General features: G+C 69.5%; 202 protein-coding genes, 4 tRNA genes, 1 other RNA gene and 1 pseudogene. 142 read left to right on the plus strand and 66 right to left on the minus strand.

From position 1 onward, the window contains the following. Positions 1-366: 366 nt before the first annotated feature. From ACFWH5_RS07540 to ACFWH5_RS07575, 8 genes are all read right to left on the minus strand, one after another. The gene (locus tag ACFWH5_RS07540; protein ID WP_378833589.1) at positions 367-771 is read right to left on the minus strand and encodes a VOC family protein; all 405 of its coding nucleotides are present in this window, start codon (positions 769-771) and stop codon (positions 367-369) included. A gap of 10 nt (positions 772-781) precedes the next feature. Next, complete coding sequence (locus ACFWH5_RS07545) at positions 782-1,213, minus strand: helix-turn-helix transcriptional regulator (protein ID WP_378833590.1); 432 nt, start codon at positions 1,211-1,213, stop codon at positions 782-784. A 45-nt stretch (positions 1,214-1,258) separates the two neighbouring features. Beyond that, positions 1,259-2,056: an SGNH/GDSL hydrolase family protein gene (locus tag ACFWH5_RS07550; protein ID WP_378833593.1), complete on the minus strand. Its 798-nt coding sequence runs from the start codon at positions 2,054-2,056 to the stop codon at positions 1,259-1,261. Between the two features lie 97 nt (positions 2,057-2,153). Continuing rightward, positions 2,154-3,062: a carbohydrate ABC transporter permease gene (locus ACFWH5_RS07555; protein ID WP_378833595.1), complete on the minus strand. Its 909-nt coding sequence runs from the start codon at positions 3,060-3,062 to the stop codon at positions 2,154-2,156. Further along, complete coding sequence (locus ACFWH5_RS07560) at positions 3,059-4,078, minus strand: carbohydrate ABC transporter permease (protein WP_378833597.1); 1,020 nt, start codon at positions 4,076-4,078, stop codon at positions 3,059-3,061. Before ACFWH5_RS07560 ends, ACFWH5_RS07555 begins: the two co-directional genes overlap by 4 nt. Then, the gene (gene ngcE / locus ACFWH5_RS07565; RefSeq protein ID WP_378833599.1) at positions 4,075-5,496 is read right to left on the minus strand and encodes an N-acetylglucosamine/diacetylchitobiose ABC transporter substrate-binding protein; all 1,422 of its coding nucleotides are present in this window, start codon (positions 5,494-5,496) and stop codon (positions 4,075-4,077) included. The genes ACFWH5_RS07560 and ngcE overlap by 4 nt, the downstream gene beginning before the upstream one ends. Positions 5,497-5,556: 60 nt before the next feature. Next, the gene (locus ACFWH5_RS07570; RefSeq protein ID WP_378833601.1) at positions 5,557-6,309 is read right to left on the minus strand and encodes a sugar isomerase domain-containing protein; all 753 of its coding nucleotides are present in this window, start codon (positions 6,307-6,309) and stop codon (positions 5,557-5,559) included. Further along, positions 6,306-7,247 (minus strand): MurR/RpiR family transcriptional regulator, encoded by a 942-nt coding sequence (locus ACFWH5_RS07575; protein WP_378833603.1) that lies wholly within the window; start codon positions 7,245-7,247, stop codon positions 6,306-6,308. Before ACFWH5_RS07575 ends, ACFWH5_RS07570 begins: the two co-directional genes overlap by 4 nt. Positions 7,248-7,337: 90 nt before the next feature. Here ACFWH5_RS07575 and ACFWH5_RS07580 point away from each other — a divergent pair, with 90 nt between their 5' ends. From ACFWH5_RS07580 to ACFWH5_RS07590, 3 genes are all read left to right on the plus strand, one after another. After that, the gene (locus ACFWH5_RS07580; protein ID WP_378833606.1) at positions 7,338-8,321 is read left to right on the plus strand and encodes an N-acetylglucosamine kinase; all 984 of its coding nucleotides are present in this window, start codon (positions 7,338-7,340) and stop codon (positions 8,319-8,321) included. A gap of 62 nt (positions 8,322-8,383) precedes the next feature. Then, positions 8,384-10,051 carry an arginine--tRNA ligase gene (argS, locus tag ACFWH5_RS07585; RefSeq protein WP_378833608.1) on the plus strand — a complete coding sequence of 556 codons (1,668 nt, stop codon included), beginning with the start codon at positions 8,384-8,386 and terminating at the stop codon, positions 10,049-10,051. A 1-nt stretch (position 10,052) separates the two neighbouring features. After that, entirely contained in the window at positions 10,053-10,799 is a 747-nt protein-coding gene (locus ACFWH5_RS07590; RefSeq protein ID WP_378833609.1) for a DUF2993 domain-containing protein, read from the plus strand. 7 nt (positions 10,800-10,806) lie between these two features. On the opposite strand, the gene ACFWH5_RS07595 is transcribed toward ACFWH5_RS07590, so the two are convergent. Then, positions 10,807-11,856 carry a YhjD/YihY/BrkB family envelope integrity protein gene (locus ACFWH5_RS07595; protein ID WP_378833611.1) on the minus strand — a complete coding sequence of 350 codons (1,050 nt, stop codon included), beginning with the start codon at positions 11,854-11,856 and terminating at the stop codon, positions 10,807-10,809. 132 nt (positions 11,857-11,988) lie between these two features. Here ACFWH5_RS07595 and lysA point away from each other — a divergent pair, with 132 nt between their 5' ends. The 6 genes from lysA (at position 11,989) to ACFWH5_RS07625 (ending at position 19,550) form a co-directional block, all read left to right on the plus strand. Next, positions 11,989-13,380, plus strand: a complete 1,392-nt coding sequence (lysA, locus tag ACFWH5_RS07600) for a diaminopimelate decarboxylase (protein ID WP_378833612.1) — start codon at positions 11,989-11,991, stop codon at positions 13,378-13,380. Positions 13,381-13,446: 66 nt separating this feature from the next. Further along, the gene (locus ACFWH5_RS07605; protein ID WP_378833614.1) at positions 13,447-14,763 is read left to right on the plus strand and encodes a homoserine dehydrogenase; all 1,317 of its coding nucleotides are present in this window, start codon (positions 13,447-13,449) and stop codon (positions 14,761-14,763) included. A 29-nt stretch (positions 14,764-14,792) separates the two neighbouring features. After that, a complete protein-coding gene (thrB, locus tag ACFWH5_RS07610) occupies positions 14,793-15,755 on the plus strand; it encodes a homoserine kinase (RefSeq protein ID WP_378834784.1) in 963 nt (320 codons plus the stop codon). Between the two features lie 201 nt (positions 15,756-15,956). Continuing rightward, positions 15,957-17,942 (plus strand): transcription termination factor Rho, encoded by a 1,986-nt coding sequence (gene rho / locus ACFWH5_RS07615; protein ID WP_378833615.1) that lies wholly within the window; start codon positions 15,957-15,959, stop codon positions 17,940-17,942. Positions 17,943-17,964: 22 nt separating this feature from the next. After that, positions 17,965-19,047 carry a peptide chain release factor 1 gene (gene prfA, locus ACFWH5_RS07620; RefSeq protein WP_378833617.1) on the plus strand — a complete coding sequence of 361 codons (1,083 nt, stop codon included), beginning with the start codon at positions 17,965-17,967 and terminating at the stop codon, positions 19,045-19,047. Next, positions 19,044-19,550, plus strand: a complete 507-nt coding sequence (locus ACFWH5_RS07625; RefSeq protein WP_378833619.1) for a GNAT family N-acetyltransferase — start codon at positions 19,044-19,046, stop codon at positions 19,548-19,550. Before prfA ends, ACFWH5_RS07625 begins: the two co-directional genes overlap by 4 nt. Before the next feature lie 12 nt (positions 19,551-19,562). On the opposite strand, the gene epsC is transcribed toward ACFWH5_RS07625, so the two are convergent. Together epsC and cysK are read right to left on the minus strand one after the other, a co-directional pair. After that, positions 19,563-20,126 carry a serine O-acetyltransferase EpsC gene (gene epsC / locus ACFWH5_RS07630; protein ID WP_378833622.1) on the minus strand — a complete coding sequence of 188 codons (564 nt, stop codon included), beginning with the start codon at positions 20,124-20,126 and terminating at the stop codon, positions 19,563-19,565. A gap of 13 nt (positions 20,127-20,139) precedes the next feature. Continuing rightward, positions 20,140-21,078: a cysteine synthase A gene (cysK, locus tag ACFWH5_RS07635; RefSeq protein ID WP_378833624.1), complete on the minus strand. Its 939-nt coding sequence runs from the start codon at positions 21,076-21,078 to the stop codon at positions 20,140-20,142. A 99-nt stretch (positions 21,079-21,177) separates the two neighbouring features. On the opposite strand from cysK, the gene prmC reads away from it, so the two are divergent. From prmC to ACFWH5_RS07720, 17 genes are all read left to right on the plus strand, one after another. Then, positions 21,178-22,035 carry a peptide chain release factor N(5)-glutamine methyltransferase gene (prmC, locus tag ACFWH5_RS07640; RefSeq protein ID WP_378833626.1) on the plus strand — a complete coding sequence of 286 codons (858 nt, stop codon included), beginning with the start codon at positions 21,178-21,180 and terminating at the stop codon, positions 22,033-22,035. A gap of 46 nt (positions 22,036-22,081) precedes the next feature. Next, positions 22,082-22,840, plus strand: coding sequence for an L-threonylcarbamoyladenylate synthase (locus tag ACFWH5_RS07645; protein WP_378833629.1), 759 nt, complete (start codon positions 22,082-22,084; stop codon positions 22,838-22,840). Then, positions 22,837-23,991, plus strand: coding sequence for an undecaprenyl/decaprenyl-phosphate alpha-N-acetylglucosaminyl 1-phosphate transferase (locus ACFWH5_RS07650; protein ID WP_378833631.1), 1,155 nt, complete (start codon positions 22,837-22,839; stop codon positions 23,989-23,991). The genes ACFWH5_RS07645 and ACFWH5_RS07650 overlap by 4 nt, the downstream gene beginning before the upstream one ends. Then, a complete protein-coding gene (locus ACFWH5_RS07655; protein WP_378833634.1) occupies positions 23,988-24,476 on the plus strand; it encodes a hypothetical protein in 489 nt (162 codons plus the stop codon). Before ACFWH5_RS07650 ends, ACFWH5_RS07655 begins: the two co-directional genes overlap by 4 nt. Positions 24,477-24,671: 195 nt before the next feature. Further along, positions 24,672-25,415 (plus strand): F0F1 ATP synthase subunit A, encoded by a 744-nt coding sequence (gene atpB / locus ACFWH5_RS07660; RefSeq protein ID WP_378833637.1) that lies wholly within the window; start codon positions 24,672-24,674, stop codon positions 25,413-25,415. Between the two features lie 43 nt (positions 25,416-25,458). After that, positions 25,459-25,695, plus strand: a complete 237-nt coding sequence (gene atpE, locus ACFWH5_RS07665; RefSeq protein ID WP_067198640.1) for an ATP synthase F0 subunit C — start codon at positions 25,459-25,461, stop codon at positions 25,693-25,695. Positions 25,696-25,722: 27 nt separating this feature from the next. Further along, positions 25,723-26,277: a F0F1 ATP synthase subunit B gene (locus tag ACFWH5_RS07670; RefSeq protein WP_378833639.1), complete on the plus strand. Its 555-nt coding sequence runs from the start codon at positions 25,723-25,725 to the stop codon at positions 26,275-26,277. Next, positions 26,277-27,065, plus strand: a complete 789-nt coding sequence (locus tag ACFWH5_RS07675) for a F0F1 ATP synthase subunit delta (protein ID WP_378833641.1) — start codon at positions 26,277-26,279, stop codon at positions 27,063-27,065. Before ACFWH5_RS07670 ends, ACFWH5_RS07675 begins: the two co-directional genes overlap by 1 nt. A 54-nt stretch (positions 27,066-27,119) precedes the next feature. Further along, on the plus strand, positions 27,120-28,760 hold the full coding sequence (atpA, locus tag ACFWH5_RS07680) for a F0F1 ATP synthase subunit alpha (protein ID WP_378833643.1): 1,641 nt from the start codon (positions 27,120-27,122) through the stop codon (positions 28,758-28,760). Positions 28,761-28,779: 19 nt separating this feature from the next. Then, complete coding sequence (locus ACFWH5_RS07685) at positions 28,780-29,679, plus strand: F0F1 ATP synthase subunit gamma (RefSeq protein ID WP_378833645.1); 900 nt, start codon at positions 28,780-28,782, stop codon at positions 29,677-29,679. Positions 29,680-29,701: 22 nt separating this feature from the next. After that, a complete protein-coding gene (gene atpD / locus ACFWH5_RS07690) occupies positions 29,702-31,156 on the plus strand; it encodes a F0F1 ATP synthase subunit beta (RefSeq protein WP_378833647.1) in 1,455 nt (484 codons plus the stop codon). A gap of 2 nt (positions 31,157-31,158) precedes the next feature. After that, positions 31,159-31,419: a F0F1 ATP synthase subunit epsilon gene (locus tag ACFWH5_RS07695; RefSeq protein WP_309129614.1), complete on the plus strand. Its 261-nt coding sequence runs from the start codon at positions 31,159-31,161 to the stop codon at positions 31,417-31,419. A 74-nt stretch (positions 31,420-31,493) separates the two neighbouring features. Beyond that, complete coding sequence (locus tag ACFWH5_RS07700; protein WP_378833650.1) at positions 31,494-32,234, plus strand: YaaA family protein; 741 nt, start codon at positions 31,494-31,496, stop codon at positions 32,232-32,234. Between the two features lie 108 nt (positions 32,235-32,342). Continuing rightward, the gene (locus ACFWH5_RS07705; protein ID WP_378833653.1) at positions 32,343-33,176 is read left to right on the plus strand and encodes a large exoprotein; all 834 of its coding nucleotides are present in this window, start codon (positions 32,343-32,345) and stop codon (positions 33,174-33,176) included. A gap of 74 nt (positions 33,177-33,250) precedes the next feature. Further along, positions 33,251-34,234 carry an aldo/keto reductase gene (locus ACFWH5_RS07710; protein WP_378833654.1) on the plus strand — a complete coding sequence of 328 codons (984 nt, stop codon included), beginning with the start codon at positions 33,251-33,253 and terminating at the stop codon, positions 34,232-34,234. Positions 34,235-34,306: 72 nt separating this feature from the next. Then, positions 34,307-35,098 (plus strand): PP2C family protein-serine/threonine phosphatase, encoded by a 792-nt coding sequence (locus ACFWH5_RS07715; RefSeq protein ID WP_378833656.1) that lies wholly within the window; start codon positions 34,307-34,309, stop codon positions 35,096-35,098. Between the two features lie 58 nt (positions 35,099-35,156). Then, positions 35,157-37,886, plus strand: coding sequence for an FtsK/SpoIIIE domain-containing protein (locus ACFWH5_RS07720; RefSeq protein WP_378833659.1), 2,730 nt, complete (start codon positions 35,157-35,159; stop codon positions 37,884-37,886). A gap of 37 nt (positions 37,887-37,923) precedes the next feature. Here the strand turns inward: ACFWH5_RS07720 and ACFWH5_RS07725 are convergent, their stop codons facing one another. After that, complete coding sequence (locus ACFWH5_RS07725; RefSeq protein ID WP_378833661.1) at positions 37,924-38,919, minus strand: asparaginase; 996 nt, start codon at positions 38,917-38,919, stop codon at positions 37,924-37,926. A gap of 47 nt (positions 38,920-38,966) precedes the next feature. Here ACFWH5_RS07725 and ACFWH5_RS07730 point away from each other — a divergent pair, with 47 nt between their 5' ends. Next, the gene (locus ACFWH5_RS07730; RefSeq protein ID WP_378833663.1) at positions 38,967-39,449 is read left to right on the plus strand and encodes an OsmC family protein; all 483 of its coding nucleotides are present in this window, start codon (positions 38,967-38,969) and stop codon (positions 39,447-39,449) included. Positions 39,450-39,459: 10 nt separating this feature from the next. Here the strand turns inward: ACFWH5_RS07730 and ACFWH5_RS07735 are convergent, their stop codons facing one another. Then, complete coding sequence (locus ACFWH5_RS07735) at positions 39,460-40,239, minus strand: lysophospholipid acyltransferase family protein (protein ID WP_378833666.1); 780 nt, start codon at positions 40,237-40,239, stop codon at positions 39,460-39,462. Positions 40,240-40,381: 142 nt separating this feature from the next. Between ACFWH5_RS07735 and ACFWH5_RS07740 the strand changes: the two genes are divergently transcribed. Further along, entirely contained in the window at positions 40,382-41,371 is a 990-nt protein-coding gene (locus tag ACFWH5_RS07740; protein ID WP_378833668.1) for an FKBP-type peptidyl-prolyl cis-trans isomerase, read from the plus strand. Positions 41,372-41,407: 36 nt separating this feature from the next. After that, positions 41,408-42,493 (plus strand): 1-deoxy-D-xylulose-5-phosphate reductoisomerase, encoded by a 1,086-nt coding sequence (dxr, locus tag ACFWH5_RS07745; RefSeq protein WP_378833670.1) that lies wholly within the window; start codon positions 41,408-41,410, stop codon positions 42,491-42,493. 23 nt (positions 42,494-42,516) lie between these two features. Here dxr and ACFWH5_RS07750 read toward each other — a convergent pair whose 3' ends face one another. Continuing rightward, entirely contained in the window at positions 42,517-44,136 is a 1,620-nt protein-coding gene (locus ACFWH5_RS07750) for a Mur ligase family protein (RefSeq protein ID WP_378833672.1), read from the minus strand. A 94-nt stretch (positions 44,137-44,230) separates the two neighbouring features. Here ACFWH5_RS07750 and ACFWH5_RS07755 point away from each other — a divergent pair, with 94 nt between their 5' ends. Then, entirely contained in the window at positions 44,231-45,544 is a 1,314-nt protein-coding gene (locus ACFWH5_RS07755) for a M50 family metallopeptidase (protein WP_378833674.1), read from the plus strand. Between the two features lie 38 nt (positions 45,545-45,582). On the opposite strand, the gene ACFWH5_RS07760 is transcribed toward ACFWH5_RS07755, so the two are convergent. Then, the gene (locus tag ACFWH5_RS07760) at positions 45,583-47,463 is read right to left on the minus strand and encodes a chorismate-binding protein (RefSeq protein ID WP_378833675.1); all 1,881 of its coding nucleotides are present in this window, start codon (positions 47,461-47,463) and stop codon (positions 45,583-45,585) included. Between the two features lie 264 nt (positions 47,464-47,727). On the opposite strand from ACFWH5_RS07760, the gene ispG reads away from it, so the two are divergent. The 3 genes from ispG to ACFWH5_RS07775 all read left to right on the plus strand — a co-directional run bounded on the left by ispG (position 47,728) and on the right by ACFWH5_RS07775 (position 50,522). Further along, positions 47,728-48,879: a flavodoxin-dependent (E)-4-hydroxy-3-methylbut-2-enyl-diphosphate synthase gene (ispG, locus tag ACFWH5_RS07765; RefSeq protein ID WP_378833677.1), complete on the plus strand. Its 1,152-nt coding sequence runs from the start codon at positions 47,728-47,730 to the stop codon at positions 48,877-48,879. Next, the gene (locus tag ACFWH5_RS07770) at positions 48,879-49,739 is read left to right on the plus strand and encodes a hypothetical protein (protein ID WP_378833679.1); all 861 of its coding nucleotides are present in this window, start codon (positions 48,879-48,881) and stop codon (positions 49,737-49,739) included. Before ispG ends, ACFWH5_RS07770 begins: the two co-directional genes overlap by 1 nt. Before the next feature lie 66 nt (positions 49,740-49,805). After that, a complete protein-coding gene (locus ACFWH5_RS07775) occupies positions 49,806-50,522 on the plus strand; it encodes an alpha/beta fold hydrolase (protein ID WP_378833680.1) in 717 nt (238 codons plus the stop codon). Between the two features lie 203 nt (positions 50,523-50,725). On the opposite strand, the gene ACFWH5_RS07780 is transcribed toward ACFWH5_RS07775, so the two are convergent. From ACFWH5_RS07780 to ACFWH5_RS07795, 4 genes are read right to left on the minus strand one after another with little or no spacing between them, the layout of a single operon-like run. Beyond that, on the minus strand, positions 50,726-51,415 hold the full coding sequence (locus tag ACFWH5_RS07780; RefSeq protein WP_378833683.1) for a nucleotidyltransferase domain-containing protein: 690 nt from the start codon (positions 51,413-51,415) through the stop codon (positions 50,726-50,728). Between the two features lie 44 nt (positions 51,416-51,459). Continuing rightward, entirely contained in the window at positions 51,460-51,936 is a 477-nt protein-coding gene (locus ACFWH5_RS07785; protein ID WP_378833684.1) for a GNAT family N-acetyltransferase, read from the minus strand. Then, positions 51,933-52,379 carry an NUDIX domain-containing protein gene (locus ACFWH5_RS07790; protein WP_378833686.1) on the minus strand — a complete coding sequence of 149 codons (447 nt, stop codon included), beginning with the start codon at positions 52,377-52,379 and terminating at the stop codon, positions 51,933-51,935. Before ACFWH5_RS07790 ends, ACFWH5_RS07785 begins: the two co-directional genes overlap by 4 nt. 21 nt (positions 52,380-52,400) lie before the next feature. Next, the gene (locus tag ACFWH5_RS07795) at positions 52,401-53,819 is read right to left on the minus strand and encodes an RNB domain-containing ribonuclease (protein WP_378833688.1); all 1,419 of its coding nucleotides are present in this window, start codon (positions 53,817-53,819) and stop codon (positions 52,401-52,403) included. A gap of 134 nt (positions 53,820-53,953) precedes the next feature. Between ACFWH5_RS07795 and ACFWH5_RS07800 the strand changes: the two genes are divergently transcribed. The 6 genes from ACFWH5_RS07800 (at position 53,954) to rbfA (ending at position 61,595) form a co-directional block, all read left to right on the plus strand. Next, positions 53,954-55,714: a proline--tRNA ligase gene (locus ACFWH5_RS07800; RefSeq protein WP_378833690.1), complete on the plus strand. Its 1,761-nt coding sequence runs from the start codon at positions 53,954-53,956 to the stop codon at positions 55,712-55,714. A gap of 49 nt (positions 55,715-55,763) precedes the next feature. Further along, positions 55,764-56,798 (plus strand): TIGR00730 family Rossman fold protein, encoded by a 1,035-nt coding sequence (locus ACFWH5_RS07805; protein WP_378833692.1) that lies wholly within the window; start codon positions 55,764-55,766, stop codon positions 56,796-56,798. 142 nt (positions 56,799-56,940) lie between these two features. Continuing rightward, the gene (gene nusA, locus ACFWH5_RS07810; protein WP_378833694.1) at positions 56,941-57,924 is read left to right on the plus strand and encodes a transcription termination factor NusA; all 984 of its coding nucleotides are present in this window, start codon (positions 56,941-56,943) and stop codon (positions 57,922-57,924) included. 60 nt (positions 57,925-57,984) lie between these two features. Beyond that, on the plus strand, positions 57,985-58,275 hold the full coding sequence (locus tag ACFWH5_RS07815; protein WP_378833696.1) for a YlxR family protein: 291 nt from the start codon (positions 57,985-57,987) through the stop codon (positions 58,273-58,275). A gap of 59 nt (positions 58,276-58,334) precedes the next feature. Next, positions 58,335-61,091 (plus strand): translation initiation factor IF-2, encoded by a 2,757-nt coding sequence (gene infB / locus ACFWH5_RS07820; RefSeq protein WP_378833698.1) that lies wholly within the window; start codon positions 58,335-58,337, stop codon positions 61,089-61,091. A 60-nt stretch (positions 61,092-61,151) separates the two neighbouring features. Further along, positions 61,152-61,595, plus strand: a complete 444-nt coding sequence (gene rbfA / locus ACFWH5_RS07825) for a 30S ribosome-binding factor RbfA (protein WP_378833700.1) — start codon at positions 61,152-61,154, stop codon at positions 61,593-61,595. Positions 61,596-61,613: 18 nt separating this feature from the next. On the opposite strand, the gene ACFWH5_RS07830 is transcribed toward rbfA, so the two are convergent. Beyond that, the gene (locus tag ACFWH5_RS07830; RefSeq protein ID WP_378833702.1) at positions 61,614-62,927 is read right to left on the minus strand and encodes a glycosyltransferase; all 1,314 of its coding nucleotides are present in this window, start codon (positions 62,925-62,927) and stop codon (positions 61,614-61,616) included. A gap of 150 nt (positions 62,928-63,077) precedes the next feature. On the opposite strand from ACFWH5_RS07830, the gene ACFWH5_RS07835 reads away from it, so the two are divergent. Then, positions 63,078-63,644 (plus strand): TetR/AcrR family transcriptional regulator, encoded by a 567-nt coding sequence (locus tag ACFWH5_RS07835; protein ID WP_378833705.1) that lies wholly within the window; start codon positions 63,078-63,080, stop codon positions 63,642-63,644. A 9-nt stretch (positions 63,645-63,653) separates the two neighbouring features. Here the strand turns inward: ACFWH5_RS07835 and ACFWH5_RS07840 are convergent, their stop codons facing one another. After that, entirely contained in the window at positions 63,654-64,556 is a 903-nt protein-coding gene (locus ACFWH5_RS07840) for an A/G-specific adenine glycosylase (protein WP_378833707.1), read from the minus strand. Between the two features lie 78 nt (positions 64,557-64,634). Between ACFWH5_RS07840 and truB the strand changes: the two genes are divergently transcribed. From truB to ACFWH5_RS07870, 6 genes are all read left to right on the plus strand, one after another. Beyond that, on the plus strand, positions 64,635-65,528 hold the full coding sequence (gene truB / locus ACFWH5_RS07845) for a tRNA pseudouridine(55) synthase TruB (RefSeq protein ID WP_378833710.1): 894 nt from the start codon (positions 64,635-64,637) through the stop codon (positions 65,526-65,528). After that, positions 65,525-65,893, plus strand: a complete 369-nt coding sequence (locus tag ACFWH5_RS07850; protein ID WP_378833712.1) for a hypothetical protein — start codon at positions 65,525-65,527, stop codon at positions 65,891-65,893. The genes truB and ACFWH5_RS07850 overlap by 4 nt, the downstream gene beginning before the upstream one ends. Positions 65,894-65,929: 36 nt before the next feature. After that, on the plus strand, positions 65,930-66,367 hold the full coding sequence (locus tag ACFWH5_RS07855; RefSeq protein WP_378833715.1) for a hypothetical protein: 438 nt from the start codon (positions 65,930-65,932) through the stop codon (positions 66,365-66,367). Then, on the plus strand, positions 66,364-67,314 hold the full coding sequence (locus ACFWH5_RS07860) for a bifunctional riboflavin kinase/FAD synthetase (RefSeq protein ID WP_378833717.1): 951 nt from the start codon (positions 66,364-66,366) through the stop codon (positions 67,312-67,314). Before ACFWH5_RS07855 ends, ACFWH5_RS07860 begins: the two co-directional genes overlap by 4 nt. A 251-nt stretch (positions 67,315-67,565) precedes the next feature. Continuing rightward, positions 67,566-69,710: a DEAD/DEAH box helicase gene (locus tag ACFWH5_RS07865; RefSeq protein WP_378833719.1), complete on the plus strand. Its 2,145-nt coding sequence runs from the start codon at positions 67,566-67,568 to the stop codon at positions 69,708-69,710. Between the two features lie 225 nt (positions 69,711-69,935). Then, the gene (locus ACFWH5_RS07870) at positions 69,936-70,964 is read left to right on the plus strand and encodes a 6-phosphofructokinase (protein WP_378833721.1); all 1,029 of its coding nucleotides are present in this window, start codon (positions 69,936-69,938) and stop codon (positions 70,962-70,964) included. A 190-nt stretch (positions 70,965-71,154) separates the two neighbouring features. On the opposite strand, the gene ACFWH5_RS07875 is transcribed toward ACFWH5_RS07870, so the two are convergent. Continuing rightward, positions 71,155-73,242, minus strand: coding sequence for a S9 family peptidase (locus ACFWH5_RS07875; protein WP_378834785.1), 2,088 nt, complete (start codon positions 73,240-73,242; stop codon positions 71,155-71,157). A 178-nt stretch (positions 73,243-73,420) separates the two neighbouring features. Between ACFWH5_RS07875 and ACFWH5_RS07880 the strand changes: the two genes are divergently transcribed. Genes ACFWH5_RS07880 through ACFWH5_RS07895 form a run of 4 tightly spaced genes read left to right on the plus strand, consistent with a single transcriptional unit; the run spans position 73,421 to position 77,697 of the window. After that, a complete protein-coding gene (locus ACFWH5_RS07880) occupies positions 73,421-74,881 on the plus strand; it encodes an anion permease (protein WP_378833723.1) in 1,461 nt (486 codons plus the stop codon). Further along, positions 74,878-75,213, plus strand: a complete 336-nt coding sequence (locus ACFWH5_RS07885; protein ID WP_378833725.1) for a peptidase — start codon at positions 74,878-74,880, stop codon at positions 75,211-75,213. Before ACFWH5_RS07880 ends, ACFWH5_RS07885 begins: the two co-directional genes overlap by 4 nt. 53 nt (positions 75,214-75,266) lie before the next feature. Continuing rightward, positions 75,267-76,184: a phosphodiesterase gene (locus ACFWH5_RS07890; protein ID WP_378833727.1), complete on the plus strand. Its 918-nt coding sequence runs from the start codon at positions 75,267-75,269 to the stop codon at positions 76,182-76,184. 52 nt (positions 76,185-76,236) lie between these two features. Further along, positions 76,237-77,697: an aspartate ammonia-lyase gene (locus tag ACFWH5_RS07895; RefSeq protein WP_378833729.1), complete on the plus strand. Its 1,461-nt coding sequence runs from the start codon at positions 76,237-76,239 to the stop codon at positions 77,695-77,697. Between the two features lie 76 nt (positions 77,698-77,773). Here ACFWH5_RS07895 and ACFWH5_RS07900 read toward each other — a convergent pair whose 3' ends face one another. After that, positions 77,774-78,643, minus strand: coding sequence for a fumarylacetoacetate hydrolase family protein (locus ACFWH5_RS07900; RefSeq protein WP_378833731.1), 870 nt, complete (start codon positions 78,641-78,643; stop codon positions 77,774-77,776). A 59-nt stretch (positions 78,644-78,702) separates the two neighbouring features. On the opposite strand from ACFWH5_RS07900, the gene ACFWH5_RS07905 reads away from it, so the two are divergent. Continuing rightward, positions 78,703-80,085: a PrsW family glutamic-type intramembrane protease gene (locus ACFWH5_RS07905; protein ID WP_378833733.1), complete on the plus strand. Its 1,383-nt coding sequence runs from the start codon at positions 78,703-78,705 to the stop codon at positions 80,083-80,085. Positions 80,086-80,250: 165 nt separating this feature from the next. Here the strand turns inward: ACFWH5_RS07905 and ACFWH5_RS07910 are convergent, their stop codons facing one another. After that, complete coding sequence (locus ACFWH5_RS07910; protein ID WP_378833734.1) at positions 80,251-80,958, minus strand: cache domain-containing protein; 708 nt, start codon at positions 80,956-80,958, stop codon at positions 80,251-80,253. Positions 80,959-80,992: 34 nt separating this feature from the next. Then, positions 80,993-81,802, minus strand: coding sequence for a FadR/GntR family transcriptional regulator (locus ACFWH5_RS07915; RefSeq protein WP_378833736.1), 810 nt, complete (start codon positions 81,800-81,802; stop codon positions 80,993-80,995). Between the two features lie 109 nt (positions 81,803-81,911). On the opposite strand from ACFWH5_RS07915, the gene ACFWH5_RS07920 reads away from it, so the two are divergent. The 6 genes from ACFWH5_RS07920 (at position 81,912) to ACFWH5_RS07945 (ending at position 87,052) form a co-directional block, all read left to right on the plus strand. Further along, positions 81,912-82,982, plus strand: a complete 1,071-nt coding sequence (locus tag ACFWH5_RS07920) for an ABC transporter ATP-binding protein (protein ID WP_378833738.1) — start codon at positions 81,912-81,914, stop codon at positions 82,980-82,982. 36 nt (positions 82,983-83,018) lie between these two features. Then, a complete protein-coding gene (locus ACFWH5_RS07925; RefSeq protein ID WP_378833740.1) occupies positions 83,019-84,206 on the plus strand; it encodes an extracellular solute-binding protein in 1,188 nt (395 codons plus the stop codon). A 70-nt stretch (positions 84,207-84,276) separates the two neighbouring features. Further along, positions 84,277-85,104, plus strand: a complete 828-nt coding sequence (locus ACFWH5_RS07930; protein WP_378833743.1) for an ABC transporter permease — start codon at positions 84,277-84,279, stop codon at positions 85,102-85,104. Between the two features lie 7 nt (positions 85,105-85,111). Beyond that, positions 85,112-85,927 carry an ABC transporter permease gene (locus ACFWH5_RS07935; RefSeq protein ID WP_378833746.1) on the plus strand — a complete coding sequence of 272 codons (816 nt, stop codon included), beginning with the start codon at positions 85,112-85,114 and terminating at the stop codon, positions 85,925-85,927. A gap of 61 nt (positions 85,928-85,988) precedes the next feature. Then, positions 85,989-86,357: an FKBP-type peptidyl-prolyl cis-trans isomerase gene (locus ACFWH5_RS07940; RefSeq protein ID WP_378833747.1), complete on the plus strand. Its 369-nt coding sequence runs from the start codon at positions 85,989-85,991 to the stop codon at positions 86,355-86,357. Between the two features lie 146 nt (positions 86,358-86,503). Beyond that, complete coding sequence (locus ACFWH5_RS07945) at positions 86,504-87,052, plus strand: YceI family protein (protein ID WP_378833748.1); 549 nt, start codon at positions 86,504-86,506, stop codon at positions 87,050-87,052. A gap of 30 nt (positions 87,053-87,082) precedes the next feature. On the opposite strand, the gene ACFWH5_RS07950 is transcribed toward ACFWH5_RS07945, so the two are convergent. Beyond that, positions 87,083-88,375: an MFS transporter gene (locus ACFWH5_RS07950; RefSeq protein WP_378833751.1), complete on the minus strand. Its 1,293-nt coding sequence runs from the start codon at positions 88,373-88,375 to the stop codon at positions 87,083-87,085. 159 nt (positions 88,376-88,534) lie between these two features. On the opposite strand from ACFWH5_RS07950, the gene rpsO reads away from it, so the two are divergent. The 4 genes from rpsO (at position 88,535) to ACFWH5_RS07970 (ending at position 90,150) form a co-directional block, all read left to right on the plus strand. Next, positions 88,535-88,804: a 30S ribosomal protein S15 gene (gene rpsO, locus ACFWH5_RS07955; RefSeq protein ID WP_144795440.1), complete on the plus strand. Its 270-nt coding sequence runs from the start codon at positions 88,535-88,537 to the stop codon at positions 88,802-88,804. Positions 88,805-88,962: 158 nt separating this feature from the next. Next, positions 88,963-89,208, plus strand: coding sequence for a hypothetical protein (locus ACFWH5_RS07960; protein ID WP_378833754.1), 246 nt, complete (start codon positions 88,963-88,965; stop codon positions 89,206-89,208). Beyond that, positions 89,193-89,819: a hypothetical protein gene (locus ACFWH5_RS07965; protein WP_378833756.1), complete on the plus strand. Its 627-nt coding sequence runs from the start codon at positions 89,193-89,195 to the stop codon at positions 89,817-89,819. Before ACFWH5_RS07960 ends, ACFWH5_RS07965 begins: the two co-directional genes overlap by 16 nt. Further along, positions 89,812-90,150: a transcriptional regulator gene (locus ACFWH5_RS07970; RefSeq protein ID WP_378833758.1), complete on the plus strand. Its 339-nt coding sequence runs from the start codon at positions 89,812-89,814 to the stop codon at positions 90,148-90,150. The genes ACFWH5_RS07965 and ACFWH5_RS07970 overlap by 8 nt, the downstream gene beginning before the upstream one ends. Positions 90,151-90,179: 29 nt before the next feature. Here the strand turns inward: ACFWH5_RS07970 and ACFWH5_RS07975 are convergent, their stop codons facing one another. Next, on the minus strand, positions 90,180-91,310 hold the full coding sequence (locus ACFWH5_RS07975; RefSeq protein WP_378833760.1) for an acyltransferase family protein: 1,131 nt from the start codon (positions 91,308-91,310) through the stop codon (positions 90,180-90,182). A gap of 97 nt (positions 91,311-91,407) precedes the next feature. Here ACFWH5_RS07975 and ACFWH5_RS07980 point away from each other — a divergent pair, with 97 nt between their 5' ends. The 3 genes from ACFWH5_RS07980 to ACFWH5_RS07990 are packed head-to-tail and all read left to right on the plus strand — an operon-like array spanning position 91,408 to position 94,082. Next, positions 91,408-92,625 (plus strand): LLM class flavin-dependent oxidoreductase, encoded by a 1,218-nt coding sequence (locus ACFWH5_RS07980; protein ID WP_378833762.1) that lies wholly within the window; start codon positions 91,408-91,410, stop codon positions 92,623-92,625. Position 92,626: 1 nt separating this feature from the next. Beyond that, positions 92,627-93,271, plus strand: coding sequence for an FMN reductase (locus ACFWH5_RS07985; RefSeq protein WP_378833764.1), 645 nt, complete (start codon positions 92,627-92,629; stop codon positions 93,269-93,271). A gap of 10 nt (positions 93,272-93,281) precedes the next feature. After that, on the plus strand, positions 93,282-94,082 hold the full coding sequence (locus tag ACFWH5_RS07990; protein ID WP_378833766.1) for an SDR family oxidoreductase: 801 nt from the start codon (positions 93,282-93,284) through the stop codon (positions 94,080-94,082). Positions 94,083-94,151: 69 nt separating this feature from the next. On the opposite strand, the gene ACFWH5_RS07995 is transcribed toward ACFWH5_RS07990, so the two are convergent. Then, positions 94,152-94,325, minus strand: coding sequence for a DUF5302 domain-containing protein (locus ACFWH5_RS07995; RefSeq protein WP_309129299.1), 174 nt, complete (start codon positions 94,323-94,325; stop codon positions 94,152-94,154). A gap of 359 nt (positions 94,326-94,684) precedes the next feature. Between ACFWH5_RS07995 and ACFWH5_RS08000 the strand changes: the two genes are divergently transcribed. From ACFWH5_RS08000 to ACFWH5_RS08020, 5 genes are all read left to right on the plus strand, one after another. Next, the gene (locus ACFWH5_RS08000) at positions 94,685-96,964 is read left to right on the plus strand and encodes a polyribonucleotide nucleotidyltransferase (RefSeq protein WP_378833768.1); all 2,280 of its coding nucleotides are present in this window, start codon (positions 94,685-94,687) and stop codon (positions 96,962-96,964) included. 215 nt (positions 96,965-97,179) lie between these two features. After that, positions 97,180-98,205 carry an aldo/keto reductase gene (locus tag ACFWH5_RS08005; protein ID WP_378833770.1) on the plus strand — a complete coding sequence of 342 codons (1,026 nt, stop codon included), beginning with the start codon at positions 97,180-97,182 and terminating at the stop codon, positions 98,203-98,205. A 110-nt stretch (positions 98,206-98,315) separates the two neighbouring features. Further along, on the plus strand, positions 98,316-98,918 hold the full coding sequence (locus tag ACFWH5_RS08010; RefSeq protein ID WP_378833772.1) for a histidine phosphatase family protein: 603 nt from the start codon (positions 98,316-98,318) through the stop codon (positions 98,916-98,918). Positions 98,919-98,967: 49 nt separating this feature from the next. Continuing rightward, positions 98,968-99,714: a 4-hydroxy-tetrahydrodipicolinate reductase gene (dapB, locus tag ACFWH5_RS08015; RefSeq protein ID WP_378833774.1), complete on the plus strand. Its 747-nt coding sequence runs from the start codon at positions 98,968-98,970 to the stop codon at positions 99,712-99,714. Continuing rightward, positions 99,711-100,154, plus strand: a complete 444-nt coding sequence (locus ACFWH5_RS08020; RefSeq protein WP_378833776.1) for a hypothetical protein — start codon at positions 99,711-99,713, stop codon at positions 100,152-100,154. The genes dapB and ACFWH5_RS08020 overlap by 4 nt, the downstream gene beginning before the upstream one ends. Before the next feature lie 23 nt (positions 100,155-100,177). Here the strand turns inward: ACFWH5_RS08020 and ACFWH5_RS08025 are convergent, their stop codons facing one another. From ACFWH5_RS08025 to ACFWH5_RS08035, 3 genes are all read right to left on the minus strand, one after another. Beyond that, positions 100,178-100,603 (minus strand): OsmC family peroxiredoxin, encoded by a 426-nt coding sequence (locus ACFWH5_RS08025; protein ID WP_378833779.1) that lies wholly within the window; start codon positions 100,601-100,603, stop codon positions 100,178-100,180. Between the two features lie 99 nt (positions 100,604-100,702). After that, positions 100,703-101,176, minus strand: a complete 474-nt coding sequence (locus ACFWH5_RS08030) for a DUF4395 domain-containing protein (RefSeq protein ID WP_378833782.1) — start codon at positions 101,174-101,176, stop codon at positions 100,703-100,705. After that, entirely contained in the window at positions 101,173-101,601 is a 429-nt protein-coding gene (locus tag ACFWH5_RS08035; protein ID WP_378833784.1) for a thioredoxin domain-containing protein, read from the minus strand. The genes ACFWH5_RS08030 and ACFWH5_RS08035 overlap by 4 nt, the downstream gene beginning before the upstream one ends. Before the next feature lie 94 nt (positions 101,602-101,695). Here ACFWH5_RS08035 and ACFWH5_RS08040 point away from each other — a divergent pair, with 94 nt between their 5' ends. The 16 genes from ACFWH5_RS08040 (at position 101,696) to dapF (ending at position 117,362) form a co-directional block, all read left to right on the plus strand. Next, positions 101,696-102,505, plus strand: coding sequence for a thymidylate synthase (locus ACFWH5_RS08040; RefSeq protein ID WP_378833787.1), 810 nt, complete (start codon positions 101,696-101,698; stop codon positions 102,503-102,505). Then, positions 102,502-102,978: a dihydrofolate reductase gene (locus ACFWH5_RS08045; RefSeq protein ID WP_378833789.1), complete on the plus strand. Its 477-nt coding sequence runs from the start codon at positions 102,502-102,504 to the stop codon at positions 102,976-102,978. The genes ACFWH5_RS08040 and ACFWH5_RS08045 overlap by 4 nt, the downstream gene beginning before the upstream one ends. Beyond that, complete coding sequence (locus ACFWH5_RS08050; protein WP_378833791.1) at positions 102,978-103,739, plus strand: SDR family NAD(P)-dependent oxidoreductase; 762 nt, start codon at positions 102,978-102,980, stop codon at positions 103,737-103,739. The genes ACFWH5_RS08045 and ACFWH5_RS08050 overlap by 1 nt, the downstream gene beginning before the upstream one ends. A gap of 27 nt (positions 103,740-103,766) precedes the next feature. Continuing rightward, positions 103,767-104,744: a 4-hydroxy-tetrahydrodipicolinate synthase gene (gene dapA / locus ACFWH5_RS08055; RefSeq protein ID WP_378833794.1), complete on the plus strand. Its 978-nt coding sequence runs from the start codon at positions 103,767-103,769 to the stop codon at positions 104,742-104,744. An 85-nt stretch (positions 104,745-104,829) separates the two neighbouring features. Beyond that, a complete protein-coding gene (locus tag ACFWH5_RS08060; RefSeq protein ID WP_378833796.1) occupies positions 104,830-106,506 on the plus strand; it encodes a ribonuclease J in 1,677 nt (558 codons plus the stop codon). Between the two features lie 89 nt (positions 106,507-106,595). Further along, on the plus strand, positions 106,596-109,361 hold the full coding sequence (locus ACFWH5_RS08065) for a DNA translocase FtsK (protein WP_378833799.1): 2,766 nt from the start codon (positions 106,596-106,598) through the stop codon (positions 109,359-109,361). Continuing rightward, complete coding sequence (pgsA, locus tag ACFWH5_RS08070) at positions 109,361-109,936, plus strand: CDP-diacylglycerol--glycerol-3-phosphate 3-phosphatidyltransferase (RefSeq protein WP_378833801.1); 576 nt, start codon at positions 109,361-109,363, stop codon at positions 109,934-109,936. Before ACFWH5_RS08065 ends, pgsA begins: the two co-directional genes overlap by 1 nt. Further along, on the plus strand, positions 109,936-110,418 hold the full coding sequence (locus tag ACFWH5_RS08075) for a CinA family protein (RefSeq protein WP_378833803.1): 483 nt from the start codon (positions 109,936-109,938) through the stop codon (positions 110,416-110,418). Before pgsA ends, ACFWH5_RS08075 begins: the two co-directional genes overlap by 1 nt. A 201-nt stretch (positions 110,419-110,619) precedes the next feature. Further along, complete coding sequence (locus tag ACFWH5_RS08080; RefSeq protein WP_378833805.1) at positions 110,620-110,928, plus strand: helix-turn-helix domain-containing protein; 309 nt, start codon at positions 110,620-110,622, stop codon at positions 110,926-110,928. A 4-nt stretch (positions 110,929-110,932) separates the two neighbouring features. Beyond that, on the plus strand, positions 110,933-111,154 hold the full coding sequence (locus ACFWH5_RS08085) for a DUF3046 domain-containing protein (RefSeq protein WP_378833807.1): 222 nt from the start codon (positions 110,933-110,935) through the stop codon (positions 111,152-111,154). A gap of 226 nt (positions 111,155-111,380) precedes the next feature. Further along, on the plus strand, positions 111,381-112,430 hold the full coding sequence (recA, locus tag ACFWH5_RS08090) for a recombinase RecA (protein WP_378833809.1): 1,050 nt from the start codon (positions 111,381-111,383) through the stop codon (positions 112,428-112,430). 2 nt (positions 112,431-112,432) lie between these two features. Then, the gene (locus ACFWH5_RS08095) at positions 112,433-113,287 is read left to right on the plus strand and encodes a regulatory protein RecX (protein WP_378833811.1); all 855 of its coding nucleotides are present in this window, start codon (positions 112,433-112,435) and stop codon (positions 113,285-113,287) included. Positions 113,288-113,335: 48 nt separating this feature from the next. Continuing rightward, a complete protein-coding gene (gene miaB / locus ACFWH5_RS08100) occupies positions 113,336-114,886 on the plus strand; it encodes a tRNA (N6-isopentenyl adenosine(37)-C2)-methylthiotransferase MiaB (RefSeq protein WP_378833813.1) in 1,551 nt (516 codons plus the stop codon). Continuing rightward, entirely contained in the window at positions 114,879-115,817 is a 939-nt protein-coding gene (gene miaA, locus ACFWH5_RS08105; protein ID WP_378833816.1) for a tRNA (adenosine(37)-N6)-dimethylallyltransferase MiaA, read from the plus strand. Before miaB ends, miaA begins: the two co-directional genes overlap by 8 nt. 55 nt (positions 115,818-115,872) lie before the next feature. After that, positions 115,873-116,421 (plus strand): dihydrofolate reductase family protein, encoded by a 549-nt coding sequence (locus tag ACFWH5_RS08110; RefSeq protein ID WP_378833818.1) that lies wholly within the window; start codon positions 115,873-115,875, stop codon positions 116,419-116,421. Positions 116,422-116,489: 68 nt separating this feature from the next. After that, entirely contained in the window at positions 116,490-117,362 is an 873-nt protein-coding gene (dapF, locus tag ACFWH5_RS08115) for a diaminopimelate epimerase (RefSeq protein WP_378833821.1), read from the plus strand. A gap of 15 nt (positions 117,363-117,377) precedes the next feature. Here dapF and ACFWH5_RS08120 read toward each other — a convergent pair whose 3' ends face one another. Beyond that, entirely contained in the window at positions 117,378-118,019 is a 642-nt protein-coding gene (locus tag ACFWH5_RS08120) for a class I SAM-dependent methyltransferase (RefSeq protein WP_378833823.1), read from the minus strand. A gap of 68 nt (positions 118,020-118,087) precedes the next feature. Between ACFWH5_RS08120 and hflX the strand changes: the two genes are divergently transcribed. Continuing rightward, a complete protein-coding gene (hflX, locus tag ACFWH5_RS08125; protein ID WP_378833825.1) occupies positions 118,088-119,602 on the plus strand; it encodes a GTPase HflX in 1,515 nt (504 codons plus the stop codon). Between the two features lie 36 nt (positions 119,603-119,638). On the opposite strand, the gene ACFWH5_RS08130 is transcribed toward hflX, so the two are convergent. After that, entirely contained in the window at positions 119,639-119,947 is a 309-nt protein-coding gene (locus ACFWH5_RS08130) for an SIMPL domain-containing protein (RefSeq protein WP_378833827.1), read from the minus strand. 85 nt (positions 119,948-120,032) lie between these two features. Next, a pseudogene (locus ACFWH5_RS08135) lies at positions 120,033-120,290 on the minus strand (SIMPL domain-containing protein); the annotation flags it as partial. Between the two features lie 135 nt (positions 120,291-120,425). Here ACFWH5_RS08135 and ssrA point away from each other — a divergent pair. Further along, positions 120,426-120,795: a transfer-messenger RNA gene (gene ssrA / locus ACFWH5_RS08140) on the plus strand. 83 nt (positions 120,796-120,878) lie between these two features. Here the strand turns inward: ssrA and ACFWH5_RS08145 are convergent. The 3 genes from ACFWH5_RS08145 to ACFWH5_RS08155 all read right to left on the minus strand — a co-directional run bounded on the left by ACFWH5_RS08145 (position 120,879) and on the right by ACFWH5_RS08155 (position 122,718). Continuing rightward, positions 120,879-121,046, minus strand: a complete 168-nt coding sequence (locus ACFWH5_RS08145; protein WP_378833830.1) for a hypothetical protein — start codon at positions 121,044-121,046, stop codon at positions 120,879-120,881. 170 nt (positions 121,047-121,216) lie between these two features. Further along, the gene (locus ACFWH5_RS08150; protein WP_378833832.1) at positions 121,217-122,068 is read right to left on the minus strand and encodes a transposase; all 852 of its coding nucleotides are present in this window, start codon (positions 122,066-122,068) and stop codon (positions 121,217-121,219) included. A gap of 29 nt (positions 122,069-122,097) precedes the next feature. Then, positions 122,098-122,718, minus strand: coding sequence for a TetR/AcrR family transcriptional regulator (locus ACFWH5_RS08155; RefSeq protein WP_378833834.1), 621 nt, complete (start codon positions 122,716-122,718; stop codon positions 122,098-122,100). 101 nt (positions 122,719-122,819) lie between these two features. On the opposite strand from ACFWH5_RS08155, the gene ACFWH5_RS08160 reads away from it, so the two are divergent. Next, positions 122,820-123,017, plus strand: coding sequence for a hypothetical protein (locus tag ACFWH5_RS08160; protein ID WP_378833836.1), 198 nt, complete (start codon positions 122,820-122,822; stop codon positions 123,015-123,017). 41 nt (positions 123,018-123,058) lie between these two features. Here the strand turns inward: ACFWH5_RS08160 and ACFWH5_RS08165 are convergent, their stop codons facing one another. Beyond that, positions 123,059-123,634: a hypothetical protein gene (locus tag ACFWH5_RS08165; protein WP_378833839.1), complete on the minus strand. Its 576-nt coding sequence runs from the start codon at positions 123,632-123,634 to the stop codon at positions 123,059-123,061. Between the two features lie 23 nt (positions 123,635-123,657). Then, on the minus strand, positions 123,658-124,476 hold the full coding sequence (locus ACFWH5_RS08170) for an inositol monophosphatase family protein (protein ID WP_378833841.1): 819 nt from the start codon (positions 124,474-124,476) through the stop codon (positions 123,658-123,660). A 127-nt stretch (positions 124,477-124,603) separates the two neighbouring features. Between ACFWH5_RS08170 and ACFWH5_RS08175 the strand changes: the two genes are divergently transcribed. Further along, positions 124,604-124,676 (plus strand) — tRNA-Lys (locus tag ACFWH5_RS08175). Positions 124,677-124,761: 85 nt separating this feature from the next. Here ACFWH5_RS08175 and ACFWH5_RS08180 read toward each other — a convergent pair. Beyond that, entirely contained in the window at positions 124,762-125,877 is a 1,116-nt protein-coding gene (locus ACFWH5_RS08180; protein WP_378833844.1) for an LOG family protein, read from the minus strand. A 53-nt stretch (positions 125,878-125,930) separates the two neighbouring features. Then, positions 125,931-126,197: a hypothetical protein gene (locus ACFWH5_RS08185; protein WP_378833846.1), complete on the minus strand. Its 267-nt coding sequence runs from the start codon at positions 126,195-126,197 to the stop codon at positions 125,931-125,933. 103 nt (positions 126,198-126,300) lie between these two features. On the opposite strand from ACFWH5_RS08185, the gene ACFWH5_RS08190 reads away from it, so the two are divergent. After that, the gene (locus ACFWH5_RS08190; protein WP_378833847.1) at positions 126,301-126,627 is read left to right on the plus strand and encodes a hypothetical protein; all 327 of its coding nucleotides are present in this window, start codon (positions 126,301-126,303) and stop codon (positions 126,625-126,627) included. A 75-nt stretch (positions 126,628-126,702) separates the two neighbouring features. Continuing rightward, positions 126,703-127,173, plus strand: a complete 471-nt coding sequence (locus ACFWH5_RS08195) for a hypothetical protein (RefSeq protein ID WP_378833849.1) — start codon at positions 126,703-126,705, stop codon at positions 127,171-127,173. A gap of 3 nt (positions 127,174-127,176) precedes the next feature. Here the strand turns inward: ACFWH5_RS08195 and ACFWH5_RS08200 are convergent, their stop codons facing one another. From ACFWH5_RS08200 to ACFWH5_RS08215, 4 genes are read right to left on the minus strand one after another with little or no spacing between them, the layout of a single operon-like run. Next, positions 127,177-127,659: a YbaK/EbsC family protein gene (locus ACFWH5_RS08200; RefSeq protein WP_378833851.1), complete on the minus strand. Its 483-nt coding sequence runs from the start codon at positions 127,657-127,659 to the stop codon at positions 127,177-127,179. Positions 127,660-127,688: 29 nt separating this feature from the next. Next, positions 127,689-128,915, minus strand: a complete 1,227-nt coding sequence (locus ACFWH5_RS08205) for an MFS transporter (RefSeq protein ID WP_378833853.1) — start codon at positions 128,913-128,915, stop codon at positions 127,689-127,691. Next, positions 128,912-129,349, minus strand: a complete 438-nt coding sequence (locus tag ACFWH5_RS08210) for a MarR family winged helix-turn-helix transcriptional regulator (protein ID WP_378833855.1) — start codon at positions 129,347-129,349, stop codon at positions 128,912-128,914. Before ACFWH5_RS08210 ends, ACFWH5_RS08205 begins: the two co-directional genes overlap by 4 nt. Positions 129,350-129,402: 53 nt before the next feature. Further along, positions 129,403-130,188 carry an IclR family transcriptional regulator gene (locus ACFWH5_RS08215; RefSeq protein ID WP_378834786.1) on the minus strand — a complete coding sequence of 262 codons (786 nt, stop codon included), beginning with the start codon at positions 130,186-130,188 and terminating at the stop codon, positions 129,403-129,405. Positions 130,189-130,301: 113 nt separating this feature from the next. On the opposite strand from ACFWH5_RS08215, the gene ACFWH5_RS08220 reads away from it, so the two are divergent. The 3 genes from ACFWH5_RS08220 to ACFWH5_RS08230 are packed head-to-tail and all read left to right on the plus strand — an operon-like array spanning position 130,302 to position 132,908. After that, positions 130,302-131,078, plus strand: coding sequence for a CoA transferase subunit A (locus tag ACFWH5_RS08220; RefSeq protein ID WP_378833857.1), 777 nt, complete (start codon positions 130,302-130,304; stop codon positions 131,076-131,078). Between the two features lies 1 nt (position 131,079). Beyond that, a complete protein-coding gene (locus ACFWH5_RS08225; RefSeq protein ID WP_378833858.1) occupies positions 131,080-131,733 on the plus strand; it encodes a CoA transferase subunit B in 654 nt (217 codons plus the stop codon). Beyond that, positions 131,730-132,908, plus strand: a complete 1,179-nt coding sequence (locus ACFWH5_RS08230) for an acetyl-CoA C-acetyltransferase (protein ID WP_378833861.1) — start codon at positions 131,730-131,732, stop codon at positions 132,906-132,908. The genes ACFWH5_RS08225 and ACFWH5_RS08230 overlap by 4 nt, the downstream gene beginning before the upstream one ends. 36 nt (positions 132,909-132,944) lie before the next feature. Here the strand turns inward: ACFWH5_RS08230 and ACFWH5_RS08235 are convergent, their stop codons facing one another. Further along, on the minus strand, positions 132,945-133,223 hold the full coding sequence (locus ACFWH5_RS08235; protein ID WP_378833863.1) for a hypothetical protein: 279 nt from the start codon (positions 133,221-133,223) through the stop codon (positions 132,945-132,947). A gap of 139 nt (positions 133,224-133,362) precedes the next feature. Between ACFWH5_RS08235 and ACFWH5_RS08240 the strand changes: the two genes are divergently transcribed. The 8 genes from ACFWH5_RS08240 (at position 133,363) to ACFWH5_RS08275 (ending at position 143,526) form a co-directional block, all read left to right on the plus strand. Further along, entirely contained in the window at positions 133,363-134,589 is a 1,227-nt protein-coding gene (locus tag ACFWH5_RS08240; RefSeq protein WP_378833866.1) for an MFS transporter, read from the plus strand. A gap of 104 nt (positions 134,590-134,693) precedes the next feature. After that, on the plus strand, positions 134,694-136,106 hold the full coding sequence (locus tag ACFWH5_RS08245) for a trehalose-6-phosphate synthase (RefSeq protein WP_378833868.1): 1,413 nt from the start codon (positions 134,694-134,696) through the stop codon (positions 136,104-136,106). A gap of 39 nt (positions 136,107-136,145) precedes the next feature. Next, the gene (gene otsB / locus ACFWH5_RS08250; protein ID WP_378833869.1) at positions 136,146-136,961 is read left to right on the plus strand and encodes a trehalose-phosphatase; all 816 of its coding nucleotides are present in this window, start codon (positions 136,146-136,148) and stop codon (positions 136,959-136,961) included. Between the two features lie 9 nt (positions 136,962-136,970). Continuing rightward, a complete protein-coding gene (gene ilvD, locus ACFWH5_RS08255; protein ID WP_378833871.1) occupies positions 136,971-138,704 on the plus strand; it encodes a dihydroxy-acid dehydratase in 1,734 nt (577 codons plus the stop codon). Between the two features lie 61 nt (positions 138,705-138,765). Further along, complete coding sequence (locus ACFWH5_RS08260) at positions 138,766-140,571, plus strand: acetolactate synthase large subunit (RefSeq protein WP_378833873.1); 1,806 nt, start codon at positions 138,766-138,768, stop codon at positions 140,569-140,571. A 3-nt stretch (positions 140,572-140,574) separates the two neighbouring features. Continuing rightward, positions 140,575-141,084 carry an acetolactate synthase small subunit gene (gene ilvN / locus ACFWH5_RS08265; RefSeq protein WP_378833875.1) on the plus strand — a complete coding sequence of 170 codons (510 nt, stop codon included), beginning with the start codon at positions 140,575-140,577 and terminating at the stop codon, positions 141,082-141,084. 18 nt (positions 141,085-141,102) lie between these two features. Beyond that, positions 141,103-142,149, plus strand: coding sequence for a ketol-acid reductoisomerase (gene ilvC / locus ACFWH5_RS08270; RefSeq protein WP_378834787.1), 1,047 nt, complete (start codon positions 141,103-141,105; stop codon positions 142,147-142,149). A gap of 102 nt (positions 142,150-142,251) precedes the next feature. Then, positions 142,252-143,526: an alpha-L-fucosidase gene (locus tag ACFWH5_RS08275; RefSeq protein ID WP_378833878.1), complete on the plus strand. Its 1,275-nt coding sequence runs from the start codon at positions 142,252-142,254 to the stop codon at positions 143,524-143,526. 51 nt (positions 143,527-143,577) lie between these two features. On the opposite strand, the gene ACFWH5_RS08280 is transcribed toward ACFWH5_RS08275, so the two are convergent. Further along, positions 143,578-144,723 (minus strand): ROK family protein, encoded by a 1,146-nt coding sequence (locus tag ACFWH5_RS08280; protein WP_378833880.1) that lies wholly within the window; start codon positions 144,721-144,723, stop codon positions 143,578-143,580. Positions 144,724-144,894: 171 nt separating this feature from the next. Here ACFWH5_RS08280 and ACFWH5_RS08285 point away from each other — a divergent pair, with 171 nt between their 5' ends. The 6 genes from ACFWH5_RS08285 to ACFWH5_RS08310 are packed head-to-tail and all read left to right on the plus strand — an operon-like array spanning position 144,895 to position 151,889. After that, the gene (locus ACFWH5_RS08285) at positions 144,895-146,154 is read left to right on the plus strand and encodes an ABC transporter substrate-binding protein (RefSeq protein ID WP_378833882.1); all 1,260 of its coding nucleotides are present in this window, start codon (positions 144,895-144,897) and stop codon (positions 146,152-146,154) included. A gap of 40 nt (positions 146,155-146,194) precedes the next feature. Continuing rightward, entirely contained in the window at positions 146,195-147,100 is a 906-nt protein-coding gene (locus ACFWH5_RS08290) for a carbohydrate ABC transporter permease (RefSeq protein ID WP_378833884.1), read from the plus strand. Next, a complete protein-coding gene (locus ACFWH5_RS08295) occupies positions 147,090-147,998 on the plus strand; it encodes a carbohydrate ABC transporter permease (RefSeq protein WP_378833887.1) in 909 nt (302 codons plus the stop codon). The genes ACFWH5_RS08290 and ACFWH5_RS08295 overlap by 11 nt, the downstream gene beginning before the upstream one ends. A gap of 31 nt (positions 147,999-148,029) precedes the next feature. Next, on the plus strand, positions 148,030-148,950 hold the full coding sequence (locus ACFWH5_RS08300; RefSeq protein WP_378833889.1) for an ROK family protein: 921 nt from the start codon (positions 148,030-148,032) through the stop codon (positions 148,948-148,950). A gap of 54 nt (positions 148,951-149,004) precedes the next feature. Continuing rightward, positions 149,005-150,540 carry a M81 family metallopeptidase gene (locus tag ACFWH5_RS08305; RefSeq protein ID WP_378834788.1) on the plus strand — a complete coding sequence of 512 codons (1,536 nt, stop codon included), beginning with the start codon at positions 149,005-149,007 and terminating at the stop codon, positions 150,538-150,540. Further along, entirely contained in the window at positions 150,537-151,889 is a 1,353-nt protein-coding gene (locus ACFWH5_RS08310; RefSeq protein WP_378833892.1) for an alpha-L-fucosidase, read from the plus strand. Before ACFWH5_RS08305 ends, ACFWH5_RS08310 begins: the two co-directional genes overlap by 4 nt. A gap of 122 nt (positions 151,890-152,011) precedes the next feature. Here the strand turns inward: ACFWH5_RS08310 and ACFWH5_RS08315 are convergent, their stop codons facing one another. Together ACFWH5_RS08315 and ACFWH5_RS08320 are read right to left on the minus strand one after the other, a co-directional pair. Next, positions 152,012-153,403 (minus strand): APC family permease, encoded by a 1,392-nt coding sequence (locus tag ACFWH5_RS08315; RefSeq protein WP_378833894.1) that lies wholly within the window; start codon positions 153,401-153,403, stop codon positions 152,012-152,014. After that, positions 153,403-155,115 (minus strand): amidohydrolase, encoded by a 1,713-nt coding sequence (locus ACFWH5_RS08320; protein WP_378833896.1) that lies wholly within the window; start codon positions 155,113-155,115, stop codon positions 153,403-153,405. The genes ACFWH5_RS08315 and ACFWH5_RS08320 overlap by 1 nt, the downstream gene beginning before the upstream one ends. A gap of 80 nt (positions 155,116-155,195) precedes the next feature. On the opposite strand from ACFWH5_RS08320, the gene ACFWH5_RS08325 reads away from it, so the two are divergent. The 4 genes from ACFWH5_RS08325 to serA all read left to right on the plus strand — a co-directional run bounded on the left by ACFWH5_RS08325 (position 155,196) and on the right by serA (position 158,441). Further along, positions 155,196-155,828, plus strand: coding sequence for a TetR/AcrR family transcriptional regulator (locus ACFWH5_RS08325; RefSeq protein WP_378833899.1), 633 nt, complete (start codon positions 155,196-155,198; stop codon positions 155,826-155,828). 13 nt (positions 155,829-155,841) lie between these two features. Beyond that, positions 155,842-156,357, plus strand: a complete 516-nt coding sequence (locus tag ACFWH5_RS08330; protein ID WP_378833901.1) for a hypothetical protein — start codon at positions 155,842-155,844, stop codon at positions 156,355-156,357. Continuing rightward, on the plus strand, positions 156,354-156,680 hold the full coding sequence (locus tag ACFWH5_RS08335; RefSeq protein ID WP_378833904.1) for a hypothetical protein: 327 nt from the start codon (positions 156,354-156,356) through the stop codon (positions 156,678-156,680). Before ACFWH5_RS08330 ends, ACFWH5_RS08335 begins: the two co-directional genes overlap by 4 nt. A gap of 141 nt (positions 156,681-156,821) precedes the next feature. After that, a complete protein-coding gene (gene serA / locus ACFWH5_RS08340) occupies positions 156,822-158,441 on the plus strand; it encodes a phosphoglycerate dehydrogenase (RefSeq protein ID WP_378833907.1) in 1,620 nt (539 codons plus the stop codon). Here the strand turns inward: serA and ACFWH5_RS08345 are convergent. Further along, a complete protein-coding gene (locus ACFWH5_RS08345) occupies positions 158,386-159,045 on the minus strand; it encodes a TetR/AcrR family transcriptional regulator (RefSeq protein WP_378833909.1) in 660 nt (219 codons plus the stop codon). The genes serA and ACFWH5_RS08345 overlap by 56 nt on opposite strands. A 94-nt stretch (positions 159,046-159,139) precedes the next feature. Between ACFWH5_RS08345 and ACFWH5_RS08350 the strand changes: the two genes are divergently transcribed. The 9 genes from ACFWH5_RS08350 to ACFWH5_RS08390 all read left to right on the plus strand — a co-directional run bounded on the left by ACFWH5_RS08350 (position 159,140) and on the right by ACFWH5_RS08390 (position 168,310). After that, positions 159,140-160,678, plus strand: a complete 1,539-nt coding sequence (locus ACFWH5_RS08350) for an MFS transporter (protein ID WP_378833910.1) — start codon at positions 159,140-159,142, stop codon at positions 160,676-160,678. A 128-nt stretch (positions 160,679-160,806) separates the two neighbouring features. Beyond that, a complete protein-coding gene (locus ACFWH5_RS08355) occupies positions 160,807-161,856 on the plus strand; it encodes a 3-isopropylmalate dehydrogenase (protein WP_378833913.1) in 1,050 nt (349 codons plus the stop codon). Between the two features lie 46 nt (positions 161,857-161,902). After that, positions 161,903-163,006, plus strand: a complete 1,104-nt coding sequence (locus ACFWH5_RS08360) for a branched-chain amino acid aminotransferase (protein WP_378833915.1) — start codon at positions 161,903-161,905, stop codon at positions 163,004-163,006. Between the two features lie 194 nt (positions 163,007-163,200). Next, complete coding sequence (locus ACFWH5_RS08365) at positions 163,201-163,977, plus strand: fumarylacetoacetate hydrolase family protein (protein WP_378833917.1); 777 nt, start codon at positions 163,201-163,203, stop codon at positions 163,975-163,977. A gap of 5 nt (positions 163,978-163,982) precedes the next feature. Continuing rightward, positions 163,983-165,233: an MFS transporter gene (locus tag ACFWH5_RS08370; protein WP_378834789.1), complete on the plus strand. Its 1,251-nt coding sequence runs from the start codon at positions 163,983-163,985 to the stop codon at positions 165,231-165,233. Further along, the gene (locus ACFWH5_RS08375; RefSeq protein WP_378833920.1) at positions 165,230-165,997 is read left to right on the plus strand and encodes a class I SAM-dependent methyltransferase; all 768 of its coding nucleotides are present in this window, start codon (positions 165,230-165,232) and stop codon (positions 165,995-165,997) included. The genes ACFWH5_RS08370 and ACFWH5_RS08375 overlap by 4 nt, the downstream gene beginning before the upstream one ends. A gap of 35 nt (positions 165,998-166,032) precedes the next feature. Beyond that, positions 166,033-167,544: a glutamate--tRNA ligase gene (gene gltX / locus ACFWH5_RS08380; protein WP_378833922.1), complete on the plus strand. Its 1,512-nt coding sequence runs from the start codon at positions 166,033-166,035 to the stop codon at positions 167,542-167,544. A 91-nt stretch (positions 167,545-167,635) separates the two neighbouring features. Further along, positions 167,636-167,707: transfer RNA gene (locus tag ACFWH5_RS08385), tRNA-Gln, on the plus strand. 147 nt (positions 167,708-167,854) lie between these two features. Further along, a complete protein-coding gene (locus ACFWH5_RS08390) occupies positions 167,855-168,310 on the plus strand; it encodes a GAF domain-containing protein (protein ID WP_378833924.1) in 456 nt (151 codons plus the stop codon). Between the two features lie 52 nt (positions 168,311-168,362). Here the strand turns inward: ACFWH5_RS08390 and ACFWH5_RS08395 are convergent, their stop codons facing one another. From ACFWH5_RS08395 to ACFWH5_RS08405, 3 genes are read right to left on the minus strand one after another with little or no spacing between them, the layout of a single operon-like run. Then, the gene (locus ACFWH5_RS08395) at positions 168,363-168,869 is read right to left on the minus strand and encodes a metallophosphoesterase family protein (protein WP_378833926.1); all 507 of its coding nucleotides are present in this window, start codon (positions 168,867-168,869) and stop codon (positions 168,363-168,365) included. 34 nt (positions 168,870-168,903) lie between these two features. Continuing rightward, positions 168,904-169,638 (minus strand): hypothetical protein, encoded by a 735-nt coding sequence (locus tag ACFWH5_RS08400; RefSeq protein ID WP_378833928.1) that lies wholly within the window; start codon positions 169,636-169,638, stop codon positions 168,904-168,906. Between the two features lie 4 nt (positions 169,639-169,642). Then, a complete protein-coding gene (locus ACFWH5_RS08405) occupies positions 169,643-169,951 on the minus strand; it encodes a hypothetical protein (protein ID WP_378833929.1) in 309 nt (102 codons plus the stop codon). A gap of 265 nt (positions 169,952-170,216) precedes the next feature. On the opposite strand from ACFWH5_RS08405, the gene ACFWH5_RS08410 reads away from it, so the two are divergent. Then, the gene (locus ACFWH5_RS08410; protein WP_378833931.1) at positions 170,217-170,567 is read left to right on the plus strand and encodes a hypothetical protein; all 351 of its coding nucleotides are present in this window, start codon (positions 170,217-170,219) and stop codon (positions 170,565-170,567) included. Between the two features lie 3 nt (positions 170,568-170,570). Here the strand turns inward: ACFWH5_RS08410 and ACFWH5_RS08415 are convergent, their stop codons facing one another. Further along, positions 170,571-171,083: an O-acetyl-ADP-ribose deacetylase gene (locus ACFWH5_RS08415; protein ID WP_378833933.1), complete on the minus strand. Its 513-nt coding sequence runs from the start codon at positions 171,081-171,083 to the stop codon at positions 170,571-170,573. Positions 171,084-171,210: 127 nt separating this feature from the next. Here ACFWH5_RS08415 and ACFWH5_RS08420 point away from each other — a divergent pair, with 127 nt between their 5' ends. Then, positions 171,211-172,206, plus strand: coding sequence for a pirin family protein (locus ACFWH5_RS08420; RefSeq protein WP_378833936.1), 996 nt, complete (start codon positions 171,211-171,213; stop codon positions 172,204-172,206). 39 nt (positions 172,207-172,245) lie between these two features. On the opposite strand, the gene ACFWH5_RS08425 is transcribed toward ACFWH5_RS08420, so the two are convergent. Next, positions 172,246-172,602: a GNAT family N-acetyltransferase gene (locus ACFWH5_RS08425; protein WP_378833937.1), complete on the minus strand. Its 357-nt coding sequence runs from the start codon at positions 172,600-172,602 to the stop codon at positions 172,246-172,248. Further along, entirely contained in the window at positions 172,599-173,069 is a 471-nt protein-coding gene (locus tag ACFWH5_RS08430) for a carboxymuconolactone decarboxylase family protein (RefSeq protein ID WP_378833939.1), read from the minus strand. Before ACFWH5_RS08430 ends, ACFWH5_RS08425 begins: the two co-directional genes overlap by 4 nt. Positions 173,070-173,229: 160 nt before the next feature. On the opposite strand from ACFWH5_RS08430, the gene ACFWH5_RS08435 reads away from it, so the two are divergent. Next, on the plus strand, positions 173,230-174,618 hold the full coding sequence (locus ACFWH5_RS08435) for an APC family permease (protein ID WP_378833941.1): 1,389 nt from the start codon (positions 173,230-173,232) through the stop codon (positions 174,616-174,618). Here ACFWH5_RS08435 and ACFWH5_RS08440 read toward each other — a convergent pair. Further along, on the minus strand, positions 174,533-175,015 hold the full coding sequence (locus ACFWH5_RS08440; protein ID WP_378833944.1) for an Lrp/AsnC family transcriptional regulator: 483 nt from the start codon (positions 175,013-175,015) through the stop codon (positions 174,533-174,535). The genes ACFWH5_RS08435 and ACFWH5_RS08440 overlap by 86 nt on opposite strands. Positions 175,016-175,131: 116 nt before the next feature. Here ACFWH5_RS08440 and ACFWH5_RS08445 point away from each other — a divergent pair, with 116 nt between their 5' ends. Beyond that, positions 175,132-176,328 carry a trans-sulfuration enzyme family protein gene (locus ACFWH5_RS08445; RefSeq protein ID WP_378833947.1) on the plus strand — a complete coding sequence of 399 codons (1,197 nt, stop codon included), beginning with the start codon at positions 175,132-175,134 and terminating at the stop codon, positions 176,326-176,328. Between the two features lie 46 nt (positions 176,329-176,374). Continuing rightward, entirely contained in the window at positions 176,375-178,879 is a 2,505-nt protein-coding gene (gene pepN, locus ACFWH5_RS08450; RefSeq protein WP_378833949.1) for an aminopeptidase N, read from the plus strand. 19 nt (positions 178,880-178,898) lie between these two features. Here pepN and ACFWH5_RS08455 read toward each other — a convergent pair whose 3' ends face one another. Beyond that, positions 178,899-179,588 (minus strand): phosphotransferase, encoded by a 690-nt coding sequence (locus tag ACFWH5_RS08455; RefSeq protein ID WP_378834791.1) that lies wholly within the window; start codon positions 179,586-179,588, stop codon positions 178,899-178,901. 160 nt (positions 179,589-179,748) lie between these two features. Then, a complete protein-coding gene (locus tag ACFWH5_RS08460) occupies positions 179,749-180,387 on the minus strand; it encodes an MBL fold metallo-hydrolase (RefSeq protein WP_378833952.1) in 639 nt (212 codons plus the stop codon). Positions 180,388-180,533: 146 nt separating this feature from the next. Here ACFWH5_RS08460 and ACFWH5_RS08465 point away from each other — a divergent pair. The 4 genes from ACFWH5_RS08465 (at position 180,534) to ACFWH5_RS08480 (ending at position 183,365) form a co-directional block, all read left to right on the plus strand. Then, a tRNA-Glu gene (locus ACFWH5_RS08465) sits at positions 180,534-180,606 on the plus strand. A 91-nt stretch (positions 180,607-180,697) separates the two neighbouring features. After that, the gene (locus ACFWH5_RS08470; RefSeq protein WP_378833953.1) at positions 180,698-181,723 is read left to right on the plus strand and encodes an LLM class flavin-dependent oxidoreductase; all 1,026 of its coding nucleotides are present in this window, start codon (positions 180,698-180,700) and stop codon (positions 181,721-181,723) included. A 72-nt stretch (positions 181,724-181,795) separates the two neighbouring features. Next, positions 181,796-181,868 (plus strand) — tRNA-Glu (locus ACFWH5_RS08475). A gap of 168 nt (positions 181,869-182,036) precedes the next feature. Beyond that, positions 182,037-183,365, plus strand: a complete 1,329-nt coding sequence (locus ACFWH5_RS08480; RefSeq protein ID WP_378833955.1) for a DUF222 domain-containing protein — start codon at positions 182,037-182,039, stop codon at positions 183,363-183,365. A gap of 47 nt (positions 183,366-183,412) precedes the next feature. On the opposite strand, the gene ACFWH5_RS08485 is transcribed toward ACFWH5_RS08480, so the two are convergent. The 5 genes from ACFWH5_RS08485 to ACFWH5_RS08505 form a co-directional block, all read right to left on the minus strand. Further along, positions 183,413-184,219, minus strand: coding sequence for an SDR family oxidoreductase (locus ACFWH5_RS08485; protein WP_378833957.1), 807 nt, complete (start codon positions 184,217-184,219; stop codon positions 183,413-183,415). Positions 184,220-184,281: 62 nt separating this feature from the next. Beyond that, positions 184,282-185,553: an MFS transporter gene (locus ACFWH5_RS08490; RefSeq protein WP_378833958.1), complete on the minus strand. Its 1,272-nt coding sequence runs from the start codon at positions 185,551-185,553 to the stop codon at positions 184,282-184,284. A 1-nt stretch (position 185,554) separates the two neighbouring features. Continuing rightward, positions 185,555-186,091, minus strand: a complete 537-nt coding sequence (locus ACFWH5_RS08495; RefSeq protein WP_378833961.1) for a helix-turn-helix domain-containing protein — start codon at positions 186,089-186,091, stop codon at positions 185,555-185,557. Between the two features lie 59 nt (positions 186,092-186,150). After that, positions 186,151-187,239 (minus strand): DUF4349 domain-containing protein, encoded by a 1,089-nt coding sequence (locus tag ACFWH5_RS08500; RefSeq protein ID WP_378833964.1) that lies wholly within the window; start codon positions 187,237-187,239, stop codon positions 186,151-186,153. Then, positions 187,236-187,793, minus strand: a complete 558-nt coding sequence (locus ACFWH5_RS08505) for an RNA polymerase sigma factor (RefSeq protein ID WP_378833965.1) — start codon at positions 187,791-187,793, stop codon at positions 187,236-187,238. Before ACFWH5_RS08505 ends, ACFWH5_RS08500 begins: the two co-directional genes overlap by 4 nt. Positions 187,794-188,026: 233 nt before the next feature. On the opposite strand from ACFWH5_RS08505, the gene ACFWH5_RS08510 reads away from it, so the two are divergent. The 7 genes from ACFWH5_RS08510 to ACFWH5_RS08540 all read left to right on the plus strand — a co-directional run bounded on the left by ACFWH5_RS08510 (position 188,027) and on the right by ACFWH5_RS08540 (position 195,623). Continuing rightward, positions 188,027-189,022, plus strand: coding sequence for a TerC/Alx family metal homeostasis membrane protein (locus ACFWH5_RS08510; RefSeq protein ID WP_378833967.1), 996 nt, complete (start codon positions 188,027-188,029; stop codon positions 189,020-189,022). A gap of 157 nt (positions 189,023-189,179) precedes the next feature. After that, the gene (gene leuC, locus ACFWH5_RS08515) at positions 189,180-190,670 is read left to right on the plus strand and encodes a 3-isopropylmalate dehydratase large subunit (RefSeq protein WP_378833969.1); all 1,491 of its coding nucleotides are present in this window, start codon (positions 189,180-189,182) and stop codon (positions 190,668-190,670) included. A 1-nt stretch (position 190,671) separates the two neighbouring features. Further along, the gene (gene leuD, locus ACFWH5_RS08520) at positions 190,672-191,268 is read left to right on the plus strand and encodes a 3-isopropylmalate dehydratase small subunit (RefSeq protein WP_378833972.1); all 597 of its coding nucleotides are present in this window, start codon (positions 190,672-190,674) and stop codon (positions 191,266-191,268) included. 107 nt (positions 191,269-191,375) lie between these two features. Next, positions 191,376-192,740, plus strand: coding sequence for a UDP-N-acetylglucosamine 1-carboxyvinyltransferase (gene murA, locus ACFWH5_RS08525; protein ID WP_378833974.1), 1,365 nt, complete (start codon positions 191,376-191,378; stop codon positions 192,738-192,740). Between the two features lie 4 nt (positions 192,741-192,744). After that, the gene (locus tag ACFWH5_RS08530; RefSeq protein WP_378833976.1) at positions 192,745-193,494 is read left to right on the plus strand and encodes a lysophospholipid acyltransferase family protein; all 750 of its coding nucleotides are present in this window, start codon (positions 192,745-192,747) and stop codon (positions 193,492-193,494) included. Positions 193,495-193,498: 4 nt separating this feature from the next. After that, on the plus strand, positions 193,499-194,620 hold the full coding sequence (locus ACFWH5_RS08535; protein ID WP_378833977.1) for an NAD(P)H-dependent glycerol-3-phosphate dehydrogenase: 1,122 nt from the start codon (positions 193,499-193,501) through the stop codon (positions 194,618-194,620). After that, positions 194,526-195,623 (plus strand): D-alanine--D-alanine ligase family protein, encoded by a 1,098-nt coding sequence (locus tag ACFWH5_RS08540; protein ID WP_378833980.1) that lies wholly within the window; start codon positions 194,526-194,528, stop codon positions 195,621-195,623. The genes ACFWH5_RS08535 and ACFWH5_RS08540 overlap by 95 nt, the downstream gene beginning before the upstream one ends. A gap of 23 nt (positions 195,624-195,646) precedes the next feature. On the opposite strand, the gene ACFWH5_RS08545 is transcribed toward ACFWH5_RS08540, so the two are convergent. Further along, complete coding sequence (locus ACFWH5_RS08545; RefSeq protein ID WP_378833982.1) at positions 195,647-196,132, minus strand: DUF3515 family protein; 486 nt, start codon at positions 196,130-196,132, stop codon at positions 195,647-195,649. A 22-nt stretch (positions 196,133-196,154) separates the two neighbouring features. On the opposite strand from ACFWH5_RS08545, the gene thiL reads away from it, so the two are divergent. Further along, on the plus strand, positions 196,155-197,162 hold the full coding sequence (gene thiL / locus ACFWH5_RS08550) for a thiamine-phosphate kinase (RefSeq protein ID WP_378833985.1): 1,008 nt from the start codon (positions 196,155-196,157) through the stop codon (positions 197,160-197,162). A 62-nt stretch (positions 197,163-197,224) separates the two neighbouring features. On the opposite strand, the gene rsmD is transcribed toward thiL, so the two are convergent. Beyond that, complete coding sequence (gene rsmD, locus ACFWH5_RS08555) at positions 197,225-197,788, minus strand: 16S rRNA (guanine(966)-N(2))-methyltransferase RsmD (protein ID WP_378833987.1); 564 nt, start codon at positions 197,786-197,788, stop codon at positions 197,225-197,227. Between the two features lie 67 nt (positions 197,789-197,855). On the opposite strand from rsmD, the gene ACFWH5_RS08560 reads away from it, so the two are divergent. From ACFWH5_RS08560 to rpmF, 4 genes are all read left to right on the plus strand, one after another. Next, positions 197,856-200,027 carry an ATP-dependent DNA helicase RecG gene (locus ACFWH5_RS08560; RefSeq protein ID WP_378833989.1) on the plus strand — a complete coding sequence of 724 codons (2,172 nt, stop codon included), beginning with the start codon at positions 197,856-197,858 and terminating at the stop codon, positions 200,025-200,027. A 65-nt stretch (positions 200,028-200,092) separates the two neighbouring features. Beyond that, the gene (coaD, locus tag ACFWH5_RS08565) at positions 200,093-200,590 is read left to right on the plus strand and encodes a pantetheine-phosphate adenylyltransferase (protein ID WP_378833990.1); all 498 of its coding nucleotides are present in this window, start codon (positions 200,093-200,095) and stop codon (positions 200,588-200,590) included. A 60-nt stretch (positions 200,591-200,650) separates the two neighbouring features. Beyond that, positions 200,651-201,199 (plus strand): YceD family protein, encoded by a 549-nt coding sequence (locus ACFWH5_RS08570; protein WP_378833992.1) that lies wholly within the window; start codon positions 200,651-200,653, stop codon positions 201,197-201,199. Between the two features lie 2 nt (positions 201,200-201,201). After that, complete coding sequence (rpmF, locus tag ACFWH5_RS08575) at positions 201,202-201,411, plus strand: 50S ribosomal protein L32 (protein WP_050721097.1); 210 nt, start codon at positions 201,202-201,204, stop codon at positions 201,409-201,411. The last annotated feature ends 138 nt before the right edge of the window (positions 201,412-201,549 follow it).

Raw genomic sequence — 201,549 nt, forward strand, 5'->3', positions numbered from 1 at the left:
TTTCTAAACTCTTTTTTTGGTGTTTTTTTTTTGTTTTTTTTTTCTGCGTGGCGTTTCTTTTTGGTGGGTTTTTTTTATGTTGGGGGGGCAACTACGTTCTTGGGGGGCCCCGCGGGGGCCCCCGGATTCGACGTTCTACCCCTCCCGTCAGACGGCCCCCGCCGGCCGGAGGCTCCGCGCGCCGCCCTTTTCGCGGAACGCGACGTGCTTCTGTGCCTGCGGCGTGTGGAGAAGCCGGTGGGGACGCGGGGGCACGAACCACACCCGCCCGCCGAGGGACGCGGGGGCACGCTCTACACCCGCGCCCCGAGGGACGCGCGGGCACGCTCTACCCACCCGCCGAGGGACGCGGGAACACGTCCCCCCTCAGACCTGGTTCACCCGAATCAGGTTCCCCGACGGATCGCGGAACGCGCAGTCCCGCACCCCGTAATCCTGATCGGTCGGCTCCTGCACGATGTCGGCGCCGCCCGCCTCCAGGCGCTCGAACAGCCCGTCGAGGTCCTCGGTGGCGAGGGTGACGGCGCCGTAGACGCCCTTCGCGATGAGGGTGAAGATCGTCTCGCGCTCCTCGTCGGTGATCCCCGGGTCGACGGCCGGCGGGTGCAGCACGATCGAGGTCGACTGCCCGGCGGGTCCCACCGTGATCCACCGCATGTTCTCGTACCCGACGTCCTTGCGGACCTCGAAGCCGAGCAGATCGCGGTAGAAGCCGAGCGCCGCCTCGGCGTCGGTGTGCGGCAGGAACGCGTTGTGGATGCTGATGTTCATGCCGTCAACGTTAGGGTGACGCGGTCGCGGCCGCTTCTCGATTCCTGACCGGTCGGGTGAACTGCTTGGCCAGGCATGGCGGGATGCCCTCGACGGAACGCGACGGGTCCGCGCGGTACGCGCTCGGAGACATGCCGACGAGCTCGGAGAAGCGCGTGCTGAACGTGCCGAGCGACGAGAACCCGACCGAGAAGCAGATCTCGGTGACCGACAGATCGCCGCGGCGCAGAAGCGTCATCGCCCGCTCGATGCGCCGGGTCATCAGGTACGAGTACGGCGATTCGCCGTAGATGCGGCGGAACTCACGGCTCAGGAACCCGGCGGACATGTGCGCGCCCCGGGCGAGCTCGTCCACGTTCAGCGGCTGCGCGAAGTCCCGGTCGATCCGGTCGCGCACCCGGCGGATCACGGTGATGTCGCGTCGATCGTCCGCAGTCGGCATGCATCCATCCTGCCAGCGCCGGCGGTGGAACGCGTTCCCGCGGACTCACTTCGCGGGTTCGAGCTGCTCCCCGTCGGCCGCGGTCACCGGCGCTGCTCCGAGACGTTCCAGCGCCTCCGCGACCCTCTCGGCGAGATACCGATGTCCCGCGGTCGAGGGATGCTTGCGTCCGACACCCACGTCGATCACGGAGAGATAGTTGTCGGGCGTGATCCACTGCTCCTTGACGGGGGAGACGTACCACCAGCCTCGTGATCCGGCGAGCGCGGCGAGCTCCCGGTCGATGCGCGCCGTGCTGGCGTCCACGGGAAGCTCATGCGGGGCGGGCCCCAGCACGACGATGGGCACCTCGGGGAACTTCTGCGTCAGTGCGTCCCAGGCCGCGTTCACCGCGGCGGGAAGAGCTGCCGCATCCTCACGGCGGTCGTTGATCGAGCCCTGGATGATGATCGCATCCGGATCGATCGCAGGATCGAGGGCGGCGATCCGCGCGCCGAAGGCGGGGCCCGTGGAGCCGGGTTTCAGATACCCGCTGCCGGGGACACCGTCGACGACGGTCTCGCCGTCGATGAGGTCCGCGAGCACGTAGGCGTATCCCAGCGTCGGCACGCTCGCGGCGGAGCCGTACGTCCACGAGTCGCCGAAGACGAGCACCGTCGGATGCTCGGGCAGCGCGAGCGGGGCGGGGGCGGCGATGCCGTCCTCCGCCGCTGCGACCGGTGCGGTCTCCACGGGCGGCTGCCAGGGTCGGGTGATGCCGAGGGAGACACCGAGGACCACCGCGAACGCGCCCACGATCACGAGGGCCGTGCGGCGCCGTCGGGTGCGGACGCGCAAGGTCATGGGACGAGGGTAAGCGATGAAGCGCCGGATGCGAATTCGGGAGCAGGAAACGCCGATCGCCCCTCCGCCGCGGCTGCGGGGAGGGGCGATCCGGGTGCTACTTCGATGTGCCCTGCGACACCGACCCCTGCAGCTGGCGCTGGAAGAGGACGTAGACGAGCAGCACGGGGAGGATCGTGATCATCACCGCCGCGAACATGGCGCCGAAGTCCACCTGGTAGCCGGCCGCCGACGCGAAGCTGGCCATACCCTGCGACAGCACGTAGTTGTCCTGGCTCGTGTTCAGCGAGATCGGCAGCAGGAACTGGTTCCACAGCCCGAGGAAGTTCATGATCGCCACGGCGGCCATGCCCGGCTTCGCCATCGGAAGCATCACCTGGAAGAACGTGCGCCACTCGCTGGCACCGTCGACGTAGGCGGCCTCCTGGATCTCGTAGGGCAGCGACTTGAAGAACGAGAACAGGAAGAACACCGTGAACGGCAGCGCGAACGCCACGTACGTGATGATCAGTCCGGGAAGCGTGTTCAGCAGCCCCATGCCCTGCAGGATGAAGAACAGCGGAACGATCGCCAGGAACACCGGGAAGGTGAGGCCCGCGAGCATCAGGTAGTAGATGACCCTGCTGCCGGGGAGCGAGAACCGCGCCAGCACGTAGGCGCACATCGCGCCGAGGATCATGACCAGCACCAGCGCGACGCCGACGACGATCACGGTGTTCAGGAACATCCGGCCGAAGTTGTTGTTCACCCAGGCGTTGACGTAGTTGTCGAAGTTCCAGTTCGCGGGCAGCCCGAACGGCGAACGGAATATCTCGGGCGTCGTCTTGAACGAGCCGATCAGCGTCCACACCATCGGCAGGATGACGACGACCGACCAGATGGCGAGGATGACGTGCGATGCGCCGCCGACCACCTTGTCGCTCGTGGTGGCCTTGGTGGTGCGCGTGCCGAGCGGGGCCGGCGTGCGGGAGTCGATCGTCACCGCGGCGCGAGTGTCGGTGCTCATGCGCGTCCTCCTTCATCCTTGCCGCCGACGAGGCGGAACACGCCGATGACGACGGCGGCGAAAACCAGGGTGAGCACGGCGAGCACGACACCCATGGCGCTGGCCAGGCCGAACTGGCCCTTCTCGAAGGCGGTGCGGAACAGGTACTGGCTCATCACCAGCGTGCTGTTGCCGGGACCGCCGGTGGCGTTCAGGCCCGCCATGTACACGAAGGCGTCCAGCGCGAGGATGCCGAGGTAGATGTATGCCGTCTGCACGTTGTCGCGGATCTGCGGCAGCAGGATCGAGGTCACCGTGCGGAATCGCCCGGCGCCGTCGATGCGCGCGGCCTCGAGCGTCTCTGCGGGGATGCCCTTGATCGCCGCGACGAACAGCACCATGTAGAAGCCGACCATGCTCCAGACGATCACGAAGATCGTGGCGCCCATCGCGGTGCGGCCGTCTCCCAGCCAGGCGAAGTCGTTCGTGTCGATGCCGAAGATGCCCAGGATGCCGTTGAGCAGCCCGCTGGGCGTGTAGATCATGTTCCACAGGATCGCGATGACGATGGCCGGGATCACGTAGGGGAAGAAGGACACCACGCGGTAGAAGCTGGAGCCCTTGAGCCCTCGGACCTGCCCGTGGCTCGGCCCGCCGACGGTGATCATGCTCGCGAAGACCAGTGCGATCACGATCGTGATGAGCGGGACGACGATCGCGAGCAGGGCGTTGTTGCCCATGGCCTGCAGGAACGTCGAGTCCTGGAACAGCCTCACGAAGTTCTGCACCCCGATGAAGTCCATGGTCGGCGAGAAGCCGGTCCAGTTCGTCATCGAGTAGTACACGGCCTGGATGAACGGCGAGATCACGAAGATCAGGAAGATCGCCAGTGGCAGGCCGAGGAACACCAGCAGGAACGAGACGTAGTCGAAGGTCAGCTTGCGCCGCCCCAGGCGGGACGGCTTGCGCCGCCCCGCCTGAGCTGCCGTGACGGCGACGGTGTCCAGCGCCGCGTCAAGACCTGGTGCTGCGGTCACTTGATCTCGATCTTCGTGACCGACGAGTCCTCGCGGACCTTGTCGGTCAGGGCCTGCAGCTGCTTTGTGATCTCCTCGACGCTCATCTTGCCGTCGAGGAACGAGTTCCAGATGGGCAGCTGGTCGGAGTTCATGCCGTACAGGTTGAACGACTTGATGGTGAAGACGTTCTCCCCGGCCGCGGCGAGCAGCTCGGACTGCGAGACGAGCGCCGTCGAGCCGAAGCCGTCGGCGGGAACGGTGTCCTTGACGATCGTCGGAGCCAGCTTCGACTTGGCGAACGCCGTCGCGGACTCCTTCGACAGCATGGTGCGCAGCAGCTCCTTGCCGCCGGCCGGATTCTTCGCCTTGCTCGGGACGACGAACGGCTCGCCGGCCTCGGCGCGCATCGTGCCGGCCGGGGTGGTCTGGCTGCCGTCGAGCGGGAGCTCGGCGATGCCCTTCATCATGAAGTTCTCGGCCGTCGTGTCCTTCATCTCGTTCTCGATCCATGAGCCCGAGGGGTACAGCAGCGCCTCCTGGTCGAGGCTCCACTGCGCCTGGGCCTGGGTGAACTGCGTGCCGCCACCACCGGGCTTGACGTAGCCAGACTGGATCAGATCGTGCAGGATCGTCAGGATGCCCTGCAGAGCGGGGTGCGACCAGCAGCCCTCCTCCAGGTTCTCCAGCGGCAGGCGCACGTCGTCGCCGGCCTGGATGACGGCCGAGTCCACCACCATGGTCTGGTAGTAGGTCGCGGCCTCCTTGCCCCAGAGGAACAGGTACTTGCCCTGGGCCTTGGCCTTCTCACCGAGCGACTTGAGGTCCTGCCAGGACTTCGGGACATCCCAGCCGTTCTCCTCGAAGAGGCTGGACGAGTACCAGATGCCGTACACGGTCATGACGTAGTTCAGGGCCACGAACCGGCCGTCGAAGGTACCCGGTGCCTCGACGCCGCCGAAGAGCGTGTCGCGGATCTTGGTGCCCTCGAGGTTCTCGGCGTCGAGCACGTCGTCGAGTTCCTCGAGCTGGTCGAGGATGGTGTTCCAGCCGATCGAGTTCGCGCCGGAGTTGTCGATCAGGTCCGGCGGGTTGCCGCCCACGAACCGGGGCTGCAGCTCCTGCGCGATCTTGGTGGACGCGGAGACCGTGACGGTGGCGCCGTCGAGGCCCTCGTTGCCCTCCATGATCTTCGCGGCGTTCTCGACGTAGTCCACGCCGTAGCCGCCGTCGAAGATGACCGCGTCGACCTTCGCGTTGGCCGCGACGCCGAAGGGGTTGTCAGAGGTGACTTCGCCCTTCGGGCCGCCGCCGCCGTTGCCGCCGCCACCCGGCGCTGCGCAGGAGGCGAGGGTCATGCCGAACGGCAGCAGCATCGCCGCTGCAGCCGCGCCGCGCAGCAGGTTGCGCCGGCTGATGGATGCTTCGTTGAGTTCCATCTTCATACCTTCCGTAGTGATGTGATCGGTGTTTGGGTTTCGGGCCGACCGGAGATCCGATCAAGCTCCCCGCCGGATGCGGCCCGCGTAGCGGTCCTCAAGGACGGAGTTGTGCTCATCGCCGCCCGGGATGTTGGCGGAGATGTACATCGGGGGAGTGTCGCCGCGCTCGGCGATCGTGCGCGCGACGCCGAGCGTCAGCAGCTGCGCGATGAAGGCGGCGGTGATCGACGAGATCGCGCCGGCGCCGATGCCGTCCGCCACCTCGAGCGTCGAGTCGCCGTAGGGTGCGAGGTTGTCGATGACGACATCGGCGACTTCGCTGAGGCGCTTGCCGCTCGGGTGCTTGGGCTCGACGCGGGCGGTGTGCTCGAGGCTGGTCACCGCGATGACCAGGTGGCCGTGCTCCTTGGCCCACAGTGCGGTGCCGACGATCGATCCGTTCACCCCGGAGTTCGACGCGATCACGAACACGTCGCCATCGTGCACCGGCACCGTCGCCATCAGCTCGTCGACGACCCACGGCTCGCGCTCCAGCGAGCCGGTCAGCACGTCGGTCTCGCGGTCGCCGTGCATGACGATGTCGCGCAGCGCGAAGCGGTTGGTGGGGATCAGGCCGCCGGCGCGCCCGGCGATCTCCATGGCGAACGCCTCGGAGTGCCCGGTGCCGAACGCCTGGATGACGGCCCCTCGGTCGAGGGCGTCGACGAGCAGCGCGATCGCGCCGTCGAGGGCGCCCGCCTCGGCCTCGGAGGCGAGTCGGTCGAGGCGGCCGGTGGCCTCGCGGAGCAGGTCGGACGGGGTGGCGGTCATCGGATCTCCTCGAGCAGGGGGGTGGGGTTGTTGTTCTTCGCCGTGCGCACGGGCCGGCGGTGGGCGGAGACGGCCATCGCGCTCGCGGCGAGCCGCCGGGATGCCTGGCCGAACATCTGCTGCGCGATGAGCAGATACAGCAGGTCGAGCACGAGCAGCTGGGAGTGCTTGACCGACAGATCGTCAGGCCGCAGATATCCGGTGGGCGCCGCCGTCGCCAGCGACACGTCTGCGAGGCCGGCCAGCCAGGATTCCGCGTCGTGGGTGATCGCGACGGTGAAGGCACCGGCGGCACCGGCCTGCGACAGCATCTGCACCGTCTCGTCGGTGCGGCCCGTGCTCGAGATGCCGATCGCGACCGAATCCCGGTTCTGCAGCACGGCGCTGGTGAGTCCGTCGTGCACATCCGACCAGGAGTGCGCGTTCACGCCGATGCGGTACAGCCGGCCTTGGAACTCGCGCGCGATCACCCCGCTTCCGCCGACGCCGTAGATGTCGACGTGACGACTGGCGGTGATCGCGTCCGCGACCCGCAGCACATTGTCCATCTCGAGACGTGCGGCCGTGCTCTCCAGGCTCTCGACATGCAGGGCGACGAGCGTCTGCAGCACCTTGTCCGGCTCGTCCTCCGCGCCGAACTCGCCGCCGATGTCGGCCTGCCAGCTCTCCCCGGCGTCGCCCCGACCGATCTCACTGGCCACGCCGACGCGGAACTGCGTGTATCCGTCGAAGCCCAGCGCCCGGCAGAAGCGGGTCACCGTCGCGGGTGACGTGCCGGCACGGTCGGCGAGCTCGGTGATCGTGAGTTCGACGGGTGCCGTGGGATGCTCGGTCACGACATCGGCGATCTTGCTCATCGCCGTCGGCATGGCCCGGCGACCGGCCGCGATGCGGCGAGCGATCGTCAGCCCGTTGCCGATGTCTCCTGACCGTGGCACCATTGCCTCCTGAATTGCCCCGCGGGGCTCCGTCGTTGAGATGAAAACTATTCTCACGCGACGAAAACGTCAAATAGGACAACATCACAAATGAGTCACGAACCGCTTCTGCTCGGGATCGACGCCGGTGGAACCTCGACGCGAGCGGTGTTGACCGACTCCCGCGGCGAATGCCTGGGTTACGGCGTCGGAGGCCGCGGCAACCCGATCTCGGCCGGTCCGGAGCGCGCCGCTGACGGTGTGATGGAGGCGATCGCCGGCGCCCTGCAGACCGCCGGCCGATCGCTGGCGGACATCGCCGTGGTCACTCCGGCCATGGCCGGCAGCCGCGCCTCCGGCGACCACACGTGGCTGCGCGCACGACTCGGGCAGCACGGATTCGACGGTCGCCTCGTCTTCGAGTCGGATCTGCTCGCGGCGTACTTCAGCGGCTCCGCATCGCCGTTCGGCTATGCGCTGGTCTCCGGCACCGGCGCGTGCGTGGTGCGCGTGCGGGACGGGCGCATCGACGGCACGGGAGACGGCCTGGGCTGGCTGCTCGGCGACCGCGGCAGCGGATTCTGGATCGGGGAGGCGGTGGCGCGCGCTGTCGCTCAGGACCTCGATCGCACGGGACCCGCTACGGCGATGACCGACCCGGTTCTCGCACACTACGGGCTGGTGTCCACGGGCGTCGTCAGGGAAGGTCGCACCGACGTGCTCGAGGGACTCGTCGAGGCGCTCTACTCCCGGCCGCCGATCGAGCTCGCGGCCCTCGCCCCCTTCGCGTTCGCGCAGCCGGACCCGGTCGCCGACGGCATCCTGCGCACCGCGGGGGAGCATCTCGCCGACACCCTCGCGGCGGTGCTGTCCGGGCCGGGGCCGCTGGTGATCGGCGGCAGCGTGCTCTCCCGGTCCGGTCCGGTGCGCGACGCCTTCCTGGCGCGGCTCGGTGACGCCGCCGACGGCCTCGATGTGCTCGCGGTGGGCGACGGGGCGATCGGCGCCGCGTTCCTCGCCGTGCGCGCGGCGGGGGGAGAGCCGGATGCCACGACGCTCGAGACGCTGACACGGACGATCGCCCGCTTCCGCTGAGCGCCCGCGGCCCGCAGGACACGCCGGGGTCGCACACGCGGCGCGAGTAGGATTGGTCGTCTATGAACCCTGAAACGCTCGCCGCCGCCGTCCTCGCCGTCCTCGCCCCGATCGCGGCCGAGCGTCGACCCGACGAGGAGCTCGGCGTCACGGCATCCGACGTGGTGCTCGAGCGCCCGCGCAACCGGGATCACGGCGATTGGGCCACCAACGTCGCCATGCGCTTCGCCAAGCGGCTGGGCACCGGCCCGCGGGAGCTGGCACAGCAGATCGCGGACGGGCTCGCCCAGGTCGACGGAATCGCCGAGGTCGAGGTCGCAGGACCCGGATTCATCAACATCCGACTCGAGGCGGCGGCCGCCGGTGCCCTCGCCAGGACGATCGTCGAAGCCGGCACGGGGTACGGATCCAACGACTCCCAGGCCGGTGTGTCGGTGAACGTCGAGTTCGTGTCGGCCAATCCGACCGGACCGCTGCACATCGCCCACACGCGCTGGGCGGCACTGGGCGACTCCATCGTGCGCCTGCTGCTGGCCAGCGGGGCGAACGCCGTGCGCGAGTACTACATCAACGACGCCGGCGTTCAGATGGAGCGCTTCGGGCGCTCGGTGCTCGCCGCTGCCAAGGGTGAGCCGACCCCCGAGGACGGTTACCCCGGCGCGTACATCGCCGAGCTCGCACGTCGCGTGGTCGAGGCCCGCCCCGACCTGCTCACGCTGCCTGCGGACGAGCAGCTCGTCGTCGCACGAGACCAGGCGTACGCGTTTCAGCTCGCCGAGATCAAGGCGTCGCTGGACCGGTTCAACGTGCCGTTCGACGTGTGGTTCTCGGAGCGCGCGCTGCACGCTCCCGGCGAGGACGGCGGTGCGAGCCTGATCGACAGGGCCGTGGACCGGCTGCGCCAGCAGGGGCACGTCTTCGATGAGGACGGCGCCGTCTGGGTGCGCACCACGGACTTCACCGACGACAAGGACCGCGTGATCCGCCGCTCCAACGGCGAGTACACGTATTTCGCCGCCGACGCGGCGTACTACCTCGACAAGGGCGACCGGGGTTTCGCGAACAAGATCTACCTGCTCGGCGCCGACCATCACGGCTATGTCAACCGCCTGAAGGCGGTGGCCGGTGCCGCAGGCGAGGATCCCGACGAGAACATCCAGGTGCTGATCGGCCAGATGGTGTCGATCAACGGCGCGCGTCTGTCCAAGCGTGCCGGGAACATCATCGAGATGGACGAGCTGCTGGACTGGCTCGGCACCGACGCTCTGCGCTATTCGCTGGAGCGCTCGCCGGCCGACTCGCCGCTCGACCTCGACCCTGAGCTGCTGCAGAAGCGCACCAACGACAACCCGGTGTTCTACGTCCAGTACGCGCACGCGCGCACGCACAACGTGGCGCGCAACGCGGCGGACTCCGGCGTCGACCGCTCCGAGTTCGCACCGGAGCTGCTCACTCACGAGACGGAGTCCGCGCTGCTGGGAGCGCTGCAGGAGTTCCCGCGCATCGTCGGGTTCGCCGCAGAGGTGCGCGAGCCGCATCGCGTGGCCCGCTACCTCGAAGAGCTCGCCGGCCTCTACCACCGCTGGTACGACAACTGCCGGGTGATCCCTCAGGGCGACGACCCGATCGAGACCGTGCATCGCACGCGCCTGTGGCTCAACGACGCCACGGGCCAGGTGCTGCGCAACGGACTGGCGCTGCTGGGCGTCTCCGCCCCCGAGCGGATGTGAGATGACGGCGGCGCGGCGGGCGCGATGGCCCTGGGTCCTGTCGGTCCTGGTGCTGGTGCTCGCGGCGCTCGTCGTCGCCGCCGAGCTGACCGCGCGGGCCGTGCTTCCTGGCGTCGTCCGCTCCATCGTCGTCGACCAGCTCGACCTGCCCGCCGACCAGCAGCTGGACGTCGAGGCGTCGGGAGTGCTGCTGCCCCAGCTCATCGGCGGCCGGCTCGACGAGCTGCATCTCGCCTCGGACCACGTGACCATCGGCGGGGTCACCGGGGCGGCCGACGTCACCGCGACCGGCGTTCCGCTGCACGGCGGAGCGCTCGGCGGCGCCGAGGGCACGGTCGCCGTCGACGCCGAGCAGTTCCAGGCGCTCATCGATCGCTCCGGCCTGCCCATCGAGGACATCCGATTCCAGGAACCGGACGTCACGATCAGCGGCACAGCGGAGCTCTTCGGCGCACCGGTGCCGCTCGGCTTGACCGTCACCCCCGGGGCGGATGCGGGTGAGCTGCTGCTGACCCCCGTGTCGGCTTCGCTGGCGGGGAGCCGGATCGACCTCGACGAGCTGTCGGATCGGTTCGGCGGTCTGGGCGGTCAGCTGGTGGCGACCCGGCGCGTCTGCATCGCCGATCGGCTTCCGGCGGGGATCACCCTGACCGGGCTGCGGATCGAGGGCGGCAGCGCGGTCGCCGACATCCGGGCGGACGGCCGCATCGCCGTCGACCCTGCTCTGCTCGAGAACGGCGAGTGCTGAGACCCGATCAGGTCGACGAGTGCTCCGCGGCGACGGATTCCTGCGCCGCCCGCAGGCGCGAGGTCGCGGCACGCGCATCCTGCTCGGCCAGGCGCAGCGCGTTCTCGGCGAGCGTCTCCGCCCCGTAGCGGGTTCCCACGCGATCATGCTCCTCGTCGGCCGCGGTGGCGATGTACGCGCTGGCGAGCAGGATCACCTGCGTCGACAGGTTCAGCCAGAGCAGCAGCGCCAGCAGCGAGGCGAACGAGGCGAGCAGCGGGTTGGAGCGGGCTCCGCCGACGAACAGCCCGGACAGCTCCTGCAGCACGACGAGCGCGACAGCGCCGAGCGCGGCGCCCAGCCACAGCGATCGCGCCGAGGCGCGCACACCCGACAGCAGGCGGAAGGCAGCCGCGATCAGCACGGCGTCGAGGGCGAACACCACGACGAGCGACAGCAGTCGCACGCTCCAGAAGATGCCGGCGGAGTCCTCGGGAACACCCAGGAGCCCTGCGGCGCCGTTGACGATCGCCTCACCCGCGAAGGTCAGCGCCGCGGCTCCCAGGAAGGTGCCGGCGATGACGACCGCGAGCAGCAGATTGCGCAGCAGCATGAGATACCACGCGACGTCGGCCCGATCCGTGCCCGCGATGGTGCGCATGCCGGCTCGCAGCGATCCGATCGCGCCCAGCGCGGCGCCCACCAGTGCGATCAACGAGATCACCCCCGTGATCGACAGTCCCGCGGGGGCGCGGATGGTGTCGAGATCGACGATCCCGCCGCCGTCGGGGGTCGTCTTCACCAGGCCGGGCACGGCGGCGTCCACGGCGGAGACCACGGCATCCCACGCGGCGCCGTCACTCGAGAGCCACAGCGCGGCTGCCGAGAACCCCAGCAGCAGGGCGGCGAAGATGCTGAAGAGCGCGCGGTAGGTCACCGCGTCGGCGAGCACCGGCCCTCGTCGTCCTGCGTACCGCAGCGCCGCGCGCACCAGCCGCCAGCGCAGCAGCCCTCGTATCAACGCCGCCATCAACCGCGCGAAACGACCCTGGTGTTCCGATCCCGAGGAAGCATTCATCTCGTCCACCATAATGAGCGCGATGTCACACCCGGGGAGGGTTGACAGGACGCCGAGGGGCGGTGCTCTAGAATCGGGGGCAACCTCGGAGCCACCCGTCCGCCCGGGGATCCATTCCACGATTGGTGCTCCGTGCATTCCGCTGCCTCATCGCCCGCTCCCGGATGGCTCGTCGAGCCCGACGACGCCAATGACCTCGTCCGCGCGGTGTGGCCCGCCTCGGCGAGCCGCGACGAGACCGGCGCGCTGGTGCTCGGCGGCGTGAGCGCGACGGACATCGTGCACCGGCACGGCACGCCGGTGCTGGTCATCGACGAGTCCGAGGTGCGCGGACGGGCCGGCGCGCTGCGCGCGGCGTTCGAGTCCGCGGCGTCGGCGCACGGAACATCGGCGCGCGTCTACTACGCGGGCAAAGCGCTTCTGAGCACCGAGATCGTCCGCTGGGTCATGGACGAGGGGCTCAACCTCGACGTGTGCACCGGGGGAGAGCTCGAGGTCGCTCTCGCAGCCGGCGCGGACGCCGCCCGGCTCGGCTTCCACGGCAACAACAAGTCGGTCGCCGAGCTCGCACGGGCCGTGGAGGCGGGCGTCGGCACCGTCATCGTCGACAGCGCGATCGAGATCGAGCGACTCGCCGCGATCACATCGCGCAGCGGCGCCGTACAGCGCGTCATGCTCAGGGTGAACAGCGGCGTGCACGCCGAGACCCACGACTTCCTCGCCACCGCGCATGAAGACCAGAAGTTCGGCTTCCCACTGGCGGACGCGCCGGCGGCGGTCGCGCGCATCCGCGAGATCCCCGGACTGAACTTCACCGGTCTGCACTGCCACATCGGCTCGCAGATCTTCGGCGTCGCCGGCTTCCGCGAGTCGGCGTCGCGCCTGCTGGATCTGCACGAGGAGCTGCTCGCCGACGGCGACATCCCCCAGCTGAACCTCGGCGGCGGCTTCGGCATCGCCTACACGCGCGTCGATGATCCGACGCCGATCGCACAACTCGCCGAGGGGATCGTCGCGGCGGTCGCCGAGGGATGCGCGGCGCGCGGCATCCCGGTACCCGCCCTGTCCTTCGAGCCGGGGCGCGCCGTCGTCGGCAACGCCGGTGTCACGCTGTACGAGGTCGGCACGATCAAGGACGTCACCCTCGACGCGGGCCGTCGGCGGTACGTGAGCGTCGACGGCGGCATGAGCGACAATGCGCGAACGGCGCTGTACGGCGCGCAGTACTCGGCCCGGCTCGCGTCGCGTTCCGGCGCCGAAGCGGCCGTGCTGGTCCGCGTGGTCGGACGGCACTGCGAGTCGGGCGACATCGTGGTCGACCACGAATACCTTCCCGGGGACGTCACACCCGGAGACCTGCTCGCCGTCCCCGCGACGGGTGCATACTGCGCGCCGCTGTCGAGCAATTACAACCACGTACCCCGCCCGCCGATCATCGCCGTGCGCGACGGTGCCTCCCGCGTGATCGTGCGCGGCGAGTCGATGCGGGATCTGCTGGCGCGCGACGCCGGGATCGACCTGTGACCCGGCTGCCGGCCGCCGCCGCAGCCGGAGCGAACGTCCACACCCCCGACACGCTGAGGAGCGCAGATGACTGAATACCGACGACTTCGCGTGGCGCTGCTCGGAGCCGGAGCCGTCGGCTCGCAGGTCGCTTCGCTGCTGCTGAGGCACGGAGACGAGCTGGCCGACCGCGCCGGGGCCGAGCTCGAGCTCGCGGGGATCGCCGTCCGCGACCTCGAGGCACCTCGCGACGTCGAGCTGCCTCGCGAGCTGTTCACGACCGATGCCGAATCGCTGATCACCGGCGCCGACATCGTCATCGAGCTGATGGGCGGCATCGAGCCCGCACGCTCGCACATCCTGCGGGGCCTGGGCTCCGGCGCGGATGTGGTGACCGCGAACAAGGCGCTGCTGGCCACCCACGGTCCCGAGGTCTTCGAGGCCGCCGACCGCGTGGGCGCTTCGGTGTACTACGAGGCGGCCGCCGCCGGTGCCATCCCGATCATCCGCCCGCTGCGCGATTCGCTCGCCGGTGACCGCGTCGTCCGCATCATGGGCATCGTGAACGGCACCACCAACTACATCCTCGATCGGATGGACAGCGAGGGTGCTGACTTCGCCGACGTGCTCGCCGATGCTCAGCGCCTCGGCTACGCGGAGGCCGACCCGACCGCCGACGTCGAGGGATACGACGCCGCCCAGAAGGCCGCGATCCTCGCCAGCCTCGCGTTCCACACCGCGGTGCCTCTCGACGCCGTGCACCGCGAGGGCATCACCTCCGTCACGGCCGCCATGATCGAAGAGGCCCGCGCCGCCGGCTTCGTGATCAAGCTGCTCGCCGTGTGCGAGCGCCTGAGTGGGGCGGACGCCGAGTCCATCTCGGTGCGGGTCTACCCGGCACTCGTGCCGCGTTCGCACCCGCTGGCCTCAGTGCACGGCGCCAACAACGCCGTGTTCGTCGAGGCCGAAGCGGCCGGCTCTCTGATGTTCTACGGCGCCGGCGCCGGTGGCGTGCAGACCGCGTCGGCCGTGCTCGGCGACGTCGTCTCCGCCGCACGGCGGCACATCGCCGGCGGCGTCGGCGTCGGCGAATCCACCAGGGCCAACCTTCCGGTGGTGTCGATCGGACACGTGACCACGCGGTACCAGATCACCCTCGAGGTCACCGACGAGCCAGGGGTGCTCGCGACCGTCGCCGGCATCCTCAGCGAGGGCGGCGTCTCGGTCGCGACGCTCGTGCAGACGGTCGCGCACGGCGAAGGCGAAGACGACGCCGCGACGGCCCACCTCATCATCGGCACGCATCGAGCCCCGGACAGTGCGCTGAGCGCGGCGGTCGATCGTCTGGCGGCCAGCGATGTCGTCGAGCGCGTCGTGTCCGTGCTGCGCGTCGAAGGGGAGTGAGAGTGGGAGTCACGGTCGTCCCCGACGAGATGGCGCCCGCCGTCGTCGAGCAGCAGCACGTCGAGGGCGCGCTGCGGACGATCACCGTCACCGTGCCCGCGACCAGCGCGAACCTGGGTCCGGGGTTCGACACCCTGGGCCTGGCGCTGAGCATCTACGACTCGCTCACCGTGTCCTCCTTCGCCGACGACCGCCTCGAGATCGAGGTGACCGGCTCGGGGGCGGAGGAGATCCCACGGGACGCGACCAATCTCGTCGTGCGGGCGGTCGCCCACGCGTATGCGGATGCCGGGCGCGACATGCCCGGACTGCGCATCCACGCCGAGAACGGCATCCCGCACGGGCGCGGCATGGGGTCGTCCGGTGCCGCCGTCACCGCGGGGATCCTCATCGCCAAGGGCCTGCTGGCCGGCGATGTCGACCTCGACGACGCGCGGCTGCTGCGCCTCGCCACCGAACTCGAGGGGCATCCCGACAACGTCGCGCCCGCACTGTTCGGCGGCCTGACGATCGCCTGGACCGGGGAGCGCGGACCTCAGCACAAGAAGCTGCTCGTGCATCGGGGCGTGGCACCCCTCGTGTTCGTACCCGGCTTCACGATGTCGACCTCGCTCGCTCGATCGCTGCAGCCGCATCAGGTGCCCCGCGAGGACGCCGTGTTCAACGTGTCGCGCTCGGCGCTGCTCGTCGCGGCGCTGACGCAGAGCCCCGAGCTTCTGCTGGACGCCACGGCCGACCGGCTGCATCAGGACTACCGCGGCGCCGCGATGCCCGAGACGCTGACGCTCGTGCAGGCCCTGCGCGCCCAGGGGTTCGCCGCCGTCGTCTCCGGTGCGGGCCCGAGCGTGCTCGTGCTCGCCGACGGCCCCGGTGAGCGCCAGCGGGCCGCCGAGGTCGCGGATGCCGTCACGAACACCCCATGGGAGGCGCACATGCTCGCCGTCGATGTGTTGGGTGGTACAGTTAGGGATCGAGCGGAGGGCTCCACGTAACTTCGTGAATCTCGCCCCCTCGCATTTCTGCGAAATCCGCACGCGATCCCCAGAGTCATGGTGTTTCAGCATCCGTGTTGCAGTGCGGTGCCGTATCGCCGTGAATCTGGCCTCAGGCCTCAGCGCCCGCGCGTGTGATGCGTGCAGCGTCCGCTGCACGCTTCCGGATTGCTCATCCCCACGACATATGAGGGAGTACTCGTGGAGAACTTCTCCGAGACCCAGACCGATCAGCCGGCTGTCGATTCGGCCGCATCCGATACCTCGAGCCCCGCGGCTCCCGCTCGCAAGCGCGCGCCGCGCCGTGCCACGTCGGCATCCGCCGCGGCCACTGCGGAGGCGACCGTGAGCGAGGCTCCGGCCGCGCCGGCGAACGAGGCCCCCGCGCCCGAGGCGGCCGCCGCTGATGAGGCGCCGAAGGCCAAGGCCCCGCGCCGCACCCGGGCGAAGAAGGCCGACGCCGAGAGCACGGCCGGCACCGAGACCACCGACGCCGCGGCCGCGAACGCTCCTGCCACCGACGATGCGGCGGTCGAGGCACCCGCGAAGCCCGCACGCAAGCGCCCGACGAGCAAGAAGGCCAAGGCCGAGGAGGCTCCCGCAGCGGATGCCGCCGAGCAGCAGCCCGAGACTTCTGCCGCCGCGACGGACGCCGACGCCGACGCCAAGCCCGCCAAGCGGCCCGCCCGCGGCCGCCGCGGCGCGAAGTCCGGTGACGCCGATGCGGCCGGCGAGCAGCAGACCGCCGACTCGGCACCGGCCGACGCCGGCTCGCAGGGCGAGCAGGCCACCACGCCCGACAACGGCGACGCCGGTGACGGCGACGGTGGCGGCCGTCGCAACCGCAACCGCAGCCGCAACCGTGGTCGCGGCCAGAACGGCAACGGCGGTCAGGCCGACAACGCTCCGGCCGACGAGGAGCAGTCCTCGGGTCGCACGCGTCAGCGCAACAAGCGCCGCGGCGGAGGCAACCAGACGGCCGACGAGTTCGAGACCGAGATCGGCGAGGACGACGTGCTCATCCCGATCGCGGGAATCCTCGACGTGCTCGACAACTACGCCTTCGTGCGCACGACCGGATACCTCGCCGGTTCCAGCGACGTGTACGTGTCGCTCGGCCAGGTGAAGAAGTACAACCTGCGCAAGGGCGATGCGGTCGTCGGCGCGATCAAGCAGCCCCGCGAGGGCGAGCAGCAGGGGCGTCAAAAGTACAACGCCCTCGTCAAGGTCGACTCGGTCAACGGGCTGTCGCCCGACGACGCGGCGAGCCGGGTCGAGTTCGGCAAGCTCACCCCGCTGTACCCGCAGGAGCGCCTGCGTCTGGAGACCGCTCCCGAGAAGCTCACACAGCGCATCATCGACCTCGTCGCCCCGATCGGCAAGGGCCAGCGCGGCCTCATCGTCGCGCCGCCCAAGGCGGGCAAGACCATCGTGCTGCAGCAGATCGCGAACGCCATCGCGCAGAACAACCCCGAGGTGCACCTCATGGTCGTTCTCGTCGACGAGCGTCCCGAAGAGGTCACCGACATGCAGCGTTCGGTGAAGGGCGAGGTCATCGCGTCGACCTTCGATCGTCCCGCCGAGGACCACACCACGGTCGCCGAGCTCGCCATCGAGCGTGCAAAGCGCCTGGTCGAGCTGGGTCGTGACGTCGTGGTGCTGCTCGACTCGATCACGCGCCTCGGCCGTGCCTACAACATCTCGGCGCCGGCGTCCGGCCGCGTGCTCACCGGTGGTGTCGACGCCTCGGCACTGTACCCGCCGAAGCGCTTCTTCGGCGCCGCGCGCAACATCGAGAACGGCGGATCGCTGACCATCCTCGCCACGGCGCTCGTCGAGACCGGATCGAAGATGGACGAGGTGATCTTCGAGGAGTTCAAGGGCACCGGCAACAGCGAGCTGCGCCTGTCGCGCGCGCTGGCCGACAAGCGCATCTTCCCGGCCGTCGACGTCAACGCGTCGAGCACCCGGCGTGAGGAGATGCTGCTCTCGTCCGACGAGGTCAAGATCACCTGGAAGCTGCGTCGCGCCCTCGCCGGACTCGACCCGCAGCAGGCGCTGGAGGTCGTCCTCGGCAAGCTGAAGGAGACGAGCTCGAACGTGGAGTTCCTGTTCCAGATGCAGAAGTCGATCCCGACTCCGCCGCAGAGCGGCTCCAACCACGGTCACGAGAACAACATCCGCTGACCGTCTGCCGAACGGAGCACAGGTGTTCGAGTCCGTCCAGGGACTGATCGACGAGCACCGCCGGGTGCAGGAGGAGCTCTCCGACCCGGCGGTGCACGCCGATGCGGCGCGCGCGAAGCGGGTCAACCGGCGCTACGCCGAGCTGAACCGCATCGTCGCCGCACACGAGGCGTGGCTGGCAGCGGCCGAGGACCTCGAGGCCGCCCGCGAGCTCGCACGGGAGGACGAGGCGTTCGCCGCCGAGGTCCCGGCGCTCGAGGAGAACCTGCAGACCGCGCAGGAGAGGCTGCGGCGCCTGCTCATCCCGCGCGACCCGGACGACGCCCGCGACGTGATCATGGAGATCAAGGCGGGGGAGGGCGGCGCCGAGAGCGCCCTGTTCGCCGCCGACCTGCTGCGCATGTACGTGCAGTACGCGGCGTCGATGGGATGGAAGACCGAGCTCCTCGAGCGCAACGAATCGGATCTGGGCGGATACAAGGACGTCCAGGTCGCGATCAAGGGGTCGTCGACGGATCCCGCGCAGGGAGTGTGGGCGCACCTCAAGTACGAGGGCGGTGTGCACCGCGTGCAGCGCGTGCCCGCCACCGAGTCCCAGGGGCGCATCCACACATCGACCACGGGTGTGCTGGTGTTCCCCGAGGTCGACGAGCCCGACGAGATCGAGATCAGCCAGAACGACCTCAAGATCGACGTGTTCCGATCCTCGGGTCCCGGCGGCCAGTCGGTGAACACCACGGATTCCGCGGTCCGCATCACGCACCTGCCGACCGGCATCGTCGTCTCGATGCAGAACGAGAAGTCGCAGCTGCAGAACCGTGAGGCGGGCATGCGCGTGCTGCGCGCCCGCCTGCTGGCCAAGCAGCAGGAGGAGCTGGATGCGGCGGCCTCCGACGCCCGCCGCTCGCAGATCCGCGGGATGGACCGCTCCGAACGGATCCGGACCTACAACTTCCCCGAGAACCGCATCGCCGACCACCGCACCGGCTACAAGGCGTACAACCTCGACCAGGTGATGGACGGCGCGCTCGCGCCCATCGTCGAATCCTGCATCGAGGCCGACGAGGCCGAGCGGCTCGCCGCGCTGGGCGGCGACGAGCGATGACGGCGTCGAACGGCCCGGTCGTCATCCGTACGGCCACGGGCGAGGACTGGGCGCAGATCTTCCCTTTCTTCTCGGCGATCGTCGCGGACGGTGAGACGTACGCCTATCCTGACGGGCTGACCTCGGAGCAGGCGGCCGCGCTCTGGATGGAGCGCGCACCGTCGCGCACCGACGTCGCCGTGCTCGAGGGAAGGGTCGTCGGCTCCGCGAAGATGGGGCCGAACCGTCCAGGGCGCGGAGACCATGTGGGCACCGCGTCGTTCATGGTCGATCCGTCGACGCGCGGCGCAGGGGTCGGTCGCGCCCTCGCGGCGCACGTCATCGACTGGCATCGCGCCGAGGGCTTCTCGGCGATCCAGTTCAACGCGGTGGTGGAGACCAACACCGCAGCGGTGCGGCTGTGGCAGTCGTTCGGGTTCGAGATCATCGGCACCGTGCCGGCGGCGTTCCGCTCGCGCACGCACGGCCTCGTCGGCCTGCACGTGATGCACCTGCCGCTCTGAGCGGCCGACGGCTCAGATCACGTAGTCGGCTGCGGTGAGCAGCGCTCGCGAGTCGTCCGCCGACGTGCGCGGGCGGGGCCGGGCGGGGACGCCGACCAGGATGCTGTCCGCCGGGGAGTCCTTCGTGACCACGGCGTTCGCCCCGACCACCGTGCGTGCGCCGATGCGCACCGGGCCCAGGATCTTCGCACCCGAGCCGACGGACACGCCGTCCTCGAGCGTCGGGTGCCGCTTGCCGTGGTCCCGCGTGCGTCCGCCCAGCGTGACGCCGTGATACAGCATCACGTCGTCGCCCAGCTCGGCCGTCTCGCCGATCACCACGCCCATGCCGTGGTCGATGAAGAAGCGTCGCCCGATCCGCGCAGCGGGGTGGATCTCGATCCCCGTCAGCCAGCGGGTCAGCTGCGACCCCGTCCTCGCCAGCAGATACACCCTGCGTCGCCACAGCGCGTGCCAGAGCCGGTGCGCCCAGATGGCGTGCAGGCCGGGGTACAGCAGAACCACCTCGACCCCGCTGCGTGCAGCGGGATCGCGGCGGCGTGCGGCCGCGATGTCCTCGCGGATCCGAGCGATCATGCCCACGGGGTCGTCAGTCCTCGCGCAGGTCCTCGAACAGCGCGGTGGACAGATACCGCTCACCCGTGTCGGGAGCGATGACGACGATGGTCTTGCCCGCGCTCTCCGGTCGCGCCGCGACCTTCAGCGCCTGAGCGACGGCAGCCCCGCTGGAGATGCCGACCAGCAGTCCCTCCTTGGCCGCCAGGGCGCGGGCGGTCGCGAGGGACTCATCGAACTCCGCCGTGATGATCTCGTCGATCACCTCGCGATCGAGCACGTCCGGCACGAAGTTCGGTCCGATGCCCTGGATCTTGGCGGGGCCGGTGCGGCCCTCGGAGAGCAGCGGGGAGTCCTTCGGCTCGACGGCGATGACCTTGACATCGGACTTGGCCGCCTTCAGCGCCTGACCGGTGCCCGTGACCGTTCCGCCGGTGCCGACGCCCGCGATGAAGACGTCGACCGCTCCGTCGGTGTCGCGCAGGATCTCCTGCGCCGTCGTCTCCCGGTGAACGCGCGGGTTCGCGGCGTTTTCGAACTGGCGGGCCCAGACCGCACCGGGGGTGCTCTCGATGATCTCCTTGAGCACCGCGATCGCGCCGCTCATGCCCTTGGTGGGATCGCTGAGCACGAGCTCGGCGCCGAACGCCTTGAGCAGTACGCGCCGCTCCTTGGACATCGAGGCGGGCATGGTGAGGATGACCTTGTAGCCGCGCGCCGCACCGACCATCGCCAGGGCGATGCCGGTGTTGCCGCTCGTCGCCTCGACGATCGTGCCACCGGGCTTCAGCTCGCCCGACGCCTCGGCGGCGTCCACGATCGCGATGCCGATACGGTCCTTGACGCTCGACGCGGGGTTGAACGACTCGAGCTTGACCAGCACGGTCGCGTCGAGGCCCTCGGTGAGGTGGTTCAGACGCACCAGAGGGGTGTTGCCGAAGGTGGTGGTGATATCGGAGTGGATGCCGGCCACGTCGGACCCTTTCGTCAGCGGATGATCCGCTCAGCCTACTTCGCGACCCTCCGCGGCCGCCGAATGTGTCGGCGCTCGCGTAACGCATACGCTGAGGGGATGCCCGACTCGCTCCCCGCCCGCCTGCGCGCCGTCGCCCAGCAGCTCGCCGAGGCCGGAGTGCCCGACCCTCTGGTCGACGCCGAGCTGCTGATCGGCCACGTTCTGGGGTTGCGCCGGGGCGAGGTGCAGGCGGCGGTGGTGCGCGGCGACGGCATCGCCGATGCGGATGCGGCAGCGCTCGACGCTCTCGTCGCGCGCCGTGCCGCCCGTGAGCCGCTGCAGCATCTGACCGGCACGGCGGCGTTCCGTCATCTGGAGCTCGCCGTCGGCCCGGGAGTCTTCGTGCCGCGGCCGGAGACGGAGACCGTGGCGCAGTTCGCGATCGACGCTCTGCTCGGCAGCGCCGTGCCCGATCCCGTCGCCGTCGACCTCGGCACCGGCAGCGGAGCGATCGCTCTGGCCCTCGCGACCGAAGTGCCGCATGCCCGCGTCTTCGCGGTGGAACGCTCGCCCGAGGCGCACGCCTGGGCGAGTCGGAACACGGCATCCCAGCCGAACCTGACCCTGGTGCTCGGGGACCTCGCCACCGCGTTCGACGAGCTGCGCGGCACCGCCGCGGTGGTCATCTCGAATCCGCCGTATGTACCGGACGACGCTGTGCCCCGCGACCCGGAGGTGCGGCTGTTCGATCCCGCGCAGGCGCTGTACGGCGGACCCGACGGTCTCGACGTCGTGCGGGTGATCAGCGGCCGCGCCCGAGAGCTGCTGCATGCCGGCGGCACGCTCGTGCTCGAGCATGGCGAGCTGCAGGGCGCGGCGATCGGTGCGATCCTCGAGTCCGACGGGTGGCGCGGCATCGCCACGCACCAGGACCTCACCAGACGCGACCGCGCGACCACCGCATTGAGACCCTGACCGGCCGACCGGGACATCAGGGACCGCACCGTAGAATAGGCACGCCATGTCCACTGTCTTCGATTGCCGCGACGAGGCTCAGATCCTCGCCGGCATGCGCCATGCCCGTCAGGCCATCGCCCGCGGGGAGCTCGTGGTGCTGCCCACCGACACCGTGTACGGCATCGCCGCGGACGCCTTCTCTCCCGCGGCGGTGCAGCGTCTGCTCGACGCCAAGGGGCGAGGACGCGACATGCCGCCGCCCGTGCTGGTCGCCGGTCAGGACATGCTCGCCGCTCTCGTCGACTCGATCCCCGAGCCGGTGCAGCGATTGGTCGACGCCTTCTGGCCCGGCGGTCTCACGATCGTGCTGCCCGCACAGCCGTCGCTGACCTGGGACCTGGGGGAGACGAAGGGCACCGTCGCCGTGCGCATGCCGGATCGGCGCGTCGCCCTCGAGCTGATCGCCGAGACGGGGCCGCTCGCCGTCTCGAGCGCGAACCTGACCGGCTACGCCGCGGCGGTCATCGCGGCGGACGCCGAGCAGATGCTCGGCGACAGCGTCGCCGTGTATCTGGAGGAGGGGTACAGCGAGACCGGCGTGCCCTCGACCATCGTCGACGCGACCTCCCTCGTCGCCGGCGGCGACGAGACGCCGGCGGTTCGCGTTCTGCGTGAGGGCGCGGTCAGCCGCGAGCAGCTCGCGGAGGTGCTCGGAGATCTGCTCGAGCCCGCCGCGCCGTCCGACGATGCAGAGCACACCGCCGACGTCGAGCCCGCCCCGGCGGGCGGCACCACCGACGCTCGCGCGGACGGCACGGCGTGAAGCAGTACCTGTTCACGATCATCCTGACGGCGTCGATCACCTTCGCGCTGACATGGGCGGTCTGGCGGCTGAGCCTGAGGTTCAAGCTCTATCCGGGCATCCGGGAACGGGACGTGCACAAGACCCCCACCCCGCGCCTCGGCGGCGTGGCGATGTTCATCGCGATCGCCGCGGCGGTCGGCGTCTCGGCGGCGAACCCCTTCTTCGAGCGGATGTGGTCGCCTCCGCAGACCATGTGGGCCATCCTCGGCGCCGCGCTGCTGATCGCGGTGGTCGGCGTGGTCGACGACCTGTGGGACCTCGACTGGATGATCAAGCTCGCGGCGCAGTTCCTGGCGGCGGGCATCATCACCGCCGGCGGTGGACTGCAGATCCTGTCGCTTCCGGTGGGGGACGTCATCCTGGTGTCCCCGTGGGTGAGCATCTCGATCACGATGTTCGCGATCGTGGTGGTGATGAACGCCGTGAACTTCATCGACGGCCTGGACGGGCTGGTCGCCGGCGTGTGCCTCATCGCGAACGGCGTGTTCTTCGTCTACGCCTACATCATCACCAGGGATTCCGGCGCCACCAGCTACTTCAACCTCGCGACCTTCCTCGCCGCCGTGCTGATCGGCGCCTGCATGGGGTTCCTGCCCTTCAACTGGAGTCCGGCCAAGCTCTTCATGGGCGATTCCGGCGCGCTCGTGCTCGGGCTGCTCATGGCCACCTCGGCGATCGCGCTGACCACGCAGGGCGACGTCAACGCCTTCGACCCCGAGCGGTTCGGCCGCTCCCAGCTGCTCGGCGTGTTCATCCCGATCGTGCTGCCGCTCGTCATCGTCATGCTGCCGCTGCTGGACTTCGGTCTCGCCGTGTTCCGCCGCATGCGCGCGGGCAAGTCCCCGTTCGCCCCCGACCGCAAGCACCTGCACCATCGGATGCTGGATCTCGGTCACCGCGACCGCGACGCCGTCCTGGTGTTCTACTCCTGGACGGCGGTGATCTCCCTGGCGGTGCTGCTGATGTACATCGCCTCACGTCAGGGGTGGCCGGGCGGCTCCCTCGTCGGTGTCGGGTTCGGCATCCTCGGTGTGGCGGCCTGCCTGGTCGTCACCCTGCGCCCGCCCCGCCGTCCACTCGACTCTCACACCCACGAGGAGCCCCGATGAGCCCGAGTCCCGTCTCCAGCACCCCGATCCTGCGCCGCACCCTGCTGTGGTCCGCGGCCGCCGCCGTCGCGCTCGGCGTGATCGCGGGCGTGATCGGCTTCGCCGTCGCCGGCGCGAACGGCCTGTGGAGCGGTCTGCTCGGCGTGCTGCTCGCCGTGCTCTTCCTCGCGATCACGGGCGCCAGCATCCTGTTCGCCAACCGCTGGTTCGGCGACCCGCTGTACGTGCAACTGTTCTTCGCGATCGTGCTCGGCGGCTGGCTGCTCAAGCTCGGCATCTTCATCGTGGTGATGATCGTGCTCAGCGGTCAGCCCTGGATCGTGCCGATGGTCTTCTTCCTCTCGATCGTGGCCGGAGTGGCCATGTCGCTGATCGTGGATGTGATCGTGCTGGTGCGTATGCGTCTGCCGCACGTGAGCGACATCTCCCTGCCGACCGAGGTGCCCGACGATCGCGCGCCAGGGCAGTCCGCAGGCGGCCAGTGAGACGGAGTCGCACCTTCGTTCTGATAGAGTGAAGTGGTGCCGCCCGCTCGCCCGCGAGCGTATGCGCCGTGATGCACACAGACCATCGCCGTACCGGGTTCTCCCGGTGCCCCGACGCTGGAGCCCGCGCTGTTCAACCTCGCTGCGAATCTCATTCCCAAACTGGCCTCTGACGGCGAGTTCCACGGACCGTCGATGGCGGACTTCTTCCCGGAGATCCTCTTCAAGGTCTTCGGTGTCATCCCGATGCACCGCATTCACCTGATCCAGCTGCTGTCGGTCATCGCCGTCGTGCTGATCCTGTGGCTCGGGACCCGTCGCATGCGGGTCGTCCCGGGCCGTTTCCAGAGCCTGGTCGAGATGGGCGTCGGCTTCGTGCGCAACGGCATCGCGCACGACCTGCTCGGTCGCAAGGACGGCGAGCGGTTCGCGCCGCTGCTGGTCACGATCTTCTTCATGATCCTGTTCATGAACATCACGGGCATCATCCCGTTCCTGAACATGCCGGGTACCGCGATCATCGCCGTGCCGCTCACGCTCGCCGTGATCAGCTACGTCACGTTCATCTACGCGGGCATGAAGAAGAGTCCGCTCGGCTTCTGGAAGAACTCGCTGTTCCCCTCCGGCGTCCCGTGGCCGGTCTACATCATCGTCACGCCGCTCGAGTTCATCTCGACCTTCATCATCCGGCCTGTGACCCTCACCCTCCGACTGATGATGAACCTCGTCGTCGGTCACATGATCCTGGTGCTGTGCTTCTCGGCCACCGCCTTCTTCATGTTCACCGCGGGGGGCGGCTGGGCCGCCCTCGGCGTCGGCACCCTCGCCTTCGGCGGCGCGTTCACGATCTTCGAGATCCTGGTCGTGGTGCTGCAGTCCTACGTCTTCACCGTCCTCACCGCGATCTACATCCAGCTCGCGGTCGCAGAAGAGCACTGAGCGGGTCGGCTTCGGCCACCCACCCAACCGAAAGGAAAACCCCGTGGACGCAACTACGGTTCTCGCTGACATCAACGGCCACCTCGCAGCGGTCGGCTACGGCCTCGCCGCCATCGGCCCGGCCATCGGTGTGGGCATCGTCGTCGGAAAGACCATCGAGGGCGTCGCTCGTCAGCCCGAGCTGGCCGGTCGTCTTCAGGTCCTCATGTGGATCGGTATCGCCTTCACCGAGGCGCTTGCGTTCGTCGGCATCGCCGTCGGATTCATCCCCTTCCCGTAATCCGCACCGACTTCTGAAGGAGACAGGATGCTGAACGCTCTTGTCACACGCCTCGCAGCGGCGGAGGAGACTCCGAACCCGCTGATCCCGGCGTGGTACGACATCGTATGGTCGGCGCTGTGGTTCGTCATCATCCTCGTGGTGGTGTGGAAGGTCGCTCTGCCGCGTCTGACCGCGATGCTCGACGAGCGCTCCGCCGCCATCGAGGGGAACATCGCCAAGGCCGATGAGGCGCAGAAGCAGGCCGAGGCGGCGCTGGAGGAGTACACCCGACAGCTCGCCGAGGCTCGCACCGAGGCCGGCGACATCCGCGAGGCCGCCCGTGAGGACGGCAAGAAGATCGTCGCCGAAGCCAAGGAGACCGCGTCCTCCGAGGCTGCGCGCATCACCGCTGCCGCGCACACGCAGATCGAGGCCGAGCGCCAGGCGGCGTTCGTCTCGCTGCGCAGCGAGGTCGGCACGCTCGCGATCGACCTCGCCGGCGGTGTGGTCGGAGAGACTCTGGCCGACGACGCACGTGCGACGGCCGTCGTGGACCGCTTCCTCGCGGACCTCGAGGCCTCCGAGAAGGCAGCGCAGTAATGGGCAGCGCGACCACTCAGGCACTCGCGGCATCCACGGATGCGCTTGCCGCAGCGTCGGGAGTCACCCTCGACAGCGCAGCGGAGCTGTTCGCAGCCGCCCGCGCGCTGGGGGAGTCGTCCCAGCTGAGCGGCGCGCTGGCCGATCCCACGGCACCCGCCCAGGCTCGCTCGGCACTCGTCGAAGGCGTGTTCGCCGGCGCCTCGGCGCCGGTGCGCGCACTGCTGACGACCGTCGCCGGGGAGCGCTGGTCGAGCGCCGCGCAGCTCATCGACGGTATCGAAGAGCTCGCGATCCGCACGGCCGCCATCGCCTCGCCGAAGGACGACGTCGCGTCGGAGCTGTTCGGCTTCTCGCGCATCGTCGCCGCGAACCCCGAATTCGAGCTCGCCCTGGGCAGCCGGCTGGGTGACGCGGCGTCAAAGGGCGCCCTGGTCGAGAAGGTGCTCGGCTCGTCGGTGTCCGCCGCGACCGTGCTGATCGCCTCGTCGCTGGTGCGTCAGCCTCGTGAGCGTCGCGTGCGCCAGCTGCTCAGCCGCGCGATCCGCATCGTCTCCGCGCAGGCCGGCCGCACGGTGGCCACCGTGCACACGGCGGTACCGCTCGACGCGGCGCAGCAGACCCGTCTTCGCGACGCGCTCGCGCGTCGCTACGGAGGCGAGGTCTCGCTGAACCTGGTGATCGACCCCGCCGTCGTCGGAGGCCTGCGCGTGCAGATCGCCGACGACGTCATCGACGGCAGCATCTCCGCCCGACTCGCCGACCTTCGCCAGAAGCTCGCGAGCTGACAACGATTTGGCGCGGGGAACCGCGCGGACTCTCTCACATACAAAGGGAAGACAATGGCAGAACTATCGATCAGCCCCGACGTCATCCGTGACGCGCTGAAGGACTTCGCCGCCGCCTACGAGCCCACCGGGGCCGCGGCGACCGAGGTCGGCACCGTCATCGACGCCGCCGACGGCATCGCGCACGTCGAGGGACTGCCCGGTGTGATGGCGAACGAGCTCGTCACGTTCGCCGACGGCACCAAGGGCCTCGCGCTGAACCTCGACGAGCACGAGATCGGCGTGGTCGTCCTCGGCGACTTCACCGGCATCGAGGCGGGTCAGGAGGTGACCCGCACGGGCGAGGTCCTCTCGGTCCCCGTCGGTGACGGCTACCTCGGCCGCGTGGTCGACCCGCTCGGCAATCCGATCGACGGTCTCGGAGAGATCGCGAACGAGGGCTCCCGCGAGCTCGAGCTGCAGGCGCCGGGCGTCATGCAGCGCAAGTCGGTTCACGAGCCGCTGCAGACCGGTGTGAAGGCCATCGACGCGATGATCCCCGTCGGCCGTGGCCAGCGCCAGCTCATCATCGGCGATCGCCAGACCGGCAAGACCGCGCTCGCGATCGACACGATCATCAACCAGAAGGCCAACTGGGAGTCGGGCGACGTCGACAAGCAGGTGCGCTGCATCTATGTCGCGATCGGCCAGAAGGGCTCGACCATCGCTGGCGTGAAGGGCGCGCTCGAGGACGCCGGCGCGATGGAGTACACCACCATCGTCGCCGCTCCGGCATCCGACCCCGCGGGCTTCAAGTACCTCGCCCCCTACACCGGCTCGGCCATCGGCCAGCACTGGATGTACGGCGGCAAGCACGTGCTGATCATCTTCGACGACCTGTCCAAGCAGGCCGAGGCGTACCGCGCCGTGTCGCTGCTGCTGCGCCGTCCGCCGGGGCGTGAGGCCTACCCGGGTGACGTCTTCTACCTGCACTCGCGTCTGCTCGAGCGCTGCGCGAAGCTGTCCGACGAGCTGGGCGCCGGTTCGATGACGGGTCTGCCGATCATCGAGACCAAGGCGAACGACGTCTCGGCGTACATCCCGACCAACGTGATCTCGATCACCGACGGCCAGATCTTCCTGCAGTCCGACCTGTTCAACGCCAACCAGCGTCCGGCGGTCGACGTGGGTATCTCGGTGTCGCGAGTCGGCGGTGACGCACAGGTCAAGTCCATCAAGAAGGTCTCCGGAACGCTGAAGCTCGAGCTCGCGCAGTACCGCTCGCTCGAGGCGTTCGCGATGTTCGCGTCCGACCTCGACGCCGCGTCGCGTCGTCAGCTGGCACGCGGTGCGCGCCTGACCGAGCTGCTCAAGCAGCCGCAGTACTCGCCGTACCCGGTGGAGGAGCAGGTCGTCTCGATCTGGGCCGGCACCAACGGCAAGCTCGACGGCATCGAGGTCGAGGATGTGCTGCGCTTCGAGCGCGAGCTGCTCGACTACCTGCGTCGCAACACGAAGGTGCTGGACACGCTGCGTGAGACGAACGTCCTCGACGACGACACGATCGCCGAGCTCGAGAAGCAGACGGATGCGTTCGTCCTCGAGTTCCAGGGCGGCAAGGGCCACGCGATCGGCGCTCCCGGTCATGAGGAGCATGGTGCGGCCGAGGCCGAGGACGTGAACCAGGAGAAGATCGTCAAGGGCCGCCGCGGCTGAGTGCCGGGGCAGGAGAATCATGGGCGCTCAACTCAGGGTCTACAAGCAGAAGATCAGTTCTGCTCAGACGACCAAGAAGATCACGAAGGCGATGGAACTCATCGCGGCTTCGCGCATCCAGAAGGCGATGGCACGCGTCAAGGCGGCCAGCCCCTTCGCGCGAGCCGTGACGCGCGCCGTCGCCGCCGTGGCCACGCACTCCAACGTCGACCATCCGCTCACCCGCGAGCCTGAGACGATCCGCCGTTCCGCGGTCGTGATCTTCTCGTCCGACCGGGGCCTGGCCGGAGCCTTCAACTCGCAGATCCTCCGTGAGGGTCTGGAGCTCGCCGAGCTCCTGCGCGAGCAAGGCAAGGAGCCGGTGTTCTACCTGATCGGCCGCAAGGCCGTCGGGTACTTCCAGTTCCGCCGCATCGCCTCGGCGGCCGAGTGGACCGGCGACACCGACACGCCGTCGTTCCACACGGCGGAGGAGATCTCGCAGTCGCTCCTGGACGCGTTCGCACGCGGCGGGGACGACAACGGTGTGGACGAGATCCACCTCGTGTACAACCGCTTCGTCAGCATGATGACGCAGTCTCCGGAGAGCCTGCGTCTGCTGCCGCTGGAGATCACCGAGTCCGACGCCTCCGAGGCGGGCAGCCAGGTCTACCCGCTGTACGAGTTCGAGCCGGACGCCGCGACCGTGCTGGACGCGATCCTGCCGGTGTACATCCAGAGCCGGGTCTTCAACGCGCTGCTGCAGTCCTCGGCCGCCAAGCAGGCCGCGACGCAGAAGGCGATGAAGTCGGCCAGCGACAACGCCGACAAGCTCATCACCGACTACACCCGTCTGCGCAACAACGCGCGTCAGGCGGAGATCACGCAACAGATCGCCGAGATCGTCGGCGGCGCCGACGCCCTGGCGTCGAGCAAGTAAGCCTCAGGAGAGAGACGAAGATATGACCCCCACCGCCACGGCTGAGAACGCCGCGACCGCGGTCGTCGGGCGCGTCGCACGCGTCACGGGCCCGGTCGTCGACATCGAGTTCCCGCACGACTCGATCCCGGACATCTACAACGCACTCAAGACGACCATCGTGATTGGCGACGAGTCCACCGAGATCACCCTCGAGGTCGCTCAGCACCTTGGTGACGACCTGGTGCGCGCCATCTCGCTGAAGCCCACCGACGGCATGGTCCGCGGCCAGGAGGTGCGCGACACCGGCGAGGCGATCTCCGTCCCGGTCGGCGACGTCACCAAGGGCAAGGTCTTCAACGTCATCGGCGAGGTGCTGAACGCCGCGCCGGGCGAGCAGGTCGAGATCACCGAGCGCTGGCCGATCCACCGCAAGGCTCCGAACTTCGACCAGCTCGAGTCGAAGACCACCATGTTCGAGACCGGCATCAAGTCGATCGACCTGCTCACCCCGTACGTGCAGGGCGGCAAGATCGGTCTGTTCGGCGGCGCCGGCGTGGGCAAGACCGTGCTCATCCAGGAGATGATCCAGCGCGTCGCGCAGGACCACGGTGGTGTGTCGGTGTTCGCCGGTGTCGGCGAGCGCACCCGAGAGGGCAACGACCTCATCCACGAGATGGAGGAGGCGGGCGTCTTCGACAAGACCGCCCTCGTCTTCGGTCAGATGGACGAGCCGCCGGGGACGCGTCTGCGCGTCGCCCTCTCGGCGCTGACCATGGCGGAGTACTTCCGCGACGTGCAGAAGCAGGACGTGCTGCTCTTCATCGACAACATCTTCCGCTTCACGCAGGCGGGCTCCGAGGTGTCGACGCTGCTGGGCCGCATGCCCTCCGCGGTGGGCTACCAGCCGAACCTCGCCGACGAGATGGGTGTGCTCCAGGAGCGCATCACGTCGACGCGCGGTCACTCGATCACCTCGCTGCAGGCGATCTACGTGCCGGCCGATGACTACACCGACCCCGCCCCGGCGACGACGTTCGCGCACCTCGACGCGACCACCGAGCTCTCGCGTGAGATCGCCTCGAAGGGTCTGTACCCGGCGATCGACCCGCTGACCTCGACCTCGCGGATCATGGACCCCCGCTACCTGGGCGAAGACCACTACCGCGTCGCCACGACGGTCAAGCAGATCCTGCAGAAGAACAAGGAACTGCAGGAGATCATCGCGATCCTCGGTGTCGATGAGCTGTCCGAAGAGGACAAGATCATCGTGTCGCGTGCGCGCCGCATCCAGCAGTTCCTCTCGCAGAACACGTACATGGCGAAGAAATTCACCAACGTCGAGGGCTCCACCGTTCCGCTGAAGGACACCATCGAGTCGTTCGACGCGATCGCCCGCGGCGACTTCGACCACGTCGCGGAGCAGGCGTTCTTCAACGTCGGCGGCATCGGCGACGTCGAGGAGAAGTGGGCGCAGATCCAGAAGGAGAACGCCTGATCATGGCGCTGAACGTGCACCTCGTCTCCGCCGAGGCGGAGGTCTGGTCCGGCGAGGCCAGTCTCGTCGTGGCCAAGACCGTCGAGGGCGAGATCGGCATCATGGCCGGTCACGAGCCGGTGCTCGCCATCCTCGCCAAGGGTGAGGTGCGCATCACCGAGCCCGACGGCACGAAGATCATCGCCAGCGCTCAGGACGGCTTCCTGTCCATGGAGGGCGGCGACGTCACGATCGTGGCCGGCAACGCCGCGCTCATCGCCTGACACGCATCCGAGGAACGCGTCCGCTTCGGTCCCGCCGGGACCGGGCGGGCGCGTTCCCCGTTTCACGGAGAGCCATGAAGATCCTCCTTCCGCCGTCCGAGACCAAGCACCCGGGCGGCAGCGGTGCGCCGCTCGATCTCGCATCCCTCGCCCTTCCCGCCCTCACCTCGCAACGGGAGGCGGTCGTCGAAGCGCTGGTCGCTCTGGCGGCCGATCCCGTCCACTCTCAGCGGGTGCTGAAGCTCAGCGACCGACAGGCGGGCGAGATCGAGCACAACCGGATGCTGCGCACAGCGCCGACCATGCCGGCGGCGGATCGCTACACCGGCGTCCTGTTCGACGCGCTCGACGCCCCCGGGCTCGATCGTGCGGCACGCCGCTGGCTGGGGGAGCACGTGCTCATCCATTCCGCTCCGTTCGGACCGGTCGGTGCTCTGGACCGGATCCCCGCGTACCGGCTCGCTGCAGGCTCTTCTCTGCCGGGTCTCGCGCCGCTCCGCCGGCATTGGGCGGATGCGACGTCCCTGGCACTGCAGGACAGCGGGTTCCTCCTGGATCTGCGCAGCGAGGCGTACGTCGCGCTCGGTCCGGTACCCGATTCCGTCTCCTCGGCGTACGTCCGCGTCGTCACGCCGACGGGACGGGCGCTGAACCACTTCAACAAGAAGGCGAAGGGTGAGCTGGTGCGGATGCTGGCGACGACGCGTCCGCGTGTCCGCTCGCTGCCGTCACTGCTCGCGTGGTCGGACACGACGGGCGTCGCGCTCCGGTCGTCGCAGGAGCGCGGGGTTCTGGAGCTGGTCGTTCCGGCGTGACGCGCGAGCAGGACGGAGGAACAGGTCTCTGTGGTCGTTGCCGCCGGATGACGCGCTTCGCTAGTGTGGTGACGCGACGCAGTCCTGCGCTCGCCCGATAGGAGGCTCATGTACGACTATTACGACGGTGGTGCGATCGCGGTGCTGCTCGCGTTGAGCGGCTTCCTGTTCGTGCTCGGCATCGCCAGCTACGTCATCGGGTCGTTCTTCCTGATGAAGATCTTCGAGAAGGCGGGTGTGCAGGGCAAGTGGCGCGCCTGGGTGCCGGTCTACAACTTCCTCGTCCTCGCGAAACTCGGCGACGTCTCGCCCTGGGTCGTCCTCGTCGCACTGGTGATCAATGTGATCCCGGTCCTGAACTACATCGCCTGGATCGCCTGGATCGCGGTGCTCGTCATGGTCATGTGGCGGGTCGGCCTCAAGCTGCAGAAGGAGCCGGTCTGGATCCTTCTGATGCTGATTCCCGGAATCGGCTTCCTGATCTGGTCGGGCATCCTCGCGTTCGACAAGTCGCGCTGGAACGCCAACATCGCGCCCGCGCCGTGGGCGGCCAACGGGTTCTTCGCCGACCGCACCACCTGGGATGGGATTCCCGTCCAGCCGTCGCAGAACGTGGGTCCGCAGGCTCCCGGTTACGGCGCGGCTCCTCAGGGTTACGGCGCGCCGCAGGGCTACACCCCGCCGCCGCAGCCCGGCTATGCGCCGCCGCCGCAGCCCGGCTACGCTCCGCCGCAGCCGTACGGCACTCAGCCGCCCGCTCCCGGCTCGCCCCAGCCGCCGGCTCCCGACTCGCCCCAGCCGCCGGCACCGGAGTCGCCCGTGCCGCCGCAGCCCGCACCCCCCGCGGCCCCGCCTGCGCCGCCGGCCACCCCGCCCGCGCCTCCGGCCACGCCGCCGGCACCGCCGGCACCGCCGACCGATCCGAACAGGCCGCCCGCCTGATCCGAGCGAGATGAGAGGCTCCCGACACCGCGTCGGGAGCCTCTCGTCGTCTGAGGATTCGATACGGTGGAGACATGGCAACCTCCCAGCGTCGCGTCGGCGCATCCGGTCTGGTCGTATCCGCCGCAGGGCTGGGGTGCAACAACTTCGGTCGCGCGGGCACGGCGACCGAGACACTCGACGGCACACGCGAGGTGATCGACGCCGCTCTGGCGAACGGGGTGTTCTTCTTCGACACGGCGGACATCTACGGGGCCGAGGCCGGAGCGAGCGAGTCCTTGATGGGCGAGGCCCTGCAGGGGCGACGTGACCGGATCGTGCTCGCCACCAAGTTCGGTCACGAGCGGGACATGGGCTACGACTTTCCCGGAGGGCGCGGCTCCCGGCGCTATGTGCGCCTCGCCGTGGAGCAGTCGCTGCGCCGGCTGCGCACCGACTGGATCGACCTGTACCAGTTGCACCTGCCCGATCCGCAGACGCCGATCGCGGAGACCATCGACGCGCTGGATGAACTGGTCGGCGAGGGCAAGATCCGCTACTACGGTCACTCCAACTTCGACGGCTGGCAGATCGCGGAGGCGGAGTTCACCGCCCGCACCCGTTCGACGGGGCGCTTCATCTCGGCGCAGAACCACTACTCGCTGCTGGCGCGGGCATCGGAGCGCGAGGTACTGCCGGCGGCGAACCGGTACGGGCTGGGCTTCTTCCCGTACTTCCCTCTGAAGAACGGTCTGCTCACCGGCAAGTTCACCCGCGAGGGCGGTCCGGCGGGCAGCCGCATCATGGAGACCCGCCGTCACATCTGGACGGACGCGCCGTGGGACGCGCTCGAGGCGTATCAGGCGTTCTGCGCCGATCGCGGCATCACGATGCTCGAGGCCACCTTCGGCTGGCTGCTCGCGCAGCCGGGCGTGGCGAGCGTCATCGCCGGAGCGACCAGCGCCGCCCAGGTGGAGTCCAACGCGGCGGCCGCCGACGCCTGGACACCCTCACCGGACGACCTTGCCGCCATCGATCGGCTGTTCCCCCTCCCCGAAGACCCCGCGGCGCGGATGTGATGCGGGAGTCCACTACGATGAGCCGGTATCCCTCGACCTCGGTCGAAGCCCCCCACCCGACGGAGAACGCCCGTGCCTGAGACGACGACGCACACGCACAGCGTCAGCGACGATCTGCGGCTGGAATGGGCGGGGGTCACCGATCGCGGTCGCCGGCGCGACAACAACCAGGACGCTTTCCTGGCACGCTTCCCGCTGTACGTCGTGGCCGACGGCATGGGCGGCCACGCGGGGGGCGAGATCGCCAGCCAGAGCACCATCAGCCGCCTGGACGCCGTCGTCGACGCGGGAACCGTCTCGGCCGCGGAAGTCGAAGTGGCGCTGCAGCGGGCCGTGGACGACATCCATGAGCACCCCGAGACGACCGACGAGGGGACCGGGACGACACTCACCGGCGTCTTCCTCGATCGCGGTGACGACGGCTGGCGATGGGTGGCTCTGAACATCGGCGATTCCCGGGTGTACCTCAAGCGCGGCGATCAGCTCTCGCAGGTCACCACGGACCATTCGGTGGTGCAGGAGTTGATCGCGTCGGGCAAGATCAGCCCGGAGGAGGCCGACGGGCACCCGTACAGCAACGTCATCACCCGTGCGGTGGGCGCCAATGAGCTGCTTCCGCCCGACTACGTCTCGATCGACCTGCAGGATGAGGATCGGCTGGTCATCTGCTCCGACGGCCTGACGAAGGAGCTCACCGACTACGGCATCCTGCACTTCCTGCGGGAGAACCCCGACCCCGCGACCGCGGTGGACGCGATGGTCGAGGCCGCACTCGAGAACGGCGGACGGGACAACGTCACGCTCATCGTGGTCCGCGTCCTCACCGGCGGATCGTCCTCCACAGGATCCGATTCCGAGGACTGATCGGTCGGCCCTGTGGATGGGCCTGATCCGCGCGGTGTGATGCGATCGAATGGTGCGCATGGATGCCACCACGATCGTGCTTCCCGCCGCGCCGGGTGATGCCCGGCGCCCGACGCTCCCGCTGCTCGCGGCCATCGTGCCGGTCATCGCGGGCGTGGTGCTGTGGCTGATCACCGGCTCTCTGTTCGCACTGTGCTTCGCGGCGCTGGGGCCGCTGATGCTGGTCGCGTCCTTCCTGGACGGTCTGCGGATTCGGCGCCGTGAGCGGCGCTCGGGGCAGGCGGAGGCCGCGGAGGCGTGGACGCGTGCCGAAGGCGAACTCGAGCGTCTGCACGCGCAGGAGCATGACGGCGCCTGGCATTCCCACCCGGATGCCGCCGGGTGCGTGCGCGAGCCGCCGCTGCGCGGACACGTGGAGCTGGATCGCGGCACGGCGATCGTGATCGGTCGCGGAGAGCGGCCCAGTCGCGTGCGCGTGAGCGGCGCCGACGACGAGCGATCGCGCGCCTTCCGAGACAGGGCGGTGAACCTGGCGGATGCGCCGATCACCGTGGCGCTCGGCGGCGGGATCTGCATCCGGGCGGCGGAACCCGTCGCCGCCGCGGTCGCCAGGGCGCTGGTGACGCAGCTCTGCCTGCGCTTCGCCCCCGGCAGGCTGGCACTCGTCGGCGACCGCGTCGAGCGCTGGGCGCTCGGCGGTTTTCCGCACGCCCATCGCCGACGTGCCGGATTCCGCATCGCGATCGGCGAGAGCGAGGAAGCAGCGGATGCCGTCATCTGCGTTCGCGGGACGGGGGAGGAGCCCCCGGACGGGGTGACCACGGTGCTCGATCTCGTGCGCCCGGGGCGTGCGAGGGCGCGCACGCCCGACGGCGTGTGCGAGCTCTCCGTGGAGGCGCTGTCGGCGCAGCAGGCGAAGCAGATCGCGACGCAGAGCGCCGAGCGTGCGGATGCCGAGGACGTCCTGCCGGACCATGTCGCGCTCGACGATCTGCCGCGTCCCGAGCGACGCGGCCTGGCCGCGGCGCTCGGGAAGGACGGCCGCGGCCCGCTCGTGCTCGACCTCGTCGAGGACGGCCCGCACGCGATCGTGACGGGGATGACAGGGACGGGGAAGAGCGAGCTGCTGACGAGCTGGGTCGCCGGCATCGCCGCCGTGCACTCCCCGGAGGACGTCGCGTTCGTGCTGGTGGACTTCAAAGGCGGAACGGCGTTCGATCCGCTGCGGGTGCTGCCGCATGTGACCGCGGTGGTGACCGATCTCGACGCCGAGGGAGCGCGACGCGGCGTGGGGAGCCTCACCGCCGAGCTGCGCCGCCGGGAAGCCGCGCTGGCCGCGACGGGCGCCCGCGACGTGCGGGACTGTCCCGGGCTCGGACGTCTCGTGATCGTCGTCGACGAGTTCGCGGCGCTGCTGCAGGAGCATCCTGATTTGGGCGCGGTGTTCACCGATGTCGCCGCCCGCGGCCGTGCCCTGGGGATGCACCTGGTGCTGGGCACCCAGCGGGCCGGCGGTGTCATCCGGGACGCGCTGTCGGCCAACTGTCCGCTGCGGATCAGCCTGCGGGTCGCCGATGCCTCCGACAGCCGCCTGGTGATCGGCTCGGACGCCGCGGCCGATCTGCCGGGAGGGTCGGACTCGAGAGGATTGGCCTTCGTCCGGCGCGCACGAGACGCCGAGGCTCACCTGGTGCGCATCGCACTGACGCCTGCTCCGATGCTGAACTCCGTGGCGCACGCCTGGGCGGGCGCGGCGATCCCGGACAATCCCTGGCTCCCGCCGCTGTCCTCACATCTGCCGCTGCCGCTCGCGGCGACGACCGGCCCGCTGGATGACCGGCCGACGGATGCGAGGTCTGCGGCTCCGGCCGTGCTGCTCGGCAGGGCCGACGAGCCCGAGCGTCAGCGGCAGCCCTGGGTCGAGCTGGCCCCCGGAAGCGGCCTCGCCGTCGTCGGCGGGCCGAGCGCGGGCAAGAGCACCGTGATCGCACTGGTGGCGGAGCAGCTGCCGGATGCCGTCATCGTGCCGGCCGATCTCGAGACCGCCTGGGATGCGGTGGCCGAACTCTCCGCCGGCCGGCATGGCACAGTGCTCTGCGACGACCTCGATCTGCTCGCCGGACAGTTCCCGCCCGAGTACGCCCAGCTCTTCCTGCATCGCTGGGAGAGCATCGTCCGGTCGCCGGCCGGAGCCGTGCTGACGCTGTCGCGTGTGACCGGTCCGATCGCCCGGCTGGTCGATGCCCTGCCGCACCGAGCGCTGCTGCGGTTGAGCAGCAAGGTGGAGCACATCGCGGCAGGCGGCGACGCCGACGTCTTCTCTCGCCAGCGGCCGCCAGGACGCGCCTGGATGGATGGTCGCGAAGTGCAGCTGTGCGTGCCGGGACGGGACCCGCGGTGGCTGCAGACGGATGCTCCGCAGCCCGAGCCATGGGCGCCGCGCCGTCGCCTCGCCGGCGTGGTCACGCCCTCGGTGGCGGCCACGCGCGCCCTCCTGGCGGAACGGCATCCCGCGTATGACGTAATGGATGCCGCCTCGGCCGTCACGGCTGCGCACCCGGCGGACGGAGGGCGCATCATCGTGGCGGATCCGGAGGAGTGGCGCGCGCAGTGGGCGCTGCTGCAGGGCGTGCGCACGGCAGGGGAGCTGCTCGTCGCCGCGGAGTGCGCCCCTGAACTGCGTCAGCTGGCCGGCGTTCGCGATCTTCCGCCGTACGCGCATCCGCATGCCGGCCGCGCGTGGGTGACCGAGCAGGGACGGCCGCCTCGACGAGTGACGCTGAGATGAAGCCGGCGTGCGGGTGGACCGCGGTGGTCCGGCCGGTTCAGAGGCCGGCGCCGGGACGGATGGCGCCGACCGGCTGCCCGCCGCCGAGCACGTCGAGCGCGAGCGCCTCGGCGAGAGCATCCGCGTCGGCGGCGGATATCGCCCCCGCGCGGGCGAGCAGTGTCGCCGCGACGATGGTCGCGGCGCGCCCTGAGCCGTCGAGCATCTTCAGCGCGACCGTGGTGCCATCCGGCGCCACCATCACCATCACACCCTCGGCGCCGCCCTTCGCGAAGACGCCGAGCGTCTCGATCGCCACGGTGTCCGGCTCGCCGGGGCCGGCGATCGTCCAGGGATTCTCCCGCACCGCTCGCACCAGGGTGCCCGCCACCCGATGCAGCGCGAAGGGGGAGCGTTCGGATGCCGCGCCGATGCGATGCACACCGCGCGCCAGTCCGGTCAGCGTGATGGCGTGCACGGGGGCGCCGCAGCCGTCGACGGCGGTGTGCGCGATCTTCTCCCCGGTGAGACGCTCCACGACCTCGCGGATGTGCAGCTGCAGGGGATGGTCCTGTCGCAGGTAGCCGTCGGTCGGCCAGCCGGTCGCGACGCATGCGCGCAGCATCAGCGCGTGCTTGCCCGAGCAGTTCATGCGGATGCGCGATTCCCCGGCGTGGTCCGCGATCATCTCACTGCGGGTGCGGGCATGCGACGGCCACGCCGGCGGGCAGGCGAGCGAGTCCTCCGTCAGTCCGCCGGCGGCGAGCATCTCGCGCACCACCTCGACGTGCCGGTCGGTACCGGAATGGCTGGCGGTGCCCAGGGCGAGCTGCTCACCCTCGAGGGCCGCGCCCGCGGTGACACACGCGACGGCCTGCAGCGGCTTCAGGCTCGAACGGGGCAGGATCAGGGCATCCGGATTCCCGTGTCCGGCGACGACATCGCCGTCCGGTGACAGCACGACCGCCGAGCCGGCGTGACGCGACTCGACGAAGCCGCTCCGCTCCACGATCGCGAGTTCGACAGCATCCGCAACTTTGAACGTCTCCAGCACCACTCCAGCTTATGGGCCGGGTCGGCGGTGCGTGGCAGACTGACGGAATGGCTCGGAATCCGCTCGGGGAACACCACTATTCGCTCACCGCGACCTGGACGGGGAACCGGGGCACCGGCACCAGCGGCTATCGCGACTACGCGCGGGACGTCACCGTCAGCATCGAGGGCAAGCCCGACCTGCTCGCCTCCGCGGACCGGCCGTTCCGCGGAGATGCGACGCGCTGGAACCCCGAGGACATGCTGCTCGCCGCCCTCGCCGAATGCCACCTGCTGTCCTATCTGCACGCGTGCGTGACAGCCGGGGTGCAGGTCACCTCCTACCGCGACGAGGCCACCGGCGTCATGTGCGAAGACGGCAGGGGTGGTGGCGCCTTCGCCGAGGTGACGCTGCGGCCGCACGTGACGGTCGCGGATGCGTCGATGATCCAGGCGGCCGAGAGGGCCCACACGCAGGCCAACGAATGGTGCTTCATCGCCAACTCGGTGAACTTCCCGGTGCGGCACGAGGCGACGGTCACCGCACCCTGAGAAGAGGCGATCAGCGCCGCTCGTGCGGAAGCGCCTGCTTGATCTTCTCGATGGTGCCCTGTGCGGGCGGCTCGTTGTACACGCCCGCCAGCTCCTGCTCGGACAGCGCGTGGATCGCCGCCATGATCTCGTCGGTGGCCAGCCGACGGGCCCGGCCGCTGTTCGCCGGGCCGTGCCTGGACACGTCGATCGGTTCGCCGAAGCGCACCGTCACGCGTTCGCGGAGGGAGGGCATCGTCGCCCCCACGGGCATCACGCGGTCGGTGCCGATGAGTCCCACGGGCACGACCGGGGCGCCGGTCTGCAGCGCGAGGAACGCCACACCCGTGCGCCCCTTGTACAGTCGGCCGTCCGTCGACCGGGTGCCCTCGGGATAGAGCGCCACCGCCAGCCCCTCTTCGAGCAGCTGGCGCTGCTGGTCGAGCGCGTCGAGCGCGGCCTGACCCGCCCCGCGGCGCACCGGAATGGCTCCGACCGAGGTGAAGAACGCGCGCGACACGGCGCCCGCGAACCCCGTGCCCTCGAAGTAGCTCGACTTCGCCAGGAAATGCACGGGCCGGGGCGCGGCGACCGGGATGGCCATCGAGTCGATGAAGGACAGATGGTTGCTGGCGAGGATCACCGCACCGGTGCGGGGAACGTTCTCGCGGCCCTCGATGCGCGGCCGGTAGACGGCGCGGGCGAGCGGGGCGGCGATCATGCGGCCGACGGCGTAGCGGAAGCCTGCTCTGCGCGGTGCGCCGGCCCCGGGTGACGCGATGTCGGACGGAGCCTGCTGCTCAGAGGTCATCAGAGAAGCTTAAGGGGGACCGCATTCCGCGAACGGAATGACCGGCGGCGACGCGTCTGGCGTGTCGGCGGCCGACGTTCAGCACGGGCAAAGCCGGATGCGCGAAGATGGGATCCTCCCGTTCTCGAACAGAGGTCTCACTGTGCGCCTGCGTCCCCTCGCTCTCCTGTCCACCGTCGCCGTCTCGGCCGTCGTGCTCGCCGGCTGCGCGGGCAGCCCGGAAGGAGCCGAGACACCTTCGCCGACGTCGTCGGCCGCGGCGGAGTGCCTGGTCGACGCGAAGCCGGGTGCCGGTTCCGACGCGATCACCGTGACCGGTGAGGGGCTCGATGCGAAGATCGAGGTTCCCGAGGGGACCGAGTTCGACGGCGTGCAGCGCACGATCCTCAAGAAGGGCGACGGCGACGAGGTGCACGCCGGCGATTTCATCTCGATCCGCTACCAGGTGGTGGAGGCCGACACCAACACCGTGGTCGAGACCTCCGAGCGCGGTGCCGACGGGGTGCTGCCCATGCTGCTCGACCCGGCGAACGCCCAGCGCCAGATCGTCGACTCGACGCAGTCGCCGGTCTTCATCGCGGCCGCCGAGTGCGCGCCGCTCGGATCGGAGATGGTGCTGGCGCTGCCCGGCCAGGAGGGACAGGGCGCCATCGTCGTCTACATGCAGACCCTCGAGGAGCTGCCGACCACCGCCTCCGGCGACGACGTCGACGCTCCCGCCGACATGGCGACCGTGAAGCTCGCGAAGGACGGCGCCCCTGAGGTGTCGATCCCCGGTGACGACGCTCCCGCGGAGACCGTCATCGGCGTGCTGAAGCAGGGCGACGGCCCGAAGGTGGGGGAAGGCGACCTCGTGACGGTGCAGTACCTCGGCGTGAAGTGGAGTGACGGCACCGAGTTCGACTCGTCGTGGAGTCGTGAGGCCGTTCCCAGCCAGTTCCAGACCACCGGTGTCGTCACCGGCTTCCGCAAGGCACTCGAGGGCCAGCAGGTCGGGTCGCAGGTGCTTGTGGAGATCCCGCCGGCCGAAGGGTACGGCGCCAGCGAGGGTCACGAGCTCGAGAAGGAGACGCTCGTGTTCGTCGTCGACATCCTGGGCACCACGCCGCTGCTGACCGCCCCCGCGGAGTGAACCGCGACGACCGGTCGCGCCGCATAGGCTGACAGCATGCGTCGCGTCATCGTCCTCGGCTCCACCGGCTCCATCGGCACCCAGGCGCTGGATGTGATCCGCGCCCATCCGCGCCGGTTCGAGCTCGTCGGCATCGCCGCCGGCACGAGTGCCGAGCAGATGGCCGCGCAGGCGGCCGACTTCCACGTCGAGCACACCGCGCTCGGCGCGGCGGAGGCCGAGCAGCTGGTGCGCGACGTCGAGGCCGACGTGGTGCTCAACGCGATCACCGGGTCGATCGGGCTCGGCTGCACCCTCGCCACCCTCAAGGCGGGGCGCACACTCGCCCTCGCCAACAAGGAGTCCCTCATCGTCGGCGGTGCGCTCGTGCAGGCCGCAGCCGCACACGATCAGATCGTGCCGGTCGACTCCGAGCACTCGGCGCTCGCGCAGGCGCTGCGCTCCGGCGCGCACGAGGAGGTGCGACGGCTGGTCGTGACCGCGTCCGGCGGGCCGTTCCGGGGTCGCAGCCGCGAGGAACTCACCGACGTCACGCCCGCTCAGGCGCTCGCGCATCCGACCTGGGACATGGGGCGGGTCGTGACGACGAACTCCGCCACCCTGGTCAACAAGGGGCTCGAGGTGATCGAAGCGCATCTGCTCTTCGACGTGCCCTACGACGACATCGACGTGATCGTGCATCCGCAGTCCGTCGTGCACTCGATGGTCGAGTTCGTCGACGGCTCCACCATCGCGCAGGCCTCCCCGCCCGACATGCGGTTGCCGATCTCGCTCGGCCTGGACTGGCCGCACCGCGTCGGCGGGGTGGGAAGGCCGCTGGACTGGCGTCAGGCGACCAGCTGGACCTTCGAGCCGCTCGATGACGCCGCCTTCCCGGCGGTCGCGCTGGCCAAGTCCGTCGGCCGTGCGGGAGGCACGTTCCCCGCGGTGTACAACGCGGCCAATGAGCAGGCGGTGGAGGCCTTCCACGAGGGGCGACTGCCGTTTCTGGGCATCGTCGCCACCATCGAGCGGGTGATCGACGCGCATGACGCGCCGGAAGAGCTCACGCTCGACACGCTCGCCGAAACCGAGCGCTGGGCGCGCGAGAAGGCCGATGCGCTGATCGCCGCGTCCGCGTAGCCACGCCGGCGGACGCGCCGGGGTCAGTCCTCGCTCGGGTACGGCACCGGCCAGTGCGGATCGGGGACCGGCCAGCCGGCCGCCTTCAGCGCCCGACGGGCGAGTTCCCGTGCCGAGTAAGGGGTGCGCACCCCCCGGATGTCTCGATAGTCCTGATGACCGGGACCCGCCCAGAGGATGGCATCGCCGTCGCCGACCATGCCCACGGCGGCGACGATCGCCTTCTCCGGCGGCGAGTACTCGTGGATCTCCGCATCCGGTCGGGCCCGGCGGGCGCCTTCGATGAGCGTCGCGCGGATGGATGCGGGATCCTCGAAACGCGGATGGTGGTCGGTGACCACCAGGATGTCGCTGCCCTCGACGGCCGTCCGCGCCATGTCGTCGCGCTTCGTCGCGTCGCGGTCGCCGTCGGCGCCGAACAGCATGAGCACCGTGCCGGGCGTGACCCGGCGCACGGCCGCGAGAGTCTTCTCGAAGGCGTCGGGCGAGTGGCCGAAGTCCACGTACACCGCGGGCCCCGTCTCACCCGAGATGAACTGGGTGCGTCCCGGCAGGTACGCGAGGATCTGCCCGTCCCGCTGGAACGCTCCGACGATGCGGTCCCAGGCGTACCCGCCCTCGAGCAGCATCACGATCGCGAGTCCCGCATTCGCCGCCATGTGCTGGCCGATCACCGGGACCAACGTCGTCAGACGGCGGCCGCCGGGCCCGGTGAGCGTGAAAACCGTGCCGCTCTGACGCTCGTCGTCGATCGTGACGACCCAGTCGGCGGTTGCGGCGGCATCCGGATCGGCGGCGATCGACGGCGTCCCGACGGTGACGACGGGGATGCCGGAGCGCTCGACGACGCGGGCACCGGAGGGAGAATCGAGGCTGACCACACCGCGACGCGCGCGTTCCGGGGTGAACAGGGGCAGCTTCGCCTCGAAGTACTCCTCCATGTCGGCGTAGTCGTCGAGGTGGTCATGGGAGAGGTTCGTGAACCCGGCGACATCGAAGACGATGCCGTCCACCCGGTGACGGGACAGTGCCTGGGCGCTGACCTCGACGGCGACCGCCTCGACCTCACGCTCGCGCATCAACGCGAGCAGGGCGTGCATCTCGGACGCCTCCGGGGTGGTGAGCCGCGACACGATGACCTGCCCGGCGATGTGCCGCTCCGCGGTCGACGACAGACCCGACACGACGCCCAGCTGGTCGAGGATGCCCTGCAGCAGGTGCGAGACGCTGGTCTTGCCGTTCGTCCCCGTGGTCCCGAACAGCAGCGGCAGGGGATCGTCCGCGCCGGTGCCGTACACCCAGGCGCTCAGCTCGCCGAGGATCGCGCGCGGATCGTCGACGATGACGATGGGAAGACCGGCGGATGCGGCGAGGCCCGCCCCGGCCTCGTCGGTGATGACCGCGACCGCCCCCTGATCGGCGGCGGTCTGCGCGAGTTCCGCACCGTGTCGATTGACGCCGCGGATCGCGACGAACGCCTCGCCCGCACGCAGATCGGCGGTCGCGAGGGTGATCCCGCTCAGCTCGACGTCCGCGAGGTCGCCGCGGGTCTCTCGTGCGAAGCGGTCGGCGAGCTCGGCCAGGGCGCGACGGGGTGGGTCGGCGGGGCGGAGCACGGGGGGAAGGCTTGGCTGATCAGTCATAGCTGATCAATGATCTCACGCGGCGCCGTGCACCCTGCTCCGCGCCGACGCCGGAACACAGCCGATTCCACACCGCGGGCATTAGCGTTGTCGCGTGGAGATCCTGCTGTACCTCGGCGGCATCGTGTTCATGCTCATCGGCCTCGGCCTGTCGATCGGCCTGCACGAGGTCGGCCACCTCGTGCCGGCCAAGCTCTTCGGCGTGCGCGTGGGGCAGTACATGATCGGCTTCGGGCCGCGGCTGTGGTCGAAGCGCATCGGCGAGACCGAGTACGGCGTCAAGATGCTGCCGCTGGGTGGATTCATTTCGATGTCGGGGATGTACCCGCCCTCGGCGCAGTCCGGTCCTGCGAAGGGAGTCTTCCGATCCCTGGTGCAGGACGCCAGGTCCGCGAACGACGAGACGATCGCCGAAGGCGCCGAGGACCGGGTCTTCTACCGGCTGCCGGTGTGGAAGCGCGTCGTCGTCATGCTCGGCGGACCCGTCATGAACCTCGTGCTCGGCATCCTGATCTTCACCGTGCTGGCGTCGGGAATCGGCATCCAGCAGGCGAGCACCACGGTGGCGGGCCTGAGCGAGTGCGTGCTGCCCGCCGGCACCGAGAAGACCCGGTGCGAGCCGGGTGACCCCGCGGCTCCCGCCGCGGCCGCGGGCATCGAACCCGGCGACGTGCTGCTCAGCCTCGGCGGTGAACCCGTGCGGAGCTTCGCGGAAGCCTCGGCGATCATCCAGGCGTCGCCGGATCGCGCGCTGGACGTGGTGGTGGACCGTGACGGGAGGACCGTCGATCTCACCCTGACGCCGGCACGCGCGCAGCGCGGTGAGGTGGATGCCGCCGGTCGGCCGGTCCTCGACGCCGGAGGCGCACAGGTGATGCGCACCGTGGGGTTCGCGGGCATCACCTCGCAGCTCGAGTACGTGCACCAGCCGATCGGCACCGGCACGGAACTGGCGATGCAGCAGACCGGCGCCGTCGCGGCGATGATCGTCACGCTGCCGCAGAAGCTCTGGGACATCGGCGTCTCGGTGGTCACCGGAGGGGAGCGCGATCCGAACGGACCGCTGAGCGTCGTCGGCGTCGGACGCATCGCCGGTGAGGTGGCAGCGACCGACGCCCCGGTGCTGAACCGCCTTGTCGTGCTGCTGAACCTGCTCGCGGCGCTGAACATCGCGCTGTTCGTGTTCAACATGATCCCGCTGCTGCCACTCGACGGCGGTCACATCGTCGTCGCGCTGTGGGAGGGCATCAAGCGCATCTGGTCGCGGCTGACCGGACGGGGCGCGCCGAAGCCCGTCGACGCGACACGGCTCGTGCCCCTGACCGTCGTGGTCGCGGTGGTGCTGATCGGCATGGGCGGGCTGCTGCTGGTGGCCGATCTCGTCAATCCGGTCGACCTGTTCGGCTGACGGCCGTCCAGTCGGCCGACCTGCCCGGCTGCCAGGCGTCAGCTGAGGGCGTGGGCGGCGAGGCGCTCGAGCGTGGTGATGCCGTCGCGGGAGAGGATCGATTCCAGGTGGCCCTGGATGGATGCGAAGCGCTCGCCGCGGAGGGCGTACACGTCGCCGGTGGAGGGATCGGCAGACACCTCGGCGCCGCCGACCCGGGTGGTGCCGGGGGAGACCCGCGCGGTGAAGGTGTTGTAGAACCCCACAGACGCGTCCTGACCGAACACGGGGATCGTCTTCTGCACGCCCTGATGAGGCGCGTCGAGCGGAGTCAGCGGGATGCCCAGCCGGTCGGCGAGGATCTGGTGGCTCAGGCACACCGCGAGCAGCGGCGTTCCGGCGTCGAGGCGGCGGGCGACCACCTGCTGCATCCGGGTGACACGCGGCGAGTCCGCGTCGCGCGGATCGCCCGGTCCCGGCCCCGACACCACCAGGTCGGCCGCGTCGATGTCGGCGTCCGCGACCTCATCCCACGGCGCGATCTCGACCTCCAGGCCGAGATGGCGCAGCTGGTGGGCCAGCATGGTCGTGAAGCGATCCTCCGCATCGACCACGAGAGCGCGGCGTCCGGCGAAGGCGTCGGAGTGCGCGGCATCCTGCGGCTGCATCCAGAAGTCCGCGAGACGCGTGTTGCGCGAGGCGAGCAGGGCGGCGACCTCGGGATCGTCCGCGAGGCGTGCCGGCGCGGGCGCATCGTCGTCGCGTGCCTCGGCCACGACGTCGCGCTCGATCGCGCCGATCGCGCCCAGCACTCCGGCGGCCTTGCCGTGCGTCTCGCCCACCTCGCCCGCCGGGTCGGAATGCCGCACGAGCGTCGCACCGACGGGCACCCGCAGATGTCCCTCGCTGATGTACGCCGTGCGGATCAGGATCGGCGCGTCGAGATCATGCCCGCCCTCGGCGTTCGGGGTGAACAGCGCCGCCACCCCGGAGTAGTAGCCGCGCGGCGAGTGCTCGTGACGGCGGATCACGGCACAGGCGTTCTGCATGGGGGAGCCCGTCACCGTGGGGGCGAACATCGTCTCGCGCAGGATGTCTCGCGGGTCGAGCCGGCTGCGCCCGCGCAGCATGTACTCGGTGTGCGTGAGCCTCGACATCTCCTTCAGATGCGGGCCGGTGATGCGCCCGCCGTCGGAGCACACCTGACTCATCATCTTCAGCTCCTCGTCGACCACCATGAAGAGCTCCTCGGTCTCCTTGGTCGAAGACAGGAACTCGCTCAGCGACGCCTTCGTGGCGCCGCCGGCGGGGTGACGGAACGTGCCCGAGATGGGGTTCATGGTCACCACGCCGCCGCGCGCGACGACGTGCGCCTCAGGGCTTGCGCCCACGGCGATCCGATCCGGCGTGATCACGGCGAACGTCCAGTAGGCGCCGCGTTCGTGCTCCAGCAGCGCGCGGAACCAGGTGAGCGCCGCGATGCGGTCGTCGGCTTCGAAGCTCGCGCGGTAATCGCGGCGGATCACGAAGTTCGCGCCCTCTCCCCGGCCGATCTCCTCGGCGATCACCCGCTCCACGATCTGCCCGTAGTCCTCGTCCGTGATGTCGAAGCCGCCGCCGCGCAGCGGGATCGGCTCCTCCGGCAGCGCCGCGACGAGCTCCGCGACGTCGAGCCGCTCGTGGCCGTCGACGAGCAGGCAGCGCAGCGGTGTGCCGTCGTCCTGGGCGTCGAAGCCGCGTTCGCGCACTTGGCAGTACGGCACCATCGCGAACACCTCTCGCGCGCCGTCGGGTCCTGCGAGCGGGATGTCGGCCAGTCGGTCGACGTCCGCCACCTCGCCGGTGAGCAGCTCGACACCGCCGTCGCGCGCGATCAGCACGAAGGACGCGGCGGGGTCCGCGGTGAGCTCCCGGATGCGGGCGGGCAGCGGTGCGGTCATCGGTGTCTCCTCGTTGGGGGATCCGGTGCGGAAACACGAAGACCGCCCCGGAAGGCGGTCTGGACTCGTGGTACGCGAATCACCGCCTAGAAGGCGGGCCACCAGGTGCGGGTCGCGGACATACCGCGAAAGTACCACATCGGGTGAGGCGCTCCGGCGTGCGTGACGTCACCGGATGCGGCCGCCGGGGCGGGCTGCTCGTGCTCACCCGATCAGCCTGCGCACATCCAGCCTGCGTCGATCCTGCGACGGTAGCCTTGAAGCGTGCCTGCTGTGAACCTTGGGATGCCGCGCGTCCCCGAAGTCCTCGCCCCTCGTCGCAAGTCCCGCCAGATCCGGGTCGGCAAGGTGCTCGTCGGCGGCGATGCGCCCGTCAGCGTGCAGTCCATGACGACCACGAAGACCACCGACATCAACGGCACATTGCAGCAGATCGCCGAGCTCACCGCGTCGGGATGCGAGATCGTACGGGTCGCCGTGCCGTCGCAGGATGACGCCGACGTGCTGCACATCATCGCGAAGAAGAGCCAGATCCCCGTCATCGCCGACATCCACTTCCAGCCGAAGTACGTCTTCCAGGCCATCGACGCCGGCTGCGCCGCCGTGCGCGTGAACCCGGGCAACATCCGCAAGTTCGACGACCAGGTCGGCGCGATCGCCAAGGCGGCGCAGGCCGCGGGCGTCTCGCTGCGCATCGGCGTGAACGCCGGGTCGCTGGACCGGCGGCTGCTCGAGAAGTACGGCAAGGCCACCCCGGAGGCGCTCGTGGAGAGCGCTGTATGGGAGGCATCGCTGTTCGAGGAGCACGATTTCCACGACTTCAAGATCTCGGTGAAGCACAACGACCCGGTCGTGATGGTCAAGGCCTACCGCCAGCTGGCCGAGCGCGGCGACTGGCCGCTGCACCTCGGCGTCACCGAAGCGGGGCCCGCGTTCCAGGGCACCATCAAGAGCGCGACGGCGTTCGGGATCCTGCTCGGAGAGGGGATCGGCGACACCATCCGCGTCTCGCTCTCGGCCCCTCCCGCGGAAGAGGTCAAGGTCGGTCACCAGATCCTGCAGTCGCTGAACCTGCGCGAGCGGAAGCTCGAGATCGTGTCGTGCCCGTCGTGCGGTCGCGCGCAGGTCGACGTCTACACGCTTGCTGACGACGTCACCGAGGGTCTCAAGGACATGACGGTCCCGCTGCGCGTCGCAGTGATGGGCTGCGTCGTGAACGGACCGGGCGAGGCTCGGGAGGCCGACCTGGGCGTCGCCTCCGGTAACGGCAAGGGGCAGATCTTCGTCAAGGGCGAGGTCATCAAGACCGTGCCCGAGGCCGACATCGTGCAGACGCTGATCGAGGAGGCGAACCGCATCGCCGCCGAGATGGGACCGGAGGCCCCGATCGGCACCGCTCAGGTGGTCACGAGCTGATGATGCAGCCGACCCGCGTCGCGTTCCCCGACGGCGCGCTGACCGGAGACGGCGAGGTGCTCCTCCTCGACGCGGAACAGTCGATCGTCGTCGTCGACGCGACGCCGTTCCATCCCGTCGACCACACCTGGCCGGATCAGCCGGGCGATTCCGGCCTCATCCGGGTCGCGGATGCCGCTGTGACCGTCTCGGAAGCGGTGATGGCCGCTGTCAGCGAGGACGGCGTGCTCGCGGTGGGCGCGGAGATCCCCGTCAAGCGGGGTGCTCCGGGGTGGACCTGGCTGGTCGGGCACCGCATGGAGGGCGAACTGCCCGAGCGGCTCGTCGCGGGAGCATCCGTCACCCTCGAGGTCGACGCCGAGCGCCGCCACGCGCTGAGTCGCGGTCACACGGCCTGTCACCTGGCTTCTCTGGCTCTGGATGCGGCGCTCGCCGACCTGTGGCGCAAGGAGATCGGCACCGATCCGCTGGGCAATCCCGACTTCGAAGGCAGGGCCAATCAGTCGAGCCGCATCGACGTTGACGTCAGCGTCGACGAGTACCGGCTGGGAAAGAGCCTGCGCAAGGCCGGCTTCGACTCCGAGGGCTTCGCCGGCTCGCTCGCGGCGCGGGAGTCACGCATCAACGAACTCTTGGCCGGGTGGGTGGCATCCGGCGGCGCCAGTCGCATCGACGTCGACGGCCCGAGCATCGTCGATCGCCGTCGCTGGCGCTGTGTGCTGCCCGAGGGCGACGTCGGATTCCTGTGCGGCGGCACCCACGTGCGCTCCCTGGCGGAGTTCGCGTCGATCACCGTCTCACTCGAGCTCAGCGACCCGCAGCTGCTGGTCATGACGACGACGGCGCTGGCCGCCGACTGAGCGCGCCTGCGCTCTTCGGACGTGCCCGGCGCGAGATCGTCGGGTGCGCCGTGCTTGACTGTGCGGATGCTGCTGAACACCCTGGAGTCCGGATCCGGAGAGCGAGTGGTGCTGCTGCTGCACGGCTTGATGGGTTCGGCCGAGAGCTGGTGGCGCATCGGATCTCTGCTCGCCGGTCGCGGTCACCGGGTGCTCGCACTCGACCTTCCCGGTCACGGACTCTCCGCCCGTGACGCGCAGGGCACCGTCGCCTCGGCGGCCGATGCGGTGATCGCGACGGTGGAAGGTCTCACTGGCGGCGCACCGCTGTCGGCGATGGGACACTCGTACGGCGGAACGGTGCTGGCGGCGGCCGCCGACCGGCTGCCCCTGGAGTGCACCGTGTACGTCGACACCGCGTGTCACTTCCCGGGCGGAGCCGACCGCGTGGCGCTCGCCGCCCGTTATGAGGCCGACCGCCGGCGGCGAACCGACCCCACCTGGCTGAGGACGAGCCGGCCGTTCTACTCGCAGACGGATGCCGAGGTCGAGGCGCGCGCCGCCGAGAGGTTCGACCCGGCGACGGCCGCCTCGATCTCGGCCGGCGCGGATGTGAGTCACGTCCCAGAGGCGGGATCCATTCTGATCCGCGCGCGGCCGAGCAGCTACGTCTCCGACGCCGAGGCGGGCCGGCTCTCCCTGCGCGGTGTGCAGGTCCGTGACGTGCCCGGTGCCGCGCACACCGTCTGGTACAGCCACTTCGATCGGTTCTGCGCGCTTCTTCCGGAGGTGTTCGCCGGGTGACCTGCGCTGCTCGTGGTTGAGCTCGGCAGGTCGGCATCATGTCCGGCGTCCCGCCGCGTCAGCGTGCCGAGTTCGGCGCCCAACCCGGCGGCGAGCACGTGCGTCCGCGTGAGCGGCGTCGATCACCGTCTCACTCGACCTCAGCGACCCGCAGCTGCTGGGGGTGACGACGTCGGCGGCGGCCGCCGACTGAGCGGTGACCCCTACCGCACGAAGCCGTCCTGCAGGCGGCCTCCCGCGCGGTGCAATTCGTCTTCCGCCCTGTCCGCGAAGCGCGCGTAGTCGCCGGCGAGCAGAGGAGCGGCCAGCGCATCCGTGCGTGTCCGGCTGAGCATCCGAAGCCGTCGGGGAAGCCACTTGCCGGTGGCAATCCATCGATGCTCGCACAGCAGCATGAGTTCGGAGACGCGCTCGAACAGCGCCCCGGCGATGACCGCCTGCTCCAGCGGATCGACGGCGTCGCGCAGATCGTCGATCAGGTCGGTGATCACGTAACGGCGAAGGGCGGACTCCTCGTCGGACAACACGGGTCCCGACGCCAGCACCGGCGCCCAGCGGTCCCTCAGCCGCGCCAGGCTGCCGTCATCGCGGACGACCACGCCGTCCATCAGCATCTCCAGGATGACGGGTCGTCGTCGCGCGACGTCGCGTTCCGCCCACTCCTGGAATCCGGCTTCGGTATAGGCGAACACCTCGAAGACCTCGCCGTCGAACGCCACCGTCGTGGCTTCGCTCGTTCGGTCTTCCCCGAAGAGCCCGTCACCGATGAGCAGCAGGTCGATGTCGCTCGTGCTCGTGCGCTCGCCGCGCGCCGTACTGCCGCCGATCAATGCGACCTGCGCATTCGCGTGATGCCGTGCGATGAATCGTTCGGTGACGGCGGTGAAGTGCACGCGATCAGGATATCGGCGACAGTCGCGCCTGATCACCTGGGCGATCAGGCGAGGGTCTTCACCATGCGGTAGTTGGTCATCCGCACCCCGCCGGTGACCGGATGCTGTTCTGTCTGCACCGTGAATCCGGCGTGCTCGAAGAATCCTCGCGCGGTGATGCTCACGTCGGCCCACAGTCGCGGGGCGCCGGCCTGCCGCGCCCTCGCCTCGACCTCGTGCATCAGGGCTCGACCCACCCCTCTGCCCCCGGCCGCAGGCGACACGAACATCATGTCGACGTGACCGTCGCCGCTGACATCCGAGAATCCGGCGACGGCACCCTGCACGAGCGCGACGAAACCGGAACGAGCACTCATGGAGCGATCCCAGTCGTCGAGGCGGCGCTGCTCCGGACGCGCCCATGCGGAGATCTGCTCGGGGGAGTAGTCGGCGGACGCGGTGATCGTGATCGCCTCGAGGAACACCCGCAGCGTCGCCGGCGCATCCGCGGCACGGTAATCGCGGATCGTGACCTCGGTCATCCCTCGGCACCCGGCCGCGTGAGCGTGCCGAGCATCGCACCCAGCCCGGCGGCGAGCACGTGCGCCTGCGTGAGCGGCATCCACCAGCAGGTCCACGACGACGGTGCGCCCCCGTCGGACGGCACTGCTTCGCCGGCGAACCAGATGTCGGTGACGTCGGCGTCGTCCGCCCGCATCTCGAAGAAGTGGCGCCGCGCGATCTCGTCCCGTGCCGGCCACAGGTCGTACTCGGCGACGCCGAGAGAGCGCACCACCACCCCGCCGAGCCCGGTCTCCTCGCGCAGCTCACGCAACGCCGCAGTTGCCGGATCCTCGCCCGGTTCGATCGTGCCGGCGGGCACCTGCACGCCGGTGACGGTCAGCGGCTCGTCGTCATGCGTGAAGACGAGCAGATGGTCGTCGGCCACCACGTAGCAGACGACCTTGTCGACGATCAGCGCCATGTGCTTATCGTACGAGCGGCGTCAGGCGCCGGCGAACACGACCTCGCCGGTCTCGACCTCCGCGGCATCCAGCCGCACGCGCACCGAGCTGCCCGGCGCCGCGTCCGCGGAGATCTTCGCGCGCGCGGTGACGGCCGGCTCCGCCAGCTGGATCGTCGCCTCGCCCTCGCCGTTCGCCGCGCGGATCACCGAGGCCTCGAAGACCTCGCCCACGTGCGGGGCGAGCAGCGCGGCCTCCACGAGGCCGATCGTGCGTGAGTTCAACTGGGATGCGCGCGACGACGAGCGCTGCATGAGCTCGGGCAGGTCGGCCAGACTGCGACGCGCCCAGTCGGGCACCTCCCTGGCCTCGGCCACGGCGAGGCACACGGTCAGGGACCAGCGGTCGACCAGCCTACGCAGCGGAGCGGTGGCGTGCGCATACGGCGCCCCGATCGCCGCCTGCTCCGTCTCGCCGGGGAGCTGCCCGTCGAAGGCCACGTAGCCGGCACCCCGGAAGAGCGCGCTCGCCGCCTCCAGAATCGGCAGGGTGAGCGGATCGGCTCGTTCCAGACTGCGCAGATACTCGCCGTACCGACCAATGGTCCAGGGGCGTCCCAAGGCTTCGGTCTGGCGCCGGAACGTCTCGAAGGCGTCCTCCCCGGGCTGCGGCATGGTGCGCAGCACGCCGACCTTGGCACTCAGCATCATCTCGGCGGCGGCCATGCCGGTCATCAGCGACAGCTGCGCGTTCCAGTCCTCGATGGGCAGCGGGTGCCGTCGCTCGATCCCGTAGCGGCCGTCATCGTGGCGGACGACCTCGGTGTCGGGCAGGTTCAGGCTCGCGCCCCCGCGCTCGGCTTCTCGTTCGAGCCGCAGGCGCCCGATCTCCGGCAGCAGGCTCACGGGGGAGTCCTCGCCGCGGTCGAGCGCCGCCTGTGCGCCGACGTAGTCCAACTGCGCCCGTGAGCGGATGAGCGCGCGCTGCAGGCTGACATCGGTGACGGCGCCTTCGGCATCCAGCGCGAAGCTCCAGACCAGCGCAGGACGGTCTTCATCGGGCAGCAGCGATGCGCTTCCCTCGCTGAGCGCGGGCGGATGCAGCGGGATCGAGCCGTCCGCCGCGTAGAGGGTCTGCCCGCGCTCGCGAGCCGCCGCATCCAGCGCGCCGCCGGGACGAACGAACCCAGGCACGTCGGCGATGGCGTACCGCACGCGATAGCCGCGCCCGTCGCGCTCGAGATGGAACGCCTGATCGAGGTCGCGCGAGCCGGCCGGGTCGAGCGTGGCGAAGGGAAGGTCGCGCAGATCCACGCCGGGTGCGGGGGCCGAAGCCCGCTCCGCCTCGGCGAGCGCCTCGGCGGCGAACGGCGTCTCGTACTCCGCGCGAAGGGCGCCGAGGGCGGTGGCGAGCCCGCTCTGCGCGGCGGACGGAGCGACGTGCGATCGGCGCTGAGGCATGTCCCCACCCTATGCCGGGGTTTCATGACGATCCCGCGACGAGGCTGCCCGCCGACGGGGCCCTCGGCGTGCGCACTCGTGCCTGATCGCGATGCCGCGCGGGGGCGGTTCGATGCGGTCACTAGAATCGTCCCGTGGTCACACGTCTTTCGAACTTCTTCCTCCGCACGCTCCGCGAAGACCCGGCTGACGCCGAGGTCACCAGCCACAGACTTCTGGTCCGCGCCGGCTACATCCGTCGCGCTGCACCGGGTATCTTCACGTGGCTGCCGCTGGGCCTGCGGGTGAAGGCGAAGCTCGAACGGATCATCCGCGAGGAGATGGCCGCGGCGGGCGCCTTCGAGGTGCATTTCCCCGCGTTGCTGCCCCGTGACCCCTATGAGCAGTCCGGTCGCTGGGAGTCCTACGGCGAGGGCATCTTCCGGCTGCAGGATCGGAAGGGCGCTGATTACCTGCTCGCGCCGACTCACGAAGAGATGTTCACGCTGCTGGTGAAGGATCTGTACTCCTCGTACAAGGACCTGCCGCTGACGATCTACCAGATCCAGGACAAGTATCGCGATGAGGCGCGTCCCCGGGCCGGCCTGCTGCGCGGTCGCGAGTTCACCATGAAGGACGCCTACTCCTTCGATTCCTCCGACGCGGGCCTGGAAGCGAGTTACCAGGCGCAGCGCGACGCCTACGAGCGCATCTTCCAGCGGCTCGGCCTCGAGTACGTCATCGTCGCCGCCGACAACGGTCTGATGGGGGGCGCACGCAGCGAGGAGTTCCTGCATCCGACCCCGGTCGGCGAGGACACGTTCGTCCGCACCGCGGGCGGATACGCAGCGAACGTCGAGGCGTACACGACCACTGCTCCGGAGCCGACGGGCTGGGACGATGCTCCGCAGGCCACGATCTTCGACTCGCCCGACACCCCCACGATCGAGACGCTCGTCGCCCACGTCAACGCCCACCTGGAGGGCGAGTTCACCGCCGCCGACACGCTGAAGAACGTCGTGCTCGCCCTCACCCACCTCGACGGCTCCCGCGAGCTCGTGGTGGTGGGGCTGCCCGGCGACCGCGAGGTCGACGAGAAGCGCGCCGAGGTCGCCTTCGCCCCCGCAGCCGTGGAGCCCGCCAACGACACCGACTTCGAGAACAACCCGCTGCTGGTGCGCGGCTACATCGGGCCCTGGTCACCCACCGGCGCGGTGCTGGGCGAGGAGTCGGCCACCGGCATCCGCTACCTCACCGACCCGCGCGTCGCCGACGGCACCCGCTGGATCACGGGCGCCAACCTCGATCAGAAGCACGCGCACTCCGTCGTCGCCGGCCGCGACTTCATCGCCGACGGCATTGTCGAGATCGCGAACGTGCGCGACGGCGATCCCGCCCCCGACGGCTCCGGCCCCGTCTCGCTCGCACGCGGCATGGAGATCGGCCATGTCTTCCAGCTCGGGCGGTTCTTCGCCGAGACCCTGGGGCTGAAGGTGCTCGATGAGAACGGCAAGCTGACCACGGTCACGATGGGCTCTTACGGCATCGGCGTGACGCGCATCCTCGCGATCATCGCCGAGCTGAACAACGACGACAGGGGCCTCATCTGGCCGGCATCGGTCTCGCCGTTCGACGTCCACGTGGTCGCCACGGGCAAGGACCAGCTCGCGTTCGAGATGGCCGAGCGCGTCTCGGCGCAGCTCGAGGAGTCCGGCTTCGATGTGCTCTACGACGACCGCCCGAAGGTGTCGCCGGGGGTGAAGTTCGGCGACGCCGAGCTGGTCGGCGTGCCGCGGGTGCTCGTCGTCGGCCGCGGCGCGGCCGACGGTCAGGTCGAGCTGTGGAACCGACGCAGTGGAGAGCGCGAGACGCTGGCCGTCGATGAGGCGGTGCGTCTTCTGACCGCAGGGCGCTGACCCGCGGCGATCCGCGTCCGTTCCGGTGGGCTGTGCCAGGGTGGGAGGCATGACGGATGCTGCGCTGAACGACGACCTGAGGCGTCGGATGACCGAGCTCCTCGACGAGGCGGGCATCCGCACCGAGCGAGGCCTCGTCACCCGGATGATCCAGACCGCCCTCCGGCTCGGGCTGGAGCACACCGACCGGCTCGATCTGAAGATCGCGTCGTCGGCGCTGAGTGAGATGCACGGGGCGTTCCGGCTGTTCCGTCCCTTCCATCACGTGCCGAAGGTCACGGTGTTCGGCTCCGCCCGCACGCTGCAGGACGATCCGCTGTACGTGCAGGCGCGGGATGTCGCCGCGGAGCTGGCCGCGGACGGCTGGATGGTCGTCACCGGCGCCGGCCCCGGGATCATGCAGGCGGCGGCGGAGGGCGCGGGCTCGAAGATGTCGCTGGGAGTGTCGATCCGGCTGCCCTTCGAGGAGAAGGCCAACACGATCATCGAGCAGGACGCCCAGGTCGTGTCGATGAAGTACTTCTTCACGCGCAAGCTCATGCTCATGAAGGAGTCCCGCGGATTCATCTGCCTTCCCGGCGGCTTCGGCACGATGGACGAGATGTTCGAGCTGCTCACGCTGCAGCAGACCGGCAAGGCGGAGCCGGTGCCGATCGTGCTGCTCGATGCGAAGGGCGGATCGTTCTGGGGCGGCCTCAAGGCCTTCGTCGACGAGCACCTGGTGCCCGCCGGCGTCATCTCCCCGGACGATCTGGACCGCGTGCTCATCACCGACTCGGTCGATGAGGCGGTGAGCGACATCACCGGGTTCTGGCGCAACTACGACTCGCTGCGCTGGGTCGGCGACCGGCTGGTGCTGCGCCTGCTGCACGAGCCGACGGATGCCGAGGTCGAGGAACTCAACGAGCGCTTCGGCCACCTGTGCGCGGACGGCCGGATCACGCGTTCGGAGGCGCTCGAGGTCGAGCGCCTCGACGGCGATGCGGTCGAGCTTCCCCGGCTCGTGATGCATCTCGAGCAGCGCGCGGTGGGTTCGCTGCACCGACTGATCCGCGCCATCAGCGCGCTGCCGTCCGCCGGCTGAGCATCGGGACCGGGCTGATGTCCGTTCCGACACCGCCGCTCGGCGCCCCGTCGACTGGGCCGAACCCCGAGGGGTCGGCTATCCTGTACGGATGCCCGCGGAGAGCCTGATCGCGGGGAGAGCTGAATAGAGGAGACCGCTGATGGACATCGAACTCGGACTGCTGCGCGGAATCGAGAAGGAGAAGGCCATCCCCTTCGACGAACTCGTGTCGATCATCGAGCAGGCCATCCTGACCGCCTATGGCAAGCACGTCTCGGCCGACGGCGCAGTGCCCGAGGGCGTCCGGGTGGAACTCGACCGCAAGAGCGGTCACGTCGCGGTGCTGCAGCCCGTGCGCGACGACGAAGGAGCGGTCATCGGCGAGGAGGAGGCGACACCCGCCGATTTCGGACGCATCGCGGCGTACGCCGCCAAGCAGGTCATCGGTCAGCGCCTGCGTGACATCGCCGACGACGCCGTGCTCGGAGAGTTCCGCGGCAAGGAGGGCGACATCGTCGCCGGCGTCATCCAGCAGGGCCCCAACCCGCGGATGATCCATGTCGACCTCGGCAGCGTCGAGGCGATCCTTCCGCCCGAGGAGCAGGTCCCCGGCGAGGAGTACTCGCACGGATCGCGCCTGCGCGTCTACGTCACCAGCGTCGCCAAGGGCGCCAAGGGTCCCTCGATCACGGTCTCGCGAACCCATCCGGGGCTGGTGCGCAAGCTCTTCGCCCTCGAGGTGCCCGAGATCGCCGCCGGCCTGGTCGAGATCGTCTCGCTCGCGCGCGAGGCCGGACACCGCACGAAGATCGCGGTGCGCGCCACCGACGCCTCCGTGAACGCGAAGGGCGCCTGCATCGGCGAGATGGGTCGACGGGTGCGTGCCGTCACGGAGGAGCTGGCAGGGGAGAAGATCGACATCGTCGACCATCACGCCGACCTCGCCACCTTCGTCGCCCACGCACTGTCGCCCGCCAAGGTCACTTCCGCGTTCGTGCTGGATGCCGGCACCAAGGCGGTGCGCGCCCTGGTGCCCGATTACCAGCTGTCGCTCGCGATCGGCAAGGAGGGCCAGAACGCCCGTCTCGCCGCCAAGCTGACCGGGGCGAAGATCGACATCCAGCCCGACAGCGTGATGGATTGATCCGGTTCGCCGGGCGCGCGAGACGTGCGCCGGGCTCGGATCCCCACGGCGAGGTGTAAGATGGAACCTGTACGAACGTGTGTCGGATGCCGCGGTCGTGCCTCTCGATCCGCCCTGATCAGGGTGGTCCACTGCGATGGTGAGCTCGTCTTCGACGAGCGAGCGGTCCTGCCGGGGAGGGGCGCGTGGCTGCATCCGGCATCCGAATGTCTGGATGCCGCAGTGCGGCGCCGGGCTTTCGCACGAGCACTCCGCGTATCTCCCGCGATCGGGTTTCCCGAGGCGGAGGACGCGCAGACCATCGAGAAACGGCTGAGCGGCTATGGAAACAAAGTGAACGGCTCGAAATGAGACCCGTCCGCGACTAGTGGTCTGCCCTGCCTGGGCGGACCGACCCAGACAGGAGAATTGTGGCTGCCAAACCACGTGTGCACGAGATCGCCGCTGAACTCGGCGTCGACAGCAAGTTCGCACTCGCGAAGCTCAAGGAGCTCGGCGAGTTCGTGAAGAGTCCCTCTTCCACCATCGAGCCCCCCGTGGCGCGCAAGCTGCGCGCTGCGATCGAGGCCGACCCCACCGCGAAGCCCGCGACCAAGGCAGACGAGAAGCCCGCGGCGAAGGCCGCCCCGAAGTCCGGTGCACCCACGCCCGGACCCAAGCCCGGCCCGGCCAAGCCTGCCGCGCCTGAGGCGCCCGCCGCCGAGGCCAAGGCCCCCGCGGCTGCCGAGCCGAAGGTCGACCCGCAGAGCGCAGCAGAGCCCTCCGGCGCCCCGGCGCCCGGCCCGGCCAAGCCCGCAGGGCCCAAGCCCGGTGGCTCGGCTCCCAAGCCCGGCGCACCGCGTCCCGGCAACAACCCGTTCTCCTCTTCGCAGGGCATGGGTTCGCGCCCGGCGGGCCCCCGCCCCGGCAACAACCCCTTCGCCTCGGCACAGGGCATGGGCCAGCGCCCGACCCCCGGGAACATCCCCCGTCCGCAGGCCCCGCGTCCTGGTTCGCCCCGGATCGGCGCACCGCGCCCCGGTCGTCCCGGTGCCGGCGGCGGTGCACGCGGCGGTCAGGGCGGTCGTCCTGGTGCTCCGTTCCAGCAGCGCTCCGGCGGTCCCGGTCGTCCCGGCGGTCCCGGTGCCGGTGCGGGTGGCGGCGGCTTCCAGCGTCCCGGCGGCGGCTTCGCCGGCCGTCCGGGCGGAGGTGGCGGCCGCGGCCGCGGCCCCGGCGGCGGCACGGCCGGCGCGTTCGGTAAGGGCGGCGGCAAGAGCAAGCAGCGCAAGTCGCGTCGGGCGAAGCGCCAGGAATTCGAGATGCGGTCGGCGCCGATCGTCGGCGGCGTCAACGTCCAGAAGGGCAACGGCGAGACGATCCGCCTGCGGCGCGGCGCGTCGATCGCGGACTTCGCCGACAAGCTCGAGGCGCTGAACGGGTACACCGTCCAGCCCGGCACCCTGGTCACGATCCTCTTCAACCTCGGCGAGATGGCCACGGCCACCGAGTCGCTGGACGAGGCGACCTTCGAGGTGCTCGGTGCCGAGCTGGGCTACAAGATCCAGATGGTCTCGCCCGAGGACGAGGACAAGGAGCTCCTCGAGGGCTTCGGTCTCAACCTCGAGCAGGAGCTCGAGGCGGAGAGCGATGAGGATCTCGAGATCCGTCCTCCGGTGGTCACCGTCATGGGTCACGTCGACCACGGTAAGACCCGCCTGCTCGACGCGATCCGGCAGTCCAACGTCATCGAGGGCGAGGCCGGCGGCATCACCCAGCACATCGGTGCGTACCAGATCTGGACCGAGCACGACGGCATCGAGCGCGCCGTCACCTTCATCGACACCCCGGGTCACGAGGCGTTCACCGCCATGCGCGCCCGTGGTGCGCAGGTGACCGACATCGCGATCCTCGTGGTCGCCGCCGACGACGGCATCATGCCGCAGACGGTGGAGGCGCTGAACCACGCCCAGGCGGCGGATGTGCCGATCGTGGTGGCGGTCAACAAGGTCGACAAGCCCGAGGCGAACCCCGCCAAGGTGCGTCAGCAGCTCACCGAGTACGGTCTGGTCGCCGAGGAGTACGGCGGCGACGTCATGTTCGTCGACGTCTCGGCGCGCAACAACACCGGTATCCAGGAGCTCGTCGACGCGGTGCTGCTGACGGCCGACGCGGGTCTCGACCTCACGGCGAACCCGAACAAGGCCGCCCGCGGTGTCGCGATCGAGGCGAAGCTCGACAAGGGCCGCGGTTCCGTCGCCACGGTGCTGATCCAGTCCGGAACGCTCCGTGTCGGAGACGCCATCGTCGCCGGCACCGCCTACGGCCGCGTGCGTGCGATGCTCGATGAGAACGGCGAGTCCGTCAGCGAGGCCGCGCCTTCGCGTCCGGTGCAGGTGCAGGGTCTGAACTCCGTGCCCCGCGCCGGCGATGTCTTCATCGTCACGGACGAGGACCGCATGGCCCGTCAGATCGCCGAGAAGCGCGAGGCCGTCGAGCGCAACGCGCAGCTGGCCAAGGCTCGCAAGCGCATCTCGCTCGAGGACTTCACCCGTGCTCTCGAAGAGGGCAAGGTCGAGACGCTCAACCTCATCATCAAGGGTGACGTGTCGGGTGCCGTCGAGGCGCTGGAGGAGTCGCTGCTCAAGATCGAGGTCGACGAGTCGGTTCAGCTTCGGATCATCCACCGCGGCGTCGGCGCGATCACCGAGTCGGATGTCAACCTCGCGACGATCGACAACGCCATCATCGTGGGCTTCAACGTCCGCCCCGACACCAAGGCCCGTGAGGCCTCGGCTCGTGAGGGCGTGGACGTGCGGTTCTACTCGGTGATCTACTCGGCCATCGACGAGATCGAGAACTCGCTGAAGGGCATGCTCAAGCCCGAGTTCGAAGAGGTCCAGTCGGGTGTCGCAGAGATCCGCGAGGTGTTCCGGTCGTCGAAGGTCGGCAACATCGCCGGTGTCATCGTCCGCTCGGGAACGATCACGCGCAACGCCAAGGCGCGGGTCATCCGCGACGGCGTGGTCATCGCCGACGGCCTGGCCATCGAGTCGCTGCGCCGCTTCAAGGACGACGTCACCGAGGTCCGCACGGACTTCGAGGCGGGTATCGGCCTGGGCAAGTACAACGACATCCAGATCGGCGACGAGATCGAGACCACCGAGCTCGTCGAGAAGCCTCGCGGCTGAGCTGACCGATCATGAGGGGCGCCCGCGGGCGCCCCTCATTCGTCACGGAGGAAAGAGAACATGGCTGGAGAACGACAGGCACGGCTCGCGGACCGCATCCGGGTGATCCTGGCCGAGCGCCTCGAGAAGGGGCTGCGCGACCCGCGCCTCGGCTTCGTGACGATCACGGATGTGCGCGTGTCCGGCGACCTTCAGCACGCATCCGTGTTCTACACGGTGCTCGGCACCGACGAGGAGCGCGTCGCCAGTGGCGCCGCGCTCGCCTCGGCGACCGGGTTGCTGCGCAAGGAGGTCGGACGCCAGCTCAACGTGCGTCTCGTGCCGACGCTCGAGTTCATCCCCGACGCGCTCCCGGAGTCGGCCGGCCACATCGCGGATCTGCTGCGGCAGGCACGCGAGCGTGACGAGGAGGTGGCGCGACTCGCCGCCGGAGCGAGCCACGCGGGCGAGGCCGACCCCTACCGACGTGACGAGGACGAGGACGAGGACGCGGACGCGAGCTGACGACGTCCGACCGCGGCGTCACATGGTGACCGGCGACAACGTCGACGTGCGGCTTTTCGCGATGACGTCGTCGACGGCGCTCACGAAACCGGCGGAACCTGCGGAGCGGGCGATGTCCGTGCCGATGCGTCGCGCCGCGGCGCGGTAGGACGGCTCTCGGAGCACACGCTCGACCCCGCGGCGCAGCCTGGCCGGCGACGGCCGCTGCGTACGCAGATTCAGCCCTGCGCCCGACCAGGCGACCCGCGCCGCCACCTCGTTCTTGTCCTCCTTGCCGGGCGCGACGACGACCGGCACGCCGTGGCGAAGCGCGAAGTGCACCCCGCCGTAGCCGCCGTTGGTGATCATCACGGCTGTGCGGGGCAGCAGCTCGTCGTAGGGCAGGAACTCCGCGGCGCGTACGTTCGCGGGCAGCGCGCCCAGTCGGGAGACCGGGGCGCCACCCGTCGACACCACGACCAGTGCGTCGGAGTCAGCGAAGGCGTCGATCGCGGGTCGGATCAGTTCCCCGGGATCGTGGTTCGCCAGTGTCCCCTGCGTGACGTGGATGACCGGGCGGGTCCCGTCCAGGTCGGCCCACCAGGCGGGTCTCCGGTGAACGTGCGCGCTGGAGACCGAGACCGGTCCGACGAACTGGACCCGCCCGGCCGATGTCGGCCGCGGATACTCGAAGGATGCCACGGTGAGCTGTGCGATCAGCTCGGCGTGCCGCATCCAGTCCATGACCGGCACCTGCGGCTCGCGCCCGTGCACCTGTCGGGAGATCGCGCGACCGGCGGCGTTCACCGGGTCGAACAGCCGGTCGGTCAGACCGTGAAGGAGCCGGTTCCGCATCCACCCCACGGGTCCTCCGAGCGGGGCGAGTCCGAGTCCGAAGGGTGCGAGACCCGGAGCGGGCAGGTTCAGCGGCAGGGCGCCGCCGACGATGACCGGTGGGCGCTCCTCCACCGGCAGCTCGACGAGCAGCGCGCCCGCGGCGAACGTCGGATCGGCGACGATCGCGTCGGCGGGTTCCTCCGCAAGGGCGGCGCGTACCGCTGCATACTGCGCGGCGCCGGGACGCACGAAGACGTGCTCGATGTCGTGCGCGATGGCCTTCACCGCCGAAAGCCGTTCTCGGTCGGGAAACCTGTCGGAGACGTTCCGGTCGTCGAAATCGGCTTCGGCAGGCAGCGGCACGTGCTCGGCCCCGGTGGCAGTGACGGCGTCTCGGAACCGTGCACCGGTGAGGAATCGGACGCGGTCGCCGCGGGCGGCGAACGCTTGTGCCAGCGAGAGCAGGGGTGTGACGTGGCCGTGCACGGGAACGCTGGCGAACAGGATGGATGACATGGCGGCTCCAATCAGAGCGTGTAGTGTTGAATACAGAGAAGAAGTATTCACTACAGTGCCACAGGAGTCAATATGCCGCGAACAGGTTCTGCGAGGAAATACACGTCCGCGCTTCGGGAGCAGCAGGCGGCTGCCACGAGAGAGCGGGTCGTGCGCGCCGCCGCCGATCTGTTCGCCGAGCTCGGCTACGCCGGGACGTCGCTGCCGCGGATCGCCCGCGCCGCCGGCGTGTCCACCGAGACTGTGCAGGCGCACGGGCCGAAGATCAGGCTCCTGCAGGCTGCGATCGATCTCGTCTCGTTCGGCACCGGTCCGGGCGGCAGGGTGCTCGACAGCGAGCTGGGCCGCGAGTTCTCGCGCGCCTCCTCCCGCGAGGACGCCGCCCGGATCAGCGCTGACGTCCTCGCCACGGTGAACGGTCGCAGCCATGGGCTCTGGCTGGCGTTCTCCGAGGCGGCACGCACCGACGGGGAGGTCGCCGCATCCCTGCGGAGACTCACCGACAGCATCCGCGCGGAGAACCTGCGGGTGATGCGGCTCTGGCGCGAGCGCGGCTGGCTGCGCGACGATGTGCCGGACGCGGAGTTGGCCCGGTGGACCGACGTCATCGGATCCGTCGAGGTGTACGACCGCATTGTCCGCATCGAGGGAGCGGGAGACGACGAGTATCGGGCACTGATCGCCCGTCTCATGCTCGAATTGGTGTCGCCTCGCTGATCGTTCGCGTCAGCGGGGAAGCAGCAACATCGAGCCGACGGCCTCGATGAGCCCGTCGGCGATCAGGGAGTCGATGGCGCGGTCTCGCTGAGCGCCGTCGGGCCAGTCGGGCACCGCGTCGTGCGCGCGCATCGCGTGCTCCGGTGCGTCGCGCAGGGCACGCAGCACCGCACCCCGGGCCTGGCGGTCGGAGCCCTCGTAGCGCGCCTGGCGGCGGCGCCGATCGCCCGTGTCGGGACGGCCGGACCGCAGCCAGGCGCATCGAGACGCGATCGGGCACTCCTCGCAGCGCGGAGATCGCGCCGTGCACACGACGGCGCCCAGCTCCATCATCGCCGCGTTGAACGTCGCCGCACGGCCGTCCTCGTCCGGCAGCAGCTGCGCCATGCGGACGAGGTCGCGCGGTGACGGCGGGCCGGGCTGCGATGGCCCGTCGACGACGCGCGCGAGCACCCGCCGCGTGTTGGTGTCGACGACGGGATGCCTGTCGCCGTAGTGGAAGACGGCCACGGCTCTCGCCGTGTACTCGCCGATGCCGGGCAGGGCGAGCAGGGCCGGCACCTCGCGTGGCACCACGCCGCCGTGTCTCTCGGCCACCTCGATCGCCGCGCGGTGCAGCCAGAGGGCGCGCCGCGGGTAGCCGAGATTCGCCCACTGATGCACGACCTCCGCCGGAGTCGCCCGCGCCAGGCTTCGCGGTTCGGGCCACCGTTCCAGCCACGCCAGCAGGTGCGGGATGACGCGCGCCACCGGCGTCTGCTGCAGCATGAACTCGCTCACCAGCGTTCCCCATGCGCCGTAGCGCTCGTGGAACTCCGGTCGCCGCCAGGGCAGATCCCTCGCGGCCGCGCGATACCAGCCGCTCAGCTCGTCCGCCAGGAGCGGAGCGGATTCCCGGATGCCGGCGGTCATCCTTTCAGCCTAGGGTGCCGCGGCGGCCCGACGGCCGCGAGAGCGTGGCGTCCGCTGCGGAACGCGTAGGCTGAACGGGTGGTATCGCCCGGAATCCTCCTCGTCGACAAGCCCGGTGGTCTGACCAGTCACGACGTGGTCGCACGCACGCGGCGTGCCTTCGGCACCCGCAAGGTCGGACACGCGGGCACGCTCGACCCGATGGCGACGGGGCTGCTCGTGATCGGCGTCGAAGGTGCCACCCGACTGCTGACCTACATCGTGGGCGCCGACAAGACGTACACCGCGACGATGCGACTCGGACAGAGCACGACGACCGACGACGCCGAGGGCGACGTCGTCGCCACGGCCGATCCGACCGCCTGGGAGGCCGTCACCGACGAGCGGGTGCGAGCCGGCATCCGCGACCTCACCGGCCCGCTCTCGCAGGTGCCGAGCTCCGTCTCGGCCATCAAGGTCGACGGCAGGCGCGCGTACGACCGCGTCCGGGCGGGGGAGAGCGTCGAGCTCGCCGCCCGGCAGGTCCTGGTGTCGCGCTTCGACGTCCTCGCGACGCGCACGGGCGACGGCGTGTTCGATCTGGATGTGGTCGTGGACTGCTCCTCGGGCACGTACATCCGCGCGCTGGCCCGCGACCTCGGCGCCGCGCTCGGCGTCGGCGGCCATCTGACCCGGCTGCGTCGAACACGCGTGGGCGGGTTCGACGTCGCCGACGCGGTCGGCCTCGATGGGCTCGCCGACGCCGTCGCACTGAGTCCCGCCGCCGCGGCACGCCGAGTGCTTCCGGCGCTCGAGGTGTCCGCCGACGAGGCGCGAGATCTTCGGCACGGCAAGCGCCTGGTCGGCCAGGCGAGCCGCCTCCAGGCAGCCGAGGTGGCGGCGATCGATCCGGACGGGGCGCTGATCGGCATCCTCGAGGCGCGCGGAAAGGACATCAAGAGCGCGATGAACATGCCGGAGGTCACCCCATGATCCTGTGGTTCACGATCGTGCAGATCTCGCTCGCATGCGCGGCCGGTCTGTTCTGCCTCGCCGCCGGATTCGCCGGCCGGCGCCCGAGCGACTGGACGGTCGGCAGCCTTGCCGTGGTCGAGCTGCTGCTCGTCGTGCAGATCGTCATCGCCATCGTCGCGCCTTTGGCCGGCAACCCGCCCACCGGGGATCTGCTGGAGTACTGGGTCTATCTGATCTCGGCGCTGCTGCTGCCGTTGGGCGGCGTGACGTGGGCGCTGCTGGAGCGCAGCCGATGGAGCACCGTCATCCTCGGCGTGATCGGCCTGTCACTGGCGATCATGCTGTGGCGCATGCAGGCGATCTGGACCCTGCAGGTCGCATGACCCGCTCCGCGGAGGCGGATTAGGATGGAGGACGCCATGTCCCACACCGTTCCGCGCACCCGCATGACGGGCATCGGCCGCGTTCTCGTCATCGTCTACGCCGTGATGGCGCTGGCGGCCACCGGACGCAGCTTCGTCCAGGTCGTCCGCCGCTTCGAAGAGGCGCCGCTGGCGTACACGCTCTCGGCCCTCGCCGCCGCGGTGTACATCCTCGCCACTCTCGCGCTCGTGCTGGCCCGCCGGCGTGGGTGGTACGCGGTCGCCTGGGTGGCCGTCGTGTTCGAGCTGACCGGTGTGATCGTCGTCGGCGCGCTCAGCCTCGGCGCGCCCGCGCTGTTCGCGCACGACAGCGTGTGGTCGTTCTTCGGTATGGGCTACCTCTTCGTGCCGCTGGTGCTGCCCGTCTGCGGCCTGTGGTGGCTGCGCACGCACCGCCCGGAGAGCGCGCGCCTGCCGCAGGAGGTGCCCGCATGATCGTCTTCCGCGATCCCTCGGAGGTGCCCGCCGATTTCGGTCGCACGGTCGTGGCGATCGGCAAGTTCGACGGTGTGCACGTCGGGCACAGGGCGGTGATCGAGCGGATGCGCGAGGCCGCCGCGGCGGCCGGCGCGCGCACCGTCGCGGTCACGTTCGACCGCAACCCGCTCGAGATCCTGCGTCCCGAGCTCTGTCCCGAGAACGTCGTCGCGACCGAGCGCAAGCTCGATCTGCTCGGCGAACTAGACATCGACGCCACGCTGCTGCTCACCTTCGACAGGACACTCGCCTCACTCGAGGCCGAGGACTTCGTACGCCGCATCCTCGTCGATGCGCTGAAGGTGACCACCGTGCTCGTCGGCCGCGACTTCCGCTTCGGAAGGGGCGGAGCGGGCACCCCGGAGTCGCTGCGCGAGCTCGGTTCCCAACACGACTTCACCGTGGAGGTCGTCGACGACGTCCATCCCGAGGGCGCCGACCGCCGGGTGTCGTCGACCTGGATCAGGGAGCTGCTGGCGCACGGCGACGTCACCGCCGCCGCCGGCGCGCTGGGCCGTCCCGTCACCGTGTCCGGTGAGGTCGTGCACGGCCTCAAACGCGGGCGGGAGCTCGGGTTCCCGACCGCCAACCTCTCGGAGTCCGTGGATGCCCTGATCCCGGCCGACGGCGTGTACGCCGGATGGCTCGATGACCACGACACGGGCATCCGGCACCCCGCCGCGATCTCGGTCGGCACCAACCCGACGTTCGACGACGTCGAGCGTCGCCAGGTCGAGGCGCATGTGCTGGATGCCGGCGACCTCGATCTCTACGGCCACCGGGTCACCGTCGAGTTCACGGACCATCTTCGCGGGATGGTCGCCTTCGACGGCATGGGAACGCTGATCGCGCAGATCGCGGCCGATGTCGCCGAGGCCCGCGCGAGACTGGGCCTGACCGCCTGACGCCGTCGCCGACGGGCTGCGGTGGGTCTCGCATCGCCACCGAGGGGGGCGGCGACGGTCGACGCACCACATCCTGCGGCTGACATGCCGGGGAGCATGGCGTAGAATCCTCGCGAGGGGTCCGCGCGTTCTGACCAGGTCCGCGTCCGCAGCCCCCACTCTCCGCACTCTCGCGGCGTCCTCTCCAGGAGCCGCTCGCGGAGCGCAGAGTCCGGCCACGCCGGACGCAGGTACTCACGCTCAGGAGGAGCATGCCGACCACGGCGACCGCCGCACCGCGGCGAAAGAAGACGTCTCGTCGCGATGATGAGGCGCCGCTTATCCCGATCCTCGCCCGCAAAGTGCGCGAGATCGAGGCCAAGGCCCAGCGCTCGAAGCTGGGCCCCACGAACCGCGTCAAGTTCCAGGTGATCGCCTTCCTCGTCCGCGAGGAGCGCGCCAGGGTGAAGGCCGATGCCGAGCTGACGGATGCCGCCCGCGCGGAGCTGCTGAAGCGGCTCGACGGGGTCGCCACGATCCTCGCCAAGACCGCCGCCCGCGACACCTCGCTGATCCAGCTGCTGGAGGCCGACCAGGCCACGTCTCCGGTCGCGAAGCGCATGCGCCGTGACTGGCTGCTCGAGTCGGGCGCGGAGCTGCCGCCCGAAGAGCTCATCATCACCGACATCGCCCCCGTGCGGGCCCCCGTGGTGCCCGCGGCGCTGGCCGAGAAGCAGGTGACGCCGCCATCCGTGGAGGCGCGGCAGCTGGCCAACCCCTTCCTGGCTCCCGATCTGACCCCGCGCCCCGCGGCAGTGCCGCGGCGACGTCTCGACGGCTGGGAGCTGATGGGGCCGCTGTACAAGTCGTTCGAGACGGGCGCCGGTGGCGGAGCGGCGACCATGGAGCTGCCCCTCACCCCGGAGTACGACCACATCTCTCCGAAGGGGCGCGAGGTGATGGCGCACCAGGCTCGATTCGTCGAGGCCGTCCGGGGCGGCCACCGCAGCTTCCTGCTGGCCGACGAGCCCGGTCTGGGCAAGACCGCCCAGTCGGCGCTGGCCGCCTCGGTCGCGGAAGCGTACCCGTTGCTGGCGGTCGTGCCGAACGTGGTGAAGATGAACTGGGCGCGGGAGGTCGAGCGGTGGACGCCGCAGCGTCGCGCCACGGTGATCCAGGGCGACGGCGCCGACATCGACGCTTTCGCCGATGTGTTCATCGTCAACTACGAGATTCTCGACCGGCACCTGTCCTGGCTGTCCTCGATCGGCCTGAAGGGCATGGTCGTCGACGAGGCGCACTTCATCAAGAACCTGTCGTCGCAGCGCTCTCAGAACGTGCTGGCGCTGGCGGCCCGCATCCGCGAGCGGGAGCACGACCCGCTGATGCTGGCCCTGACCGGAACGCCGCTGATCAACGACGTCGAGGATTTCGACGCGATCTGGCGCTTCCTCGGCTGGACGAACGGCGAGAAGCCCGGGCCCCAACTGATGGAGAAGCTCGAGGCGACCGGGCTCACGCCCGCCGACAAGTCCTTCTACGCCGAGGCCCGCGAAGCCGTCATCTCGATGGGCATCGTGCGTCGCAAGAAGAAGGACGTCGCCGCCGACCTGCCGGACAAGCTCGTCGCAGACCTCCCCGTGCAGCTGGACGACGAGTTCGGCCGCGGCATCCGTCAGGCGGAGCGCGAGCTCGGCGAGCGCATGGCGGCGAAGTACCGCCGGATCGTCGAGGCGCGCGCGACGGCGCACGGCGCCGCCGGCTCGGCCGGCATTGACGAGGACATCGTCCGCCTCGTCGCCCACAACGAGCTCGAGGAGTCGAAGGCGGCGGGCACCGGGGGCGACAACGTCTTCACCATGGTGCGCAAGATCGGTCAGGCCAAGGCACAGCTCGCCGCCGACTACGCCGCGCAGCTGCAGCGTTCGGTCGAGAAGGTCGTGTTCTTCGCGAAGCACGTGGACGTCATGGACCAGGCCGAAGCGCACTTCGCCGCGTCGGGCATCCGGGCGGTGTCGATTCGCGGAGACCAGTCCACGCCGGCCCGCCAGCAGGCCATCGACGCGTTCAACACCGACCCCGAGGTCGGCATCGCGGTGTGCTCGCTGACCGCCGCCGGTGTGGGCGTGAACCTGCAGGCCGCATCCAACGTGGTGCTCGCAGAGCTCAGCTGGACGGCCGCCGAGCAGACGCAGGCGATCGACCGGGTGCATCGCATCGGCCAGGACGAGCCCGTCACGGCGTGGCGGATCATCGCCGCGCACACGATCGACACGAAGATCGCCGAGCTGATCGACCAGAAGCAGGGGCTCGCCGCCCGCGCGCTCGACGGCGAATCCGTCGAGGAGACCGCGGGGGAGCCCGTGCAGCTCGCCGCGCTCATGCACCTGCTGCGTGAGGCGCTGCGCACGGCCTGACCGGCACGGATGAGGGGGCGTTAAGAACTGCGGTTCTTGACGCCCCTTTTCGTGTGCCGTCGGCAGGATCTTGCGAACTTCGCGTCGACAGGGGTTCCAGCCGGTGAAGATCTGCGGTTCTCGGCATCGGGAAATGGCATCCGCACGCCGGGAGCACTAGGGTCGAAGACGGGCAGCGTCGCCTCTCACCCCCTTTCGAAGCATCCCGAGCATGAAGGCAGCAGCATGAAGATCGGCATCCTCACCAGCGGCGGCGACTGCCCCGGCCTGAACGCGGTCATCCGCGGCATCGTGCTCAAGGGCACCACCAACCACCACCTCGAGTTCGTGGGCATCCGGGACGGCTGGCGCGGTGTGGTCGACGGCGACTTCTTCCCGTTGACGCGGCATGAGGTGAAGGGACTGTCGAAGGTCGGCGGCACGATCCTCGGGACCAGTCGCACCAATCCCTACGAGGGCCCGCGCGGCGGGGCCGAGAACATCGCGAGGACGCTCGCCGCCCACAACATCGACGGCATCGTCGCGATCGGCGGCGAGGGCACGCTCGCGGCGGCCGATCGCCTGTCGAAGGACGGCATCAACGTCCTCGGTGTGCCGAAGACGATCGACAACGACCTGCGGGCGACCGACTACTCCTTCGGCTTCGACACCGCGGTGAACATCGCCACCGACTCCATGGACCGGTTGCGCACCACCGGCGACTCGCACCAGCGCTGCATGGTCGCCGAGGTCATGGGGCGCCACGTCGGCTGGATCGCGCTGCACGCGGGCATGGCCGCGGGCGCTCACGTGATCTGCATTCCCGAGGTGCCGATGTCGATGGACGAGATCTGCGCCCTCGTCACGAGCGCCTTCGACCGGGGACGTGCGCCGCTGGTCGTGGTGTCGGAGGGATTCAAGCTCGACGGCATGGACGAGGCCTTCAGCGACAAGGGGCTCGACGCGTTCAACCGCCCGCGACTGGGCGGGATCAGCGAGATGCTCGCCCCGGAGATCGAGCGGATCACCGGCATCGAGACGCGGTCGACGGTTCTCGGCCACATCCAGCGCGGCGGCTCCCCGTCCGGCTTCGACCGCGTGCTGGCGACCCGGTTCGGTCTGAACGCCGCGGATGCACTGGTCGACGGCGGCTGGGGACAGATGCTCGCCATGCGCGGCACCGAGATCGTGCGGGTGCCCTTCGCCGACGCGCTGGGCGAGCTCAACACCGTCCCCCGCGAGCGCTACGACGAGGCCGCCGCCCTGTTCGGCTGATCCCGGCTCCGGCCCAGCGCGCCCGACGCGAGGGCCGAGCGCGTCCGAGTCGGTGCGGGTGCGGACGCCGCGCACCCGCACTTTCCCGGACGGGTTCCGGTGCGTGGTGCGTCGCGCGGGAACCCGCGGGTTTCCGGACGCGCCCGTAGCCGCATCCGGAGAACGGATGCTGCGACGCGGCGGCGCCGGGTTACGCCAAGCCGAGCACGTCGAGCATCCAGGCGATCTCGAAGGCGCGCTCGCGCCAGGCGTTGTATCGCCCGCTCACGCCGCCGTGGCCGGCCGACATCTCGCACTTCATGACCACGTCCTGCGCACCGGAGTGTCGCAGCGCCGCCACCCATTTGGCCGGCTCCACATAGAGCACGCGCGTGTCGTTGAGCGAGGTCATCGCCAGGATGCGCGGGTACGCGACATCCGTGCGGATGTTCTCGTACGGCGTGTACGTCTTCATGTACGCATACACCTCGGCGTCGTGCAGCGGGTCGCCCCATTCATCCCACTCCACGACCGTGAGGGGGAGCGACGGGTCGAGGATCGATGTCAGGGCGTCGACGAAGGGCACGCCCGCGAGGATGCCCGCGAACAGCTCGGGGGCCAGATTGGCCACCGCACCCATGAGCAATCCGCCCGCGCTGCCCCCCTCGGCGACCATGCGGTCGGGCGTGGAGACGCCGGTGTCGATCAGGTGCTGCGCGCAGGCCACGAAGTCGGTGAAGGTGTTGCGCTTGTGAAGCTCCTTGCCGTCCTCGTACCAGTGCCTGCCCATCTCCCCGCCACCGCGGACGTGCGCCACCGCGAAGATGACGCCGCGATCGAGCAGCGACAGCCGCATGGTCGAGAAGCCGGGGTCGATGGAGTGCTCGTACGAGCCGTAGCCGTACAGGTGCAGCGGACGCGGCGCCTCTCCGGGGTCGCCGAACGAGCGCTTCCAGACCAGGGAGACGGGCACACGGACGCCGTCGGGTGCGGTCGCCCAGACGCGCTGCTGACCGTAATCGGCGGGGTCGTAGCCGCCCAGCACCGGCTGCTGCTTGCGGACATGCTTCTCGCCGGTGGCGAGTTCGAGTTCGAGCACCGTGGACGGCGTCACGAAGGACGTGCGGCCCATCCGCAGGAAGGGGGCGTGCCATTCGGGATTCCCGCTGAAGTAGGCCTCATACAGCGGCTCGTCGAACTCGACGACGTCGAGCGCGCCGCTGCGATAGTCGAGGATGGCGGCCCGTGGCATGCCCTCGGAGCGGTACTCGACCGTCGCGAAATCACGGAAGCAGTCCACATCGAGCAGCCGCGTGCCCGGTGAGTGGGGGAGCAGCACCCGGCGCTCGCCCTGCGGGTCGGATGCCGCCACGGAGACGAGTTCGAAGTCGAGCGCGTCGTCGTTGTGCAGAATGAGCAGGCGGTCCTCGCCGTCGACGATCGCGTGATCGACGGAGTACTCCACGCCGTCCCGTCGCGGCCACACCACGCGCGGCTCGGCGGTGAGATCGTCGATGTCGATCAGCAGCTCTTCGCTGGTGATCTTGGAGCCCAGACCGATCACCAGGAACCTCTTGCTGCGTGTGATGCCGGCGCCCAGCCAGAAACGCTCGTCCGGCTCGTGGAACAGCTTCACGTCGTCTTCGACCGGTGTGCCGAGGCGATGCAGCCAGAGCGTGTCGGGTCGCCAGGCCTCGTCGCGGGTGGTGTACACCACCGATGTGCCGTCGGGGGTGAAGAACGCCTGCCCGGTGTTCTCGATGACGTCGTCGAAGCGCTCGTCCGAGACCAGGTCGCGGACGTGCACGGTGTACAGCTCCGAGCCCTCGACGTCGACCGACCACAGCAGCCGGCTGCCGTCGTCGGACACATCGAAGGCGCCGAGCGAGAAGAACTCGTGGCCGTCGGCCTCGACGTTGCCGTCGAGCAGCACCTGCTCGCCGGGCACCGGCACGCCGGGTTCGAGCACCGGGGGAGTCCAGTCCTCGGCCACCGCGGCGGTGCGGCACTGGATGCCGTACTGCGCCCCTTCCTCGGTCCGGCCGTAATACCACCAGTCGCCACGGCGGGTCGGCACCGAGAGGTCGGTCTCCAGCACCCGGGACTTGACCTCGTCGAACAGCTGCTCGCGCAGCGGGCCCAGGTGCGCGGTACGCGCATCGGTGTACGCGTTCTCGGCCTCGAGGTGCGCGAGCACCTCGGGGTCATCCTTCGCCCTGAGCCACTCGTACGGATCCTCGAACGAGTCTCCGTGGTGGGTGCGGATGACGGGGCGGCGTGCCGCGGCAGGCGGCCGGATGCGGGAATCGCTCACGACCTCCACGCTATCGGAGCGGCCGGCGCGAGTTGACCGCCGCCCGGACGGGGTGGGAGGATTCGTTCGGGCCCGTAAACGGATCATGTACCCACGGTGAACTCTTCGTTCGTCACGCCGAGCTCTCGGCACACTCCCCTGACAGTTCCAACGAAAGAGAACGGTGGAAACCGCAGCCCTCATCGTCGTGCTGGTCATCGCGCTGGCACTGTTCTTCGACTTCACCAACGGCTTCCACGACACGGCGAACGCCATGGCGACCCCGATCGCGACCGGCGCGCTCAAGCCGAAGACGGCGGTGCTCCTCGCCGCGGTGCTGAACCTCGTCGGCGCGTTCCTGTCGACCGAGGTCGCCAAGACCGTCTCCGGTGGCATCGTCCGCGAGGACGCGATCATCGAGATGGGGGCGGAGGTGTTCCTGCCGCTCATCTTCGCCGGGCTGATCGGCGCCATCACCTGGAACATGCTCACCTGGCTGCTCGGCCTGCCGTCGAGCTCGTCGCACGCCCTGTTCGGCGGTCTCATCGGCGCCACCCTCGTCGGCGTCGGCGCGACCGGGATCGACTTCGGCATGGTTTTGTCCAAGATCATCCTCCCCGCGCTGATCGCCCCGCTCACGGCGGGCATCATCGCGTTCGCCGCGACCAAGATCGCCTATGCCGTCACCCGCCGGTACGACGGCAAGCCCGACGGCCGCTCGGGCTTCCGCTGGGGGCAGATCTTCACGTCGTCGCTGGTCGCGCTGGCACACGGCACGAACGACGCGCAGAAGACGATGGGCGTGATCACCCTGGCGCTGATCACCGTCGGCTGGCAGTCCGCCGCCCACCACGAGCCCGAGCTGTGGGTCATCGTCGCCTGTGCCTTCACGATCGCGCTGGGCACGTATCTGGGCGGATGGCGCATCATCCGCACCCTCGGCAAGGGACTCACCGAGGTGAAGCCCGCGCAGGGTTTCTCGGCAGAGAGCTCGACCGCCGCGACCATCCTCGCGTCCAGCGCCCTCGGCTTCGCCCTCTCGACCACACAGGTCGCCTCGGGCTCGGTGATCGGATCGGGGCTCGGCCGTCGCGGATCCACCGTGCGGTGGCGCACCGCAGGGCGCATCGCGATCGGCTGGCTGCTGACGCTCCCGGCCGCCGGCGCAGTGGGAGCGCTTGCGGCGCTGCTGGTGATCTGGCTGGGCAACTGGGGGGTCGCGATCGACGCGGTGATCGCGCTCGCCGTCATCATCGGTCTGTTCCTCTACTCGCGGCGTGACGCGGTGACCCCGGCCAACGCGATGAGCGATGTCGCGGAGTCCGGACTCGCCGTCGACCTTCCCGAGGTGCCAGGCCCGACACGCCGCCGCAGCCGCATGGAGCTGGTGCGCGCGCTCGAGCGCGCCGAGCGGAAGGCGGACGACGCGGAGAAGGCCGCGCGGCGGGCCAAGAAGCTGAAGAAGGCCGGCGGATCGCCGAGCGAGATCAAGGCGGCGCGCAAGGCCGCCGAGAAGGCAGCGAAGAAGTACGCCGAGGCGGAGAAGGCCGCGCAGGAGTGGGAGGTGCTCAGCGCCAGCCGCCGCGCCCGCGCCAAGCTCGCCGAGTGGGACCTGTCGGTCGATGAGCAGGAGGAAGTCCGATGAGCGTCGCGATCGACTGGCTCGCGTTCTTGAACGTCTTCGTCGCCGCTCTGCTCGGAGCGGTCGCCATCGTGCTGTTCTATGCGCTGGGGCTTCGCATGCTGGTACGCAGCGGACGCGTGCCGGTGGTCACGCCGGCCGAGTTCACCGACGCCATCACGGTGCTCTCCGAGAAGGAGATCAAGAAGGCGGCGAAGCAGGCGGCCAAGGCGGCGCGCAAGAACCCGTTGACCGAGGCGCAGAAGACGCTCGCGTTCGTCGCCGCCGTCGGATGCTTCGTGCTCTGCGGGGCAGCGGTGATCAGCGGCATCCTCATCATCGTCATCGGTCACTGAACGCGCGCGACGCGCGTCGAGGCGGCGTCCGCCACGGGTCGTAGGCTGAGCGCATGGTCGACTACCCCGCGTTCGGGCGCCACCAGCCGGCGTCGCACACGATCATCCACCTGAGCGATCCGCACTTCCTCGCCGGCGGCGCGCGTCACGCCGGAGGTGCCGATTCCCAGGGGAATCTCGAGCACACGCTGGCCGCGGTCCGGCGCGTGGATCCGCATCCCTCCGCCATCGTGGTGACCGGCGATCTGACCGATCTCGGCGAGCCCGACGCCTACCGCCGCCTTCGCACGATGCTCGAGCCGGTGGGAGCGGAACTGGGATGTCCGGTGATCTGGGTCGCGGGCAACCACGACGAAAGACCGGCGCTGCGCGCGGCGCTGCTCGACGCCGAGCCGAACGAGGATCCGGTCACAGGGGTGTGGGATCTCGACGGCCTGAGGCTGATCGCCCTCGACACCAGCGTGCCGGGGTGGCATCACGGCGACATCGATGAGGCGCAGCGGGCGTGGCTCGCGGAGGTGTTACAGGATGCGGCACCGCACGGCACCCTTCTGGCGATGCACCATCCGCCGCTGCCCGCCCACGTGCCGCTGTTCGACATCCTCGAACTGCAGCATCAGGACGAGCTCGCCGACGTGATCCGGGGCACCGACGTCCGTGGCATCCTGGCGGGGCATCTGCACTATTCCTCCACCGGCATGTTCGCCGGGGTGCCGGTCAGCGTCGCCTCGTCGACGTGTTACACGATGAATCTCGGCCGTCCGGCCGCGGACGTCAACGGCATGGACGCCGCCCAGTCGTTCCAGCTGGTGCACGTGCGCCCCGAGGTCATCACCCACACCGTGGTGCCGGTGGCCGAGGCGCCGACGGGCGACTACTTCAGCGAGCGTTGGCTGCAAGGGATGGCGGCCCTGTCCGCCGAGGAGAGGCTGGAGGTCTTCTCGCGCAAGCCGGCTCGCGGCCGGGCGTAGACTGGGTGGCATCCCCCATGTTCCCGTTCGCCACAACCCACAAGGAAGTGACATGGCCGCCGATGCGCCTGCCCTGACCCGCACTGAGACCGATTCCCTCGGAAGCATGGAGATCCCCGCCGACGCGTACTGGGGAGTGCACACGGCTCGGGCGGAGGCGAATTTCCCGATCACGAAGCGGCCCATCTCGGTCTATCCCGACCTGATCCGCGGCCTCGCGATGGTCAAGCAGGCGAGCGCTCGCGCGAACAAGGAGATCGGCGTGCTGGACGCCGAGCGCGCCGACCTCATCGACCGCGCCTCGCAGCGTGTGATCGACGGGGAGTTCCACGATCAGTTCACCGTCGGCGTCATCCAGGGCGGCGCCGGCACCTCGACGAACATGAACGCGAACGAGGTCATCACCAACGTCGCGCTCGAGATGGCCGGCCGCGAGAAGGGTGACTACGCCTACCTCTCGCCGATCGACCACACCAACCGCAGCCAGTCGACCAACGACGTGTATCCCACGGCGGTGAAGATCGGTCTGTCGCTGAACCTGCGCTCGCTGCTCGACGAGCTCGACCTGCTGCGGCGGTCGTTCCTCGGCAAGGCCGACGAGTTCCACGATGTGCTGAAGGTGGGCCGCACTCAGCTGCAGGACGCGGTGCCGATGACGCTCGGCCAGGAGTTCCACGGCTTCGCGACCACGCTCGGCGAGGACCACAGTCGCCTGACCGAGAACGCCTCCCTGCTGACGGAGATCAACATGGGCGCGACGGCGATCGGCACCGGCATCACCACCCACGCCGACTACGCACCGACCGTGCTGCGTCACCTCCGCGAGATCAGCGGACTCGACCTCAGCACGGCGAGTGACCTGGTCGAGGCGACCAGCGACACCGGCGCCTTCATGTCGTTCTCGTCCTCGCTCAAGCGCAACGCCATCAAGCTCTCGAAGATCTGCAACGACCTGCGCCTGCTGTCTTCCGGCCCACAGGCCGGTTTCGGCGAGATCAACCTGCCGGCCATGCAGGCCGGCTCCAGCATCATGCCGGGCAAGGTGAACCCCGTCATCCCCGAGGCGGTCAACCAGGTCGCCTTCGCCGTGGCCGGCGCCGACGTCACGGTCACCATGGCGGTGGAGGGCGGTCAGCTGCAGCTGAACGCGTTCGAGCCCGTGATCGCGCATTCCATCTTCCAGTCGATCACCTGGATGCGCCAGGCCATGTGGACGCTGCGGGTCAACTGCGTCGACGGCATCACCGCCAACCGCGAGCGCCTGGGCGCCATGGTGGGCGCCTCCGTCGGAGTCGTGACGGCGCTCACGCCGTTCATCGGCTACGCGGCATCCGCGGCACTGGCGAAGACCGCGCTGCTGACCAACCGCAACATCGCCGATCTCGTGGTCGAGGCGGGGCTGATGACGCGCGAGGAGGTCATGAAGCAGATCTCGCCCGCGCGGCTGTCGGGTCTGGAGACGGCCACCTCCGCGATCCCCGTGATCGCTGCCGAGGATCTGCCCCAGGAGTGATTCTCACGCCCCGGCATGCCGTGGACCAGGTGAAGGGCGCCGCCCGAACGGTGCGGCGCCCTTCGCTGCATCCGGTCTAATCCAGGATGCGGCAGTGCGTGGTCAGCTCGCCGATGCCGTCGATGCCGACCGTGACGGTGGACCGGTCGCGCAGGAAGATCTGCGGGTCGCGGGAATAGCCGGCGCCGCCGGGGCTGCCGGTGGAGATCAGGGTGCCGGGAAGCAGCGTGATCGAGGTCGAGAGGTGCGCGATCAGCGTCGAGACCGGACGCACCATCTGCCCGGTCGACGCGTCCTGCACGGTGTGGCCGTCGACGACGGTCCAGATGTGCAGATCCTGCGGATCGGGCACCTCGTCTGCGGTGACCGCGAACGGACCGGTCGGCGTGAACCCGTCGAAGGACTTGCAGCGCGACCACTGCGCCTCGGCGAACTGGATGTCACGGGCGGTGATGTCGTTGACGACCGTATAGCCCCAGACCACATCGAGTGCGTCATCGGCGGAGATGTCCTTGGCAGGGCGACCGATGATGACACCGAGCTCGGCCTCGTAGTCGACCGACTCGCTGAGCGAGCGCGGCCACGCGGTCGTCTGTCCGTGACCGGACAGTGAATTCGGCCACAGCGTGAACACGGTGGGCGCGGTGTCGGTCTTCAGACCCAACTCGCTGGAGTGTGCGGCGTAGTTCAGACCGACGGCGAGCACCGCGGGAGGGGCGATCACGGCCGAGGCGAAGCCGAAGCCTGCGAGCGGATGCCGCGGCGCGTCGCCCCGCGCCAGCGCATCGCGCACCTGCGCGAGGAGGCCGTCACCACCGTCGATGAGCTCCTGGAGCGTCGACGGGCTGGGGGAGAGGAGGTCGCTGACGAGTACGGCGTCCTCGCCGTCGACGACGGCGAGGTGGACGGAATCGGACTCGGGGGCGCGCAGATGGGCAAACCGCATTCTTCTACGCTACCGGCCATCGCGCCGGTGACGCCTCAGACGACCTCTAGGCTTTCAGCATGAGCTTTGGAGGAGAGCCCCCGGCGTACTCGCCGCCGCCCGCGGAAGAGCCGGCACCGCCGCCGCAGCCATCGCCGCAGGCCACCCCTGCGCAGCGGTCCCGCCCGGTGTACGGCCAGCCTCCGCAGCCGGTCTACGGGCAGCCGCCGCGGCCGGTGTACGGCCAGCCTCCGCAGCCGGTGTACGGGCAGCCGACGCACCAGCCGGGATACGCGCCGTCCGGCTTTGCATCGGCGCTCGACCGGCCGACCGGCTACGCGCCGCCACCGCCCCAGGCGCCGTCACCGGCCCCCGCGATGCCGGCTCTCCCGCTTCCGGTGCGCAAGGGCCGCTCGGCCTCCATCTGGCTCTTCGGCGTCCTCGGCTTCGCGATGCTCGCGCTGATCGCGTACTTCGCGATCCTGCTGGGAACCGGAGCATCCGTCACCGGCATGGTGCTCGCGCTGGTGCCGCTGAGCATCGTGCTCTTCGGCGTGCGCCTCATCGACCGCTGGGAGCCTGAACCGCGCAGCCTCGTCGTCTTCGCTCTGGCCTGGGGAGCCGTCGCATCGATCGGGCTCACGCTGCTCTTCGATCTCGCGCTCACCGTGGCGGTCGGCCTGCGCAACGACTTCTTCAGTGCCGTCGTCCAGGCCCCGTTCGTCGAGGAGATTACCAAGGGGCTCGGAGTCTTCCTGGTGTTCGCGATCGGGCGTCGCGCCTTCGACGGGCCCGTGGACGGCATCGTCTACGGGGCGCTGGTCGGTGCAGGCTTCGCGTTCACCGAGAACATCCAGTACTTCGGGATCAGCCTCATCGAAGGGGGCGCACTTCAGCTCACCATGACGTTCGTGCTGCGCGGGCTGGTCTCGCCGTTCGCGCACGCGATGTTCACAGCCCTGACGGGGTTCGCGATGGGACTCGCCGCGCGCAGAGGGAGCGAACCAGGGGGTGTCATCGGCGCCGGGGCGATGGGCGTGCTGGGCGCGATCGCCCTGCACGCCTTCTGGAACGGGTCGTCGCTGCTGGGCGACTTCCTGGTGCTCTACATCACGACGCAGGTGCCGCTGTTCGTCGGCTTCATCCTCGGCATCATCGCACTGCGTCGCGAAGAGGCCAGACTCACCCGGCTGCGTCTGAACGACTACGCCGCCGCGGGATGGTTCACCCCTGAGGAGGTCGTCATGCTGGCCACGCCGGCCGGCCGCAAGGCCGGGATGCAGTGGGCCGCAGGTCTGCGAGGAGACCGCCGGAGGCTGATGCGATCGTTCATCCACGATGCGGCCGCACTTGCTGCGGTGCGGCAGCGGGCGCTGCACGGGCATGATGCGTACGCGGCCTCTGACGAGCAGGCGCTGCTGAACCGCGCTCGGGCCACTCGCGCGCAACTGCTGGCGTACTGACACCGCGCAGCGCAGATTCACCGCCGGGCGCAGACTCAGCCCCGGTGCAGACTCAGCGCCCGGTGCTGCGGCGATGCCTGCGAGTCTCCCGGGCGCTGAGTTGGTCTACAGACAGGGTGCACGCGACCGAAGCGGAAGTCAAGAGCCCCATGCGCCCGTCGCGAGTCAGAGGTCCTCGACGATGACGTCCAGAGCCACGCCGGCGCACGAGATGCGCGGCAGATCGGCGAGGCGGCTGCCGCGCACGGTATCGCCCGTCGCGCTGCGAGGATTCGTCGAGACGACGACGCGACCGAGGCCGTTGGTCAGCGTGACCTGCTGTCCGAGTGCGGCGAACCGCGGGGTGAGCTCCCGCTCGACTTCGGAGACGAGCAGATCCAGGCCGGCGACGCCGAGCTGGGCTCCGTCGGCGGTCGCGGGAACGGCGACCGTGATCGTGTACTCGTCGCTGCAGAGATAGTCGACGTAGGGGCCGGCGACATGCGGTGCGCCAGTCGACATGGGGATGCGGTACCACTCGAGCTCGCTGTAGTCGATGTGCTCCTTGTTCACCGACTGCGAGGCCAGCACCAGCCTGCGACGCTCCGCCCCCTGCCACCACGCGAGGTGGCTGTGCGCATCGGAGAGCAGGTCGATCGCGGCGATGAACCCGGCGCCGTACACCGGCACGTTCGGAAGATCGAGCGTGCGCAGCGCATAGGGCTCGATGAGCGAGTCCAGTCGCGCGCGAGTGAGCCCGCCGTCGTGCAGCGCCGCGGCGAGCTGCTCCGATACGGGGTCGATCCAGCTGAGCAGCATCCGGATCGGGTCGCCGAAGTAGTCTTCGACGATCTTGGCGGCGGCTGCCGGGGCGGTGCTCGTCTTGGTGCTCATCGCGTCCTCCTGTGCACGTCGATGGGGGTACCGGTCACGGGGATGCCGGAGAGGTGATCTGGATGTCGATCAGCGTGTCGATGACATCGGCGACCATGCGCTCGGTGCGTCGGCCGGCCTCATCGGGTTCACCGTCCTCGACCGCGTCGAGGACGGCGTTGAGACTGTCGGCCTGGCGTCGCAGCCCTGCGGCGTCCGTGCCGACGAGTCGCAGATAGGGAGAGAACTCCGCCTGCAGCTTCATCTGCTCCCTGGTGAGCCTCGCCGACTGGCTGAGCGAGACGAGCTCGACCTGCACGTCGTCGAGAAGACGTCGCTGCTGCTCGGCGTCGAGCACCTCCAAGCGCTCGAGGCGCTCGCGCACGTGTCTGGCCTCGCTCGGATCGGCTCTGCGCGCGGCGAGCCGCACGGCGGCGGCTGTGATCGCCGCATAGTGCGCACCCATGTCGCGCAGCGTGAGACGCGAGGTCGTGCGCAGCTGATCCCGCGCGAACGCCAGCGGATCCGCGTCGTCCGCGACGAAGCTTCCTCCGTGCCGGCCCCGGCGGGTCACGATCAATCCCCGGCCTCGCACCGCCAGCAGCGCCTCGCGCACGGTGACGGGGGCGACGCCGAAGCTGCGGGCCAGCTCCGACTCGGACGGCAGTCGCTCGCCGGCGCGCAGATGCCCTCGATTGATGGCATCGACGAGCCGGCGCTCGACCAGCTCGGCGCGACCCTCGTCGCCGATCGGCTGGAAGAGCGCGCCATGAAGTCGATGCGGCTGACGATCCCGTCCCGGTTCGGCGGCCGGGATGGCCGACGCGGGGGAGGCGCTCCCGGGCGACGACGTCAGCGATTCCATCCCTGGATTCTTGCACTTCGCCGGCCTCGTTGCGACCACTTGAAATATGACCTACGGTTTTATATGTTTTACGAACCTTCCGAGTTCGATGAAGATCGAGGAGCACGACATGACGACTGCCGCACCCGCCGCGCCGGCTGCGACCGACGACACCGCACACCGGGGGAGCGTGTCGTTGCGCGGCCTCACGAAGTCCTTCGGTGAGTTCACCGCCGTGCGCGACCTCGACCTGGACGTCGCGCCAGGGCAGTTCCTGTCCATGCTCGGTCCCTCGGGGTCGGGCAAGACGACGGTACTGCGTGTGATCGCGGGATTCGAGGACGCCACCGCGGGCAGCGTGCACCTCTCGGGCAAGGACGTCACCCGCACGCCTCCGCACGCTCGGGACGTCAACACCGTCTTCCAGGACTACGCGCTGTTCCCGCACCTGACCATCGCCGAGAACGTCGGCTACGGACTGCGGGTGCGCGGCACCGCGAAGGCCTCACGCGAGGAGGAGGTGGCGGACGCGCTGCGACGCGTGCGTCTCGACCATGTCGCCGCTCGACTCCCGCACCAGCTCTCCGGCGGTCAGCGGCAGCGCATCGCCCTCGCGAGAGCGTTGATCCTGCGCCCGCAGGTGCTGCTGCTCGACGAGCCCCTCGGCGCACTCGACAAGCAGCTGCGGGAGCAGATGCAGATCGAGCTCAAGCAGATCCAGCGCGAGGTCGGCATCACTTTCGTCTTCGTCACCCACGATCAGGAGGAGGCGCTCACCCTGAGCGATCGCGTCGCCGTGTTCAACAACGGCCGCATCGAGCAGATCGGCAGCCCCCGCGAGGTCTATGAGAACCCGCAGACGGAGTTCGTCGCCCGTTTCCTCGGTCTGTCGAACCTCGTCGCGGGCGATCTCGCGGAAGAGCTCACCGCCGATCGGCGGACGATGAGCATCCGCCCCGAGCGTGTGCGCCTGCAGTCGCCGACCGAGCCGCTCGCCGACGGTGACGTCGGCCTTCCCGGCAGCGTCAGCGAGGTCGTCTACACCGGCCCGGCGACCCGGTACCTCATCTCGGCCGACGCCGGCGTGGACATCATCGCCGAGCAGCCGAACTCGAACCGACCCGCGGAGGAGCAGATCCTTCGCCGCGGAGACCCCATCCGCGCCGTGTGGAACCCCTCGCACGCCGCGCGGCTTCCCTGAGAACACCCCATCCGCAGATCACGAAGGAGCGATCCCATGCGCAAGAAGATCCTGGCCACCGCGGCGATGGCCGCGGCAGCCGTACTCACCCTCTCCGCCTGTTCCGGCGCCGATGCCCCGGCCGCCGGAGGCGGAGACGGCCAGCTGCAGATCGACGTTCCCGACATCCCCATGATGAAGGAGCTCGGCGACAACGAGAAGGAGGTGAACATCGTCGCGTGGTCGGGCTTCGTCGAGCCGGCGTGGAGCGATGAGTTCACCGAGATGACCGGCTGCACCGTCAACCGCCGTGTCGCGGGAACCAGCGACGAGATGGTCCAGCTGATGCGCACCGGCGACTACGACCTGGTCTCCGCCTCCGGCGACGCGAGTCTGCGCCTGATCGCCGGCGGCGACGTGCAGCCGCTCAATCTCGATCTGATCCCGAACTTCGGCGACGACATCGTGGAGGGCATGAAGGGACAGCTGTACGACACCATCAACGGCCAGTCCTACGGCATCCCGATCGGGCGAGGTGCGAACATCCTGCAGTACAACAGCGAGGTCGTCACCGAGGAGCCCACCAGCTGGGACGTCGCCTGGGAGAAGGACAGCCCGCACGCCGGCAAGGTGATCGCCTACGACGCGCCCATCTACATCGCGGACGCCGCCGTCTACCTCATGGCTCACGAACCCGAGCTCGGAATCGAGAACCCGTACGCACTCGACGAGAAGCAGCTCGACGCGGCCATCGACCTGCTCAAGCAGCAGAACGAGATCGTCTCGGAGTACTGGTCCGACCCCGCCGCGCAGGTCACCTCGTTCGCCGGCGGCACGACGGTGCTGGGCACCTCGTGGGAGGTGCTGCGCAAGCTCACGCAGGATGACAAGTTCAAGAGCGTGCTGCCCGAGGAGGGGTCGACCGGCTGGTCTGACGCGTGGATGCTGGCCGCGGAGTCTCAGAACCCGAACTGCGCGTACGCGTGGATGGACTACGCCTCCTCTCCCGAGGTCAACGGCGCGATCGCGATGAACTTCGGCATGGCGCCGGCCAACGCCGCGTTCTGCGAGACCAGCGACGAGGCCAAGGCGCACTGCGACTACTTCAACGCCACGAACGAGGAGTACTTCAAGAAGGTGTGGTTCTGGACCACCCCGATCGAGCAGTGCATCGACGGCCGCACCGACGTCACCTGCACCAACTTCCAGCAGTGGACCGACGCCTGGCTGACCGTCAAGGGCTGATCCCACCTGTTCCGGGGCGAGGACTCGTCATCCTCGCCCCGGAACTCGAATCGACCACGACAGGATCGACATGAAGCGCCGCGCACGGATCGCGGGCCTGCTGGCCCTGCCGATGACCTGGCTCATCGGGATCTACATCTTCTCGCTCGTGATGCTGCTGGTCACCGCGTTCTGGGTGACCGACCCCTTCACCTCCAAGGTGAAGCCCGGTTTCACGATGCGCAACTTCGAGCAGCTCGTCGCCAACCCGGCGTACCTGTCGACGTCCCTCCGCACCCTCGGCATCGCCCTGGGGGTGACCGCGCTCGCGATCGTCATCTCGGTGCCGCTCGGCATCTTCATGGCGAAGGTCGCCTCCCCCTGGCTTCGAGCGGTCCTCGCCGTGTCCATTACGCTTCCGCTGTGGGCGGGGTATCTGGTGAAGGTGCTCGCCATGCGCATCACCTTCACGCAGGAGGGCTTCTTCAACTGGATGCTGTCACCGCTCGGCATCGAGGGTCCCGGCTTCACGCTGTTCACCGTCGTGTTGACGCTCACCTACCTCTGGCTGCCCTACATGGCCGTGCCGGTGTACACCGCGATCCGGCAGCTGCCGCCGAGTCTCTTCGACGCCTCGGCCGATCTCGGCGCCGGTTCCTGGCGCACGATCCGCTCGGTCGTGCTGCCTCTGATCAAGCCGGCGATCATCGCCGGCTCGGTGTTCACCTTCTCACTGAGTCTCGGCGACTACCTCGTGGCCAAGTTCGTCGGGGGTGACACGCAGATGATCGGCAGCGTGATCGCCTCGAACATCAACCTCAACCCTCCGCTCGCGGCGGCGTTCTCACTAGTGCCGATCGCGTTCGTCGTGATCTACCTGGTGAGCGTGCAGCGCACCGGCGCCCTGGAAAGGATGTGAGCGCATCATGCTGAGACTCTCGCGCACCGCGAAGATCCTCCTCGGTGTCATCGTCGTCGTCATCCTCGCGTTCATGTACATCCCGCTGATGCTGGTGATGCTCAACTCGTTCAACGCCGCCCGCATCGCGAGCTGGCCGGTGTCGGGCTTCTCGCTGGAATGGTGGGGCAAGGCGTTCACGAGCCGCCCGGTGCGCGATGCGCTGCTGAACTCGGTGCTGGTGGCGGCCGGAGCCACCGTGATCGCCGTCGTGCTCGGCACCCTGGTGGCGTTCGCGCTCCAGCGGCATCGCTTCTTCGGCCAGCGGGCGGTGAACCTGCTGGTGGTGCTGCCCATCGCCCTGCCGGGGATCGTCACCGGTGTGGCGCTGAACAACACCTACAACCAGATGCTGGAGCCGATCGGCATCCAGGTCGGGTTCTACGGCATGATCATCGCGCACGGCACGTTCTGCATCGTGATGGTTTTCAACAACGTGCTCGCCCGCCTGCGGCGGCTGAACCCGAGCATCGAGGAGGCGTCGAAGGATCTCGGGGCCACACCCTGGCAGACGTTCCGCCTGGTCACCTTCCCGCAGTTCCGCAGCGCCCTCGTCGCCGGTGCGATCCTCGCGTTCGCGCTGAGTTTCGACGAGGTGTACGTGACGATCTTCACCGCCCCTCCCGGTGTCGACACCCTGCCGCTGTGGATCATGAACCAGATGGCGAGGCCCAATGAGGCGAACGTCGTGAACGTCGTCGCCACGATCGTGATCCTCGCCTCGTTCATACCCGTCTGGGTCTCGCAGCGGCTCGCCCGTGACGTCACCGAGCGAGATGGGTGATTTCGCCCTCAGCGGAGCGAGCGCGTTGACCGTGGCGCATGACCTCGGGTTGGATGTACCCATGACTGAACGCACGAAGCCTGAGTTCGACGCCCCGACCGGCCCCGCACCTGCAGAGCTCGTCATCCGCGACATCATCACCGGAGACGGTGACGAGGCGAAGCCCGGCGACACGGTCACCGTGCACTACGCCGGTGTCGAGTTCGATTCCGGCGAGGAGTTCGACTCCTCGTGGGGTCGAGGCGAGACGATCCAGTTCCCGCTGCGCGGTCTCATCCAGGGCTGGCAGGAAGGCATCCCCGGCATGAAGGTCGGCGGGCGCCGCGAGCTGGTCATCCCGCCGCACCTGGCCTACGGGCCCGCCGGCGCCGGGCACTTCCTCTCGGGCAAGACCCTGATCTTCATCATCGACCTGGTCGCCGTCGGCTGACTCGGCCCCGTCGGCAGAGCATCTCCGAGCCCCGCCCGCGCCCTGCGGGCGGGGCTTCTTCGCGCCCGCCGGGAATATATTCATCTGCATGTAAGTTGGGGTTCTGTGTGCAGCAGGATGCCGCACCGAGTTCTGAGGAGAAACACATGTCGATCGAGATCCCCGGCTACCGTCCCGGCACCTGGGTCCTGGACCCCTCGCACAGCGAGGTCACCTTCAGCGTCCGCCACATGATGATCTCGAAGGTGCGTGGCACCTTCGGCATCAAGGAGGCGACGCTCGTCGCGCCGGAGAACCCGCTCGAGGCCAAGGTCGAGGCGAAGGTGGACGTCACCTCCATCGACACGAACGACGACAACCGCGACGCCCACCTGCGCTCCGCGGACTTCTTCGACGTCGAGAACCACCCCGACATGACGTTCGTCTCCACGAGCGCGCGCAGCGAGAACGGCGACTTTTTCGTCGACGGCGACCTGACCATCCGCGGCGTCACCAAGCCGGTCAGCTTCGCGTTCGACTTCGGCGGCTTCGGTCAGGATCCCTACGGGAACTACAAGGCGGGCGCCTCGGCGACGGCAGTGATCAACCGCGAGGACTTCGGCCTCACCTGGAACGCCGCGCTCGAGACCGGCGGGGTGCTCGTCGGCAAGGAGATCACCATCAGCCTCGATCTGCAGGGGACACTGCAGGTCTGATCGCGTCGGCGTCACCGAACCCCGGGTCCGTCAGGGCTCGGGGTTCGTTGCGTCGTACGCGTGGAACCGCGGGGTGAGCCGTGCGAGGGCGGCGACCACGCCGATCACCAGGAATCCCCCGAGCAGAGGCGGAAACCACAGTGACGTCAACGTGGCGATCGTCCCGGCGTAGAGGGCGCCGACACGCGGACCCCCGGCGACGACGATGATGAACACGCCCTGCAGCCGGCCCCGCATCGCATCCGGTACGGCGGCCTGCATCATCGTGTTGCGGTAGATGGAGCTGATGTTGTCGCAGGCGCCGGACAGGGCGAGCGCGACGCACGCGAGGACGATCAGGGCCAGGTTGGGCGAGCCTTCCGACGCCGGCGGCAGGTACACGCCCGCCAGCAGCACGGCGCCGAACAGCGCGATCGCTCCGCCGTACGCCTGCACGGCACGGGAGATGCCGCGGCCGTGCCACCGGTACTGCACGACGCGGCCCGAGAACAGGCTCGAGGTGAAGGTGCCGACGGCGACCGCAGCGGTGAGGATGCCGGTGGTGATGGCGCCGCCGCCGAGCAGGACGGTTCCGAGCGCGGGGAAGAGCGCGAGCGGCTGCCCGAACGTCATCGCGGCGATGTCCATCAGGTATTGCATGCGGATGTTGCCCGCACGCCGCAGGAACCGCCATCCGTCCACGAGCGAGGCGAGACCGGGGCGCACGATCTCGCCCTCCGGCCGCAGCGCGGGAAGCGTCCACAGCCCGAGGAACATCGACAGCATGAGCACGACATCGATCGTGTAGGTCCAGCCGAATCCGGTGAGGGCGACCAGCATGCCCGCCACCGCGGGGCCCACCATCACGGTCAGCCCGAACGAGATGCCGTTGAGCGCCGAGGCGGCCGCCAGCCGATCGCGGCTGATCAGCCGCGGCACGATGGCGGTGCGCGTCGCCATGCCGACGGAGTTGGCGGCCGCCGTGATCATGCTCAGCGCATACAGCCACCAGATGGTCTCGGTGTGCGTCCAGGTGAGCGCGGCGAGCAGGGCGGTGGAGGCGAAGGCGACGGATGCCGCGATGAGCGCGACCCTGCGACGGTCGAACGCGTCGGCGAGCATGCCACCGTAGAGTCCGGCGAGGATCATCGGCACGAGGCCGGCGACCGCGATCATCGACACGGCGAACGTGCTCGCGGTCAGTTCGAACACATGGAGCATGACGGTCACGATGGTCAGCTGGCCACCGATTCCCGCCAGGGACGAGCCGATCCACATCCGCGCGAAAGCAGGGGACGACCGCAAGGGGGAGATGTCGATCAGGTGACCGCGGGAGAACTGCACTCACCGAGGTTATCGAGTGCGCGAGGCACCGCAGCCGGTCGGCGGCATCCGCGAGCGCCTGGTAGACTGTTTCGGTTGCCGTTTGATCGGCCGCGGATAAAGAGAGCCTGCGCATTCGGCGTCGGGCACCGCGCAACAAGCAGAGAGGGGATCGAATCTATGGCACTGGAAGCAGACGTCAAGAAGGCGATCATCGAAGAGTACGCGACGCACCCCGGTGACACCGGATCCCCCGAGGTGCAGGCCGCAATGCTGACGCAGCGCATCAAGGACCTCACCGAGCACCTCAAGGAGCACAAGCACGACCACCACTCGCGTCGTGGGCTGTTCCTGCTCGTCGGTCAGCGTCGTCGTCTGCTCGGTTACCTCCAGAGCGTGGACATCGAGCGTTACCGCTCGCTGATCCAGCGTCTCGGACTGCGCCGATAGCGACCAGCGTTCAATCGCGCAAAACGTTCTTGGAAGGCCTCCCCACGGTGTGGGGAGGCCTTCGTCATTCCCGGGCGCTCTTGCGGCGGATGCTTGACGTGGCACACGGGTTCCCTTAGGAAAGAAGTATCGGTTTCCACAGGGAAAGTACGGGGAACATGGAACGACGACCCCAACAGGGAACTCCGCCGCTCGATCCGCCGTCCGCGGTCACGGCGCAGGCATACCTCGACGAGTCCGTGCGTGTCGTGCGGTGGCGAGAAGAGCGCATCGATCGGCGCTCGGCCGCCCGCCTGCGGCTCTTCGAGGGCGTCGGCCTCAGCGTCTACATCACCGCGCTCATGCTCGTCTTCCCCCCCCGGATGGTCGCGGCGACGCGATCGCCATCGTGGCGCCGCTGCTGATCTGGACGCAACTCGCGGCCACGCTGAACGACGAGTACGGTTATCGGCGCCGCGGACGGGACCAGCGGGCCCGAACCGCCGTCGTGGCGCTCATTCTGACGGTGATGGTCGGCGCGCTCGCCCTGCTCGTCGTCGGTGTGGACGTCCCCCTCGCGGCGCGCCTGGTGCCGGGAGCGCTCGCGTTCGCGGTCTTCGGCGCCCTGTCGTGGGACGAGTGGCGACGGGCAACGTCTGAGCCCGTCGAGAGGGCGCGCCAGCCCTTCGACCTGGGCGCTCGCCTGACCACGGCCGGCATCGGCGCGGCGCTGGCTGCGACGGCCGTGTGCGTCACAGCGACGGATGAGCTCTTGGCGGCCGTCGTCACGCTGCTCGTGATGCTGGCGATCACCGTGTGGCTCACCGTGTCGATCGCCACCGGCGGCAACCGCGTGGCCCTGTCGTGGGGGCCGCTCCTGTGGACCGCCTTCGCCGCTGCGAGCGCGAGCATCGTGATCCTGCTGATCCTCGCCCGGTTCACAGATCTTCCCCTCTGGTCCGCGGGCTCTGTCGCCGGCGTCCTCATCGCGTTGGTGTTCGCGATCGCCGCGGTGAGCGGAAGAGACCGTGACTGAGCGTTCCGGTGCATCGCATCCGCGCCTGCGTCTGGACGACCGCTTCGCGAGTCCGATCCGCTTCTCGCTCATGGCCGCGCTCGGTGAGGATCTCGAGCTCGACTTCGCCACGCTCGCCGGCATCCTGCAGGTCTCCGACTCGGCACTGAGCAAGGCGATCTCCGCGCTCGAGCAGGCGGACTACGTGAGAGTCCGCAAGGGCCAGGCGGGCGCGCGTCCGCGCACCTGGGTGACCGGCACCGCGCAGGGCGTTCGCGCATTCCGGGCGCACGTCGACGCTCTGCACGCGATCGTCGAGTACGGCGCCGGCGCGGGTCCGGCGTCGACCTGAACCCTCGCCCGAGATTCCGCCCCGCGCCGTCAGCTGCGCCGGGACCCCGTCGGGTCGTTGCGGTGGTCGCCGGTGGCGATCAGCTCGGCATCCGCGAACATCCATCGCGGACGCGGTTCGATGAGGGGCCGGAACACGCGCCGCACGGGCTTGGACGCGAGGACGAACGCCGTGGCCACCGAGAGCGCGGTGACCACCGGCAGCCAGATCCACGTCGGGTCGAGACCGCGCAGCACGCCCGATTCCCGGAACGGGTACAGCACGAAGGAGTGCAGCAGGTAGACGTACATCGTGTACTGCCCGAGGGTCGTCCACCACTGGCTGCGGCGAGGCAGGAGCGCGAAGAAGGCGGCGCTCAGCAGCAGGGCAAGGGCGATCACAGCGAGCCGGACCGCACCCGCCCACCACTGGTGGGTCCCGGTCAGGTCGGCGTACGAGTCCTCATAGAAGAACCAGTGCCGCAGGTCGACCGCGTCCCAGGTGGACAGTCCCGCCCAGCAGAGGAACGCCCAGCCGGCGAGTACGACGGCCGCGGCGGCGCGCAGCCACCAGGGCCGGTAGTCGATGAGACGCAGACGCCGCACGATGTCATGCTCGCGCAACCACCAGCCCAGGGTGAAGAAGAACAGCAGGCCGAGGGTGCGCGACAGCGAGAAGGTGCTGTCGACGTTGGAGAGATAGCCGACGCCGATCGAGATGGCCAGGGTCCACGCCAGCGGCCAGCGCAGCAGGGCGAGGTAGGGGAGGATGAGACGGAAGATGCCCAGGGCGAGCAGGAACCACAGAGTCCACGACGGCTGCGTGAGGTTCGGATCGGCGCGACCCTCGACGAGCCACTTGGTCAGGGCCCACAGCGCCTCGAAGATGAAGTAGGGCACCAGGATGTCGGTGATGACCCGCGACATCTGCCGCCTGTTGGGGCTCGCCGACTTCGAGAAGTAGCCGGAGATCATCGCGAAAGCAGGCATGTGGAACGCGTAGATCCACAGGTAGAACGCGTAGGAGATGTCGGAGTCGTAGGTGAGACGCTGGATTCCATGACCGAGCACGACGAGCACGATGCACGCGAAGCGCGCGTTGTCCCAGAACGGCACACGGCGCCGAGGGCGGGCGATCGAACCGGCGGCCGTCAGCGGCGGCTGCTCCGAGGTGCTGCTCATCGTTCGAGGCTACTGCGGGAATATTGTTGCCACCCACATGTTGTACTCGATACATTCATCTGAATAGATGCCGCAAGGCACCCGAGTGGAGAGAACAGTGAACGAGCAGAGCGCCATCCAGTTCGGCATCATGTCGGTCAGCGACATCACGCAGGACCCGACGACCGGAGTCACACCGAGCGAGCGTGAGCGCATCCAGGCGACCGCGACCATCGCCGAGCACGCCGAGGAGGTCGGACTCGACGTCTTCGCGATCGGCGAGCACCACAACCCGCCGTTCTGGTCGTCGAGCCCGACGACGTTCCTCGCCCATGTCGCCGCCCGCACAGAGCGCCTGATCGTCTCCACCTCGACCACCCTGATCACCACGAACGACCCGGTGCGCATCGCCGAGGAGTACTCGATGCTGCAGCACGTCACGAACGGCCGCATGGATCTGATGCTCGGTCGCGGCAACACCGGGCCCGTCTACCCCTGGTTCGGCAAGGACATCCGGCAGGGCCTGCCGCTCGCCATCGAGAACTACGCACTGCTGCACAAGCTGTGGACCGAGGACGTCGTCGACTGGGAGGGCAAGTTCCGCAGCCCGCTGCAGGGCTTCACGGCCACTCCTCGTCCGCTCGACGGCGTCGCGCCCTTCGTCTGGCACGGATCGATCCGCACTCCGGAGATCGCCGAGCAGGCCGCGTATTACGGAGACGGCTTCTTCGCGAACAACATCTTCTGGCCGAAGGAGCACTACCAGCGCCTCATCGAGCTGTACCGGCAGCGGTTCGCGCACTACGGGCACGGCACTCCGGAGCAGGCGATCGTCGGCATCGGCGGCCAGGTGTTCATGGCCGCGAACTCGCAGGACGCGGTCAGGCAGTTCCGCCCCTACTTCGACAACGCCCCGGTCTACGGCCACGGGCCGAGCATGGAGGACTTCACCGAGATGACTCCGCTGACCGTCGGCTCGCCGCAGCAGGTCATTGATCGCTACGCGGCCATGCGCGACACCTTCGGCGACTTCCAGCGCCAGCTGTTCCTCATCGACCACGCCGGTCTTCCGCTGAAGACCGTGCTCGAGCAGCTCGACATCCTCGGCGGCGAGGTCGTGCCGGTGCTGCGCAAGGAGCTCGCGAAGAACCGCCCCGCCTCCGCCCCCGACGGTCCGACGCATGCCGCGCGCGTGAAGGCGGTCTATGGAGACGGTCCGTCGCGCGAGGCGCGCCCCGGTGCGAACCGGGGTGACAACCTGACCGCGGGCTCGCCGTATCAGGATGCTCCGGCGCCCGCCGGTGCGGCCTTCGGGCTGAGCCGAAAGGACGCCTGAGATGAGCGAGCGGCGCATCGCGGCGATCTCCGCCGGGCTGTCGAACCCGTCGTCGACGAGGATGCTGGCCGATCGACTGGTCGCCGAGACCGCGAAGGCCTTGCGTGAGCGCGGGATCGACGTGCAGGTCGACGTGATCGAGCTGCGCGACCTGGCACACGACATCACCAACAACCTGCTCACCGGATTCGCGCCGGCACCCCTGGAGGAGGCGATCAACCGGGTCGTCTCGGCGGACGCGATCATCGCCGTCACCCCGATCTTCTCGACCAGTTACTCGGGGCTGTTCAAGTCGTTCATCGACGTGCTCGATCCCGACGCCCTCACCGGCAAGCCGGTGCTGATCGGTGCGAACGCCGGCACGGCGCGGCATTCGCTCGCCATCGACTACGCGATCCGGCCGCTGTTCACGTACCTGCACGCCGAGCCGGTCTCGACCGGGGTCTTCGCCGCGTCCAGCGATTGGGGCGCCAACGCCGACGAGGTCGCACCTCTGAGTGTCAGGGTGGAGCGCGGCGCCCGCGAACTCGCGGAGGCGGTCGCCCGCCGCGAGGCGGTCTCGGATGCCGACCCGTTCGACCCCGATACGTATCTCGGTAAGGGCAAGTCGTTCGGGCATCTCCTGGGGGGCCTCGCCGGAGAGTGACCGTGCGCCGATGGAGGCCGATGCCGTGCGCATCGCGGCCTCCAAGCTCTACCGTGGGGAGATGGACTTCGCGATCGCGGGCGGGACGGGAACGGTCGGCGGCGCCGTGGTGGCGGCGGCGCAGCGCAGGGGCCACGCGACGCGGGTGATCGCCCGCGGCCACGGCGTCGACGTGCGCACAGGGGTGGGGCTGGAGGGCGTTCTGCGCGGCGCGGACGCCGTGATCGATGTCCTGAACGTGCAGACATCCAGCGCGCGCAGAGCGGGGGAGTTCTTCCGATCGACGTCCGGCCGACTGCTCGAGGCGGAACAGCGCGCCGGCGTGCCGCACCACCTCGTGCTGTCGATCGTGGGTGTTGATCGCGCTCCGCACGGATACTACGGCGCGAAGCTGCATCAGGAGCGGGCCGTCGCGGACGGAAGCGTGCCCTGGACGATCCAGCGCGTCACGCAGTTCCACGACTTCGCCGCACAGATGTTCGCCCAGACGGGGATCGGGCCGGTGCATCCCGCTGTGCGGATGCGCACCCAGCCGGTCGACGTGAGCGAGGTGGCGGAGCGACTGATCTCCCTCGCAGAGCAGCCCGCACAGGGCAGGGCCCGTGACCTCGCGGGACCGGAGGAGGAGGACCTGGCCGAGATGATGCGCGCGTGGGCGCGTCACACCGGCCGTCGCGCATGGATGCCGCGCATCGCGCTGCCTGGTGCGTTCGGCCGCGCCCTGCGCGACGGATCGATGTTGCCGGGTCCTGATGCGGACCGTGCCACAGGGACGTTCGCCGGATGGCTCGAGCGCCAGCGTCAGGCGTGACGCGTCACTCGCGGACGCGGCGGAACTGGGGCGGGGGCCGAGTCGCCTCGGCCCCCGCCGATAGTGTCCTCAGCCGCTCTTGCGGCGGAACTCGCGCTTGAGCTGCGGAGCGGGCGCGGCGTGGACGGGGGAGTCGCCGTCGAGGTGCGCCTCCCCGCCGTGCTGCCGTGCGTTCTTCCTGTCGAGCGCTTCCTTGAACTTCCGCTTGATCTCCTCGGATGAGACCGCTTTGTCTTCGCTCATGGCCGACAGCCTAGCCCGGATCCGCGACCTGTCCGCCAGACTGCGGCCTCCCCGCTGCGCGCGGCACGGTGGGCATCGAGGGCGGCGAAGCGGGGTGACGCACACTGCTAGGCTGGATGCGGTTGCCTGTGGCATCCGAAGAAACTGCATACAGGCTTCACACGGAGCGGTCGGCTGAGAAGCTGGTCCCCTGTGGTGGGTTCCTCGTCGCACACGGCGCCGGGTGATCTTCTACTGGTGGCCAGCGCAGGCGAGATTCGCGGGGCTGCCCGCGCGCTTATATCTGCCCGCATCCGCTCCTTCGCGAGAACTCGCGCGCCACACGGGCGCGCGAGCCTAAACAAAGAAGGAGAGACCTCTTGGAAGGTCCTGAAATCACCGCCACCGAGGCCGTTCTCGACAACGGCCGCTTCGGCACCCGCACCATCCGCTTCGAGACCGGCCGCCTCGCGCAGCAGGCTCAGGGCGCCGTCGCCGCCTACCTCGACGACGAGACCATGCTCCTCTCGGCCACCAGCGCAGGCAAGCACCCGCGCGAAGGGTTCGACTTCTTCCCGCTGACGGTCGACGTCGAGGAGCGCTCCTACGCCGCCGGCAAGATCCCCGGCTCGTTCTTCCGGCGCGAGGGACGCCCCTCCACCGAGGCGATCCTGGTCTGCCGTCTGATCGACCGCCCGCTGCGACCGTCGTTCGTCGACGGACTGCGCAACGAGGTCCAGATCGTCATCACCGTGCTGTCGATCGCCCCGGGTGAGTACTACGACGCGCTGGCCATCAACGCGGCATCCGCCTCGACCCAGATCTCGGGTCTGCCGTTCTCCGGTCCCGTGGCCGGTGTGCGCCTCGCGTTCATCCCCGGTCACGGCGAGCACACCGACCAGTGGGTCGCGTTCCCGAACGCGGAGCAGGTCGAGCAGGCCGTCTTCGACCTCGTCGTCGCGGGCCGCGTGGTCACCAAGGCCGACGGCACCGAGGACGTCGCCATCATGATGGTCGAGGCCGAGGCGACCGAAGGCAGCTGGAACCTCATCAAGGCCGGCGCCACGAAGCCGAACGAAGAGGTCGTCGCGCAGGGCCTCGAGGCCGCGAAGCCCTTCATCGCCCAGCTGGTCAAGGCTCAGGCCGAGCTCGCCGCGCAGGCGTCGAAGGAGCCGGGCGTCTACCCGGTCTTCCTGCCGTACAGCGAAGAGGTCTACGGCTTCGTCGCCGAGCGTGCGCACGACGAGCTCGTCGGGGTGTACCAGATCGCCGACAAGCAGGAGCGGCAGAACGCCGACGACGCGATCAAGGACCGCGTCAAGGCCGAGCTCATCGAGGCCACCGAGGCGGGCGACCTGCCGGCCGCCGCTCCGCTCGAGTTCAGCGCGGCCTACAAGTCCGTCACCAAGAAGATCGTCCGCGGGCGCATCCTCACCGACGGCGTGCGCATCGACGGCCGCGGCCTCGCCGACATCCGTCCGCTCGACGCCGAGGTGCAGGTCATCCCGCGCGTGCACGGCTCCGCGATCTTCCAGCGCGGTGAGACCCAGATCATGGGCGTCACCACGCTGAACATGCTCAAGATGGAGCAGCAGATCGACTCGCTGTCGCCCACGACCAGCAAGCGGTACATGCACCACTACAACTTCCCGCCCTACTCGACCGGTGAGACCGGCCGCGTCGGGTCGCCGAAGCGTCGCGAGATCGGGCACGGCTTCCTCGCCGAGCGCGCGCTCGTGCCGGTGCTGCCCACCCGCGAGGAGTTCCCCTACGCGATCCGCCAGGTCTCCGAGGCGCTCGGCTCGAACGGCTCGACTTCGATGGGTTCCGTCTGCGCCTCGACGCTGTCGCTGCTGAACGCCGGTGTGCCGCTGCGCGCAGCGGTCGCCGGCATCGCCATGGGCCTGGTGTCCGACGAGGTCGACGGTGAGACCCGCTATGCGGCACTCACCGACATCCTCGGCGCCGAGGACGCCCTGGGCGACATGGACTTCAAGGTCGCCGGCACCAGCGAGTTCGTCACCGCGATCCAGCTGGACACCAAGCTCGACGGCATCCCGTCGTCGGTGCTCGCCGGTGCGCTGACCCAGGCTCGCGACGCGCGCCTCACCATCCTGAACGTGCTGAACGCGGCGATCGACACTCCCGACGAGATGGCGCCGACCGCTCCGCGCGTGATCAGCGTGCAGATCCCGGTCGACAAGATCGGCGAGCTGATCGGCCCGAAGGGCAAGACGATCAACGCGATCCAGGACGAGACCGGCGCGCAGATCTCCATCGAGGAGGACGGCACCGTCTACATCGGCGCCACCGATGGTCCGTCGGCCGAGGCCGCGCGCGCTCAGGTGAATGCGATCGCCAACCCGACCAACCCCGAGGTCGGCGAGCAGTTCCTGGGCACGGTCGTGAAGATCGCCACCTTCGGCGCCTTCATCTCGCTGCTGCCCGGCAAGGACGGTCTGCTGCACGTCACCGAGGTGCGCAAGCTCGCCGGTGGCAAGCGCGTCGAGAACGTCGACGACGTCCTCTCGGTCGGTCAGAAGCTGCTCGTGAAGATCACCAAGATCGATGACCGCGGCAAGCTGTCGCTCGAGCCCGTTCTCGACGACGCTCCGGCGGAGTCCGGGGCCGAGGCGACCGAGGACGCCACCGAGGCCTGATCTCCCGGATGCCGGGTGACCGGCATCCGGTACCGAGCCCGGGACCGCGCACGCGGCCCCGGGCTCGGTCGTATCCGATGTGACCAAACCGTTATGCGGAGTTCGCGGCGAGTTCGCCCGTGGCGTCCGAATCGTCCCCGGCCGTCGCTTACCCTCGAAGTACGCACCGGGGAGTGCGTGGTGGCACGGATCCGATGATCCGCGGGGGTGAGACGATGCGTCTTTTCGGCGTTGGCACGACGACCGACTCGTCGCGCCCTTCCGAGACCCTCGACGCCCACCCGTCGGCACCCATCCCCATCGTGGGTCCCGGCGTCGGCGAAGCGATCAGGGTCCCGCTCGGCGAGTCGGGGCACTCCGTCTTCCCGCTGATGCTGGGCGCTGCGGAATTCGGCTGGAACGTCGATCTCGAGACCGCGCACGGCATCCTGGACCGGTACGTCGAGTACGGCGGCAATGCGGTGCACACGGCCGACGGCTTCTCGGGCGGTCGGAGCGAGTACATCGTCGGCCAGTGGCTGCGCTCGCGCGGCGAACCCGACCGTGTCGTGCTGAGCGCTCGAGTAGGCGCGCACGCCGACAACCCCGGCCTCGGCTCGGTGAACCTGGTGCGCGCGGTGGAGGGGACCCTCACGCGGCTGGACGTCGAGCACATCGATGTGCTGTACCTGGACGCGTCGCTCGACAGCGGCAGCAACCTCGAAGACACGCTCGCGACGGTGGAGTGGCTGCGCGGCGCCGGCAAGATCACGTCGGTCGGAGCGTTCGGCTTCACGGCGGAGCGGCTGGTCGAGGCCCGCATTCTCGCGGCCGCGGGGTATCCCCGCATCGAGGCGCTCGACGAGCCCTACAACCTGCTCCGCCGCGGAGGGTTCGAGGGTGATCTGCGACTGGTCGCCGGTGCGCAGAGCCTGGCCACCACGCCGTCTCACGCGCTCGAGCACGGTTTCCTGTCGGGACAGCACCGCAGCAAGTCGCAGATGTCCGGTGTGCGCGGTCAACAGCTGCGCAGCCACCTCAATCGCCGCGGCATCCGCGTCCTCCGCGCGCTCGACGCGATCGCGAGCGAGCTGGGGGTGCCCGTCGCGGCGGTGTCGATCGGCTGGCTGCTGGCGCAGCGCACCGTCGTCGCGCCGATCGTCAACGTCTTCGCGGCGCACCACGTCGAAGAGCTCATGCAGGGTGCCGGCGTCTCCCTCTCGCGTGCCCACATCGCCGAGCTCACGCGCGCCGGCGACTGACGCCGGCCGCGCATCCCGTCGGTCACACGGTGACTCCCGCGCCTGCGTGTCGGAGCGGTGACCTAAGCTGGAGGAAGCGCCCAGGCGGCGGCGATGAAGCGAGCAGGGTTGTGACGCACTACATATATCTGGTCAGACACGGTGAACATCAGGATGCCGAGCACGGCGTCGACGACGGACCCCTCTCGCCGCGGGGACAACGGCAGGCCGAGCTGATCGCCGACCGGCTGTCGGGCCTTCCGCTCGACGCGGTATGGCATTCGCCGCTGCTGCGCGCCGCCGAGACCGCACGGGCGGTCGCCGCGCGGCTGCCGTCCGTCGATCCCGTGCCGTCCGCGCTGCTGTTCGACTGCGTCCCGACGGGGATGACCGATGACACGCCGCTCGCCTTCGAGCCGTTCTTCGGCTCGGTCACCGAGGCCGAGATCGAAGCGGGAGGCGCGCAGATGTCGGATGCGGTGGGGGAGTTCCTCCGCCGGCGCAACGGCGATGTGCATGAAGTGCTGATCACGCACAACTTCGTGATCAGCTGGTTCGTGCGCGAAGTGCTCGGAGCGCCGGAGTGGCGCTGGATGACGCTGAATCAGGCGCACTGCGGCCTCACGGTCATCGCCCAGAAGCAGGGACGTCCCTGGTCGCTGCTCGCGCACAACGACCTCGGTCACCTGCCGATGGAGCTGCGCACGGGGTTGCCCGACTACCTCTCGGTCTGATCGGGTCGCGCGTGCACGCCTCCCGCGCACGCGAATCTAGACTGGATCCATGTCCACTCAGATAGCCCTCGTCGGCGGCAACGGCAAGCTCGGTCGCGTCATCCGCACGGTGATCGACGAGCTCGAGGGCTTCGAGATCCACCGCGTGCTGGGTTCCTCGAGCGAACTGTCCGAGCTCGACGGCGCGGACCTTGTGGTCGATGCCTCCACGCCCGCCGTCAGCGTCGAGGTCGTGCGGGAAGCGACCGAGCGGGGCATCAACGTTCTCGTGGGAACGTCGGGCTGGTCGCAGGAGCGCATCGCGCTGGTGCGCCCGCTGGTCGAGGAGGCGGGAACCGGCGTCGTCTTCGTGCCCAACTTCTCGCTCGGTTCGGCGCTGGGCACTGTGCTGGCCGCCGTCGCCGCACCGTTCTTCGCCAGCGCAGAGGTCGTCGAGGCGCACCGCGACACCAAGATCGACTCGCCCAGTGGCACGGCGGTGCGCACCGCGGAGCTCATGGCCACCGCACGGACGGAGCAGGGGCCGGTGAGCGCGCCGCACGTGGATCAGCGCGCCCGCGGCCAGCAGGTGGCGGGCATACCCGTGCATTCGCTGCGGCGCCCCGGGGTCATCGCCAAGCAGGAGGTCATCCTGTCCGGAGCGGGGGAGTCCCTGTCTCTCGTGCACGACACCGTCGATCCCGGTGCCGCCTACGCGCCGGGCATCCGTCTCGCCCTGCCGTACGCGCGTGACGCGCGCGGTGTCGTGGCGGGGCTGGAGAACATCATCGATCTCGGCATCCGGCCGCGCTCGTGACGTCGCGGATCGGGGTCGCCGTGATGGGCGGCGCGCTTCTGCTGTACATCGCGACGGCGGTGTGGCTGGCCGTGATGTTCCTGGCCGTGGGCACGCCGGCCGCCATCGGCATGGGCGTCGCCCTGATCGTCATCGCACCGCTGGGCGCCTGGGCGCTGATCCGAGAGATGCAGTTCGGCTTCGCGGCCGATCGCCTCGGCCGCGCGCTCGACGCCGAAGGCGGCATGCCTGAAGCGCCCGCCGAGCTGACGCCGAGCGGTCGGCTGCGGCGCGAGGACGCCGACGCGATGATCGCCCAGTACTCGTCGCAGGTCGAGGCTTCGCCGGATGACTGGAGAGCACGCTACCGTCTCGGCGTCGTGCAGGACGCCGCCGGACGACGAAAGGACGCCAGGTCCAGCATCCGCGCAGCGATCGTGCTGTCGCGAACGCGGCCCTGACGTCCTTCGCGAGGCGAGGCGGCTCAGGCCAGCGAGGCCTCGAGGGTGATGTCGATCGCCGCGAGCGCCTGCGAGACCGGGCAGCCCGTCTTTGCCTGCTGGGCGATCTCCTGGAACTTCTCCGGCGAGAGCCCCGGCACCGAGGCGTTGACGTTCAGGTGGCTGCCGGTGATGCCGGTGCCCGGCTTGAACGTCACGGATGCGGTGGTGTTCAGCCGCTCGGGTGGGGTGCCGTTCTCGGTGAGCATGTTCGCGAACGCCATGCTGAAGCACGAGGCGTGCGCGGCCGCGATCAGCTCCTCGGGAGTCGTCGTGGTGTCGGAGCCTTCGGCGCGGGCCTTCCAGTTGATCGGGAAGGTGCCGAGCTTCGACGACGAGAACGCGACGGTACCGGAACCCTCGAACAGTGAGCCGGTCCAGGTGGTGGTCGCTTCGCTGGTGACGGGCATGTTTCCTCCAGTGGTCGCGGTGAGCGCGGATGCGCGGCGCGGACGCGCCGCGTGGCCAGCCTACCCAGGCACGCAGGCGTGCGGAACCGGGGCGGGCCGTCAGCCGCGTCGCATGTCGCGGCCGACGAGCCCGGCACGCTGCAGCAGCAAATAGAGCTGGCAGCCGAGGCAGAATCCGAAGGCGGCGTTGAGGAACGCGGCGACGAACGCCGCTGCCGTCGCGAGCGGCAGCGCGAAGGGAACGCCCAGGAGATGGAGCAGGAGGCCGATCGCCACGACGAGAAGGCCGACCCCCTGAGCGAAGCGCGGAGGTCGCGGATCCTCGAGCTCGGCGGGTGCGGCGAGTCGGGGTCGCACGATCGTACGGAACAGCACCGACCACGGCTGGGTGCGCGGTGACAGGATGCTCCACAGGAACAGTGCGGCGAGTGCGGCGGTCAGCAGGAGGCCGGGATCGACCGGGTTCGGATCGGTGTCCGTCAGGCCCAGCAGCACGGCGACGAGCAGCAGAGCAGACGTGATGCCGGCGGCGAAGCGCGGTCCGCGCGGGTCGATTCCGGATGCGGTGGTCATCGCACCTCCTGTGGGGCGGGGAGCTCAGCGAGAGCGGCTTCGATGTCGACGCGGCGCGGCGCGCCCGTGAAGCGGGCGGCGACCGTGCCGACCGGCGTGACGATGAACGTCGTCGGTGTGGTGAGGATCCGGTGCCGCGCAGCGAGATCGGCACGGTGCGTGAGGTCGATTTCGGTGGCTTCGATTCCGACCAGCGCGGACGCCACCGAGTGGAGCATCCGCCGTACCTGCGGGCAGCGGGCGCACGTCTGCGTGCTGAACAGGAGCAGGACGGCCCGAGCGGCGTCCGCATCGAGCTCGTCGAGCAGCGTCGGCGCGCCCCGCACCGGTCGCCGGCGTCCGTCCAGGGCGCGCCAGATCAACCCGGCGGCCACCGCGACGGCGAGCACACCGGCGACGATCATGAGCGCGAGCGACACGGGCACTCGTCGAGGGTACGTCCGCGGTGCGTCGCGGAGCGGGATATGACGGTGAATGACGACCGCCGCACAGCCGCCGGAGCCGGGTATCGTGTCTGACATGAGCGCCGTCGTCCCCACGCCCTACGAAGATCTGCTCCGCGATGTGCTCGAGAACGGCGTGCACAAGGACGACCGCACCGGCACGGGCACGACCAGCGTTTTCGGTCGGCAGATCCGCTTCGATCTCGCGCAGGGGTTCCCCCTGATCACCACCAAGCGGGTGCACTTCAAATCGATCGCCTACGAGCTGCTGTGGTTCCTGCGCGGCGAATCGAACGTGCGCTGGCTGCAGGAGAACGGCGTGACGATCTGGGACGAGTGGGCGGACGCCGAGGGGGACCTCGGCCCCGTCTACGGTGTGCAGTGGCGTTCCTGGCCGACACCCGACGGCGGCAGCATCGACCAGCTGTCCCAGGTGATCGAGCAGATCAGGGCGACACCCGACTCGCGACGTCTGATCGTCTCCGCGTGGAACCCGGCCGACATCCCCGACATGGCGCTCGCACCGTGCCACGCGCTGTTCCAGTTCTACGTCGCGGGCGGCAGGCTCTCCTGCCAGCTGTACCAGCGCAGCGCCGACCTCTTCCTCGGGGTGCCCTTCAACATCGCCTCCTATGCGCTGCTGACGCTCATGGTCGCGCAGCAGACCGGGCTGGAGCCCGGCGACTTCGTGTGGACGGGCGGCGACTGCCACATCTACGACAACCACGTCGACCAGGTGCGCGAGCAGCTCACGCGCACGCCGTACCCGTACCCGACGCTGCGGTTCGCCCGCACGCCGGAGTCGATCCTCGACTATCGCTACGAGGACTTCGTCGTCGAGGAGTACCAGCACCATCCGGCCATCCGCGCGGCGGTCGCCGTATGACCTGGGTCGGACTGATCTGGGCGCAGGCCCACGGCGGCGTGATCGGTGCCGGCGGAGGCATGCCCTGGCACGTGCCCGAGGATCTCGCGCACTTCAAGGAGGTCACCCTCGGGGCGCCGGTGGTGATGGGCCGTCGCACCTGGGACTCGCTTCCCGAGAGGTACCGCCCGCTGCCCGGTCGCGAGAACATCGTGATCACCCGTCAGCAGCACTGGAGCGCCTCCGGCGCCCGCCGGGCGGCCGGCGTGCGCGAGGCGCTGCGTGGTCTCGAGAAGGCGTGGGTGATCGGCGGGGCGGAGATCTTCCGCGAGGTGATCGGCCACGCCGACCGGCTCGAGGTGACCGAACTCGACATCCAGGTCGACGGCGACGCCTTCGCCCCCTCGACCGCGGGATGGCGCGTGTCGGCTGAGGGGGAGTGGCAGACCTCGGTCTCCGGCATCCGCTATCGCTTCCTGGGATATCAGCGCTGATGCCGGTCGCCCTGATCACCGGAGCGAGTGCCGGGCTCGGCGCCGAGTTCGCCCACCAGCTCGCCGCGCGCGGCGCGGACCTCGTGCTGGTGGCCCGCGGCGCGGATGCTCTCGAGGCTCTCGCCGTCGACCTGCGCGACGGATTCGGCGTCGACGTGCAGGTGATGCCGGCGGATCTGACCGACGAGCGCGATGTCGACCGGGTCGCGGCACGCCTCGCGGATGCCGCCCAGCCGGTGGATCTGCTGATCAACAACGCCGGCTTCGGTCTGCCGCTGCGGTTCGCAGACAACGACATCGAAGACGAGGTGCGCCACCTGCGCGTGCACGTCGAGGCGCCGATGCGGCTGATGCACACCGCGCTGCGGAGCATGCGAGGGCGAGGCGGGCGCATCGTCAACGTGGCATCCGTCGCCGGCTTCATCTCGCGTTCCACCTACTCGGCCTGCAAGGGCTGGCTGATCGGATTCAGCCGATGGGCGAACGCCGAGTACGCGTCCGACGGCGTGACGGTCACCGCGGTGTGCCCGGGGTTCACCCACACCAGCTTCCATGAGCGGATGGGCCTGGCCAGAGGCGAGGAGGGCGTGCCGGGGCTGCTCTGGCTCGACGCCCGCGACGTCGTGCGCGAGGGCCTGCGGGACGTCGCACGCGGCAAGGCGGTCTCGATCCCGTCGGTACGGTACACGCTCATCGTCGCGCTCATCCGCTTCCTGCCCCGCGCACTCACCGCGAGGGTGGCCCGCCGCGGGCGCATGTGATCAGTCACCGCGCGATAACCTGTTCTCATGACGCACACCGGCAACCCCTTCGGCCAGGTTCTCGTCGCGCTGGTCACCCCGATGACCGCCGACGGTGAAGTGGACTGGCCGGCCGTCGAGAAGCACATCGATCGCGTCATCTCCGACGGCGCCGACGGCATCGTCGTCACCGGCACCACCGGCGAGACCTCGACTCTCACGGATGCCGAGAAGCTGCGCCTCGTCGAGGTCGGCAAGGACGTCTCGGCGGGCCGCGCCAAGATCATCACGGGCGGCGGCTCGAACGAGACCGCCCACGCGATCGAGCTGTACAAGGCGAGCGAGAAGGCCGGCGCCGACGGCATCATGATCGTCACGCCCTACTACAACAAGCCCACGCAGGCCGGCATCCTCACCCACTTCCGCCTGGTCGCCGACGCCACGGATCTGCCGGTCATCCTCTACGACATCCCGGGACGCACCGGTGTGCCGATCAGGTACGAGACCATCCTGCGCCTGGCGAAGCATCCGAACATCCTCGCCGTGAAGGACGCCAAGGGTGACTTCTCCGAGGTCAGCCGCGTGCTGAATCAGACCGATCTGATGTACTTCTCGGGTGATGACGCCAACGTGCTGCCGCACCTGGCGATCGGCGCCACCGGCCTGATCGGCGTCACCGCGAACATCACCTCCGCGCCGTATCGCACCATCGTCGACGCCGTGAACCGCGGCGACCTGAAGGCGGCCACCGCCGAGCATCAGCGCCTGGAGCCGCTGGTCCGCGCGGCGATGACGCATGTTCCCGGAACCGTCGCGGCGAAGTACATCCTGCACGGGCTCGGCCGCATCGGCAGCCCGCGCGTCAGGCTGCCGCTGGTCGGTCCGGAGGAGTGGGAGGCCGCCCTCATCGAAGACGAGCTCGACCTCGTCAAGGACATCCCCGGCGCCGACTTCTCGAACTTCCGCCCCGACCGCAACGCGGCCGCCGGCGGCGCCCTTCCCAAGGTGCACGGCACCACCCGATGATCGTGCCCGCACGACGCCGATGAGCGCGCCCGCGCGCTGAATCGCATACGAACGGACACAGAGCTGTCCGACTGAGGAGACGTCAATGTCCATCCCCATCGCCGCCGCTGAACCGCTCGTCCACGGCACGCTTCGCGTGACGCCGCTGGGCGGGCTCGGCGAGGTCGGCCGCAACATGACGATCTTCGAGTTCGGCGGCAAGATCCTCATCGTCGACTGCGGCGTGCTCTTCCCCGAGGAGCACCAGCCGGGAGTCGATCTGATCCTCCCGGACTTCGAGCCCATCAAGGACCGCCTCGACGACATCGTCGGCGTCGTGCTCACGCACGGCCACGAGGACCACATCGGCGCGGTCCCGTATCTGCTGCGGTTGAAGAGCGACATTCCGCTGATCGGCTCCGGGCTCACCCTCGCCCTCGTGGAGGCGAAGCTCAAGGAGCACCGCATCAAGCCCTTCACCCTCACCGTCACCGAGGGGCAGGAGGAGCAGGTCGGTCCGTTCGATCTCGAGTTCGTCGCGGTGAACCACTCCATCCCGGACGCTCTGGCCGTCGCCATCCGCACGCCTGCGGGTCTGGTGCTCGCCACCGGAGACTTCAAGATGGATCAGCTGCCGCTGGACGGGCGCATCACCGACCTGAGGGCATTCGCCCGGCTCGGCGAGGAGGGAGTCGACCTCTTCCTCGTCGACTCCACCAACGCCGATGTGCCCGGCTTCACGCCCACCGAGCGCTCCATCGGGCCCGTGCTCGACCAGGTGATCGGCCGCGCCCCGCGCCGCGTCATCGTCGCCAGCTTCTCGAGCCATGTGCACCGCGTGCAGCAGGTCATCGACGCGGCGCACGAGCACGGTCGCCGCGTGGCGTTCCTGGGGCGCAGCATGGTGCGCAACATGACCATCGCCGAGCAGCTCGGTTACCTGCAGGTGCCCGAGAACGTGCTCATCGACTACAAGAAGGCACGTGACCTTCCCGATGACAAGGTGGTCTACATGTCCACCGGTTCGCAGGGCGAGCCGATGGCGGTGCTCAGCCGCATGGCCAACCTCGACCACGCGATCGAACCGGGCCCCGGTGACACCGTCATCCTCGCCTCCAGCCTCATCCCTGGCAACGAGAACGCCGTCTACCGGGTCATCGACGGGCTCACAAAGCTCGGCGCGAACGTCGTGCACAAGGGCAACGCCCGCGTGCACGTCTCGGGCCACGCGGCCGCCGGCGAGCTGCTGTACTGCTACAACATCCTCAAGCCGAAGAACGTGCTGCCCGTGCACGGCGAGTACCGTCACCTCATGGCCAACGCCCGGCTCGCACAGGACACCGGCATCGACGAGGAGCGCACCATCATCGCCGCCAACGGCACGGTGATCGACCTCAAGGATGGCGAGGCGCGGGTGGCCGGTCAGCTGGATCTCGGATTCGTCTACGTCGACGGGTCGACCGTCGGCGAGATCACCGACGCCGATCTGAAGGACCGCCGCATCCTCGGCGAGGAGGGCTTCGTGTCGGTGATCGTGGTGCTGGACTCGGCGACCGGCCGGATCATCTCCGGACCGGAGATCCATGCCAGGGGAGTCGCGGAGGACGACGCGGTGTTCGACGACGTGGCGCCGAAGATCGCGGCGGCGCTCAAGGAGGCGGTGGGCAACGGCGTGCACGACAGCCACGCGCTCTCGCAGGTCGTGCGCCGCACCATCGGTCGCTGGGTGAACCAGAAGCTGCGTCGGCGCCCCATGATCGTGCCGCTCGTCATCGAGGCGTAGTACCGCAGCGCCACGCGATCAGCCCTGCGATCGCGTGGAAAGCCGCGTCATTACGCGGCAGCGTCGGCACCTGGCAATAACGTGGAGACATGGCCAGGAGCACCACGAAGTCCGAGCGCGCGTCCGACGGCGCTGCATCGCGCTCCAAGCGGCAGACCGGGAACCGGGCGTCCGCCAAGGGTGCGCCCGCGCCGAAGAAGTACATCGACGAGGCCGACAAGCCGTCCATCGGCGTCCGGCTCTGGCTCGGGCTCGCGCACGGCGTGGGCGGGCTCTTCCGCGCCTTCGGCCCGGAGAGCTTGGAGAAGGACGACCGGCGTGACGGCTTCCCGTTCCTGCTCGTGCTGCTCGCCTGCGCCGGGGCGGTCGTGGAGTGGTTCTTCATCGGCGACCCGGTCGCGCAGGCGATCAGCGCGTTCAGCTGGGGCGGGCTGATCGGAAGGGCCGCCTTCGTCCTCCCCGTGCTGCTCCTCCTGCTCGCAGGCTGGCTGTTCCGGCATCCGTCCTCCGTGCACGACAACGGGCGCATCGGCATCGGCTTCGGTTTCTTCGTGCTCGCACTGGCCGGCTTCTGCCACGTCGCCTCCGGCGTGACCGGCGGCGGCGGCGCCGTGCTGCGCCCCCAGCCGAAGGAGGGCATGCCCGCCCTCAGCGCCGCAGGCGGGCTCTTCGGGTGGATGCTGGGGGAGCCGCTCGCGTTCCTGACCCCGATCGTGGCGTACATCGTGCTGAGCGTGCTGGCGGCGCTCAGCATCCTGATCCTCACCAAGACGCCGCCGAACCGCATCGGCGAGCGACTCGGTGACCTGTACGCCTGGATGTTCGGCGCGGAGCGTCCCGAGAAGCCCGAGAAGCCGACAGCGCAGATCGACGAGGCCGACGAGGTCGACGACGCGGACGTGCTGCCGTGGTGGCGACGCAACAAGACCGGCCGCGAAGAGGACCCCGACGACGTCGACTCGCAGGCGATCACCGCACTGTTCGACGCGGGCGCCGAGGAGGAACCGGGCAAGAAGGCGGCGTACGACCAGGCCGTCATCGTCGACCACGCGCCGCACGACGCCGCCACCGAGGTGCTCACCGACGTCAGCGCGCTCACCGATTCGCTCGGCGAGCAGAACACCACGGCGCTCCTCGACGACACGGGTTCCACGGGCGAACTGCCCGGGTTGGACGGCTTCGGCACCGCAGGGCCCGGCGCCGAGGGGCCGCAGCCGCCGGCCGCTCCCTACGTGCTGCCCGCACCCTCGACGCTGAGCGAGGGCCCTCCGGCCGTGGCCCGCTCCGAGGCGAACGATCGCGTCGTGCAGCAGATCACCAACGTGCTCACCCAGTTCAACGTCGACGCCAAGGTCACCGGCTTCTCGCGCGGGCCCACCGTCACGCAGTACGAGGTCGAGGTCGGCCACGGCGTCAAGGTCGAGAAGATCCTGCAGCTGAGCAACAACTTCGCCTACGCGGTCGCGTCGAACGACGTGCGCATCCTCTCGCCGATCCCGGGCAAGAGCGCCATCGGCATCGAGATCCCGAACGCCGATCGCGAGACCGTGTCGCTCGGCGACGTGCTGCGCTCCGCCGCGGCGCACAAGAGCACTCACCCGCTGACGATCGGCGTCGGCAAGGACGTCGGCGGCAACTTCGTGGTCGCCAACCTGGCGAAGATGCCGCACCTGCTCGTGGCAGGCTCCACCGGGTCGGGTAAGTCGAGCTTCGTGAACTCCATGATCACGAGTCTGCTGATGCGGGCACGCCCCGCCGACGTGCGGATGGTGCTCATCGACCCCAAGCGCGTCGAGCTCACCAGCTACGCCGGCGTGCCGCACCTGATCACGCCCATCATCACGAACCCCAAGAAGGCCGCCGAGGCGCTGCAGTGGGTCGTGAAGGAGATGGACATGCGGTACGACGACCTCGCGTCGTTCGGATTCCGCCACATCGACGACTTCAACAGGGCCGTGCGCGCCGGTGAGGTCGAGGTGCCGGTCGGCAGCGAGCGGGTGCTCAAGCCCTACCCCTACCTGCTCGTGGTGGTCGACGAGCTCGCCGACCTGATGATGGTCGCGCCGCGGGACGTCGAGGACTCGATCGTGCGCATCACCCAGCTAGCCCGGGCGTCGGGCATCCACCTCGTGCTCGCCACGCAGCGCCCCAGCGTGGACGTCGTCACCGGCCTGATCAAGGCGAACGTCCCCTCCCGTCTCGCCTTCGCCGTGACGAGCGTCACCGACAGCCGCGTGATCCTCGACTCTCCGGGGGCGGACAAGCTCATCGGGCAGGGTGACGCGCTGTTCTCGCCCATGGGCTCCTCCAAGCCCTTCCGCCTGCAGGGCGCCTGGGTGAAAGAGGAGGAGATCGACGCGGTCGTCAAGCACGTCACCGGGCAGGCGCGTCCGGAGTACCGTCCTGACGTGCAGGAGGCGGTCGAGGGCAAGAAGAAGGAGGTCGACGAGGACATCGGCGACGACCTCGAGCTGCTGCTCGCCGCGGCCGAGCTGATCGTCTCGTCGCAGTTCGGCTCGACGTCGATGCTGCAGCGCAAGCTGCGCGTCGGCTTCGCCAAGGCGGGACGCCTGATGGACCTGCTGGAGTCGCGGGAGATCGTGGGTCCCTCGGAGGGCTCCAAGGCCCGTGACGTGCTGGTGACAGCCGAGCAGCTGCCCGGCGTGCTGGCCAAACTGCGCGGGGACGACGCTCCCGCCGCTTCCGCGCCCGCCACTGCGGCCCCGGCCGCCGCACCGGCCGCCGACGATCGGTATCGGCGTGACCCCCTTGAGGCGCAGTACGACGGTCTTCCGGTCGTCGAGAGCGACGATGACGGCGATGAGGACGCCTGGGGACTGACGGGCCGCGACTGATGGCGATTCCCCGGCAGCTTCCCAACGCGATCACGGTCGCCCGCATCCCGCTGGCGATCGTCTTCCTCGTGCTCCTGCTCGTCGCCGGCACGTACGGCGACGCCGACACGGTGATGCGCTGGGTCGCGGCGGGCTTGTTCGTGTTCGCCATCTCGACCGACTGGGTCGACGGCTACCTGGCGCGCCGATACGACATCATCAGCGACTTCGGCAAGCTCTGGGACCCGATCGCCGACAAGCTGCTCACCGGTGCGGGATTCCTCGGCCTCGCCATCCTCGGCGAGGTCGGCTGGTGGCTGGTGATCCTCATCCTGATCAGGGAGTGGGGCATCACGATCCACCGCTTCACGATCGTGCACGAGCAGGTCGTCGCCGCGGCGTGGATGGGCAAGGTCAAGACCGTCGTGCAGGCGGTCGCCCTGGGCTGGGCCCTGCTGCCGCTGCACGTGCTCATCGATCTTCAGCCGTGGGTGGTCGTGACCCAGGTGCTCATGGTCGCCGCTCTCGTGCTGACCATCCTGAGCGGCGTGGACTACCTGATCGCCCAGCTGCGCGGGCGTCGTCCGCGCGCATGATGAGCGACGCCGCGACCCTGCTGGCCGCACTGCGCCGGCGGGGATGGACCGTCGGGATCGCGGAATCCCTCACCGGCGGTGCGGTCGCCGCCGAGCTCGTCTCCGTGCCGGGCGCATCCGCGACGCTGCTAGGTGGCATCGTGGCCTACGCCACTCCGGTCAAGCGCACTCTGCTCGGTGTCGACGCGGACCTGCTCGCGACGCACGGTCCTGTGCACGCCGACGTCGCCGTGCAGATGGCCGACGGCGTGCGCGCGGCGGTCGCCGTGGACGGACGCAGCGCGGACGTCGGCATCAGCACCACCGGGATCGCCGGCCCGGACTCCCCGGACGGTCAGCCGGTGGGCACCGTGCATGTGGGCGTCGTCACTCCCGCGGGACGTCGGTCTCGTTCGTTCCTCTTCGCCGGGGACCGCACGGCGGTCCGCAGCCAGGCCGTGGACGCCGCGATCGTCGCGGCGCTGGAGTGGATCGGGGAATAGCGGCCGCCGGATGCCGGTTGAAGATGGTGTGCTCGATACGCGAACCGCACGAACCGGCGACGCCGGTGCCTTCGTCGGGGAACCGCTCAGGTTCCAGGCAGAAGCACAGGCAGAAACAGTAGATTCAGTGGCGTCCGATCAGGTTAGACTGGCGATCCACTCGGACCGAGGTCCGGGGGAGACGACGGAGAGGAGGATCCGATGATTCTGGTACGACAGGAGATCGGCGATGTCCTGCGAGACTTCCGTCAGCAGAAGGGTCGCACTCTTCGGCAGGTGGCCAGCAAGGCCTCCGTCGCCCTCGGATATCTCAGCGAGGTCGAGCGCGGGCAGAAAGAGGCGTCGAGCGAGATCCTCGCCTCGGTCGCCGAAGCGCTGGATGTGCCCATCTCCACGATCATGCGCGAGGTGGGCGACCGCATCTCCGTGCTCGAGGGACTGCAGGCCTTCCCCGACGTCGTCCCCGACGACCTGGTCGCCTCGGTCGAGCCCGAGCTGTCGCTGCACTGAGCGGATGCGACGCAGCGAGTTCCTGCGCGCCGTCGACGAGGAGTTCGGCGGGCGCGCCACGGCGTTGACGCACGACCTCGTGCTGAGCAGCGTGAACATGACCGCACTGGACGCCCTGGATGCCGGTGTTCCACCGCGCGACATCTGGCTGGCGCTGTGCGACGAGACCGACGTGCCCGCCGAGCGACGATACGGCGTGGGCAGGCTAGAGCCCAGGAGACGCTGATCGCGGCGTGTCGTCGAAGATGTGTTCGATGAGCGCGTATCGTTCTGCACAGATGGTCTCGATGCGATCTCTGTTCACAGGCAGCGCATCCACCGACGCAATGTCGGTGGCTGCTCCTAACGTGAAGACGTGGCACTGAGCCATACGCCTTGTCGGAGAGCCGCCCCAGCCGGGGCGGCCGCGACAGCCTACAGGCGGCAGCATTCGACACAGTGAGGAGCACGTCATGCCATCAACAGACGATCGCGAGAAGGCCCTGGATTCGGCGCTCGCGCACATCGAGCGGCAGTTCGGCAAGGGATCGATCATGCGGCTGGGCAGCGACGAGCGCGCCCCGGTCGAGGTCGTCCCTACCGGATCGATCGCCCTGGACGCGGCCCTCGGTATCGGAGGTCTGCCGCGTGGCCGCATCATCGAGATCTACGGGCCGGAGTCGTCGGGTAAGACGACGCTGACCCTGCACGCGATCGCGAACGTGCAGCGCGCGGGCGGCATCGCCGCCTTCATCGACGCGGAGCACGCCCTCGACCCGGAGTACGCCAAGAAGCTCGGCGTCGACATCGATCAGCTGCTGGTGTCGCAGCCTGACACGGGTGAGCAGGCGCTCGAGATCGCCGACATGCTGATCCGCTCGGGGGCGATCGACCTCGTCGTGATCGACTCCGTCGCGGCCCTCGTGCCCGAGGCCGAGATCAAGGGCGAGATGGGCGACTCCCATGTGGGCCTGCAGGCCCGGCTGATGTCGCAGGCGCTGCGCAAGCTGACCGGTGGACTGAACCAGACCAGGACCACCGCGATCTTCATCAACCAGCTGCGCGAGAAGATCGGCGTCTTCTTCGGCTCGCCGGAGACCACCGCCGGCGGTAAGGCGCTGAAGTTCTACGCCTCTGTGCGCCTCGACATCCGTCGTATCGAGACCCTCAAGGACGGCGGGGAGGCGGTCGGAAACCGCACGCGCGTCAAGGTGGTCAAGAACAAGATGGCTCCGCCGTTCAAGCAGGCCGAGTTCGACATCCTGTACGGCGTCGGCATCTCGCGCGAAGGCAGCCTGATCGACTTCGGCGTCGAGCACGGCATCGTCAAGAAGTCGGGTTCGTGGTACACCTACGACGGCGACCAGCTCGGGCAGGGCAAGGAGAACGCCCGCAACTTCCTGATCTCGAACGAGGACATCGCTCTGGCGATCGAGTCTCAGATCAAGCAGAAGCTGGGCATCGGCGCGAAGGCCGCCGAGGAGGCGCCCGCCGACGAGCTCGCGCAGCGACGCCCGGCCTGATCATGAGCAGCGACGACGGGGGCGAGGGCCGCCTCGCCCCCGTGATCCCGCTCTTCGGCGCGCGTCGACCGGATCTCGCACCGTCTGTCCCCGATCTTCCTCCGGAGAGTCCATCGCCGGAGGATGCCGCCGCCGACGGTGCACTGCGGCATCGCACGGTCGACGAGACGGTGCGGCGTCCGGCAGAGGACGACAGGAGGCCGGCCCCCGGCCCACCGGATGCGGCGCGGCATCATCCCGCGTTCGCCGCCGCCGAGCGCCGGGCCGAGGCGGCGCCGCGGCTGCGGGTGCTCGGAGCGCATCCCGCAGATCGGGGACTATCGGACGGTAGCGGTGCCGAGCACGCCGACGACGGCGCGACGCGGGAGCGCGCACAGGATGCACTGGTGCGTCGTCTGCGCTCACGTCAGCTGTCCGTGGCCGAGGCCCGTGCGGTGCTCAGGGAGAACGACCTCGACCGCGAGGCGATCGAGGAGGTCATCGAGGAATTCCAGGACCGCGGGTATCTCGACGACCGCACGCTCGCGTCGCTGTTGGTCACGTCAGGGGTGGAACGCAAGGGTCAGGGACGTGTGGCGCTGTCGCGTGCGCTGGCTCAGCGCGGCGTGCCTCGCGAGGTGATCGATGAGGTGCTCGCCGAGCTTCCCGACGACGACGCCGAGCGTGCCCTCGAGTTCGCGCGCGCCAAGGCGCCGGGGATGAGCCGACTCGAATTCGAAACCGCGCTGCGCCGGCTGCTCGGCCAGCTCGCCCGCCGGGGGTACGGCGGCTCGGTGGCCATGAACGCGGCGCGCACCGCTCTGCGAGAAGCGCAGGGTTCCGGACGCGGCGGCGTGCGCTTCACCGAGTCCGACTGACCCCGGGGCGGCCGGCACGGGCATGGCGCTCGTAGAATAGCTGTCATCATGACTACTCCGCGCAGCGAACCGACGATCATCGCGCCCTCGGCGGCCGCGATCGAGACCGATGGGCGCCACCGCTCCTACGAGGTGCGCACCTTCGGCTGCCAGATGAACGTGCACGACTCCGAGCGGCTGTCCGGGTCACTCGAGAGCGCCGGCTACGTGCGCGTCGCCGACGGCGAGGATGCCGATGTGGTGATCATCAACACCTGCGCGGTGCGCGACAACGCCGCCGGCAAGCTGTACGGCACGCTCGGTCACCTGAAGTCCCGGAAGGACAAGCACGAGGGCATGCAGATCGCCGTGGGCGGATGCCTCGCGCAGATGGACAAGCAGGCGGTGCTCGACAAGGCGCCGTGGGTCGACGTCGTGTTCGGCACGCACAACATGGGCTCCCTGCCCGGACTGCTCGAGCGAGCTCGCCACAACGGCGAGGCCGAGCTCGAGATCCTCGAGTCGCTCGAGGTGTTCCCCTCGACCCTGCCCACCAAGCGCGATTCGGCGCACAGCGGGTGGGTGTCGATCTCGGTCGGATGCAACAACACCTGCACCTTCTGCATCGTGCCGAGCCTGCGCGGCAAAGAGAAGGACCGCCGTCCGGGCGACATCCTGAACGAGATCCGCCTGCTCGTCGAGGACGGCGCGATCGAGGTGACCCTGCTCGGGCAGAACGTGAACTCCTACGGGGTCGAGTTCGGCGATCGCCACGCGTTCGGCAAGCTGCTGCGCGCCGCCGGGGAGATCGACGGACTGGAGCGGATCCGCTTCACCAGCCCGCATCCGGCCGCGTTCACCGATGACGTCATCGATGCGATGGCCGAGACCGATGCCGTGATGCCGCAGCTGCACATGCCGCTGCAGTCCGGCAGTGACCGCGTCCTGCGCGCCATGCGCCGCTCGTACCGCAGCGAGCGCTTCCTCGGCATCCTCGATCGCGTCCGCGAGCGCATTCCGCACGCCGCGATCACCACCGACATCATCGTCGGGTTCCCCGGCGAGACCGAGGAGGACTTCGCGGAGACGATGCGCGTCGTCGAGCAGTCCCGCTTCTCGGGAGCCTTCACCTTCCAGTACTCCATCCGCGAGGGCACTCCCGCCGCCACGATGGAGGATCAGGTGCCGAAGGCGGTCGTGCAGGAGCGCTACGACCGCCTCATCGCCCTGCAGGAGCGCATCTCGCTGGAGGAGAACCAGAAGCAGGTGGGCCGCGAGGTCGAGGTGCTGGTGTCGGTGGGCGAGGGCAAGAAGGATGCCGAGACGCATCGCCTCACCGGCCGTGCCGAAGACAACCGCCTCGTGCACTTCGAGGTGACGCCCGGCTCGGAACTGCCGCGTCCCGGCGACGTCGTCACGGTGAAGATCACCCACGGCGCGCCGTTCCATCTGCTCGCCGACGATCCGACCGGGGCACCGCTGCGCATCCGTCGCACCCGCGGCGGCGACGCGTGGGACCGCGCGCAGGCCGAGTCGTGCGCGGTGCCGGCTCCGACCGCGGAGGCCGGCGCACCGCGCCCCGTGTCGCTCGGACTGCCGACCCTGCGCATCGGTGTCTGACACCGCGCCTGCTGACGCGCCCGGCGATGGGCCGCGCCTCTGGGCGGTCGTGGGCGCCACTGGAACGGGCAAGAGCGGGCTCGCCCTCGACCTCGCCGAGCAGCTGCGCGCCCGCGGCAATCCGGCCGAGATCGTCAACGCCGACGCCATGCAGCTCTACCGCGGGATGGACATCGGAACGGCCAAGCTCACCGAGGGCGAGCGGCGCGGCATCCCGCATCACCTCTTCGATGTCCGGGAGGTGACGGAGGAGGCGGCGGTCGCCTGGTACCAGCCGCTCGCGCGCCGCGCCGTCGACGCCGTCAACGCCCGCGGCGGAGACGCGATCCTCGTCGGCGGCTCAGGACTGTACGTGTCCAGTGTGCTCTTCGACTTCCGCTTCCCGCCCAGAGATGCACGGCTGCGGGCCGAGCTGGAGGCCGAACTCGAACAGCACGGCACCGGCGCGCTGTTCGAACGGCTCTCCGATCTCGACCCGGTTACCGCGGCTCGGATCGATCCGAAGAACGGCCGCCGCATCGTACGGGCCCTCGAGGTGCTCGCGCAGGGATCTTCGACGCACGGCGCCGCGCTGCCCGACGCGCCCGCGCTGTGGCATCCGCGCACCCGCATCCTCGGTCTGCACGTCGACCGCGCGGAGCTTGTGGAGAGACTGGATCGCCGCGTGGAGCGGATGTGGGCCGGCGGTCTCGTCGACGAGGTCCGACTGCTGCGCGCGCAGGGACTCGAAGAGGGCGTCACCGCGCGGCGTGCCATCGGCTACGCCCAGGCGTTGGCGCAGATCGCCGGCGAGAGGAGTGCGGACGAGTCGATCGCCGAGACCCAGGCGCTGACCCGCCGGTACGCACGCCGTCAGGTGTCGTGGTTCAGACGGTACCCGGGCATCGAGTGGCTCGCGCCTCCGGCGGACGCGGCGACCCTGGTGGACTGATCGGCGCGGGCGTGAAGGCCTGGGCGATGTCGGCGGCGTGGGGCACGATGGGGCGATGACCACGCACTTCTACACCGCGTCCTCCCTCGACGGCTTCATCGCGACGGCCGACCACTCGCTGGACTGGCTGCTGACGCAGGACTTCGACGAGAACGGACCGATGGCGTATCCCGGTTTCGTCGCTACGGTGGGCGCCCTGGCGATGGGCGCCTCGACGTACGAATGGGTCATGAGCCACGAGAACGGCGAGTGGACGTACGCGCAGCCCACATGGGTGTTCACCCATCGCGATCTGCCGCTGCCGCGAAGCGGCGACGTGCGACTCACGCGCGCAAGCGTCCGCGACGTGCACGCCGAGATGACCGCAGCCGCCGGCGGCAAGGATCTGTGGGTGGTCGGCGGGGGAGACCTCGCGGGTCAGTTCGCCGACGCGGGACTGCTCGACGAGCTGTGGGTGCAGTTCGCGCCGGTCACCCTGGGGTCGGGGGCGCCGCTGATGCCCCGCCGTCTGGACCTCGAACTCATCGATCTCGCGCGCAATCGGGCGTTCGCCTGTGCGCGCTACCGCGTGCGAGCCGGCGCGCAGGGCGAAGTGACCACCTGACCGCGCCGATCAGGACCGTCGCGTCCGCCTGAACGGCGGCCGTGCCGGCGCTCTCTAGACTGGTTCCCATGGTCGCATTCACCAAGGGACACGGCACCGGCAACGACTTCGTCATCATCGCCGATCCGGACGGCGAGCTCGAGCTCAGTTCCACGCAGGTGCAGGCGCTGTGCGACCGTAACTTCGGCGTCGGCGCCGACGGCGTGCTGCGCGTGGTGCGCTCCGCCGCCCTCTCTGAAGGAGCCGCGGCGCTGGCCGAGGAGCCCGCAGCGGAATGGTTCATGGATTACCGCAACGCCGACGGCTCCGCCGCCGAGATGTGCGGCAACGGCATCCGGGTGTTCGCGCACTTTCTGCTCCGCTCCGGTCTGGCGGAGCTCGAGGCCGGTTCGACGCTGCCGATCGGCACAAGGGCGGGCGTGCGCGATGTGATGCGCTCCGAGAACGGCTACCAGGTGGATCTCGGCCGCTGGAGGCTGGCCGGTGGGGAACCGCTGGCGCGCGCCGCGGGCCTCTCCGTGCCGCGACCCGGTCTCGGCATCGACGTCGGAAATCCGCACGTCGTCGTGGCACTGGCATCCGACGACGAGCTCGCGGGGCTCGATCTCAACCCCACGCCGGTCCTCGATCCTGCTCCGGCCGCGGGGGCGAACGTCGAGTTCGTCGTACCGGGGGAGCCCCTGGTGCGCGACGGCGTCGGCCATGTGCGGATGCGCGTGCACGAGCGCGGTGTCGGCGAGACCCTCAGCTGCGGCACCGGTGTCGCCGCGACCGCGCTGGCGGTGCGGCACTGGGCCGGCGACCGTGCGCCGGACACCTGGCGCGTTGACGTGCCGGGGGGCACGCTGGGAGTGCGGATGTTCCCCGCCGAAGACGGCGAGCACGTCGCCCTGTCCGGGCCCGCGCAGCTGGTCTACCGCGGCGAGATCGACCTCGCCTGAGCGGTCGCCGATCGCTCAGCCGATGGCGATCGGGGCGGTCGGCGGCGTGCCGTGCCTCCGCACCTTCAGCACGCGATAGCCCTTGCCCGTGGCCGCACGGTGCACGCTGTAACCGGGTGTGAACGTCGCCGCCATCCAGCGCTGCAGCGAGTCCGACCCCAGATTGCGCTGCACCACCAGCCACGCGTCGCTGCGCTCGTCGAGGCGCGGGATCCACCGCTCCAGCATGCTGTGCAGTTCGTTCTTGCCGACGCGGATCGGCGGATTCGAACGGATCGTGCGGAAGGTGACGTCGTCGGGAACATCGTCGGGCTTCACGGCGTTGACATTGGTGAGACCGAGGGACTCGGCGTTGCGACGTGTCAGGTCGAGCGCGCGTTCGTTGACATCCACGGCCCACACCGTCGCACGCGGTGCGGACAGCGCCATGGTGAGACTGATGGGCCCCCAACCGCACCCGAGGTCGAGGAAGTCGCCGCCGGGAGGGAGCGGCGGCATGTTGGCGAACAGCACGGCGGTTCCGGCATCCAGACGATCAGGGCTGAACACCCCGCCCGCGGTGGTGAGTTCGAGTTCTCGCCCCGCGAGGGTGACATGGATCGTGCGCAGGTTCTCTGCACTTGCCGGCGCCGCGCTGAAGTAGTGGTCGGACGGCATGCAGTGAGCGTACCGGACTGCGGCGCTAAGGTTAAGGCGCCGTGCACAGAAGACGGATCAAGGACCGGATGACGAAGAAGAGCGAAGAGAACACCACGCAGGACGCGCTGGACCGGGTGCTCGCGCACGCCGAATCGCGCACGGAGGCGCGGGTGTTCGGGGCCGCACAGGCTCTGCAGGATGCCGCCACCGCGGCGCAGGGCGACCGGGACGGCGACCAGTGGGATCTCGACGATCGGCATGCCCTGCGCCGCGTCGTCGGGTTGTCGACCGAACTCGAGGACGTCACCGAGGTCGAGTACCGGCAGCTCCGCCTCGAGAACGTCGTCCTCGTCGGGGTGTACCCGCAGGGCGCCCAAGAGGACGCCGAGAACTCGCTGCGCGAGCTCGCTGCTCTCGCCGAGACGGCCGGGGCGGTCGTGCTCGACGGGCTGCTGCAGCGGCGCCCGCATCCCGATCCCGCCACATACCTGGGGCGCGGCAAGGCGCAGGAGCTGAAGGACATCGTCGCCGCCGTCGGCGCCGACACGGTGATCGCCGACACCGAGCTCGCCTCGAGCCAGCGCCGTGCGCTGGAGGACGTCGTGAAGGTCAAGGTAATCGATCGCACCACGGTGATCCTCGACATCTTCAGCCAGCACGCCAAGAGCCGCGAAGGCAAGGCGCAGGTCGAACTGGCTCAGCTCGAGTACCTGCTTCCCCGCCTGCGCGGCTGGGGTGAGTCGATGAGCCGGCAGGCCGGTGGCCAGGTGGGTGCCGGCGGCGCGGGCATGGGCTCGCGCGGACCGGGTGAGACGAAGATCGAGCTCGATCGCCGACGCATCCGCACGCGCATGGCCCAGCTGCGCAAGCAGATCCGCGAGTTCGCGCCGGCCCGCGAGGCCAAGCGCGCCGAACGCAAGCGCAACACCATCCCATCGGTGGCGATCGCCGGCTACACCAACGCGGGCAAGTCGAGCCTGCTGAATGCGCTCACCAGTGCCGGCGTGCTCGTCGAGAACGCCCTGTTCGCGACGCTGGACGCCACGGTGCGACGTTCGGAGACCGCCGACGGCCGGGTGTACACCCTGACGGACACGGTCGGTTTCGTGCGCAATCTTCCGCATCAGCTGGTGGAGGCGTTCCGCTCCACCCTGGAGGAGGTCGCACAGGCCGACCTGATCGTGCACGTCGTCGACGGCTCGCATCCGGATCCGTCCGCTCAGCTGCAGACGGTGCGCGACGTGATGGGTGATCTCGGCGCGCGCGACATCTCCGAGATCGTGGTCTTCAACAAGGCCGACCTGATCGACGAGGACGAGCGGCTCGTGCTGCGCGGGCTCGCTCCGAACGCGCATTTCGTCTCGTCCCGCACCGGTGAGGGCATCGATGATCTGCGTGCGCAGATCGAGCGGATGCTGCCGATGCCGGCGGTCGAAGTGCGTGCGCTCGTGCCCTACGACCGCGGCGACCTGGTCTCGGCGATGCATGAGACCGGCGTGCTGCTGTCCGCGGAGCACCAGGAGCACGGCACCGCCGTGCACGCGCACGTGTCGGAGCGGCTCGCGGCGGAGCTCGCGCCGTACGCACTCGACGCGGGCTGAACCGCGGGGTCCGGTCAGCCGGCTGACGCCGCGGCGTCAGCGTGCGCGGAAGCGGGCTTCCACCGTGGCCGAAACGACGATGTCCTCGCCCTCGAACTCCATCGGGGCCGACCCCACCATGTCGAACGCCGCGGTGCGCATCGCCTTCGCCTGCACCGGCGAGGCGGGCGTCGAGATCAGACCGCGGTCCGCGATCTCCAACGGCGTCACCTCGTGCAGATCGAGCGCTTCGGCGTAGGCCCTCGCGCGCGCGACGGCGACGCCCACCGCCTGCGTGGCGACCTCGCGTTCGACGGCCGCTTCGGTCTGCGCAGTGAGGTGCCAGTCGGTGCCGCTGATCTGCACACCGTCCCAGGCGGAGATCCGTGACCCACAGCGACATGTCGGAGATGTCCGCGAAAGTGGCCGTGAACGCGACGGCGGCGCGGTAGACGGGATCGAGCTGCCTGCCGTCGCTGTTCCACGGGCGTTCGGCACGCACATCGAGACTGCGGCTCGCCCACTCGGAGATGCCGCCGCCGTGTCGGGACACGATGCTCTCCCGCACCGGGGCGGCGAGCGCCAGGGCACCGGACACCACCGCATCACGGTCGGGGCCGTCGACGCTCACGGTCAGGGTGACGGTCGCGCGCTCCGGCGCGACCCGCAGTTCATGCTCGCCGCGCACGGTGATGATGACGTCGCTCATGACAGCGACTCTAGTGTTCGAGCCGGCGGGGAATGGCGTCTGGCCGGATTACGTTGTAACCTGTGATGCTCGGGTGCGTCAGCATCCGTTGGTAATTCCACAGTGTGACAGCGGCTCCTTCGCGAGAAGGTCCACGGGGCTGATCGGTTTCGACGGCGTCTGTGTATCGACGAGAAGCGGGCCGAGGATGCAGGGTTATCTCGTGAACGCCCCCTGCGAAAAAATAGTTGCCGATGCAAAGCGCAACGACTTCGCCCTCGCTGCATAAGCGAGCCCGATAGTCCGTCAGACCGTATGTGATCCCGATACGGACCCTGGCGTCATCTAGGGATCTTGCTGCGTGACGGCGTCTGGACGTCACGTGGGACTCTTCCCAGGCTGGGCTCGTCGACTTAGGTGTCTGTGACAAAGGTCGGAGCCGAGCAGAACGCTTTCACAGACTGCGCCCGGAGAAGACGTGGATGAGCAGCGTCGGACGGGGGTTCGATTCCCCCCAGCTCCACCAACCGCTGTCACAGAGGACGACCCCGCGTTCCCTCGCGAAAGTGAGGGAACGCGGGGTTTCGTCATGCCCGCGGGCAGCGGCGTTCACGCCAGGTCGTTGAGATCCTGGTCCTCCGTCTCGACATCATCGCGCTCGGCGTCGACGCTCTGCTCGGAAAGGTCGTCCGTGAGGAAGTCGGGGTCCACGTCCTCCCCTTCCGGATTGGGGTCGCTCTGCGAGAACGCATTCTCCGGATGCACGGGTCCACTCATGTCGTCTCCATCCTTCGGTCGGCCTCACAGCCTGGTGCGGCTCGGCGCATCCGTCACCGCCGTTGACACCCGACTGCGGTGGCGAGAGAATCCGGACGCCGCGTCAGGCCCGCGGAGAGGCCCTTCGATCCGTGCACGGGTGAGAGCCCGATGCCCCCGGCCGGGAGCCGTCAACCGAGATCTCGAAGCTTCGACGTGGCGACGGTCACCGCCTTCTCCGCAGCGCGGAGGTCCTCTTCGATGCCCACCATCCGTGCGTCGAGGTCGTCGACCTCTGCGCGAGCGGCCTCCGCCCGCGCGCGGACACGCTCCAGCTCGGCCTCCAACTCGCCGATCCGGTCGGTGAGTCCGTCTGCGCGGCCGGCGGCTTCCCGGCGTTCACGAACGACCGATGTCTGCGCCCGCTGAGCACGGGTCAGCTCCTGCTCCGCGTCGTGCAGTGCGCGCTCGGCGTCCCGCCGCTCGCGTCGTGCGCGCAGTTCATCGGCAGGCGGCTGCGGCGTGTCGCGCCGCTCGGGCGTGCCGCCCGCGACGGCGCTGCCCGGATCGAACGCGGGGTCGCCTGAGGGCTCGAGTTCGCGCACCAGGCGGCCCGAGGCGACCGCCTCCGCCGCTCGCGGATCGAAGAACGCCGCGGTGATCGTCTGACGCACGGCCTCACGGGTGGCATCCGTGACCCGTCCGCCGCGGGCGGTCGCGAGGGCCGCGGCCTCGTCGGCGAGGCGATTCGTCAGCGCACGCCGCTGGCGTCCCAGCTGAGCGAGAGTCGGTGCATCCAGGTCGGCCTGCGCCTCGCGCAGCTCGTCGGCGAGCTGCAGAGCCTCGGAGAGGCGCTCGGTCCGCTCGCGGGCGAAGACGTTGACGATCCAGGCCGCCACCGAGGGCTTCCGGAGCGCGCGGACATCACGGCCGAGCGCGGGGTCTTCGACCGCCTTCGCCCGCTCGTTGCGCCCCGCGATGAACTCCGCAGGAGGCATCGCGTACAGCTCCGCGGCGATCTCGGGGAGGAAGCGATCGGACATGGCCTGAAGCCTACGCGCAGAGCGCGGAATCAGCGCGGGCGCAACCCGTCGAAGGCGACAGCCAGCACCTCGTCCGCGAGGAGAGCGGGATCGACGGCGCCCTCCGGGCGATACCACTCGACGACGGAGTTGATCATGCCGAACACGAGGCGGGTCGCCACGCCGGCGTCGAGATCGGCGCGCACCAGACCCTCGGACTGCGCATCGCGCACCAGCTGGGTGACCCGGTGGTCGAACCGCCGGCGCCGGTCCAGGGCGGCCAGCTCGATGGGGCTGTTGCCACGCAGCCGCAGCAGCAGCGTCACCTGCGGCTGGCGTTCGGTGAGCACCTGCACGGCGCCCCGGATGATGCTGCTGAGCCGCTCGGCGGCGGTCGGGCTGCGCAGAGCGGCATCCAGCGCGTGCTCCAGGCCGCCCAGCGCATCCTCCAGCGCGACTTCGAGGATCTGCTCCTTGGACGCGACGTGGTGGTACAGCGCCGATTTCGTCACGCCGAGCCGGCGGGTGAGATCCGAGACGGAGGTCGCGTCATAGCCCTGCTCGTTGAACAGCGCGACGCTCGCGCGGATGACCGTGTCGCGGTCGTGTCCCGGCCGCCCACGACGCGTGATGATCGCCGGCCGGTCCGTGGTCGCTTCGCCCTCCGCCATGGGATCCAACCTAGTGCGGCCTGCGCCCCATACGGACGATCCGTCGGGCGCGGCGGACAGGGCTAAGCTGGAGGGGCACTCACAGCCTGGAAGGATTCGACGTGGTCGACTTCATCGTGTTCATCATCCTCTTCGTCGGAGGTATCTTCCTGCTCGGCATCGCGCCCGGACTCCCGGCCGCGCAGGGCGTCGTCTTCACCGCCGGAATCCTCGCGGTGAGCCTCGCGCTCGCCTGGGTCATGCGTCAGGCGGGATCTGCGACGCGTCGCACCGATTCCTGGAACCGCCGACAGGGCTGACCTCTGGCCGCGTGCCGCGGCCGCGGACCGTCGACGGTTCGCTACATCCAGTCGATGAGAAGCAGACCCTGCTTGGTGTCGGACACCTTCACCCAGCCGTCGCCGAACTCGTAGGTCATTCCGAAACCCTCGTCATCCGTGGCGATCGCATGCTCCGGATCCTCGGTGAGGTACACGCTGTCGCCCTCCGCCGAGCGCAGCCAGCCCTCCGACTGCAGAGTGCGCTGGGCGGCGTCCGCGGACGCGACGTCGAGCGGCGCCCATCCGTACATCTGCCCGTGATCCGAGGCCGTGCTGTAATCGGACCACAGGCACACCAGACCGCCGTCCAGAACGGTCTCGCCGATACGGAACTCCTCCTGCTTGGCGGTCCACCCCTGGGACGTGAGCGCTTCGACGGTGCCCTCGGTGATGACCGTGTCGCAGGCCGGTTCTGCGGACGGCGTCGGGGTGGGTTGATTCACCGGTTCGGTCGTGCCGGCCGGTGCCGGCGTCTCGGATGCCGTCGGCTTCGGCTTCGGAGTGCCGGCGGCGTCGGACGGAGCGGAGGCGCTGCACGCGGTGAGCGCGACGACGGCGAGCAGCGCGCCGAAGGCAAGGGGGACAGGAGTTCTCATCGGCGGGGATTCTGTGAAGGTGGTCAGCGCCGCGCGTCGCGCAGCAGGGAGAGGATCGGCTCATGCAGCACGCCGTTGGTGGCGAGCGCCGAACGGTCGGAGATCGATTCGGTGCCGTCGAAGGCGGTCATTCTGCCGCCGGCTTCACGCACGATCGGCACGGCGGCGGCGATGTCGTATTCCTTGACGTCGAACTCCGCGACCATGTCGATACGCCCCTCTGCGAGGAGCATGTAGCTGTAGACGTCGCCGTACGCGCGATCGCGCCATGCCCGCTCCGCCACCGCGAGCAGTTCGGGCAGCCTGCCGGCATCGGCCCACTGCGTGATGCTCTGGAAGCTGACACTCGCGTCTTCGATCGCGTCGACGGTCGACACGCTGAGGCGCCGGTCGCCATCGGCGCTCGTGGTCCACGCGCCGAGTCCGGCCGCACCCCACCAGCGCCGGCCGAGCGCGGGCATGCTGACGACGCCGAGCCGGGGCGCTCCGTCGATCGCCAGCGCGATCATCGTGCCCCACAGCGGTACGCCGCGCAGGAAGTTCGCGGTGCCGTCGATCGGGTCGACGATCCACTGGCGGTGCGCGTCGCCCTCGGCGCCGAACTCCTCGCCGAAGATCCCGTCGGCCGGGCGCTCCGCGGAGAGCAGTGACCGGATCGCCTTCTCAGCCGCCAGGTCGGCGTCGGTGACGTGGGAACGGTCGGCCTTGGTGGAGATCTCGAGATCCGCCGCTTCGAAACGCGGCAGCGTCTGCGCGTCGGCGGCGTCGGCGAGGCGCAGGGCGAGGGCCAGATCCGTCTGGAGGTCGGCATCCAGGGCTGTAGGGGAGGGGGCGGTGGTCACGTCATCAGGATAGCCGCCGGATGCGGGGAGATCGCCGACGGCAACGCGCCCGACGGGCCGCCCGGATTTGTCGCGACCCCGCCATCCTGGTAACGTAATTCCTCGGTCGGGCAACATCCCGGACCACGCACCTCTAGCTCAATCGGCAGAGCAACTGACTCTTAATCAGTGGGTTCAGGGTTCAAGTCCCTGGGGGTGCACGGATCAGCCTCGGAATCTCTCGCCGGATTCCGGGGCTTTTTCGCGTCCGGCTCCTCGGCGAGTGGTCGAGACAGGTCCGGCCGCTCACCCCGCCGGTGGCTCACCCGATCCGTCGCTCAGCGCCGCCACGACGGCCGCGGCCTCCTGCACCGAGTCGACGAGGTGCACGTGAGCCTCCATGGGACGTCCTCTGGCCAGCGCACGCAGCAGGGGCCATGCCGGATAGTCCTCTGTCCAGTAGCGCCGGCCGATGAGCACCATGGGCGCGACCGACGACGCGTCGGCGTAGAAGTTCTCGCAGGCGTCCTGGAAGATCTCCTGCACGGTCCCGCCCGCCCCGGGGAGGAACACGATGCCGCCCTGGCAGATCTCGAGCAGGATCGCCTCGCGCTGGGCGTTCTGGAAGTACTTCGCGACCGCGCTCGCGAAGACGTTGGGCGGTTCGTGGCCGTAGTGCCAGGTCGGGATGCCGAGCGTCTCCGCACCGTCGGGGAACGCGTCGCGCACACGGAACGCGGCGTCCGCCCACGCGCCGATGTCCGGCACGAAACTCGGCACCCTGGCCAGCGTCTCGACGGCCTCGGTCAGCGCCTCGGCATCGTACCGGGCGAGATAGCCGCCCAGATTCGCCGCCTCCATCGCTCCGGGGCCACCGCCGGTGGCCACCGTGTGCGTGCGGGAGAGCAGCCGGCCCAGCTCGGCACCCTGAGCGTACGCCGGCGTCCCGCGCACCGCCTTGTGGCCGCCCATGACGCCGACCAGACGCCTGTGCTGCATCCAGGTCCCCAGCGCGATGCCGATGCTGTGGTCGTGCAGCGCCTGCGCCAGCATGGCGTCGCGCGTGGTCTCGCGTTGCGACCACGCGTACACGCGGGCGTCGAGGCTCTGGGAGTATGTGCCGGACCCGTAGAGCTCGTACGGCGAGTACAGCGCGGTGCGATAGGTGTCGATGGGCGCGTCCGGCACCGACGGGAACACCACCGCGCCCCGTGTCCGGATCGAGACCTCATCCCGGGGGAGCAGGTCGCATCCGAGGAACAGCGCCGCGGCGACATCCACGGTGCGAAGCTCGGCACCGCGGTCGGTGAGGTCGATCGACCGCATCCGCCATCCGCGCAGCGAGCGCGCGCCCTGCGCGAGGCGCCGGTCGAAGTCCTCGAGGGTGTCGACGTCGACGACGCGGCCGCGCGTTCTTCTCATGCCGTCGACCCTAGACGAGCGGACGGTGAGAGCACGTGCCGCGACGCGGGCTCTCAGTAGTCGGGGAGGTCGGCACCGGGAGGATCGAATCCCACATCGAGCGGTCGGGTGGCACTCACCTTCGTCATGGCGATCTCACTGCTGGTCGTGACAAGCACGCTCATCTGACGGCCCTCCGCCGCGAAGTCGACGAATCGCCCTCCGGCGCTCACGGCCGTCTCGATCCGGCGCTTCAGCCCGTTCACGTCCTCCCCGTCCGCGAGCACATAGCCCTCACCGCCGATCGTGATCAACGTCCGCCCCGTCGTGTGATCGTCCATGCGGGCACGATAGCCGCTCGTCCGGCGAGCGTGGATGGGGGTTGCGGTGCGCGAGCTGAGCTGTCATCGGTGGCAATCGGCCACCACGGGGTTACGCTTCGGTATGGGCAGACTGAAGTACGACAGCTCTGGCGACGAGATCGTCATCGATGACGCCACCCTCGTTCACCTGAAGATCGTCATCTCGACCAAGCTCCGACGTCAGGAGAGCTTCATGATGACCTGGCGACCCGTCCATGACGCCGTGAACCGGCGCAGGACGGCCTGGATCCATCCGGCCATCCCGCTGCAGTTCGGATTCGACACGGATGACGAGCAGCGCGTCGACCCCCGCCGGATCCATCTTCTCATGGAGCACTTGAACGCCACGGGCGAGCTGCTGCTCGACAGCGCCCTCGTCGTCGATCCGGGTGACCCTGCGCGCACCTGACCGGAAGTGCCCGAGTGCTGCGGGCCCTTCCGTCCCGCGCTGCGCGGTGACATCATGGCGAAGGAGGAGGATCCCATGATCGAACTCGACGACATCGATACCGACGAGGACGGGGCGCTCACCGCCACCGTCGAGCTTCCGGGTGGCCGCCGCGTGACGGTGGAGTACGAGTTCGACGAGGACTTCGAGCGCGACGACGACATCGACGTCGATGACGACGATCTCGACCCCGAGGACCTGCCGGACATGGACACCATGCAGGAGACCGTGCGGCATGCGCTCGCGCGGCTCACCGAGGATGTGCTCGTGGCCCGCGAGCGCGAGGTGGCCGAGGAGCTGACGGATGCGGCTTTCGAGGACGATGACGACGTCGATCTCGACGCAGAGCTGAAGACGCTGCGGGAGGACCTCGTGCTCGACGGCGTCGTGGTCTTCGGGGACGGCGGGATGACCCTGCTCTACGTGGCCCAGCAGGAGTATCCGGACCTCACCATCTACTGCCTGCTCGACGAGGATCTCGAGATCGACGACCTGATGGTGGAGTGAGGTTCAGGCGACCCGGACGGTGACGCCGCCGGTGAGCGTCTCCAGCTGCGCGAAGGTCAGCGGCATCACGGTGTGCGGCGTCCCGCCGGCCGACCAGATCCGCTCGAACCCGCGCAGGTCCTCGTCCAGGTACGTGGGCAGGCGCTGCGGGTGGCCCACCGGTGCGACGCCGCCGATCGCCTGACCCGTCACCTCGCGCACCAGAGCGGCGGGTGCCATGGTGACGGACTCGGCGCCGACGGCGTGCGCGAGCACGGCGAAGTCGACGCGATGCGCACCGCTGGTCATCACCAGAATCGGTGTGGAGTCGGCGACCAGCACCAGGCTGTTCGCGATCGCGCCCACCGGGCAACCGACCGCTTGCGCCGCCTCCGCCGCGGTGCGCGCAGAATCGGGCAGCACCACGACGGACGTGTCGACGCCCGCCGCCGCGAGGTGCTCGTGGACGATCCGGCTCCGCGCGGGGAGGGGCTCGGCGGTATTCATGCGCTGCGACTCCTTCGGTCGGATGCCGCTCAGGCGGCGTCACCGACGAGGATAGCGGCCGCATCCTCGGCCGGACCTTCGCCCTCGTCGTCGATGTGCGCGAGAACGCGGCGCCCCAGCAGCACCGTCGCGGCGGCGATGAGAACGGAACCGGCGGCGAACAGGTACGGCACCGTGTCGCTGAAGGCGTGCGCGAGCGCTGCCGCCGCGGGCGGTGCCATCGCGCCGCCCAGGAATCGCACCGCGGAGTATGCCGACGACGCGACCGAGCGGGGAAGGTCGGTGGCCTCCATGACGGCCTCGGTGAGCACGGTGTTCATGATGCCGAGCAGCAGGCCGCCCACGATGATGCACGCCACGAGCGCCGGCGGGTTCCCGCTGACGAGGCCGGCCATCACGAGGTCGACGGCGAGCAGGGGCAGTGTGGTGAGGATGATCGCTGTGCGGGACATGCGGCGCATCAGCAGCGGGGCGACCCAGACACTGGTGATCGCAAGCGCCACGCCCCAGCCGAAGAACGTGAATCCGATGCCCATCGCGCCGAACCCGAGCGGGAACGGCGAGAACGCCAGCAGCACGAAGAACCCGATGTTGTAGAACAGTGCGGCGACGGCCAGCACCGCCAGGGCCGGGCGCCGCAGTGCGCGGAACGGCGCGCTGAACGGCATCGGCGTGCGCCGCTCGTCACCGCGACGCACCAGGGTGAGCACGGCGATGAAGCCGATCGCCATGAGCGCGACGACACCGAAGAACGGCCCGCGCCAGCTGAGTTCGCCGAGCAGCCCGCCCAGCAGCGGGCCGACCGCGATCCCCAGACCCAGCGCGGCCTCGTACAGCACGATGGCCGCACCGCTTCCGCCGGATGCCGCACCGACGATCGTGGCGAGGGCGGTGGAGATGAACAGGGCGTTGCCGAGGCCCCATCCGGCCCGGAAGCCGATCACCGCGTCGACGCTGCCGCTGAGGGCGCACAACAGGGAGAACACGACGATCAGACCGAGCCCGACCAGCAGCGTGGCTTTCGCGCCGATGCGGCTGGAGATCCAGCTGGTCACCAGCATCGCCAGACCGGTGACGAGCAGGTAGCTGGTGAAGAGCAGCTCCGTCTCGAAGGGCGACGCCTGCAGCGACTCGGCGATGGCCGGCAGGATCGGGTCGACCAGCCCGATTCCCATGAAGGCGACGACGCACGCGAAGGCGACCGCCCAGACCTGCGCCGGCTGCTTCCAGACCGACCCCGTCGGCGTTGTGCTCATGCGTTCTCTCCTGTCGATTCTTCGCGCGTGTGCGCGGCGAGGATCTCCGCCGCGGAGCGGAGTGCGTCCCACTGACTGTCGTCGAGATCGGCGAACAGCGGCGCCAGGGTGTCGCGGAACTCGGCGCGCCACGCGTGCAGCGTGCGCCTTCCGATGTCGGTGAGGGTCACCCTGATGGCGCGGGAGTCGGACGCATCCGGACCTCGGGTGACCAGGCCGCTGCGCTCCAGATCGCCGACGAGCCGGGTCATGCCGGGCTGCGTCGTGCGGGAGGCGCGGGCGAGGGCGCCGAGGCGCATGCCGTCGCGCTGTTCGAGGATCGACAGCACGCGCCACTGCGCGGACGGGGCGTCGTTTCCCGCCTCCTGCGCCGCGATCCGTGCCAGTGCGTGCGACGAGAGCACGATCGCCGGGATCACATCCACCCTTTCCATACCATCCAGTATATATCAGGTGGTATGGAAAGTGCAGGCGATACCGAGGGTGCTCAGCGTCGGGCGCCCGCGATGCGAGACGAGAGCTGGTGAGCGTGCGCGAGCAGGGTGCGGCCCAGCTGCGGCAGGCGGTCGGGGCCGAACCGGAATTCGACTCCGGTGAGGCTGAGTGCCCATTCCGGCCGCCCGTCGCGGTCGAACACGGCGGCGCCCATGCCCCAGGAGCCGTTGACGATGAGCCCGGGATTCACCGCGTAGCCCCGCTCCCGGGTCTCGCGCAGCCGCGCGCGCAGCCGTGCCTCCTCGTGCGCCGGGCCCCAGCGTTCGGGCAGCTCCGGATGCCGCTCGAGATACGCATCCACATCGTGGTCGGGCTGGAAGGAGAGGATCGCCAGGCCGGCGCTCGCCACGCCGAGGGGGAACCGCACGCCCTCGCTGAGCACGAACGAACGGATCGGGAACGAGCCCTCCTCTCGGAGCAGGCACACGGTCTCGTCAGCGCGGCGCACCGAGAAGAACGCGCTCTCCTCGGTCTTCACTGCGAGGGAGCGCACGATGTCACGCGCCAGCTCGGTCACGTCGTAGCGCGCCGCCGCCACGGTGCCCATCAGATAGAGCTCGGGACCCGGCATCCACAGCGCGCTCGCGTCCTCCTGGTCGACGAGCCCCTCCGCGCGAAGCGCCGTGAGCAGCCGGTGCGCCGTCGAGCGGCTCAGCCCGGCGTCGCGCGCCAGTCTCTGCAGCGGCACACCCTCGCCGTGCGCCGTCACCAGCCGAAGCAGCGACGCCGCGCGGGCCACGGCCTGCGCGCCCGGGACGGAGCGTCCGCGATTCGGCATCGATCCCACGATGTGGACGCTACTCGTCGCCGCGCCCACATCGCAAGCGCACGCTTGCCGGAGCGGGCCGCCGGGGCGGATGCTGGAGGAACCCTGACACGAAGGAGTGGCGTGTGATCGACAAGACGTGGACCTCGGCCGCGGAGGCCGTCGCCGACATCCCGGACGGCGCATCGCTCGCCGTCGGCGGATTCGGTCTTTCCGGGAACCCGATGGCCTTGATCGAAGCGCTGCATGCCAGGGGGACCGGCGACCTCAGCGTCGTGAGCAACAACTGCGGAGTCGACGACTGGGGACTCGGCATCCTGCTGGGCTCGCGGCGTATCCGCAAGATGACGTCGTCGTACGTGGGTGAGAACAAGGAGTTCGAGCGGCAGTTCCTCGAGGGCGACCTCGAGCTCGAGCTCACACCGCAGGGCACGCTTGCCGAGAAGCTGCGCGCCGGAGGCGCCGGGATCGCGGCGTTCTTCACGCAGACCGGCGTCGGCACGCAGGTCGCCGAGGGGGGACTCCCGCGCCGGTACCACGCGGACGGAACGGTCGCCGTCGGCTCTCCGGTGAAGGAGGTGCGCTCCTTCGACCTCAGGGGTGAGCAGCGCGAGTTCGTGCTCGAGGAGTCGATCACCACCGACTACGCACTCGTGCACGCCGCGATCGGCGACCGGCACGGCAATCTCGTCTTCAACAAGGCCGCCCGCAACTTCAACCCGCTCGCCGCCATGGCCGGTCGCGTCTGCATCGTGCAGGTGGAGAAGCTCGTCGAACCGGGTGAGATCGACCCCGATCGGGTGCACCTTCCCGGTGTGTACGTGCACCGGATCGTCGAGGTCGGCGATGACATCGAGAAGCGCATCGAACGACGCACCGTGCGCACCCAGGAAGGAGCCTGACATGGCGCTCACCCGCGATCAGATGGCCGCACGGGCGGCTCGGGAGCTGGCGGACGGCTCCTACGTCAATCTCGGTATCGGACTGCCCACGCTCGTGCCCAACCATGTTCCGGACGGCGTCACCGTGGTGCTGCAGTCCGAGAACGGCATCCTGGGCGTCGGCCCGTACCCGAGTGAGGAACACGTCGATCCCGACCTCATCAACGCGGGCAAGGAGACGGTGACCGTCCTGCCGGGAGCCGCCTACTTCGATTCGGCGACGAGCTTCGGGATGATCCGCGGCGGCAAGATCGACGCGGCCATCCTCGGCGCCATGCAGGTGTCGGCGGCCGGCGACCTCGCGAACTGGATGATCCCCGGCAAGATGGTCAAGGGCCCGGGCGGCGCCATGGACCTCGTGCACGGCGCGGGACGGGTCATCGTGCTCATGGAGCACGTCGCGAAGGACGGCTCGGCGAAGATCGTCGACGAGTGCTCGCTTCCGCTCACCGGCAAGCGCGTGGTCGATCGGATCATCACCGACCTGGCCGTGATCGACGTCACGGCGGACGGTCTGGTACTCGTCGAGACCGCACCCGGTGTCAGCGTCGAGGACATCATCGCCGCCACCGAACCCGAGCTGATCGTCTCGGACGCACTGAAGGAGGACGCATGAGCGACATCGTCATCGTGGCAGCGGCACGCACGCCGCAGGGCCGGCTGAAGGGGCAGCTGGCGCCGTTCACCGCCCCGCAGCTCGGCGGATTCGCGATCCGCGGCGCCCTCGAGCAGGCCGGGATCGATCCCGCCGAGATCGACGCCGTCATCATGGGCCAGGTGCTGGCGGCGGGATCCGGCCAGAACGCCGCGCGCCAGGCCGCGATCGGCGCCGGCATCGGATGGGACGTGCCGGCGAGCTCGGTCAACAAGGTCTGCCTCTCGGGACTGACCGCGATCATCGACGCCGCGCGAATGATCCGCAGCGGCGACGCCACCACGGTCGTCGCCGGCGGCATGGAGTCGATGACCAGGGCGCCGCACCTGCTGATGGGCTCGCGCGACGGCTGGACCTACGGCACCGTCGAGGTGCTCGATCACATGGCCTACGACGGCCTCACCGACGCGTACGACCGCGAGAGCATGGGCGCCTCGACCGAACGGCACAACCCGCGGTACGAGATGACCCGCGAACGGCAGGATGAGGTCGCCGCGCGCTCGCACCAGCGTGCCTCGGCCGGTCAGCGCGACGGGATCTTCGATGCCGAGATCGTCCCGGTGACCGTCCCCCAGCGCAAGGGCGACCCGATCGTGCTCACCAGGGACGAGGGGGTGCGACCCGACACCACCGTGCAGACGCTCGCCGGACTGCGCCCCGCGTTCGCCGAAGGCGGCACGATCACCGCGGGAAACTCATCGCAGATCTCCGACGGCGCCTCGGCCGTGGTCGTCACCACGCGCAAGAAGGCGCAGGCCGAGGGCTGGCCGGTCCTCGCCGTGATCGGCGCGAGCGGACAGACCGCGGGCCCTGACAACTCCCTGCAGGCGCAGCCCGCACGGGCCATCGAACGGGCCCTGGAGAAGCAGGGCATCGAGGGGGATCAGCTCGATCTCGTCGAGATCAACGAGGCCTTCGGCGCCGTCGTCGCGCGCACCCAGCAGGAGCTCGGGCTCTCGACCGACATCGTGAACATCCACGGCGGCGGCATCGCCATCGGGCATCCGATCGGCGCGTCCGGAGCGCGACTCGTCGTGCACCTCGCACACGAGCTCGCCCGGCGCGGCTCCGGCACGGCCGTCGCGGCACTCTGCGGAGGAGGCGGTCAGGGCGAGGCGCTCATCCTCACCCGCTGAGCGGATGCGGGGTGCCGGCGCACGCGGCGCCCCGCATCATCGCTCGTCGGCGATCCTGTTGACCTCGTCGCGCCGCTTCTCCCGCATCTCGCGCTTGTCGAGCTTGGGGGCGAACGGCGAATCCGCCGAGACCGGCAGCCCGCGCTCCTGCCGGCGCAGATCCTTCACCGCGCCGATCGCGAGGGCGAAGGTGATCGCCCAGCTGAGCCAGCCCAGCGCGGCTCGCCACGTGAACGGCTTGCCCCGTGTACCGCGCAGCAGGGCGAAGCCCGTGCTGACGGCGCTGAAGAGTCCGGTGCGAAGGATGTAGCGCATCCCCCCACGCTACCCGGGCCATCCGGATGGGTCGGGTAGGGTTGACAGACGTACAGCTGTGTATCTACCGGCCGTCGGCTCCCCGGCGGACAGCGGCGGCACCCGACCCCGCGTCTCCCGAGTCGAGCGCGCGAGAGCCATGACACAGACATCCTTCTCCTCGCCGAGCCTGCTGCGCCTGGCGGGCCTGCCCTACTTCGTCATCGCGTTCGTCGCGCGCCTGCCGTTCGCGATGATGGTCGTCGGCGTGCTGACCGTCGTGGTCTCCGCCCGCGATTCGCTCTCGCTCGGCGGTCTCACCTCCGCGGCCGTCGGCCTCGGCACCGCGCTGCTCGGCCCGTTCCTCGGAGCGGCCGCCGACCGCTTCGGACAGCGCCCGGTGCTGACCCTCTCGGCCGTGCTCAACGCGGTGATGCTGGCGCTGTTCGCCGTCGTCGTGTACAGCCCCGCCGCCGATGCGCTCGTGCTGCTGTCGGCGTTCGCGATCGGGGCGACGGCACCGCAGGTCTCTCCGATGTCACGATCGCGCCTCGTCACGATCATCGACGACCGGATGCCCGCCGTCCGGCACGCGCGCACCACCTCGGCGACCATGTCGTACGAGTCCGCCGCCGACGAGACCGTGTTCGTCTTCGGCCCGTTTCTGGTCGGCATCCTCGCCTCGCTGATCGCCCCCTGGGCGCCGATCGCGCTCGCCGCCGCCCTCACCCTGCTCTTCGTCGGCGCCTTCGCCCTGCACCCGACGGGCCGGCACGTGTCCGCGTCGCGCGATGAATCGGGCGCCACGCCGTCCGCGGCGTCGGAGCTGTTCCGTCCCGCGCTGCTGGTCGTCGTGCTCGGCATCACCGGCGTCGGGCTGTTCTTCGGTGCCGCGCTCACGTCGCTGACCGCGTTCATGGCCGATCGCGGTGCGTCTGAGCAGGCCGGCCTGCTGTACGGAGTGATGGGCATCGGATCCGCGATTCTGGCGCTCGGCGTCGCCTGGCTCCCGCCGCGATTCAGTCTGCGCGCGCGCTGGCTCGCGTTCGGCGGCATCCTGCTCGCCGGCTCCCTGCTGTTCGCGAACGCGTCGACGGTCGCGGGCATGACCACGGCGCTGGCGCTGCTCGGCATCGGCGTCGGTCCGACGCTCGTGTCGCTGTACAGCCTCGGTGCCTCGCGCAGCCCGCTCGGTCGGTCGGCGACGGTGATGACGATGCTGGGCTCCGGTGTGGTCGTCGGTCAGTCGCTGGCCGCGGCTGTCGCCGGCGACCTGGCCGAGAACGTCGGCACCGGGCCGGCGCTGCTGGCTCCGCTGGCCGCCTCGGTCGTCGTCGTGGGGGCGGGAATCGGCAACTGGGTGCTCACCCCGCATCCGCCCCGCTGAGCGTCCGGCGCGCCGCCCCTGCCACTGCTGACCGTCGGCGCACAAGCCCGAGACCCGAAGGGCGTGCGGTCGGTAGCCTGAAGGGACCGAGCAAGAGGAGTTCCATGACCGCCGCCGAGTTCGTCGTCGTCGCCAACCGCCTGCCCGTCGACCGGGTGGTGACCGCAGACGGCGAGGAGACCTGGCGCACGTCACCCGGGGGGCTGGTCGCCGCCCTGGAGCCGATGATGCGCTCCGTGAACGGAGCGTGGGTCGGCTGGGCAGGGCAGGCCGACCTGGAGCTGGCGCCCTTCGAAGCGGTCGGCATCCGCCTCGTGCCCGTGCCGCTCAGCGAGCAGGAGGTCGCCGAGTACTACGAGGGATTCTCGAACGACACGATCTGGCCGCTGTACCACGATGTCATCGCGCCGCCCGCCTACCACCGGGAGTGGTGGGAGGCGTACATGAGCGTCAATCGCCGCTTCGCGGAGGCGGCCGCCGACGCCGTCGCTCCGGGAGGGACCGTCTGGGTGCACGACTATCAGCTGCAGCTGGTCCCCGAGATGGTGCGCGCGCTGCGCCCCGACATCACGATCGGATACTTCCACCACATCCCGTTCCCCGCGCACAGCCTGTACGCGCAGCTGCCGTGGCGTGACCAGGTGCTGCGCGGGCTGCTCGGAGCCGACGTCATCGGCTTTCAGCGGGCTCAGGACAGCGCCAACTTCCTCGCGGCGGTGCGCCGTCGCCTTGGTTTCGAGGTCAAGTCCTCGTCGGTGTCGCTTCCCGAGGGGCGCAGGACGGTCGTCAGGGCGTTCCCGATCTCGATCGACACCGCCCCCTACCGGGAACTCGCCCAGCGGCCGGACATCAGGGCGCGTGCGGCTGAGATCCGCGAGGGTCTCGGCAATCCCAGGAAGATCCTGCTGGGCGTCGACCGCCTCGACTACACCAAGGGCATCGGCCACCGCATCAAGGCCTTCGGCGAGCTGCTCGATCAGGGTCGCGTCTCGGTGAAGGACGTCACCTTCGTGCAGGTCGCCAGCCCCAGCCGGGAGCGCGTGGACGCGTACGTGCAGCTGCGGGACGAGATCGAGCTCGCCGTCGGCCGGATCAACGGCGACTACGACACGATGGGCCACTCGGCCATCCGCTACCTGCACCAGGGATTCCCGCGCGAGGAGATGGTCGCGCTGTACCTCGCGGCGGACGTGATGCTCGTCACCGCGCTGCGCGACGGCATGAACCTCGTCGCGAAGGAGTACGTCGCGACCCGGGCGGACAACCGCGGCGTGCTCGTGCTCAGCGAGTTCACCGGCGCGGCAGACGAACTGCGGCAGGCGGTGCGGGTCAATCCGCACGACATCGAGGGTCTCAAGGATGCGATCATCACCGCCATCGAGATGGCGCCGGCCGAGCAGGGCAAGCGGATGCGGTCGCTGCGCAAGCGCGTGCTCGAGAACGACGTCAACGCCTGGTCGAGCTCGTTCCTGCACGCGCTGGAGACCGCGCGGCGCGACCGCGCCGAGCGCGGCTGAGCGGCCTCGCCCGCATCCGTCCACGACCGAGGAGAGCACGTGACACGACGCTGGAACCCCGAAGAGCCCGATGAGACCGTCCTCGCGCTCGCGCGCACATCGCCCCTGGTGATCGCGCTCGACTTCGACGGCACCGCCTCCGAGCTCGTCGGCGACCCGATGGCCGCGCGAGCGGTGCCCGAGGTGGCGGACGCACTGGCCGCGCTCGCCGCGCTGCCGGAGACCACGGTGGCCTTCGTCTCGGGGCGCAGCCTCGTGCACCTGCGCGAGATCACCGAGCATCACGACGGCTCGCCGGTCGCGCTGGCCGGCTCGCACGGTGCCCAGTACTGGTTCCCCGGGGAGGGCGAGGTCGATGTCGCGGGTGCCGCGGACACGACAGCGGACGTCGACGCGGACGAGCTGCGCGAGGCGCTCTCCGACGAGATCGAGACGCTGCTCGGCGACTTTCCCGGGATGCGGTTGGAGCGCAAGACCCTCGGGCTCGGCATCCATGGCCGCCGGGCCGATCCCGTGGTGGAGCAGCGCGCGTTCTCGGCCGTCGATGAGGTGATGGCTCAGCGTGCGGCACACTGGCGACGCCGCACCGGCGACCGGATCCTGGAGTACTCGTCCCGCCACGAGGGGAAGGACGTCGCCATCACGCGGCTGCGGGAGAAGTACGACGCGGCCGCCATCCTCTTCGCGGGGGACGACGTCACCGATGAGGATGCCCTCCGCGCACTCCGCCCCGGGGATCTCGGCGTGCGCGTCGGACCGGGTGAGACCGCGGCCGCCCTGCGTGTGGATTCCCCACAGCAGATCGCGCAGCTCTTGGGCGTCATCGCGACGGAACGGGCGTCGCGGCGGGAATAGACTTCCGTCATGTCCTCTCACGAAGCTCCCACCGGCGCGCCCGGCGCCTCCGCTGACATCGACATCAAGCCCCGCAGCCGCGTCGTCACCGACGGGATCGAGGCGACCACCTCCCGCGGCATGCTCCGCGCCGTCGGGATGGGCGACGCCGACTGGGACAAGCCGCAGATCGGCATCGCCTCGAGCTGGAACGAGATCACGCCCTGCAACCTGAGCCTTGACCGCCTCGCCCAGGGTGCCAAGGAAGGCGTGCACTCGGGCGGCGGCTACCCGCTGCAGTTCGGCACCATCTCGGTGTCCGACGGCATCTCCATGGGGCACGAGGGCATGCACTTCTCCCTCGTCTCGCGCGAGGTCATCGCCGACTCGGTCGAGACCGTGATCATGGCCGAGCGGCTCGACGGCACCGTGCTGCTCGCCGGTTGCGACAAGTCCATCCCCGGCATGCTCATGGCCAGCGCCCGGCTGGGGCTGTCGAGCGTGTTCCTGTACGCCGGATCGATCGCTCCGGGCTGGGTGAAGCTGTCGGACGGCACCGAGAAGGACATCACGATCATCGACTCCTTCGAGGGCGTCGGTGCCTGTCGTGCGGGCCGGATGTCGGAGGAGGACCTCAAGCGCATCGAGTGCGCGTTCGCGCCGGGCGAGGGCGCCTGCGGCGGCATGTACACCGCGAACACGATGGCGTCGGTGGCCGAGGCGCTCGGTCTCAGCCTGCCGGGTTCCGCCGCGCCGCCCTCGGCCGACCGCCGTCGCGACTACTACGCGCATCGGTCGGGCGAGGCCGTGGTGAACCTGCTCCGTCAGGGCATCACCACGAAGGACATCCTCACCAAGGAGTCGTTCGAGAACGCGATCGCCCTGGCGATGGCGCTGGGCGGCTCGACCAACGTCGTCCTCCACTTGCTCGCGATCGCGCGCGAGGCGCAGATCGAGCTGAGCCTGCACGACTTCAACCGCATCGGCGACAAGACGCCGCACATCGCCGACATGAAGCCCTTCGGCAAGTACGTGATGAACGACGTCGACCGCCACGGCGGCATCCCGGTGATCATGAAGGCGATGCTGGACGAGGGCCTCATCCACGGCGACGCGCTGACCGTCACGGGCAAGACCGTCGCCGAGAACCTGCGCGAGCTGAACCCGGACCCGATCGACGGCGAGGTCATCCACACCTTCGACAACCCGATCCACGCCTCGGGCGGCATCACGATCCTGCACGGGTCGATGGCACCCGAAGGCGCCGTCGTGAAGTCGGCCGGCTTCGACGCCGACGTCTTCGAGGGCCCCGCGCGGGTGTTCGAGCGCGAGCGCGCCGCGATGGACGCGCTGGCCGCGGGCGAGATCAACGCCGGCGACGTGGTCGTCATCCGCTACGAGGGCCCGAAGGGCGGGCCGGGCATGCGTGAGATGCTCGCCATCACCGGCGCCATCAAGGGCGCGGGGCTCGGAAAAGATGTACTACTCTTGACGGACGGACGATTCTCAGGCGGCACAACCGGCCTGTGCATCGGCCACATAGCACCCGAAGCGGTGGACGCTGGTCCCATCGCCTTCGTGCGCGATGGTGATCTGATACGGGTCGATATCGCGGCTCGCTCCCTCGAGCTACTCGTCGAGGAGGCAGAGCTGAGTTCCCGCCGCTCCGGCTGGGAGCCCCTTCCTCCGCGCTATACCCGTGGCGTCCTGGCCAAGTACTCCCGTCTCGTGCGCTCTGCCGCAGAGGGCGCGACAACCGGTTGAGTGCGGCCTCCGCCGTTCCGGCGGACTGCTCCGACTCCGACTGATCACCTAGGAAAGAGACATGACTCCTCCTGACACCGCCCCGGCCGTGCCGCGGCCACCCGCACGACCTGCTGCCGCTCCGGAGATCTCGGGGGCGGAGGCCGTCGTCCGATCGCTCGAGAACCTCGGCGTGACCGACGTGTTCGGGCTGCCGGGCGGGGCGATCATGCCCGTCTACGACCCGCTTCTGGACGCGTCGGGCCTGCGGCACATCCTCGTGCGTCACGAGCAGGGTGCCGGCCACGCGGCCGAGGGCTATGCCGCGGCATCCGGCAGGGTCGGCGTCTGCATCGCGACCTCGGGACCGGGCGCGACCAACCTCGTCACCGCGATCGCCGACGCTTACATGGACTCCGTCCCGCTGGTGGCGATCACGGGGCAGGTCTTCTCGACCCTGATGGGGACGGATGCCTTCCAGGAGGCCGACATCGTCGGCATCACCATGCCGATCACCAAGCACTCCTTCCTGGTGAAGGATGCCGCCGACATCCCGGGTGCCATCGCCGCGGCCTTCGAGATCGCCTCGACCGGCCGCCCCGGCCCCGTGCTCGTGGACATCACCAAGGACGCCCAGCAGGATGTCGCGCCGTTCGTCTGGCCGCCGAAGATCGACCTGCCGGGTTATCGTCCGGTGACGAAGGCGCACGGCAAGCAAATTCAGGCGGCGGCGAACCTGCTCGCCGAGTCGCGCAAGCCAGTGCTGTACGTCGGCGGCGGAGTCATCCGCGGCAGGGCGGCCGCCGAGCTGCGCACACTCGCGGAGTCCACCGGAGCCCCGGTGGTGACCACGCTGATGGCCCGAGGGGCGTTCCCCGACTCGCACCCGCAGCACCTCGGCATGCCGGGCATGCACGGCACGGTCCCCGCCGTCCTGGCCCTGCAGGAAGCCGATCTGATCGTGTCGCTGGGCGCGCGCTTCGACGATCGAGTCACCGGCAAGGCGTCGCTGTTCGCCCCGAACGCGAAGGTCGTGCACGTCGACATCGACCCGGCCGAGATCTCCAAGATCCGCACCGCGGACGTGCCGATCGTGGGCGATGTGCGCGATGTGCTCGTCGACCTCGACACCGCCTACCGCGGCGTGGTCGCCGGGGGAGGACCGGACACCGAGGAGTGGTGGTCCTATCTCGACGGCCTGCGCGCGGAGTTCCCGCTCGGCTACGCGCCCACCGAGGACGGCCTGCTCGCGCCGCAGTACGTGATCCAGCGCATCGGCGAGCTCACCGGCCCCGACGCCGTGTACGCCGCCGGCGTCGGCCAGCACCAGATGTGGGCAGCCCAGTTCATCAAGTACGAGCGACCCAACTCCTGGCTGAACTCCGGGGGAGCGGGCACGATGGGATACTCGGTGCCGGCGGCGATGGGGGCGAAAGTGGCGGAGCCGGGCCGCGTCGTGTGGGCCATCGACGGCGACGGATGCTTCCAGATGACCAACCAGGAGCTCGCCACCTGCGTCATCAACAACATCCCGATCAAGGTCGCGATCATCAACAACTCCTCGCTGGGCATGGTGCGACAGTGGCAGACCCTCTTCTACGACGGACGTCACTCCAACACCGATCTCAACACCGGCCACGGCACCGTGCGCATCCCCGACTTCGTCAAGCTCGCCGAGGCCTACGGATGCCTGGCGCTGCGCGTGGAGACCGCGGATGACGTCGACGCGGCGATCCGGACCGCGCTCGAGACCAACGACCGCCCCGTGGTGATCGACTTCGTCGTGAGCGCCGACGCCATGGTGTGGCCGATGGTGCCGCAGGGAGTCAGCAACAGCTATGTCCAGTACGCGCGGGAACACGCGCCGGCCTTCGATCAGGAGGATTGAGCCATGTCCACGCACGTGCTGAGCCTGCTGGTCGAGGACACCCCCGGCATCCTGACCCGCGTCGCGGGCCTGTTCGCCCGCCGAGGCTTCAACATCGACTCCCTGGCCGTCGGCGTGACCGAGGTGCCCGGCATCTCGCGGATCACCGTCGTCGTGGACGTCGAGGAGCTGCCCCTCGAGCAGGTCACCAAGCAGCTGAACAAGCTGGTCAATGTCATCAAGATCGTCGAGCTCGAGCAGTCGACGTCGGTGCAGCGCGATCACATGCTCATCAAGGTGCGCACCGACAACAACACCCGCTCGAATGTGATCGAGGTCGTGAACCTGTTCCGCGCGGCGGTCGTGGACTACGCGCCCGATGCGCTGGTGATCGAGGTCACCGGCGACAAGGGCAAGGTCGACGCGCTGCTGCGCGCACTCGAGCCGTTCGGCATCAAGGAGCTCGCCCAGTCGGGCCTGCTCGCGATCGGCCGCGGCGGCAAGAGCATCACCGAGCGCGTGCTGCGCGGCTGAACGCATACCAGAACCACTATCAAGGAGAAACACACAGTGAGCACCGAGATCTTCTACGACGACGACGCCGACCTCTCGATCATCCAGGGCAAGAAGGTCGCGATCGTCGGCTACGGCTCGCAGGGGCACGCACACGCCATGAACCTGCGCGACTCCGGCGTCGAGGTCGCCATCGCCCTCAAGGAGGGCTCGAAGTCGATCGCGAAGGCCGAGGAGGCCGGCTTCCCGGTCAAGACGGTCGCGGATGCGGCCGAGTGGGCCGACGTCATCATGATCCTCGCGCCCGACCAGCACCAGCGCACGATCTACAACGAGTCCATCAAGGACAAGCTGACCGCGGGCAAGGCGCTGGCGTTCGCACACGGCTTCAACATCCGCTTCGGCTACATCGATGCACCGGAGGGGGTCGATGTCATCCTCATCGCCCCGAAGGCTCCCGGGCACACCGTTCGCCGCGAGTTCGTCGCCGGCCGCGGCATCCCGGACATCATCGCCGTCGAGCGCGACGCCTCGGGCGGCGCCTGGGATCTCGCCCTCTCGTACGCGAAGGCGATCGGCGGCACCCGTGCGGGCGTCATCAAGACGACCTTCACCGAGGAGACCGAGACCGATCTGTTCGGTGAGCAGGCCGTGCTCTGCGGTGGCATGAGCCACCTCGTGCAGGCCGGCTTCGAGACGCTCGTCGAGGCGGGCTACCAGCCGCAGATCGCCTACTTCGAGGTGCTGCACGAGCTCAAGCTGATCGTCGACCTCATGTGGGAGGGCGGCATCGCCAAGCAGCGCTGGTCGATCTCCGACACTGCGGAATTCGGCGACTACGTCTCGGGCCCGCGCGTCATCGACGCCGGGGTGAAGGAGCGGATGCAGGCGGTGCTCGGCGACATCCAGTCGGGCGCGTTCGCGAAGCGCTTCATCGACGACCAGGACAACGGCGCCCAGGAGTTCCTCTCGCTTCGCGAGAAGGAGCAGGGACACCCGATCGAGACCACCGGCAAGGAACTGCGCTCCCTGTTCGCGTGGAAGGCGCAGGATGAGGACTACGTCGAGGGCAGCGCCGCACGCTGACCGCGATCGTTGCACGACGAAGGGCGCTCCGCACGCGGCGGGGCGCCCTTCTCTGCGTCTGAGACCTCTTCGATGTGCGAGACATCGGATGTCTATGCCAGGATGGGGGTCATGCGACAGGCGTGGTTCGATGAGGCCCGATTCGGGATGTTCGTGCATTTCGGCATCTACAGCGTGGCGGCGCGCCACGAATGGGTGCAGAGTTACGAGCGGCTGACGGAGGCTGATTACCGTCCGTACTTCGAGAACTTCGACCCTGATCGCTTCGACGCGGCGGCGCTCGCCCGCCGGGCGAAGGAGACCGGGATGGGCTACGTCGTGCTCACGACGAAGCACCACGACGGCTTCTGCCTCTGGGACAGCGCGCTCACCGACTTCACGTCGGTCACCGCCTGCGGGCGCGACCTGGTGCGCGAATACGTCGACGCCCTACGCGCGGAAGGGCTCAAGGTCGGCCTGTATCACTCGCTGATCGACTGGCACCATCCCGACTTCACGGTCGACTGGAACCATCCCCGCCGCGACGACGCAGACGCCCGCGCGCTCAACGAGGGTCGCGACATGGCCCGGTATCGCGAGTACCTGCACGGTCAGGTGCAGGAGCTGCTCACCCAGTACGGGCAGATCGACTACCTGTTCTTCGACTTCACCTATCCCGAGGAGCGCGACGGCTGGGCGGGCAAGGGCCCGGACGCCTGGGACGCGGAGGCGCTGCTGGCGCTGTGCCGCGAGCTGCAGCCGGAGATGCTGGTGAACGACCGGCTCGGCATCCCCGCCGACTTCGTCACCCCCGAGCAGTACCAGCCGACGTCTCCGCTCATGAAGGACGGGAAGCCCGAGATCTGGGAGGCCTGCCAGACGCTGAACGGATCGTGGGGCTACCACCGCGACAACATGGACCAGAAGTCGCCGACCCTGCTCGTGCAGATGCTTGCCGACTCGGTCTCGATGGACGGCAACATGCTCCTGAACGTCGGCCCGGACGGCCGGGGAGCACTCGCCCCGCGCGACGAGCGCACTCTCGATGAGATCGGCGGGTGGATGCGCCTGCACCGAGATGCGATCATCGGCGCAGGCCATGCCGCGTTCCCGCCGCCGCGAGAGGGCGTCTACACGCGCCGTGGCGACCGGCTGTACCTGCACCTGTTCTCGTGGCCGCTCGGGTTTTTGCACCTTCCCGGCCTCGCGGGTCGCGTCCGCTTCGCGCGGCTGCTGAACGACGGTTCCTGGCTGCGTACCAGCGTGACCGATCCCGACCAGCAGGCATCGCACATGACGCCTGCGGGCGAGGTTGAGGGCACTCTGACCGTGCACCTGCCGGTGCGACGCCCCGACGTGCTGGTGCCCGTGATCGAGCTGACCCTCACGGGGGAGTGACGAGCAACCTCAGCATCGCAGCGCACGGCTCCATCGGAGGAGCCGGTCGGTTCAGTTCCCGACCGTCTCGGGCAGCTCGAGTCCGTCCATGGCGAGTCGCGCGGCGCCCAGGATGATCGCGTCGGCACCGGCGCGCGCGGCCTCGATGCGCAGGCGCTGCGTCACGAGCGGGTGGCACGCCTCGTAGACGCGGCTGCGCACCGCGGCCAGGAACGGCTCGGAGGCGCTCATGCTGCCGGTGAGGAACACGGCGTGCGGATTGAAGAAGTTGACCACGCCGGACAGCGCCTGGCCCAGGTGGGTACCCGCGGTGCGCACCAGAGTCGTCGCGATCGGGTCGGCGTCGCGGGCCAGAGCCAGCACCTGATCGGTGCTGGTGACGTCATCGCGGCCGCGCTCGCGTATCTGCCGCACGAGGCTGGCGCCACTGGCGACGGTCTCGAGGCAGCCGGTGTTCCCGCAGGAGCAGGGGATGTCGCCGCTCCCGTCGATGCGCGTGTGGGTGATGTCGCCGGCGGCGCCGGTTGCGCCCCGGTGCACGCTGCCGTCGACGATGACGCCGCTGCCGATCGCCGTGCCGGCTTTGACCGTGATGCTGTGGTGAGTCGCGCCGAACTGCGCGCCGTGCTCGCCGAGGGCCGCGAGGTTCGCGTCGTTGTCCACGGCGACATGGATGCCGCCGAAGCGCGCACCGAGGTGCTCCCCGACGCGGAAGCCCGACCACCCCGGCATCCGCGAGGGCTGGTCGACGCTGCCCGTCTCCACGTGCACGGGCCCGGGAAGGCCGACGGCGACGGCCCGGACGGCCGAGCCGGTGATCATCGCCTCCATGGCATCCCCGACCGCGGCGAGTGTCGCCTCCGGCCCCTGCGTGAGGTCGATCGGGATCGTGTTGACCCGCTGGATCGCGCCGGACAGCCCGTGCCGGCCGATTCTCGCGTGCCCGCCGCCGAGGTCCGCCGTGAGGATGATCCCGCCGTCCTCGGCGACCCGCAGCATCCGGGGCCGACGCCCGCCGCGCGAGCTGCCCTCGCCGGCCTCCTCGATCAGCCCGGCGTCGAGGAGGGCCTCGACGCGCAGCCCGACCGTGGATGCGGCCAGCCCGAGTTGCGCGGCCAGCTGCGAACGCGAACGGGCTCGGCCGCTGGCGATCAGATCGAGGATGATCCGGGTGTCATCGGATGCTGCGGGGGACATTCTGCTCGTCTCTGCGCTCAGGTGGCGATCGTGGGATGTTGGCGAAGACATCGGATGTTCATGTTGCGCTGGCGTCCGAATCATGACACCGTATCTTCCTGCAGGACACTACCAGGTTGTTTCGAAGGCCGAAATAACCGAACCAGGAACACTTTCGCAAGGAGACATTCAATGAAGAAGATGCGGGTGGGCGCGGTTGTCGCCGTAGCGGGCGTCGCTGTCGCGATGACCGGATGCGCGAGCGGCGGATCCGGGGGATCCGGCGCTTCGGATGACACGATCGTCGTCGACATGTGGGCCGGCAGTGAGTCCGACACCGAGGCTCTCGAGGCGCAGATCGCGATCGCGCAGGAGCAGAACCCCGACATCAAGATCAAGCTGCAGACGTCGCCCTGGAGCGACTTCTTCACCAAGCTCACGACCAACATGGCCAGCGGCAACATGGCCTGCATCACCGGCATGAGCGGCGCGCAGCTGGGTGGGTACACGGCCGGATTCCGTGAGCTCAGCGATGCCGACCTCAAGACCGCGGGAATCGACTGGTCCGAGTTCAATCCGAGCGCCGACGGGATCCTGAGCTTCGAAGGCAAGCTGTACGGCGTGCCGTTCGACGTGGCGACCATGCTCGTCTACTACAACCAGGACATGCTCAGCCACGCCGGCGCCGCAACGCCGGAGATCGGCTGGACCTTCGACGACTTCGACACCATCGCCGCCGACGCCACCAAGGACGGCAAGTACGGCTTCGGCATCGGCATGGGCGGCTACCAGTGGATGTCGATGCCGATCGCGTACTCGTCGAAGCAGCCGGCCTCCGAGAAGGGCGCGCTGCACATCGATGACGAGGACTTCGTCGAGGCGGCCTCCTGGTACGCGGGTCTGGTCACCGACAAGAAGGTCGCGGCACCGGTGGCCTCGGCATCCGACACCGGCTGGGGCGAGAACCAGTACACGGGCGGGAACGCGGCCATGGCCGTCGACGGCACCTGGAACGCGGTCAGCTACCTGAACAACGAATCCGGTTTCGCCGCCGGCATGGTGCCCCTGCCCGCCGGCGTCGACGGCAACCCCGGCCCCATCCTCGGCTCCGGCTACGGGATCTCGGCGAACTGCGAGAACCCCGAGGCCGCGCTGAAGGTGCTCGGCTCGCTGCTCAGCGCCGACGCGCAGGACTACATCGCCTCGTCCGGCCGCTCGTACCCGGCTCGCACGTCCTCGCAGCCGCTGTACTTCGAATCGATCGACGAGCAGCACCGCGAGCAGGTGCAGTCCGTGTTCGAGGCCGCGTTCGGCGACACCGTGCCGCTGTACATGACCGAGAACTGGCAGAAGCTCGACAGCTACATCCAGCCCAACCTCGTCAGCGTCTACAACGGCCAGATGACGATGCAGGAGCTGCTCTCGAACGCGCAGGCGCAGTTCGGCGAGTGAGCCGGATCCCGTCCGCACAGCAGCAGAGAAAGACTACGAGATGACGATCACGACGAGACGTCGGGGATCGCTCGCAAAGGTCGAGGGCCGCCAGGCGCTGGGTTTCGCAAGCCCGGCCCTGGTGGGCCTCGCCGTGTTCACGATCGTCCCGGTGGGGCTTTCGATCGTGATGAGCGTCTTCGACTGGCCGACCTTCGGCGAACGCACCTTCAACGGGGTGGACAACTACATCAAGCTGTTCACCGGCAGCCCGGACTTCTGGCCCGCGTTGCGCAACTCGGCGGTGTACACGCTGCTGTATGTGCCGTTGAGCGTCGCTCTCTCGCTCGTGCTCGCCCTCGGACTCGGTTCCCGCATCCGCGGACGCGGCGCCCTGCGCGTGCTCTTCTTCATCCCGGTGGTGACCCCCATGGTGGCCAACGTGCTGGTGTGGAAGATGATGCTGCAGCCGCAGGGCCTCTTCAACGGGCTCTCCGTCACCTGGTTCGGGATCGAGCTGCCGAACTTCCTCGCCGACCCCTCATGGGCGATGATCATGGTCGTCGTGATGAGCGTCTGGCAGGGGCTCGGCTACAACATGCTCATCTTCTCCGCGGCACTCGAGCAGCTGCCGGAGAGCGTGCTCGAGGCGGCCAGCATCGATGGCGCCCAGGGTTTCCGGCGGGTGTGGAGCATCGTCATCCCGATGATCTCGCCCTCGATCTTCTTCGCGACGATCATGACGATGATCACGTCGCTGCAGGTCTTCGTGCAGCCGCAGATGCTCACCGGCGGCGGCCCGGGCAACGCCACCAAGCCGCTCGTGATGTACATCTGGGAGCAGGGATTCACCTTCGGCGATCTCGGTCTGGCCGCGGCAGCCGCCTGGATCCTGTTCGCGATCATCATCGCGATCACCGGCATCCAGTTCGCCGCACAGAAGAAGTGGGTGCACTATGAGCACTGAGACCCTCGTCCGGCCGACCGAGACCACGCCTGAACGCGAGCGTGAGCGCGTGCGAGGCGCGTCGACGACTCCCGGCGCCCGGCTGCGCCTGATCCTCGCGCATGTCTCGATCTACGTCGCCGCGCTGATCTTCATCGCGCCGCTCGTGTACGCGTTCTTCTCGGCGCTCAAGCCGAACTCCGAGATGTTCTCGATGCCGCCGACGCTGGTCGGCTCCGAGATCCGCTGGAGCAACTTCGTCGATGTCTTCGCGTACGGACCGTTCCTCACCTACATCGGCAACTCGTTCATCGTCGCCATCGGCGGCACCCTCGTCGTCCTCATCGTGTCGACCACCGCCGGCTACGCGTTCGGGCGCCTGCGCTGGAAGGGCAGGGACGCCGTCTTCGTGCTCTTCCTCGCGACGCTGATGGTGCCCGCCGAGGTGCTCGTGATCCCCATGTTCCAGGTCATGCAGTGGTTCGACTGGGTCGACACCTACCAGGCGCTCATCCTGCCGTTCGCGTTCGGGGCGTTCGGGACCTTCCTCATGCGCCAGTTCTTCCGCGGCATCCCCTATGAGCTCGAGGAGGCGGCGCGCGTGGACGGCGCCGGTCCGATCCGATCGTTCCTGCAGATCATCCTGCCGCTGTCGAAGTCGGCGGTCGCCGTCCTCGCAGTGTTCACCTTCCTCTCGTTCTGGAACAGCTACCTCTGGCCGCTGATCGTGACCGTCGACTACAACGCGCACGGGACGCTTCCGGTCGGCCTTGCGAGCTTCGCGGGTCTCACGGGCACCCGGTGGGACCTGCAGATGGCGGCGGCGATCATCTCGATGATCCCGACCACGATCCTCGTGATCGCGCTGCAGAAGCATCTGGTCAAGGGCATCGCGATGGCCGGACTCGGTGGGCGCTGATTCCGTGCTGACGCGACCTGAACCGCAGCCGATGCCGGTCCCGGCCTTCGCCGGGATCGACATCGGCGGCACGAAGATCTCCGCCCTGATCGTCGACGACGGCGGCGGCGTCCTCGCCCGCGGAAGCATCCCTGCGCCGGTGCGATCGGGCGGCGCCGCGATGGCCGACGCGGCCGCCTCACTCGTGCACGAGCTGGCGAGCTCGGCCGGGGCCGAGATCCGGGCCGCCGGTGTCGGCGCGGCAGGCGTCATCGATCACGAGACGGGCACGATCCGCGCGGCATCCGCCACGTTCGTCGGCTGGACGGGCTTTCCCCTCTCGCGCGAGCTGGCCGAGAGCCTCGGCGTGCCGGTGGGCATCGAGAACGACGTGAACGCGTTCCTTCTCGGAGAGGCCGCGGCCGCCGGCATTCGCGACGACGTGCTCGGGGTCATGCTCGGCACCGGCGTCGGGGGAGCCGTGATCATCGACGGCGAACTGCGCCGCGGGCCGCACGGGGCGGCCGGCGAGATCGGCCATACACCCGGATACAGCGACATCGTCTGCACCTGCGGTCAGACCGGACACCTGGAGACGCTCGCATCCGGCACCTCCATCGGACGGCGCTACGCCGAGCGCAGCGGCGAGCACGTCGGCGGAGCGCGGGAGATCGCCGAGCGCGCCCGACAGGGCGACGCCGACGCGGCCGCCGTGTTCCGCCGCGCGGGTCACGCCCTCGGACTGGCCTGCGCGAGCGCGGCGACGCTGCTCGACCTGCCCCTCGCGATCGTCGGCGGCGGCGTCGCCGAGGCCTGGGACCTGCTCGTACCCGGCATCGACGACGCGCTGCGCACGGATGCTCCGGTCTCCGGCATCCCGCTCCAGATCGTCCCCGCCCGGCTCGGCGGCGACGCCGTCGCGCTCGGAGCCATCGAGACGGCACGCAGCGCCGCACTGGTGCCCACTTCCTGACCATCCCCGAAAGGAGCGACCGTGACCACACGAGCCGAAGCCAGCGAGATCTGGATGGGGCCGTTGCCCCCGCTCACCGAGGGCGGCCTCGCCCGGCCGCGCATCGGCATCGCCGGCATCTCCATCGAATCCAGCACGTTCTCCCCGCACGTCTCGGGCGACGAGGCGTTCACGATCCGCACGGGCGCCGATCTGATCGGCTACTACCCGTTCCTGGATGCCGGCCGCGAACTGCGGGACGCCGCCGAGTGGGTGCCGCTGTATCACGGACGCTCCCTGCCGGGCGGCGCCGTCGCGCCCGAGACGTACCGTCGCATGAAGCAGGCGATCGTCGACGCCATCCGCGAGCAGGGCCCCTTCGACGGGTTCTTCTTCGACATCCACGGCGCGATGAGCGTGATCGGCATGCAGGATGCGGAGGGCGATCTCGCCGCCGCGGTGCGGGCGGAACTCGGCCCCGACACGCTCGTCTCCACGTCGATGGACCTGCACGGCAACGTCTCCGAGGTGCTGCGCGACGAGGTCGACCTGCTCACCTGCTACCGGATGGCACCGCACGAGGACTGGCTGAACACCAAGGAGCGGGCGGTGTGGAACCTGCTCGCCCGCCTGCGCGGTGCGCACGGAACGGACCCTGTGCGTCGTCGGCCCTTCAAGGCCTGGGTGCCGGTGCCGGTGCTGCTGCCGGGCGAGAAGACCTCGACCCGGCTCCAGCCCGCGCAGGGCATCTACGCCGAGCTGCCCGGGATCGAGCAGAGGGAGGGCGTCGTCGACGCGTCGGTGTGGATCGGCTACGCCTGGGCCGACGAACCGCGCTGCCAGGCGTATGTCGTGGTGATGGGCGACGACGAGGCCCTCATCGCCCAGGAGGCGGAGCGTATCGCCCGGATGTTCTGGGTGGCGCGCGAGGAGTTCCCCTTCGTCGCCCCCACGGCAGATCTCGACGGCGCACTGCAGAACGCGCTGGCGCCCGGCGCCGCGCGCCCGTACGTGATCTCCGACTCGGGGGACAACCCGACTGCCGGCGGCGCGGGGGATGTCACCTGGACCCTCGCGCAGCTGCTCGCTCGTCCGGAGCTCGTCGACGGCAGCCGCACCACGCTCGTCGCGTCGATCTTCGACGCCGAGGCGGTCGCGGCGGCGCGCGCGGCGGGAGTCGGCGCGACCGTCACGCTCACCGCCGGGGCGCGCGTCGACGACGGTCCGCACGGGGCGGTCGAGATCACCGGCGAGGTGTTCTCGATCACCGACGGCGACCCGAGCGCAGGTGCGCAGGCCGTGATCGCCGTCGGCGGACTGCACGCCATCATCACCGAGCGGCGCAAGCCCTTCCACCACCTCGATGACTTCCGGATGCTGGGTCTCGACCCTGAGGCCGCCGACATCGTCGTCGTGAAGATCGGCTACCTCGAGCCGGAGCTCTACCAGCTGGCGGCGGACTGGACGCTCGCCCTGACGCCGGGCGGCGTCGATCAGGACCTGCTGCGCCTCGGCCACCACCGGCTCGCGCCCGGCGTGTTCCCATTCGACACCACCGGTGTCCCCCCACTCAGAGCGCACGTGAGCCGCCGCGCGGAGGCATCGGCATGATGAACTTCGAGACGCGTACGGGCCCGGACCTCGGCGCCGACGCGCCGTCGTACCCGGCGCAGCAGGTGCCGGAATGGTACCGCGACGCCAAGCTCGGCTTCTTCGTGCACTGGGGTCTGTACTCCGTGCCGGCGTGGGCCGTGCAGCACGGCGAGGGCGTGAACATCCCGACGGAGGATGCCTACGCGTGGCACCAGTACGCCGAGTGGTACGGCAACACCGTGCGCATCCCCGGCAGCCCGACCTGGGCGCGGCACCAGGAGCGGTACGGACCGGGCACCTCGTACGAGGACCTCGCCGACCTCTGGGATGCATCCTCCTTCGACGCGGACGCCTTCGTGGGCGAACTCGTCGGGGCGGGCGCCAGATACATCGTGCCCACCACGAAGCACCACGAGGGCTTCTGCCTGTGGAACACGGCGACCACCGGGTTCAACGCGGTGGCCCGCGGGCCGCGGCGGGATCTGATCGGGGAGTTCCACGACGCCACCCGCCGCGCCGGTGCGCGCTTCGGGGTGTACTACTCCGGCGCCCTGGACTGGCACGTCAGCGACTTCCCGCCGATCGAGTCCGACACGGACCTCTTCCGGTATCGCCGCAACGACGCGCACTTCGCGCGCTACTCGGCGGCGCAGCTCGACGAACTCGTGCAGCGCTTCTCGCCCGACGTGCTGTGGAACGACATCGAGTGGCCGGACGGCGGCAAGGGCCGCGACGAGTACGCGGTCGCCGCCCTGCTGACCCGTTACTTCGACGCGGTGCCCGACGGCGTCGTGAACGACCGGTGGGGCGTGCCGTATCACGGCTTCCTGACCCGGGAGTATACGCACATCCCCGGCATCCTCGACGAGCCGTGGGAGTCGACGCGCGGCCTCGGCTACTCGTTCGGCTACAACCAGGCCGAGGACGAGCGGCACTCGCTGTCAGGGACCGAGCTCATCCGGATGCTCGTCGACGTCGTCTCCAAGAACGGCAACCTGCTCATCAACGTCGGCCCTGCGGCCGACGGGTCGATCCCGGAGCTGCAGCGCGCCGCCATGCGCGAACTCGGCGACTGGCTGCGTTCCAACGGCAGCGCGATCTATGGAACGCGGCCATGGCTGCGCTTCGGCGAGGCGACCGGCGCGCCCCGCCGCTACACCCGGTCGAGCGAAGGGGTGCATCTGCACCTGCTGGATCCGGCATGCGGCGAGGCAGTACTGCCTGCGGAGTTCGGCGACGCCGACGTTCGCTGGACGGACGGCTCGGCCGCCGACATCGAGCGCGCGGCATCCGGGACGCGGATCGTCGCTGTGCCCGCCGCCCTGCGATCGGAGCCGGTGGCCGTCCTCACGGCCGCGGGGATCTGAGCGGCGGCCGCGACGGATGCCGAAGGGGCGCGGTGCCGGGCGCCGCACCCCTTCGCCGGAGGGCTCCGACGTGGTGCCGCCCTGCGCCCAGCGGAACAGGGCGGCACCACCCCCCGAGTGAGTCACACGCCGATGCGCTCCTCGCGCTCGACGTCGAGCGGCCCCGTGAGCACGGGCGGCGCGGCGCGGAACAGGCGCGTGCGCCACAGCAGATAGGCGACGCCGACGGCGGTCCAGATCGCGCCGATCAACATGGCGCTCGGTTCGAGACTGAACCAGAGCATCACGTTGATCAGGGCGCCGATCGCGGGCACGACGACCCAGCCGATGACGCTCTTCGCCCCGCGGTCCCGTCGGAACCGCAGCCAGGTGGCGATCACCGAGAGGTTCACGAACGTGAACGCGACGAAGGCGCCGAAGTTGATCAGCGAGGCGGCCTGGAACAGGTCGAGGAACACCGCGGTGGCGGCGAGCAGACCGATGATGATCAGGTTCGCCGAGGGGACGCCCCTGCCGTTCAACCGCGCGAACACCCTGCGGGGGAGCACCTCGTCGCGGCCCATGGCGTAGAGAAGCCGGGCGGCGGACATCTGCTGCGTGATGCCGCAGCCGAGCACTGCGACCATGTATCCGCCGATGAACAGCGCCTGGAACAGTGCGCCGCCGATGTACTTCGCCATCTCGGGCGAGGCGCCGACGATGTCGCCGACGAGGCTGACGTCGGGGAACAGCACCTGCATGACGTAAGTGACCGAGACGAAGAACACGCCCGCCGCCGCCACGATGAGGAAGATCGCGCGCGGGATGTCACGACGCGGGTTGCGCGCCTCCTCCGACATCGTCGTCACGGCGTCGAAGCCGAGGAAGGACAGGGCCAGGATGGCGGCGCCGGAGGCGACGCCGCTGAACTGCTCGGATGCGGCTAGGAAGGGGGCGAACGAGAACTCGGCGCCGTTCGCGCCCACGGCGATGTTCTTCACGGTGAGCACGACGAAGGCGACGGCGGTGACGATCTGGATGACGACCAGGGCCGTGTTCACCCGAGCGGCGAGACGGACACCGGCGAGATTGATGCCGGTGCAGATCACGATGGTGCCGATGATCCATACCCATGCCGGGACGTCGGGAAACGCGACCGTCATGTAGATCGACGACAGCAGGGCGTTGATCATGGGCAGCAGCAGATAGTCCAGCGTGGCCGCCCAGCCGACCACGAACCCGACATGCGGGTTGATCGACTCCCGGGTGTACGTGTACGCCGAGCCGGCGCGCGGATAGACCCGCACCATGCGGGTGTACGCCCATGCCGTGATCGCCACCGCGACGAAGATCAGCAGGTAGGAGAGCGGGACATGGCCCTCCGACACCTCGGCGACGATTCCGAAGGTGTCGAAGACGGCCATGGGGGCCATGTACGCCAGACCGAGGAAGACGATCTGGGACAGCGACAGCGACCGCCGCAGGGTGGGCGCGGTGGCGTTCGCCTCAGAAGGGGAGACGGGCATGGTGGGCATCAGTGGATCCTCTCTCCGACGGCGTCGGCGGAGCAGTGCGGCGAGTTCTCGCCGGGATGGGACAGAGCGAGGTGAAGTACTGAGGATGCCGCCGGTGCGCGGTCGGCATCGTGCACGACCTCGCCTGCGACCACGGTCAGGTCGGCGCGCTGGTCGAGCAGGGCGGCAGGATCCGACTCGTGGTCGTAGAGGTTGTCGCTCCATGCGACGAGATCGGCGGCGGCGCCGACGCGGAGCACGCCGAACGCGTCCTCGGCATGCCAGGCCCACGCGCCTTCGCGGGTGTAGCCGCGGATCGCGTCGTCGAGGCCGATGCGCTCGGCGGGTGTCCACGCTTCCGTGCCGTCGAGACCGGCGCGGGTGAGCGCGGAGTAGAACCCGACCAGCGGATCCATCTCACCGACCTGCCAGTCGCTGGACAGCGCGACGTGCGCGCCGGATGCCATCAGCGAGCGGATGCGCCACGCGCGATCCCATCGCTGCTCGCCGACGTTCTGCATCCAGGTGCCGGCGACGAGATCGGGGGAGCAGTGCCTGGGCTGCATGGCGGCGGTCACCCCGAGTCGGGCGAAGCGCGGCAGGTCGGCCGGGTCGAGACACTCCACATGCACGATCCCGTGCCTGCGGTCGCGGGTGCCGTTGACGCGCGCGGCGTGCTCGATCGCGTCGAGCGCCAGACGGACGCCGCCGTCGCCGGTCGCATGCGTGTGCGTCTGGAAGCCCATCGCGTCGAGCTCCGTGACGATGCGGGTCAGCTCTCCCACGGCCGCGCTGGGGTGGCCGCGGTGTCCTGGCCTGTTCGCATAGTCGTCGAGCATCCACGCGGTGTGCGGCTCGATGACGTCGTCGGCGTACAGCTTCAGCGGGCCGAACCGCAGCCGCCGATCTTCGGGGGCGGAGTCGACCGCCTCGCGGAGGCGCGAACGGAACGCCGCATCGGCGTCGATGGGGTGGAACAGTGCGGCGATCACGCGAGAGCTGAGCCGGCCTTCATCCCGCGCACGCAGCAGCAGCTCCATCTCCGCGAGCGGCACCTGAGGTTCGACGGCGGTGGTGATCCCGGCCGCTGTCGCCATGCGCAGGCTGGACAGCATCCGCCGGTACCGGCGCTCGGGAGAGTACAGCGGGATGTCGCGGCGGATCGCGGCGAGCCCTGCCGTGGTCATCGCGCTGGTGTAGAAGTCTGTGATCCAGCCGGTGGCGCGGCCCTCGCGATCCCGTTCCGGAACGCCCCACGCGACGGTGCCGCCGTCGGCGATGCCGAGCACCCGCAGCGCCGCGTCGTTGAGCCACACCGAGTGCTGGTCGTACGTCGTGACGAACACGGGACGGTCGGTGACCCCGGTGAGATCGGCGGCGTCGGGCCGGCGATCGCTGACGATCGAGTACACCGCGTTCTCGCCGCAGATCCAGTCCAGGTCGGGGCGCGCGTCGGCGAGGGCGGCGAGGCGGCGGCGCACTTCGTCGAGCGTCTCGGCACCCTCGAGGCTGACGGCGTCCTCGTCGAAGCCGAGCAGCAGATGATTGTGGCTGTCGATGATGCCGGGGGTGACGAGGCCGCCACGCAGTGCGCGGGTCTCTTTGGCGCGGGGCGCGTCCGCGGCAGATCCGACGTAGCTGATCCGGCCGTCGGTGATGCCGATCGCCTCGGCCCAGGGCTGCACTGGATCGAAGGTGCGCACGACGGCGTCGGTCAGCAGCAGGTCTGTCATGTGTTCTTCCTCGAATGTTTTTTGACACCAACGTCAAAGAATGGATCGAGTGTGGCATTCCTTCGCGGTAGTGTCAAGGAATGGTGAGACCGAAGCGGCAGGATGCACGGCGGGCCGATCTGGTGGAGGCGGCGCTGTCGGCCGTGTCCGAGCGCGGGCTGCGCTCCATCTCCCTGACCGACGTGGCGCAGCGCGCGGGACTCACGCGCGGCGCCATCCTGTACTACTACTCCGATCTCGACGAGCTGCTGGTCGAAGCGCACCGCGCCGGCGTGGAGCGGTTCTGCGACGCTCGTGACGATCTCATCGCCTCGCTCGACGACCCCCGCGACCAACTGGCGGTCGCGATTCGAGCCGGCCTTCCCGACGGACCGGACGACGCGCTCATGCGGCTGCTGTACGAGTTCGACATCCTCGCGGGCACCTCAGCGCTGCACGACGAGATGGTGGAGCGGATGTACCGCCGCCAGCTCGCCACCTACACCGGCGTCCTGCAGCGTGGCCTCGACCTCGGGGTGTTCGTGCCCACGCTCGATCTGCCCACTCTCGCCATGACCCTCGTCGCGCTCGAGGACTCCTACGGCCTGCACATCGTCGGCGGCAACTCCCTGATCACGGTGGATGACGCGGAGCAGGCGATGCGCCGCGTCAGCGGGCAGCTGGGCGCGCCGGCTGAGAAAGGGCACATCGCCTCCGAACCCGGCGAGGCCTGAGTACGCTGAGGATGTGAACGCGGATCCGGATGACGACGCGCTGAGCTGGGACGGTGACCAGGACCGTCACGACGCCCACCTGCCGAAGGGGTGGCGAGCCGTCGGCAAGGGCAGTGATCAGGTCGCGCACGACGCGGCCGACGCGCCCGCTCCGGCGTCCTCGTCCGAGCCGACCGCGGCGCACCCCGACGGTGCCGACGAGCGGGTGCGGCCCGGTGACGAGGGACCCGACGGACTCGGCAGCGCCGCGCTTCTCGCACTCGGCGTGCTGGGCGGCGTCTACCTGCTCTACACGGTCGGCTGGATCGTCGGTGGGCTTCGATTGCGGTCTCTGGCGCCGCTGATCGTCAGCGAGGCGATGTACCTTCCGTGGTTCGTGCTCGCCGTCGGCGCCCCGGCGCTGTGGTTCCTCACCACCTGGGTGTGCACCCGGCGCAGTCCCACGTGGGTGCGGATGGCGCTGCTCGCCGCCGGAGCGGTGCTGCTGATCCCGTGGCCCTTCGTGACGATGGGAGCGCTGGGCGCATGACCGAGACGAAAGACACCCCGCGTTGGCTCTCCGCCACGGTGCTCGGCGTGGCGGGCCTGTTCTACGCCTATGCGGTCTGGAATGCGATCGCGCAGCTGAGCACCCTCGCCCGGGACGGGCTCAGCGGCACGGGCTGGGCGACCATGCTCTTCGCCGTGCTGTTCCCGGTGCTGGTGTTCGTGCTCGCGTTCGGATTCGGCCGCCGACGCGGGGGAGCAGAGCAGGCGCTCATCCTGCTCGCGGGGCTCGGCATCGTCGCGGCGTTCAGCCTGAGCCTGGTCGGATACACCGTGCTGAACTGGGACGTCCTGGTCACCGGCTGACGAGTCCCGCCCGGTGGGCGTCGCGCCGCGTCACACGGTCCGGGGCGGTATCCCGGCTGAGGTAAAGTGTGTCCCGATCGCGCCCCGACGGCGTGCGGCGCATCGGCCTCTCCCACCCGCGTGCTGCCCCGAAGGATTCCTGTGCCGAACCAGTCTGCGTCCAAGCCCGTCGTTCTCCTCGCCGAGGTGCTCTCACCAGCCACGGTCGAGGCTCTCGGCCCCGACTTCGACGTCCGCGACGTCGACGGCACCGACCGCGAGGCGCTGTTCGAGGCCCTCGCCGACGCCGACGCCGTGCTGGTCCGCTCCGCAACCCGCATCGACGCCGAGGCGCTGTCTCACGCACCCCGTCTGAAGGTCGTCGCCCGCGCAGGAGTCGGTCTCGACAACGTCGACATCAAGGCGGCCACCGCGGCCGGGGTGATGGTCGTCAATGCGCCGACATCCAACATCGTCTCGGCCGCAGAGCTCACCGTCGGTCACATCCTCAGCCTGGCGCGCCGCATCCCGGCCGCGCACGCGTCGCTGTCGGGAGGTGCCTGGAAGCGCAGCTCGTTCACCGGCGCGGAGCTGTTCGAGAAGACGGTGGGCATCGTGGGCCTGGGGCGCATCGGCGCCCTCGTCGCCGCGCGTCTGAACGCGTTCGACATGCGCGTGGTCGCGTACGACCCGTATGTCACCAGCGCGCGTGCGCAGCAGCTGGGCGTGCAGCTGGTCTCTTTGGAGGAGCTCGTCGCGGAGGCGGACTTCCTCACGATCCACATGCCGAAGACTCCGGAAACCACGGGCATGATCGGCGCCGAGCAGTTCGCGGCCATGAAGCCGACGGCGTACGTCGTCAACGTCGCCCGCGGCGGACTGATCGACGAAGAGGCGCTGCACGCGGCGCTCGTCGGCGGCGAGATCGCCGGTGCCGGGCTCGACGTGTTCACGTCCGAGCCGCCCGCGGAGGGGGGAACCGCCCGCGCCCTGCTCGACCTCCCGAACGTCGTCGTCACGCCGCACCTCGGGGCGAGCACCGAGGAGGCACAGGAGAAGGCGGGCGTCTCGGTCGCGCGTTCCGTGCGGCTGGCGCTCGGCGGCGACCTGGTGCCGGATGCGGTCAACGTCGCCGGCGGCGCCATCGACTCCTACGTGCGACCGGGGATCCCGCTGGTCGAGAAGCTCGGTCAGATCTTCTCCGCGCTCGCCCAGGCGCCGCTCACCAGCCTCGACGTCGAGGTGCACGGCGAGCTGAACGAGTACGACGTCAGCGTGCTGCGCCTCGCCGCCCTCAAGGGTGTGTTCACCAACATCGTCAGTGAGACGGTGTCGTATGTGAACGCGCCGCTGCTCGCGGAGCAGCGCGGGATCGCCGTGCGGCTGCTGCAGGACGAGGTGAGCGAGGAGTACCGCAACGTCATCACACTGCGCGGCGCGCTCTCGGACGGCTCTCAGCTCTCGGTGTCGGGGACTCTCACCGGCCCCAAGCAGATCGAGAAGCTCGTCGGGATCAACGAGCACGCCATCGAGCTGCCCCTCGAGAAGCACCACGTCGTGATGCTCTACACCGACCGTCCCGGCATCGTCGCCGTGTACGGCCAGAAGTTCGGCGAGGCCGGCATCAACATCGCGGGCATGCAGATCGCACGGCAGGCGGCTGGAGCGCAGGCGCTCAGCGTGCTGACGCTCGACTCCCCGGTGTCGGAGGACCTGCTCGTCGACGTCAGCGAGGCCATCGACGCCGATCTGTTCCGTCAGATCGAGATCGCCGAGGTCTGAGCGGCTGTCCGTCGTCTGACGACGCGGGCTTCGGGTCCTCCGGAGCCTGCGTGGTGAGGCGCGTCACCAGGCGGATGAGACGATCCAGGCCGTCGCCGCTCGGCACGAACCCGTCCGCGTCCTCTGGGTGGGCGGGGTCGAAGGCGAGCGAGTTGTTGAAGTACAGGCCGTCGCTCAGCAGCATGACGAGGTCGAGAGCCGCGTCGTCGCGCACGTGCGGCCGGATCGCCTCGGCCCAGCGGTGCCGCACCTCGCGCAGGCCGGCGGTGGCGACGACGGATCCGCCCTGCGCCAGTCGCGAGGTCGCGATCAGAGCGCGATCGAGAGCATCGTCCTCCATGACCGAGGTGCGCACGTAGTAGGCGACGGGCCCTTCGGGGGACGCCTGCATGCGCAGCAGGTCGTCGTCGGTCAGCGCCTCGAGCCGTGCCACGAGCCCTGCGGCGAGCTCGTCCTTCGAGGCGAAATGGTAGAGCAGCCCGCCCTTCGAGACGCCGGCCGCTCTGGCGACCGCGTCGAGCGTCGCCGCTCGATCGCCCTCGTCGATGAGGATCGACTCGTAGGCGTCCATCACGCGCTCGCGCGCCAGGGGAGGGCGGGGCATCGGCTTCTCCTCGGGTCGAAGGGCACGGATGCACAGCATCCGATCAGGCGTTCCTGTTACTGTACCAGCTAGACGGTTTAGTAACGGAGGAATCATGCCTGCCACGGCATCCATCGACATCAGCCGCGTCGACGGCCCGCGTGCCGGCGGCCGCGGGTGGGCGGCGCTCTTCGTGCTGATGCTGCCCGTGCTGCTCGTGTCGGTCGACAACACGGTGCTCAGCTTCGCGCTGCCCGAGATCTCCCTCGCCCTGGCGCCGAGCGGCGCCGAGCAGCTATGGATCATCGACGTCTATCCGCTGGTGCTCGCCGGGCTGCTGGTCACCATGGGGGCGCTGGGCGACCGGTTCGGGCGTCGCCGGATGCTGCTGATCGGTGCCACCGGGTTCGCCGCGGTGTCGGCGCTGGCCGCGTTCGCCCCCACCGCCGGACTGCTGATCGCCGCGCGGGCCCTACTCGGATTCTTCGGGGCCATGCTCATGCCGTCGACACTGTCGCTGCTGCGCTCGATCTTCCGCAACCGCGACCAGCGGCGCTTCGCGATCGCCGTCTGGGCCGCGGCGTTCTCGGCCGGCTCGGCGCTCGGCCCGATCGTGGGCGGGTTCCTGCTCGAGCACTTCGCCTGGGGCTCGGTGTTCCTGCTCGCCGTGCCCGTGCTCATCCCGCTGCTCATCGCCGCGCCGCTGCTCGTGCCGGAGAGCCGCGACCCGAACCCCGGTCGCATCGACCCGATCAGCATCCTGCTGTCGATGGCGGCCATGGTGCCCGTGGTCTTCGCGATCAAGAGCTTCGCGGTCGACGGGCCGACGGCGCCGGCTCTGATCGGCGCACTGTTCGGCGTCGCGATGGGGGTGCTGTTCGTGCGGCGTCAGCTGCGCGCGGACATCCCGATGCTCGACATGGCTCTGTTCCGCCGAGGCGCCTTCTCCGGCGCGATCCTGGTGAACCTGCTCAGCGTCGTCGCCCTGGTCGGCTTCCTGTACTTCGTCTCGCAGCACCTGCAGCTCGTGATCGGGCTCTCGCCGATGGTCGCCGGGTTCGCGCTGGTGCCGGGGATGCTCATGATGATCGTCTCCGGCCTGGCCGTCGTGCCGATCTCGCGCCGCGTCGCCCCGCATCGGCTGGTGCCGTCGGCCCTGGTGTTCTCGCTGATCGGATACCTGCTGGTGGCGTTCTCGTCGCGAGACCACGGCCTGCTGCCGCTCGTCGTGGCGTTCGTCGTGCTCGGCATCGGCATCGGCGCTGCCGAGACCATCTCGAACGAGCTGATCCTCTCCAGTGCGCCGCCGGAGAAGGCCGGCGCCGCGAGTGCCGTCTCGGAGACGGCCTACGAGCTCGGGGCGGTGCTGGGCACGGCCATCCTCGGCGGACTCATCACCGCCTTCTACCGCGGTGCACTGGTGCTGCCCGACGGCGTCCCCGATGCCGCAGGCGATGTCGCTCGCGAAACCCTCGCGGGGGCGTACGCCGCCGCGCACGACCTGCCCGCTGCGCTGGGCGCCAGCCTCTGGGAGGCGGCGGTGGCCGCGTTCGAGTCGGGGGTCATGGTCACGTCGCTGATCGGCGCCCTGCTGGTGGTCGTGGCCGGAACGATCGCGGCGGTCACACTGCGCCCGCGCGGCGCGCGTCGCTGACGGACGCCCCGCAGGCGGCCGAGGCGACGGGCGGCCGGGCGGAGACACACGCGGAACGCCTCCGCGCAGCGCCGCTACGCTGGTGGGGAAGCGCCTGCGGCACCGTCGGCCGGGGCGAGAGGAGTGTCATGTCGCGTGTCGTGAAGCTGGCCGTCATCCCGGGTGACGGGATCGGCCCCGAGGTCATCGCCCAGGCGGAGCGCGTGCTCGACGCCGTCACCGCGGGCGGCGACGTGAGCTTCGAGAAGACGTCGTTCTCGCTCGGCGCGGCCCGGTTCCTCGAGACCGGTGACACGCTCACGGATGCCGACCTCGACGCGATCCGCGCGCACGACGCCATCCTGCTCGGCGCCGTCGGCGGGCAGCCGGGCGACCCCCGGCTCAAGGACGCGAACATCGAGCGGGGACTGCTGCTCAGGCTGCGCTTCGAGCTCGACCACTACGTGAATCTGCGGCCGTCGAAGCTGTTCCCCGGCGCCACCGGCCCGCTGGCCGACCCGGGTGAGATCGACTTCGTCGTCGTGCGCGAGGGAACCGAGGGACCGTACGTCGGCAACGGCGGCAGCATCCGCAAGGGCACCCCGCACGAGATCGCCAACGAGACCAGCGTCAACACCGCTTTCGGCGTGGAGCGCGTCGTGCGCTACGCGTTCGCCCTGGCCGAGCGCCGTCGACGCACGCTCACCCTGGTGCACAAGACCAACGTGCTGGTGCACGCGGGCGGCATCTGGAAGCGGGTCGTCGACCAGGTGGCATCCGAGCACCCCGACGTGGCCGTAGACTACCTGCACGTCGATGCGGCCACGATCTTCCTCGTGACAGACCCCTCTCGCTTCGACGTGATCGTCACCGACAACCTCTTCGGGGACATCCTCACGGATCTGGCCGGCGCCGTCACCGGTGGCATCGGCCTCGCCGCGTCGGGCAACATCAACCCCGACGGTGCCTTCCCCTCGATGTTCGAGCCCGTGCACGGCTCGGCGCCGGACATCGCAGGGCAGCAGAAGGCGGATCCGACGGCGGCGATCCTCTCCGTCGCACTGCTGCTCGATCACCTCGGTCTGCACGACGAGGCCGTACGCGTGCAGCACGCGGTCGAGCAGGACATCGCCGCCCGCGAGGGCAGCCGCAGCACCAGCGAGACCGGCGACGCCGTGATCGCCCGGCTGCAGGCGTAATCTTTCCGTACGCGCGCATCGCCGCCGCACCCGATCGAGGACACACATGACCGACACCGCCACCACCCGTCCTGCCACCGCGGAGCTCACCTTCGCGGTGACCAAGAACCTCGCCGCGAAGAGCCCCGCCCAGCGCGACGAGATCCTCCAGAACCCCGGCTTCGGCACCAGCTTCACCGACCACATGGTCGACGTCTGCTGGTCGGAGAGAGGCGGATGGCACCGCCCGCGCGTGCAGCCGTACGGGCCGATCTCCCTCGACCCCGCGGCCGCGGTGCTGCACTACGGGCAGGAGATCTTCGAGGGCATCAAGGCCTACCGGCACGCCGACGGATCGATCCACACCTTCCGTCCCGACCGCAACGCGGCCCGGCTGCAGAACAGCGGCCGCCGGCTCGCGCTGCCCGAGCTGCCGACCGAGTACTTCCTGCAGTCGCTGCGTGAGCTGATCGCCGTCGACGGCGACTGGGTGCCGTCTGGCGCCGATCAGAGCCTGTACCTGAGGCCGTTCATGTTCGCCAAGGAGGCGTTCCTGGGTGTGCGTCCGGCCAAGAAGGTGGCGTACTACCTCATCGCGAGCCCCGCGGGCGCGTACTTCACCGGCGGCGTGAAGCCGGTGCGTATCTGGCTGAGCGAGAACTACGCGCGTGCCGGCAAGGGCGGCACCGGCGCGGCCAAGACCGGCGGCAACTACGCCTCGAGCCTGCTGCCGCAGTCGGAGGCGTACGAGAAGGGCTGCGACCAGGTCGTCTTCCTCGACGCCGACCGCAACGTCGAGGAGCTCGGCGGCATGAACGTCGTGTTCGTCTACAAGGACGGTCGCATCGTCACTCCGGAGTCCGACTCGATCCTCGAGGGCATCACGCGCGACTCCCTGCTGCAGCTGGCCGAGGACCGCGGCCTGACCGTCGAGCGTCGCGCCGTCTCGCTGCAGGAGTGGCGCGACGGCGTCGCCTCCGGCGACATCGTCGAGGTGTTCGCCTGCGGCACAGCCGCCGTGGTCACCCCGATCGGCGCACTCGTGTCGGAGGACTTCGAGGACGAGCAGCCCATCGGCGAGCTGGCCCTGTCGCTGCGTGAGGAGCTCACCGACATCCAGTACGGCCGACGCGAGGACAAGCACGGCTGGCTCGTGCGCCTCGACGCCTGAAGCCCGGTCGTCGTGTCCGGATTGCGGCGGGTGTGTGCACGACGCGCCCGCAGCAACCCGGACACGACCATGTCTGCGTCGGGAACATCGCGGATGCGGCGGGCCGGCACACGCTCGTTTCCGGACACGGAGAGGATGCTCGGCAAACGGGACCTCGGCAGTCGAACCCGCCGGATGCTGGCTAGGCTGGTCGGGTGAAGATCGCGCGATTCAACCACAAGGACGGCATCCGGTACGGAATCCTCGATGACGACGAGCTGGTCGTGCTCGACGGCGATCCGATGTTCGCCGGGTACGAGCCCACCGGCGAGCGCATCCCGGTCGCGGACGCCGCCCTGCTCGCGCCGGTGATCCCGCGTTCCAAGGTGGTCTGCGTCGGCCGCAACTACCACGACCACGCCGCCGAGTTCGGCAACGTCGCCCCCGAAGAGCCGCTGCTGTTCCTCAAGCCCAACACGGCGGTCATCGGCACCGGTGACGCGATCGTGCGGCCGCCGATCTCGGAGCGCACCGAGTTCGAGGGCGAGCTGGTCGCCGTGATCGGCCGGATCGCGAAGAACGTGCGCACTGAGGACGCTCTCGATCACGTGTTCGGCTACACGGTCGGCAACGATGTCACCGCCCGTGACCTGCAGCGCAAGGACGGGCAGTGGACCCGCGGAAAGGGGTTCGACACGTTCTGCCCGCTGGGCCCCGTGATCGAGACCGAGTTCGACGCCGCCACCGCGCGGATCGAGACGCGCGTGAACGGCGAGGTGCGTCAGCAGGCGCCGTTGACCGACATGATCCACTCCGTCGCCGACATCATCGCCTACGCCTCGGCGGCGTTCACCCTGCTCCCCGGCGATGTGATCATGACCGGCACTCCGGCGGGCGTCGGCGAGATCGTGGCCGGCGACACCGTCGAGGTCGAGGTCAGCGGAATCGGCGTGCTGCGCAACTCCGTGCGCGATGCCGCTCCGGCTGCGTGAGCGCGATGATCACGTCGCCGATCGACGATCTGCGCGCCGTACAGCGCCGTACCGTCGGCGTCCTCGCGGCCGGCCAGGTGCTCGGCGGAATCGCTTTCGGCGCGACCGTCTCGCTCGGCGCCCTGCTCGCCGCCGATCTCTCCGGTGACGATGCGCTGTCGGGGCTGGCGACCGCGTCGGTCACGCTGGGGGCCGCAGCCTTCGCCATTCCGCTGGCGCGGTTCGCAGCGCACCGTGGACGGCGCATGTCGCTGACCGCCGGCAACCTGCTCGCGCTGGTGGGGATCGGCGTCGTCATCACGGCGGCCGCAGTGCGCTTCTTCCCGCTGCTGCTGGTCGGCATCATCATGATCGGCATGGGCAACGCGGGCAACCTGCAGTCGCGTTTCGCCGCCACCGACCTCGCCGCCCCCGAGCATCGAGGACGCGATCTGTCGATCGTCGTCTGGTCGACCACCGTCGGCGGCGTGACCGGGCCGCTGCTGCTGCCGATCGGCGAAGAGGTCGGCGCTGTGATCGGTATGCCCCCGCTCACCGGCTCGTACCTGTTCTCGCTCGTCGCCCAGGCCATCGCGCTCGTGCTGTACGTCGTCGCGCTTCGACCCGATCCGCTGCTGACGGCCATGAGCCTGGCCGGGTCATCCTCGAAGAGCGCAGTGCTCGGAGCCGACATCGATCGTCCTGTGGTCGCCCGGTACGCGATCTTCGCCGTCTCCGGCTCGCATGCGGTGATGGCGTCGGTCATGGCGATGACGCCCATCCATCTCAAGCACATGGCGCACGGCGGTCACGGCACCACGCAGGAGGTGACGCTGCTGGTCGGCGTCACGATAGCCATGCATGTCGCCGGCATGTACGGTCTGTCGCCACTGTTCGGTGTGCTCGCCGACCGGTGGGGGCGTATCCGCGTGGTGCTGCTCGGGCAGGTCGTGCTGGCCGCGTCGCTCGCCACGGCGATCATCGCCGGTCACCACCCGGCCGGGGTCATGGTCGCCCTCATCCTGCTCGGTCTCGGATGGAGTGCGGCGACGGTCGCCGGGGCCGCGCTGCTGACCGAATCGTCGACCGTGGCGATGCGGCCGCGCCGCCAGGGTGTCAGCGACTCACTGATGAGCCTGACCGCCGGGCTGGGCGCTGCGGGCGCCGGCCTCGTGCTGTCCGCGTTCGGCTACGGGGGCCTCGGGGCGATCGCGCTGGTCATCGTCGTGGCGATCACCGCGCTCTCGCCGCTCGGGCGGATCACCCGGAGCGCATGAGCTGGGCCGGTGCGGGAGAGGCGTACGCACGGTCGTACGCGGGGCTGTGCGCGGGAACGGGCGAGCGGATGCGTCAGCTGCTCGGCCCGGCGGCCGGGCGGTCCTTGCTCGACGTCGGGGCGGGTGACGGCACACTCGCTGCCGCGTGGACGGACGCCGGATGGCGGGTCACCGCCTGCGAGCCGGAGGAGAGTATGCGCGAGGCGGCGTGCCGGCGGCATCCGCACCTGTCGCTCGTCGACGCCGCACTGCCCGAACTGCCGTTCGACGACGCGAGCCACGACGCCGTCGTGGCCAACCTCGTGCTGAACCACGTGGCAGACCCGCGCGCCGGTGCGGCGGAGCTGCGCCGCGTCGCCCGCGGGACGGTCATCGCGACCACGTGGTCGCACTCGCCCTCGTCGTTCTGGTCCGCCGTCACGGCGTCCGCCGCCCTCACGCCCGCGCCCGCGGCCCGGCTTCCCGCCGACCTGGATTTCGAGCGCACCGCACCGGGGTTCGAACGGATGCTGCGCGAAGCGGGATGGCAGCCCGAGGTGACCGAGCTCACCTGGACGTGGTCCCCCGAGACAGACACGCTGTGGCACTCGGTGGAGGGCGGCGTCGCCGGAGCCGGCGCGTTCTACCGCGGCCTCGCGGACGCCGATCGGCGCCGGTTCCGCGAAGCCTTCGACCGGGTCGCGACGGAGCGCGCACGCGACGGGCGGATACCTCTCACCCAGACGGCCGCGATCGCCGTGGACCGACGCTCCTCAGCATCCTGAGCCGCCGCATTCGCCCCCGGTAGGATCGAGGGGATATGGCTACTCCGCACCCCCTCACCACCACCGCGACCGGATCCGACGTCCGCGTGCGCTTCTGCCCCTCGCCGACCGGCCTGCCGCACGTCGGCATGGTGCGCACGGCGCTCTACAACTGGGCGTACGCGCGTCACAACGGCGGCAAGCTCGTGTTCCGCATCGAGGACACCGATGCGGCACGCGACAGCGAGGAGAGCTTCCGCCAGCTGGTCGACGCGCTGACGTGGCTGAAGATCGACTGGGACGAGGGCGTCGAGGTGGGCGGCCCGCAGGCGCCGTACCGGCAGTCGCAGCGGCACGACGTCTACCGCGAGGTGATCGACAAGCTCATCGCCACGGGAGCGCTGTACGAGAGCTACTCCACGGCGGAGGAGATCGACGCACGCAACGAGGCGAACGGCCGCGCCAAGCAGCTCGGCTACGACAACTTCGACCGCGACCTCACCGACGAGCAGAAGGCGGCGTTCCGCGCCGAGGGCCGCCAGCCGGCGCTGCGGCTGCGGGTGCCGGACGAGGACCTCACCTACGTGGACCTGATCCGCGGCGAGGTCACCTTCCCCGCCGGATCGTTCCCGGACTTCGTGGTCGTGCGTCCGAACGGCGTGCCGCTGTACACCTTCGTGAACCCCGTGGACGATGCGCTCATGGGCATCACCCACGTGCTGCGCGGCGAGGACCTCATGCCGTCCACGGCGCGTCAGCTGGCGCTCTACGACGCGCTGATCCAGGCCGGCGTGACGACGTTCGTGCCGCGCTTCGCGCACATGCCGCTGGTGCTGGGGGAGACGGGCAACAAGAAGCTTTCCAAGCGCGACCCGCAGGCCGATCTGTTCCTGCACCGAGAGCACGGCTTCATCCACGAGGGACTGCTCAACTATCTCGCCCTGCTCGGCTGGTCGATCGGCCCCGACCGTGACCTCTTCTCGCTCGAGGAGTTCATCGCCGCGTTCGACATCGTCAACGTCAACCCGAACCCCGCCCGCTTCGACCAGAAGAAGGCGGAGTCGATCAACGGCGACCACATCCGGATGCTCGACGGCAAGGACTTCGCCGAGCGTCTCGTGCCCTACCTCGCGGCCGCCGGAGTGTACGGCGAAGGCGAGCCGACGCATGAGCAGATCGTGCTCACGTTCCGCGCGGCGCCGCTGGTGCAGGAGCGCATGCAGCTGCTCGGCGAGGCACCGGGCATGCTCGGATTCCTCTTCACCGACCAGGTCGCCTATGAAGACGACGCGATGAAGGGGCTGCCGGCGAACGCCACCGAGGTGCTCGATGCCTGCATCGCCGCCGTCGAGCCGATCGAGGAGTTCACGGCTGAGGCCGTGCAGTCGGCGCTGAGCGCGAAGCTGGTGGAGGAGCTGGGCCTCAAGCCCCGCGTCGCGTACGGTCCGCCCCGCGTCGCGCTGACCGGCCGCCGTGTGTCGCCGCCGCTGTTCGAGTCGATGGAGCTGCTCGGCAAGGACGAGACGCTGCGTCGGCTGCGGGCGCTGGGCGAGCATCTGGATCGCTGAGAGCGCCACGCCCGGGCGCCCTGCGTGGATTCGCCATCTGTCGCACCGTCGGGTAAGCTTGAACCTCGGTGCGAGGCTCCGGTTTCGCCCTTGGGGTATGGTGTAATTGGCAACACGGCTGATTCTGGTTCAGTTGTTCTTGGTTCGAGTCCAGGTACCCCAGCACTCTTCAGATGCCGGTGGCCCGCAGTACGCGGAGCACCGGCATCCTGCTTCTGCGGCGCCTGATGCCGCGCGACCCGCGACCGGTCCGCCACCGGAACGCTCCACCGGGTAAGTTTCGGGGATGCATCTCGTGTTCCGCGCGCCCATGAGGAGCCGTTCCGACGACGTCCCGGCCGGTCTCGCGGTGGAGCGCGCCCTGACCCTCGGACTGTGCGGTCTCGGCGGCCGCCTCGACTCTCCTCCCTCCTCGCTCGCCGAGGCGGTCGCCGCCGGCGGCGCGCAGCACGACGAGCGACTCGCTGGGCGGATCGCACGCTTCGCCGCGGCGCCGCTCGGCGCCTACGTCTGGACGAAGGACGCCGACGGGATGCTCTGGCTGGGCCGGCTCGTCGGACACTGGCAGTACGACGCCGGTCCGCGGGCGCACGACGTCGACCTCGTGCACGTGCGCCAGTGTGCGTGGCTCCGGGACCCGGTGCCGGACGCTGACGCTCCCGCCGCGGTGCACGCCACGTTCCGACGCGGCGGACGCAACTGGCAGCGGATCCACGCCATCGAGATCGGCGAGGAGACCGCGGTTCTTTGGAATCGTCCTCGGTGATGATCGCGCCCTCGGTGAGGCGCGTTCGTGACGCGGGTCGTGCGCCCGCGTCTCAGCGTTCGCGATCCAGGGTGCGAAGCTCGACGTCGACGGCCGCGCCGTCGATCGTCGCGAGCATCATCGTGCAGTGCGGCTGCCGGCGGCGGTCGGTGGGGGAGCCGGGGTTGAGCAGGCGCATCCCGCGGGCCGAGACCGTATCCCACGGGATGTGCGAGTGCCCGAACACGAGCAGGTCGACCCCGGGGAACGCGGCGTCGGCGCGATGCTCCCGGCCGTTCGCCGGCCCCGTCTCATGGATGACGGCGATCTCGACGTCTTCGACGCGGAATCGAGCGACCTCGGGCAGCCGTGCGCGAAGCCCGGGGCCGTCGTTGTTGCCGTGCACTCCGTGCAACCGCCGAGCGCGGTTCTCGAGCAGGTCGAGAGTCGCGGTGTCGACCCAGTCGCCGGCATGCACGACGACATCCACGTCGTCGACGGCCTCGAGAACCGCATCCGGAAGACGCCGTGCGCGCAGTGGCACATGGGTGTCGGCGAGCAGGAGCAGCGTCGTCGTCATCGCCGCCTCCCCGGTCGATCCGTCGTGAAGCCGATCAGGGCCACAACCGGGCATCCGATCCGGTCGTGCGCTCTGCCACCGGCCGGCCGCCCGTGCCCGTCAAGACAGGCGCGGGCTCCGCGCGGTCCTGGAACCCGATCGTCGCGACGACGCCGAGCAGCAGCAGCAGCTCGAACGCGTTCGTGACGGCGCCGCTCGGCACGGGGAGGGGCACGGCGGTGCCGGCGACCATCACGACGGCGGCGATCGCCAGCCACGGCCACTTCTGGCGCACCCAGATCAGGATCCCCGCCAGCAGCAGCACCGCGACGACGATCAGCGCCATGATCGGCGGACCCTCCGGCGCGTTCGCATCCGCGTAGCTGATCGCACCGAACGCGGTTTCCGCGATGAGCTCCATCCGGGCGGTGCTCGTCGTGAGCTGCCACACGATCAGCCCGGCACTCAGCGTCGCCGCCGTGGCGGCCGCCCATCCGCGCTTCGCCCAGCCGATCCCGGCGCGGGTCATCGCATCCCATCCGACGAGCACGAGCAGCGGTGTGACGAACGCGTGCATCCAGAAGCGGAGGCCGTTCGCGAATCGCAGCGTCTCACCCTCACCGATGATCACGCCGAGCGCGAGGACCGCGTTGTCGTAGACGAGCGCGGCGACGAGGAGCACGGTCAGATCCGAGACGACGACGTGCCCGCGCGACACCATGAGCGCGATCGCCCAGAAGAACAGCACCGCGTACGTCAGCGCGAAGATGAAGTACAGGATGCTGTCCATGCCTTCACCCCTGCACCGAGGCCCAGACGATCATCACGCAGATGACCATGGCGATCAGGGCCACGACTGCCATGCTGAGCATGCTCGCCGCGAGCCACCGCAGCTGACGCGTGCCCGGCGTCATCGTGAAACGCACGATGAACATGGCCGTCAGCAGGCAGGCCAGCAGCACGGTCGCGATGAGCGCGACGGATGCCGCGGCTCCGCCGGTGATGACGATGCCTATCAAGGGCACGAGGCAGACCGCCGTGAAGACGGTCGCCGTGATCAGCCAGATCGCTCCGGATGAGGTCCGCAGCGCGGGCTGATTCATCACTCTCGTCGGATCGGTTCGGGAGCCCGGCGCCGACGGGTCAGGCGCATTCCTTCTCATGTCACGCCTCCTATAACGCATCCAGGATCGAAGGAGACACCCACATTCTCAACGGGCTGGATTCGAACGCTCCGACGCGCTATGGGCGCACGGTCCTGCCGGGTAGCACGCCGTACCGGATCGGGCCAGCCCCTTCTGGCGATGGGGCCGGCGAGAGATCCTCACCGACGACGATCGCCCCGACCGGGCCAGGAGAGGAGAACCGATGACAGTGCGACTGAACAAGGACGCCCTCGCCCACGCGCGTCAGTTGCTGCGCGACGGAGACGTCGTGCGCGACGTGCGGGACGACTGGAGCGAGCACGCACCGAGCACCGACGACGAGAACGCGTTCATCGACGAGCACGGCATGGACGAGTTCGCCCGCTGGCACCTCGGTGAGGACACGGATGAGACCGAAGGCACCAAGGGACGGTGCAAGTTCCCCTACGGCGACTTTCGCAAGCTGCACCGCTGCGCCGTGATCTCGGGCGAGAGTCGCGCCGGGCAGTACGACCACGCGACGATCGAGAAGGCGCTCCGGGATCTCCTCGACGAGATGGATGCGGAGCGCTGACCGTCATGCGGGTGTGGACCGGGCGAGCCGGGCGCGCAGCTGCCGGTGGATGTCCTCATCGCGCGCGACGATCCTGATCTCGTCCGCGGCGCGTCCGGTCTGTGCGAGCACGGAGACGGCGGCATCGATCGCGTCCGCCAGCGGCCACCCGTACACGCCCGCGCTGATCAGCGGGAAGGCCAGCGAGCGGGCGCCGAGCTCGTCTGCGACGTCGAGCGCGCGCCGATAGCACGACAGCAGCAGAGCGCGATCCCGCTCGCCGGCGGCGTGATTCGGGCCGACCGTGTGGATCACCCACCGCGCCGGCAGGTTCCCCGCGGTGGTCCACCCCGCGTCGCCAGTGGCGAGCCCGTGCGGGAAGCGCGCGATGCAGTCGGCGAGGATCGCCGGACCGCCGGCGCGGTGGAGGGCACCGTCGACGCCGCCCCCACCGCGCATGGCGTTGTTGGCCGCGTTGACGATCGCGTCGACATCCTGGCTCGTGATGTCTCCGAGCACCGCGGTCAGATTCGTCATGCATCCAGTGTGCTCGCGATTCCCTTCGGCGTCATCCGGCACAGCCGGCGCTGAGACGGCTGCTCCGGTCGTCGCCGGGTCGATACGCTGACAGGAGCAGTTCGACGCGTCGCAGAGGAGCGTTCGCATGACCAATCTGGAGAAGAATCCACCGCTCAGCGTCCTCGAGCCGGGCGGGTTGTGCACTGACGTCGAGGTGCTCGCGCCGCGCGCGGTGCCTCTGGGGGGCGTGCGGGCGATGACCGTCTACCGCACGCTGCCGCAGAAGCAGCGCTCGTTGGTGGGGGCCTGGTGCTTCCTGGATCATTACGGACCCGACGACGTCGCCGAGACCGGCGGAATGGAGGTTCCCCGCCATCCGCACACCGGCCTCGCGACCGTGTCCTGGCTGTTCACGGGCCGCATCGACCACCTCGACTCGAACGGCGTCTCCGCGGCCGTCCTGCCCGGCGAACTGAACCTTATGATCGCCGGCAGCGGCATCACCCACCAGGAGATCAGCACGCCCGAGACGGACGTGCTGCATGGCGTGCAGCTCTGGTACGCCCTGCCGGATGCGACGCGCTTCACCGAGAAGCACTTCGAGCACTACGCGCCGGCTCCCGTGCAGCTGCCGGGGGTCACGGTCCGCGTGTTCATCGGCGAGCTCGCCGGATCGGCGTCTCCGGTGGTCACCCGCACCCCGGATCTTCTCGGCGCGGAACTCGTCTTCCAGCCCGGCGCGGAGGCGACCTTCGCCGTCCGCAGCGATTTCGAGCACGCGGTGCTCGCCGAGACCGGTGACGTGGAGGTGAACGGCACGACGGTCGAGCACCGGTCGCTCGGCTACGTTCCCACCGGGGCCGACACGATGCGGGTGACAGCCGGCCCCGAGGGAGCCAGGGCGATCCTGCTCGGCGGCGTGCCGCTGCGCGAGCAGATCGTGATGTGGTGGAACTTCATCGGTCGCACCCACGACGAGATCGCCGAGTATCGTCGCCGCTATCAGGCGGAACTCGGTTTCGAGCCCGCTGACCCCGCGGATGCCGGCAAGCCGCCGCTGTTCGGTCCGTTCGCGGCCGGTCAGCGCGATCCGCTGCCGGCGCCGCCGCTGCCGACGGTGCGGCTGCGACCCCGGGAGTAGCCGCGTGGACGGCGGGACACTCGGGTGGCCTCGGACGTCTCAGCCGACGCGTGCGCGCACGGCGGCGCCGTGCTCGGGGCGGCGCTGCGCGACGTGCGCGGAGTACTCCGGATGCTTCGGCAGCCACGCCGCCACATAGGGACACACGGCGGCGATGCGCAGGCCCGACGAGATCGTGTCCTCGACCACGGCGCGGACGAGCACGGAGGCGAGGCCCTGGCCGGCGAAGTCGTCGGACACGAAGGTGTGAAAGAGCACCCGCTCCGTACCGACGTCGACGTACGATTCCTCTCCGATCTCCCTCGCCTCCGCATCGCCTGCCCCTCGGTCGAGCAGCACGTACCGCGACTGACCCGGCTCGTGCTGCACCGTGTAGCGCTCGGCGCCTCCCGTCACAGCGTCTTCCCGTCCACGCCGCGTGGCCGCACCGGATGTTCGCTGAGGATGGAGACGCGGTTGAACGCGTTGATGGTCACCGCCACCCACTCGGCGGCGGCGAACGCCGCGTCGCCCAGCACGCCGCGCGCGCCTTCGAGGTCTGCGCGGGACTCCTCGCTGAGAGGCATGAGCGTGGCGGTCTCGGCGACGGCCAGCACGGCCTTCTCGCGCTCGGTGTACAGCGTGCTCTCCCGCCAGGCGGGGAGCACGTCGAGCTTCTGCTGCGGGATGCCGGACGCGCGTGCTTCGCGCGAGTGCAGGTCGAGGCAGAAGACGCAGCCGTTCAGCTGCGAAGCGCGCACCTTGATGAACTCGGATTCCTGCAGGCTCAGACCGCAGCGTTCCGCCTCCTGCGCGACGACGGCCGAATACGCGGTGATGGCCTTCCAGACGCCGGGTGCGGACTTGTCCAGATACGGACGCATGGTTCTCCTCACGCTCGTGCGGGGCGCAACGTGCGCTCTCACGACAAACCTAGAGCGAGATCCGCGCATTCCGGGCAGCCGCGAGCAGCGCGATATCGGGACGGTGTCGCTGGTGTCAAGGTGCGTGCGGCGGACGCGGGCCCTGACCTATCGTCGCGTTATGACCTCAGACCACGCTCTGCCCGCGGCGGACTCACCGGCCGCTCCGACGCGTCTGCGACGCGCGATCTCCGGCCCGCTGCTGTACGCCTTCATCCTCGGGGACGTGCTGGGGGCGGGCATCTACGCCCTGATGGGTGTGCTGTCGGCCGAGGCGGGCGGCATGCTCTGGGCGCCGCTGCTGCTGGCGCTGCTGCTCGCCCTGCTCACCGCGGGCTCATACGCGGAACTCGTCACGAAGTATCCACGGGCCGGCGGAGCGGCCGTCTTCGCCGAGCGCGCCTTCCGAAGCCCGCTGATCTCGTTCCTGGTCGGATTCAGCATGCTGGCGGCCGGAGTCGTGAGCGCCGCCGGACTGGCGATCGCCTTCGCGGGCGACTATCTCGGCACCTTCCTCGACGTGCCGCTCGTGCCCGCCGCGATGGTCTTCCTGCTTCTGGTGGCGGCGCTGAACGCGCGCGGCATCCGGGAGTCCCTGCGGACCAACCTCGCGATGACGGCGATCGAACTGTCCGGCTTGGTGATCGTCATCGTGGTGGTGGCCCTCTTCGTCGGCGGCGGTGGCGGTGACCTCTCCCGCACCGCCCAGCTTCCCGAGGGGGTCGGCGTCGGGTCGGCCGTGCTCGGCGGCGCGATCATCGCGTACTACTCGTTCGTGGGATTCGAGACCTCGGCCAACGTCATCGAAGAGGTCACGACGCCGCGGCGCAGCTACCCGCGGGCCCTGTTCGCGGCGCTCATCACGGCCGGTGTGATGTATGTGCTCGTCGGCCTCGCGAGCGCGGCGGCCTTGCCGCCAGCCGAACTGCAGGACTCCAGTGGCCCGCTTCTGGCGGTCGTCGAGGCGACGGGGCTGCATGTGCCGTCGTGGCTGTTCAGCCTCATCGCCCTCATCGCGGTCGCCAACGGTGCGCTGCTCACCATGATCATGTCGAGCAGACTCGCCTACGGCATGGCGGATCAGGGCCTGCTGCCCAGCCCGCTCGCCCGGGTGCTGCCGCGGCGGCGCACCCCGTGGGTCGCCATCGTCACGACGACGGCCGTAGCCATGCTGCTCACGCTCGTCGGCGACCTCGCCACGCTCGCCGAGACGGTGGTGCTGCTCCTGCTGATCGTGTTCATCAGCGCGAACGTGTCGGTGCTGGTGCTGCGGCGCGACCGCGTGGACCACGACCACTTCCGCGTGTGGACGTTCGTCCCGGTGCTGGGAGTGATCTCATGCCTCGTGCTGCTGACGCAGCAGCGTCCGATCGTGTGGCTGTTCGCCGCGATCCTCCTCGCGGTCGGCGCCGTCCTGCACCTGATCAGCGTCGTCGCACGACGCCGGCGCCGTCACGAAGCTCGAACACCAGCTGCGTCTCCGTCGCCCGCACCACATCGTGAACCGTGATGTGCTCGAGCACGATGTCGCGCAGAGCGCCCGCATCGGCGACGGCCACGTGGACCAGGAAGTCGTCGGCGCCGGCGATGTGGAACACCTGCAGCACTCCTGCGGTCGCGACCAGCGCGTCGAAGAGCGCGTCCACACCCGTCTTGCTGTGATTGGCCAGGCGCACGCGGATCATCGCCTGCACCGGGGCCCCGACGGCGGCCGGGTCGATCATGAGCCGGACGCCGGTGATCACGCCGCGGTTGCGCAGCGACCTCATGCGGAACGCGCATGTCGACGCCGGGATGCCGAGGGTCTGGGCGATCTGCTTCACCGCCGCGTCCGGCTGGTTGGCGAGCTCGCCCAGGATGCGCAGGTCGAGCTCGTCGACCGCACCCTGCAGGTTCTGCGCTGACACCAACGATCCCTCCCGAGACCCGCCGCGGATTGCTCGATTCACAACGTACCGCTTCTCTCAGGCGATTCTCGACAATCGATCTGGCGTTCGGTCGCCGCGCCGAACATCCTGGAGCAATGGTCGACCTTCCGCTGCATCCCGACACCGTCGCCGTCCACGCCGGCCGCTCCGACTTCGCGGCGTTGGGCGTGCATGCCGCCTCGCTCGACCTGTCGACGACCAACCCGCTGCCCGACATCGCGCACGGCGGCGATTCGTACGAGTCGATGGCGACCGGCGGGCATCCGCTGCCCGAGGGCGGCAACGTCTATGCGCGGCTGTGGAATCCGACGGTCGCCCGTTTCGAGGAGGCGCTCGCGGAACTCGAGCACGTCGAAGCTGCGGTGGCCTTCGGTTCCGGGATGGCGGCGATGACGGCGGCGATCCTCTCGCACACCACCGCGGTCGGCAAGCGGCACGTCATCGCGGTGCGGCCCCTGTACGGCGGCACCGATCACCTGCTCGACTCGGGGCTGCTCGGCGCGGAGGTCACCTTCTGCGACGAAGGCGCCGTCGCAGACAGCATCCGGCCCGACACCGGGCTGATCGTGCTCGAGACCCCGGCCAACCCGACCCTCGATCTCGTCGACATCGCCGGCGTCGTCACGCAGGCAGGCTCCGTGCCCGTGCTCGTCGACAACACCTTCGCCACCCCGCTGCTGCAGAACCCCCTCGACCTGGGCGCGGCCCTGTCGCTGCACAGCGCCACCAAGTACATCGGCGGGCACGGTGACGTGATCGCCGGGGTCATCGCGTGCTCCGAGCACACCGCTCAGGCGCTGCGGCGGGTGCGTGCCATCACCGGCGCACTGCTGCATCCGCTGGGCGCGTATCTGCTGCACCGGGGACTGGCCACGCTGCCGGTCCGGATGCAGGCGCAGCAGGCCGCCGCCCGGAAACTCGTCGAGCGTCTGCAGGGCGATCCGTCGGTCACCGAGGTGTTCTACCCCGAGCTCGGCGATTCCCGCCGCCTGATCGGGCGTCAGATGCGCGGCGGGGGCGCGATGATCGCGATCCGTCTCGCCGGCGGTTACGCCGCCGCCGAGGCCCTCACGAGCTCCGTGCGGCTGTTCACGCACGCTGTGTCGCTCGGCGGGGTCGACTCGCTCATCCAGCACCCTGCCGCGCTCACGCACCGGCCGGTGGCTCCGGAAGCGCGGCCGGGCGCCGATATCGTGCGCCTCTCGATCGGTCTCGAGAACGTCGACGATCTGCTCACCGATCTCGAGTACGCCCTGGCGAGGGCCGAGGCCGCCGCAGGCGCATTGCGCTGAGCGGTCGTGTGCTCAGCGCAGCGCCGCGACGTGCCACGATGGAGGGATGACCTCTGCGAACCTGACCAGAGAAGAGACGGCCGAACGCGCCGCGCACATCACGGTGCGCAGCATCCGCGTCGAACTGGATCTCACGGGTGCGCCGGAGCGCGCCCGCACCGGCTTCCCGAGTATCACGACGCTCGCATTCCACGCCGACACGGCGGAGACGTGGCTCGACTTCATCGGCGAGAGCGTGCACCGTGTCGTCGTCAACGACGAAGAGCGCGAGGTGCGCTACGACGGCGCACGGATCCTTCTCGACGGGCTCGGCGCCGACAACGTCGTCCGCGTCGAGGCGGTCGCCGCATACAGCCGTTCCGGCGAGGGCATGCACCGCTTCCATGACCCGGCCGACGGCGAGACCTACCTGTACACCCAGTACGAGCCCGCCGATGCGCGCCGCGTCATGGCCTGCTTCGAGCAGCCCGACATGAAGGCCGCCTACACCTTCGACATCACCGCGCCTGCGGGCTGGCACGTGTTGTCGAACCAGTCGGCCGCACACGTGCGAGCGGGCATCGGCGTGCAGCGCGTCGAGTTCGCCGAGACGCTGCCGCTCTCGAGCTACATCACCTCCGTCGCCGCAGGCCCCTACGCCCGCATCGACGGCGAGTGGAGCCGCGGTGACCAGCGCATCGAGCTGGGAGTGCTGTGCCGCGCGTCACTGGCCGAGCACCTCGAGGCGGACGAGATCCTCGAGGTCACCCGGCAGGGGCTCGACTTCTTCAGCGACGCGTTCGCGTATCCCTACCCCTGGGGCAAGTACGACCAGATCTTCGTGCCGGAGTACAACCTCGGCGCGATGGAGAACCCGGGTCTGGTGACCTTCACCGAGGCGTACATCAACCGCGGCGCGGCCACGGACGCGCAGCGCGGGGCCAGAGCGAATACCATCCTGCACGAGATGGCGCACATGTGGTTCGGCGATCTCGTGACGATGCGCTGGTGGGACGACCTGTGGCTCAAGGAGTCGTTCGCCGACTACATGGGCACCCACGCATCCGCGGTGGCGACCCGGTTCGCCGACGCATGGGCTCGCTTCGCGAACAGCCGCAAGACGTGGGCGTACCGGCAGGATCAGCTGCCCACCACGCACCCGATCGTGGCCGACATCCGCGATCTCGAGGCGGCGAAGCTCAACTTCGACGGCATCACCTACGCCAAGGGAGCGGCGGTGCTGAAGCAGCTGGTCGCCTTCGTCGGCGAGGACGCGTTCTTCGAAGGCGTCCGCCGCTACTTCGCGGCGCACGCCTTCGGCAACACGACGCTCGGCGATCTGCTCGACAAGCTCGAGGAGGTGTCGGGTGAGGACCTGCGCTCCTGGTCGCGCGCGTGGCTCGAGACCAGCGGTGTCGCGGCGCTGTGGCTCGAGACCGATTCGGATGGGCGGCGCGTGCTCGTGCAGGACGGTGGGGACGCGGGTCCGCGCCCGCACCGACTGCGCGTCGGCCTGTACGACCTTGAGGAGGATCGCCTGCGGCTGCGGGAGCGCATCGACGTCCGGATCGACGAGGAGCGCACGGAGGTCGAGATCCCGGACGCCGAGCTCGTGCTGCTGAACGACGACGACCTCACCTACGCGAAGGTCCGCCTCGACGAGCGATCGCTGGACGCCGTGGCGCAGTGGCTGAGCACCCTCGACGACGACCTCGTGCGCGGCCTGGTGTGGTCGTCGCTGTGGAATGCGACACGCGACGGCGAACTGGCCGTGACCCGCTACCTCGAGATCGTGCGACGTCACGCACCCGCCGAGACGAACGTCGCCCTGCTCGCCGCCGTTCTGCAGAACGCGGCGTACGCCGTGCAGCACTACGCGCGCGACGACGCGCGCGCCGCGGAGCGGCGCCGGTGGCTGGAGACCACCTGGTCGTCGCTGCAGGGCGCCGACGCGGGCAGCGACGCCCAGCTCGCGTGGGCGCGCGCCTTCGCGGCGGCATCCGCTCACGACCGTGCGCGCGCCGACGACGTGCGCCGCATCCTCGACGGCGACGCCCCGCAGGGCCTGCCGATCGACGCTGATCTGCGCTGGCTGATGATGACCGCCCTGGCGACCACCGGAGACGCCGGCGCCGACGAGATCGCCGGTGAATCCGCGAGGGATGCGACGGCGGCCGGGCGAACGGCCGAGATCCGCGCGCTCGCCTCGCGTCCGGACGCCGGCATCCGGAGCGCGGCATGGGATGCGGCCTGGAACGATCAGACGCTCAGCAACGACCATCTGGACGCCACCATCGGCGGGATCCGCGCCGGCGGACGACGCGACCTCATCGCGGCGTTCGACGCCGAGTACTTCGCGCGGATTCGCGACGCGTGGTCGCAGCGGAGCATCGAACTCGCGCAGCGCCTCGTGGTCGGTCTGTTCCCGGCATCGGAATCCACCGAACTCGTGGACGCCTGGCTGGCGGCGAACAGCGACGCACCGGGCGCCTTGCGTCGATTGGTCGTCGAGCAGCGGGACGACCTGCAGCGTGATCTGCGGGTGCGCGCCGCGCAGCCGTCAGTCGCGTGAGAACTGCGCGGCGGTCTCTTCACCGAGGCGGCGCAGCGCCGGACGGTCGTCGCTGGCGTCGATGAGGATGATGGCCAGCGCCGCCGCCCACGCCCGCGCGCGCCGCCACGTGGCTGTCGTCGTACCGGTCGCCGATGGCACGACGGAGGTCACGTCGGCCGTCGGCGTCGAACAGCATCCATCCCGCGGCGAGATCGTAGGCGGGGTCGCCGGCGGTCACATCGCCGAAGTCGATGATCCCGGTGAGCGCAGCGCCGTCGATGATGAGGTTCCCGGGATGCAGATCGCCGTGGATCCACACGCGTTCCTCGCTCGTGGGAGCGCGAAGGCCCGCATCCCAGATGCCGGACAGTGCGGACTGCTCGGGATGCCGCCGCAGACGCTCGCGAATCCGCGCGTCACGATGACTCAGCGGCACTCCGCGTACCGGATTGTGCGGCGCACTCGAAGGAGCAGGCTGGTGGAGCGCGTGGAATGCTCGAGCGAGCTGCGATGCCCACCGCCCGTTCTCGGCCCGTGGTCTGCCGAGCGCGGGCGCACCCGGCAACCAAGGGACGACCGACCACGGCCGGGGAAAGGTCGCGGTGGCGCGCCCGAGGACGAGGGGTACCGGCGTGCGGATCCCGACGGCGGTGAGCGCCGGTTCGAGCAGCGGAAGCGCGAATTGCTCGTGCGTGATGAGATGCGCTGCGGCGGCACGGCGCGGCATACGGACCGCGAGCTCGTCGCCGAGACGCCAGATGACGTTGTCCCATTCCTCCGCGGCGCGCGTCCGGGGAAGATCGGCGAGATGCGGCGCCTGACCGCGGAGAAGTTTCCGGATCTCGGGCTCCGTCAGTCGGCGCTCGGCCGGTGGGGAATCCGCCACGTCACAGGTCGAGCGAATCGCCCGGGTCGAGGTCGAAGAACCGACCGCCGTGCTCCTCGGTGGCCCATCGCAGGCGCTGACGATGCATCGCGCGACCGATCTCTGACAGCGTCATGTCGTGGGTGCCGAAGGAGCGACGGGGGGCGCCGGCCAGCACGAAGTCCATCGCCTCGCCGATCTTGAGCCAGGGCGCGCCGAGCGGGGCGGCGAGTGTGTCGACCTGCACCCCGGCGGGGACGGCGTACGAGTCACCGGGGTAGTAGAGGGTCTCGTTCACGAGCACGCCGACGTTTCGGACGCGGGGGAGGGAGGAGTGGATCACGGCGTGGTCGCCACCGAAGAAGCGCAGCGTGAACGCCCCTGTGTTGACGGTCTCGCCGGGCTCGACCGCGGTGATGTGGTGGCCGTCGGCTGCCTGCGCGACGGCGGCGGTCGAGTACACCGACGCGTCAGGGGCGGCGTCGCGGATGCGGCGCAGATGATCGGAGGTCCAGTGATCGGGATGCTCGTGGGTGATCACCACCCCCACGACGGTGCCCAGGTCGCCGAGCGCTGCGGTGAACGAGCCGGGGTCGACGATGAGCGTCTCTCCGTCGTGATCGATGCGGAGAGCGGCATGTTCGTACTTGGTCACGCGCATGCTCCGAGTCAACTCCACGTGCGGCGACGCGGCAAGCCACGATGGCGACACGCCCGTCGGGTCGGTCGACGCCGGTGGGATTTGGAATCCGCAGATGCGCCATGGCAGACTTCTACGGTTGCCAGAACGGCCCCGAAGGGCCGGACGGCCCCATCGTATAGCGGCCTAGTACGCCGCCCTCTCACGGCGGTAACGCGGGTTCGAATCCCGCTGGGGTCACAGCGACGCGAAGGCCCTCCGACGAACCGGAGGGCCTTCGTCTTCTCCCGTGCACGGGAATCAACGCGGCGTGATCGCGGTTGTCCCGACCGTGACGGACATCGAATTCGGACTCGACACCTTCGGCGGCGTGACCTATGACGCGGCAGGGGATCCGCTTCCGCATCCGCAGGTGATCCGCGACATCGTCGACGACGCCGTGCTCGCCGATGACCTCGGTCTCGACTTCTTCGGGGTGGGTGAGCATCATCGCCCCGACTTCGCGGTGTCCAGTCCGGAGATGGTGCTGGCCGCGATCGCCTCTCGCACCGAGCGCATCCGGCTCGGATCGGCCGTCACGGTGCTGAGCTCCGATGACCCGGTGCGGGTGTTCGAGCGCTTCTCCACGCTCGACGCGGTCTCGAACGGACGTGCCGAGATCGTCGCCGGCCGGGGGTCGTTCATCGAGTCGTTCCCGCTGTTCGGATTCGATCTGCGCCAGTACGAAGAGCTCTTCGAGGAGCGTCTGGATCTGCTGTCGCAGCTGCTCACCGAAGAGCCGGTCACCTGGCAGGGCAACACTCGCGCAGCCCTGACCGAGCAACGCGTGTTTCCCACGACCGTGGGCGGTCTGCGCACCTGGGTCGGGGTGGGTGGAAGTCCGGAGTCTGTGGTGCGCACAGCGCGCTACGGATTCGGCCTGTTCCTTGCGATCATCGGCGGGCCGGCCGCGCGATTCGCGCCGTACCTCAACCTGTTCACCCGGGCTCAGGATCAGTACGGCGTCGCTCACCAGCCCGTCGCCGTGCATTCGCCGGGACTCGTGGCGGAGACCGATGAGAAGGCACGGGAGATCGTGCACGACGGCTGGCTCGCCATGCGCACCCGGATGGGACAGGAGCGAGGATGGCCGCCGCCCGCTGTCGGCGACTTCGAGCGCGAGATCGAGTCGGGGGCGTTGTACGTGGGCTCGCCCGAGACCGTGGCGACGAAGATCGCGACGACGCTGCGCACCCTGCCGGTGAACCGCTTCGACCTCAAATACGACCAGAGCATGGTGCGCCACGGCATGCTGTCGCAGTCGATCAAGTTGTACGGTTCGCAGGTCGTGCCGATGGTCAAGGACATGCTCGCCTGATCCCGCATCCGGCGACCTGCTCGATTTGGAGGCGCTGAACGCGTCATGGCATACTTGAACGGTTGCAGTGACGGCCCCATCGTATAGCGGCCTAGTACGCCGCCCTCTCACGGCGGTAACGCGGGTTCGAATCCCGCTGGGGTCACTGAACGAAGAAGGCCCTCCGGTGGACGGAGGGCCTTTTCGTGTCGTTGGATGCCTCGGCGGGGCCGCCGGAGTTGCTCGGTGTTCGCGATCTTGGCCGGCTTTTCGGGGCCGGATCTGGGGTTCGAATGTCGGTGGCTGCTGGTGTACTGGGGGTATGGCGGCGTTGATGGATGTCTCTGCGGAGCAGGTGGCCACGCTCGATGAGCTGGTCGATCTGGCGCAGAGCGTGCAGCGTTCGATCACGAGCATGCAGGCCGGTCTCGATGGTGTGCTGGCGTTGGCGTCTCGGTGGGCGATGGAAGCTGCCGGGGATGTGGACGAGGTGGATCTGACGTTTCGGTCGGTGGCGGCGGAGCTGGGGGCGGTGCTGCGGGTCAGTGACCGGACGGTGCAGCGGCGGATGTCGGATGCGGAGGTCAAGGTCGACAGGTTCCCGGTGGTGTGGCAGGCGCAGGGTGCGGGGCGGATCAGTGCCGGGCATGCCCGGGTGATCGTGGATGCGGGGGATTATCTGGAGGATCCAGCGGCGCGGGAGGCGTACAGCGTGCGGGTGTTGGAGTTCGCGGAGCACGAGTCCCCGAACCGGTTGCGTCCGATCGCCGCCCGGTTGGCGGCGCAGTATCAGGCGCGGTCGTTGCAGGAGCGGCATGAGGATGCCCGGCAGAAGCGGGCCGTGTGGGTGACGGATGTCCCGGACGGGATGGCCGAACTCGGCGTGCGCGGCCCGGCGGTGCTCGTGCATGGCGTGTTCGACCGGCTCACCGCCATGGCCAAGGCCGTCGATGCTGACGCGTCGGCTTGCGAAGACCGTGATGCTCCCGAGGATCCGCGGATGCTGTCGCAGACGCGCGCGGACCTGGCCCTGGACCTGCTGCTCACCGGCGCCCCGGCCGGACACGACACCCCCGACGTGCTGCTCGCCGCGATCAGCGGGCAGGTGAGCGTGACCGTGCCGGTACTGACCCTGATGGGCGCCGAGGATGCCGGCACACCGGCCCCGGAGTTGGACGGGCGCTGCCCGATCGACCCCGCCACCGCCCGCCTGCTCGCCGGCGCCGCCACCGGATGGGACCGGGTGCTCACCCACCCGATCACCGGCGGCCTGCTCGCCGTAGACCGCTACCGACCCGGCGAATCCCTACGACGACACCTCAGAGCCCGCGACCAACGCTGCCGGTTCCTCTGCTGCGGGATGCCCGTGCGCCGCAGCGACCTCGACCACACCCAAGACGCGGCCCTGGGCGGTGCGACCGAAGAAGGAAACCTCGAAGCCCTCTGCCGACGCCACCACATCCTGAAACACCACACCCCCTGGCACGTCGAACAACTCCCCGACGGGCTGCTGGAATGGACCAGCCCCACCGGACGGGTCTACATCGACCAACCACCCGCCCAGAACACCGTCACCTTCACCGACACCGACCCACCCCCCGACACCGAACCACCCGACAACCCCTGGGCCAACCCACCACCCAGACACCTCACACCCTTCTGAACGCTGTCCCGTGCCATCGGGGCGAACGCGGCGTCTACCGGATCACGTCACGCGGTGCGCCAGGAATCATCGGCGATGTGCGATCCGGCCAGCGGTCCCATCTGCAGCATCCCGCCGTCGACCGCCCAATCGGCACCGGTGACGTAGCTCGACGCCGGCGAGGCGAGGAACGCGATCACGGCCGCGATCTCCTCGGCCTTCCCCGGTCGCCCCAGGGGAACACCCGGGCGATGCGTCCGATCGGCGTCTTCGGAGGTGCGGCCACTCGCGGCCGTCGCGATCTCGCCCGGCGCGACGGCGTTGGCGGTGATGTCGTGCTCAGCGAGCTCGATCGCCATCGTCTTGATGAGGCCCGAGAGGGCGTGCTTGGCGGCGATGTACGGGCCAAGGCCGACACGCGGCTGATGCGCGTGCACGCTCGTGACCGCGATCAGCCTGCCGCCGCTTCCCGCGTCGACCATGCGCCGCGCGGCCGTTTGCATGCCGATGAACGCTCCATCGATGTTCAGCGCCATGGTTTCGCGCCATTGCTGCACGCTCGTGTCCAGCAGCAGTCGCGGCTCGCTCGCACCGGCGTTGTTCACGAACACGTCCACGCCGCCGAGGGAGTCGGCGAGACCGTCGATCACCCGCGGCACCTCATCGAATTCCGTCGCATCGAAGCGTGCGACCACGGCGTTCCTGCCGCGCGCGCGAACGGCGACCGCGGTGCGCTGGGCCCCCTCCTCGTCGCTGTGCCAGGTGACCCCGACGTCCATGCCGGCCTCGGCCAGGGCGATCGCCGTTGCGGCGCCGATGCCCGAGTCGGATGCGGTCACGATGGCGCGGGTGGGGGAGAAGTCGCTGTCCGTCATGCTCGGAACGCTATCGACACGGCGGCATCGTGGGCGAGGGGTTGACCCACGCTGTGATCCGGCTAAGCTTCGACGTCCTCGTCGGCGCGCACCGGACGCTCCGCGCGCAGCGCGATCGCCCGCAGCCGGGGATTGCGCAGCGGAACGATCATCAGCAGCGCCAGCGCGGCGCCATAGAGCGCGAACGGCGCCCACGACGGGAGCACCGTCGCCAGAGCGCCGGACGCCGCCATCGCCAGCGGCATCAGGCAATCGTCGCCGAGTCGTGTGATCGACGACATCCTGCCGAGGAAATCCGGAGCGATCGTGGCCGCGAAGGTGGCACCCAGGAGCACGGATGCGAACCCGGCCGTGAGCCCGATGACGACGCAGCCCGCCCCCACCGCGATAGGATGCCCCACGCCGAGCGCGATGATGCCCAGCCCCTGCACAACGAGCGCCCAGAAGGCTCCGATCGCCTCGTGGCGGGGCCGCCAGCGCACGACCGCCAGCGCGCCGATCATGGCACCGCCGCCGACCAGCGACTCGAAGACGCCTACCGCACCTGCGCCCCAACCGTGCGCGCTGGCCTGCAGTGCGAGACCGATCGCGAGCGCGGGGCCCACGGCGAGATTCAACCCGGAGAGCGCGATCACCAGCGTGCGTGTGGCGGAGTCGTCTCGGAGGTGGCGGAAACCGGATGCCACACCGCGCAGCACCGACTCACCCGCGGCGCTGCGCGGCAACGCGAATCGCGGACGCAGCCAGATCGCGATGAACGCGATCACGACGGCGAACGTCACGGCATCGGCCGCCGCGCTGCCGGGCATCCCGGCCCACGCCACCAGGAATCCGCCGACCGCGGCGCCCGCCATGGTTCCGAGCCTGCTGAGCGTCTGACTCAGTGCCGAGTAGGCCGGCAGGTCCGATGGTGCGACCAGCTGTCGCGGGATGGTGCCCGCAGCGGGCTCGTAGAACGCGTCGCAGACGCCGAAGGCGATGGTCGCGACGAGAAGGATGGCGACGGTCGGCTCGTGGGTGAGGATCCACAGCGCCGTCGCCACGAGCACGACGACCCGGATGACGTTGAACAGGAGCATCATGCGCCGCGCATCCACGCGGTCGGCGATGGCGCCGCCCAGCAGCAGGATCACCGCGCGCGGCACGGTTCCGGCGGCCACGACGAGACCGGCGACCGCCGGTGACGCGATCTGAACGGCCGTCCAGGCGACCGCGATCGTCCACACCGCGTCGCCGGCGTCCGACAGCGCCTTCATCACCAGCCAGGTCTGCACCATGACGTCGCGCCGGAACGGGGGCGGTGTGCGCAGCGTGCGCGGTTCGGCAGCGGTCATCTCACACCTCTGTCGGAAAGCCGTGCGCGAAGAAGTACACCGGCACGCGCTCCTTGCCGTCTTCTGTGTCGATACCGCCACGCCAGTCGTCGAGCAGGGCGGTGAGCCGGTCCATCAGCGCCGTCAGCTCCTCCTGCGTCGCCCAGGCCAGAGTGTCGGTGGCGAACCCCGCGAGCTCGCTGTCCGGCGAGATGCGATGCCACCGCTGCAGCCGCTCGAGCTGGCGCCGCAGGTTCGCCCGCTCCGCTTCGCGGGCCATCAGGGCATCGGCGGGGGAGTCGAAGTCGGCGGCCGACCAGCTGAACGAACGCCGCGCCAGCTGCCACCAGCTGCTGCGCCGATCGCCGTCCGGGGCGTCGACCTGTTCCACGACGCCGGCCTTCTGCAGCATCCTCAGGTGATGGCTGATGCTGCCCACCTGGGCGTCGAACGCGCGGGCGAGCGTTCCCACCTGCGATGCGCCGTGCAGCAGCAGCCGGTCGACGATGCGTCGTCGCAGGGGATGGGAGATGGCGGTGATGACCGAGATGTGTTCCACGTCGGACACGCTACGGGCGGTCCCGAACTTTCACAAGATCTCTTGTAGACCGCGGAAAATCAGCGATTCTTGTGGCGGTCGACGCTGTCGTGCGTCATCGTGGAGGTGCGCCGACGGCGCCGGATCAGCCACACGACGAGCCCGACGACGGCAGCGATCGCGAGCCACGGCAGCAGGAATCCGACGACGACGACCAGTCCGTTGAGCGCGGCGACAAGGCCGTTCCAGCCTGTGAGCAGCCCGTCGGCGAAGCCGGTCGGATCGGCCTCGTCTGCGACCGCGCGCTCGGCGAGTTGCACGGTCACCGTCGACAGCGCCACCTGCTCGTCCAGCCGCTTCAGCTCCTGCTCGTACGACTCCAGCTGTGCCTGGCGCTCGCTCAGCGCCGCCTCGGCGGTGATGAGGTCGGCGACCGATCCCGACTTCGCCATCAGCTCGGTGAGCCGTGTCACGGATGCCCGCGCCGCATCGATGCGAGCCCGCAGGTCCACCGCCGTCGACGTGACGTCCTGGCGCGACACCGACGAGCGCAGCACCTCGCCGTCGTCGCCGAGCGCCGCCAGCACCGTGTCGAGGGCATCGGCGGCGACGCGGATGCTGATCCATCCGGTGCCCGGATCCCTCGGCCGCGCCGGCACCGTCGTTTCCGTCGCATCGCGCGACGCCCCGATGTCCGCCGACTCCACGTAGCCGCCGTGCTTCGCGGCGAGCGCGATGATCGCGTCGGCGGCCTGCTGCACGTCACGCACACGCAACTCGACCTGCGCCGTCGTGATGATCTCCCGAGCGCTCTCCTCGGATGCGGCACCCGGGTCCGCACCGCTCACGGCGCCGCCGTCCGCGCCGCCGCCCGCGCTCATCACGTCTCCTCCCGCGGCATCGCCGGCCCGGGGACCCGCCTCGCCCGTCGCCGCCGTGTCGGAGCCGCTCCGGGACGTCTGCAGCGAGCCGAGCAGGGGAGGAGAGATCATCGCTCCGACGGCGAACGCCGCGGCGACGCCGAGTGCGGTGACCCAGCCGCGTCGGCGACGCACCGGTGGTGCGGCCCGCCTCGGTTCTTCGGCGACATCCGCCATCACGGCACGCTCCATCGCGCTGATGCGTTCGTCGCTCAGCGCCGGCAACTCGATGCGGTTCGTCTCGCTCATGCGTCTCTCGCTTCCGTGACGGCGCCGCGCAAGCGCGTGCGCACCCTCGAGAGACGGTTGCGGACCACCGCATGACTCACACCCAGCTGCTCCGCGGCAGCCCGATAGGCGTAGCCGTCGACCGCGCAGAGGCGGAAGATCTGCTGATCCAGAGGATCCAGCAGGCCCACCTCCGCGGTGATGCGCTCCGCCAGGGCCGAGGAGATCACCTGGTCCTCGACGCTCACGATCGCCGGCAGCGAGTCATCGGCGGCATCCGTCGTGTTCGCCCGATCGCGGCGCAGCACGCGCAGACGGTTCGCCGCCTGGAACCGGCAGATCGTCGCCAGCCAGGGGAGCAGCGAGGGGCTCGCCAGCCGCAGCCCGGGCAGCTTGCGCCAGGCCACGACGAAGGTCTCCTGCACGATGTCCTCCGCATCCGTCGCCGACGAGAGCACACCATGGGCGATCCAGTAAACTGGCCGCACGTAGGCGCGGTAGATCGACCGGAAGGCATCCTGATCTCCGGCTGCGGCCCGTGCGGCCCATTCCTGGTCGTCGCTCTGCGTCGGCATCCTGTTCCGTTTCGCGTCTCTCACAGAAGAGTGTCGGAAGATGCCTCATCGTCTCAGATGCGGACAGGAGGAGACAGCCGCATCCGGTAGCATGGGTGACGCGAGAGGGAGTATCCCGATTCCGCGCGCATCGTCATCACGAGCACCGCCATCGCTGCTCCGGGCGCGCGACGCACACCGTGCGGGGGAGAGACTTTCGGTTCCCGCCGACCCTTTCGAAAGGCGAGCCGCCGTTGGTCATTCCTGTCTGGTTCGAGATCACCGCGATGATCGTGCTGACGATCATCCTCATCGCAGACCTGCTGCTCATCAAGCTGCGTCCGCACATCCCCTCCACGAAGGAGTCCACCCTGTGGGTGGTCTTCTACGTCGCGCTGGCCATGCTCTTCGCCGTGCTGCTCGGCACGGTCGGAGGGTGGAGCAACGCCGGAGACTTCATCACCGGCTGGGCCCTGGAATACAGCCTCTCCATCGACAACCTGTTCGTGTTCGTGCTGATCATGGCGCAGTTCTCCGTGCCGAGGCGACTGCAGCAGCAGGTGCTCATGGTCGGCATCATCATCGCCCTGATCCTGCGCGGTCTGTTCATCCTCGTCGGCGTCGCCGTCATCGAGCACTTCTCGCCGATCTTCTACATCTTCGGCGCCTTCCTCATCTACACCGCGATCAAGCAGGCCATGCCCGAAGGCGAGCACGACGAAGAGGTGCAGCGGGAGGCGTTCATCGTGCGCGTGCTGCGACGCCGGATCGACATCAGCGAGGGCTATGACGGCTCCCGCCTGCGCACCACCGTCGACGGTACGCGGATGTGGACGCCGATGATCATCGTGTTCATCACCATCGGCATCACCGATCTCATGTTCGCGATCGACTCGATCCCGGCGATCTTCGAGATCACCACCAACGGCTTCCTCGTCTTCACCGCGAACATCTTCGCCCTCATGGGTCTGCGGCAGCTGTACTTCCTGCTCGGCGACCTTCTCGACAGGCTGCGGTACCTGCACTACGGCATCGCCGTGATCCTCGGCTTCATCGGCATCAAGCTGATCCTGCACGCGCTGCACGTGAACGAACTGCCCTTCATCAACGGCGGCGAGCACGTGGAGTGGGTGCCCGACATCAACAACATGGTCTCGCTGGGCGTGATCATCGCCGCCATGACCGTGGCGACGGTGGCGAGCCTCATCGCCTCGGCACGCGAGAAGAAGGCCGCCGCGCTGAAGAGCTGACCGAGTCACACGGTGAGGACCATCTGTCGCCGCGGTGTAAACTGGCCGCGTGCGGCAGATGGTCCTTCTCCTTAGCAGCCGCGACGAGACCTCGATCTAGGCCTCTTCTCGTCGCGGAGTCCGCTGTGGGCCGACGTATCGAGCCAGAAGGAACCACATGACCGAACAGACGCGACCGCGCCCCCTCGCCGAGAAGACCGCCAAGCGTACGCTGGCGGAGAAGGTCTGGGACGACCACCTCGTCGTGAAGGGCGAGAACGGCGAGCCCGACCTCATCTACATCGACCTGCACCTCGTGCACGAGGTCACCAGTCCGCAGGCCTTCGACGGACTGCGCGCCGAGGGGCGCCCGCTGCGCCGGCTCGACCTGACGATCGCCACCGAGGACCACAACACCCCGACCCTCGAGATCCACAAGCCGATCGCCGACCTCACCAGTCGCACGCAGATCGAGACGCTGCGCCGCAACGCCGCCGAGTTCGGCGTGCGGCTGCACTCGCTCGGTGACGCCGAGCAGGGGATCGTGCATGTCGTCGGGCCGCAGCTGGGCCTCACGATGCCCGGCATCACCGTGGTCTGCGGAGACTCGCACACCTCCACGCACGGTGCCTTCGGCGCCATGGCGTTCGGCATCGGCACCAGCGAGGTCGAGCACGTCATGGCGACCCAGACGCTGCCGCTGAAGCCGTTCAAGACCATGGCGATCAACGTCGAGGGCGAACTGCGCCCCGGCGTCACCGCGAAGGACATCATCCTCGCCGTGATCGCCAAGATAGGCACCGGCGGCGGACAGGGCTACGTGCTCGAGTACCGCGGCAGCGCCATCCGCGCTCTCTCCATGGAGGGGCGCATGACGATCTGCAACATGTCGATCGAAGCCGGTGCGCGCGCCGGCATGGTCGCCCCCGACGAGACGACCTTCGCCTACGTGCAGGGCAAGCCGCACGCTCCGCAGGGCCAGGACTGGGAGGACGCCGTCGCCTACTGGCGCACGCTGCCCACCGATGAGGGTGCCGTGTTCGACGCCGAAGTGTTCATCGATGCGAACGAGCTTGAGCCCTTCGTCACCTGGGGCACCAATCCAGGGCAGGGCAGCTCGCTGTCGGCATCCGTCCCGGACCCGGCGTCGTTCGCGGATCCGAGCGAGCGCATCGCCGCCGAGCGCGCTCTGGAGTACATGGACCTGACCGCGGGCACCCCGTTGAAGGACGTCAAGGTGGATGCGGTGTTCATGGGCTCCTGCACGAACAGCCGAATCGAGGATCTGCGCGCCTTCGCCTCGATCATCAAGGGCAAGCAGAAGGCGGAGGGCGTGCGCGTCATGGTCGTGCCGGGCTCCGCGCGCGTGCGCCTGGAGGCGGAGGCCGAGGGCATCGACAGGATCGTCGAGGACTTCGGTGCGGAATGGCGCTTCGCCGGATGCTCGATGTGCCTCGGCATGAACCCCGACCAGCTCGCGCCGGGGGAGCGCTGCGCGTCCACCTCCAACCGCAACTTCGAGGGACGCCAGGGCAAGGGCGGACGCACGCACCTCGTCTCGCCGCTGGTGGCAGCGGCCACGGCGATCCGCGGCACCCTCTCGAGCCCGAGCGACATCGACGAGATGGCCACTGCACCCGCGGCAGCGGGAGCGAGGGAGGGCAACTGACATGGAGAAGTTCACCACGCACACCGGTGTGGCCGCCCCTCTGAAGCGGTCCAACGTCGACACCGACCAGATCATCCCGGCCGTGTTCCTGAAGCGCGTCACCAAGACCGGCTTCGAGGACGCGCTGTTCCACGGCTGGCGCCAGGACCCGGAGTTCGTGCTCAACCAGGAGGCGTTCCGCGGTGCGTCCGTGCTGGTCGCCGGGCCCGACTTCGGCACCGGCTCCAGTCGCGAGCACGCCGTCTGGGCGCTGCGGGACTACGGCTTCGCCGTCGTGCTGAGCCCGCGCTTCGCCGACATCTTCCGCGGCAACTCCGGCAAGCAGGGCCTGCTCGCCGCGACAGTCGACGAAGCCGACATCGAACGCATTTGGGCGCTGATCGACGAGGAGCCGGGGCGCGAGATCACCGTCGACCTGGTCGAGCGCACCGCCAGCATCGGGGGCTTCCAGACCACCATCGGAATCGACGATTACACTAGGTGGCGGCTCCTCGAAGGGCTCGATGACATCGGGCTCACGCTGCGCAACGAAGACAAGATCGCGCAGTTCGAGGCCCGCCGCGAATCGTGGCGGCCACGCACGCTTCCCGTCCGATAGGTCGGGAACGGAGGTGGGCCGGGGGCGGAAGCCCCCGCGGCATCAGCCGCGATACACGAGTGACTCGCGGCGACCGCCGCGGCTGTCCCGAAGAAGATGAGGCCCGAATGACGACACCGCTCCGCGACGCTGCTGCCGACCAGGCTCCGGTTCCCGCCGGATCCGTGCTCGCGATCCGCGGAGGCCGGCCGCTGCGCGGCGGGGTCGACGTGAAGGGCGCGAAGAACCTCGCCACCAAGGCGATGGTCGCCTCGCTGCTCGGCGAGACCACCAGCGTCCTGCGTGATGTGCCCGGGATCAGCGACGTCGCCGTGGTCCGGTCTCTGCTCGAGGTGCACGGCGTGCACGTTACCGAGGGCGACGAGCCCGGCTCGCTGGTACTCGACCCGACCAACGCGAAGTCGGCGAACTTCGAAGAGATCGACGCGCACGCCGGCGCCTCTCGCATTCCGATCCTGTTCTGCGGCCCGCTGCTGCACCTGCTCGGCCAGGCGTTCATCCCCGACCTCGGCGGCTGCCGCATCGGCGACCGACCGATCGACTTCCACCTCGACGCGCTGCGCAAGTTCGGCGCCGTCGTCGAGAAGCAGCCCAGCGGCATCCGCCTGTCGGCGCCCGGCGGCCTCAAGGGCGCGAACATCCACCTGCCGTATCCGAGCGTCGGCGCGACGGAGCAGGTTCTGCTCACCGCCGTGCGCGCTCAGGGAACGACGGAGTTGCGCAACGCGGCCATCGAGCCCGAGATCATGGACCTCATCGCGGTGCTGCAGAAGATGGGCGCGATCATCTCCTACGAGCCCAACCGCGTCATCCTCATCGAGGGCGTCCCGCAGCTGCGCGGCTACGACCACCGCTGCATCTTCGACCGCAACGAGGCCGCCTCCTGGGCCTGCGCCGCCCTCGCGACCGACGGCGAGATCTTCGTCGGCGGCGCGAAGCAGCAGGAGATGCTCACCTTCCTGAACGTGTTCCGCAAGGCCGGCGGCTGGTTCGACGTGCGCGAGGACGGCATCCTGTTCCGCCGCGACGGCGAGCTGAAGCCGGTCGTCGTCGAGACCGACGTGCACCCGGGCTTCATGACCGACTGGCAGCAGCCGCTCATCGTGGCGCTCACCCAGGCGAAGGGGCGCTCGATCGTGCACGAGACCGTGTACGAGAACCGCTTCGGCTTCACGCAGGCGCTGGTGAAGATGGGCGCTGACATCGTCGTGCACCCGCACGGACTGCAGAACGGCCCGCGGCGTGTGCCGCGCCGCGAACTGGAGCAGGCGGCGGTCATCACCGGCCCCACGCCGCTGCGCGCGGCCGACATCGTCGTGCCCGATCTGCGCGGCGGGTACAGCCACGTGATCGCCGCCCTCACCGCGAGCGGCGAATCGCAGGTGTCCGGTATCGACATCCTCAGCCGCGGCTACGAGAACTTCCTCGACAAGCTGCAGGCGCTGGGCGCGGACTTCGACGTCGTCCGGTGATCTGATGGCTGCGTCCGAGCGGAGCCGTCCGAGCCTCTTCTGGCCGCTGGCGGCGATCGTCATCCCCTTCGTCTCCCTGCTCGCCAGGATCCGCACCACCGGCGCCGACAGGCTGCCGCGCGAGGGCGCCTTCGTGCTCGCTCCGAACCACTACTCGGAGTTCGACCCGCTCATCGTCGCCATCGCCGTGTACCGCGCGGGTCGGCTGCCGAGGTTCATGGCCAAGGAGACCCTGTTCCGGGTTCCCGTGCTGGGCTGGGTGCTCAAGCGCACGGGCATGGTGCCGGTGGCTCGCGCGTCGTCGGCGACGGCGGCCAAACTCACCATGCAGCAGTCGCGGGAGCTCGTGCAACGCGGTCGCGGCGTCATCGTCTATCCCGAGGGCACCCTCACCCGCGATCCCGACATGTGGCCGATGCGCGGAAAGTCGGGTGCGGTGCGCCTCGCGCTGGCCGGCGACATCCCGCTGATCCCGATGGCGCAGTGGGGCACCCAGCACATCATGGGGCGCTACCAGAAGCGTCTGAGCCTCTGGCCGCTGCGCAAGAAGGTGCAGGTCGTGATCGGCGATCCGGTCGACCTGTCCGACCTGAAGGGGCGCGGCGGCGAGCCTGCGGTGCTCGCCGAGGCGACGCGACGGCTGATGGAGGCGATCACGGTCCTCCTCGAAGGGATCCGTCACGAGAAGGCGCCGTCCGAGCGCTGGAACCCCGCAGACCACGGTCAGAAGGAGACAGGACGCCTTGACCCCTAAGCGGATGCCGACCCCCACCGGTCCGAGGGTCGCCGTGATCGGCGCGGGCAGCTGGGGCACCACGTTCGGGAAGATCCTCGCCGACGGCGGCGCGCACGTGACGATGTGGGCTCGTCGCCCCGAGCTCGCCCACGAGATCACCGAGGCCAAGCGCAACTCCCGGTACCTGCCCGGCGTGAATCTGCCGCGCTCCATGGATGCCACGCATGAGCTGCCACGGGCACTGGACGGCGCCGCCCAGATCTATCTCTCGGTGCCGAGCCAGACGCTGCGTGAGAACCTCACGGCGCTGCGTCCGCTGCTCGAGGGCTCCGAGGCACCGATCGTCAGCCTGATGAAGGGCGTCGAGCGCGCCAGTGGACTGCGGATGAGCCAGGTGATCGAGCAGGAACTCCGCTGCGATCCGGCTCGGATCGCGGTCGCCTCCGGACCGAACCTGGCGCTGGAGATCGCGCGCGAGCAGCCCACCGCTGCCGTGATCGCGTCGCGCAGCCAGGACACCGCGGACACGGTCGCTCGCACCGCCCGCAACCGGTACTTCCGCTCGTTCGTGAACACCGACGTGATCGGCACCGAGTTCGGCGGCGTGCTGAAGAACCTCATCGCGGTGGCGATCGGCATCGTCGACGGCGTCGGCTACGGCGAGAACACGAAGGCGTCGATCATCACACGCGGCCTGGTCGAGATGACCGACTTCGCGGTCGCGAACGGTGCGCGGCCCGAGACGCTGCAGGGACTCGCCGGCCTCGGCGACCTCATCGCCACCTGCCAGTCGCCGCTGAGCCGCAACAACACCGCGGGGCGTCTGCTCGGCCAGGGGTACAGCTTCCAGGATGTGGTGAAGCAGATGCAGCAGACCGCCGAGGGACTCGCCTCGGTCGCCCCGATCCTGCAGCTCGCCCGGGAGGCCGAGGTCGACATGCCCATCGTCGAGCAAGTGAAGATGGTGCTGGACGGGAAGATGGATCCCCGTGACATCGCCCCCCACCTGACCACCGACGACGACACCCCCCAAGAGGAGAGAACGAATCATGGACAGGCAGACGGTGGTGGTCCTCTTCGGCGGGCGTTCCAGCGAGCATTCGATCAGCTCCGCAACGGCGGGCGGAGTGCTGGCGGCGATTGACCGCGACCGCTACGCCGTGATCCCCGTGGGAATCACCCGCGACGGCGCCTTCGTCCTCGAAGAGGACGACCCCACCAAGTTCGCTCTCGACGCCGAGCGCCTGCCCGAGGTGATCGACAACGGCACTCGGGTGCGGTGGCCGGAGCCGGCAGGGGATCGGATGCTGCGAGTCGTCGCACCGGACGGCTCGACCGTCGACCTCGGCGAGGTCGACGCGGTGCTGCCGCTGCTGCACGGACTGCACGGCGAGGACGGCGCGATTCAGGGGTTCCTCGACGTCATCGAGGTGCCCTACGCGGGGGGCGGCATCCTCGACTCCGCGGTGTGCCTCGACAAGCACTTCACGAAGCTGGCGCTGCGCGCCGCCGGCATCCCCGTGTCGCCCGGGATCACCGTGCGCAGCGCGCAGTGGGACGCCGATCCGGAGAGCGTCCGCCGCGCCGTGGCGGAGCTGGGCGCCGTGGTGTTCGTGAAGCCTGCCAGCGCGGGATCGAGCGTGGGCGTGTCCCGTGTCGAGGGGGGAGCGGGGCTGGACGAGGCGCTGCGGGTCGCCTTCGCCGAGGACGACAAGGTGCTCGTCGAATCCGGGGTCGCGGGGCGCGAGATCGAGGTCGGTGTGCTCGCCGGCCGCCGTGGCGACCGTGCCAGGGCGTCGCTGCCCGGCGAGGTGGTGCTCACCTCGCGCAGCTTCTACGACTTCGAGGGCAAATACCTCGGTGGCGACGGTGTCGACATCGTGTGCCCCGCCGACCTCGACGACGAGCTGATCGCACGGCTGCAGGACAGCGCGGTGCGCGCGTTCGAGGCTGTGGACGGCAAGGGCCTCGCGCGTGTCGATTTCTTCGTCACGCCCAGCGGTGAGCTGGTCGTCAACGAGCTGAACACGATGCCCGGCTTCACGCCGATCTCGATGTTCCCGAAGTGCTGGATCGCGTCGGGTATGTCGTACAGCGAGCTGATCACCGAGCTGATCGAGGCGGGGCTGCAGGGCCACCGGAGCTGAACCGATCGCGCGGTGACAGGGACTCAGCCCTGCAGGTCCTCAGGCAGCTGGTCCGGTGCGGTGCAGGAGCGCTCGGCGGGGATCAATCGCACGGCGGAGACGAGCGACGGGTCGGACAGCGCCGCGTTCGCGCTGACCCGCTCGGTGTCGACGAACACCTGCACGGCGGGATCACGGCCATAGGTCGTCATGCGCATCCCCGGCGCCTGCGAGTCGTCGACCAGCCAGTCGATGCCCTCGAGCGTGATGCACTGCAGCTCACTGGTCGGCCCCGGCACGGCGACGCCGCACGCGATGAGAACGGCGGTCGGATCGCCGAACGCCCCGGTCGACTGGGCGTCGGTCCAGCGACGGTCCTGATCGGCGACAGCGTCGGGAAGGCGCACGGTGACCTCGGCGCAGAGCGGATCGTTCGCGTCGGGAGCGGGTTCGAGATGGACGGTGCCGGCGCACCCGGTGAGGGCCAGCAGCGTCACCGCGCCGACCAGGGCGGCGAGACGGCGGAGCATGGTTCCAGGCTACCGTTGTCGGATGGCATCCCATCCCGGCGACGATCCGCTCATCGGTGACATCTCGGAGGGCAGGGTGCTGCGCGCGATCCTGTCGCGCACGGAACCGGCAGCGCAGGCGATCGTCGGTCCCGGAGACGATGCGGCCGTCATCGCCGCGGCATCCGGGTCGGTGGTCGCCACCACCGACACCCTCGTGCACGGACCCGACTTCCGCCTCGCCTGGTCGAGTGGCTACGACCTCGGCTGGAAGTCCGCCGCCGTGAACCTCGCGGACATCGCCGCGATGGGCGCGGCGCCGACGGCGCTGCTGGTCGCCCTCGCCGTGCCGCGCGATACGCGGCTGTCGTTCGTCACGGCGATGGCGGATGGGCTCCGCGACGCCTGCGCGGCGCTGTCGCCGGGATGCGCCGTGGTGGGCGGGGATCTCACGGTGTCGGATGTGCTGACGATCGCGGTGACCGCGCTCGGCGATCTGGGCGGTCGCCGAGCCGTGACGCGGTCCGGCGCACGTCAGGGCGACGTGATCGCGCTGGCGGGTGAGCTGGGCGCGGCGGCAGCCGGACTGAGTGTGCTGTTCGGCCGGTTCCGCGACGGGGACCGCCCGGTGCCGGTCGACCGCAGCGCCCTCGATGCGCGTCAACTGCAGGCACTGCAGGCACAGCTGCGCCCCACGCCGCCCATCGGGCTGGGGCCCGTGGCCGCGGCGGCCGGTGCCACCGCGATGATGGACGTCTCCGACGGGCTCGGCCTCGACGCCGCTCGCATGGCGGATGCTTCGGGGGTGACGCTGGCGCTCGACGGCAGCGCGCTGGACGCACTGGTCTTCGCAGGCGATCGTGCACGCGGCGTCGCGGGCGGGGAGGATCACGGGCTGCTCGCGACATTCCCCGCAGGGGTGCTTCCACCCGGATTCCGGGCTCTCGGCGTCGTGACGGAGCGGGGCGTCGCCGGGGTGCTGGTCGACGGTGACCCGATCGCCGACGCGGGATGGGATCCGTACCGGGACTGGGACGCGACGGCGGGCTGAGTCGCCCGGTGCAGCGCCGGCGTGCTCTCCGCGCCGTGCAGGATGAGCACCGATCGGCGGGATCAGACGGGCTCTGCCCACCAGACGGCGGTGTCGCCATACTCCTTGTGGCGCAGCAGCGCGAGACCGGCCGCATCCAGGTCTGGGGCGGTGGATCGGCGGGCGCGCTCGATGACGACGACCGCATCCGCCGACAGCAGCGGCGACAGCGCGACGAGGTCCGAGGTCATGGCGGCGTCGTCGAGGTCGTACGGCGGGTCGGTGAACACCAGGTCGTAGCCGGCGGAGGCCCGCGCGAGGAACGCGCGCACGGCGCTCTGATGCACCTTCGACGCGGTTGCCCCGCCGAGCGCCTTCGCGACGGCCGTCGCATTGCGGCCCGCCACCATCGCCGCCGGCCGCGATCGCTCGACCAGCTCGACCGATGCCGCTCCGCGGCTCCACGCCTCGAGCCCGAGCGCGCCGCTGCCCGCATACAGGTCGAGCACGCGCGCGGAGTCGATGGCATCCATTGACTCCAGCGCCCCGAAGACGGACTCGCGCACCCGATCGCTGGTGGGACGGGTGCCGGCACCGGGCACATCGAGGCGGATGCCGCGGGCCGCTCCGGCGATGATCCTCGTCACCCGTTCACGATACGACACCACGCGGGGGCGACCCGGCGGCGTCGGCGCCGATCCCTAGACTCGTCTCATGCCCTTCGAGCTCCACACCCCGCTGAGCACGGCGCTCGACGCGACCTCGGCACGCACGCTGGAGCGGGCCTTCGGGATGACGACCGTCGCCGACCTGCTCGGTCACTACCCGCGGCGCTACGCCGACCCGGGCGAGCTGACCCCCATCCGCGACCTTCCCATCGGCGAGACCGTCACGATCGTGGCCGAAGTGCTCTCCTCGAACGTGCGACGCATGCGCAACAAGCCGGGCGCCATGCTCGAGGTCGTCATCGGCGACGGCGTCGGAAGGATGAGCCTCACCTTCTTCGCGAAGAAAGCCGGGCAGGCCGAGTGGCGGCAGAAGGAGCTCGCCGTGGGTCGCCGCGGCGTGTTCTCGGGCAAGGTCGGCATGTTCAGGGAGACGGTGCAGTTCGCCCATCCGCAGTACGAGCTGTTCGACGACGTCGACGCCGCCCAGCGTCGCGCCGACGCCCGCAGGAACGTGCCGATTCCGATCTACCCCGCGACCTCCGCGGTGCAGAGCTGGCAGATCGCCAAGATGGTGGTCAGGGTGCTCGACGACCTGGGCGAGGTGCCCGATCCACTGCCGGAACCGCTGCGCGTCGCCGAAGGGCTTCTCACGGCGAGGGCTGCGCTCGAAGGCATCCACCGGCCGAGACAGCGAAGCGACATCGATCCCGCCGTGCGCACGCTGCGCGTGCACGAGGCGCTCACCCTGCAGGCAGCGCTGCTTCAGCAGCGCGAGCAGGTGCGCGCCCTCACCGCCACCCCGCGCAGCGCGGCATCCGACGGACTGCTGGAGCGCTTCGACAGCACACTGCCGTTCGCCCTCACGCCGGATCAGCAGGCGGTCGGCGCGCAGATCGCCGTCGATCTGGCCGCGGACCGCCCGATGAATCGCCTGGTGCAGGGCGAGGTCGGCTCCGGGAAGACCCTCGTGGCGTTGCGTGCGATGCTGCAGGTCGCCGAGTCGGGAGGGCAGGCGGCGCTGATCGCTCCGACGGAGGTGCTCGCCGGGCAGCATCTGCGCTCGATCACCAAGATGCTCGGTCCCCAGCTCGCCCCCGAGCTGATGCCCACACTCCTCACCGGCCAGATGAGCGCCCCGGAGCGGCGCAAGGCGGCGCTTCGCGTGGCTGCTGGCCAGGCGCTCATCGTCATCGGCACACACGCGCTGCTCGCCGACAAGACGACCTTCGCCGACCTCGCGCTGGTCGTGGTCGACGAGCAGCACCGTTTCGGCGTGGAACAGCGTGAGGCGCTCCGGGCGAAGGGCACCGCGCCGCACGCCCTGGTGCTGACGGCCACCCCGATCCCGCGCACCGTGGCCATGACGGTGTTCGGCGACCTGGACACCTCGGTGATCCGCTCCATGCCGGCGGGGCGCGCGGGGATCCAGTCTCACGTCGCTCCGCTCTCGGAGCATCCGTACTGGTGGCAGCGGGTCTGGGAGCGCGCCGCCGAGGAGATCGCCGGCGGACGTCAGGTGTTCGCGGTGTGCGCGGCGATCGACACCAGCAAGGATTCCGTCGAGGCCGGCGACGCCCCGCCGCCGGACGCGGAGGGGCGCGGTCCCCGCTGGGGCGTGGTGCAGCTCGACGAGGCCCTCGCGACCCATCCCCGGCTCTCGCAGGTGCGCAGGGCTGTGCTGCACGGCAAGATGCCCGCCGAGCAGAAGGATGCCGTGATGCAGGCCTTCGCGCGCGGCGAGATCGACCTGCTCATCGCGACGACGGTCATCGAGGTGGGTGTCGACGTGCCGAACGCGTCGACCATGATCATCCTCGATGCCGACCGCTTCGGCGTCTCTCAGCTGCACCAGCTGCGTGGACGCGTGGGACGGGGCCAGCATGCGGGGCTGTGTCTGCTGGTCACCGAGGCCGAGCCGGGCTCGCCGGCCCGCGACCGGGTGGAGGCGGTCGCCGCCACGTTGGACGGGTTCGAGCTCGCCGAGGTCGATCTCGAGCTGCGCGGCGAGGGTGACGTGCTCGGCGCCTCGCAGTCGGGAGTGAGATCCTCGCTGAGGCTTCTCCGCGTGGTCAAGGACGCCGGGCTCATCGCCCGCGCCAGGGAGATCGCCGCCGGCATCCTCGCGGAGGATCCGACATTGGAGCGGCATCCGGGGCTGAGAGCGACGATCGACCGTCGCGTGACCGACGAAGATCGCGCGGCCTTGGGCAAGAACTGAACGGCGGGTCGCGGCGGCCCCGGCGCTCAGCGGGCGCAGAGGATGCGGTGCCCTAGGCTGTGAGCATGAACAGCCGGATCGCCGTCGTCCCTGGCTCCTTCGACCCGCCCACGCTCGGACATCTCGATGTCATCGAGCGGGCAGCGCGCCTGTACGACGAGCTGCACGTGCTCGTCGTGCACAACCCCGGCAAGCAGGCCATGCTGCCCATCGCGCAGCGGATGAGCCTGCTCGAGCAGTCGATCTCCGAGGCGGGGGTGGAGGGTCACATCATCGTCGGCTCGTGGAGCATGGGACTGCTCGTCGACTACGCGCGGGATGTCGACGCCGGTGTGCTCGTCAAGGGCATCCGGTCGCAGGTCGACGTCGCGTACGAGTCGCCGATGGCCATCGTGAACCGTCACCTCGCCGACATCGAGACCGTCTTCCTGCTGCCCGACCCCGCGCACGCCATGGTGTCCAGCTCGCTGGTGCGCCAGGTCGCCGCGCTCGGCGGCGATGTCTCGCCGTTCGTGCCGCCGGTGGTCGCGTCGTTCCTCGACACCGGCGCGCGGGGTCTTTGAGCGCACCCACCGGCCCCGCTCCGCCCGCGGGCCGGTAGCATGGGCGGGGTGAAATCCCGAGTGAACGGCCCCTTCGTCCTCCCCGTCCGCGACATCGTGCGCAAACCGGGTGAGATGCGCGAGCATCAGCTCGACGTCGAACTCGCCGACAGATGGGGCGAGGGAATCGTCACCGTCGAGGCGGGCGAGACGGTGGAGCTCGACGTCCGCCTGGAATCGGTGCACGAGGGCATCCTGGCATCGGGAACCGCCTTCGCCGACTACACCGGCGTGTGCGGACGATGCCTCACGGACATCTCCGCGCCTCTCGAAGTCGAGTTCCAGGAGCTTTTCGCGTATCCTGGAGAGGAAGAAACTGACTTCGAAGTTCAAGACGACCACGTGGATCTTGAAAATCTGGTCAGGGATGCGATCGTGCTGTCGCTTCCATTTCAGCCGGTGTGTCAGCCGGACTGCCCGGGTCTCGACCCGAGAACGGGCGAGAAGCTGACCGGAAGCGCCGGATCAGAGAGCACCGCTCCCATCGATCCTCGATGGAGTGCGCTCCGACAGATCACAGACCAGGACGGCGCGGCAGGTAGCCGCTCCGCCGAGAAAGAAGAGAGCTAGTCATGGCTGGTAACCCCCCGAAGCGCAAGGTCTCCCGTTCGAACACCCGCTCGCGCCGTGCGCAGTGGAAGGCTGAGGCTCCCGCCCTGGTGAAGACCGTCGAGAACGGCAAGGTCGTCTACAGCCGCCCGCACCAGGCCAAGGTCGTCACCGACTCGCAGGGCACCGAGCTGTTCCTCGAGTACAAGGGCCGCAAGGTCGCCGACGTCTGATCTGACGATCGTGGCGGAGGTCCCCGAGGGGGAGAGGCCTCTCCTTGAGAAGCGGGGGGGGGGAATAGACGCCGAGCTTGTCGAAACTGGGATGAACCCAAGCGCCGAATCCAAAGAGCAAGGCGGCAGCCCCCACAA

Source organism: Microbacterium sp. NPDC058345 (assembly GCF_042723855.1).
In the GTDB taxonomy this organism is placed as follows: Bacteria; Actinomycetota; Actinomycetes; order Actinomycetales; family Microbacteriaceae; genus Microbacterium.

Excerpts from the sequence above, each read along its gene's own strand:
- ACFWH5_RS07540 (WP_378833589.1), bottom strand. The coding sequence starts at position 771 with ATGAACATCAGCATCCACAACGCGTTCCTGCCGCACACCGACGCCGAG.
- ACFWH5_RS07545 (WP_378833590.1), bottom strand. The coding sequence starts at position 1,213 with ATGCCGACTGCGGACGATCGACGCGACATCACCGTGATCCGCCGGGTG.
- ACFWH5_RS07550 (WP_378833593.1), bottom strand. The coding sequence starts at position 2,056 with ATGACCTTGCGCGTCCGCACCCGACGGCGCCGCACGGCCCTCGTGATC.
- ACFWH5_RS07555 (WP_378833595.1), bottom strand. The coding sequence starts at position 3,062 with ATGAGCACCGACACTCGCGCCGCGGTGACGATCGACTCCCGCACGCCG.
- ngcE (WP_378833599.1), bottom strand. The coding sequence starts at position 5,496 with ATGGAACTCAACGAAGCATCCATCAGCCGGCGCAACCTGCTGCGCGGC.
- ACFWH5_RS07570 (WP_378833601.1), bottom strand. The coding sequence starts at position 6,309 with ATGACCGCCACCCCGTCCGACCTGCTCCGCGAGGCCACCGGCCGCCTC.
- ACFWH5_RS07580 (WP_378833606.1), top strand. The coding sequence starts at position 7,338 with ATGAGTCACGAACCGCTTCTGCTCGGGATCGACGCCGGTGGAACCTCG.
- argS (WP_378833608.1), top strand. The coding sequence starts at position 8,384 with ATGAACCCTGAAACGCTCGCCGCCGCCGTCCTCGCCGTCCTCGCCCCG.
- ACFWH5_RS07590 (WP_378833609.1), top strand. The coding sequence starts at position 10,053 with ATGACGGCGGCGCGGCGGGCGCGATGGCCCTGGGTCCTGTCGGTCCTG.
- ACFWH5_RS07595 (WP_378833611.1), bottom strand. The coding sequence starts at position 11,856 with ATGAATGCTTCCTCGGGATCGGAACACCAGGGTCGTTTCGCGCGGTTG.
- ACFWH5_RS07605 (WP_378833614.1), top strand. The coding sequence starts at position 13,447 with ATGACTGAATACCGACGACTTCGCGTGGCGCTGCTCGGAGCCGGAGCC.
- thrB (WP_378834784.1), top strand. The coding sequence starts at position 14,793 with ATGGCGCCCGCCGTCGTCGAGCAGCAGCACGTCGAGGGCGCGCTGCGG.
- ACFWH5_RS07625 (WP_378833619.1), top strand. The coding sequence starts at position 19,044 with ATGACGGCGTCGAACGGCCCGGTCGTCATCCGTACGGCCACGGGCGAG.
- epsC (WP_378833622.1), bottom strand. The coding sequence starts at position 20,126 with ATGATCGCTCGGATCCGCGAGGACATCGCGGCCGCACGCCGCCGCGAT.
- prmC (WP_378833626.1), top strand. The coding sequence starts at position 21,178 with ATGCCCGACTCGCTCCCCGCCCGCCTGCGCGCCGTCGCCCAGCAGCTC.
- ACFWH5_RS07645 (WP_378833629.1), top strand. The coding sequence starts at position 22,082 with ATGTCCACTGTCTTCGATTGCCGCGACGAGGCTCAGATCCTCGCCGGC.
- ACFWH5_RS07655 (WP_378833634.1), top strand. The coding sequence starts at position 23,988 with ATGAGCCCGAGTCCCGTCTCCAGCACCCCGATCCTGCGCCGCACCCTG.
- atpB (WP_378833637.1), top strand. The coding sequence starts at position 24,672 with ATGGCGGACTTCTTCCCGGAGATCCTCTTCAAGGTCTTCGGTGTCATC.
- ACFWH5_RS07670 (WP_378833639.1), top strand. The coding sequence starts at position 25,723 with ATGCTGAACGCTCTTGTCACACGCCTCGCAGCGGCGGAGGAGACTCCG.
- ACFWH5_RS07675 (WP_378833641.1), top strand. The coding sequence starts at position 26,277 with ATGGGCAGCGCGACCACTCAGGCACTCGCGGCATCCACGGATGCGCTT.
- atpA (WP_378833643.1), top strand. The coding sequence starts at position 27,120 with ATGGCAGAACTATCGATCAGCCCCGACGTCATCCGTGACGCGCTGAAG.
- ACFWH5_RS07685 (WP_378833645.1), top strand. The coding sequence starts at position 28,780 with ATGGGCGCTCAACTCAGGGTCTACAAGCAGAAGATCAGTTCTGCTCAG.
- atpD (WP_378833647.1), top strand. The coding sequence starts at position 29,702 with ATGACCCCCACCGCCACGGCTGAGAACGCCGCGACCGCGGTCGTCGGG.
- ACFWH5_RS07695 (WP_309129614.1), top strand. The coding sequence starts at position 31,159 with ATGGCGCTGAACGTGCACCTCGTCTCCGCCGAGGCGGAGGTCTGGTCC.
- ACFWH5_RS07700 (WP_378833650.1), top strand. The coding sequence starts at position 31,494 with ATGAAGATCCTCCTTCCGCCGTCCGAGACCAAGCACCCGGGCGGCAGC.
- ACFWH5_RS07705 (WP_378833653.1), top strand. The coding sequence starts at position 32,343 with ATGTACGACTATTACGACGGTGGTGCGATCGCGGTGCTGCTCGCGTTG.
- ACFWH5_RS07710 (WP_378833654.1), top strand. The coding sequence starts at position 33,251 with ATGGCAACCTCCCAGCGTCGCGTCGGCGCATCCGGTCTGGTCGTATCC.
- ACFWH5_RS07720 (WP_378833659.1), top strand. The coding sequence starts at position 35,157 with ATGGATGCCACCACGATCGTGCTTCCCGCCGCGCCGGGTGATGCCCGG.
- ACFWH5_RS07730 (WP_378833663.1), top strand. The coding sequence starts at position 38,967 with ATGGCTCGGAATCCGCTCGGGGAACACCACTATTCGCTCACCGCGACC.
- ACFWH5_RS07735 (WP_378833666.1), bottom strand. The coding sequence starts at position 40,239 with ATGACCTCTGAGCAGCAGGCTCCGTCCGACATCGCGTCACCCGGGGCC.
- dxr (WP_378833670.1), top strand. The coding sequence starts at position 41,408 with ATGCGTCGCGTCATCGTCCTCGGCTCCACCGGCTCCATCGGCACCCAG.
- ACFWH5_RS07750 (WP_378833672.1), bottom strand. The coding sequence starts at position 44,136 with ATGACTGATCAGCCAAGCCTTCCCCCCGTGCTCCGCCCCGCCGACCCA.
- ACFWH5_RS07760 (WP_378833675.1), bottom strand. The coding sequence starts at position 47,463 with ATGACCGCACCGCTGCCCGCCCGCATCCGGGAGCTCACCGCGGACCCC.
- ACFWH5_RS07770 (WP_378833679.1), top strand. The coding sequence starts at position 48,879 with ATGATGCAGCCGACCCGCGTCGCGTTCCCCGACGGCGCGCTGACCGGA.
- ACFWH5_RS07775 (WP_378833680.1), top strand. The coding sequence starts at position 49,806 with ATGCTGCTGAACACCCTGGAGTCCGGATCCGGAGAGCGAGTGGTGCTG.
- ACFWH5_RS07785 (WP_378833684.1), bottom strand. The coding sequence starts at position 51,936 with ATGACCGAGGTCACGATCCGCGATTACCGTGCCGCGGATGCGCCGGCG.
- ACFWH5_RS07790 (WP_378833686.1), bottom strand. The coding sequence starts at position 52,379 with ATGGCGCTGATCGTCGACAAGGTCGTCTGCTACGTGGTGGCCGACGAC.
- ACFWH5_RS07795 (WP_378833688.1), bottom strand. The coding sequence starts at position 53,819 with ATGCCTCAGCGCCGATCGCACGTCGCTCCGTCCGCCGCGCAGAGCGGG.
- ACFWH5_RS07805 (WP_378833692.1), top strand. The coding sequence starts at position 55,764 with ATGACGGATGCTGCGCTGAACGACGACCTGAGGCGTCGGATGACCGAG.
- nusA (WP_378833694.1), top strand. The coding sequence starts at position 56,941 with ATGGACATCGAACTCGGACTGCTGCGCGGAATCGAGAAGGAGAAGGCC.
- ACFWH5_RS07815 (WP_378833696.1), top strand. The coding sequence starts at position 57,985 with ATGGAACCTGTACGAACGTGTGTCGGATGCCGCGGTCGTGCCTCTCGA.
- rbfA (WP_378833700.1), top strand. The coding sequence starts at position 61,152 with ATGGCTGGAGAACGACAGGCACGGCTCGCGGACCGCATCCGGGTGATC.
- ACFWH5_RS07830 (WP_378833702.1), bottom strand. The coding sequence starts at position 62,927 with ATGTCATCCATCCTGTTCGCCAGCGTTCCCGTGCACGGCCACGTCACA.
- ACFWH5_RS07840 (WP_378833707.1), bottom strand. The coding sequence starts at position 64,556 with ATGACCGCCGGCATCCGGGAATCCGCTCCGCTCCTGGCGGACGAGCTG.
- ACFWH5_RS07850 (WP_378833712.1), top strand. The coding sequence starts at position 65,525 with ATGATCCTGTGGTTCACGATCGTGCAGATCTCGCTCGCATGCGCGGCC.
- ACFWH5_RS07855 (WP_378833715.1), top strand. The coding sequence starts at position 65,930 with ATGTCCCACACCGTTCCGCGCACCCGCATGACGGGCATCGGCCGCGTT.
- ACFWH5_RS07860 (WP_378833717.1), top strand. The coding sequence starts at position 66,364 with ATGATCGTCTTCCGCGATCCCTCGGAGGTGCCCGCCGATTTCGGTCGC.
- ACFWH5_RS07865 (WP_378833719.1), top strand. The coding sequence starts at position 67,566 with ATGCCGACCACGGCGACCGCCGCACCGCGGCGAAAGAAGACGTCTCGT.
- ACFWH5_RS07870 (WP_378833721.1), top strand. The coding sequence starts at position 69,936 with ATGAAGATCGGCATCCTCACCAGCGGCGGCGACTGCCCCGGCCTGAAC.
- ACFWH5_RS07885 (WP_378833725.1), top strand. The coding sequence starts at position 74,878 with ATGAGCGTCGCGATCGACTGGCTCGCGTTCTTGAACGTCTTCGTCGCC.
- ACFWH5_RS07890 (WP_378833727.1), top strand. The coding sequence starts at position 75,267 with ATGGTCGACTACCCCGCGTTCGGGCGCCACCAGCCGGCGTCGCACACG.
- ACFWH5_RS07895 (WP_378833729.1), top strand. The coding sequence starts at position 76,237 with ATGGCCGCCGATGCGCCTGCCCTGACCCGCACTGAGACCGATTCCCTC.
- ACFWH5_RS07900 (WP_378833731.1), bottom strand. The coding sequence starts at position 78,643 with ATGCGGTTTGCCCATCTGCGCGCCCCCGAGTCCGATTCCGTCCACCTC.
- ACFWH5_RS07905 (WP_378833733.1), top strand. The coding sequence starts at position 78,703 with ATGAGCTTTGGAGGAGAGCCCCCGGCGTACTCGCCGCCGCCCGCGGAA.
- ACFWH5_RS07910 (WP_378833734.1), bottom strand. The coding sequence starts at position 80,958 with ATGAGCACCAAGACGAGCACCGCCCCGGCAGCCGCCGCCAAGATCGTC.
- ACFWH5_RS07915 (WP_378833736.1), bottom strand. The coding sequence starts at position 81,802 with ATGGAATCGCTGACGTCGTCGCCCGGGAGCGCCTCCCCCGCGTCGGCC.
- ACFWH5_RS07920 (WP_378833738.1), top strand. The coding sequence starts at position 81,912 with ATGACGACTGCCGCACCCGCCGCGCCGGCTGCGACCGACGACACCGCA.
- ACFWH5_RS07925 (WP_378833740.1), top strand. The coding sequence starts at position 83,019 with ATGCGCAAGAAGATCCTGGCCACCGCGGCGATGGCCGCGGCAGCCGTA.
- ACFWH5_RS07930 (WP_378833743.1), top strand. The coding sequence starts at position 84,277 with ATGAAGCGCCGCGCACGGATCGCGGGCCTGCTGGCCCTGCCGATGACC.
- ACFWH5_RS07935 (WP_378833746.1), top strand. The coding sequence starts at position 85,112 with ATGCTGAGACTCTCGCGCACCGCGAAGATCCTCCTCGGTGTCATCGTC.
- ACFWH5_RS07940 (WP_378833747.1), top strand. The coding sequence starts at position 85,989 with ATGACTGAACGCACGAAGCCTGAGTTCGACGCCCCGACCGGCCCCGCA.
- ACFWH5_RS07945 (WP_378833748.1), top strand. The coding sequence starts at position 86,504 with ATGTCGATCGAGATCCCCGGCTACCGTCCCGGCACCTGGGTCCTGGAC.
- rpsO (WP_144795440.1), top strand. The coding sequence starts at position 88,535 with ATGGCACTGGAAGCAGACGTCAAGAAGGCGATCATCGAAGAGTACGCG.
- ACFWH5_RS07960 (WP_378833754.1), top strand. The coding sequence starts at position 88,963 with ATGGAACGACGACCCCAACAGGGAACTCCGCCGCTCGATCCGCCGTCC.
- ACFWH5_RS07975 (WP_378833760.1), bottom strand. The coding sequence starts at position 91,310 with ATGAGCAGCACCTCGGAGCAGCCGCCGCTGACGGCCGCCGGTTCGATC.
- ACFWH5_RS07985 (WP_378833764.1), top strand. The coding sequence starts at position 92,627 with ATGAGCGAGCGGCGCATCGCGGCGATCTCCGCCGGGCTGTCGAACCCG.
- ACFWH5_RS07990 (WP_378833766.1), top strand. The coding sequence starts at position 93,282 with ATGGAGGCCGATGCCGTGCGCATCGCGGCCTCCAAGCTCTACCGTGGG.
- ACFWH5_RS07995 (WP_309129299.1), bottom strand. The coding sequence starts at position 94,325 with ATGAGCGAAGACAAAGCGGTCTCATCCGAGGAGATCAAGCGGAAGTTC.
- ACFWH5_RS08005 (WP_378833770.1), top strand. The coding sequence starts at position 97,180 with ATGCGTCTTTTCGGCGTTGGCACGACGACCGACTCGTCGCGCCCTTCC.
- dapB (WP_378833774.1), top strand. The coding sequence starts at position 98,968 with ATGTCCACTCAGATAGCCCTCGTCGGCGGCAACGGCAAGCTCGGTCGC.
- ACFWH5_RS08025 (WP_378833779.1), bottom strand. The coding sequence starts at position 100,603 with ATGCCCGTCACCAGCGAAGCGACCACCACCTGGACCGGCTCACTGTTC.
- ACFWH5_RS08030 (WP_378833782.1), bottom strand. The coding sequence starts at position 101,176 with ATGACCACCGCATCCGGAATCGACCCGCGCGGACCGCGCTTCGCCGCC.
- ACFWH5_RS08040 (WP_378833787.1), top strand. The coding sequence starts at position 101,696 with ATGAGCGCCGTCGTCCCCACGCCCTACGAAGATCTGCTCCGCGATGTG.
- ACFWH5_RS08045 (WP_378833789.1), top strand. The coding sequence starts at position 102,502 with ATGACCTGGGTCGGACTGATCTGGGCGCAGGCCCACGGCGGCGTGATC.
- ACFWH5_RS08050 (WP_378833791.1), top strand. The coding sequence starts at position 102,978 with ATGCCGGTCGCCCTGATCACCGGAGCGAGTGCCGGGCTCGGCGCCGAG.
- dapA (WP_378833794.1), top strand. The coding sequence starts at position 103,767 with ATGACGCACACCGGCAACCCCTTCGGCCAGGTTCTCGTCGCGCTGGTC.
- ACFWH5_RS08060 (WP_378833796.1), top strand. The coding sequence starts at position 104,830 with ATGTCCATCCCCATCGCCGCCGCTGAACCGCTCGTCCACGGCACGCTT.
- ACFWH5_RS08065 (WP_378833799.1), top strand. The coding sequence starts at position 106,596 with ATGGCCAGGAGCACCACGAAGTCCGAGCGCGCGTCCGACGGCGCTGCA.
- pgsA (WP_378833801.1), top strand. The coding sequence starts at position 109,361 with ATGGCGATTCCCCGGCAGCTTCCCAACGCGATCACGGTCGCCCGCATC.
- ACFWH5_RS08075 (WP_378833803.1), top strand. The coding sequence starts at position 109,936 with ATGAGCGACGCCGCGACCCTGCTGGCCGCACTGCGCCGGCGGGGATGG.
- ACFWH5_RS08080 (WP_378833805.1), top strand. The coding sequence starts at position 110,620 with ATGATTCTGGTACGACAGGAGATCGGCGATGTCCTGCGAGACTTCCGT.
- ACFWH5_RS08085 (WP_378833807.1), top strand. The coding sequence starts at position 110,933 with ATGCGACGCAGCGAGTTCCTGCGCGCCGTCGACGAGGAGTTCGGCGGG.
- recA (WP_378833809.1), top strand. The coding sequence starts at position 111,381 with ATGCCATCAACAGACGATCGCGAGAAGGCCCTGGATTCGGCGCTCGCG.
- ACFWH5_RS08095 (WP_378833811.1), top strand. The coding sequence starts at position 112,433 with ATGAGCAGCGACGACGGGGGCGAGGGCCGCCTCGCCCCCGTGATCCCG.
- miaB (WP_378833813.1), top strand. The coding sequence starts at position 113,336 with ATGACTACTCCGCGCAGCGAACCGACGATCATCGCGCCCTCGGCGGCC.
- ACFWH5_RS08110 (WP_378833818.1), top strand. The coding sequence starts at position 115,873 with ATGACCACGCACTTCTACACCGCGTCCTCCCTCGACGGCTTCATCGCG.
- dapF (WP_378833821.1), top strand. The coding sequence starts at position 116,490 with ATGGTCGCATTCACCAAGGGACACGGCACCGGCAACGACTTCGTCATC.
- ACFWH5_RS08120 (WP_378833823.1), bottom strand. The coding sequence starts at position 118,019 with ATGCCGTCCGACCACTACTTCAGCGCGGCGCCGGCAAGTGCAGAGAAC.
- hflX (WP_378833825.1), top strand. The coding sequence starts at position 118,088 with ATGACGAAGAAGAGCGAAGAGAACACCACGCAGGACGCGCTGGACCGG.
- ACFWH5_RS08145 (WP_378833830.1), bottom strand. The coding sequence starts at position 121,046 with ATGAGTGGACCCGTGCATCCGGAGAATGCGTTCTCGCAGAGCGACCCC.
- ACFWH5_RS08150 (WP_378833832.1), bottom strand. The coding sequence starts at position 122,068 with ATGTCCGATCGCTTCCTCCCCGAGATCGCCGCGGAGCTGTACGCGATG.
- ACFWH5_RS08155 (WP_378833834.1), bottom strand. The coding sequence starts at position 122,718 with ATGGCGGAGGGCGAAGCGACCACGGACCGGCCGGCGATCATCACGCGT.
- ACFWH5_RS08165 (WP_378833839.1), bottom strand. The coding sequence starts at position 123,634 with ATGAGAACTCCTGTCCCCCTTGCCTTCGGCGCGCTGCTCGCCGTCGTC.
- ACFWH5_RS08180 (WP_378833844.1), bottom strand. The coding sequence starts at position 125,877 with ATGAGAAGAACGCGCGGCCGCGTCGTCGACGTCGACACCCTCGAGGAC.
- ACFWH5_RS08185 (WP_378833846.1), bottom strand. The coding sequence starts at position 126,197 with ATGGACGATCACACGACGGGGCGGACGTTGATCACGATCGGCGGTGAG.
- ACFWH5_RS08190 (WP_378833847.1), top strand. The coding sequence starts at position 126,301 with ATGGGCAGACTGAAGTACGACAGCTCTGGCGACGAGATCGTCATCGAT.
- ACFWH5_RS08195 (WP_378833849.1), top strand. The coding sequence starts at position 126,703 with ATGATCGAACTCGACGACATCGATACCGACGAGGACGGGGCGCTCACC.
- ACFWH5_RS08200 (WP_378833851.1), bottom strand. The coding sequence starts at position 127,659 with ATGAATACCGCCGAGCCCCTCCCCGCGCGGAGCCGGATCGTCCACGAG.
- ACFWH5_RS08205 (WP_378833853.1), bottom strand. The coding sequence starts at position 128,915 with ATGAGCACAACGCCGACGGGGTCGGTCTGGAAGCAGCCGGCGCAGGTC.
- ACFWH5_RS08210 (WP_378833855.1), bottom strand. The coding sequence starts at position 129,349 with ATGGAAAGGGTGGATGTGATCCCGGCGATCGTGCTCTCGTCGCACGCA.
- ACFWH5_RS08215 (WP_378834786.1), bottom strand. The coding sequence starts at position 130,188 with ATGCCGAATCGCGGACGCTCCGTCCCGGGCGCGCAGGCCGTGGCCCGC.
- ACFWH5_RS08225 (WP_378833858.1), top strand. The coding sequence starts at position 131,080 with ATGGCGCTCACCCGCGATCAGATGGCCGCACGGGCGGCTCGGGAGCTG.
- ACFWH5_RS08230 (WP_378833861.1), top strand. The coding sequence starts at position 131,730 with ATGAGCGACATCGTCATCGTGGCAGCGGCACGCACGCCGCAGGGCCGG.
- ACFWH5_RS08235 (WP_378833863.1), bottom strand. The coding sequence starts at position 133,223 with ATGCGCTACATCCTTCGCACCGGACTCTTCAGCGCCGTCAGCACGGGC.
- ACFWH5_RS08240 (WP_378833866.1), top strand. The coding sequence starts at position 133,363 with ATGACACAGACATCCTTCTCCTCGCCGAGCCTGCTGCGCCTGGCGGGC.
- ACFWH5_RS08245 (WP_378833868.1), top strand. The coding sequence starts at position 134,694 with ATGACCGCCGCCGAGTTCGTCGTCGTCGCCAACCGCCTGCCCGTCGAC.
- ilvD (WP_378833871.1), top strand. The coding sequence starts at position 136,971 with ATGTCCTCTCACGAAGCTCCCACCGGCGCGCCCGGCGCCTCCGCTGAC.
- ACFWH5_RS08260 (WP_378833873.1), top strand. The coding sequence starts at position 138,766 with ATGACTCCTCCTGACACCGCCCCGGCCGTGCCGCGGCCACCCGCACGA.
- ilvN (WP_378833875.1), top strand. The coding sequence starts at position 140,575 with ATGTCCACGCACGTGCTGAGCCTGCTGGTCGAGGACACCCCCGGCATC.
- ACFWH5_RS08275 (WP_378833878.1), top strand. The coding sequence starts at position 142,252 with ATGGGGGTCATGCGACAGGCGTGGTTCGATGAGGCCCGATTCGGGATG.
- ACFWH5_RS08280 (WP_378833880.1), bottom strand. The coding sequence starts at position 144,723 with ATGTCCCCCGCAGCATCCGATGACACCCGGATCATCCTCGATCTGATC.
- ACFWH5_RS08285 (WP_378833882.1), top strand. The coding sequence starts at position 144,895 with ATGAAGAAGATGCGGGTGGGCGCGGTTGTCGCCGTAGCGGGCGTCGCT.
- ACFWH5_RS08290 (WP_378833884.1), top strand. The coding sequence starts at position 146,195 with ATGACGATCACGACGAGACGTCGGGGATCGCTCGCAAAGGTCGAGGGC.
- ACFWH5_RS08295 (WP_378833887.1), top strand. The coding sequence starts at position 147,090 with ATGAGCACTGAGACCCTCGTCCGGCCGACCGAGACCACGCCTGAACGC.
- ACFWH5_RS08300 (WP_378833889.1), top strand. The coding sequence starts at position 148,030 with ATGCCGGTCCCGGCCTTCGCCGGGATCGACATCGGCGGCACGAAGATC.
- ACFWH5_RS08305 (WP_378834788.1), top strand. The coding sequence starts at position 149,005 with ATGGGGCCGTTGCCCCCGCTCACCGAGGGCGGCCTCGCCCGGCCGCGC.
- ACFWH5_RS08310 (WP_378833892.1), top strand. The coding sequence starts at position 150,537 with ATGATGAACTTCGAGACGCGTACGGGCCCGGACCTCGGCGCCGACGCG.
- ACFWH5_RS08315 (WP_378833894.1), bottom strand. The coding sequence starts at position 153,403 with ATGCCCACCATGCCCGTCTCCCCTTCTGAGGCGAACGCCACCGCGCCC.
- ACFWH5_RS08320 (WP_378833896.1), bottom strand. The coding sequence starts at position 155,115 with ATGACAGACCTGCTGCTGACCGACGCCGTCGTGCGCACCTTCGATCCA.
- ACFWH5_RS08325 (WP_378833899.1), top strand. The coding sequence starts at position 155,196 with ATGGTGAGACCGAAGCGGCAGGATGCACGGCGGGCCGATCTGGTGGAG.
- ACFWH5_RS08335 (WP_378833904.1), top strand. The coding sequence starts at position 156,354 with ATGACCGAGACGAAAGACACCCCGCGTTGGCTCTCCGCCACGGTGCTC.
- ACFWH5_RS08345 (WP_378833909.1), bottom strand. The coding sequence starts at position 159,045 with ATGCCCCGCCCTCCCCTGGCGCGCGAGCGCGTGATGGACGCCTACGAG.
- ACFWH5_RS08350 (WP_378833910.1), top strand. The coding sequence starts at position 159,140 with ATGCCTGCCACGGCATCCATCGACATCAGCCGCGTCGACGGCCCGCGT.
- ACFWH5_RS08355 (WP_378833913.1), top strand. The coding sequence starts at position 160,807 with ATGTCGCGTGTCGTGAAGCTGGCCGTCATCCCGGGTGACGGGATCGGC.
- ACFWH5_RS08360 (WP_378833915.1), top strand. The coding sequence starts at position 161,903 with ATGACCGACACCGCCACCACCCGTCCTGCCACCGCGGAGCTCACCTTC.
- ACFWH5_RS08370 (WP_378834789.1), top strand. The coding sequence starts at position 163,983 with ATGATCACGTCGCCGATCGACGATCTGCGCGCCGTACAGCGCCGTACC.
- ACFWH5_RS08375 (WP_378833920.1), top strand. The coding sequence starts at position 165,230 with ATGAGCTGGGCCGGTGCGGGAGAGGCGTACGCACGGTCGTACGCGGGG.
- gltX (WP_378833922.1), top strand. The coding sequence starts at position 166,033 with ATGGCTACTCCGCACCCCCTCACCACCACCGCGACCGGATCCGACGTC.
- ACFWH5_RS08390 (WP_378833924.1), top strand. The coding sequence starts at position 167,855 with ATGAGGAGCCGTTCCGACGACGTCCCGGCCGGTCTCGCGGTGGAGCGC.
- ACFWH5_RS08395 (WP_378833926.1), bottom strand. The coding sequence starts at position 168,869 with ATGACGACGACGCTGCTCCTGCTCGCCGACACCCATGTGCCACTGCGC.
- ACFWH5_RS08400 (WP_378833928.1), bottom strand. The coding sequence starts at position 169,638 with ATGGACAGCATCCTGTACTTCATCTTCGCGCTGACGTACGCGGTGCTG.
- ACFWH5_RS08405 (WP_378833929.1), bottom strand. The coding sequence starts at position 169,951 with ATGAATCAGCCCGCGCTGCGGACCTCATCCGGAGCGATCTGGCTGATC.
- ACFWH5_RS08410 (WP_378833931.1), top strand. The coding sequence starts at position 170,217 with ATGACAGTGCGACTGAACAAGGACGCCCTCGCCCACGCGCGTCAGTTG.
- ACFWH5_RS08415 (WP_378833933.1), bottom strand. The coding sequence starts at position 171,083 with ATGACGAATCTGACCGCGGTGCTCGGAGACATCACGAGCCAGGATGTC.
- ACFWH5_RS08420 (WP_378833936.1), top strand. The coding sequence starts at position 171,211 with ATGACCAATCTGGAGAAGAATCCACCGCTCAGCGTCCTCGAGCCGGGC.
- ACFWH5_RS08430 (WP_378833939.1), bottom strand. The coding sequence starts at position 173,069 with ATGCGTCCGTATCTGGACAAGTCCGCACCCGGCGTCTGGAAGGCCATC.
- ACFWH5_RS08435 (WP_378833941.1), top strand. The coding sequence starts at position 173,230 with ATGACCTCAGACCACGCTCTGCCCGCGGCGGACTCACCGGCCGCTCCG.
- ACFWH5_RS08445 (WP_378833947.1), top strand. The coding sequence starts at position 175,132 with ATGGTCGACCTTCCGCTGCATCCCGACACCGTCGCCGTCCACGCCGGC.
- pepN (WP_378833949.1), top strand. The coding sequence starts at position 176,375 with ATGACCTCTGCGAACCTGACCAGAGAAGAGACGGCCGAACGCGCCGCG.
- ACFWH5_RS08455 (WP_378834791.1), bottom strand. The coding sequence starts at position 179,588 with ATGCCGCGCCGTGCCGCCGCAGCGCATCTCATCACGCACGAGCAATTC.
- ACFWH5_RS08460 (WP_378833952.1), bottom strand. The coding sequence starts at position 180,387 with ATGCGCGTGACCAAGTACGAACATGCCGCTCTCCGCATCGATCACGAC.
- ACFWH5_RS08480 (WP_378833955.1), top strand. The coding sequence starts at position 182,037 with ATGGATGTCTCTGCGGAGCAGGTGGCCACGCTCGATGAGCTGGTCGAT.
- ACFWH5_RS08485 (WP_378833957.1), bottom strand. The coding sequence starts at position 184,219 with ATGACGGACAGCGACTTCTCCCCCACCCGCGCCATCGTGACCGCATCC.
- ACFWH5_RS08490 (WP_378833958.1), bottom strand. The coding sequence starts at position 185,553 with ATGACCGCTGCCGAACCGCGCACGCTGCGCACACCGCCCCCGTTCCGG.
- ACFWH5_RS08500 (WP_378833964.1), bottom strand. The coding sequence starts at position 187,239 with ATGAGCGAGACGAACCGCATCGAGTTGCCGGCGCTGAGCGACGAACGC.
- ACFWH5_RS08505 (WP_378833965.1), bottom strand. The coding sequence starts at position 187,793 with ATGCCGACGCAGAGCGACGACCAGGAATGGGCCGCACGGGCCGCAGCC.
- leuC (WP_378833969.1), top strand. The coding sequence starts at position 189,180 with ATGACCGAACAGACGCGACCGCGCCCCCTCGCCGAGAAGACCGCCAAG.
- leuD (WP_378833972.1), top strand. The coding sequence starts at position 190,672 with ATGGAGAAGTTCACCACGCACACCGGTGTGGCCGCCCCTCTGAAGCGG.
- murA (WP_378833974.1), top strand. The coding sequence starts at position 191,376 with ATGACGACACCGCTCCGCGACGCTGCTGCCGACCAGGCTCCGGTTCCC.
- ACFWH5_RS08530 (WP_378833976.1), top strand. The coding sequence starts at position 192,745 with ATGGCTGCGTCCGAGCGGAGCCGTCCGAGCCTCTTCTGGCCGCTGGCG.
- ACFWH5_RS08535 (WP_378833977.1), top strand. The coding sequence starts at position 193,499 with ATGCCGACCCCCACCGGTCCGAGGGTCGCCGTGATCGGCGCGGGCAGC.
- ACFWH5_RS08540 (WP_378833980.1), top strand. The coding sequence starts at position 194,526 with ATGGACAGGCAGACGGTGGTGGTCCTCTTCGGCGGGCGTTCCAGCGAG.
- ACFWH5_RS08545 (WP_378833982.1), bottom strand. The coding sequence starts at position 196,132 with ATGCTCCGCCGTCTCGCCGCCCTGGTCGGCGCGGTGACGCTGCTGGCC.
- thiL (WP_378833985.1), top strand. The coding sequence starts at position 196,155 with ATGGCATCCCATCCCGGCGACGATCCGCTCATCGGTGACATCTCGGAG.
- ACFWH5_RS08560 (WP_378833989.1), top strand. The coding sequence starts at position 197,856 with ATGCCCTTCGAGCTCCACACCCCGCTGAGCACGGCGCTCGACGCGACC.
- coaD (WP_378833990.1), top strand. The coding sequence starts at position 200,093 with ATGAACAGCCGGATCGCCGTCGTCCCTGGCTCCTTCGACCCGCCCACG.
- rpmF (WP_050721097.1), top strand. The coding sequence starts at position 201,202 with ATGGCTGGTAACCCCCCGAAGCGCAAGGTCTCCCGTTCGAACACCCGC.